The organism is Azoarcus sp. KH32C, assembly GCF_000349945.1.
In the GTDB taxonomy this organism is placed as follows: Bacteria; Pseudomonadota; Gammaproteobacteria; order Burkholderiales; family Rhodocyclaceae; genus Aromatoleum.
Map to the genome: position 1 here is coordinate 2401276 of NC_020516.1, position 230686 is coordinate 2631961.

196 protein-coding genes, 7 tRNA genes, 1 pseudogene and 1 riboswitch (2 of these 205 running past the window's edge) are annotated in these 230686 nt (G+C 64.6%); of the genes and pseudogenes, 136 read left to right on the forward strand and 68 right to left on the reverse strand.

The features are described from left to right. Both AZKH_RS26310 and AZKH_RS10465 read left to right on the forward strand, forming a co-directional pair. On the forward strand, window positions 1-1067 hold the 3' portion of the coding sequence (locus AZKH_RS26310) for a bifunctional diguanylate cyclase/phosphodiesterase (protein WP_015435740.1). 1039 nt of this gene lie to the left of the window's left edge; 1067 of the gene's 2106 nt are visible here — the last part of the coding sequence; the start codon falls outside the window, past its left edge; the stop codon is at window positions 1065-1067. Window positions 1068-1131: 64 nt separating this feature from the next. Beyond that, on the forward strand, window positions 1132-2289 hold the full coding sequence (locus AZKH_RS10465) for a PQQ-dependent sugar dehydrogenase (RefSeq protein ID WP_015435741.1): 1158 nt from the start codon (window positions 1132-1134) through the stop codon (window positions 2287-2289). Window positions 2290-2321: 32 nt separating this feature from the next. On the opposite strand, the gene AZKH_RS10470 is transcribed toward AZKH_RS10465, so the two are convergent. Beyond that, window positions 2322-2750, reverse strand: a complete 429-nt coding sequence (locus AZKH_RS10470; protein WP_015435742.1) for a thioesterase family protein — start codon at window positions 2748-2750, stop codon at window positions 2322-2324. A gap of 233 nt (window positions 2751-2983) precedes the next feature. On the opposite strand from AZKH_RS10470, the gene AZKH_RS10475 reads away from it, so the two are divergent. Then, entirely contained in the window at window positions 2984-5113 is a 2130-nt protein-coding gene (locus AZKH_RS10475) for a DUF1631 domain-containing protein (protein WP_015435743.1), read from the forward strand. A gap of 22 nt (window positions 5114-5135) precedes the next feature. After that, the gene (locus AZKH_RS10480) at window positions 5136-6071 is read left to right on the forward strand and encodes an HDOD domain-containing protein (RefSeq protein ID WP_015435744.1); all 936 of its coding nucleotides are present in this window, start codon (window positions 5136-5138) and stop codon (window positions 6069-6071) included. A gap of 20 nt (window positions 6072-6091) precedes the next feature. Here the strand turns inward: AZKH_RS10480 and AZKH_RS10485 are convergent, their stop codons facing one another. Continuing rightward, window positions 6092-6604, reverse strand: coding sequence for a hypothetical protein (locus tag AZKH_RS10485; RefSeq protein WP_015435745.1), 513 nt, complete (start codon window positions 6602-6604; stop codon window positions 6092-6094). A gap of 321 nt (window positions 6605-6925) precedes the next feature. Between AZKH_RS10485 and AZKH_RS26315 the strand changes: the two genes are divergently transcribed. Continuing rightward, window positions 6926-8221 (forward strand): GGDEF domain-containing protein, encoded by a 1296-nt coding sequence (locus AZKH_RS26315; protein ID WP_015435746.1) that lies wholly within the window; start codon window positions 6926-6928, stop codon window positions 8219-8221. A 16-nt stretch (window positions 8222-8237) separates the two neighbouring features. Here AZKH_RS26315 and AZKH_RS10495 read toward each other — a convergent pair whose 3' ends face one another. Beyond that, the gene (locus AZKH_RS10495; protein WP_015435747.1) at window positions 8238-8795 is read right to left on the reverse strand and encodes a putative metalloprotease CJM1_0395 family protein; all 558 of its coding nucleotides are present in this window, start codon (window positions 8793-8795) and stop codon (window positions 8238-8240) included. A gap of 199 nt (window positions 8796-8994) precedes the next feature. On the opposite strand from AZKH_RS10495, the gene AZKH_RS10500 reads away from it, so the two are divergent. The 3 genes from AZKH_RS10500 (at window position 8995) to gltX (ending at window position 10711) form a co-directional block, all read left to right on the forward strand. Next, a tRNA-Val gene (locus tag AZKH_RS10500) sits at window positions 8995-9069 on the forward strand. Window positions 9070-9096: 27 nt separating this feature from the next. Beyond that, window positions 9097-9171: transfer RNA gene (locus tag AZKH_RS10505), tRNA-Val, on the forward strand. A gap of 142 nt (window positions 9172-9313) precedes the next feature. Then, on the forward strand, window positions 9314-10711 hold the full coding sequence (gltX, locus tag AZKH_RS10510; protein WP_015435748.1) for a glutamate--tRNA ligase: 1398 nt from the start codon (window positions 9314-9316) through the stop codon (window positions 10709-10711). Window positions 10712-10719: 8 nt separating this feature from the next. Here the strand turns inward: gltX and AZKH_RS10515 are convergent, their stop codons facing one another. Next, window positions 10720-11229, reverse strand: coding sequence for a hypothetical protein (locus AZKH_RS10515; protein WP_015435749.1), 510 nt, complete (start codon window positions 11227-11229; stop codon window positions 10720-10722). A gap of 293 nt (window positions 11230-11522) precedes the next feature. Between AZKH_RS10515 and AZKH_RS26320 the strand changes: the two genes are divergently transcribed. Beyond that, a complete protein-coding gene (locus AZKH_RS26320) occupies window positions 11523-12641 on the forward strand; it encodes an ankyrin repeat domain-containing protein (RefSeq protein ID WP_015435750.1) in 1119 nt (372 codons plus the stop codon). A gap of 31 nt (window positions 12642-12672) precedes the next feature. Here AZKH_RS26320 and AZKH_RS10525 read toward each other — a convergent pair whose 3' ends face one another. Beyond that, window positions 12673-13134: a hypothetical protein gene (locus AZKH_RS10525; RefSeq protein ID WP_015435751.1), complete on the reverse strand. Its 462-nt coding sequence runs from the start codon at window positions 13132-13134 to the stop codon at window positions 12673-12675. A gap of 172 nt (window positions 13135-13306) precedes the next feature. On the opposite strand from AZKH_RS10525, the gene AZKH_RS10530 reads away from it, so the two are divergent. From AZKH_RS10530 to AZKH_RS10630, 20 genes are all read left to right on the forward strand, one after another. Then, on the forward strand, window positions 13307-14203 hold the full coding sequence (locus AZKH_RS10530; RefSeq protein WP_015435752.1) for a helix-turn-helix transcriptional regulator: 897 nt from the start codon (window positions 13307-13309) through the stop codon (window positions 14201-14203). 347 nt (window positions 14204-14550) lie between these two features. After that, window positions 14551-15690 carry a benzoyl-CoA reductase, bzd-type, subunit N gene (gene bzdN / locus AZKH_RS10535; RefSeq protein ID WP_015435753.1) on the forward strand — a complete coding sequence of 380 codons (1140 nt, stop codon included), beginning with the start codon at window positions 14551-14553 and terminating at the stop codon, window positions 15688-15690. Window positions 15691-15716: 26 nt separating this feature from the next. Then, window positions 15717-17021: a benzoyl-CoA reductase, bzd-type, subunit O gene (gene bzdO, locus AZKH_RS10540; RefSeq protein WP_015435754.1), complete on the forward strand. Its 1305-nt coding sequence runs from the start codon at window positions 15717-15719 to the stop codon at window positions 17019-17021. A gap of 18 nt (window positions 17022-17039) precedes the next feature. After that, entirely contained in the window at window positions 17040-17849 is an 810-nt protein-coding gene (locus tag AZKH_RS10545) for an acyl-CoA dehydratase activase (protein WP_015435755.1), read from the forward strand. A gap of 37 nt (window positions 17850-17886) precedes the next feature. Then, the gene (gene bzdQ, locus AZKH_RS10550; protein WP_015435756.1) at window positions 17887-18795 is read left to right on the forward strand and encodes a benzoyl-CoA reductase, bzd-type, subunit Q; all 909 of its coding nucleotides are present in this window, start codon (window positions 17887-17889) and stop codon (window positions 18793-18795) included. 72 nt (window positions 18796-18867) lie between these two features. Further along, entirely contained in the window at window positions 18868-19152 is a 285-nt protein-coding gene (locus AZKH_RS10555) for a ferredoxin protein (protein ID WP_015435757.1), read from the forward strand. 40 nt (window positions 19153-19192) lie between these two features. Next, window positions 19193-19492 (forward strand): hypothetical protein, encoded by a 300-nt coding sequence (locus tag AZKH_RS10560; RefSeq protein WP_231874511.1) that lies wholly within the window; start codon window positions 19193-19195, stop codon window positions 19490-19492. 67 nt (window positions 19493-19559) lie between these two features. After that, window positions 19560-20012 carry a GNAT family N-acetyltransferase gene (locus AZKH_RS10565; protein WP_015435759.1) on the forward strand — a complete coding sequence of 151 codons (453 nt, stop codon included), beginning with the start codon at window positions 19560-19562 and terminating at the stop codon, window positions 20010-20012. Window positions 20013-20037: 25 nt separating this feature from the next. Continuing rightward, window positions 20038-20679, forward strand: a complete 642-nt coding sequence (locus tag AZKH_RS10570) for a PHP domain-containing protein (RefSeq protein WP_015435760.1) — start codon at window positions 20038-20040, stop codon at window positions 20677-20679. A gap of 53 nt (window positions 20680-20732) precedes the next feature. Further along, complete coding sequence (locus tag AZKH_RS10575) at window positions 20733-23282, forward strand: FAD-dependent oxidoreductase (RefSeq protein WP_304412657.1); 2550 nt, start codon at window positions 20733-20735, stop codon at window positions 23280-23282. A gap of 221 nt (window positions 23283-23503) precedes the next feature. Then, window positions 23504-24283, forward strand: coding sequence for an enoyl-CoA hydratase/isomerase family protein (locus tag AZKH_RS10585; protein WP_015435763.1), 780 nt, complete (start codon window positions 23504-23506; stop codon window positions 24281-24283). Window positions 24284-24433: 150 nt separating this feature from the next. Beyond that, on the forward strand, window positions 24434-25501 hold the full coding sequence (gene had / locus AZKH_RS10590; RefSeq protein WP_015435764.1) for a 6-hydroxycyclohex-1-ene-1-carbonyl-CoA dehydrogenase: 1068 nt from the start codon (window positions 24434-24436) through the stop codon (window positions 25499-25501). Between the two features lie 37 nt (window positions 25502-25538). Next, a complete protein-coding gene (gene oah, locus AZKH_RS10595; protein WP_015435765.1) occupies window positions 25539-26669 on the forward strand; it encodes a 6-oxocyclohex-1-ene-1-carbonyl-CoA hydratase in 1131 nt (376 codons plus the stop codon). 155 nt (window positions 26670-26824) lie between these two features. Then, on the forward strand, window positions 26825-27571 hold the full coding sequence (locus AZKH_RS10600) for an SDR family NAD(P)-dependent oxidoreductase (protein WP_041657188.1): 747 nt from the start codon (window positions 26825-26827) through the stop codon (window positions 27569-27571). A gap of 50 nt (window positions 27572-27621) precedes the next feature. Beyond that, window positions 27622-29223: a benzoate-CoA ligase family protein gene (locus AZKH_RS10605; RefSeq protein WP_015435767.1), complete on the forward strand. Its 1602-nt coding sequence runs from the start codon at window positions 27622-27624 to the stop codon at window positions 29221-29223. Between the two features lie 61 nt (window positions 29224-29284). After that, complete coding sequence (locus tag AZKH_RS10610) at window positions 29285-30472, forward strand: ABC transporter substrate-binding protein (RefSeq protein ID WP_015435768.1); 1188 nt, start codon at window positions 29285-29287, stop codon at window positions 30470-30472. A gap of 175 nt (window positions 30473-30647) precedes the next feature. Beyond that, on the forward strand, window positions 30648-31508 hold the full coding sequence (locus AZKH_RS10615) for a branched-chain amino acid ABC transporter permease (protein WP_015435769.1): 861 nt from the start codon (window positions 30648-30650) through the stop codon (window positions 31506-31508). A gap of 2 nt (window positions 31509-31510) precedes the next feature. Beyond that, window positions 31511-32500: a branched-chain amino acid ABC transporter permease gene (locus AZKH_RS10620; protein WP_015435770.1), complete on the forward strand. Its 990-nt coding sequence runs from the start codon at window positions 31511-31513 to the stop codon at window positions 32498-32500. Further along, window positions 32493-33254 carry an ABC transporter ATP-binding protein gene (locus AZKH_RS10625; protein ID WP_015435771.1) on the forward strand — a complete coding sequence of 254 codons (762 nt, stop codon included), beginning with the start codon at window positions 32493-32495 and terminating at the stop codon, window positions 33252-33254. Before AZKH_RS10620 ends, AZKH_RS10625 begins: the two co-directional genes overlap by 8 nt. After that, window positions 33247-33963: an ABC transporter ATP-binding protein gene (locus AZKH_RS10630; protein ID WP_015435772.1), complete on the forward strand. Its 717-nt coding sequence runs from the start codon at window positions 33247-33249 to the stop codon at window positions 33961-33963. The genes AZKH_RS10625 and AZKH_RS10630 overlap by 8 nt, the downstream gene beginning before the upstream one ends. Window positions 33964-34055: 92 nt before the next feature. Here AZKH_RS10630 and AZKH_RS27265 read toward each other — a convergent pair whose 3' ends face one another. After that, the gene (locus tag AZKH_RS27265) at window positions 34056-42353 is read right to left on the reverse strand and encodes an Ig-like domain-containing protein (protein ID WP_015435773.1); all 8298 of its coding nucleotides are present in this window, start codon (window positions 42351-42353) and stop codon (window positions 34056-34058) included. Window positions 42354-42522: 169 nt separating this feature from the next. Further along, on the reverse strand, window positions 42523-42810 hold the full coding sequence (locus tag AZKH_RS26880) for a PilZ domain-containing protein (protein ID WP_015435774.1): 288 nt from the start codon (window positions 42808-42810) through the stop codon (window positions 42523-42525). 184 nt (window positions 42811-42994) lie between these two features. Here AZKH_RS26880 and AZKH_RS10645 point away from each other — a divergent pair, with 184 nt between their 5' ends. Beyond that, on the forward strand, window positions 42995-43639 hold the full coding sequence (locus AZKH_RS10645; RefSeq protein WP_369795114.1) for a LuxR C-terminal-related transcriptional regulator: 645 nt from the start codon (window positions 42995-42997) through the stop codon (window positions 43637-43639). A gap of 9 nt (window positions 43640-43648) precedes the next feature. On the opposite strand, the gene AZKH_RS10650 is transcribed toward AZKH_RS10645, so the two are convergent. Further along, a complete protein-coding gene (locus AZKH_RS10650; RefSeq protein ID WP_015435776.1) occupies window positions 43649-44590 on the reverse strand; it encodes a TetR family transcriptional regulator in 942 nt (313 codons plus the stop codon). A gap of 221 nt (window positions 44591-44811) precedes the next feature. Here AZKH_RS10650 and AZKH_RS10655 point away from each other — a divergent pair, with 221 nt between their 5' ends. Genes AZKH_RS10655 through AZKH_RS10680 form a run of 6 tightly spaced genes read left to right on the forward strand, consistent with a single transcriptional unit; the run spans window position 44812 to window position 52497 of the window. Beyond that, entirely contained in the window at window positions 44812-45954 is a 1143-nt protein-coding gene (locus tag AZKH_RS10655) for an ABC transporter substrate-binding protein (RefSeq protein ID WP_015435777.1), read from the forward strand. A 12-nt stretch (window positions 45955-45966) separates the two neighbouring features. Beyond that, on the forward strand, window positions 45967-47838 hold the full coding sequence (locus tag AZKH_RS10660) for a feruloyl-CoA synthase (protein WP_015435778.1): 1872 nt from the start codon (window positions 45967-45969) through the stop codon (window positions 47836-47838). A gap of 33 nt (window positions 47839-47871) precedes the next feature. After that, window positions 47872-48642 carry a crotonase/enoyl-CoA hydratase family protein gene (locus tag AZKH_RS10665; RefSeq protein ID WP_015435779.1) on the forward strand — a complete coding sequence of 257 codons (771 nt, stop codon included), beginning with the start codon at window positions 47872-47874 and terminating at the stop codon, window positions 48640-48642. After that, complete coding sequence (locus AZKH_RS10670; protein WP_015435780.1) at window positions 48639-49904, forward strand: thiolase family protein; 1266 nt, start codon at window positions 48639-48641, stop codon at window positions 49902-49904. The genes AZKH_RS10665 and AZKH_RS10670 overlap by 4 nt, the downstream gene beginning before the upstream one ends. A 10-nt stretch (window positions 49905-49914) precedes the next feature. Further along, a complete protein-coding gene (locus AZKH_RS10675) occupies window positions 49915-50682 on the forward strand; it encodes a 3-hydroxyacyl-CoA dehydrogenase (protein ID WP_015435781.1) in 768 nt (255 codons plus the stop codon). A 24-nt stretch (window positions 50683-50706) separates the two neighbouring features. After that, window positions 50707-52497 (forward strand): acyl-CoA dehydrogenase, encoded by a 1791-nt coding sequence (locus tag AZKH_RS10680; protein WP_015435782.1) that lies wholly within the window; start codon window positions 50707-50709, stop codon window positions 52495-52497. Window positions 52498-52505: 8 nt separating this feature from the next. Here the strand turns inward: AZKH_RS10680 and nudC are convergent, their stop codons facing one another. Next, window positions 52506-53330 (reverse strand): NAD(+) diphosphatase, encoded by an 825-nt coding sequence (nudC, locus tag AZKH_RS10685; RefSeq protein ID WP_015435783.1) that lies wholly within the window; start codon window positions 53328-53330, stop codon window positions 52506-52508. A gap of 242 nt (window positions 53331-53572) precedes the next feature. On the opposite strand from nudC, the gene AZKH_RS10690 reads away from it, so the two are divergent. Both AZKH_RS10690 and AZKH_RS10695 read left to right on the forward strand, forming a co-directional pair. Beyond that, the gene (locus tag AZKH_RS10690; protein WP_015435784.1) at window positions 53573-54349 is read left to right on the forward strand and encodes a hypothetical protein; all 777 of its coding nucleotides are present in this window, start codon (window positions 53573-53575) and stop codon (window positions 54347-54349) included. A gap of 215 nt (window positions 54350-54564) precedes the next feature. After that, window positions 54565-56241, forward strand: a complete 1677-nt coding sequence (locus AZKH_RS10695; RefSeq protein ID WP_015435785.1) for a sigma-54-dependent Fis family transcriptional regulator — start codon at window positions 54565-54567, stop codon at window positions 56239-56241. Window positions 56242-56262: 21 nt separating this feature from the next. On the opposite strand, the gene AZKH_RS10700 is transcribed toward AZKH_RS10695, so the two are convergent. Then, window positions 56263-56685, reverse strand: coding sequence for a DUF4399 domain-containing protein (locus AZKH_RS10700; protein ID WP_041656070.1), 423 nt, complete (start codon window positions 56683-56685; stop codon window positions 56263-56265). A gap of 29 nt (window positions 56686-56714) precedes the next feature. Next, window positions 56715-57140, reverse strand: a complete 426-nt coding sequence (locus AZKH_RS10705) for a DUF4399 domain-containing protein (RefSeq protein WP_015435787.1) — start codon at window positions 57138-57140, stop codon at window positions 56715-56717. 734 nt (window positions 57141-57874) lie between these two features. Here AZKH_RS10705 and AZKH_RS28005 point away from each other — a divergent pair. After that, window positions 57875-58555: a formylglycine-generating enzyme family protein gene (locus tag AZKH_RS28005; RefSeq protein ID WP_369795115.1), complete on the forward strand. Its 681-nt coding sequence runs from the start codon at window positions 57875-57877 to the stop codon at window positions 58553-58555. A 15-nt stretch (window positions 58556-58570) separates the two neighbouring features. Here AZKH_RS28005 and AZKH_RS10715 read toward each other — a convergent pair whose 3' ends face one another. Next, window positions 58571-60634: a serine/threonine protein kinase gene (locus tag AZKH_RS10715; protein ID WP_015435789.1), complete on the reverse strand. Its 2064-nt coding sequence runs from the start codon at window positions 60632-60634 to the stop codon at window positions 58571-58573. Between the two features lie 387 nt (window positions 60635-61021). Here AZKH_RS10715 and AZKH_RS10720 point away from each other — a divergent pair, with 387 nt between their 5' ends. The 10 genes from AZKH_RS10720 (at window position 61022) to AZKH_RS10765 (ending at window position 74595) form a co-directional block, all read left to right on the forward strand. Continuing rightward, window positions 61022-61312, forward strand: coding sequence for a hypothetical protein (locus AZKH_RS10720; RefSeq protein ID WP_015435790.1), 291 nt, complete (start codon window positions 61022-61024; stop codon window positions 61310-61312). Window positions 61313-61350: 38 nt separating this feature from the next. Next, window positions 61351-61647 (forward strand): hypothetical protein, encoded by a 297-nt coding sequence (locus AZKH_RS10725; protein ID WP_015435791.1) that lies wholly within the window; start codon window positions 61351-61353, stop codon window positions 61645-61647. A gap of 37 nt (window positions 61648-61684) precedes the next feature. After that, the gene (locus AZKH_RS10730) at window positions 61685-61984 is read left to right on the forward strand and encodes a hypothetical protein (protein WP_015435792.1); all 300 of its coding nucleotides are present in this window, start codon (window positions 61685-61687) and stop codon (window positions 61982-61984) included. A gap of 128 nt (window positions 61985-62112) precedes the next feature. Beyond that, window positions 62113-64038, forward strand: a complete 1926-nt coding sequence (locus tag AZKH_RS10735) for an HD domain-containing phosphohydrolase (RefSeq protein ID WP_015435793.1) — start codon at window positions 62113-62115, stop codon at window positions 64036-64038. A 27-nt stretch (window positions 64039-64065) separates the two neighbouring features. Then, on the forward strand, window positions 64066-65523 hold the full coding sequence (locus AZKH_RS10740) for an efflux transporter outer membrane subunit (RefSeq protein ID WP_015435794.1): 1458 nt from the start codon (window positions 64066-64068) through the stop codon (window positions 65521-65523). 76 nt (window positions 65524-65599) lie between these two features. Then, window positions 65600-68086, forward strand: a complete 2487-nt coding sequence (locus tag AZKH_RS10745) for an FHA domain-containing protein (protein ID WP_015435795.1) — start codon at window positions 65600-65602, stop codon at window positions 68084-68086. Then, entirely contained in the window at window positions 68064-69437 is a 1374-nt protein-coding gene (locus AZKH_RS10750; RefSeq protein WP_015435796.1) for an HlyD family efflux transporter periplasmic adaptor subunit, read from the forward strand. Before AZKH_RS10745 ends, AZKH_RS10750 begins: the two co-directional genes overlap by 23 nt. A 41-nt stretch (window positions 69438-69478) precedes the next feature. Then, a complete protein-coding gene (locus AZKH_RS10755) occupies window positions 69479-70231 on the forward strand; it encodes a peptidylprolyl isomerase (RefSeq protein ID WP_015435797.1) in 753 nt (250 codons plus the stop codon). An 18-nt stretch (window positions 70232-70249) separates the two neighbouring features. Next, window positions 70250-73309 carry a peptidase domain-containing ABC transporter gene (locus AZKH_RS10760; RefSeq protein ID WP_015435798.1) on the forward strand — a complete coding sequence of 1020 codons (3060 nt, stop codon included), beginning with the start codon at window positions 70250-70252 and terminating at the stop codon, window positions 73307-73309. Continuing rightward, complete coding sequence (locus AZKH_RS10765) at window positions 73306-74595, forward strand: sigma-54-dependent Fis family transcriptional regulator (protein ID WP_015435799.1); 1290 nt, start codon at window positions 73306-73308, stop codon at window positions 74593-74595. The genes AZKH_RS10760 and AZKH_RS10765 overlap by 4 nt, the downstream gene beginning before the upstream one ends. Window positions 74596-74599: 4 nt before the next feature. On the opposite strand, the gene AZKH_RS10770 is transcribed toward AZKH_RS10765, so the two are convergent. The 5 genes from AZKH_RS10770 to AZKH_RS10790 all read right to left on the reverse strand — a co-directional run bounded on the left by AZKH_RS10770 (window position 74600) and on the right by AZKH_RS10790 (window position 76719). Then, complete coding sequence (locus AZKH_RS10770) at window positions 74600-75367, reverse strand: PP2C family serine/threonine-protein phosphatase (RefSeq protein WP_015435800.1); 768 nt, start codon at window positions 75365-75367, stop codon at window positions 74600-74602. Between the two features lie 78 nt (window positions 75368-75445). After that, window positions 75446-75733, reverse strand: coding sequence for a hypothetical protein (locus tag AZKH_RS10775; protein WP_015435801.1), 288 nt, complete (start codon window positions 75731-75733; stop codon window positions 75446-75448). A 43-nt stretch (window positions 75734-75776) separates the two neighbouring features. After that, window positions 75777-75965, reverse strand: coding sequence for a hypothetical protein (locus tag AZKH_RS10780; RefSeq protein WP_015435802.1), 189 nt, complete (start codon window positions 75963-75965; stop codon window positions 75777-75779). Window positions 75966-76098: 133 nt separating this feature from the next. Next, window positions 76099-76365 carry a hypothetical protein gene (locus tag AZKH_RS10785; protein WP_015435803.1) on the reverse strand — a complete coding sequence of 89 codons (267 nt, stop codon included), beginning with the start codon at window positions 76363-76365 and terminating at the stop codon, window positions 76099-76101. Between the two features lie 66 nt (window positions 76366-76431). After that, entirely contained in the window at window positions 76432-76719 is a 288-nt protein-coding gene (locus AZKH_RS10790; protein ID WP_015435804.1) for a hypothetical protein, read from the reverse strand. Window positions 76720-77039: 320 nt separating this feature from the next. Between AZKH_RS10790 and AZKH_RS26325 the strand changes: the two genes are divergently transcribed. From AZKH_RS26325 to AZKH_RS10820, 6 genes are all read left to right on the forward strand, one after another. Continuing rightward, on the forward strand, window positions 77040-79220 hold the full coding sequence (locus tag AZKH_RS26325; RefSeq protein WP_015435805.1) for a toll/interleukin-1 receptor domain-containing protein: 2181 nt from the start codon (window positions 77040-77042) through the stop codon (window positions 79218-79220). Window position 79221: 1 nt separating this feature from the next. Beyond that, window positions 79222-80679, forward strand: a complete 1458-nt coding sequence (locus tag AZKH_RS10800) for a GNAT family N-acetyltransferase (RefSeq protein WP_015435806.1) — start codon at window positions 79222-79224, stop codon at window positions 80677-80679. A 162-nt stretch (window positions 80680-80841) separates the two neighbouring features. Beyond that, entirely contained in the window at window positions 80842-82686 is a 1845-nt protein-coding gene (locus tag AZKH_RS10805; RefSeq protein ID WP_015435807.1) for a PAS domain S-box protein, read from the forward strand. A 2-nt stretch (window positions 82687-82688) separates the two neighbouring features. After that, window positions 82689-83090 carry a response regulator gene (locus AZKH_RS10810; RefSeq protein WP_015435808.1) on the forward strand — a complete coding sequence of 134 codons (402 nt, stop codon included), beginning with the start codon at window positions 82689-82691 and terminating at the stop codon, window positions 83088-83090. 12 nt (window positions 83091-83102) lie between these two features. Continuing rightward, complete coding sequence (locus AZKH_RS10815) at window positions 83103-86393, forward strand: EAL domain-containing protein (protein ID WP_015435809.1); 3291 nt, start codon at window positions 83103-83105, stop codon at window positions 86391-86393. 59 nt (window positions 86394-86452) lie between these two features. Continuing rightward, window positions 86453-88357 carry a B12-binding domain-containing radical SAM protein gene (locus tag AZKH_RS10820; RefSeq protein WP_015435810.1) on the forward strand — a complete coding sequence of 635 codons (1905 nt, stop codon included), beginning with the start codon at window positions 86453-86455 and terminating at the stop codon, window positions 88355-88357. Between the two features lie 2 nt (window positions 88358-88359). Here the strand turns inward: AZKH_RS10820 and AZKH_RS27465 are convergent, their stop codons facing one another. After that, window positions 88360-88674 carry a hypothetical protein gene (locus AZKH_RS27465; protein WP_015435811.1) on the reverse strand — a complete coding sequence of 105 codons (315 nt, stop codon included), beginning with the start codon at window positions 88672-88674 and terminating at the stop codon, window positions 88360-88362. 204 nt (window positions 88675-88878) lie between these two features. On the opposite strand from AZKH_RS27465, the gene AZKH_RS10830 reads away from it, so the two are divergent. The 3 genes from AZKH_RS10830 to AZKH_RS10840 all read left to right on the forward strand — a co-directional run bounded on the left by AZKH_RS10830 (window position 88879) and on the right by AZKH_RS10840 (window position 93741). After that, a complete protein-coding gene (locus AZKH_RS10830) occupies window positions 88879-89394 on the forward strand; it encodes an O-acetyl-ADP-ribose deacetylase (RefSeq protein WP_015435812.1) in 516 nt (171 codons plus the stop codon). 129 nt (window positions 89395-89523) lie between these two features. After that, window positions 89524-91224, forward strand: a complete 1701-nt coding sequence (locus AZKH_RS26330; RefSeq protein WP_015435813.1) for a diguanylate cyclase — start codon at window positions 89524-89526, stop codon at window positions 91222-91224. Between the two features lie 207 nt (window positions 91225-91431). After that, window positions 91432-93741: a bifunctional diguanylate cyclase/phosphodiesterase gene (locus AZKH_RS10840; protein ID WP_015435814.1), complete on the forward strand. Its 2310-nt coding sequence runs from the start codon at window positions 91432-91434 to the stop codon at window positions 93739-93741. A 66-nt stretch (window positions 93742-93807) separates the two neighbouring features. Here AZKH_RS10840 and AZKH_RS10845 read toward each other — a convergent pair whose 3' ends face one another. From AZKH_RS10845 to AZKH_RS10855, 3 genes are all read right to left on the reverse strand, one after another. Continuing rightward, on the reverse strand, window positions 93808-94359 hold the full coding sequence (locus AZKH_RS10845; RefSeq protein ID WP_015435815.1) for a phasin family protein: 552 nt from the start codon (window positions 94357-94359) through the stop codon (window positions 93808-93810). A gap of 169 nt (window positions 94360-94528) precedes the next feature. After that, window positions 94529-95182 carry a response regulator transcription factor gene (locus AZKH_RS10850; RefSeq protein ID WP_015435816.1) on the reverse strand — a complete coding sequence of 218 codons (654 nt, stop codon included), beginning with the start codon at window positions 95180-95182 and terminating at the stop codon, window positions 94529-94531. Further along, window positions 95179-96744, reverse strand: coding sequence for a PAS domain S-box protein (locus AZKH_RS10855; protein ID WP_015435817.1), 1566 nt, complete (start codon window positions 96742-96744; stop codon window positions 95179-95181). The genes AZKH_RS10850 and AZKH_RS10855 overlap by 4 nt, the downstream gene beginning before the upstream one ends. A gap of 99 nt (window positions 96745-96843) precedes the next feature. Here AZKH_RS10855 and AZKH_RS27275 point away from each other — a divergent pair, with 99 nt between their 5' ends. Continuing rightward, on the forward strand, window positions 96844-97059 hold the full coding sequence (locus AZKH_RS27275; RefSeq protein WP_156822088.1) for a hypothetical protein: 216 nt from the start codon (window positions 96844-96846) through the stop codon (window positions 97057-97059). A gap of 32 nt (window positions 97060-97091) precedes the next feature. Here AZKH_RS27275 and mnmC read toward each other — a convergent pair whose 3' ends face one another. Beyond that, entirely contained in the window at window positions 97092-99005 is a 1914-nt protein-coding gene (gene mnmC, locus AZKH_RS10860) for a bifunctional tRNA (5-methylaminomethyl-2-thiouridine)(34)-methyltransferase MnmD/FAD-dependent 5-carboxymethylaminomethyl-2-thiouridine(34) oxidoreductase MnmC (RefSeq protein WP_015435818.1), read from the reverse strand. A 71-nt stretch (window positions 99006-99076) separates the two neighbouring features. Beyond that, entirely contained in the window at window positions 99077-100585 is a 1509-nt protein-coding gene (gene lysS, locus AZKH_RS10865; protein ID WP_015435819.1) for a lysine--tRNA ligase, read from the reverse strand. A gap of 171 nt (window positions 100586-100756) precedes the next feature. Between lysS and AZKH_RS10870 the strand changes: the two genes are divergently transcribed. Further along, window positions 100757-102565, forward strand: coding sequence for a methyl-accepting chemotaxis protein (locus tag AZKH_RS10870; RefSeq protein ID WP_041656075.1), 1809 nt, complete (start codon window positions 100757-100759; stop codon window positions 102563-102565). Between the two features lie 50 nt (window positions 102566-102615). Here the strand turns inward: AZKH_RS10870 and minE are convergent, their stop codons facing one another. The 8 genes from minE to AZKH_RS10910 form a co-directional block, all read right to left on the reverse strand. Further along, window positions 102616-102876, reverse strand: coding sequence for a cell division topological specificity factor MinE (minE, locus tag AZKH_RS10875; protein ID WP_015435821.1), 261 nt, complete (start codon window positions 102874-102876; stop codon window positions 102616-102618). A gap of 1 nt (window position 102877) precedes the next feature. Further along, complete coding sequence (minD, locus tag AZKH_RS10880) at window positions 102878-103693, reverse strand: septum site-determining protein MinD (protein ID WP_015435822.1); 816 nt, start codon at window positions 103691-103693, stop codon at window positions 102878-102880. Between the two features lie 29 nt (window positions 103694-103722). Further along, on the reverse strand, window positions 103723-104520 hold the full coding sequence (minC, locus tag AZKH_RS10885) for a septum site-determining protein MinC (RefSeq protein ID WP_015435823.1): 798 nt from the start codon (window positions 104518-104520) through the stop codon (window positions 103723-103725). Window positions 104521-104652: 132 nt separating this feature from the next. Continuing rightward, window positions 104653-105534, reverse strand: coding sequence for an Hsp33 family molecular chaperone HslO (locus AZKH_RS10890; RefSeq protein ID WP_015435824.1), 882 nt, complete (start codon window positions 105532-105534; stop codon window positions 104653-104655). Next, window positions 105531-105896, reverse strand: a complete 366-nt coding sequence (locus AZKH_RS10895; protein ID WP_041657197.1) for an ArsC family reductase — start codon at window positions 105894-105896, stop codon at window positions 105531-105533. Before AZKH_RS10895 ends, AZKH_RS10890 begins: the two co-directional genes overlap by 4 nt. Window positions 105897-105918: 22 nt before the next feature. Further along, window positions 105919-108249, reverse strand: a complete 2331-nt coding sequence (locus AZKH_RS10900; protein WP_015435826.1) for a Tex family protein — start codon at window positions 108247-108249, stop codon at window positions 105919-105921. A gap of 99 nt (window positions 108250-108348) precedes the next feature. Next, window positions 108349-109197 carry a D-hexose-6-phosphate mutarotase gene (locus AZKH_RS10905; protein ID WP_015435827.1) on the reverse strand — a complete coding sequence of 283 codons (849 nt, stop codon included), beginning with the start codon at window positions 109195-109197 and terminating at the stop codon, window positions 108349-108351. Window positions 109198-109204: 7 nt separating this feature from the next. Continuing rightward, window positions 109205-111892 (reverse strand): bifunctional acetate--CoA ligase family protein/GNAT family N-acetyltransferase, encoded by a 2688-nt coding sequence (locus AZKH_RS10910; protein WP_015435828.1) that lies wholly within the window; start codon window positions 111890-111892, stop codon window positions 109205-109207. 342 nt (window positions 111893-112234) lie between these two features. Here AZKH_RS10910 and AZKH_RS10915 point away from each other — a divergent pair, with 342 nt between their 5' ends. The 3 genes from AZKH_RS10915 (at window position 112235) to AZKH_RS10925 (ending at window position 115932) form a co-directional block, all read left to right on the forward strand. Continuing rightward, window positions 112235-112801, forward strand: coding sequence for a bifunctional 2-polyprenyl-6-hydroxyphenol methylase/3-demethylubiquinol 3-O-methyltransferase UbiG (locus AZKH_RS10915; RefSeq protein ID WP_015435829.1), 567 nt, complete (start codon window positions 112235-112237; stop codon window positions 112799-112801). Between the two features lie 204 nt (window positions 112802-113005). Then, window positions 113006-114505 (forward strand): sensor histidine kinase, encoded by a 1500-nt coding sequence (locus AZKH_RS10920; protein WP_231874512.1) that lies wholly within the window; start codon window positions 113006-113008, stop codon window positions 114503-114505. 14 nt (window positions 114506-114519) lie between these two features. Then, entirely contained in the window at window positions 114520-115932 is a 1413-nt protein-coding gene (locus AZKH_RS10925; RefSeq protein WP_015435831.1) for a sigma-54 dependent transcriptional regulator, read from the forward strand. Between the two features lies 1 nt (window position 115933). Here AZKH_RS10925 and mnmH read toward each other — a convergent pair whose 3' ends face one another. After that, entirely contained in the window at window positions 115934-116983 is a 1050-nt protein-coding gene (gene mnmH / locus AZKH_RS10930; RefSeq protein WP_015435832.1) for a tRNA 2-selenouridine(34) synthase MnmH, read from the reverse strand. Between the two features lie 55 nt (window positions 116984-117038). Here mnmH and selD point away from each other — a divergent pair, with 55 nt between their 5' ends. Then, complete coding sequence (gene selD / locus AZKH_RS10935) at window positions 117039-118079, forward strand: selenide, water dikinase SelD (RefSeq protein WP_015435833.1); 1041 nt, start codon at window positions 117039-117041, stop codon at window positions 118077-118079. Between the two features lie 10 nt (window positions 118080-118089). On the opposite strand, the gene AZKH_RS10940 is transcribed toward selD, so the two are convergent. Next, entirely contained in the window at window positions 118090-118701 is a 612-nt protein-coding gene (locus AZKH_RS10940) for an arylesterase (RefSeq protein WP_041657199.1), read from the reverse strand. Between AZKH_RS10940 and AZKH_RS10945 the strand changes: the two genes are divergently transcribed. Then, entirely contained in the window at window positions 118685-119398 is a 714-nt protein-coding gene (locus AZKH_RS10945) for an ABC transporter ATP-binding protein (protein WP_015435835.1), read from the forward strand. The two genes, AZKH_RS10940 and AZKH_RS10945, sit on opposite strands and share 17 nt — an antisense overlap. 6 nt (window positions 119399-119404) lie before the next feature. On the opposite strand, the gene hpnE is transcribed toward AZKH_RS10945, so the two are convergent. The 5 genes from hpnE to AZKH_RS10970 form a co-directional block, all read right to left on the reverse strand. Further along, window positions 119405-120715: a hydroxysqualene dehydroxylase HpnE gene (gene hpnE / locus AZKH_RS10950; protein ID WP_015435836.1), complete on the reverse strand. Its 1311-nt coding sequence runs from the start codon at window positions 120713-120715 to the stop codon at window positions 119405-119407. 26 nt (window positions 120716-120741) lie between these two features. Next, window positions 120742-121575 (reverse strand): presqualene diphosphate synthase HpnD, encoded by an 834-nt coding sequence (gene hpnD, locus AZKH_RS10955; RefSeq protein ID WP_015435837.1) that lies wholly within the window; start codon window positions 121573-121575, stop codon window positions 120742-120744. After that, window positions 121572-122405, reverse strand: coding sequence for a squalene synthase HpnC (gene hpnC / locus AZKH_RS10960; RefSeq protein ID WP_015435838.1), 834 nt, complete (start codon window positions 122403-122405; stop codon window positions 121572-121574). Before hpnC ends, hpnD begins: the two co-directional genes overlap by 4 nt. A gap of 65 nt (window positions 122406-122470) precedes the next feature. Then, window positions 122471-123835 carry a GGDEF domain-containing protein gene (locus tag AZKH_RS10965; RefSeq protein ID WP_015435839.1) on the reverse strand — a complete coding sequence of 455 codons (1365 nt, stop codon included), beginning with the start codon at window positions 123833-123835 and terminating at the stop codon, window positions 122471-122473. 2 nt (window positions 123836-123837) lie between these two features. Further along, window positions 123838-124758, reverse strand: a complete 921-nt coding sequence (locus AZKH_RS10970) for an ABC transporter substrate-binding protein (RefSeq protein WP_015435840.1) — start codon at window positions 124756-124758, stop codon at window positions 123838-123840. A 342-nt stretch (window positions 124759-125100) separates the two neighbouring features. On the opposite strand from AZKH_RS10970, the gene AZKH_RS10975 reads away from it, so the two are divergent. The 5 genes from AZKH_RS10975 (at window position 125101) to AZKH_RS10995 (ending at window position 130878) form a co-directional block, all read left to right on the forward strand. Then, window positions 125101-125790 (forward strand): ABC transporter ATP-binding protein, encoded by a 690-nt coding sequence (locus AZKH_RS10975; RefSeq protein ID WP_015435841.1) that lies wholly within the window; start codon window positions 125101-125103, stop codon window positions 125788-125790. After that, window positions 125787-128300, forward strand: a complete 2514-nt coding sequence (locus AZKH_RS10980) for an FtsX-like permease family protein (protein ID WP_015435842.1) — start codon at window positions 125787-125789, stop codon at window positions 128298-128300. Before AZKH_RS10975 ends, AZKH_RS10980 begins: the two co-directional genes overlap by 4 nt. Further along, complete coding sequence (locus tag AZKH_RS10985) at window positions 128297-129370, forward strand: lipocalin-like domain-containing protein (RefSeq protein WP_015435843.1); 1074 nt, start codon at window positions 128297-128299, stop codon at window positions 129368-129370. The genes AZKH_RS10980 and AZKH_RS10985 overlap by 4 nt, the downstream gene beginning before the upstream one ends. Window positions 129371-129431: 61 nt before the next feature. Further along, window positions 129432-129516, forward strand: a tRNA-Leu gene (locus AZKH_RS10990). Window positions 129517-129579: 63 nt separating this feature from the next. Further along, on the forward strand, window positions 129580-130878 hold the full coding sequence (locus AZKH_RS10995) for a sodium:proton antiporter (RefSeq protein ID WP_015435844.1): 1299 nt from the start codon (window positions 129580-129582) through the stop codon (window positions 130876-130878). A gap of 76 nt (window positions 130879-130954) precedes the next feature. On the opposite strand, the gene AZKH_RS11000 is transcribed toward AZKH_RS10995, so the two are convergent. The 6 genes from AZKH_RS11000 to AZKH_RS11025 form a co-directional block, all read right to left on the reverse strand. Next, a complete protein-coding gene (locus AZKH_RS11000; protein ID WP_015435845.1) occupies window positions 130955-131926 on the reverse strand; it encodes an MBL fold metallo-hydrolase in 972 nt (323 codons plus the stop codon). Between the two features lie 103 nt (window positions 131927-132029). Beyond that, on the reverse strand, window positions 132030-133694 hold the full coding sequence (ettA, locus tag AZKH_RS11005; protein ID WP_015435846.1) for an energy-dependent translational throttle protein EttA: 1665 nt from the start codon (window positions 133692-133694) through the stop codon (window positions 132030-132032). A gap of 76 nt (window positions 133695-133770) precedes the next feature. Continuing rightward, window positions 133771-134298 (reverse strand): glycine cleavage system protein R, encoded by a 528-nt coding sequence (locus tag AZKH_RS11010; RefSeq protein WP_015435847.1) that lies wholly within the window; start codon window positions 134296-134298, stop codon window positions 133771-133773. 63 nt (window positions 134299-134361) lie between these two features. Further along, window positions 134362-134547 carry a biotin/lipoyl-containing protein gene (locus tag AZKH_RS11015; RefSeq protein WP_231874513.1) on the reverse strand — a complete coding sequence of 62 codons (186 nt, stop codon included), beginning with the start codon at window positions 134545-134547 and terminating at the stop codon, window positions 134362-134364. A gap of 89 nt (window positions 134548-134636) precedes the next feature. Further along, a complete protein-coding gene (locus tag AZKH_RS26335; RefSeq protein WP_156822089.1) occupies window positions 134637-135041 on the reverse strand; it encodes a hypothetical protein in 405 nt (134 codons plus the stop codon). A 129-nt stretch (window positions 135042-135170) separates the two neighbouring features. Next, a complete protein-coding gene (locus AZKH_RS11025; RefSeq protein WP_015435850.1) occupies window positions 135171-137849 on the reverse strand; it encodes a glycosyltransferase in 2679 nt (892 codons plus the stop codon). Window positions 137850-138088: 239 nt separating this feature from the next. Here AZKH_RS11025 and AZKH_RS11030 point away from each other — a divergent pair, with 239 nt between their 5' ends. Beyond that, entirely contained in the window at window positions 138089-138469 is a 381-nt protein-coding gene (locus AZKH_RS11030) for a hypothetical protein (RefSeq protein ID WP_015435851.1), read from the forward strand. On the opposite strand, the gene AZKH_RS11035 is transcribed toward AZKH_RS11030, so the two are convergent. The 4 genes from AZKH_RS11035 to gcvT all read right to left on the reverse strand — a co-directional run bounded on the left by AZKH_RS11035 (window position 138400) and on the right by gcvT (window position 144605). Next, on the reverse strand, window positions 138400-140049 hold the full coding sequence (locus AZKH_RS11035; protein WP_015435852.1) for a putative beta (1-6) glucan synthase: 1650 nt from the start codon (window positions 140047-140049) through the stop codon (window positions 138400-138402). The two genes, AZKH_RS11030 and AZKH_RS11035, sit on opposite strands and share 70 nt — an antisense overlap. 76 nt (window positions 140050-140125) lie before the next feature. Continuing rightward, entirely contained in the window at window positions 140126-143035 is a 2910-nt protein-coding gene (gcvP, locus tag AZKH_RS11040) for an aminomethyl-transferring glycine dehydrogenase (protein WP_015435853.1), read from the reverse strand. Window positions 143036-143099: 64 nt separating this feature from the next. Then, the gene (gene gcvH / locus AZKH_RS11045) at window positions 143100-143486 is read right to left on the reverse strand and encodes a glycine cleavage system protein GcvH (RefSeq protein ID WP_015435854.1); all 387 of its coding nucleotides are present in this window, start codon (window positions 143484-143486) and stop codon (window positions 143100-143102) included. 87 nt (window positions 143487-143573) lie between these two features. Then, complete coding sequence (gene gcvT, locus AZKH_RS11050; protein WP_231874545.1) at window positions 143574-144605, reverse strand: glycine cleavage system aminomethyltransferase GcvT; 1032 nt, start codon at window positions 144603-144605, stop codon at window positions 143574-143576. Window positions 144606-144850: 245 nt separating this feature from the next. Continuing rightward, window positions 144851-144937: riboswitch (glycine riboswitch) on the reverse strand. A gap of 110 nt (window positions 144938-145047) precedes the next feature. On the opposite strand from gcvT, the gene AZKH_RS11055 reads away from it, so the two are divergent. The 14 genes from AZKH_RS11055 to pnp all read left to right on the forward strand — a co-directional run bounded on the left by AZKH_RS11055 (window position 145048) and on the right by pnp (window position 159904). Further along, complete coding sequence (locus tag AZKH_RS11055; RefSeq protein WP_015435856.1) at window positions 145048-145884, forward strand: 3',5'-nucleoside bisphosphate phosphatase; 837 nt, start codon at window positions 145048-145050, stop codon at window positions 145882-145884. A 47-nt stretch (window positions 145885-145931) separates the two neighbouring features. Further along, window positions 145932-146564: an L-threonylcarbamoyladenylate synthase gene (locus AZKH_RS11060; protein WP_015435858.1), complete on the forward strand. Its 633-nt coding sequence runs from the start codon at window positions 145932-145934 to the stop codon at window positions 146562-146564. Between the two features lie 95 nt (window positions 146565-146659). Then, complete coding sequence (locus AZKH_RS11065) at window positions 146660-147319, forward strand: site-2 protease family protein (RefSeq protein WP_015435859.1); 660 nt, start codon at window positions 146660-146662, stop codon at window positions 147317-147319. Window positions 147320-147325: 6 nt separating this feature from the next. Beyond that, entirely contained in the window at window positions 147326-148528 is a 1203-nt protein-coding gene (locus AZKH_RS11070; protein ID WP_015435860.1) for a tryptophan--tRNA ligase, read from the forward strand. A 63-nt stretch (window positions 148529-148591) separates the two neighbouring features. Then, on the forward strand, window positions 148592-149422 hold the full coding sequence (locus tag AZKH_RS11075) for a ScpA family protein (protein WP_015435861.1): 831 nt from the start codon (window positions 148592-148594) through the stop codon (window positions 149420-149422). After that, on the forward strand, window positions 149403-149996 hold the full coding sequence (gene scpB, locus AZKH_RS11080; RefSeq protein WP_015435862.1) for an SMC-Scp complex subunit ScpB: 594 nt from the start codon (window positions 149403-149405) through the stop codon (window positions 149994-149996). Before AZKH_RS11075 ends, scpB begins: the two co-directional genes overlap by 20 nt. Beyond that, window positions 149938-150945, forward strand: a complete 1008-nt coding sequence (gene rluB, locus AZKH_RS11085; protein WP_015435863.1) for a 23S rRNA pseudouridine(2605) synthase RluB — start codon at window positions 149938-149940, stop codon at window positions 150943-150945. The genes scpB and rluB overlap by 59 nt, the downstream gene beginning before the upstream one ends. Before the next feature lie 215 nt (window positions 150946-151160). Further along, the gene (rimP, locus tag AZKH_RS11090; RefSeq protein WP_015435864.1) at window positions 151161-151589 is read left to right on the forward strand and encodes a ribosome maturation factor RimP; all 429 of its coding nucleotides are present in this window, start codon (window positions 151161-151163) and stop codon (window positions 151587-151589) included. Between the two features lie 25 nt (window positions 151590-151614). After that, a complete protein-coding gene (nusA, locus tag AZKH_RS11095) occupies window positions 151615-153090 on the forward strand; it encodes a transcription termination factor NusA (RefSeq protein ID WP_015435865.1) in 1476 nt (491 codons plus the stop codon). Window positions 153091-153103: 13 nt separating this feature from the next. Next, entirely contained in the window at window positions 153104-155950 is a 2847-nt protein-coding gene (gene infB / locus AZKH_RS11100) for a translation initiation factor IF-2 (protein ID WP_015435866.1), read from the forward strand. Between the two features lie 2 nt (window positions 155951-155952). Further along, a complete protein-coding gene (rbfA, locus tag AZKH_RS11105) occupies window positions 155953-156336 on the forward strand; it encodes a 30S ribosome-binding factor RbfA (RefSeq protein ID WP_015435867.1) in 384 nt (127 codons plus the stop codon). 5 nt (window positions 156337-156341) lie between these two features. Then, window positions 156342-157277: a tRNA pseudouridine(55) synthase TruB gene (gene truB / locus AZKH_RS11110; RefSeq protein ID WP_041656084.1), complete on the forward strand. Its 936-nt coding sequence runs from the start codon at window positions 156342-156344 to the stop codon at window positions 157275-157277. Between the two features lie 78 nt (window positions 157278-157355). Continuing rightward, a complete protein-coding gene (gene rpsO, locus AZKH_RS11115; protein ID WP_015435869.1) occupies window positions 157356-157625 on the forward strand; it encodes a 30S ribosomal protein S15 in 270 nt (89 codons plus the stop codon). A gap of 170 nt (window positions 157626-157795) precedes the next feature. Continuing rightward, complete coding sequence (gene pnp, locus AZKH_RS11120; protein ID WP_369795116.1) at window positions 157796-159904, forward strand: polyribonucleotide nucleotidyltransferase; 2109 nt, start codon at window positions 157796-157798, stop codon at window positions 159902-159904. A 104-nt stretch (window positions 159905-160008) separates the two neighbouring features. Here the strand turns inward: pnp and dksA are convergent, their stop codons facing one another. Further along, a complete protein-coding gene (gene dksA / locus AZKH_RS11125; protein WP_015435871.1) occupies window positions 160009-160434 on the reverse strand; it encodes an RNA polymerase-binding protein DksA in 426 nt (141 codons plus the stop codon). 166 nt (window positions 160435-160600) lie between these two features. Between dksA and AZKH_RS11130 the strand changes: the two genes are divergently transcribed. The 4 genes from AZKH_RS11130 to AZKH_RS11145 all read left to right on the forward strand — a co-directional run bounded on the left by AZKH_RS11130 (window position 160601) and on the right by AZKH_RS11145 (window position 161077). Next, a tRNA-Pro gene (locus tag AZKH_RS11130) sits at window positions 160601-160677 on the forward strand. 27 nt (window positions 160678-160704) lie between these two features. Further along, window positions 160705-160781: transfer RNA gene (locus AZKH_RS11135), tRNA-Arg, on the forward strand. A 46-nt stretch (window positions 160782-160827) separates the two neighbouring features. Beyond that, a tRNA-His gene (locus AZKH_RS11140) sits at window positions 160828-160903 on the forward strand. 98 nt (window positions 160904-161001) lie between these two features. Next, window positions 161002-161077, forward strand: a tRNA-His gene (locus AZKH_RS11145). 324 nt (window positions 161078-161401) lie between these two features. Here AZKH_RS11145 and AZKH_RS26340 read toward each other — a convergent pair. From AZKH_RS26340 to AZKH_RS11175, 6 genes are all read right to left on the reverse strand, one after another. Beyond that, window positions 161402-162088, reverse strand: coding sequence for an SDR family NAD(P)-dependent oxidoreductase (locus AZKH_RS26340; RefSeq protein WP_015435872.1), 687 nt, complete (start codon window positions 162086-162088; stop codon window positions 161402-161404). A gap of 84 nt (window positions 162089-162172) precedes the next feature. Beyond that, window positions 162173-162568, reverse strand: a complete 396-nt coding sequence (locus AZKH_RS11155) for a nuclear transport factor 2 family protein (protein ID WP_015435873.1) — start codon at window positions 162566-162568, stop codon at window positions 162173-162175. A gap of 20 nt (window positions 162569-162588) precedes the next feature. Beyond that, window positions 162589-164229, reverse strand: coding sequence for an acyl-CoA synthetase (locus tag AZKH_RS11160; protein ID WP_015435874.1), 1641 nt, complete (start codon window positions 164227-164229; stop codon window positions 162589-162591). Window position 164230: 1 nt separating this feature from the next. Beyond that, window positions 164231-165904, reverse strand: a complete 1674-nt coding sequence (locus AZKH_RS11165) for a carotenoid oxygenase family protein (RefSeq protein WP_015435875.1) — start codon at window positions 165902-165904, stop codon at window positions 164231-164233. Between the two features lie 62 nt (window positions 165905-165966). Continuing rightward, a complete protein-coding gene (locus tag AZKH_RS11170; RefSeq protein ID WP_015435876.1) occupies window positions 165967-167187 on the reverse strand; it encodes an aromatic ring-hydroxylating dioxygenase subunit alpha in 1221 nt (406 codons plus the stop codon). Window positions 167188-167343: 156 nt separating this feature from the next. Next, window positions 167344-168120 (reverse strand): LuxR family transcriptional regulator, encoded by a 777-nt coding sequence (locus AZKH_RS11175; RefSeq protein ID WP_015435877.1) that lies wholly within the window; start codon window positions 168118-168120, stop codon window positions 167344-167346. Between the two features lie 187 nt (window positions 168121-168307). On the opposite strand from AZKH_RS11175, the gene AZKH_RS11180 reads away from it, so the two are divergent. From AZKH_RS11180 to AZKH_RS11265, 18 genes are all read left to right on the forward strand, one after another. Further along, window positions 168308-169309 (forward strand): NADP-dependent oxidoreductase, encoded by a 1002-nt coding sequence (locus AZKH_RS11180; RefSeq protein ID WP_015435878.1) that lies wholly within the window; start codon window positions 168308-168310, stop codon window positions 169307-169309. Window positions 169310-169428: 119 nt separating this feature from the next. Next, window positions 169429-170628, forward strand: coding sequence for an aromatic ring-hydroxylating dioxygenase subunit alpha (locus tag AZKH_RS11185; RefSeq protein ID WP_015435879.1), 1200 nt, complete (start codon window positions 169429-169431; stop codon window positions 170626-170628). A 228-nt stretch (window positions 170629-170856) separates the two neighbouring features. Beyond that, window positions 170857-171201, forward strand: a complete 345-nt coding sequence (locus AZKH_RS11190; RefSeq protein WP_015435880.1) for a hypothetical protein — start codon at window positions 170857-170859, stop codon at window positions 171199-171201. A 69-nt stretch (window positions 171202-171270) separates the two neighbouring features. Next, window positions 171271-172257: a thiamine pyrophosphate-dependent dehydrogenase E1 component subunit alpha gene (locus tag AZKH_RS11195; RefSeq protein ID WP_015435881.1), complete on the forward strand. Its 987-nt coding sequence runs from the start codon at window positions 171271-171273 to the stop codon at window positions 172255-172257. Further along, window positions 172254-173249: an alpha-ketoacid dehydrogenase subunit beta gene (locus tag AZKH_RS11200; RefSeq protein ID WP_015435882.1), complete on the forward strand. Its 996-nt coding sequence runs from the start codon at window positions 172254-172256 to the stop codon at window positions 173247-173249. Before AZKH_RS11195 ends, AZKH_RS11200 begins: the two co-directional genes overlap by 4 nt. 19 nt (window positions 173250-173268) lie before the next feature. Continuing rightward, on the forward strand, window positions 173269-173499 hold the full coding sequence (locus tag AZKH_RS11205; protein WP_015435883.1) for a biotin/lipoyl-containing protein: 231 nt from the start codon (window positions 173269-173271) through the stop codon (window positions 173497-173499). Continuing rightward, on the forward strand, window positions 173496-174263 hold the full coding sequence (locus AZKH_RS11210; protein ID WP_231874399.1) for a 2-oxo acid dehydrogenase subunit E2: 768 nt from the start codon (window positions 173496-173498) through the stop codon (window positions 174261-174263). Before AZKH_RS11205 ends, AZKH_RS11210 begins: the two co-directional genes overlap by 4 nt. Window positions 174264-174282: 19 nt before the next feature. After that, on the forward strand, window positions 174283-175077 hold the full coding sequence (locus AZKH_RS11215; RefSeq protein ID WP_041657207.1) for an SDR family NAD(P)-dependent oxidoreductase: 795 nt from the start codon (window positions 174283-174285) through the stop codon (window positions 175075-175077). Window positions 175078-175237: 160 nt separating this feature from the next. Further along, on the forward strand, window positions 175238-175963 hold the full coding sequence (locus AZKH_RS11220) for a TetR/AcrR family transcriptional regulator (protein WP_015435886.1): 726 nt from the start codon (window positions 175238-175240) through the stop codon (window positions 175961-175963). A 102-nt stretch (window positions 175964-176065) separates the two neighbouring features. Next, the gene (locus AZKH_RS11225) at window positions 176066-176512 is read left to right on the forward strand and encodes a Zn-ribbon domain-containing OB-fold protein (RefSeq protein ID WP_015435887.1); all 447 of its coding nucleotides are present in this window, start codon (window positions 176066-176068) and stop codon (window positions 176510-176512) included. Between the two features lie 24 nt (window positions 176513-176536). Further along, window positions 176537-177685 (forward strand): thiolase family protein, encoded by a 1149-nt coding sequence (locus tag AZKH_RS11230; RefSeq protein WP_015435888.1) that lies wholly within the window; start codon window positions 176537-176539, stop codon window positions 177683-177685. A gap of 50 nt (window positions 177686-177735) precedes the next feature. Next, on the forward strand, window positions 177736-179136 hold the full coding sequence (locus tag AZKH_RS11235) for an SRPBCC family protein (protein ID WP_015435889.1): 1401 nt from the start codon (window positions 177736-177738) through the stop codon (window positions 179134-179136). Further along, the gene (locus AZKH_RS11240; protein ID WP_015435890.1) at window positions 179133-180173 is read left to right on the forward strand and encodes an NADP-dependent oxidoreductase; all 1041 of its coding nucleotides are present in this window, start codon (window positions 179133-179135) and stop codon (window positions 180171-180173) included. Before AZKH_RS11235 ends, AZKH_RS11240 begins: the two co-directional genes overlap by 4 nt. Beyond that, window positions 180170-181375, forward strand: coding sequence for an acyl-CoA dehydrogenase family protein (locus AZKH_RS11245; protein ID WP_015435891.1), 1206 nt, complete (start codon window positions 180170-180172; stop codon window positions 181373-181375). Before AZKH_RS11240 ends, AZKH_RS11245 begins: the two co-directional genes overlap by 4 nt. Further along, window positions 181372-182496 (forward strand): acyl-CoA dehydrogenase family protein, encoded by a 1125-nt coding sequence (locus tag AZKH_RS11250; protein ID WP_015435892.1) that lies wholly within the window; start codon window positions 181372-181374, stop codon window positions 182494-182496. The genes AZKH_RS11245 and AZKH_RS11250 overlap by 4 nt, the downstream gene beginning before the upstream one ends. Next, a complete protein-coding gene (locus tag AZKH_RS11255) occupies window positions 182489-184126 on the forward strand; it encodes an AMP-binding protein (RefSeq protein WP_015435893.1) in 1638 nt (545 codons plus the stop codon). The genes AZKH_RS11250 and AZKH_RS11255 overlap by 8 nt, the downstream gene beginning before the upstream one ends. Window positions 184127-184137: 11 nt before the next feature. Next, entirely contained in the window at window positions 184138-185100 is a 963-nt protein-coding gene (locus AZKH_RS11260) for a PDR/VanB family oxidoreductase (protein WP_015435894.1), read from the forward strand. Between the two features lie 56 nt (window positions 185101-185156). After that, window positions 185157-186341, forward strand: coding sequence for an acetyl-CoA C-acyltransferase family protein (locus AZKH_RS11265; protein WP_015435895.1), 1185 nt, complete (start codon window positions 185157-185159; stop codon window positions 186339-186341). A gap of 213 nt (window positions 186342-186554) precedes the next feature. Here AZKH_RS11265 and AZKH_RS11270 read toward each other — a convergent pair whose 3' ends face one another. The 7 genes from AZKH_RS11270 to AZKH_RS11300 are packed head-to-tail and all read right to left on the reverse strand — an operon-like array spanning window position 186555 to window position 191906. Next, a complete protein-coding gene (locus AZKH_RS11270) occupies window positions 186555-187340 on the reverse strand; it encodes an enoyl-CoA hydratase/isomerase family protein (protein ID WP_015435896.1) in 786 nt (261 codons plus the stop codon). Beyond that, window positions 187337-188092, reverse strand: coding sequence for a histidine phosphatase family protein (locus AZKH_RS11275; protein WP_015435897.1), 756 nt, complete (start codon window positions 188090-188092; stop codon window positions 187337-187339). The genes AZKH_RS11270 and AZKH_RS11275 overlap by 4 nt, the downstream gene beginning before the upstream one ends. Next, on the reverse strand, window positions 188092-188487 hold the full coding sequence (locus AZKH_RS11280) for a DUF6285 domain-containing protein (RefSeq protein ID WP_015435898.1): 396 nt from the start codon (window positions 188485-188487) through the stop codon (window positions 188092-188094). The genes AZKH_RS11275 and AZKH_RS11280 overlap by 1 nt, the downstream gene beginning before the upstream one ends. A 1-nt stretch (window position 188488) precedes the next feature. Then, window positions 188489-189502 (reverse strand): phosphotransferase family protein, encoded by a 1014-nt coding sequence (locus AZKH_RS11285; protein WP_015435899.1) that lies wholly within the window; start codon window positions 189500-189502, stop codon window positions 188489-188491. 17 nt (window positions 189503-189519) lie between these two features. Further along, entirely contained in the window at window positions 189520-189855 is a 336-nt protein-coding gene (locus AZKH_RS11290) for an SDR family oxidoreductase (protein ID WP_015435900.1), read from the reverse strand. After that, window positions 189852-191033, reverse strand: a complete 1182-nt coding sequence (locus AZKH_RS11295; RefSeq protein WP_015435901.1) for an acyl-CoA dehydrogenase family protein — start codon at window positions 191031-191033, stop codon at window positions 189852-189854. Before AZKH_RS11295 ends, AZKH_RS11290 begins: the two co-directional genes overlap by 4 nt. A 21-nt stretch (window positions 191034-191054) precedes the next feature. After that, complete coding sequence (locus tag AZKH_RS11300; protein ID WP_015435902.1) at window positions 191055-191906, reverse strand: 3-hydroxybutyryl-CoA dehydrogenase; 852 nt, start codon at window positions 191904-191906, stop codon at window positions 191055-191057. Window positions 191907-192215: 309 nt separating this feature from the next. On the opposite strand from AZKH_RS11300, the gene AZKH_RS11305 reads away from it, so the two are divergent. From AZKH_RS11305 to AZKH_RS27675, 13 genes and pseudogenes are all read left to right on the forward strand, one after another. Further along, window positions 192216-193907 (forward strand): DUF1302 domain-containing protein, encoded by a 1692-nt coding sequence (locus AZKH_RS11305; protein ID WP_015435903.1) that lies wholly within the window; start codon window positions 192216-192218, stop codon window positions 193905-193907. Window positions 193908-193956: 49 nt separating this feature from the next. Beyond that, entirely contained in the window at window positions 193957-195336 is a 1380-nt protein-coding gene (locus AZKH_RS11310) for a DUF1329 domain-containing protein (RefSeq protein ID WP_015435904.1), read from the forward strand. Between the two features lie 119 nt (window positions 195337-195455). Next, window positions 195456-196541, forward strand: coding sequence for a YCF48-related protein (locus AZKH_RS11315; protein WP_197538720.1), 1086 nt, complete (start codon window positions 195456-195458; stop codon window positions 196539-196541). 56 nt (window positions 196542-196597) lie between these two features. Continuing rightward, window positions 196598-199138, forward strand: coding sequence for an RND family transporter (locus AZKH_RS11320; RefSeq protein ID WP_015435906.1), 2541 nt, complete (start codon window positions 196598-196600; stop codon window positions 199136-199138). 102 nt (window positions 199139-199240) lie between these two features. Then, window positions 199241-200041 (forward strand): SDR family oxidoreductase, encoded by an 801-nt coding sequence (locus AZKH_RS11325; protein ID WP_015435907.1) that lies wholly within the window; start codon window positions 199241-199243, stop codon window positions 200039-200041. Between the two features lie 19 nt (window positions 200042-200060). Next, complete coding sequence (locus AZKH_RS11330) at window positions 200061-200600, forward strand: VOC family protein (RefSeq protein ID WP_015435908.1); 540 nt, start codon at window positions 200061-200063, stop codon at window positions 200598-200600. 15 nt (window positions 200601-200615) lie between these two features. Then, window positions 200616-201419 (forward strand): ThuA domain-containing protein, encoded by an 804-nt coding sequence (locus AZKH_RS11335; protein ID WP_015435909.1) that lies wholly within the window; start codon window positions 200616-200618, stop codon window positions 201417-201419. A gap of 30 nt (window positions 201420-201449) precedes the next feature. After that, complete coding sequence (locus AZKH_RS11340) at window positions 201450-202208, forward strand: SDR family NAD(P)-dependent oxidoreductase (RefSeq protein ID WP_015435910.1); 759 nt, start codon at window positions 201450-201452, stop codon at window positions 202206-202208. A gap of 62 nt (window positions 202209-202270) precedes the next feature. After that, window positions 202271-202864: a carboxymuconolactone decarboxylase family protein gene (locus tag AZKH_RS11345; protein ID WP_015435911.1), complete on the forward strand. Its 594-nt coding sequence runs from the start codon at window positions 202271-202273 to the stop codon at window positions 202862-202864. A 114-nt stretch (window positions 202865-202978) separates the two neighbouring features. After that, a complete protein-coding gene (locus AZKH_RS11350) occupies window positions 202979-203599 on the forward strand; it encodes a glutathione S-transferase family protein (RefSeq protein WP_015435912.1) in 621 nt (206 codons plus the stop codon). Window positions 203600-203675: 76 nt separating this feature from the next. Further along, the gene (locus tag AZKH_RS11355; protein ID WP_015435913.1) at window positions 203676-203873 is read left to right on the forward strand and encodes a hypothetical protein; all 198 of its coding nucleotides are present in this window, start codon (window positions 203676-203678) and stop codon (window positions 203871-203873) included. Between the two features lie 94 nt (window positions 203874-203967). After that, window positions 203968-204747, forward strand: coding sequence for an SDR family NAD(P)-dependent oxidoreductase (locus AZKH_RS11360; RefSeq protein ID WP_015435914.1), 780 nt, complete (start codon window positions 203968-203970; stop codon window positions 204745-204747). Window positions 204748-204806: 59 nt separating this feature from the next. Continuing rightward, window positions 204807-205137: pseudogene (locus tag AZKH_RS27675) on the forward strand (IS110 family transposase); the annotation flags it as partial. A 234-nt stretch (window positions 205138-205371) separates the two neighbouring features. Here AZKH_RS27675 and AZKH_RS11370 read toward each other — a convergent pair. Beyond that, the gene (locus AZKH_RS11370; RefSeq protein WP_015435916.1) at window positions 205372-206091 is read right to left on the reverse strand and encodes a class I SAM-dependent methyltransferase; all 720 of its coding nucleotides are present in this window, start codon (window positions 206089-206091) and stop codon (window positions 205372-205374) included. A 12-nt stretch (window positions 206092-206103) separates the two neighbouring features. After that, the gene (locus tag AZKH_RS11375; RefSeq protein ID WP_015435917.1) at window positions 206104-207351 is read right to left on the reverse strand and encodes an acyl-CoA dehydrogenase family protein; all 1248 of its coding nucleotides are present in this window, start codon (window positions 207349-207351) and stop codon (window positions 206104-206106) included. Window positions 207352-207797: 446 nt separating this feature from the next. Between AZKH_RS11375 and AZKH_RS11380 the strand changes: the two genes are divergently transcribed. The 15 genes from AZKH_RS11380 (at window position 207798) to AZKH_RS11450 (ending at window position 226986) form a co-directional block, all read left to right on the forward strand. Next, a complete protein-coding gene (locus AZKH_RS11380) occupies window positions 207798-209057 on the forward strand; it encodes an acyl-CoA dehydrogenase family protein (protein ID WP_015435918.1) in 1260 nt (419 codons plus the stop codon). 78 nt (window positions 209058-209135) lie between these two features. Beyond that, on the forward strand, window positions 209136-210467 hold the full coding sequence (locus tag AZKH_RS11385; RefSeq protein ID WP_015435919.1) for an MFS transporter: 1332 nt from the start codon (window positions 209136-209138) through the stop codon (window positions 210465-210467). Between the two features lie 15 nt (window positions 210468-210482). Continuing rightward, the gene (locus AZKH_RS11390; RefSeq protein WP_015435920.1) at window positions 210483-211241 is read left to right on the forward strand and encodes an SDR family NAD(P)-dependent oxidoreductase; all 759 of its coding nucleotides are present in this window, start codon (window positions 210483-210485) and stop codon (window positions 211239-211241) included. Between the two features lie 42 nt (window positions 211242-211283). Continuing rightward, window positions 211284-213242 (forward strand): FAD-dependent oxidoreductase, encoded by a 1959-nt coding sequence (locus AZKH_RS11395; RefSeq protein ID WP_015435921.1) that lies wholly within the window; start codon window positions 211284-211286, stop codon window positions 213240-213242. 55 nt (window positions 213243-213297) lie between these two features. Continuing rightward, window positions 213298-214194, forward strand: a complete 897-nt coding sequence (locus AZKH_RS11400; RefSeq protein WP_015435922.1) for an SDR family NAD(P)-dependent oxidoreductase — start codon at window positions 213298-213300, stop codon at window positions 214192-214194. Further along, complete coding sequence (locus AZKH_RS11405) at window positions 214191-214949, forward strand: SDR family NAD(P)-dependent oxidoreductase (protein WP_015435923.1); 759 nt, start codon at window positions 214191-214193, stop codon at window positions 214947-214949. The genes AZKH_RS11400 and AZKH_RS11405 overlap by 4 nt, the downstream gene beginning before the upstream one ends. Window positions 214950-214973: 24 nt before the next feature. Further along, window positions 214974-215684 (forward strand): carboxymuconolactone decarboxylase family protein, encoded by a 711-nt coding sequence (locus AZKH_RS11410; protein ID WP_015435924.1) that lies wholly within the window; start codon window positions 214974-214976, stop codon window positions 215682-215684. Window positions 215685-216163: 479 nt separating this feature from the next. Then, window positions 216164-217855, forward strand: coding sequence for a DUF1302 domain-containing protein (locus tag AZKH_RS11415; protein ID WP_015435925.1), 1692 nt, complete (start codon window positions 216164-216166; stop codon window positions 217853-217855). Between the two features lie 20 nt (window positions 217856-217875). Continuing rightward, a complete protein-coding gene (locus AZKH_RS11420) occupies window positions 217876-219249 on the forward strand; it encodes a DUF1329 domain-containing protein (protein WP_015435926.1) in 1374 nt (457 codons plus the stop codon). Window positions 219250-219345: 96 nt separating this feature from the next. Then, the gene (locus tag AZKH_RS11425; protein WP_015435927.1) at window positions 219346-220416 is read left to right on the forward strand and encodes a YCF48-related protein; all 1071 of its coding nucleotides are present in this window, start codon (window positions 219346-219348) and stop codon (window positions 220414-220416) included. A 16-nt stretch (window positions 220417-220432) separates the two neighbouring features. Continuing rightward, window positions 220433-222937, forward strand: a complete 2505-nt coding sequence (locus AZKH_RS11430; protein WP_369795058.1) for an RND family transporter — start codon at window positions 220433-220435, stop codon at window positions 222935-222937. A gap of 80 nt (window positions 222938-223017) precedes the next feature. Next, window positions 223018-223461 carry a universal stress protein gene (locus tag AZKH_RS11435; RefSeq protein ID WP_015435929.1) on the forward strand — a complete coding sequence of 148 codons (444 nt, stop codon included), beginning with the start codon at window positions 223018-223020 and terminating at the stop codon, window positions 223459-223461. Window positions 223462-223470: 9 nt separating this feature from the next. Next, window positions 223471-224805: an FAD-dependent oxidoreductase gene (locus AZKH_RS11440; protein WP_015435930.1), complete on the forward strand. Its 1335-nt coding sequence runs from the start codon at window positions 223471-223473 to the stop codon at window positions 224803-224805. A 16-nt stretch (window positions 224806-224821) separates the two neighbouring features. After that, window positions 224822-226177 carry an MFS transporter gene (locus tag AZKH_RS11445; protein WP_015435931.1) on the forward strand — a complete coding sequence of 452 codons (1356 nt, stop codon included), beginning with the start codon at window positions 224822-224824 and terminating at the stop codon, window positions 226175-226177. A 368-nt stretch (window positions 226178-226545) separates the two neighbouring features. Continuing rightward, the gene (locus tag AZKH_RS11450) at window positions 226546-226986 is read left to right on the forward strand and encodes a hypothetical protein (protein ID WP_070099060.1); all 441 of its coding nucleotides are present in this window, start codon (window positions 226546-226548) and stop codon (window positions 226984-226986) included. 17 nt (window positions 226987-227003) lie between these two features. Here the strand turns inward: AZKH_RS11450 and AZKH_RS11455 are convergent, their stop codons facing one another. From AZKH_RS11455 to AZKH_RS11465, 3 genes are all read right to left on the reverse strand, one after another. Further along, window positions 227004-227246, reverse strand: a complete 243-nt coding sequence (locus AZKH_RS11455; protein WP_015435932.1) for a hypothetical protein — start codon at window positions 227244-227246, stop codon at window positions 227004-227006. A 327-nt stretch (window positions 227247-227573) separates the two neighbouring features. Continuing rightward, the gene (locus AZKH_RS11460) at window positions 227574-228245 is read right to left on the reverse strand and encodes a DUF4145 domain-containing protein (RefSeq protein ID WP_015435933.1); all 672 of its coding nucleotides are present in this window, start codon (window positions 228243-228245) and stop codon (window positions 227574-227576) included. A gap of 301 nt (window positions 228246-228546) precedes the next feature. Further along, on the reverse strand, window positions 228547-229182 hold the full coding sequence (locus AZKH_RS11465) for a hypothetical protein (RefSeq protein ID WP_231874400.1): 636 nt from the start codon (window positions 229180-229182) through the stop codon (window positions 228547-228549). 10 nt (window positions 229183-229192) lie between these two features. Between AZKH_RS11465 and AZKH_RS11470 the strand changes: the two genes are divergently transcribed. Continuing rightward, entirely contained in the window at window positions 229193-229807 is a 615-nt protein-coding gene (locus AZKH_RS11470; RefSeq protein ID WP_015435935.1) for a tyrosine-type recombinase/integrase, read from the forward strand. Window positions 229808-230054: 247 nt separating this feature from the next. Here AZKH_RS11470 and AZKH_RS26345 read toward each other — a convergent pair whose 3' ends face one another. Continuing rightward, window positions 230055-230686: the end of a calcium-binding protein gene (locus AZKH_RS26345; protein WP_015435936.1), read on the reverse strand. It continues 5344 nt past the right edge of the window; the window shows 632 of its 5976 coding nt (coding positions 5345-5976); its start codon lies off the right edge, out of view — the gene reads right to left on this strand; the stop codon is at window positions 230055-230057.

Sequence of the window (230686 nt, forward strand, 5' to 3'; positions counted from 1 at the left end):
CCAGCAAGCTGCTGCAAGCGGTGACCGAGCCGATGGCGGTCGGCGGACAGGACTTCTTCGTGACCTGTTCGATCGGCGTTGCGCTGGCCCCTGTGCATAGCGAGACGTTCGAAGCGTTGCTGCAGAAGGCCGACGCGGCGATGTATGCCGCGAAGAGTTCCGGCAAGAACGCAGTGCGCGTCTGGGAGCCTGCAATCTCCTATCAGACGACAAGCCGTTTCGCGCTGGAGAGCGATTTGCGGCAGGCTTTGGCGCGGGGGGAGATCGAGCTTCACTACCAACCTATCGTCGAGCTTGCGACGCAGCACGTCGCCGGTGTCGAAGCCCTGATGCGCTGGCGCCACCCGACGCGTGGCTTTGTCCCGCCCACCGAGTTCATTCCGATCGCCGAAGACTCGGGCCTGATCATGGAACTCGGCGAATGGGCGATGCGCACGGGCTTTTCCCAGGTCGCAGCGTGGAATCAGCGGTTCGGACCGCTATTCGTCGCCGTAAATGTGTCCGGTCGCCAATTCCGCGATCCGGCCTTCCCGCGCGTCGCGGAAAGGATCGCCCATGCCAGCGGCCTGGCGCGCGAAATGAGCGAACTGGAGGTCACCGAAAGCATCATCATGGAACACTCGAGCGAAGCGGTGGGGATGCTTGAAGACCTCTCCACGCGCGGGTTTTCGCTCGCGATCGATGATTTCGGCACTGGCTACTCGTCGCTGTCCTACCTGAAGCGTTTCCCGCTCGACAAGCTCAAGATCGACCGAAGCTTCGTGAAGGACCTGCCGGACGACCGTGAAGATGCGGCGATCGCCGAAGCCATCGTCGGATTGGCCCGTACGCTTTCGATGCGCGTGGTCGCGGAAGGAATCGAAACGGCTGAACAGGCGCGCATGCTGACCGAGCTCGGTTGCCAGTACGGCCAAGGGTATTACTTCAGCAAGCCGTTGCCGGTCGAGCAACTGGAGCTGTTGCTTTCGGAAAACCGTTGTTTGGCGCTCGCCGACACCTCGATCGGCGCAACGCCAGGCGAGCCGTATGGCATCCCGCCGACGGAGCAGATGCAGGCCGGGGGCTGATTCAGGCACATATCGGGCATGGGGTAGTCAAAGCGGTTCGGTTGTCACCTCCGGGAGACGGACAATGGATGCTCGCATCACGAACTTGGGACGTCGCGGAGTGCTTGCACGCGCGGTCGTGCTTTGCCTGTCGGGGACATGGAATGGCTGGGCGGCCGCTCAGGAGACGATCCGCACCGAACTGGCCAGCGTGCGCGTGACGCCGGTGGCATCCGGCCTCGATATCCCTTGGTCCCTTGCGTTCCTGCCCGATGGGCGGATGCTGGTCAGCGAGCGTCCCGGCAGGCTGCGGATCGTCGCAGCGGACGGCGCACTCTCCGCACCGCTGCGCGACGTACCGCCCATGCAAGCGGCGGGGCAGGGCGGGCTGCTGGATGTGGTCCTCAGCCCGACCTTCGCCTCCGACCGCCTGGTCTACTTTTCCTTCTCGCAGCCGACCAAACGCGGTGCCCGCACGGCGGTCGCCAGGGCGACGCTCGATCTCGACGGGCTCGCGCTACGCGACGTGCGCGTGATCTTCACCCAGAACGAGGATCCGCCCGGACAGCATCACTGGGGCTCACGCCTGGTCTTCGCGCGCGACGGAAACTTGTTCGTCACGCTGGGCGAGCGCTTCTTCCTGCGCGACCGTGCCCAGGACCTCGGCAGCCACCTCGGAAAGGTCGTCCGCATTCGGCCCGACGGCAGCGTTCCGACCGATAATCCCTTCGTCAAACGCTCCGGCGCTGCGCCTGAAGTCTGGTCCTACGGCCATCGCAACGTCCAGGGCGCGGCGCTGCATCCGCAGACTGGAGAGCTGTGGACCCACGAGCATGGGCCGCAAGGTGGGGACGAAGTGAATATCGACAAAGCCGGGCGCAACTACGGCTGGCCGGTCATCACCTACGGCCGCGAATACGTCACCGGTGCGCGCATCGGCGAAGGCACCGAGCGGGCCGACGTCGAGCCGCCCGTACACTACTGGGTGCCGTCGATCGCCCCGTCCGGCATGACCTTCTATACCGGGAATGCCTTCCCGAAATGGAAGGGGAACCTCTTCGTCGGAGCCCTGAAGGCGCAGACGCTCGTGCGCCTGGAACTGGAGGGCAACCGGGTCGTTCATGAAGAGCGCTTGCTGGGAGAGTTGAACAGCAGGATTCGCGACGTCAGACAGGGACCGGACGGGAAACTCTACTTGCTGGACGAGACCCATGGACGCATCCTGCGTCTCGATCCCGTCTGAGCGCCTGCAATAACAGGTTACGGAAAAGGACTTCAGCCTGCCGCCAGCTTACCGATAAACGCAGGTGGAGCGGCCGTGATCTTTCGCTGGCCGTAATCGAAAAACACGATGCCGAACTTGCCCCGTGCCACCTCACGTTCGCTCGATTTCTCGCGCACGCGGTAGACGAGGTCGCAGCCGTATTTGTTGAAGTCGGAAGCTGTCATGTCGAAGACCAGGATTTCGCCTTCGAAGGCTTCGGAGAGGTATTGGATCGCGGCGTCCGCCACGACCGTGCCAACGCCTTCGACATCGGTCTGAGTGTAACCGAGCGCCTTGAAGAAGCGCTGACGGGCTTCGGAGACGAGCGTCAGCATCTGGAGATTGTCGAGATGTCCGGCCTCGTTGATATGGCTCGAATGGATTGGCAACTCGGTGGAAGACAGAAAATGCTCAGGAAGATCGATGCGGATGCGGGCCATGGCGGAAGAACCGGTTCTCATAATGATCGTGGCTCGTACATCATAACGTCGTCGATCCGATCCATGACCTTTCGTGCCCGGCGGAATGCCGGTCGTCGGCTGGCCTTGACGGAATTTGACTGTGGCGACACCCGAAATGGTGCTTTGTGTCACACTGCATAGACGCAGGAATCGACGGGAATGCCGCTACGGGTAAAACTACGAAGCAGCTCGCAACCGATGCGGGGCACTACGTGACAATCGAACAGACATCGCGAAATCCGGACCCGTCCGAGCCGTTCCGCCCGCACAAGGGGGTGCTGCTCGAATGCCGCGATTTTGTCAGCCAGCGCGTACGCGAGGCCTTGGCGCGCGCGGTCGGTGAAGTTGATGCCGAACTGCAGGGACGACGTGGCGACGCCACCTCGGGCGACGAGTCGCAACGCCTGATCGAATTGCAGGTTCTCATCCGCCGCGTCGGAGCTGACCTCGATCGGGCCTTCAGTACCGGCTTCGACAAGCAATTCCAGGAGCGCGCCGGCGCAGCCAGTCCGGCGGGCGATTTCTATCAGAAAAACAACGGTTTTTTCCCCGAACTCAGCCTTGTCGAAGAATCGGTCATCGACGAATCGCTGATGGTCCGAAACCTCTCTGCGCGCCTGGAGCGCAATTGCGAGGCCGAAAGCCATGACCTGCAGACCCGCGTTGCATTCATGTTGGGCGAGAACGACATCGACAACACGAACAACCCGATCGGGCCCATGGCGATTTGTGAGACGCTCAAGAGCATCTGCTGGTCCCAGGACGCAGCAGGGGAACTGCGCGCCGCAGTGCTCGAAATGCTCGTCTCAAGGCTCACCAGCGACATATCTACCGTTTACCACGATGTCAATGCCCTGCTCGTTTCCCGTAAAGTGATGCCGAACGTACGTGCCCGCGCCAAGCGCGGAAAGGCTGTCCAGCGGATCGCCGCGCGCCGCAACGGCGCCCCCGGCCAGGAGGACGATGCCGCCGACATCGTCAAGCAGCTGTTTTCGGCCCGAGCGGCCGCCGAGTTGCCGGACTGGAAGCGCCGCACCGGAGCGGCCGACCTCATGCAATTGCTCAGCGGCCTGCAGCGAGGCCAGTCCGACGTCGGGCTGGGCGGACAGGAGTTCTCGATCGAACCCGAGGCCGCCGCGTCCGGCAATGTGATCACGCGCCTCGTCGAGGCGGGGCTCGGCAAACACGTCGGAACGCTCGACGGTATTATCATCGACGTCGTCGCGACGCTGTTCGACTACATCTTCGACGATTCGCGCATCCCCGACGCGATGAAGGGGCTGATCGGGCGGCTGCAGATCCCGGTGCTGAAGCTCGCGATGATGGATCATGGCTTCTTTGCCAACCGTGGCCATCCGGCGCGGCGCCTGATCAACGCGCTGGCACAGGCCGGGGTGACCTGGGATGGCCCCCTCGAAGCCGACAGTACGCTGTACCGCACCGCAGAAGCGATCGTGGTGCGCATCCAGAACGAGTTTTCCGAGGATGCCGAAGTCTTCGCGAGTTGCCTGCAGCAGTTCGAAACCTATCTCGTCGACCAGGAGCGCAATGCCGACGCGCGGGCCGCGACGCTGACCGACCGCCTCAAGGAGCGCGAACGTCAGGAACTCGCCCGGCAGGTTGCCCGTGACAGCGTTGCCGGATTGCTTGCGAACGAAGCGATTCCGCAGGTCGTTCGCAGCTTCATCGAAGGTACGTGGATTAAGGTACTTGCCGCGGCCTCGCTCGAAACCGCAGGAGGCAGCGAGCCCGCGAAGGAAGGCGAGCGTTGGCGCGAAGCGATGGCGACAGTCGACGAGCTCGTCTGGAGTGTCTTGCCGATGCAGGGCGCGGAGTCGCGTCAATTGCTGGTTAAGCGCCTGCCCGGCATTCTGCAGAACGTGAAGGCCGGCATGCGGCGCGTCTCGATGGACGAGGCCGCCCAAAAAGCCTTCTTTGCAGAGCTTGTGCAATGTCACGCCGCGGCGATGAAAGCTGCTCCGGCGGCGCCAGCGGCAACGACAGGCGCACCGGCGGCGGCGCCGAGGCCGGCCGGACGCGCGTCGACCTTCCGTCCGCCCGACGAGGAGCCGACGCCCGAGTTGCTCGAACTGGATCTTCTGAGCCGTGGCAGTTGGGTCGAGCTGAAGGACGAATCGGGCGACATCCGACGCATGCGCCTGACGTGGATCAGCCCGGCCCGAACGATGTACCTCTTCGCCAATCGCCAGGGCGTACGGGCGCTGGCATTGACGCGCGACGAACTGAAGCGGCGCTTCGCTAACGGCGAGGCGCGCACAGCCGATCAGGAACCGCTGCTGGACCGTGTCGTCGATGATGTGCTCGACGAGCTGCGGGGTTGAACCGGACTTCAAGGAACGAAGCATGAGCAACACTGCAAGCCCGCGCGATCGTGGGCAGGTCGTCGGCAACATCCGTGATTTCCTGCTGGCGGCGGACGAACTACCAAGTCCCCGGGGAGCCGCGCTGCAGCTCATCGAGCTGGCGCGCGACCCCAATGTCAGCATCGACGCGGTGGTGCGGGTTATTCGCTCCGACCCGGCGCTATCGGGCTTTGTCCTGCGTGCCGCGTCGGCGGCCCGGTTCGGACGAACCGAGCGTCCGCTCGATCTCCATCAGTCCGTGGTCCGGCTGGGCATGAATATCGTCCGCGCCCATGCCGTTGCGCTGTCGCTTGTGGCGAACCGGCCGAAAGTCGCTTCCGGGCGATTCAACTACAATGCGTTCTGGACTTCGTCGCTGCTCAACGCCTCTGTCATGGAGGCACTGGCGCGCCATCGAGGTGACCTCCCCGCATCGGAAGCGTTTACGCTCGGCCTGCTCAGTGATATCGGCATGCTGGCGTTCGCCACCGCGTCTCCCGCAAATTATGACTTGGCACTCGACCGTGCGGCGCAGTTCGACGGACCTGCGGAGGAGGTCGAGCAGCAGACTTTCGGCTTCGACCGGCACGAGCTTTCTGCCGTGCTGCTCGTGGACTGGGGTATCCCGACGGCCTTGGCCGACGTCGTCTATTGGCAGCGGGACCCGGAAGGAGGCGGCTTCGAGCCCGACTCGCGCTCCTACCGCCTTGCCTGCGCGCTGCAGCTTGCAAGCCGGTTGGCGGAGGTGTGCCTGAGCGGCAGTGCGGACGTCGAAAGCGTGGCGACGGTGTATCTGCGTGCGGCCATACTCGACCTTTCGCCGGAAGAGACGCGTTCACTCGCGAACGACGCGCTGGCGGAACTTCCGGTGTGGATCGGATTGGTCGGGCTTCCCAAGCCGCAGATTGCCGCCCTGCCTTCGGACTGGGTTGCCTGACGCGGCTTCGATCAGTCAGGTCACAGGACCTGGAGCAGGTCGTTCCTCAGTTCTTCGGCGCGCCGTCTTCCCGAGCGGCTGTCGACGATCATGCGGTACCAGCTTGGAAAATGGGCGCGCAGCTCTTCGTGGGTTGCCGCCGAATTGATCTGGCTCATCAGCGAGATGGGACCGTAAAGGCTGCAGAACGACTTCAGTGTATTGATCATGAAGTTGCGGGCCTTGTCCAGATCGCGCGGATCGGGAGTCTGCGGAAGTTCGCGGAATGCCGTGATGGACGGCATGGGGCCGTCGGGGACCGTCTGATCGGCGCCATTTTCGCGCCGGATCCCCTTCACCTCGATCAGCGCAAGTTCCTCGAGCGTGCCCAGCGTGTGGGTCAGGTCGTCGGCCGAGACGAGGTCGCGCAACTCGTCGACCGTGCGTCGGCCATCGATCAGGATCAGGACGCGCCGCATTCGCGGCGAGAGTTCCCCGCTGCGGTTTGTCATCTCCGCCAACCCCATCGGGGTCTTGGTGAAAACCACGCCCATCGAATGTCTCCTTTGTTATGACGCGACGTCCATCGAGGGACGTCGGCCGGCGATTCTTACACGTTTGTCGTGCGCCGTGGGAGAGGTGTTGCAGGCGGGGTATCGAACGCGAAGTTGAATTATGACTTTTAAATGTTCTGAGAAATGATAAACTGAAAAATTATTGGACCTTCCATATTCAACTTTCGACAAAATGTCGATGGATTAAAGGAGAGGGTTGGTGCGAATGGTCTTGCCTGTTCGATCGACTGCCTCTGCCGCGATTTCCTCGTCTTCGTTCGGAGGGACGCCGGTCCGTCCGGTCGGCGCGGAATTCGCGGGATGAGTCGTATCGAATATGTCGCTGCACGACTGCGTGCAGGCCTGGGGGGAGCCGGGCGCCGGGTTGCTGAGCTGCGCTCGGTGGTCGTTCTGGCCCTCGTGATCATCCTGACGCTCGGCGCACATTTCTACATCTACGCGTATCCGTCCCTGGTACGCATGCTCGTCGAGGAGTCCGAACTCGACGCGCTGCGAGCCGCCAAGGTGCTGCAGCATCTGGTGCTGGGCGAAGGTGCCCAGTGGGTGCCGCTGGACGAGCGACGCAGCAATTCAATCGAAAGGGTACGGCAGGCGCTCGGCGTGCTCACGTTCAAGATATTCGATCGCGACGGTGTGCTCGTGTACTCGAGCAACGGGCGAGGCTTGGGCACGAAGAACACGGGTGAGCACTTTCGGGAGGTCGTCGCCAAGGGCTCGACCTTTTCGCATATCGTCGATCACGAAGAGTTGACCGTGGACGGCGATCGCGAAGCGCGCGATGTCGTCGAAACCTACGTGCCGGTGATGGTGGGGGAACGCTTCACCGGTGCTTTCGAGGTCTATTACGACATCACCGAGCGGCGTGTCGAGTTCGACCGGCGTGTCGGGAAGATCAACTTCGGTGTTGCGTCGCTGCTGGTCGGACTCCTCTCTATCTTCTCAGTCACTGTCTTCCGCTCCTATCGTTCGGCGCTGGTCGCGGAGCGCGACCATACGCGTCGGCTTAGAGAGGAAATCGACCAGCGGCTACTCGTCGAGGAAGAACTGCGGGCCAGCCACGGTCACTACCGTTATCTGGCCCATCACGATACCCTCACCGGCATCGCGAACCGCACGCTGTTCCTCGACCGGTTCCAGCATGCGCTGGCAAACGCACGGCGGCACCGCACGCGGATTGCGCTACTCTTCATTGACCTAGACCGATTTAAAGTGGTCAACGATACCTACGGGCATGAGGCCGGGGACAGGATGCTCAAACGAATGGCCGACATCCTTCTGGAAACGGTTCGCGAGAGCGATACCGCCGCGCGCATCGCCGGCGATGAGTTTGCCGTGCTGGTCGAGCATGCCGATGAGCGGACGGTCGAGGCCTTGCTGCTTCGTCTGTCGGGAGAATTCAAGAAGGCGAGGGCGATGGGTGACCCGTCGTTACCCTTATCCGCGAGTATTGGCGTCAGCCTGTTCCCCGAGCATGGTGACGACATGGAGACCTTGCTGCACCGGGCCGATCTCGCGATGTACCGCGCGAAGTCCGAGTCCCGGGGCTCGTGGCGCTACTTCAGTCACGACCCGGATCCGCTGCCCGAACCGGCCTGAGGGCGGTTCTCGTCCGCTACGCGTACGTATCAATCAGTCCGCCGACCTGCTGCGGTTCGAGCGTTCGCTGCAGGCTGAGTTCGCGCCGGCCCGCCTGTGCCCCGGGCCCCGTGTCCGTCGATTCCGTGCTCTGTGCGGCCTCGATGCGTGCCTCGATTTCCATGTGGCTCGCCGCAGCCGCGACTTGCCGGTCCTGTGCGGAAGGGTCTGCGGGAGCGAGTGCCGCCGCCCGTACCTGCTGGGCACGCCGGATCGTCTCTTCCGGCGTGCGACCCGGGGAGGTGTCGATGGAGACCTCGCCGCCCACCGCATACAACTGTCCGTCTGGTCCACGCTGGTAGGTGTAGCTCGGACCGCCGCGGACGAGACCCGCTCCGGCTGCGAGGTGGCTCATCTCGTGGGCGCGAACCTCGCGGTCGGATTGCTGCAATTGCGCCAACACGCGCTGATCCTCGGCCCTCAGTTGGCTAGCGGAGGCGGGCGAGGCCGTCGCGGACGCACCCGTGCGTTGACTCCCGATTGAGGCCTGAGTCAAGGAGGGGGTTGCCGCCGATGTAATGGAGCCGATGTTCATGCGGGTCGCACGCTGCCCGGGATGGCGCCGGCAGCCCGGCGCGATGGCCTGGTCAAGACCTGATTCAAAGATTAGATCGTCGATTGGCGGTCGGAAAGGAACCTTCTGACGGATTGGATGGGCCGCGCATGTTATCGAGGCGGTCGGGACTTGACGATTGAATCGGCCTCCCTCTACAATCGCGCCTCTTCGCCAAACTGGGCGGTTAGCTCAGCGGTAGAGCACTGCCTTCACACGGCAGGGGTCACTGGTTCGATCCCAGTACCGCCCACCAGTCATCGGCGAAGACGCACGGAATTCCGGGCGGTTAGCTCAGCGGTAGAGCACTGCCTTCACACGGCAGGGGTCACTGGTTCGATCCCAGTACCGCCCACCAGAGTAAGAGCCCTGAAGCTTCGGTTTCAGGGCTTTTTGCTTTTCATCGCGGATCTGCCGATTGCCTCGCCTCACCGGTGGGGGCCATCGCTCCGATGGCGTAGAATCCGCGTCTTCGAAAACGCTTCTGAGTCGATATCTCGATGGCTTCCACTGTTCGTACCCGATTCGCACCGAGTCCCACCGGTTTCCTGCACATTGGCGGCGCGCGCACCGCCCTTTTCTCGTGGGCCTTTGCGCGGCGCCACGGCGGTACCTTCGTCCTGCGCATCGAGGATACCGATGTTGCGCGTTCGACGCCCGAGGCGGTGCAGGCGATCATCGACGGCATGAACTGGCTTGGGCTGGAAGCCGACGAAGGCCCGTTCTACCAGATGCGGCGGATGGAGCGGTACAAGGATGTCGTGCAGGAGATGCTGGCGGCAGGAACCGCCTATTACTGCTATACGTCGCCTGAGGAATTGGAGCAGCTCCGCGAGGAGCAGCGCGCGCGGGGCGAGAAGCCGCGCTATGACGGCCGTTGGCGCCCCGAGCCGGGCAAGACGCTTCCGACGCCTCCCGATGGCGTGAAGCCGGTGGTGCGTTTCCGTAATCTGCAGGACGGCGTCGTCGCATGGGACGACCTGGTGAAGGGGAGGGTGGAGTTCGCCAACAGTGAATTGGATGACTTGATCATCGCGCGCCCGGACGGCACGCCGACCTACAACTTCTGCGTCGTCGTCGACGACATGGACATGCGGATCACCCACGTGATCCGTGGCGACGACCATGTTAACAATACGCCGCGCCAGATCAATATCCTGAAGGCGCTCGGGGGCGAGGTGCCGGTGTATGCGCACCTGTCGATGATCCTGGGCGACGACGGCACCAAGCTGTCGAAGCGCCACGGCGCCGTGAGCGTGATGCAGTATGCCGACGACGGCTATCTGCCGGAGGCGGTGATCAACTACCTGGCTCGCCTCGGCTGGAGCCACGGGGACGACGAGATCTTCTCGCGCGAGCAATTCGTCGAGTGGTTCGACCTGGACCACATCACGCCGTCCGCAGCTCAATTCAATACCGAAAAGCTGAACTGGCTGAACTCCCACTACATCAAGCAGGCCGATAACGGCCGCCTGGCGGCCGACGTGGCGCACCGCCTCGCACTGCGCGGTGTCGATCCGGAGGCCGGTCCGGCGCTCGAAGCGGTTGTGGGTCTCTACAAGGAACGCGTGTCGAATCTGAACGAGTTGGCCGATGCGGCCGAACTCTTCTGCGTCGAGGTCCATCCTGCACCCGAACTGATTGCGCAGCACCTGACCGAAGGCGCACGCGCGGCGCTGGCGAGCCTCGAGACTCGCCTTGCTTCGGCCAATTGGGATAAGGCCTCGCTGAACCAGGCGATCAAGGACACGATGGCCGAGCATGCGCTCAAGATGCCCCAGGTGGCGATTCCGCTGCGGGTCGCGGTGCTCGGAGTCGCCCAGACCCCGGCCATCGACGCGGTGCTGGAAGTGATGGGCCGCGAGCGGGTGCTCCGGCGCGTCGGGCGGTATCTCTGAGCGGATCGTCAGCGGAGATCGGGGTCTCCGCGCGCGTCCTGGTACAGGACGGTCTCGGCCAGAGACCGGAGGAATCTGACTTGACAGTCCGGGCGAGCCGAACAGATGACCGAGGTCGCCAATTCCTCGGCAGCGAGTTGATTGCTGGGCTCGCCGAAAGCCGGGATCGAAATCTGATGCCCCGCAAGCTGCTCGGGATGATCTCGAAGCTGCTTCGCGATCCGAGGGAGTTGGTAACTTCGGACACGCCCGATGGCCTGGGCCGGAGGCTGCACGTCCGACGGCTCGTCGGCGGCAGCCGGGATGGAATCCGCCGCCGCCGCGGCGTCGAGTTCACACAGGATGCGGCTTTGGGCTGTCCAGCATGTCCAAGTCATTGTTCCCGGCAAGGATGCGCTATCTGCCGGACTCTCCCCGGCCGCATCCACGACTGGAACGGCGGGCGGGAGGTTCATCAGGAGCGATGCCAGGGCGAACTGGGCGATCAGAAAGGGATTCCGCATGACATCGGGCTCCATGTCCTTTTTTCGGGCGAGCAATGCTCCACATGCCCTCGGTGCGCCCGCTACGGCAGATCGAGCGGGCGTGTCGCTACAGGCGGCGATTGCGCTGCAGCTAGAATGCAATATAGATATTCAGGCTGTCGTTGCAAGGCAGGAGTTGAAATTTCCGCGTCATTTTTTACGGAAGCTGAAACACGAAGCCGTCGGGCGAGCCGGGGGGAAAAGTCCTGAGATCCTCCGTAGATCTCGGGATGCAATGGCGGTGGGGGAAGCTGATAAAATCCCCTCCTCACGTCATTGGTAACGAAATGCAAGCCTTTCTTTTCTCGCGGCGCGTCGGGACCCGCGCTGCCAGGGGGCTCGCCGGGCTGATCCTGGCGGGCGTGTGCGGTACGGCCTCGTCCGCCGTCGGTTTACCGGCCTTCGAGGAAAAGTATCAGCCGGATTTTCATCCGACTCCGCGGGTGACCTGCCCGCAGTCGACGGAGTTGCCCCGGTCCTTGATCGAAGCGGCGGCGTGCGGCGACGTGTTTCGCGTCCGTGCCCGTCTCGCCGAAGGCGCCGACGTATCGGCGACCGACTCCCGGCCGCTGTTCAAGGGGCGCACGGCCTTGCATCATGCGGCACAGCGGGGGAATGGCGAGATCGTTGGGCTCCTGCTGGCGGCCGGCGCACGCGCAGATGTTGTCGATTCGCAAGGCAATACGCCGCTGCACCTGCTGGGTACGCGGCCGCGGTCGGCGGACGAGAGCGCAATCGCGCGCATGCTGATAAACGTCGGCGTCGATGCGCGAGTGCGTAACGCAGCCGGGCGCACGCCACTGGCCGAACTTCTTCACTTTGCACGCCACGATATCGATCCCTTGCGGTTGAGCCGGATTCCGCTGGCAGTGCTGCTCGACGAGGCGGAGGCGACCGGTCCGATTCCTATTCGTGGGACTGTCCGTGGGACTGTCGCAGCGGCGGCGGTCGATCCCGTCCGCGTTGTCGTGGTGGAGGATAAGCCGGTGGTGGCCGTAGCCACCGGGGCGGCGCCGACGCTGCCGGCTCAGGGAGATCCGGGAGCGCCGACGCAGGGTGCTGCACCTAAGGAAGACGCGGTGCGCTCTGCGCTCGATTCGTGGTTGGCCGCCTGGTCGGCGCGTGACGCGGATGCGTATATCGGTCACTACGCGGCCGGCTTCCGTCCGGCCGACGGGTCGAGCCTGGATGCATGGCGGGGGCAGCGTCGTGCCCGGCTGGGAGCGGCACACTCGATCGAGGTTACGATCTCCGATCTGCAGGTGAAGTTCGACGGCGCACATGCGGTTGCTCAGTTCAAGCAGGATTACCGCAGCGACAGTTTCAAGTCGCTCGATCACAAGATCCTGGTGCTGGTTCCCGAGGGGAGCAACTGGCGTATCGCCGAGGAGAAGACCTCGCGCTAGTGTTCGGGCTGCGCGGAGGTCGCGCAGCCGATCACCGGTTTCCGAGGCACTCCGTGAAGTACTGGTCGCGGAGTTCCCTTGCCCGGACGTCCTTGACGCGTTTGCGTCGCGTCGCGCGGCGAAACGCGCCGCTTTCGTCTTCGAGCTTGTCGGCCTGGCGCACGTAGCGGCTGCAACGTGCCGCTTGGCGTTGCTCGGCAAGCGTGCGTTCGGCGCGCTCGCTTTCCGCCATCCGCGCCTGCCTATCGCGTTCTGCGTCGGTCTGCCGAACGAAGTCGCGTTCGCGTTGGCGCGTAAGGTCGGAGAGTTTGCGGTCAGTTTCCGCAGGCTCGGTCACCGGCAGTGCCAGTTTCCTGCCCGACTGTGGGCATTGGGTCGCCTGATATGTCGGAGCGGCCTCGCTTTCGCAGCGGTAGATATCGGCTGCTTGGACGGTGCCGAGGGCCAGCAGGGCGAACGTCAGCGTGACGGAGCGTTGGAACGAAGGTGACATGGAGCGCTGAAAAGCTCAGATTATGCCATGTGGCTATATCGGAGCGCGAAATTTCCGCCTGTGAGGGCGTGACAATGTTTCAGCAGTTGCGGAAGGGGCTAAAATCTTGCCTTCTACTCTAGGTTTGGCACTATAGTGCATCGAACAAGCGCCGTTGGGATGAGGGGGCGAGATGTCGCATGACGAGAATACTGCCCGGCTGAAACGGCCGGATCTGTCGCTCGAGGAAAACAATTACCTCTTGATGCTGGGCGAGCGGATCCGTGAACTGCGTGCGCGACGCGGGATGACGCGCAAGATGCTGGCGCAGCAATCGGGCGTGTCCGAGCGCTACCTGGCCCAACTCGAGACCGGGCACGGGAACATTTCCATCATCCTGCTGCGGCAGATCGCGGAGGGCCTCGGCTTCCCCTTGGTGGACATCGTTCGCGAAGAGCCGGAGCAGTCGCCGGAGCTGACGCTGCTCGTCCAATACTTGAGCCGTTTTCCCCCCAAGACACATGAATGGGCGCGGCGCGTTCTGCAGGGAGAACTCGAATCGTCCGCGCGCGATGCACGGCGGCAACGGGTGGCCTTCATCGGTTTGCGCGGAGCGGGCAAGACGACGCTCGGCACGATGCTCGCGGAGCAGCGGGGCGTGCCCTTTCTGGAACTCGCGAAGGTGATCGAGCAGGAGGCGGGGGCGGAGCTGTCGGAGATCTTTTCGCTGTACGGGCAGTCGGCGTATCGCCGATACGAGCGCCGGGCGCTGGAGGCGGTGGCCGAGCAGCATGAAGCCTTCGTGCTGGTGGCGGGCGGAAGCATCGTGTCCGAACCGGCGACCTTCGATCTGCTGTTGTCCTCGTGCTTTACGATCTGGCTGCGTGCGTCGCCCGAGGAGCACATGGCGCGGGTGATGGCGCAGGGCGACTACCGGCCGATGAAGGGCAATCAGGAGGCGATGGAGGATCTGAAGCGCATCCTCGCAGGCCGGTCGGCGATGTACAGCAAGGCCGACGCGATTGTCGATACGTCCGGCAAATCTCTCGACGAGAGCTTCGCCGAGGTGCTCGAAGCGGTCACGCGCTGATCGCCGAGCCGCTCGGCCGGATATTCCACACTTTACGGCGACTGCTCCGGCAGCGGTCGCTACCCCAGAACCCCGCTCCTGCGGGGTTTTCTTTTTCCCGTCCTGATGGAGCTTTTCATTGCGCAGTGCAACAAATTGCACTTGCGCGGTACTCGCTCGCCAAAAAACTAGCTCTCATCCTTTGAAAGTGCATCAAATTGCAGTTTGATATGCAGGATATTTGACATATATCAACATCGACTGCACTCCACTGCGTAGTATGCGAAATCATGCATTAACGGAAAAATAATGCAGTAAATCGCGGATGCAAGGATTGCTTCTGCCGATACATCAGAGGAGATAGTTCGATGAGCGATGGTTTGTTCGACCAGTTCAAGACCTGGTACGAGAAGCGCCACGATTATGCACGGGACTGGAAGGCGCGGACCGGTGGTCAGGTGGTGGCCACGATGTGTACCTACACGCCGGAGGAGCTGCTGATCGCTGCCGGCATGCTGCCTGTGCGGGTGCTGGGGGCGCATGAACCGCAAAACGTGACCGAGCCGCACATCTTCGGCATGTTCTGTCCGTTCTGCCGCGACTCTCTGGCGCAGGGCCTGCTGGGCCGCTTCGACTACGCCGACGGCGTGACGCTGACTCAGTCGTGCATCCAGTATCGGCAGACCTTCAACTCGTGGCGCATGCATGTGCCGACGGTGAAGTGGGACTACTACGTGCCGATGCCCAACGACGTGCAGTCGCCTCATGCACGCAAGGCTCACTACGAGGAAGTGCAGTCCTTCCGCGTGTTCTTGCAGACGCTGACGGGCCGCGAGCTGAGCGACGCACGGTTGCGCGAGGCGCTGGAGATCGTCGACGAAAACCGCCGCCTGCTGCGCGAGCTGTTCGATCTGCGCAAGCAGAGCAACCCGCAGGTTACCGGCGTCGAGGCGCTGTATGCGTCCATCACTGCCCAGTTCGTCGACAAGCGCGAGCACAACGAGCAGCTGAAGAAGGTGCTGGCAGCGGTCAAGACCCGCAACCTGAACCGCCCGGAAGGCATCCGCTTCATGACGATCGGTTCGGAGAACGATGACGTCGCATTCATGGCGATGGTCGAGTCGGTCGGCGCGACGATCGTGGTCGACGACCAGTGCTCCGGCACCCGCTACTTCTGGAACGCGTCGAAGCCCGAAGCCGACGTCATCAAGGCGATCGCCGAGCGTTACTGCGACCGTCCGGCCTGTCCGACCAAGGACTACCCGAACCATACCCGCTTCGACCACGTGCTCGGCCTGGCGAAGGACTACGGCGTCCAGGGCGCGATCTTCCTGCAGCAGAAATTCTGCGACCCGCACGAGGGCGATTATCCGGATCTCAAGCGTCATCTCGAAAGCAACGGGATTCCGACGCTGTTCCTGGAATTCGACATCACCAATCCGATCGGCCCCTTCCGGATCCGTATCGAGGCATTCCTCGAGACGCTGACCGAAGAAGAGCTGTTCTGAACTGACGGGAAAGAGGGATAAACGCCATGGCAAATCTGTATCCGACCGAGCAGCTCAAGCTCTGGAAGAAGGCGAAGGAGCTTCGCGAGCAGTACTACATGAACTACGCCCGTGCGAAGGAGAAGGGCGGCCTGCGCTGGTCCGGCTCGGCCTGGGCGCTCGACGCGCTGCCCGCCGGCCTGGGTGACGACGTGTATTCGCTGACCGGCGAGCCGTATGCCGCTGCTGTGTCGCATGACCGCAAGTTTGCGAAGGAATGCATGGACGCCGCCGAGGCCTACGGTTTCGCCCGTGACCTGTGCTCCTACATGCGCATCTACTGGGGCGGCATGCACCTGAACAAGTATCTGTTCGGCGGCGAGTTTCCGAAGCCCGACTTCATCTTCCAGACGCAGATCTGCTGCTCGCACTCGAAGTGGTACCAGCACGTCGCGAAGGAAGAGCAGGTGCCGCAGTTCTACCTCGACGTCGGCGTCGGTCCGTACAAGGACATGACCGATTCGCGCCTCGACTACGTGACGAACCAGCTTCACGATGGTGTCGAGTTCCTCGAGAAGAGCACCGGCCGTAAGTTCGACGACGAGCTCTTCATCAAGGCGGTGAAGAACGAGATGCGTTCGACCTCGCGCTGGGCGGACATCTGCGCGCTGAACAAGGCGAAGCCCGCGCCGCTCGACGAGAAGACGATGTACTCGCTGTACGTGCTCTGCACGCTGTCGAAGTCGTCGCAGTGGTGCGCGGACTTCATGGACGAGCTGTACGAGGAAGTGAAGGATCGCGTCGCACGTGGCATCGCGGCGGTGCCCAACGAGACGGTGCGCATGATGTCGGACACGCAGCCGCCCTGGTCCTTCCTGAAGATCTTCCGCTACCTCGAGACCTACGGTGCAGTGTCCATCGGTTCGCTCTACACCTTCGCGCTCGAAGGCATCTGGGAAGACAAGCCGGACGGTTCCTGGGGCGGGCGCACGCTGCCGTGGGAGAAGGGGATCGAGATCAACGACCGCGACACGGCGATGCGTCTCTATGCCGACTGGAACCTCTCGAAGCCGCAGTGGCAGCACTTCTACGACCCGCGTCTGAAGACCGAAATGATGCTGCGCATCATCAAGGAATGGGGTGTCGATGGCGTGATGCTGCACCTGAACCGCGGCTGCGAAGGGCTCTCGCTCGGCATCATGGAAAACCGGCTGGGCATCGCCAAGGCCGGCGTGCCGGTGATGACCTTCGAAGGAAACATGGGCGACGAGCGCGAGTTCGACGAGGTGCGTACGCAGGCACGGGTCGACGCGTTCATGGAGCAGTTGGGTCTGCGCCGCCAGGCAGCTTGATCAGGAGGAGACGAAAAAATGTTTACCGCTGGAATCGATATGGGCTCCCGCAGCGTGAAAGTGGTGCTGCTGGAAGAGGTGGCTGTGGAAGGCGTGCCGGGCAAGCAGTACTCGGTGAAGAAGGCGCATCTGATGATGCCGGGCGACCTGGACGCCGATCAGGCAGCAGACAAGGCCTTCAATGAGGCGCTGTCGGCAGCAGGCGTGACGCGCGATCAGGTCAAGGCCGTGTTCGCGACCGGCGCCGGACGCACGCAGGTTGGTTTCGCGACCGAAGGCGTGACCGAGATGACGGCCGGTGCGAAAGGCGCGGTGTTCATGTATCCGCAAGCCCGCACGGTGGTGGACGTCGGTGCCGAGGAAGGCCGAGGCATCAAGACCGACGCCGACGGCAAGGCAATCGACTTCGCCGGTAACGAGAAGTGCGCCGCGGGCGCGGGTTCCTTCGCCGAGGCGATGAGCCGTGCGCTCCAGCTCTCGCTAAAGGAGTTCGGCGAGGCGAGCCTGAAGTCGGACAAGAGCATCCCGATGAACGCGCAATGCACGGTGTTCGCGGAGTCCGAGGTGGTGTCGCTGATCCACTCCGCGACGCCGAAGGAAGACATCGCGAAGGCGGTGCTGGATGCGGTGGCGAGCCGGGTGTGCGCGATGGTGCGGCGCGTCGGCATCGAGGGCAACGTGGTGCTGATCGGTGGCATGGGCCACAACCCGGGGTTCGTCGCGTCGCTGAAGAACGCGATGGACGTCGATGAGGTGTTGTTGCCCGAACTGCCGGAATACGTCAGCGCCCTCGGATGCGCGCTGATTGCCGCCGAGCGTGTGCACTGAGCCGACAAGCGACCAATACGGATATAGGAGCAATCAAATGAATGCAGAAGTTGCTGCCGCCACCGCACCGGAGAAGAAGGAATTCTGGCGCTGGCAGGAAAATACCTGGTTCGACGAGAGCAAGAACTGGAAGGATGCCAAGATCATCACCTGCGGCATCGACGTGGGCTCGGTGTCCTCGCAGGCGGTGATCGTCTGTGACGGCGAACTCTACGGCTACAACAGCATGCGCACCGGCAACAACTCGCCGGACTCCGCCAAGAACGCGCTCGCCGGCATTATGGACAAGATCGGCATGAAGCTCGAGGACATCAATTATGTCGTCGGCACCGGCTACGGCCGGGTGAACGTGCCTTTCGCCCACAAGGCGATCACCGAGATCGCGTGCCACGCCCGCGGCGCGAACTACATGGGCGGCTCCAAGGTGCGCACCATCCTCGACATGGGCGGCCAGGACTGCAAGGCCATCCACTGCGACGAGAAGGGCAAGGTCACGAACTTCCTGATGAACGACAAGTGCGCGGCCGGTACCGGGCGTGGCATGGAAGTCATCTCCGACCTGATGCAGATCCCCATCGCCGAGCTGGGCCCGCGTTCCTTCGAGGTCGATGAGGAGCCGGAAGCCGTGTCGTCGATCTGCGTGGTGTTCGCGAAGTCCGAGGCGCTGGCGCTGCTGAAGGCGGGCTACACGAAGAACAAGGTGATCGCGGCGTATTGCCAGGCGATGGCCGAGCGTGTCGTGAGCCTGCTGGAGCGGATCGGTGTCGAGGAAGGCTTCTTCATCACCGGCGGCATCGCGAAGAACCCGGGCGTCGTGAAGCGAATCGAGAAGCTGCTCGGCATCAAGGCCGTCGATACGAAGATCGACAGCCAGATCGCCGGCGCGCTGGGCGCGGCACTGTTCGGCTACACGCTGATGCAAAAGCAGGGCGCGAAGGCGGCCTGATCCGGAGCCGGATGCCGGGAGTCGCGGCGCGAGCCGCCTCCCGGTCCCGGAGGCAAACCAAGGAGCACCGACATGATCGCGAACTACGGCTACAAGGACGGTTCCGGCGAGTACTACATCAGCATCGACACGGACAAGTGCATCGACTGTGCCGCCGAGCGGGCCTGTCTGACGGCGTGCCCGAAGAACATGTTCGAAATCATCACCGACGACTACGACGACGAAGTGGCGTGGGTGAAGAAGGAATGCACGCGCGCGCTGGCCTATGACTGCGCCGGATGCAAGCCGGCAGCCGGCTACACGAGCCTGCCCTGTGCCAGCGCTTGCACCCCCGGCGCGATCAAGCACTCCTGGTAAGGGGGCGGCCACCATGCGGGCAATGTTCGAGGGTTCGGCGATGAGCGCAAAGAAGACGATTCCGATCAAGCTCGCGGGGGCGACCTCGCGCGAAGAGGACGTCGAGGATCGGCTGCTTCGCGAGGGCTGGAAGCGCTTGACGACGATCGGTGAGCCGCGCCTGTCCGAAATCGCCGAGGCGTACCGCGGCATGGGCTTCGAGGTGCACGTCGAGAGCTACAAGACCGAAGGCGACGGTTGCACGAGCTGCCTCGATGCCGATCAGGAGATGGGGAAGGTGATCGGCACGGTCTATACGCGTCGCGCGGCAGTCGTGCAGAAGGACGACGAGTTGTTCTGAATCGAATGGCATCCGGTGCGCGCGTCGGGTGCGGCGCCGGACACAAGACATCACAGGAGAATGACAAATGGCGGATCAGAAGCGCGTAATGCGGGTGCTGAAAAAGGATGACCTGAATGCGATCGTCGAGATCGATGCCGCGGGTTCGAAGCAGAACCGTCGCGACTACTACGAGCGCAAGCTGGAACTGATCCTGAACCCGAAGCACAACATCAACTCGTCGCTGGTGTGCGAGATCGACGGCAAGGTCGCCGGTTTCGTGATGGGCGACGTGTATTTCGGCGAGTTCGGTATTCCCGAATCGACGGCCACGATCGACACGATCGGCGTCGATCCGCGCTTTCAGAACCGTGGCATCGCGAGCGAGCTGCTCGATCAGTTCATGATGAACATGAAGGCCGCGGGCGTGAAGAAGGTGTACACGCTGGTGAACTGGGACGACTTCGCGCTGGAGAAATTCTTCTCCCGCCAGCGCTTCTCGCCGTCCAAGCGCATCAACCTCGAATACACGGTTGCCTGACCGACCGGCGCGCGGAGTCCGTCCCATGTGGATCGATTGCCATTGCCATACCAAGCACTCCTACGACAACTGGCTGGAGCCGGTGGACCTCGTCCGCCGCGCCAAGGCGCTGGGGCTCGATGGGGTGTGCATCACCGAGCATTACTCGTATGAGGCCTCGTTCCCCGTGGAGCAGGTGGGGCGCGATGAGGGGCTGCTGGTGCTGCGCGGGGTGGAGATCGCGACCGACCGGGGACACATGCTGGCGTATGGCGTCGAAGACGACGGTTGGAACATCTGGGGGCGGGATAACTACCTCCCGATGAATGACGTCATCGAGCATATCAACCGCATCGGCGGAATCTGCGTGCCGGCCCATCCGTTCCGCGAGGTCGGCGTGGCCAGCCTGCTACATGGCCTGCTGGACCTCAGCGGGATCGCCGCCGTGGAAACACACAACGGCGGGAATCTGGACAGCGACAACGATCTCGCGATCTCTGCCGCGCAGCACATGCGCCTGCCCGCGCTGGGCGGCAGCGATTGCCACAAGACGGCTGCGGTCGGGCGGTGCGCGACCTGGTTTTCGCAGCCGGTAATGGACATCGCGAGCTTCATCGCCGCGGTGCGTGCCGGGGCCTGCCGGGGAAGCTATTACCCGGGCTACGGGCAACTTGCGCAGGCCGCTTAGGCCGCGCCCCCGTGGAAGTCGGGTTGAGAGCAGAAGAAAGGGACGAGAGAGACATGGAAGCCGCACAGACATCGGAAATCAGGTGGTGGAAGGCAGCAAAGCCGGCTGGAATGGCCGAGTTCGGGGCGCCGGTGAAGCTCACGATCGACGGCGTCGAGGTCGAAGCGCCCGAGGGGGCTTCGGTGCTCAATGCCGCGACGGCCGCGGGCCTCTATATTCCGGCGCTGTGCGCGCATCCCGACCTTCCTCCTGCCGGCCAGCGCGGTGCCGGTGACGGCGGCTGCAACCTGTGCATGGTCGAGATCGATGGCATCGACGGGGTCGTGAAAGCCTGTTCGACGACGGTCACGGCTGGCATGACGGTGACGACGAAGTCGCCCGCGATCCAGGAAGTTCGCCAGGCCAATCTCGCGAAGGTCCTCGGGCCGCATCCGCATGTCTGCCTGACCTGTCCGCAGCGCGACGGCTGTTCGCGCTCGCAGTGTTCCTACGGCAACCCCCAGGAAACGCGTTGCTGCACGATCTTCTCGTCCTGTGAGCTGCGCAAGATTTCCGACTACATCGGCATTCCGAACACGACGCCGCCGTACAAACCGGTTCAGCTGCCGATCATCAAGAACGAACCCTTCTTCGATCGCGACTACAACCTCTGTATCGACTGCCGTCGTTGCCTCGTTGCCTGTAACGACGTGCGCGGCGTGGGCTGTCTCGAGGTGAAGGAAGTCGAGACGGCTCAGGGCAAGCGAACTTACGTCGGCACGATCGCGCCGACGCTGATCGAATCGGGCTGTACTTTCTGTCAGGCCTGCGTGACCGTGTGTCCGACCGGCGCGCTGATGGACCGCACGCTCGACCCGGCCAAGCGCGAGGAGTCGATGGTGCCGTGCAGGAACGCCTGTCCGGCCGGGATTGACGTGCCGCGCTACGTGCAGCTTGCGGCCGAGGGGAAGTACGGCGAGGCGATTGCCGTGGTGCGTGAGAAGTTGCCGTTCCCCGGCATCCTTGGGCGTGCCTGCTTTGCAATGTGCGAGTCGGCCTGCCGCCGCAAGGATCTCGACGATCCGCTGTCGATCCGCAATCTGAAGCGCATCGCCGCGGACAACGACACCGGCCTGTGGCGCGAGCATGCGAAGATGCTGCCCGCGACGGGCAAGAAGGCGGCGGTGATCGGTGCGGGGCCGGCCGGGCTCACGGTGGCCTACTACCTGGCAAAGCAAGGCCATGCAGTGACGATCTTTGACGCTCAGCCGGCGGCGGGCGGCATGGCGCGCTACGGCATTCCGTCCTATCGCGTGCCGGCGGAAGTGATCGACAACGAGGTCGCGGAAGTGTCGGCGCTGGGTGTCGAGTTCCGCTTCGGCACGAAGGTCGAGAACGTCGATACGCTCTTCAGCGATGGCTACGGCGCAGTCTTTATCGGCATCGGCGCCCAAGGCGGCGACCGGCTCGGCATTCCGGGCGACGACCTGCCCGGCGTGACCGACAGCCCGACTTACCTGAAGGCCGTAACGATGGGCCTGGTAAATACGCCCGACGGCATCCAGACCGGCAAGAAGGTGGCAGTGATCGGCGGCGGTAACGTCGCGACCGACAACGCGCGCAGCTCGCGTCGTTTCGGAGCCGAGGTCGACATGGTGTATCGCCGCACTCGCGAGGAGATGCCGGCGCGCCTTGATGAGTTCGAGGGCTGCGTGGAGGAGGGCGTGAATATCCGCTACTTGCTCGCGCCGAAGAAGATCGAGGCGGGGAGCAACGGGAGCCGCTTGCAGATCACGTACGCGAAGATGGCGCTGGGCGAGGCAGATGCTTCGGGGCGGCGCCGTCCGGTCGAGACGGGCGAGGAGGTCGTCGAGAGCGTCGATCTCGTGATCGGGGCCATCGGCCAGTATCCGAAGCGTTTCGAGGGGTTCGGCGTCGAGACGGACCGCAAGGGGCGCATCACGGTGCGCGAGGATTCGATGCTGACGAGCCGGCCTGGCGTGTATGCCGGGGGCGACTGCGTGCTCGGGCCTTCGACGCTGATCGAGTCGGTCGCCCAGGGGCGCATTGCAGCCTCCGCGATGGACAAGGCGCTCGGCGGTGACGGCGACATCTCGGAAGTGCTGTTGCGCGACGGCTGGGAGACCAACCCGCGCATCGGTCGCAAGGACGGCTTCAATACGACGCGCAAGTTCCACCCGATCATGTTGGCGCCCGAGAAGCGCACCGGTTGGGACGAGGTCGAGCTGGGTTTCGACGACGCGACGGCACGGGCGGAGGCGGCGCGCTGCTTCAAGTGCAACCTCGCGCCGAAGATCGCCGACGCGATCCTGCCGCCGGAGAGTTCGCTGAAATTTGACGAGGCGACGATCGCTTCCGTGCCGACCGAGGCGGGGGTATTCCAGCTGCTCGACGGCGACAAGAACGTGCTGATGATCAAGGGCGTTGAGAACCTGCGCGAGGGGCTGATGGAGCAGCTCGAGCGTGGCGGAGAGGCGACGAACTTCGTGTTCGAGGAAGCGGCGATGTTCACGTCGCGGGAGAGCCAGATGATCCAGGCCTACCTGCAGCAGTACGGAAAGATGCCGGACGGCGGGTCGGACGAGCTGGACGATCTGTTCTGAGGAGCGCGCGATGGGACAGGTGATCGATTTCTGGACGGCGGAAGAGGTCCGCCCGGCCGTGAAGCCGGAAGCGAAATGCCGGTGCAGCAACTGCGGAGCGGACTTGTGGCACATCCGCTGCGATGGGGAAGTGTGTTGTGCGGACTGTGATGCGGTGTGTCCGTACCGGCTGCAGATGAAGAACGAAAGCTGAATCGAATAACAGGGACACGGGAGACACCATGAGTAATGCGCAATTCCAGTTCATCACCTACGGCGTGGCCGAAGGCCTCGCGACGCTGACGATCAACCGGCCGCCGTTCAACGTGCTCGACATCCCGACGATGGAGGAGATGAACGTCGCGCTGGACCAGTGTCTGGCGGACGCGAGCGTGAAGTTGCTGATGGTCACCGGGGCGGGCGAGAAGGCGTTCTCGGCGGGCGTGGAGGTCGCGGATCACACGCCGGACAAGGTCGATCGGATGATCGAAGTGTTCCATGGGCTTTTCCGCCGGATGCAGCAGTTGCCGATTCCGACGCTTGCGGCGGTGAATGGCGTGGCGCTCGGCGGCGGAATGGAGGTGGCGATTGCGTGCGACATGATCGTCGCGGCGGCGAACGCGAAGTTCGGTCAGCCGGAGATCAAGTTGGCGGTGTTTCCGCCGATCGCGGCGGTGTTGTTGCCGCGGCTGGTGCCGCCGGCTCGGGCGCTGGAACTGCTCCTCGGCGGCGAGAACATCGGGGCCGAGGAGGCGAAGGCGATCGGGTTGGTGAATCGGGTGTTTGCGAAGGAGACCTTTGCGGCGGATGTGCAGGGGTTTGTGGCGCCTTTCCTGGGGCTGAGTCGGGCGGCGTTGGCGAGTACGCGGAAGACGATTCGGGCGGTGGCGGATAAGCCGTTCGGGGCTGCGCTCGATACCGCCGAGAACATTTACCTGAATGAATTGATGGGGACTGCGGACGCGAAGGAGGGGCTGGCGGCCTTTCTGGAGAAGCGGAAGCCGGTTTGGCGGGATTGCTGATTGATGGTGATTCGCCCCCCGACGAGGCGTGTTCCGCGCCTCGTTGGCGCAAGCGGACGCCTCGGCACGAAACACGCCTCATCGGGGGGCTGCGCCGTGCCAGCCTGGATGAGTGCGGGAATTGATGACATTCGATAGGGGAGATGAAGCGTGATTCCGGAATATATCGATACCTGGCAGATGACCGAGCCGGGCAAGTTGCAGAAGACCCGCGTGCCGATGCCCGAGCTGGGGCCGGGCGACGTGGTGGTGAAGATCGCCGGCTGCGGTGTGTGCCATACCGACCTGTCGTATTTCTACATGGGCGTACCGACGGTGCAGAAGCCGCCGCTGTCGCTGGGGCATGAGATCTCGGGCGTGGTGATCGGCGGCGAGCCGTCGATGATCGGCAAGGAAGTGATCGTGCCGGCGGTGATTCCCTGTGGGGAATGCGAGCTGTGTCACACCGGACGCGGCAATCGCTGTCTGTCGCAAAAGATGCCGGGCAATTCGATGGGGATCTACGGCGGTTATTCGAGCCACATCGTCGCGCAGTCGAAGTATTTGTGCGTGGTCGAGAACCGCGGCAGCACGCCGCTCGAACATCTGGCGGTTGTGGCCGACGCGGTGACGACCCCGTATCAGGCCGCTGTGCGCGCCGACCTGAAGAAGGATGATCTCGTGATCGTCATCGGGGCCGCGGGCGGTGTCGGCAGCTTCATGGTGCAGACCGCGAAGGGCATGGGCGCTAAGGCCGTGATCGGTATCGACATCAACGAAGAGAAGTTGATGATGATGCAGGACTTCGGTGCCGATTTCGTCATCAACCCGAAGGACAAGAGCGCGAAGGACGTCAAGGAGCTTTTCAAGGGCTTCTGCAAGGAGCGCGGCCTGCCGTCGAACTACGGCTGGAAGATCTTCGAGGTCACGGGCAGCAAGCCGGGGCAGGAGCTCGCGCTGTCGCTGCTGTCCTTCACCGGCAAGCTGGTGATCGTCGGCTACGGCACGGCGGAGACGAGCTACATGCTCTCGAAGCTGATGGCTTTCGATGCCGAAATCATCGGCACCTGGGGCTGCCCGCCGGACCGCTACGCGGCCGTGCGCGACATGTGCCTCGACGGCCGCATCAAGCTCGGCCCCTTCGTCGAGACCCGTCCGATGAGCCAGATCGAGCAAGTGTTCGACGAGGCGCACCACGGAAAACTGAAGCGACGCGTCATCCTGACGCCCGATTTCTGATCACGCACCCATCCCATAAAGAAACAGGAGACATCTCATGGCACTCGACTGGCTGCGCCGCGACAACCACCTCAAGGATCACTCGCTGCTCGACGAAGGGCATTTCGGCACGGAAGCGCCGTCTGTAATCTTCGAGAAGCGCCCCGTGACGGATCCGCAGGGCAATCAGGTTCCCGGGCTGTACGCCGCGTGGATCATCCTGAATAACCCGACGCAGTACAACTCCTACACGACCGAGATGGTCAAGGCCGTAATCGCGGGCTTTCAGCGCGCCTCGTCGGACCGCGACGTGGTCGCGGCCGTGTTCACCGCGGTCGGCGACAAGGCCTTCTGCACCGGCGGCAACACCGCCGAATACGCCGCCTACTACTCCCGCCGCCCGAACGAGTACGGCGAGTATATGGACCTCTTCAATGCGATGGTCGACGGCATCCTGAACTGCAAGAAGCCGGTGATCTGCCGCGTCAATGGCATGCGCGTCGGCGGCGGTCAGGAGATCGGCATGGCGACCGACATCACGATCACGTCCGACATGGCGGTGTTCGGCCAGGCGGGCCCGAAGCATGGCAGCGCGCCGGACGGCGGCTCGACCGACTTCCTGCCGTGGATGTTGAACATGGAAGACGCGATGTACAACTGCATCTCGTGCGAGCCGTGGAGCGCGTACAAGATGAAGGCGAAGAACCTTGTCACCAAGGTCGTGCCGGTTCTGAAGAAGGACGGTCAGTGGGTGCGCAACCCGCTGGTGCGCACTGACGCCTACGTCGATGACGGTGAGCTGGTGTATGGCGAGTCCGTCTCCGCCGAGCAGGCGAAGGCTGCGAAGGATCTGATCGGGCAATGCACGACGGACTTCTCGAAGCTCGACGAAGCGGTCAATGCGTTGGTGTGGAAGTTCACCAACTTGTTCCCGCACTGCCTGATGAAGTCGATCGACGGCATCCGCGGCAAGAAGAAGTTCTTCTGGGACCAGTTCAAGCTCGCGAATCGTCACTGGCTGGCCGCCAACATGAACCACGAGGCGTGGCTCGGCTTCACCGCCTTCGACAGCAAGAAGCAGACGGGTAAGGACGTCATCGACTTCATCAAGTACCGCCAGCTGATCGCTGAAGGCGCAATGTTCGACGAGAACTTCGCCGAGCAGGTCCTTCCGAAGCCGAAGGCCTGACGCCGCGGTGCATTCAGTTTCATAAAGTCTCTCCCTTCCCGGGGTGGCGGACGCGGCATCGGCCGTTTTCCTCCCACCCCGGCCTTTTCTGAAGTGGGGGGGCATTGCAGTTCACTGGCGGCGCGATTGTCGCCATGCAGCAGAAGGGGACTGACATGCAGTTGAAGGACAGGGTTGCAGTCGTGACCGGTGCGGGGCAGGGCATCGGCGCAGCGGTCGCGAAGGCCTATGGGCGTGAGGGAGCGAAGGTTGCGGTAATCGATCTCGACCAGGCGACTGCGGACCGCGTGGCCGGGCAGATCGTCGAGGCCGGGGGGCAGGCGATCGGTGTAGCGTGCAACGTCGCGGATCGCGCTCAGGTCGACGCAATGGCCGCGAAGGTCAACGCCGAGTGGGGACGCATCGACATCCTCGTCAATAACGCCGGCATCACGCGTACGGCGATGCTCAACAAGATGACGCCCGACCAATGGCAACAGGTGCTCGGGGTGCATCTCACCGGCGCATTCAACTGCCTCCAGGCGGTGGTTGGCGGGATGATCGAGCGCCAGTACGGCCGGATCATCTACGTGACTTCTACCGCCGGGGTGCTGGGCACCATCGGGCAGATCAACTACAGCGCGGCCAAGGCCGGCATCCTGGGGATGACGAAGAGCACCGCCAAGGAGCTCGCGCGCTACAACATCACGGCGAACGCGATCGCGCCGGGGGCGGCGACGCCGATGACCGAGACGATCCGCACCGATGATCGCTTCAAGGAGAAATACCTCGACCGCATTCCGCTCGGACGCTGGGCGGAGCCCGAGGAAATCACGCCGGTGTTCGTGTTCTTCGCGTCGGACGCGTCGAGCTACGTCACCGGGCAGGTGCTGGCGGCGGACGGCGGGATGACGATCCACTAGAGATCACACCGCAGCGCAGGCCGGCTCGGAGAAACCAGGAGGAGGAGCAAATGGCGGAACTCAGCGTCGCGGATCACAGTGTCAGCCCACCGCGAATCACCATCCCGCGCGAATACAACGCGGCGCACGACCTAATCGAGCGCAACCTGCGCGCGGGGCGCGGCGACAAGACGGCGGTGATCGACCAGTCGGGCAGCTACACCTACGCGCAACTTGCCGAACGGGTCGATCGCTTCGCGCATGCACTGGGCGAACTCGGCATCCGAATGGAAGAGCGGGTGCTGTTGTGCCTGCTCGATACCATCGACTTTCCCACGGCCTTTCTCGGCTGTATCAAGGCAGGCGTGGTGCCGATTCCGGTCAACACGCTTCTGACCGCGTCGGACTACACCTACATGCTGCGCGACAGCCGTGCGCGCGCGCTGGTCGTGTCGTCGGTGCTGCTGCCGGCCTTTTCGACGGCGATCGAATCCAGCCCCTTCGTGAAGAACGTCGTCGTATCGGGCGGCGATGCGGGGACGCGCGGCGGGCATCTCGATTTCGCCGAACTCGTCGCGTCGCCGCGTCCGCCTTTCGAGCCCGCGCCGACCTGTGCGGACGACGCCTGTTTCTGGCTCTACTCGTCGGGCTCGACCGGCGCGCCGAAAGGCACGGTGCATCTGCATTCGAGCCTCATCAATACGGCGGAACTCTACGCACGGCCCGTCCTCGGCGTGCGTGAGGACGACGTGGTGTTCTCGGCGGCGAAGCTGTTCTTCGCCTACGGGCTGGGCAACGGCCTGACCTTTCCGTTCTCGGTCGGTGCGACGGCGGTGCTGATGGCCGAACGTCCGACGCCGGCGGCGGTGTTCCGCGTGCTGCGCGAACACCAGCCGACGATCTACTGCGGCGTGCCGACGCTCTATGCGTCGATGCTCGCGAGCCCCGAGCTGCCGGGGCGTGAGGAGCTGTCGATCCGCCGTTGCGCCTCTGCGGGCGAGGCCTTGCCCGCAGAGGTCGGCAAGCGCTGGACGGAGCATTTCGGCGTCGAGATCCTCGATGGGCTCGGGTCGACCGAGATGCTGCACATCTTCCTGTCGAACCGGGCCGGCGAGGTTCACTACGGCACGAGCGGCAGACCGGTGCCAGGTTACGAGCTGCGGTTGATCGGCGACGACGGGCACGAAGTCGGGCCGGGCGAGCCGGGCGAGTTGCAGGTGCGGGGTCCAACGAGTGCGGCCCTGTACTGGAACAACCGCACGAAGAGCCGCGAGACCTTCGTCGGCCAATGGACGCGCAGCGGCGACAAGTACACACAGGATGCGGACGGCAACTACGTGTATTCCGGCCGCAACGACGACATGCTCAAGGTCGGCGGCATCTACGTGTCGCCGATCGAGGTCGAGTCGGCGCTGATCACCCACAACGCCGTGCTTGAGGCCGCGGTGGTGGGGAAGGCCGACGAGGATGGGCTGATCAAGCCGCTCGCCTTCGTCGTGCTGAAGCCTGGGCAGGGGCCGTCGAAGTCGCTCGCGGATGAATTGAAGTTGCATGTGAAGTCGAAGCTCGCGCCGTACAAGTATCCGCGCTGGCTCGAGTTCGTCGACGAGTTGCCGAAGACCGCGACCGGAAAGATCCAGCGATTCAAGCTGCGGTCCTTGTCGACGGCGTAGAACCCCGCAGCACAACCAGAACCAGAGCCGCACAAGCGGCCATCCACTGGAGGAGTGTCAAATGAAGCAAGGTTTCAATCGCCGTGATTTCCTGCTGTCCAGCGCCGGCCTTGCCGGCGGTCTTGCCCTGCCTTCGGCGCCGCTTTTCGCTCAGTCCGCGAAGAAGATCCGCGTCGGGTTGATGTTGCCGTACACCGGTACCTATGCCTCGTTGGGTACCGCCATCACCAACGGCTTCAAGCTTGCCGTCGATCAGGGAGGCGGCAAGCTCGGGGGGCGGGAGATCGAGTATTTCACCGTGGACGACGAGTCCGATCCGGCCAAGGCGCCAGAGAACGCCAACAAGCTCGTCAAGCGCGACAATGTCGGCCTTCTGATCGGCACCGTCCATTCCGGTGTCGCGCTCGCAATGACGCGCGTCGCCCGTGAAAACAATACCTTGCTGATCGTCCCGAACGCCGGCGCGGACGAGATCACCGGGCCGCTCTGTGCGCCGAACATCTTTCGCACCTCCTTCTCCGCGTGGCAGCCGGCGTACGCGATGGGGCAGGTGATGGCGGATCGCAAGCACAAGAACGTCGTCACGCTGAGCTGGAAGTATGCCTTCGGCGAGCAGTCGGTCGCGGGCTTCAAGGAGGCCTTCGAGAAAGCGGGCGGTAAGGTCGTGAAGGAGATGTATCTGCCCTTCCCGAATGTCGAGTTCCAGCCCTATCTGACCGAGATCGCGGCGCTGAAGCCGGATGCGGTGTTTGTGTTCTTCGCCGGTGGCGGCGCGGTCAAGTTCGTGAAGGACTACGACGCGGCGGGATTGAAGAAGTCGATCCCGCTTTACGGTTCGGGCTTCCTCACTGACGGCACACTCGAGGCTCAGGGCGAATCCGCCGACGGAATCATGACGACGTTGCACTACGCGGACGGGCTGGATCTTGCGAAGGACAAGGCCTTCCGGACTGCCTATGCGATGACCTTCAAGAGCCAGCCGGACGTTTACGCCGTGCAGGGCTATGACGCGGCGCAACTGTTCGGCGCGGGGCTTGCGACCGTGGGCGGCGACGTGAGCAAGCGTGCGGAGCTCATCAAGGCGATGGAATCGGCGACGATCGACAGTCCGCGCGGACGCTTCACTCTGTCGAAGGCCCACAACCCGGTGCAGGACATCTACCTGAGAAAGGTGGAGGCGAAGCAGAACAAATTGGTGACTGTCGCCGCGAAGGCACTCGCGGATCCGGCGCGCGGCTGCCGGATGTAATCGGGTCTGGGAAACGGCGGGGCGCGTTCGCCGCGCCCATTACAGGGGGTGGGCGCGTTACCTGCGAGTCCGGCCCCGCCGTCACCCTACTCGACACGCTTGTGCGGTGCGTGCCTCGGTGCGCGCCGCGGTTGCACTCGCACCCCGGGCGCATCGCGCCTGCAAGGACATCGCCATGGAAACATTCCTGATCCAGCTGCTGAACGCGCTGCAGTACGGCTTGCTGCTCTTCCTGGTCGCAAGCGGACTGACGCTGATCTTCGGCATCATGGGTATCATCAACCTCGCGCACGGCAGCTTCTACATGATGGGCGCCTACATGGCGTTCTCGCTGACGGCGCTCACCGACAACCTCTTGATCGCGGTCGTGCTCGGCATCGCGCTCAGCGCGCTGATCGGTTTCCTCCTCGAATGGGGACTCTTCAGCAAGCTCTACAAACGCGACCACCTCGACCAGGTGCTGCTGACCTACGGCCTGATCCTGATGTTCGAGGAACTGCGCAGCATGATCGTCGGCGACGAGGTGCACGGCCTCGGCATCCCCGCGCTGTTGTCGGCCTCGATCCCGCTCAACGAGACCTTGAGCTATCCGGTATATCGGCTCTTCATCTCCGGCGTGTGCATTGCACTGGCATCGCTGATGTACTGGCTGATCCGCTACACGCGACTCGGCATGATGATCCGCGCGGGCAGCTCCAACCGGGAGATGGTGCAGGCGCTCGGCATCAACATCGACCTGATCTACCGCATCGTGTTCGGGCTCGGCGTGACGCTGGCGGCGCTGGCGGGGATGCTCGCGGCGCCCGTGTCGTCCGTGTATCCGGGCATGGGCAACCAGGTGTTGATCATCTGCTTCGTCGTCGTCGTGATCGGCGGGGTCGGCTCGGTGTGGGGGGCGTTCGTCGCGGCGGTGCTGATCGGCCTGGCCGATACTTTCGGCAAGGTTCTCGTGCCCGATTACGCCGGCCTTTCCGTCTATGTATTGATGGCTGCGGTGCTGCTGTGGCGGCCCGAAGGCATCTTCCGGAGGATCTGACGATGCCCCCCATTACACCTGCCGCCGCAAAGAAAGTGCGGAGCTACCTGCCGCTCGTGCTGCTTGTGCTGGCGCTGTTTCCGGTGTTCGGCTCGAGCTATTACAACGAGCTGGTCGCGAAGATCATGATCATGACGATCTTCGCGATGAGCCTGGACCTGCTGGTCGGCTTCACCGGCCTTGTGAGCTTCGGCCACGCCGCGTTCTTTGGCGTCGCCGCCTACAGCGTCGTGCTGCTGTCGCCGAAGTACGATCCGGGGAGCCTGTGGCTGGTGCTGCCTGCGGCGGTGCTCACCGGTGCGGCGGTCGCCTTCGTCGTGGGGCTCTTCGTGCTGCGGACGAAGGGCATCTACTTCATCATGGTGACGCTCGCGTTCGCGCAGATGATCTACTTCATCTTCCACGATTCGCCGTTGGGCGGCGGCTCCGACGGAGTGTTCCTCAACGTGAAGCCGGAGCTCAGGATCGGCGAGACGCTGCTCCTCGATCTCGGCTCGCCGATGCAGTTCTACTACGTCGTGCTCGCTGCGCTCGTCGTCTGCTATGTGTTCCTGCGCGTGCTGCTGCGCTCGCCGCTGGGGCATGCGCTGGCGGGCATCAAGAGCAACGAGCACCGCATGCTGTCGCTCGGCTTCCCGGTGTTCCTCTACAAGCTCGCGGGCTTTGTTACGGCGGGTGGCTTGGCGGGGCTCGCGGGCTTCTTGTCCGCCTGCCAGTTCGGCTTCGTGACGCCCGAGATCCTATCCTGGCACCACTCGGGCAACGTGCTGCTGATGGTGATCCTCGGCGGCCTCGGCACGCTCAACGGCGCGGCGATCGGCGCGTTTGCCTTCGTCGTGCTGCAGGAGGTGTTTTCGTCGGTGACCAAGCACTGGCAGTTCCTGATGGGCGCGGTGATCGTCACGGTCGTGATGGTGCTGCCGGGCGGGCTGTCAAGCCTGCCCCGTCGCCTGAAGGGCCTGCTGATCGGGGGAGGGAACCAGAATGGATGAACTCGTACTGGCTGCCCGCGGGCTGTCGCGCCGCTTCGGGGGCCTCTTCGCGAACAAGGACGTCTCGCTCGACCTGCATCGCGGCAAGCTGCACGCGGTGCTGGGACCGAACGGGGCGGGCAAGTCGACGTTGATCAACCTGCTGTCGGGCGACCTGCCGCCGTCGGAAGGGCAGATCCTGCTTCGCGACGAAGACATTTCCGGTTGGAGCCCCGACAAACGCTCGCGCGCCGGCATCGGCCGCAGCTACCAGCGCACCAACATCTTCCCGGGCTTTACGGTGTTCGAGAACTGCCGCCTCGCCGCGCAATCGCGTGTGCCTCGCGCCCTGCGGATCCTGTCGAAGGCCGTGTCCTATGCGGACCTGAATGAGACCGCGGACCGTGCGCTGGAGCAGGCGGGCCTAGCCGAACGGCGCGACGTCGTCGCCGGCACACTGAGTCACGGCGAGCAGCGCCAGCTCGAGATCGCGATGGTGCTCGCGACCTCGCCGTCCGTGCTGTTGCTCGACGAGCCGCTCGCGGGCATGGGGCCCGAGGAGTCGCAGGCGATGGTCGCGCTGCTGAAGAGGCTCGCGCCGGAGCACGCGATCCTGCTCGTCGAACACGATATGGACGCGGTGTTCGCTGTCGCCGATGTCATCACCGTGATGGTGACCGGGCAAGTCCTCGAAAGCGGACCGCCGGAGCAGATCCGCGAAAGCATCGCAGTGCAGGAAGCCTATCTGGGCGCGGGGGAGAACGACGATGAGTGAAGTACTTCTGGAAGCCGAAGGGCTGCATACCTTCTACGGTAGCAGCCACATCCTGCACGGCATCGACTTCTCCGTGCGCCGCGGCGAAACGCTCGGCCTGATGGGCCGCAACGGCATGGGCAAGACGACGCTGATCCGCAGCCTGCTCGGCCACGTCCGCCCGCGGCATGGGCGGGTCGTCGTGCGCGGCAAGACAATGACGGGCGCGGCACCCTACATGGTTGCGCGCAAGGGCATCGCGTATGTGCCCGAAGGGCGGGGCATCTTCCCGAACCTGTCGGTGCGCGAGAACCTGATCATGGCGGCGAAACCGGGCGTCGACGGGCGGCGCGACTGGACCTACCAGCGTGTGCTCGACACCTTCCCGCGGCTCGGCGAGCGGCTCACGAACGGCGGCGGGCAGCTCTCGGGCGGCGAGCAGCAGATGCTGACGATTGGCCGTGCGCTGATGACGAACCCGGATCTGCTGATCCTCGACGAGGCGACTGAGGGGCTCGCACCGCTGATTGCGAAGGAGATCTGGTACATCGTCCGCCAGATCCGCGCGACCGGCATTGCGACGATCGTCATCGACAAGAATCACGTGGCGGTGACGTCGATTTCGGATCGGAATGTGATTCTGGTGAAAGGGAAGGTTGCGCATGAGGCGACGAGCGAGGAACTTCGCGCCAATCCCGAACTGCTGCACAAACACCTGGGCGTGAGCTAACGTCCGAGTGGCATATTGCTTCGGTGCAAAAAAGCTCGGCCGCCGACGGCTCGCAAGGAGCACGTCGGCGGCCGGTTCTGCATCCCAGTTCGTCAGAGAACCCGGATGTCGTTGTTGTCGAAGGTGTCGGCCGCGTTGGTGAGGGTGATGGTCGCCACCAGCGTCCGGCCTGCCGCGCTGCCGCCATCGGCATCGTAGTAGAGGTTGCCGGTGGTGCTGTCGTAGATCACGTGGATGCCGCCTCCGACCGTATCGCCAGCACCTCCACCGTTACTCGTGGTGAATTCGGAGGCTGCGAGCGTTGAACCACTTGACGTGGAGAGCGCTCTAAAGGTGCCCAAGGACAGCTCGACGACGTCACCGGCGATGCCGGACGCGTTGAAGTCAGTGATCGTATCCACCGCGTTCGGTGCGGAGTTGAACACGAAGGTGTCACTGCCGCTACCGCCTGTGAGGATATCGGCTCCGTCTCCGCCGACGAGGCGATCATTGCCGCCGTCGCCGTTGATCGTGTCATTTCCACCGCCTCCGCGAAGCTCGTCTGCAGAAGTGGACCCGGTTATCGCATCGCCGAATGCCGTGCCGATCACGCCCTCGAAGTTCTTATAAGAATCGGTACCGAGCCCCGTCGCGCTGAAGCTTGTGGTCGAAGAGCTTTGGATCAGCGTGAAATTGATGAATCCGGTCGCGTCGGAGAAATCGAGCAGATCACTTCCTCCGGCGCCGTCGAGCGTGTCGTTGCCGCCACCACCGCGGATGATGTCGTTTGCGGAGCTGCCGGTGATCGTGTCCGAATTGTTGGTTCCAATGACCCCTTCAATGTTGCGGTAGGTGTCGGTTCCGAGGCCCGTCGAGGCCGGGGTATTGAAGTTTGTGTCGGTGCTGGATTGACTAAGTGTGAAGTTGAGGCCATTGGTGCCAGCAGTGTCCGAGAAATCTATCAGATCCTCCGATCCCGCTCCCCCATCAATATTGTCGTTGCCTGCCCCCCCGCGCAAGACATCATTGCCGGAGCCTCCGTTGAGCGCGTCATTATTGTTTCCGCCCACCAACAAATCGGATCCTGCATTTCCGTTCAGGGCGTCATTGCCGTCACCTCCGACTAGGACGGACTGAAATGGACCATCGGTCAGAGTGTCACCGCCGGATTTTCCGTCTAGATAGGATGCTTGGTAGGTGCCGGCCGATGTAAGGTCAACAGTGTCTGCAGTGTTGCCGTTGGAAACTGAGCGGATATCAATAGTGACCGTGGCGGTCGTGCTGCCACCAGCGCTGTCAGAAACCGTGTACTGGAAGCTGCCAGCTGTAGCGCCAGCGGTGCTTCCGGTCGTGAAGCTGATAGTGCCGTCAGCATTCAGGCTCAGGCCGGAAATGCCGCTGGCGCCGCTCACGTTTGTAATGGAGAGTGCCGCGCCGTCGATATCGGTGTCGTTGCCCAACAGCGCACTGGTGGAGATGGTCGCAGATGTGTTGGTTGTGACGATTAGCTTGTCAGCTACCGTGACGGGGGCATCGTTGACCGGTAACAGGTTGAACGACTCGGTGGCTGCGATGCTGCCGCCGTGGCCGTCGGTGACGTTGTAGCCCAGCGTCACGGCGCCGTTGTAATTCACGGCGGGCGTGATCGTGAAAGTGCCGTTGCCGTTGTCGACGACCGAGCCGTGGTTGGCGGTGAGGCCGGACACGGAGAGCGTGTCGCCATCGACGTCGGTGAAGCCGGCGAGCAGGTTGGCGGCAGTGACCGTGTAGGCGGTGTCTTCGGTGCCGCTCGCGAGGGTGGCCTGGGTGCCGGTGAGGGTTGGCGCGTCGTTGACCGCGGCGAGGTTGAATGACTCGGTGGCTGCGATGCTGCCGCCGTGGCCGTCGGTGACGTTGTAGGCCAGCGTCACGGCGCCGTTGTAATTCGCGGCGGGCGTGATCGTGAAGGTGCCGTTGCCGTTGTCGACGACCGAGCCGTGGTTGGCGGTGAGGCCGGACACGGAGAGCGTGTCGCCATCGACGTCGGTGAAGCCGGCGAGCAGGTTGGCGGCAGTGACCGTGTAGGCGGTGTCTTCGGTGCCGCCCGCGAGGGTGGCCTGGGTGCCGGTGAGGGTTGGCGCGTCGTTGACCGCGGCGAGGTTGAATGACTCGGTGGCTGCGATGCTGCCGCCGTGGCCGTCGGTGACGTTGTAGGCCAGCGTCACGGCGCCGTTGTAATTCGCGGCGGGCGTGATCGTGAAGGTGCCGTTGCCGTTGTCGACGACCGAGCCGTGGTTGGCGGTGAGGCCGGACACGGAGAGCGTGTCGCCATCGACGTCGGTGAAGCCGGCGAGCAGGTTGGCGGCAGTGACCGTGTAGGCGGTGTCTTCGGTGCCGCCCGCGAGGGTGGCCTGGGTGCCGGTGAGGGTTGGCGCATCGTTGGAGCCGGTGATGGTGACGGTGGCGGTCTTGGTCACGACGCCGCCGTGGCCGTCATCGACGGTGTAGGCGAAGCTGTCGGTGGCGGTCTCGCCCGCGGCCAGGTGCTCGAACTGGCCGTTCTGATCGTAGCTGAAGGTGCCGTCGCCGTTGTTGGTGACGGCGCCGACGGTGCCGGTGGTGTCGATCGAGAAGCTGTGGCCGTCGCTCGTGTCGGCGTCGGTGAAGCTCGCGGCGAGCGTCGCGGCCGGGCCGTTCTCGGCGGCGCCGGTGCTGATGTCGCTGACGACCGGCGCATCGTTGGAGCCGGTGATGGTGACGGTGGCGGTCTTGGTCACGACGCCGCCGTGGCCGTCATCGACGGTGTAGGCGAAGCTGTCGGTGGCGGTCTCGCCCGCGGCCAGGTGCTCGAACTGGCCGTTCGGATCGTAGCTGAAGGTGCCGTCGCCGTTGTTGGTGACGGCGCCGACGGTGCCGGTGGTGTCGATCGAGAAGCTGTGGCCGTCGCTCGTGTCGGCGTCGGTGAAGCTCGCGGCGAGCGTCGCGGCCGGGCCGTTCTCGGCGGCGCCGGTGCTGATGTCGCTGACGACCGGCGCATCGTTGGAGCCGGTGATGGTGACGGTGGCGGTCTTGGTCACGACGCCGCCGTGGCCGTCATCGACGGTGTAGGCGAAGCTGTCGGTGGCGGTCTCGCCCACGGCCAGGTGCTCGAACTGGCCGTTCGGATCGTAGCTGAAGGTGCCGTCGCCGTTGTTGGTGACGGCGCCGACGGTGCCGGTGGTGTCGATCGAGAAGCTGTGGCCGTCGCTCGTGTCGGCGTCGGTGAAGCTCGCGGCGAGCGTCGCGGCCGGGCCGTTCTCGGCGGCGCCGGTGCTGATGTCGCTGACGACCGGCGCATCGTTGGAGCCGGTGATGGTGACGGTGGCGGTCTTGGTCACGACGCCGCCGTGGCCGTCATCGACGGTATAGGCGAAGCTGTCGGTGGCGGTCTCGCCCGCGGCCAGGTGCTCGAACTGGCCGTTCTGATCGTAGCTGAAGGTGCCGTCGCCGTTGTTGGTGACGGCGCCGACGGTGCCGGTGGTGTCGATCGAGAAGCTGTGGCCGTCGCTCGTGTCGGCGTCGGTGAAGCTCGCGGCGAGCGTCGTGGCCGGGCCGTTCTCGGCGGCGCCGGTGCTGATGTCGCTGACGACCGGCGCATCGTTGGAGCCGGTGATGGTGACGGTGGCGGTCTTGGTCACGACGCCGCCGTGGCCGTCATCGACGGTATAGGCGAAGCTGTCGGTGGCGGTCTCGCCCGCGGCCAGGTGCTCGAACTGGCCGTTCGGATCGTAGCTGAAGGTGCCGTCGCCGTTGTTGGTGACGGCGCCGACGGTGCCGGTGGTGTCGATCGAGAAGCTGTGGCCGTCGCTCGTGTCGGCGTCGGTGAAGCTCGCGGCGAGCGTCGCGGCCGGGCCGTTCTCGGCGGCGCCGGTGCTGATGTCGCTGACGACCGGCGCATCGTTGGAGCCGGTGATGGTGACGGTGGCGGTCTTGGTCACGACGCCGCCGTGGCCGTCATCGACGGTGTAGGCGAAGCTGTCGGTGGCGGTCTCGCCCACGGCCAGGTGCTCGAACTGGCCGTTCGGATCGTAGCTGAAGGTGCCGTCGCCGTTGTTGGTGACGGCGCCGACGGTGCCGGTGGTGTCGATCGAGAAGCTGTGGCCGTCGCTCGTGTCGGCGTCGGTGAAGCTCGCGGCGAGCGTCGCGGCCGGGCCGTTCTCGGCGGCGCCGGTGCTGATGTCGCTGACGACCGGCGCATCGTTGGAGCCGGTGATGGTGACGGTGGCGGTCTTGGTCACGACGCCGCCGTGGCCGTCATCGACGGTGTAGGCGAAGCTGTCGGTGGCGGTCTCGCCCACGGCCAGGTGCTCGAACTGGCCGTTCGGATCGTAGCTGAAGGTGCCGTCGCCGTTGTTGGTGACGGCGCCGACGGTGCCGGTGGTGTCGATCGAGAAGCTGTGGCCGTCGCTCGTGTCGGCGTCGGTGAAGCTCGCGGCGAGCGTCGCGGCCGGGCCGTTCTCGGCGGCGCCGGTGCTGATGTCGCTGACGACCGGCGCATCGTTGGAGCCGGTGATGGTGACGGTGGCGGTCTTGGTCACGACGCCGCCGTGGCCGTCATCGACGGTGTAGGCGAAGCTGTCGGTGGCGGTCTCGCCCGCGGCCAGGTGCTCGAACTGGCCGTTCGGATCGTAGCTGAAGGTGCCGTCGCCGTTGTTGGTGACGGCGCCGACGGTGCCGGTGGTGTCGATCGAGAAGCTGTGGCCGTCGCTCGTGTCGGCGTCGGTGAAGCTCGCGGCGAGCGTCGCGGCCGGGCCGTTCTCGGCGGCGCCGGTGCTGATGTCGCTGACGACCGGCGCATCGTTGGAGCCGGTGATGGTGACGGTGGCGGTCTTGGTCACGACGCCGCCGTGGCCGTCATCGACGGTGTAGGCGAAGCTGTCGGTGGCGGTCTCGCCCACGGCCAGGTGCTCGAACTGGCCGTTCGGATCGTAGCTGAAGGTGCCGTCGCCGTTGTTGGTGACGGCGCCGACGGTGCCGGTGGTGTCGATCGAGAAGCTGTGGCCGTCGCTCGTGTCGGCGTCGGTGAAGCTCGCGGCGAGCGTCGCGGCCGGGCCGTTCTCGGCGGCGCCGGTGCTGATGTCGCTGACGACCGGCGCATCGTTGGAGCCGGTGATGGTGACGGTGGCGGTCTTGGTCACGACGCCGCCGTGGCCGTCATCGACGGTATAGGCGAAGCTGTCGGTGGCGGTCTCGCCCGCGGCCAGGTGCTCGAACTGGCCGTTCGGATCGTAGCTGAAGGTGCCGTCGCCGTTGTTGGTGACGGCGCCGACGGTGCCGGTGGTGTCGATCGAGAAGCTGTGGCCGTCGCTCGTGTCGGCGTCGGTGAAGCTCGCGGCGAGCGTCGCGGCCGGGCCGTTCTCGGCGGCGCCGGTGCTGATGTCGCTGACGACCGGCGCATCGTTGGAGCCGGTGATGGTGACGGTGGCGGTCTTGGTCACGACGCCGCCGTGGCCGTCATCGACGGTGTAGGCGAAGCTGTCGGTGGCGGTCTCGCCCGCGGCCAGGTGCTCGAACTGGCCGTTCGGATCGTAGCTGAAGGTGCCGTCGCCGTTGTTGGTGACGGCGCCGACGGTGCCGGTGGTGTCGATCGAGAAGCTGTGGCCGTCGCTCGTGTCGGCGTCGGTGAAGCTCGCGGCGAGCGTCGCGGCCGGGCCGTTCTCGGCGGCGCCGGTGCTGATGTCGCTGACGACCGGCGCATCGTTGGAGCCGGTGATGGTGACGGTGGCGGTCTTGGTCACGACGCCGCCGTGGCCGTCATCGACGGTGTAGGCGAAGCTGTCGGTGGCGGTCTCGCCCGCGGCCAGGTGCTCGAACTGGCCGTTCGGATCGTAGCTGAAGGTGCCGTCGCCGTTGTTGGTGACGGCGCCGACGGTGCCGGTGGTGTCGATCGAGAAGCTGTGGCCGTCGCTCGTGTCGGCGTCGGTGAAGCTCGCGGCGAGCGTCGCGGCCGGGCCGTTCTCGGCGGCGCCGGTGCTGATGTCGCTGACGACCGGCGCATCGTTGGAGCCGGTGATGGTGACGGTGGCGGTCTTGGTCACGACGCCGCCGTGGCCGTCATCGACGGTATAGGCGAAGCTGTCGGTGGCGGTCTCGCCCGCGGCCAGGTGCTCGAACTGGCCGTTCGGATCGTAGCTGAAGGTGCCGTCGCCGTTGTTGGTGACGGCGCCGACGGTGCCGGTGGTGTCGATCGAGAAGCTGTGGCCGTCGCTCGTGTCGGCGTCGGTGAAGCTCGCGGCGAGCGTCGCGGCCGGGCCGTTCTCGGCGGCGCCGGTGCTGATGTCGCTGACGACCGGCGCATCGTTGGAGCCGGTGATGGTGACGGTGGCGGTCTTGGTCACGACGCCGCCGTGGCCGTCATCGACGGTGTAGGCGAAGCTGTCGGTGGCGGTCTCGCCCACGGCCAGGTGCTCGAACTGGCCGTTCGGATCGTAGCTGAAGGTGCCGTCGCCGTTGTTGGTGACGGCGCCGACGGTGCCGGTGGTGTCGATCGAGAAGCTGTGGCCGTCGCTCGTGTCGGCGTCGGTGAAGCTCGCGGCGAGCGTCGCGGCCGGGCCGTTCTCGGCGGCGCCGGTGCTGATGTCGCTGACGACCGGCGCATCGTTGGTGCCCGTGACGGTGATGGTGAGGGTCTGGATGTTCGAGTCGGCGCTGCCGTCGTTGGCCTTGAAGCTGACGACGACGTCCAGGGTGGCGCCGGCGGCGAGGTGGTCGTAGGCGCCGACTGTCGGGTCGAAGCTGTAGTGGCCGTCGGCGCCGAAGCTGAGGCCGGCCGGAGCGGGACCGCTGGTGAGGCTGTAGCTGAGCACGGCGCCGTCGTCGGCGTCGGTGGCACCGACCGAGCCGTGGATCACGGCACCGCCCTCGGTGGCGGCACCGGTGGCGACGGCTGCGACCGGGGCATCGTTGGTGCCGGTAAGCGTCACCGTAACCGTCTGCACAACCGTCCCGCCCGCTCCGTCACTGACGGTGACGTCATACTTTTGCACGACCGTCTGGCCAGCGGCGAGGTGGTCGAGGGCTCCGTCCGGAACGGTGAAATTCCAGCCAACCGTGGTGTTCGTGTCGTCGACAGAGCCGAGTGAAAAGGTGCCAACGTAGCCGGTTCCGCCGCCCTGGGCTGCGAAACTGGCGTTATGGACGCTACCGAAGTCGGCATCAGTAAAGTCGATGACGCCTGACTTGATATGGGTCGCGGTGTTTTCACCTGCAGCGCCGTCGGCAATTTCAGTGATGCCGCCCGTCGCAGTGGTCGTGGCGGCTGCCATCGTCGGACCCGAGTTCTTGACGCCGAGGAAATCGTTGTTGGTCAGGTCGTGCAGGCCGTTGAGCTTGATTGCGAGTTCCGGAGTGGAGGGGTTGCCGTTGATATCGGCATAGACGTAGGTGGCATTGTTGGCGACGTCCTTGACGAACCAGACGCCGTTTGCGGTGGCGGTGGTCCCGCCCCAGTTCAGGTCCGTGGTACCCAGAAGTTGGGTCAGATCGATCTTGTCCTGTTCGGCGACGGCGGCAATGTCCTTGACGCCCTTGAAGTCGGTGATGGTGTCCGGCGAGCCGTTCGCGGAGTCGGACCAGGAATCCAGGTCATCGTGGTCGTAACCATGGTGACGGTGTTCGTCGTCATGTTCATCCCGATCCTGGGCTCGGAGGCCGGCACTGAATGCGAAGTTGTCGGAACCGGCGCCGCCGGTCAGGATGTCGGTGCCGGTGCCGCCGACGAGGAGGTCGTCGCCCGCGCCGCCGTCGAGGCGGTCATTGGCGCCTTCGCCGAAGAGGCGATCATTTCCGCCTTCGCCGTACACGAGATCGTTGCCGTTTCCTGCGTAAATGTCGTCGTTGCCGCCGACCGGTCCGTTCGTGCCGTTGTCACCCCAGATCGTATCGTTGCCGTTGCCGGAATAGATGCGGTCATTGCCCACGGGCGAGGTGACGGTGCCTGCGCTCGCGTACGCGGCGTAGGTGTTGTAGCCGTCGCCATAGATGGTGTCGCTGCCGTTTTCCGATGTCGATTGGAAGCGGGTGGATGCGGTGCCGATGGCGTCGTCGCCGGAGCCGCCGTAGATTCGGTCCGCGCCGTTGCCGCCCGACAGTAGATCGTTGCCGGCGCCGCCGAAGAGCAGATCCTGGCCGTTGCCCCCGTCGATCGTGTCGTCGCCGTCGCCGCCTTCGAGGATATCGTTCCCGTTTTCGCCGAACAGCGTATCGTTTCCGGTGTCGCCGCTTACGACGTCATCGCCATTGCCGGCATAGACCGTGTCGTTGCCAGAGCCAGCGCTTACGGTATCGTTCCCGTTTCCCGAATTGACGATGTCGTCGCCTGCGCCGGCAATGATGGTGTCGGCGCCATTAGTGCCGTTCAGGGTGTCATCACCCGTGGTGCCGTTGATGGCCATGATCCTTCCCCTTTATCCAAATTGACTTGACACCGCTGGGATAGAAACGCTTTCCCTAAACTGCGCTGATTGTGTTTTGTGGTTGGTTACCCAACCGTGAATTACGGGGCAAGCTGCCGGAAAACTAGCGTTCTGCGGGAATAGCTTTGATAGTCGTGTGAAATATTCGTCAGTTGTCGGCCGCGAGTCGGCAGGCCCGAATGCGTATCGCCATGCCGGTACGTCCAGCATGTTGTTCAATCCTTACGACCTTACCCTGGCAGTTCAGCGCGAACGCGCGGCCAGCGACAGTGAGTTCGACTGTGACATTCACCTCGTTGCCTATCGGCGCATCGCTGTTAAGTTCGAAGTAGAGGCCGGAGGCGCTGATGTCGCGCGTAGCGCCACCAACGCCGCCGTCACCGCTGAGCGGGAGTGCGATCTGTTCGCGAGGCTCTGATCGAAGTTCTTCTTTCATGCACCTAATCTATGCATTACACGAACGTATCGCACGAGCAAAAACGCCTTTTTAATTAGTTGTTTTCAACGCCCATTTCGGTCCAAAATTAGGAGAAAAGTCCTAAAATTGGGTGCCAACCAAAACAAAAAACCGAGGTTGATTTGTGATTTGCGGGGAGGAGGTCAAGCCCATTTGCGTTTTTGTGGTAAGCGAATTTCCCATTGTGGCGTGGGGCATCGAACAGCTTGTGGAGAGTCGAGCGCCAGGCATGAAGTTACTGGGGGTCGCCCATGAATTCGCGAATGGCGCAGTGAAGTTTGATGAGGCAGAGCCCGATGTGGTCGTGGTCGATATCGACGGAAGGGAAGGTGTCGGTGCGATCGAAGGACTTCAGGGGCAGAGCCGGGCGCGCATCCTTGCGCTGACAGCGTCGGACAGTTCCGAACTACTCGATGGCGCGGTATTGGCGGGGGCCAATGGTGTAGTCAGGAAGACCGAACCGATAGCGGTGTTGCTCAAGGCGATCGAGCGAGTCCATCTGGGAGAGATCTGGGTCGACCGGATGGCTGCTGGCCGAATTTTCCTGGAGCTGGCCCGAAAGAAGAAGACTGAGCGGCAAGCGGATCCGGAGGCAGCGAGGATCGGGCTGCTAACGCGCAAGGAGCGGCTTACGGTGGCGGAGGTTGCGCGCAATGCGTCCGCGTCTCCACGGCAGATCGCGGAGCGAATGCATATCAGCGAACACACCTTGCGCAATCATTTGACTTCGATTTATGCGAAGCTTGAGCTCAATAATCGTCTTGAATTGTATGCTTACGCGCAGCGCCACGGACTCGCTGCGAGCTGACTCCCGGCGCTAGAGATTATCGACTCCGTTTCGGATCATCTCCACCATCGCATCCGCAATTTCCCGCGGCGAATGCTTGCCTTCGCGGTACCACAGGTAGACCCAGTTCATCCCCCCGAGCAGGAAAAGCCGGAACAAGGAGCGATCGGTGCCTGGAGTGACCGGTAGCTCGGCGACGAGCCGGCGGAAGACCGCTTCGTAGGCGTCGCGGGCAGGGCGGATTTTCGATAACAGTTCATGGTTGCCCGTCAGGGCCAGGCTGTGGCCTGTCACGCGGTCCACCGACGAGCCGGCGACGATGCGTTCGACATGGACTTCGCACGCACGGCGAAGGCGCTCCCATGGATCGGTCGTCTCGCCGATGGCGGCGTCGACGGCTTCCATCACCCGGCGGAAGCCTTCGCGGTGAACGGCAAGATACAGCTCTTCCTTCGACGGGAAATGGTGGTACACCGAGCCGGGTAGCAAGCCGACGCGGCGCGCGATGTCTCTTATCGACGTGCGGTCGTAGCCCGCTTCGGAAAACAGCGCGGCGGCACCGTTCAGGATGACCTTGCGCCGGTCGAGCAGCTCGTCGCCGCCGGCTTCCCTCCCGCTCGTTGGAGTACGCGCCAGTTGGGCGGTGAGCGTCCCGCGTTCTAGGAGGGCACGTTGGCTGTCGGAGAGCGCTGCCAAGCCGTCGTTCGATTGGTCGACCAGGGCCTGCAGGCGCTTCACCGTGGTTTCCAGTCCGTGCTTCTGCCAGATATAGCGCACGCCCGAAGGCGAGATCGACACGCCGAATTCCCGCAGTCGTGCAGCCACGGCGACCTGTCCAAGCTCTGGATCCTCTCGTGCGAGGCGAAGAATCAGAACTTCAGCGTTTGGAGTGTCGTCGGGCGCCGAGGGCAGGGGCGAGTCAGGCTGCATGGGGGGCACAGTGTCGGTATTGGGCGCAATGATAGCGAGCAAACAGGGATTCCTCGGTGCACAAATTCTTCGGCCCGGATTCCACATGCCCACACGACGTTACATAAACCATTTGGTCAATCGTTTGACAGGGTAGTATAGCGGTGCTAACTTGACTCCATGCTCGAGCTTCTCATGAGCATGCGGGCGATACAGAGCGGCCAAAGCCGCCAGCCCCCGAGCCCCGACGCGTCGGGGCGTCCGAGACCAGAGGAGGAGTGACCATGCAGTTGAAGAAGCTTGCGGTGTTGTGCTCGATCGCGCTGTTGTCGTCCGCGGAGTCGGCCTTGGCGGACCTTACGATCGGGGTTTCGCTGTCGGCGACGGGGCCGGGGGCCTCGCTCGGCATTCCGGAGAAGAATGTCTTTGCGTTGTTGCCGACGCAGATCAGCGGCGAAAAGGTGAATTACGTCGTGCTCGACGACGCGACCGATCCATCCGTGGCCACCAAGAACGCCCGCAAGCTCGTCACCGAGGATAAGGTGGATGTGCTGATCGGCTCGTCGACGACACCGGCGACGGTGGCGATTGCCGAGGTGGCGAACGAGAGCGCAACGCCGCAGGTCACGATGAGCCCGGCAGCGCTCCCGGTCGAGCGCAACAAGTGGGTGTTCCGTTCGCCCCAGCAAAACAGTGTGATGGCGAACGCGGTCGTTCAGCACATGAAGGCGAACGGCGTGAAGACGCTGGGCTTCATCGGTTTCTCGGATGCCTATGGGGAGGACTGGCTGACGTCGGTCACGGCGAAGGCGGAAGCGGCCGGCATCAAGCTGGTCGCGACGGAACGATATGCGCGGGCCGACACTTCGGTGAGCGGGCAGGTGTTGAAGCTGGTGGCCGCACGGCCTGACGCGATCCTGATCGTCGGTTCGGGCAGCCCGGCGGCGCTGCCGCAGACGACGCTGATCGAGCGTGGCTACAAGGGCCAGATCTACCAGACGCATGCGGCCGCGAACCAGGCCTTCCTCAAAGTCGCCGGCAAGTCTGCCGAGGGTGTGATCATGCCGGTAGGGCCCGTGGTGGTGGTCGATCAGGTGCCGGATTCGCATCCGTCGAAGAAGGTCGGGCTGGACCTCGTGAAGAAGTACGAGGCGCAGAACGGAGCCGGGTCGTTCTCGTCCTTCGCGGGGCACGCATTCGATGCTTACCGCATCATCGAGCAGGCGGTGCCGGTTGCGCTCAAGACGGCTAAGCCCGGCACGCCCGAGTTCCGCGCGGCGCTGCGCGATGCGATCGAGTCGAACAAGGAGGTCGTCGCGAGTCACGGTGTGTTCAACATGACGGCTGCTGACCATTTCGGCCTCGACGAGCGCTCGCACGTGCTGGTGAAGATCGACAGCGGCGCCTACAGAGTCATCGGCAAGTGAGCGGGGATTCCGATGAATACCGTGAATCGTGACGCGGCGGCGCTGTTCGCGCCTGCCGCGGTCGAGATCGAACGCCGCGACGACGGCTCGAGCATCCTGCGCTGCGGGATTCCGCTGCCCGCAAATTACGCGCGCCGTGTCGGCGAGTGGCTGGAGCACTGGGCGCGGGAAGCGCCGGAGCGTCTCTTTCTCGCCGAGCGCAATGCGGCGGGTGAATGGGACAGGGTCACGTACGGTGAGGCGCGCCGGCGCGTAGTGGCGGTCGCGAGCTGGCTGCTGGAACAGAATCTCTCGGCCGACCGGCCGGTGGTGATTCTTTCGGACAACTCGATCGAGCATGCGCTGCTGATGCTCGCGGCGATGCACGTTGGCGTGCCGTCCTGCGCGATCTCGACCGGCAACTCGCTGATGTCGAAGGATTTCGCGAAGCTGAAGGCGAACATCGAGCTGTTGCAGCCGGGGGTGATCTACGCCGATCTGGTCGAGCGATTCCTGCCGGCGCTCCATGCGATCCGTCCCTTGCACGATGGCGTGGTCGTCGCCGGCGGCCGGAGTCAGCCGACGCCTGGGTGTATCGGGTTCGCGGAGATCGAGACCCGAAGCGACGAGGTCGCGGTGATGCGCGCCTTCGATCGCGTGGGGCCGGAGACGATCGCGAAGTTTCTGTTCACGTCGGGCTCGGTGGGGACGCCGAAGGCCGTGGTCAACACGCAGCGGATGCTGTGCGCCAACCAGCAGGCGAAGGAACTCGTCTGGCCTTTCCTGCGCGGGACGCCACCGGTGCTGATGGACTGGCTGCCTTGGAGCCATACCTTCGGCAGCAATCACAACTTCAACATGGTGATGCGCTGGGGCGGCAGTCTCTACATCGACGACGGCAAGCCGACGCCGGCGCTCCTCGAACGGACGCTGCGCAACCTCAAGGAGGTCTCGCCGACGATCTATTTCAGCGTCCCGCGCGCCTACGACATGCTGGTGCCGGCGTTGAGGCGCGACGCGGTGCTGCGCGAGAGCTTCTTCCGCTGGCTGCAGGTCATCTTCTATGCAGGGGCGGCGCTGCCACAGCACCGGTGGGCGGAGCTGGAGAGCCTGTCGCAGGAAGCGGTGGGTAAGCGTGTCGCGATGGTGTCGTCCTGGGGCTCGACCGAGACCGCACCGCTCGCGACCGACTGCCACTTCCAGGCCGTGCGCTCGGGGGTGATCGGCGTGCCGGTGCCGGGTACCGAGCTCAAGCTCGTGCCCTCGGCCGACAAGCTGGAGGTGCGCGTGAAGGGGCCCAATGTCTTTCCGGGCTACTGGAAGCAGCCGGACTTGACGGAGAAGTCCTTCGACGAGGAAGGCTTCTACCTGATCGGTGACGCAGTCGAGTTCGTCGATCCCGCGCGGCCTGAACTGGGGCTGCTGTTCGACGGCCGCGTCGGCGAGGACTTCAAGCTGCTGACCGGAACGTGGGTGCATGTCGGCTCGCTGCGCGTGAAGGCGATCGACGCGCTGAAGCCGGTCGCACAGGACATCGTCGTCACCGGTCACGACCGCGACGAGATCGGCCTGCTGGTCTTCCCGAACCTTGCCGAATGCCGCTCGCTATGCCCCGGTCTGCCGGCCGACACCCCGGCGGATCAGGTGCTGGCGAATCCCGCCGTGCGTGCGCGGGTTCGTCTTGGGCTCACTGTCTTGGCGCAGGAAGGAGGCGGCTCATCGACCGTCCCGTCGCGCGCGCTGCTGATGGCGGAGCCGCCTTCCGTCGAAGCGGGCGAGATCACCGACAAGGGTTACATCAACCAGCGCGCCGTGCTCGCGCGGCGCGCGGATCTAGTGCAGGCGCTGTATGCCGACATGCCGGACAAGGCGGTGATCGTTGCCGCGGCGGGCGTGAAGGCATGACGAGCCGGCGATAACCACAGAGAGAAATCCGCAATGAGCGAACAACTGGTCAAGACTTCGTTCGAGCACGGCATCTATACCGTGATGCTGGCGCGTCCCGAAAAACGCAACGCGGTGAGCGACCGTCTGCTGGCTGCCATCGACGCCGCCTTCGCGGCCGTGCCCGAGGGTACGCGCGTGATCGTGCTGGGCGGCGAGGGGGAGCATTTTTGTGCGGGGTTGGATCTCTCCGAGCACCAGCACCGCGATCCCTTCGGCGTGATGCAGCATTCCCGTGGCTGGCACCGGGTGTTCGACCGTATCCAGAACGGCGGAATTCCGGTCGTAGCGGCGCTGCATGGCGCGGTGATCGGCGGCGGGCTGGAACTTGCAACGGCGACGCACGTGCGGGTTGCGGAGCCGAACACGATCTACCAGATGCCTGAGGGTCGGCACGGCATCTTCGTCGGCGGCGGTGCGTCAGTGCGGGTCGCTCGCCTCATCGGCGCGGGGCGCATGTGCGAAATGATGCTGACGGGGCGGATCATGGAGGCCGACGAGGGCCAGCGACTGGGGCTGTCGCATTACCTCGTCGGGCCGGGCGAGGCGATGGCGAAGGCGCAGCAGCTCGCGCATCGCATTGCGGAGAACGCGCCGATGGCGAACTGGGCGATGGTGACGGCCGTCGCGCGCATCGAGAACCTGTCGAGTGACGACGGCTTCTTCGTCGAGTCGCTGACTGCTGCGCTGACGCAGACGAGCCCGGAGGTCGTGGAGCGCATCGGGCACTTCCTGCAACGCAAGGGACAGGGGCCGCAGCGATGAGTGCGATGAATCCCTACGCCGCTTCGGAGGCCGCCGCCCACGCGCGGACCTATGACGACATCTGGCTCGTCGCCGGGCAACGTACTCCCTTCGCGGACTATAACGGCCTGCTGCGCGACGTTTCGCCGACCGACCTCGGCATCTTTGCCGCCCGCGCGCTCTTCGAGAAGAGCGGCATCCCCGCGAGCGAAGTCGACGCGATCGTCGGCGGCAACATGGCGCAGGCGAGCTTCGACACTTACTACTTGCCGCGCCATATCGGGCTGTACTCGGAGGTGAATCCGAACGTGCCGGCGCTTCTGGTGCAGCGGCTCTGCGGCACGGGCTTCGAGACGATCCTTGCCGCGGCCGACCAGATCACGCTCGGCAAGGCGACCGTGGCGCTGTGCGTTGGCACTGAGTCGATGTCGCGCAATCCGATCGCGGCCTACACGCATCGTGCGGGATTCCGGATGGGGCAGGTCGATTTCCGCGACTTCCTGTGGGAGGCGACGAAGGACACCGCGCCGGGCGCCAGCATGGGCGACACGGCAGAGAACCTCGCGCGGCGCTACGGCATCTCGCGCGAGGAGGTCGACCGCTTCGCCGCGCAGAGTTTTGCGCGGGCGCTTGCGGGCTGGGAAACGGGCTGGTTCACGGGCGAAGTCGCTCCGGTCGTCAATGCCAAGTGGGAACTCGAAGGCTATCAAGCGCGCGCGCTGAAGCTCGCCGACCGCGCCGAAGTGTGCGAGCGCGATGGCCACGTGCGACCGACTCCCTTCGAGGCACTGCAGAAGTTGAAACCCGCCTTCGGCGGCGTGCAGACCGGCGGCAACAGCTCGGCGATCGTCGATGGCGCCGCGGCGGTGATCGTCGCGTCCGGCGACTGGGTGCGAGCGCACGGCGTGAAGCCCCTGGCACGCATCGTCGCCGGGGCGGCCGTCGCAGTGCCGCCCGAGATCATGGGCATCGGCCCGGCACCGGCGATCCGCGCCGCAGTGGCGAAGGCGGGACTCAGCGTGTCGGACCTCGGCCGCATCGAGATCAACGAAGCCTTCGGCGCGCAGTACCTCGCCTGCGAGCGCGAACTCGGCCTCGACCGCGAGCGCTGCAACGTGCATGGCGGCGCGATCGCGATCGGCCATCCGCTGGGGGCCTCGGGCGTGCGGCTCACGACCACCGTCGCGCGCGAGCTGCAGGAAGCGGGGTTGCAGTACGGCGTGTCCTCGGCCTGTGCCGGCGGTGGGCAGGGTGTGGCGATCATCGTCGAAAACGTGAAGTGAGGGGTCGGCCGTGCAACTCGAACAGCACACTTTCATCATCACCGGCGGCGCGTCCGGCCTCGGCGAAGCGACCGTACGAGCCTTCCATGCCGCTGGAGCGAACGTCGTCATTGCCGATCTCAACGCCGCCGCGGGCGAACACCTCGCCGACGAACTTGGTCGCCGCGCGGCCTTCCAGAGCACCGACGTCGCCTCGGAAGCAGACGCGCGCGGCTGCGTCGGGCTCGCACTCGAACGCTTCGGCGCGCTGCAAGGGCTCATTAACTGCGCCGGCATCGGCACTGCGGCGAAAGTCCTCGGCAAGGACGGCCCGCATCCGCTCGATGCCTTCAGCCGCATCGTCAATGTGAATCTCGTCGGCACCTTCAACATGATCCGCATTGCCTCCGACGCGATGGCGAAGGGCAAGCCGAACACCGGCGGCGAGCGCGGCGTGATCATCAACACCGCGTCGGTCGCCGCCTACGACGGCCAGATCGGGCAGGCCGGTTATGCCGCGTCGAAGGGCGGCATCGTGTCGATGACGCTGCCGATCGCGCGCGAGCTTGCCCGCTTCGGCATTCGTGTCGTGACGATCGCGCCGGGGCTGTTCCTGACGCCGATGATGCAGACGCTGCCGCCCGAGGTGCAGCGCTCGCTCGGCGAAGCGGTGCCCTTCCCGCCGCGGCTCGGCGAGCCTGCCGAATACGCGCAGCTCGCACGCGCGATCGTCGAGAACGCGATGCTCAACGGCGAGACGATCCGCCTCGACGGGGCGATCCGGCTCGCGCCGCGGTAGCGAATTCATTCGGGACTGACGACGATGATCGATTACGCCGCGCCGCTGCGCGACATGCAGTTCATCCTTGGCGAACTCGCGGGGCTCGACACGATCGCGGCGCTGCCGGGATTCGAGGACGCGAGCCCGGATGTGGTGGAGGCGATCCTCGCCGAGGCGGGCAAGTTTGCCGCTGGCGTGCTCGCACCGATCAACGTTGCGGGCGACCGCCAAGGCTGCCAGCTCGACGCCAAGGGACGCGTCACCTGCGCCGAAGGCTGGAAGGAAGCCTGGGACCGCTTCGTCGAGGCCGGCTGGGTCGGCCTCTCGGTCCCGACGGAGTTCGGCGGACAGGGCCTTCCGAAGCTCGTCTCGACGCCGGTGTGGGAGATGTGGTTTTCGACGAACATGGCCTTCGCGATGTTGCCTCAGCTCAACGTGAGTCAGGCCGAAGCGCTGCGGATCGCGGCGAGCGACGAGCTCAAGCGCACGTGGCTGCCCAAGATCGTCAGTGGCGAGTGGGGCAGCACGATGAACCTCACCGAGCCGCAGGCCGGGTCGGATCTCGCTGCGACGCGCACCCGCGCCGAGCCGACGCCTGACGGCACTTACTGCCTCTTCGGCCAGAAGATCTTCATCTCCTACGGGGAACACGAGTTGACGAGCAATATCGTCCATCTCGTCCTCGCACGCCTGCCCGATGCCCCGTCCGGCGTGAAGGGCCTGTCGCTGTTCCTTGTGCCGAAATACCTGCTCGATGCCGACGGCAATCCTGGCGCGTCCAACGATGTTCATTGCATCGCCATCGAGCACAAGCTCGGCATCCACGGCAGCCCGACCTGCACGATGAGCTACGGGGAAGTCGGCGGCGCCGTCGGCTACCTCGTCGGCGAAGCGAATCGCGGCCTGGAGACGATGTTCATCATGATGAACGAGGCCCGCTTCGGGGTCGGCGTGCAGGCGCCGGGGCTCGCCGAGCGGGCTTACCAGCTCGCGCTGGCGTATGCGCGCGAACGCGCGCAGGGCCGTGATGCGGTGACGGGCGAAGCCGGCAAGCCTATCCTCTGCCATCCGGACGTCAAGCGGATGCTGCTGTCGATGCGCGCGCGCGTGATGGCGATGCGCGCGTTGCTCTATACGGCGGCCGGCTGGTTCGACGTCGCGCATGCGAATCCGGACCGTACTGTCGCGGGCAAGTGCCGCCGCTACATCGACCTCCTGATGCCGGTCGCGAAGGGTTGGTGCACCGAAGTCGGCCAGCAGGTGTGCTGGGATGCGATCCAGGTCTTCGGCGGGATGGGTTTTGTGGAGGAAACGGGCATCGCGCAATTCGCGCGCGATTCGCGCATCACGACGATCTACGAGGGCACGACCGGCATCCAGGCCAACGACCTGGTCGGACGCAAGATCCTGCGCGAGGGCGGGGAGACGCTGTACGAACTCATCACCGAGCTGCGTGGAGTTGTGCTCGAACTGCGACTGGCCCGCGAACTGGGCGTGATCGCCGATGCCCTCGCGGCCAACGTCGCCACGCTCGAACGGACGGCGGACTGGGTGCTCGCCAGCGGAAAGGCGAACCTCGCCCAGGTGCTTGCCGGCGCCGTGCCTTTCCTGAAACTGTTCGGAACCGTTTGCGCGACCTGGCAGATGGCTCGCCTGGCGCTTGCCGCCCGACGCACACTCGCAGCCCGCGAGGGCGACACCGCCTATCTGGCGAGCCTGGTCGAGCTCGCGCGCTTCCATGCGCTGACGTTCGCCCCGGAAGCCGAGGCGCTGGGCGTTGCGGTGCGCGAGGCGGGGCAGAGCGTGGTGGCCTTCGACGACGCTCTACTGTAGAGCGACCGTCAGCCCGCGCCGGCGATCTCGCGAACCGTCGCGTCGATCAGCTTGCGTGCGATGCTGATGCGATGCGGCAGGCGGGGCAGGCGGTCGATCGGGAACCAGTCCACGGCCTCGATCTCGCCCGGCTGCGGAGTGAGCTCGCCGCCCGCGTAGTCGGCGGCAAAGGCGATCATCAGCGAATGCGGAAACGGCCAGGGCTGGCTACCGAAGTAGCGCAAGTTCGTCACCTCGACGCCGACCTCTTCGCGGGTTTCGCGTCGCACGGTCTCCTCGAGCGTTTCGCCCGGTTCGACGAAGCCGGCGAGCGCACTGAACATGTCCGGCGGAAACCGGGGCGAGCGTGCGAGCAGCAGCTCGTTGCCGCGGCGAATCAGCATCATCACGGCCGGGGACAGGCGCGGGTAGTGCGTCAGGCCGCAGCTGGGGCAGACCCGCGAACGCTCCGACGTGTGGAATTGCGTCGCGCTCCCGCAACGGCCGCAAAAACGGTGCGTGCCGTCCCATTCGAGGATCTGGGCCGCGCGGCCCGCGAGCGCGAAGTGCGTATCGTCGAGCTGCCCGAAGAGACTGCGCAGGTTCTGCCAGCGGCCTTGCGGAAGCTCCGCTTCGGCCGGCAACTCCGCGGCAAAGCAATGCTGTCCCTCCAAGTCCCCGAGGTAATGGGAGTTCTGCGGCGTGAGCGCCCAGCGCCCGAGATCGGCGCGCAGGGGCAGGCGCACGCCTTCGCCATCTTCGGCGACGAGCAGGACAGCGTCGTGAAAAAGAAACCAGAAATCATTGTCGTGGGCGCGATCGGGCGCGGTGAGGCCGGGCGAGAACGTCAGCATTGGCAGTCGTCGAAGTCCGTGAGGGCTACTGGTTTTTCATGATGGGGTTTGTAACGAGCTTTCGCAACACGCGGATGGAGACGGGTGGACCTACCGTTTGGCGCGTATGCGCTGCGGCGCAATGGGGCGGCCGGCGACCGTTACCTCGCGTAACGATAGCGCGTGTCTTTTTGGGCTGACAGAAGGTCAAATCTGCATGCCCGAATGCAGCCCCTGCGCATTCGGCTTTTTGGAGACACAGCATGAAGTATCGAATGAAGCGCCATCTTCTTTGCGCAGCGCTGATCGCCGCCCTCGGCGGCTCGGCCACGGTCGCAATGTCGCAAACCGCTTCCACCGATGTCGATCAGGCCGTAACGACGTTCGACCGTACCGCGAGTGCGTCCCCGACCCGTGCTGCAACCGATATGTCCAAGACCTTCTCGACCTTGACCGGGAGCGAAGCGAGCGCCCAGATCCTGATCGACGGCCTGCGGAGCGGCACGATCGTCACGCTCGATCCGGGCTCCGCGACGACGATTCCGGTGACGGTCACGCCGTCCGGCCCGATGGGCTACGGCAACGTATTCATCACGCTCGCACTGGCCCAGGCGACGCTCACCCAGGCCGGTCTCACCGCTCCGACCGCGGCTGAACTGGCAGTCGCACTCAATGGCGGTACCTTGCAGATCAACGGCCAGCCGACGACCTTCCGCGGCGTCCTCGCGATGCGCGCTTCGGGCATGGGCTGGGGCCAGATCGCGAAGGAGTCGGGCTTCAACCTCGGAAAGGTCGTCAGCGAACTGAAGTCCGGCAATGACCATCTCGCCAAATCGATCAAGGAGGGCAACGCCGGCAGCGAAAAATCGGCAGGCAAGTCGACGGACAAGGGCAACAACCGGCAGGCGGTCGACACGTCCGACCGCGGCGGGCGTGTGGAGCGCTCCGAACGACCCGACAAGCCGGAACGGGCGGACAAGGCTGAACGCCCGGAGCGCCCTGACCGGCCCGAAAAACCGGATCACCCCGGCAAGGGATAATCAAATTGAATGCGGTGCGCCGCAGTCCCGCGTCGTGCCGCTTTCCTTTTTGGGACCCAGTGTATGGGGCCTGTCGAGCGCGTCTCCGCCGTCCCGAATCCCGATTTTCAGGTATGGCACACGTCGACGGATATCTGTTTAAATCTTCTGATAATTATCAATACAGATAATCCGGGTGGCGCGTAGAACAACCGGTTCAGGAGGAGGGCCAGGCAATGACCAGGTTCCAGACAGCCACGCGCATCGAGGCGGAAGACCTCAGGGCACGTGTGAATTTTTGCGCCGATACCGGCGAAATATGGCTTCACGATCATCGTATGCTTCTGGTGCATGCCGAGACCCAGTCTTCGCTGCGCAAGGAGCTGATCGATACGCTCGGCATGAGCCGTGCGCGCGGGCTGTTGTTGCGCATGGGCTATGCATCCGGTGTGCGCGATGCCGAACTCGTGCGGGAGCAAATACCGCAGCTCGGCGAGGTGGAGGCCTTTCTGGCCGGTCCGCGTTTGCATTCTTTCGAGGGCATGGTCGGCGTGATCCCGATCCGTCTCGAGGTGGATCGCGACGCGGGGCACTTCTATGGCGAGTTCCGCTGGATCAATTCGTGGGAGTGCCAGTCGCACCGGCAGCACTTCGGCCCGCACTGCGGGGCGGTCTGCTGGACGCAGATCGGCTATGCCTGCGGGTATTCGTCGAGCTTCATGGGGCGCTCCATCCTCTTCAAGGAAGTCGAATGCGCCGGAGGCAATGGCGACAGTTGCCGGATCATCGGCCGACCCATCGAGGAATGGGATGATGCCGATGCACATATGCGCTACTTCGAACCGGATCCGATCACCGACCAGTTGATCGACCTCCAGACCCAGGTTCTGCAATTGCGTTCGACGATCTCCGAGCGCGAGAACCTGCCGACGGAGATGATGGGAAGTTCCCCGTCATTCCGTCACGCCCTCGATCAGCTGAAGCAGGCCGCGGATCGCCAGGAGCCGGTTCTGCTGACCGGTGAGACCGGGGCAGGAAAAGAGCTCTTCGCGCGCGCACTGCATGCGATGAGCAACCGGCGCGATCGTCCGCTCGATGTGATCAATTGCGCCGCGATCCCGTCCGATCTTGTCGAAACCGAACTGTTCGGCGTGGAAAAAGCGGCGCATACCGGTGTCTTCGTTTCGCACCCGGGACATCTCGAGCGCGCCGACGGCAGTACGATCTTCCTTGAGGAGATCGGCGACCTGCCGCTCGCGGCACAGGCCAAGCTGCTGCGTGTCCTGCAAAAGGGCGAACTCGTGCGCCTGGGCGACGACCGTATCCGCAAGATCAACGTTCGCGTCGTCGCCGCGACGACCGACGGACTCGCTCAGTTGGTGAAGGAAGGGCGCTTCCGGGCCGACCTGTACTTCCGCCTCAATGCTGGCCAGATCTACATCCCGCCGCTGCGCGAGCGCCGCGACGACATCCTGCCGCTGGCCCAGCGTTTCCTCGAGAAGTACGCCACGATCAAGGGCAAGAGGCTCCAGGGCTTCACCGACATGGCGAAGAAGGCGTTGGTCGCATACGGTTGGCCCGGCAACGTGCGCGAACTGCAGAACACCGTGGAGCGCGGTGTGATCCTTGCGCCGAACGGCGGACGTGTCGAGGTCGACAACCTGTTCCTGACTCATGCCGAATCCGGCGACCAATACGGACGCGGTGAGGACGGGGACATCGATTTCGTCGGGCCTTGTGCCGGGCGCGCGCTGTGCGAAGCGGTGTGCGACGGGGCGATGACGCTCGCCGAGGTCGAGAAGATGCTGGTCGAGGTGGCGATGGACAAGGCACACGGCAACCTCTCGTCGGCCGCCCGCATGCTCGGCCTGACGCCGCCGCAGCTCTCCGACCGGCTGAAGAAGCGGGCGTAGTCCCCCGGAGGAGGATCGCCGTCACTTCACGGTGATGGTGATCTTCCTCGACTTGACCGGCGGGTTGTGGGGGATGTGCTTGTCGTCGCCCATCAGAAGCTGCAGCGTGTGCTTGCCGGGCGGTAGATCGATCGTTGTTTCCGTTTCGCCTGCACCGAAGTGCAGGTGATTGCGATCGGACGGAATCTCGGCGTCCATCGACGGCAGCTCGGTATCGATCAGCAGGTGATGGTGGCCGGTGTTCGGAAATTCGACGCCTTTCGGCGCAACGCCCATATTGCGCAGGCCGAACCAGACCTTGAAGGGTTTGCCGGCGGGCATCGCCTGGCCGTCCACGGGCCAGCCGATATAGAGGTAGGCGTTTGCTGGGGCGGGGGTGCTGCCGGCATTGGCACAAGTGGCAAGCAGCAAAGCCGAGATGGCGACGGCGAGTGGCTTGAACATGATCTGCTCCCGGTGTCTTTCGGCGTGGGTCAACGCACGGTGATCGAAATCGGCTTCGAATACACGGGGGGATCGTGCGGGACGTGCTTATGGTCGCCCAGCAGCAGTTGCAGCGTGTGCTTGCCCGGCGGGAGTTCGATGCGGGCCTCGGTCTCGCCGGCACCGAAGTGCAGGTGGTTCCGGTCGGACGGAATATCGGCGTCCATCGGCGGCAAGCTGGTATCGATCAGCAGGTGATGATGGCCGACGTTGGGTTTTTCGACGCCTTTCGGGCAGATGCCCATATTGCGCAGCCCCATGCGGACCCAAAGCTTGCCGCCGGTGATGACGGCACCATCGGGCGGCCAGATGATGTAGGCCTCGGCATTGGCCGGTGATGGCGTGCCCGCGGCAAACGCGGGTGCGACGCTCAGGATCGCCGCAGTCAGCGCGGCAAGCTTGATTCCCCTCGTCATGTTGCCCCTCCTTCGCCAGAAACGTCTGACGTGGCCGCGCCCGGGCAAGAGCGGCATGCGATCCGCCGAGCCGGCTACGAATCCAGATTAGGACGGAACTTGCGGGAAAGATACATATAATGAACTCAGATATGGCGGACCCTTGACGTTCTGAGGTAAAACGAAGAACGATGCAGGTTCTGCCCGTGTCTTACTCCGCGCGGCTGCCCGTGGGAGGGCAGGGAGGACACCTGCGGCGCCGAAGATTTTCGTATTCGCGAGAGCCTGCTCAACTGCCAAGCAAAAGGGGGCCGAACGTGTGGCGAAAACTGCTCATCATCGGAGTGTTGGGAGCCTGTGCCGGTACCGTCGTCGAGGCGGGGATCCTGCCGAAGGACACGGCGGAGCAATACGAGCTCACGTTCTGGGAATCGGTCAAGGACAGCGAGCACGTCAGCGATTACGAAGCCTACCTGAAGGCCTACCCGAACGGCCGCTTTGCCGCGCTCGCGCGGGCACGCATCGAACGGCTGCGCGCGGCGTCGAAGCAGGGCGAGCCGGCGGCGCCGGCCGAGAAGCCCCGTCCTGCACCGGCCACTCCGCCGGCCGTTGAGAAACCGCGCCCCGCGCCCACCCCGCCGCCCGCGCCGGAGAAACCGCGTCCAGCATCTCCGGCACCGGCTGCTGCGGGCACCGGGGCGGCTGGCGCTGCGGCGGCGCTCGGCGAAAGCAAGGATTGCCCGACCTGTCCCGTCATGGTCTCGCTGCCCAAGGGCGAGTTCGTGATGGGGAGCAATACCGACGATCCGAGCGAGCGCCCCGCGCATCCAGTGGCGATCCCGCATCCGTTCGCGATCGGCAAGTTCGAGGTGACGAACGAGCAATGGGCTGCATGCGTCGAGGCCGGCGCTTGCCCGAAACTTGGCAGCGAGTCGAATGCCGTCAAGAACGGACCGGTGCGGGACGTGAGCTGGGACGATGCACAGCAGTACGTCAAATGGCTGAGCAAGACGAGCGGCAAGTCCTATCGGCTGCCGACCGAGGCGGAATGGGAGTTCGCGATCCGTGCTGGCACGGCGACGCGCTACTGGTGGGGCGGCCAGATGAAGACCGGCAATGCGAACTGCAAGGACTGCGGCGACCCCTCGCGTCCCGAGGGGCCCGCACCCGTCGGGTCCTTCGCCGCCAACCCCTATGGCCTGCATGACATGAACGGCAGCGTGTGGGAGTGGGTGAGCGACTGCTGGCACAACTCGTTCAAGGGGGCGCCCGCGGATGGCCGGTCATGGGACGAGAACGATTGCCGGGTGCGTGTGATCCGCGGCGGATCGTGGCGAGACGGTGCGGATTACATGACCTCGTCGACGCGCTTCAAGTACGACGCCAGCGTACGCCACTCGCAGAATGGCTTCCGGGTCGCGCGCGACGCGAAGTAGGGCTGCCTGCGTTGTTCAGCGCCCGCGCGGCTTCGTCGTGATCTGGACGAAATCGGCGGAGATGCGGTCCTGGCCGTACTTCGCTGCGATGTCCCGCAACCGCTGATCGACGGCGCGCAGGTAGTCCGGTCTGGATTCGGACGCCGGACGCAGCCCATCGAAAAGCGGTACGGGGGTAATCAGCAGGACGATCATCTCGGTGCCGAAGGGCTTGGAGATCGTCCATCCCGCCAGCGTGCCGATGGTGGCAGTGTAGTTCGGCGGCGCCTGATTGGCTTTCGATCGGCTGCTCGGGACAAGGTGGACGACGCTGCCGTCCAGTACCTGGTAATCCACGTAGACATAGGACTCGTAGCCGGGCGTCGTGATGTCGGCGACGAGCGAATCGCCCTCGGTCAGCACGCCGCCCGTGGCATGCATCCGGATCGAGGCCAGACGGCCGCTTTGCCGGTTGCGGACCCAGTAGGGCGCGAGCGCTTCGATGACGCCGCACTTGTCGTCGGAGACTTCCTGCAACTCGGCGTTCAGCGTCGTGACGCCCGGAATCGCGCTCAAATCCTTCTTCAGTCGCGCAGCGCCGACGCGTTCGGGAAGGAAGCCCTGGACCTGGAGCGTGTGTTCGCTGACCGATGCGGTCAGTGCCGAGCAGGGCACCTGTGCGAGCACCGGCGTCACCCCCGACAGCGAAAGCGTCGGGACCGGAGGGGGTGCCGCAGGGGCGGGCGCGGGTGCCGTGGCCGCCGGAGCGGGCCCTTCCTCCTTCGGTGTGCTCGCGGCTGGCGCTGTTGCCGGTTTCTCCGGTGTTGCCGGACTGACCGGGCTCTCCGGCGATTCCCGGAGGTAGGCGAACAGCGCCGCTGCGAGCGCGATCGTTATGAGGCTGGCCATACCCATTGCGACCGGCATTCCAACGCTGCGCTCGCCCCGCATGCCCCGGAGAAACTCCGTGACGGTAGGCGTGCGCGACTGGCGGTCGAATGACAAGCCGCTCCGCAAGGCCCGCCACTGCATCGAAGGCAGGTTTTTCGGGCGTTGCGGCTTCAGGCCGGCATCGCGTGCCTGGGTGGCCGGTACGCGCCCGAAGGGATGCGTGCCGGTCAACAGTTCGTAGGTGATGCAGGCCAGCGCGTAGATGTCGTCGCGCGGGTCCGGTTCGCGGTGCTCGAGGATCTCCGGGCTCGCGTAGGCGGGCGTCAGGCCGCCCAGACTGCCGGCATCGAAGACCGTGGCTTCGGTTTCTTCCTCGGACTTGCGGAAGACGCGTGCGATGCCGAAGTCGATGATCTTCACCTGACCGCTGTCCGTCAGGAAGACGTTTGCGGGCTTGAAGTCGCAGTGCACGAAGCCGCGCTCATGCGCGTAGGCGAGCGCATTGGCCATGCCGGTGATGATCTTCAACGCATCCGGGTAGCGCAAGCCCTTGAAATCCTGCGAGTGCAGCAGACGGCTCAAGGGCTTGCCGCAGAGGTATTCCATCGTCAGGAAGACCATCGGGCCGTCGCGGTCGAAGTCGTACACGGTGACGATGTTCGGGTGCGCCAGCGTCTGCGCCTTCTTCGCTTCGCGCTGCAGGGCGATCAGCGATTTCGGATGCCCACGGAACTGGACGTTCAGGATCTTGATGGCGATGTACGGGTTGCGGTCGGACGCTTCGAGCTTTCGCAGATCCAGTGCCTTGTACACCGTGCCCATGCCGCCGAAGCCGACGCATTCCTCGAGCCGGAAGCGGCCCTTGATCGTTTCGCCGACGCCTTTCAGCCGCTCGGGATCGGAATCCGGCAAGGTGTGGCCGGAATCGCTTTCGACCGCAAGATGGGGCTCGGGCGTGACGAGCATGCGCGTCTGGTCAAGCTTGGCCGGCCCCGGCTGCGGTTCAGCGAGGTTTTCGATGCGTCGATGCACCTCGGCATAGACGTCGGCCGGGAGCGGAAACTTGGTGTGTTCCTCGCTGAGCACTTCGAGAAGCTGCGTGTAGTCGGTCTTCTCGGAAGCCAACGCGCGGTCGACCTGCGCGAAGAACTCGTTGGGTGACAGTCCCCCGGCGTGAAAGGCGTGAATCGCGTGCGACAGACTTGCCATGCACTTCCCCTCGGTTGGGGCGGCATTGCCGCGCGGCAATGCCGAATCGGAGCTTCCAAGAAAAATATAGCCCATATCGATGGGCTTGGTACGGGCTGGCGTGTGCTAGAGCGATTGTCGGCGCGGCTGCGGGGCAGGGTGTTGCTGTCGGGCAGACAGCTTTTCGGAAATCTGTTGGGCGCCGCCCATCGGTTCCTCTCGCTGCCGGGCGAGCGCAATGGCCTGGAATCCGGCGTTAATTTATAAAACTCAGCGTTTTCAATATGTTGTGTATTTTTGGTGCGCCTTGATCAAAGGCTGGCACGGTCTCTGCGATAGGTGTCTCGAGCGCGGCGAAAGTGCTCGAAGCAAATCCCAAATCAGTGAATCACCCCAAGGAGAACTGCCATGGAAACCCTGAAGATCAATGACCTGCCGATGACCGAAGAACTGGACCGCAAGGCGATGGGCGATGTGCGCGGCGGAATGCTCGCCATCTACCCGCTGTACCCCTGGTACGGCTACGCCGACCTGTCCAGCAAGGACTCCTCGTTCAACGCCGCGCAACTGATCAACCAGGGCCAAAGCGTCACGACCAACGTCGGCAACAACGTCGCGGTGCTTGGCGGTTTCGCCTCCCCGTCGGTGCCGGTGACTGCGACGCAGAACGCCAGCATCAGCAACAACGTGAATTTCTGATCCATCGATTTCTGATCGACCCCAACCGGAGAACTGCCATGAGCACCCTGATGATCAACGACCTCCCGATGAGCGAAGAACTGAGCGCCAAGAGCATGGGCGCGGTACGCGGCGGGATGATTTACGGCATGCCCTTCGCCCCCTTCTATTGGGGCGGTTACACCGACGCCTCGGTGAAGAACGAGTCCTTCAACGCCCTGCAGCAGATCAACCAGGGGCAGAACGTCGCGACCAATGTCGGCAACAACGTCGCGGTGCTTGGCGGTTTCGCCTCCCCGTCGGTGCCGGTGACTGCGACGCAGAACGCCAGCATCAGCAACAACGTGAATTTCTGATCCACCGATTCCTGATCGACCCAACCGGAGAACTGCCATGACCACCACCCTGATGATCAACGACCTCCCGATGAGCGAAGAACTGAGCGCCAAGAGCATGAGCGCCGTGCGCGGCGGGATGACGCTCGACATGCCCTTCGTCCCCTTCTACTGGGGCGGCTACACCGACGCGTCCGTGAAGAACTCGTCTTTCAACGCCCTGCAACAGATCAACCAGGGGCAGACCGTCGGGACGAACGTCGGCAACAACGTCGCGGTGCTGGGCGGCTTCGCCAGCCCCTCGGTCCCGGTGACTGCGACGCAGAACGGCACGATCGCCAACGACGTGCACTTCTGATGACTCCCCGCCTGCGGCGGCGGCATGAGCCTCCGCTGCAGGCAGCGAACCGGAACCGGCCCCCTCGTCCAATGTCGAAGTTCAATGGAATTTTCTGTCCACGTCCGGCAAGCGCGGGGGGAGGGGGAATGCAAGACACAAGGATCGTTCCCGAGTCCGCGAATCCAGTGATGGCTTACCTGGAAGTGACCGACGCGGGCACCGTCTTCCCCCTTCAAGAAGAGGTGGTCATCGGCCGGGATCCGCAGGACTCGTTGGCCTCGGATCGTTTTCTCTGCATTCCCGAACACACGGTCAGCCGACGCCACGCCCGCATCCGCCTGCGCGGCGGTGCCTATTTCGTCGAGGACCTGCATTCGTTCAACGGCACCTTCGTGCTCGGCAAGCGTCTGCAGCCCGGGGCCTGGCATCCGCTGCATGACGGTGACGAACTGACGCTGTCCTCGGCGCACATCGTCTTCCACTCGCTGCTCGCGGCGCCTGCCGAAAGCCAGCCGAGCGTGATCCAGCACCGGATGGACGCGACGATGTATGCGCAGTCGCTGTGGACGCCGCCCGACGCGGCGCACGGGGATGCGGAGGCGACGATCCGCAAGCTCCACGCGATGGCGCAGGTCGGCATCGCGATTGGTGCGGTGAAGAATTCGGAGACGCTGACCGAGAAGATCATGAACCTGATCTTCGAGCTCTTTCCGCTCGCCGAGCGCGCCTTCATCCTCCTGCGCAAGGAGCGCGGCGAGGAGCCGGTCCAGGTTGCTGCACGGCGCCGCGACGGTCGGATCGAGAGCGGTGCGCGGCTGCGCATATCGCGCACGATCGTCAATGAGGTGATGGAGAAGAAGCAGTCGGTCCTGTCGGTGGATACGCTCGCCGACCGGCACTTCGGGTCGCAGGAGTCGATCGTCGACCAGGCGATCCGCAGCGTGATGTGCGTGCCCTTGCTGCTTGAAGGCGAAGTGCTGGGCCTGATCCAGGTTGATACCTCGTCCGACCCGTATGCGTTCAGGGGCGACGACCTCGAGATGCTGACCGGCGTTTGCGCCGAAGCAGCGGTGGCGCTGAAGAATTTCCAGTTGTATTCGGATATCGAACGTCTGCTGGAAGGCTTCGTCTGCGCCTCGGTGCAGGCAATCGAGGAGCGCGATCCGGTGACGGCAGGGCACTCCTTCCGCGTGGCGCATTACGCCGAGGCGTTCGCCCGAGCGGTGGATCGCGCCGATGGCCCGGAAGTGCGGCACATCGTGTTCACGAACGATCAGCTGCGCGAGATCCGTTACGCGGCGCTACTGCATGATTTCGGCAAGGTCGGCGTGCGCGAGCACGTGCTGCGCAAGGAGAAGAAGCTGCACCACGCCGACATGCGCCTGCTCGAGCAGCGCTTCAAGTATGCATGCTCCTGCCTGGAGCGGGAGGCCTATCGGCAGCTCGTCGAGCGGCAGTGCGAACAGGATCTGGGTACGGCGGCGTTTCGTGAGGAAAAGCAGCGCATCGAGGCGGCATTGCAGGCGGAATTCGCGCGCCTGGACGAATTCCTCGTCGCGATCCGGCACGCCAACGAGCCCGCAATTTCTTACACCGCGGCTTCCCGCGAGCTGGATGCGATTCTCGACTATACCTACAGGGACAGGAATGGCGCCGTCGCTCCCTTGCTGGAAGCGCACGAATATCTGGCGTTGGGCGTGTCGAAAGGCTGCCTGACCGCCGAGGAGCGGAAGCAGATCGAATCTCACGTCGCGGACACGTATTCCTTCCTCATCCTGATTCCGTGGACGCATGACCTCGCCGGCGTTCCGGCGATCGCGCACGGGCATCACGAGAAGCTGGACGGGTCGGGCTATCCGATGGGATTGACCGGCGCGCAGATCGGCATGCAGACGCGAATCCTGACGATCTGCGACATCTACGACGCGCTCACGGCGGGCGACCGTCCGTACAAGAAGGCGGTGCCGGTGGAACAGGCGCTGGAGTTGCTGGACGCGGAAAGCCGGGCGGGGCGGATCGATTCGCGGCTGTTCCGCGTGTTTGTCGAATCGAAGGTATGGACGGCGGCCTAGGCCGCGTGTCAGCAAAGAGAGGGTGTGATGAAACCGATCGAGCCGTGCGAATTGTTTGCGGAACGGTTTGCCGAACGCAAGCCGTCTTCCGCGTTCGCGCGAGCGTTCGCGGTCGGCATTGCGGCGTGGGGCCTGCTTCTCGGGGGCTGCGCCGATGTGCATCTAACGGAATACCAGCGGCCCGAGGCGCCGGCGAAGGCGACGTGGTCGAAACCGGCCGTGTCGGCCGCCGACACGATTGCGCCGGACTGGTGGCGGGCCTTCGGCGATCCCTACCTGGACCAACTCGTCGCGAAGGCGATCGCCGGCAACTTCGACGTCAAGGTGCTCGCCGCGCGCATCCAGGTCGCCAGTGCCCAGATCGGCGAAGCCCGTGCGGGGGCGCTGCCGACGGCGGATTTCGGCGCCGGGGCGAGCTTCGAGAAGAGCACCGGGCAGAAGCTGACGCGGCAGTACAACCTCGGGACTCAGGTGAACTGGGATATCGACATCTGGGGCAAGGTCGAGAAGGGCGTACAGGCGCAGACGGCCGAGTATCACGCCACCGAGGCCGACTGGCGGGCGGGCTACCTGAAGCTCGTGTCGGATGTGTCGACGACTTACTTCCAGATCCTGCAACTGGATGAGCAGATCGGGCAGCAGCAGCGTGCGTTGGCGAAGAACAAGGAAATCCTCGCGACTTACGAGGCGATGTTCAAGAACGGGCTGGTGCCCAACACGCAGGTGCTGCGCCAGCGTGCCGAGATCAACAAGCTGAATCACGACCTGATCGAGCAGCGCCGGTCGCGTGATCTGGCCGCCAACGCGCTCGCGACCCTGGTCGGCGTGGCGGCGGGCGACTTCAAGGTGCCGGTCGGCCGCTTGCAGGACAGGGTGCAATTGCCGCCGGTGCCGGCGGGATTGCCGTCAGCGCTGTTGGAGCGGCGCCCTGACATTGTCGCGGCCGAATTCCGCGTGCTCGAAGCCCACGACCTCGTCGGCCAGGCCAAGCTCGCGCAATTGCCGACGATCAGTCTCACGGGGCGCGGCGGCACATCGAGCTTTGCCCTTGGCGATCTGCTGAAGTCCTTTACGTTCGGATTCCTTCCGAGCATCAACATCCCGTTGCTGGACCCGAGCGTGAAGGCACGCGTGAAGACGAGCGAAGCGCAGATCAAGGTTGCGGAGCACGACTACCAGCGCGTCGTGATCGGCGCCTTCGAGGAGGTCGAGAACGCGCTCGTCAATCTGGATGCCCACAAGCAGCAGCGGACGGAATTGCAGCAGCAGATCGAGCAGCTGAAGATCGTGTCGGCGCAGACGCAGGCGCAACTGAAGGAAGGGGTGGTATCGCAGCTCGAAGTCTTCGAGACCGAGCGCACGCTTCTCGCGGCGCAGCTCGCGTTGCTCGCGAACCACCAGCAGATCCTGTCCGACACCGTGGTTCTCTACAAGGCGCTCGGCGGCGGCTGGCCGGTAGTGGACGTCGCCAATGCACGGAACTGAGGCACGCAACTGAGCACGCAACAGAGGCACGCAATTGCAACTAATCGAGGCGCAAGCATGACGATGGTGCCGGAAGATGTCCGCTGACGAAGCCTTTTCCGCCGAGATGCAGGCCGGGGCCGAGCAGGAGTTCAGTGTTCGGCTGAAGCCCAAGTCGCACCCGGAACTGGGCGAAATCCTCATCGAGGAGAACCTGTTCGCGATCGGGCGCAACGAACCGCCGTTCGCGACCTACGACCGCGAGCTCGTCGCGGAGCTGTCGCGTCGTCACGCGCGCATCTTTTGGGAAGGAGGTGCGCTGTATGTCGCCGACCTGGGCAGCAAGAACGGCACGAGCGTCAACGGCGTCGCCGTGCAGGACAAGCCTTGCCGGCTGTACGACCGCGACGAGCTCCGGCTGGGTGGCACGCTCGCATACAGCGTGCGCATCACCGCGCGCAAGGCGAAGCCGCGTCGCGGCGGAACGCTGCTGAGCCTGACGCTGACGCCGCAGCGGGACGATCTCGGGCTGCAGCCGATCGTCGTCGAGCGCTTCCCCTTCCTGATCAGCAAGGCCGACGAGCAGTTCGCGCGCTACAAGGAGGCGAGCCCGCACCAGGTGAACTACCTGTCGCGGCGGCACGCGCACCTCTTCTTGAAAGGCGGGGCGCCCTTCGTCGAGGATCTCGGCAGCACCAATGGCAGCTTCGTGAACGGCACGCGGCTCGACGAGCGCGCGGTCGAGCTGCACGAGGGCGACGTGCTCGGATTCGCCGGCAGCTTCTTCGTCTATACCGTCAGCCTGCAGCGCGAAGCCGAGGTCGAACCGACGCTCACCAAGTTCGTGCCGCCCCCGTCCGCGGACGCTGCCAATTCGGACCGGACGACCTTCGTCGCCGCGGCCGACTCCTTCCTCGACATCTTCTGCGCCGACCCCGCACCCGTGCAGGACGAGATCAACGACGAAGCGGTGCCGACCGGCGTGGAGATTCCCGATCCGGCAGCCGAGCGCAGGCGTGGCCGCGCAGCGCATCTCGCATATGAATTGCGCAAGGCGTTCGCAAGTGGCGAGGCCGGCGCAGGAAAGCGTGCGATGCGTTGGGGGCTGGGCGGCTTGGTGCTGCTGGTCGTGGCGGCGACTGCGCTCTACCAGGTCGGCTCCACGGAACGCGACATCAAGGATCTGATCGCCGAGGGCGAGCATGCGCAGGCGATGAAGCTTGCGGACGAGTATCTCGCGAGCCATCCGGACGATGCGGCGATGAAGACGCTCGGGACGGAAGCTCTGCTCAAGGCGAAGATGCCTGCATGGATTGAGGCCCTGAAAGCCGGCAACTTCGGCGCAGCGGGGGGCGTGCTGACCGATATGAAGACGCAGGCCGGTCACAACGCCGATGCGCTGGCGCTGCTCGGCGAGCTGGATTGGATCGCCGGGCTCGAGCAGTTCATCACAGCGCGGGGCGGATCCGAGGCACCGATCCGGATCTACGAGGACGAGGGCAAGATCAAGGCAGTGCTGCAGCGCTGGAACGACGACCCGAAGGCGCACCAGCGAGCGCTCGCGCTGATCGGGGCATACGTGCCGGCGTTCAAGGACGCGTATGCCGAGGCGCTGACGCACCTGCGCAAGCTGGAAAGCGACGAATCGGTCTATCTCGCCGCGATCGATCGGCTCAATGCCAGCATCGCGACCGAACTGGGGCAGGACAACCCGCAGGCGCTCGATGAAGTCCTGAACGACTATGGTGACAAATACCCGCGCTTGGCGGGACTCGATCGGCTGCGCGAGGACCTGCGTCAGTACGCCGCGCTCGACAGAGCCGTCCGGTCGCGCCGCCTGGGTCCGCTGGTCGCCTTGCTCGACAAGGTGAAGTTCTCGACGCCGCCATTCCAAGAGCAATTCGCAAAACTCGCGGCGACGCGCTTGCCGGCTACGGATGTCATCGCCGGCTACCGGAACGCCACCAAGGCGTGGCGAGACGGCAATGCGGAGCAGGCCTTCGCCGGCTTGCAGCAGATTTCGGGCGGGCCGTGGTCGGACTTGGTGGCGATGCAGCTCGAACACCGGAAAGCCGTGCAGCAGCAGTTCAAGGAATTGCAGGCGGCGCGGGGGGGCAAGGGGTACGAAGAGAAGCTCCTCGCCTTCTACGGCATGCTCGATGCCGACGAGGACGCCTGGTTTGTGCATGCGACGGAGGCGGATGTCCGCGCGTATCGCGACCGGGCGTTGGCGCGTGCGAATGAGCTCGGAAATCATGCGCTCACGCTTTGGCGTCAGTATCACGCGGCGGGAGCGATCGTCGGCGAGAACCGGCTCGAATCGGGCATTTCACCGAAGTTTCGCGCGCAGGCGCGGCTGCTTGCCGACGCGCGTGCCGACATGCAGCAGGCAGTGCGCATCTACAAGGTGCTCAACGCCGATGTCGCCGAGCAATGGACCAAGCTGGGGGACGAGCTCGATACCGAGACGGAGCTGCAGCGGCGTTCGCTGCAGGAGCTGCAGGCGGTGCTGGAGCCCGGCGTGCTCAAGGCCAAGCTGGCACTGATCGGAGGTCGGAGCGATGAAGAACGAAAGTCACCTTAAAGCTCTGACCGACCTCCTCGCCGACCATAGCGCGGAAGGCGTCGAGATCCTGACCGCGGAGCCTGGTCGTTTCGGGCTGTGGCTGATCGTCGTGATGCTCGGCATGGTGGTTGTCGGCCTGCTGTGGTCCTTCATCGGCCGCGCCGACGTGGTCGTGACCGCTGGCGGCGTGCTTGCGCCCGAGTCTGAGGTGCGGCGCGTCTATGCGCCGATCGACGGCGAACTGGCGAACATCTACATGGAACCGGGTCAGCCGGTGTCGAAAGGTGACGTCCTCGCCCGCCTTAATGCGCGCGGGGCGGTCGAGGCAGCGACCCACGCGCTCGAAGCGCAACTCAAGCTCGAAGACGCCGAACGGGAATGGAAGCAGTTTCCCGAACGCAAGGCGCTGCTCGAACGCAAGGCCGCCGCACTGAAGCAGCAGATCGAGGTCGCGCTGCATGTGCACGAGAAGCGCATCGCCGAAGGGACCAGCAAGGTTGCCGAAGGGCAGCGGGCGCAAGTCCAGCAGGTGCGCAGCGAACTTGACAGCGCCAAGCGGGCCCGCGATGCAGCGAAGCTCGAGTTGGACAAGTTCGAACGCCTTTTTGCGCTGCCCGGCGGGGGCGGCGTGTCGGAGCTGCAGGTCGAATCGAAGCGGACGGCCTATCTGACGGCCGAAAACAGTTTCCGCGCGGCGCAATCGAAGCTCGGCGAGCTGGACGTGCGGCTGAGCCAGGAAATGTCCAAGACGACCGCCGAACTCGAAGGCAGCGACCAGGAGCTGACCCGGCTGCGCCTGCAGTACGACGCGGCCTCGCGCGACGTCACGAACGAGGAGGACAAGGTGCGCCTGCAACTGCAGACCGCACGGCTGGCGGCCAATGCGGCCGAGCGGATCCGCTTCGAGAACATCGACAAGGACAACTTCCTGCTGATCCTCGCTCCCGTGTCGGGTGTCATCACGGACGTCAGCACGACTCAGCCCGGCGACAAGGTGCAGTCGAACGCGCCGCTCGGGGGCATTGCGCCGAAGGACGCGCGCGCCGTGCTCAAGATGGAAATCGCAGAGCGCGACCGCGCCTTCCTGCGCGAAGGTCTGCCGGTGAAGCTGAAGTTCAGCGCTTTTCCATACCAGCGCTATGGGTTGATCAATGGCACGCTCGAATACATCTCGCCCGCGACCTCACCATCGGGCAAGACGAAGGAGCCGGTCTACGAGGGTCACGTCACGCTCGAACGCGACCATTACCAGGTTGGGGACGCGCAGTACCCCGTGCGCTACGGGATGACGGCACTGGCCGAGATCGTCGTGCGCGAGCGCCGCGTGATCGACCTCGCGCTCGATCCGTTCCGGCAGATCGGCGGCTGATAGACGAGACTGAGCGACGGCAAACGACAAGGAGCACAGACATGACCGCGATCGTGCGAATCGACGATGAAAGCATCGGCACCGAGGAGTTCATCCGCATCCTGAAGCTCACGGGACGCTTCGAAGGTCTCGTCGACGAGATCGTCCGGGACAGGCTCGCCGTGCATGCCGCGAAGAAGCAGGGCGTCGAGCTCGCGGCCGAAGAGATCCAGGAGCGCGCCGACCAGTTCCGCCGCGTGCTGGGCCTGCACCGCGCGGCCGACATGAATCGCTATCTCGATGCGCTAGGGGTGACGCTCGACGAGTTCGAGACCTTCATCGTCGACGGGTTGTACCAGGAAAAGATGATGCAGCGCGTCTGCAGCGACCGCGCGGTGGAGGAGTACTTCCAGCTCAATTCGCCGCGATTCGACAGCATCGAGGTGAGCCATATCGTGCTCGAGAACGAGGGGCAGGCAAAGGAGATGATGTCGCTGCTGGAGGATGACCCCGACAGCTTCGGCGAGCTCGCGCGCGAGCACTCGATCGCGGATACGCGGGAGCAGGGCGGCTACATCGGCACGGTGCTGCGCGGCTCGCTCAAGACCGAGATCGAGGCCAAGGTCTTCAACGCCGCGACCGGCGACCTGCTCGGGCCTTTCGCGGCGCCGGACAAGTCCTTCTACGAGATCTTCCTCGTCAACGCAAAGAATCCCGCCCGGCTCGACGAGGACACTGCGGCCGAGATCCGGCGCCTGCTACGCGAGGCCTGGATTGCCGCGCGGGCGCAGGAACACATTGTCGAAGTGCGCTGAACGGGGACCTGAGCCGCCATGGACGCCGCGCAGAACCTGGAATCCCTTGCCGATTTCCTGTCTTCGGTCGAGCTGTTTGCGCCCTTCAAGCGTGAGGAGCTCGAAGAGCTCGCCGAGCACTGCGAATCGCGCTTCTTCGCGTTCGGCGAAACGGTATGCAAGGCGGGCGATCCGGCCGAGGGCGTGTTCGTGATCCGCTCCGGCTCGGTGCGTGTCTTCGCCGAGGAACACGGCAAGGAAACGAGTCTCGGTGTGCGCAAGGCAGGCGAAGTGGTCGCCGAGATGGCGATGCTGCGCGACTACCGCCACGAGTTTTCCGCACGCGCCTCGGGCAAGGTTGAGGTGCTGCTCGTGCCGCGCAAGGCGATCGAGCCGATCATCGCGCGCAACCAGGCTGCACAGTCTTTCGTGACGAGCTTCGTCGCGATCGGTGCGGCCGGCGGTGTCGTCGCGCGGCTCTTCGATCTGCGCGGCAAGGTCGACAAGGCGGAGCTGGAAGAGCTCGTGCGGAGCGTCGGCGTCAAGCGCATTGCGGCGGGACGCGAGATACTGAAACAGGACGGGCGCGAGGATCGGCGGCTCTATGTCGTGCGCCACGGCGAAGTGCGGCTCGTCCGCAACGAGCAGGGCAACGACTACACGCTCGCGACGCTGGGGCAGGGCGAGATCTTCGGCGAAAAGGCTTGCCTGATGCGGCAGGAACAGATGGCGTCCGCGATCGCGACGGTCGAGACCACGCTGCTGGTCGTCCCCGAGAAGTCGATCCAGCAGATCCTCGAACGCAATCCCAAGCTGCGCGAATTCTTCGAGGAGCGCATCCGCAATCTCGAACGCGAACTGGAGCGCCAGAAGAAGCTCGGCGAGCGTCGCAACCTGCGCGTGATGCTCGACCTGGAGTCCAAGCCGGAACTCGGCGAGCGCGTGATCAAGCGCTTCCCGCTTGTCGAGCAGGCCGAGGAGATGGACTGCGGCGCGGCCTGTCTGGCGATGATCTGCCGTCATTACGACATCCCGATGACGCTCGGCAAGCTGCGCGAGCTCGCCAACGTCACGACGCAGGGGGCGACGCTCGACAGTCTCGCGCGCGCCGGAGAATCGCTCGGTTTCACGACGCGCGGCGTGCAATGCACCTTCGACGCGCTGCTCGGCTTCGAGCTGCCCTTCATCGCGCACTGGGAGGGCTACCACTACATCGTCGTCTATGGCGTGTCGAAGAAGCAGGTGTGGGTCGCGGACCCGGCCCTGGGCTTCCGGCAGATCGCCGTCGAGGACTTCGAGCGCGGTTGGAGCGGCACCTGCCTCGTGTTCACGCCGAGCCAGAACCTCGCGCAGCTCGCCGCCTCGCGCTCGCCCTGGATCCGCTTCGTCGGCTACCTGCGCCCATACAAGAAGATCCTCGCCCACCTCGTGATGGCGACCTTCGTGATCCAGGTGCTCGGTATCGCGCCGCCGATGATCATCCAGAACATTCTCGACGGGGTGATCGTCCACGAGAACGTGAGCCTGCTGCACCTGCTGATCACCGGCTTGATCATCACCAACATCTCGACCCAGCTCGTGTCGACGATCCGCGCCTTCCTCGCGAACTTCATGGTCCGCAACATGGACTTCATGATGATGTCGCAGTTCTTCAAGCACACGCTGTCGCTGCCGTTCTCCTTTTTCGCCAAGCGCAAGACCGGCGACATCTTCGCGCGCTTCCAGGAAAACCAGACCATCCGCGCCTTCCTCACCGAGTCGACGGTGACGACGGTGCTGAACCTGATGATGGTCTTCATCTACTTCAGCATCCTCTTCCTCTACAACGTGAGGATGACGCTGCTGCTGATCGCCTTCGTCATCCCGATCATGGCGCTGACGGTCATCGTGACGCCGAAGATCAAGAACTACGCGCGCGAGGTGTTCAGCACCGCGACGGACGCGAAGTCCTTCCTGATGGAGGCGCTGGGCGGCGTCGAGACGATCAAGGGCATGGGCATCGAGCGGCCGGTGCGCCTGAAGTGGGAGAAGAAATACGTCAAGGCGCTGCAGGTGCAATACCGCGCGCAGATGTTCAACGTGCTGGTCGGCCTGATCAGCCAGTTGCTCAACGCGGCGACGACGATCGCGATCCTGTGGGTCGGGGCGAGCCAAGTGCTGGCACACGAACTGACGGTCGGCCAGCTGATGGCGTTCAACGCCCTGATGGGCAGCGTGCTCGCGCCGCTGATGGGGCTCGTCGCGTTGTGGGGCCAGGTCAATGACGCGGGCGTCGCGATGGAACGGCTCGGCGACGTGCTCGACATCGAACCCGAACAGCGCCCCGAGGACGTCGCCTCGCGTGTTGTGTTGCCGGAGCTGCAGGGCCGGATCAGCCTCGAAGGCGTCTATTTCCGCTACGAAGGGGGCGAGACGCCCTACGTGCTGGAGAACATCAGCTTCAGTATCGAGCCCGGCGAACTCGTCGCGATCGTCGGCCGCAGCGGCTCGGGAAAGACGACGCTCGCGAAGCTGCTCGTCGGCTTCTACCCGCCGAGCGAGGGCCGGCTCGTTGTCGATGGCTACGACATGAACGTGATCGACAAGGAGTATTACCGCGCCCAGGTCGGCTACGTGATGCAGAGCAACCTGCTGTTCTCGGGCACGATCGCCGAGAACATCGCGAGCGGCGACGAGGCGCCGAACCGCCGCCGGATCGAGGAAGTCGCCAAGATGGCCGACGCGCACGCCTTCATCCGCAAGCTGCCGCTGGGCTACGAGCAGATCGTCGGCGAGCGCGGCATGGGGCTGTCGGGCGGGCAGATCCAGCGCCTGTGCATCGCCCGCGCGCTGTACCACGACCCGCGGCTGCTCGTGTTCGACGAGGCCACCTCGGCGCTCGACACGCAGTCCGAGAGCAACATCATGGGGAACATGAGCGAGATCCTCAAAGGCCGCACGGCGGTCGTCATCGCCCACCGGCTGTCGACGATCATGCGGGCCGACAAGATCCTCGTGCTGTACGAAGGCGCGATCGTCGAACAGGGCAAGCACGACGAGCTCGTCGAGCGCCGCGGCATGTATTACCAACTGGTGCAGAAGCAGCTGGCGGCGGCATGAAGATCCTCCCCCCGAGCGCGCGCGGCAGTTCGGCGATCTCCTACGCGGGATTGCTCGAGAAGATCGAGATCCTGCGCTCGACGCTGCGCTGGGCGACCAACCTCGGACGCCCGGAGATCGAAAAGCTCCTGCGCCAGGCGAACGCGTTGCGCGACGAGGCGATGCAGCTCTCGCACAAGGAGCGCTTCGTGAAGGCGGCGGCTACGGAAGCCGCGCCCGTCGATCTGGCGCCGGGCGCACGGCGGCGTGCGCTGCTCGACCGCAGCTTCGTGTTCGAAGGCGCCTTCGGCGACAATCCGCAACTGCTCGAAGCGCTGGAGATCGCCGAAAAGGCCGCGCCGACCGACCTGCCGGTGCTGATCGACGGCGAAAGCGGCACCGGCAAGGAGCTGATGGCGAAGGTCATCCACGCCAACGGCTCCCGGCCCGACAAGCCCTACATCTCGGTCAACTGCGGCGCGATCCCCGACAACCTGCTCGAATCCGAACTCTTCGGCCATCGCAAGGGCGCGTTCACGGGGGCCGTCAGCGACCGCAAGGGCAAGTTCGAAAGCGCCCACACCGGCACGATCTTCCTCGACGAGATCGGCGAGCTGCCGCTGCCCGGCCAGGTGAAGCTGCTGCGCGTGCTCGAATCGCACGAGATCCAGCGTGTCGGCTCGGACCAGCCGATCGCCGTCGACACCCGCATCGTCGCCGCGACCAACCGCAACCTGCGCCGCCTGAGCGAGCAGGGCATTTTTCGCGAAGACCTGTTCTACCGCCTCAGCGTCATCCACCTGACGCTGCCACCCCTGCGCGAGCGTCGTGACGAGATCCCGCTGCTGTTCGCGTTCTTCGGCGACGAGGCGGCCGAGTCGCTCAAGCGCCGCCCGATCAAGATGGCGCCGCGTCTGCGCGACTTCCTGCTCCGCTATGCCTACCCCGGCAACATCCGCGAACTGCGCAACCTGATCTACCGGCTGTCCTGCCTCGCCGGCGAGACGGCCGACTTGGAGCATCTGCCGCCCGACATTCGCCCCGTGTCGGCGGCGCCGGCCCCGGTCAGCGAGCCGGGCATCGTCCCGATCGCGAGCTCGCTCAGTGACGCGAAGCGCGTCGCGAGCGACGAGGCCGAAAAGCAGTTCCTTGAGCGCGGCTTGCAGGAAGTGGGCGGAACTGTCGCGGAACTTGCCCGCCGCTGCGACATGAACCGCTCGCACCTGCAGACCCTGCTGAAGAAGCACGGCATCCGTTCCAAGGACTTCCGCAAGGGAAACGCATCGCCCGGCGACCCACAAGGCTGAGGAGTCACAGACCCGGATTCAAAACCGTCATGTCGGAGCAGTCGGGGTCTTCCGCGCGCACCACCACGGCTGTGATGTTGTCGCGTCCGCCGCTTTTCAGCGCGAGCTTGATCAGCATCTCCGCCGCCGTGCCGCAGTCGCTGCGCAGCAGCACGTTCGCAATGTCCTGCTCGCTCACCTGGTTGGTCAGCCCGTCGCTGCATAGCAGGAAAATGTCGCCGTCGCCGACCGTCACCGTCCCCTCGTCGAGCTCCAGCGTATCGAGTCCGCCCACCGCACGGGTGATCAGGTTGTGACCCGGCTGCGCCGCTTCCGCGTCCTGCGAATGATCGCGCCAGCGGAATTGCTCGGCCTGGCTGTGATCGTGCGTGAGCAGCGTGAGGCGGCCGTGGCGGAGGAGATAGAGGCGGCTGTCGCCGGCCCACAGGTAGCTGCAGGAACGCGCCCGGGCGGTGAGCACGACCACGGTGCTGCCGATGATATTGACGTCGCGCAACAGCGCTTCGCCGCGAAGCCGGCGATTGACGTCCTTCAGCTGGTCGCGCGCGGCGGTGACCAGCTCCGGAAGACCGGCCTGCGGATCGATGCTGTCGAGCGCCGACACCACCATCGCGCTCGCGAGATCGCCGGCCTCATGCCCGCCCATGCCGTCGGCGACCGCCCACAGCGCACGCTCGGGCCGGTCGAGAAAGGCGTCCTCGTTGATCTCGCGCACGAGTCCGACATGGCAACGTGCGGCCGAGGTCCAGCGAATCTGATTTGCACTGGTCACGGGGCTCCCTCCGAACGTGACCTGACGTTCCGCGGCGGGCCCGGCAGTGCCATGCCGCGCCCCGGAGCGCCGGCCGGACTACTGCTGCTTCAGCGCACCGCCGGTGGCATCGACGCCGACGCCGATCGTCGAGTTGGCGGCAGTGTTCGTAACGTCGATGACCTGGAACTGGTTGACCATCTGGTCGGCGAAGAAGTTGTTGTTGATCTGGTAGAAGTTGATCGACGGCCCGAAGCTCGGGCGTGCTTCGACGAACGGGCGGATCCAGCCGAACACCCACGGCGCGCCGCCGCCCTTGATGGCGGCCAAGGCCTTGCGGTCCAGTGCACTGTCCATAGGGAGGTCGTGGATGGCGATCGTGGGCATGATGGGTCTCCCGTGATTCTGTGGCGGAGGGATGCGCGAACGCTTATTTGAACAGCGTGCTCATCACCGGAGGGCGCTTTGCGGCCTGCGGCGCGATCCGCAAGTCGCGCGGCAAGGCGCGGACCGTGACACCAGGGCGCCCGCGCAGACGGGCGCCGCCCGTGATCGCCTGCATCGCCTGGCGGTCGAGATCCATGTTTTCGGGCAAATCCTTGATGACGATAGTGGCCATGGCGGGTTCCTGACGGGTTGTGGGGTTGGAGGGGAATCGTCGAACGATTCAGTATAGGTCACCGGCTCGGCACCCCCTGACGGCTCGGCGCGGTCTGCGTGAGCAGGGGAGGGAGGCCGCCGGCCTCCCTGTCCTACACCGTGATGCCCGCATTCACCGATTGCATCGGGTTCAGGCCCAGTTCGAGGCCGAAATCGGCTCCGATCACACCGATGTTGTTCAGTGCGTTGACCTGGATGCTCTGCAGTTGCGCGATCGTCTGGTTGATGCCGACATTGACCGACACGTTTGCGAAGGGAAGGGCAGCGACAGGGCCCAGCGCGCCTCCACGAACGGCAGCCATTGCGCCTTCGTCGAGTTCCTTTTCCAGGGCCAGATCGCTGATCATGATTGACGACATGGTATTGCTCCTCGGTTGGTGTTCAATGGGCGGAGGCCGCCTGGCCTCCACCCGATCCGGTCACGTTCAGAAATTGACGTGGTTCGAGATGTCGGCGTTCTGTGTCGCGGTCACCGGCACCGACGGCGAGGCGAAGCCGCCCAGCACTGCGACGTTGTTGCCGACGTTCGTCGCCACGCTCTGGCCCTGATTGATCTGCTGCAGGGCGTCGAAGGACGAGTTCTTCGTGGAGGCGTCGACATAGCCGCCCCAGTAGTAGGGGAAGCCGTACAGCATGCCGCCGCGCACTTCGGCCATCGCCTTGCGGCCCAGTTCTTCGGTCATCGGCAGGTCATTGATCATCAGGGTGTTCATGGTAGTTCTCCTTGGGTTCAACTCTGGTTGGGTGGTGTTGCTTCGAGCATTTTCGCTTGCTCGCTTCTCCTATCGCAGAGACCGTGCCAGGATTTCCGGTGCGCTCGCTAAAATTGATAAACTATTGAAAAATAAATAGAAAAACATTTTTAGATTCTCACCCAGCCTGATCGGCACCACTGACTGGGACGAAACGGGTGGGCGAGGGCAAACAGCTCGCGCAAGCGGTGTTGGGTCGGCCGCAACACCGCGCTCCCGGCAGTCCCCGCAATGTGGTCTATCGTGATCACATGGGCACGTGACCGTGCGGGGAGAAGCCGATGAGCCAAAGCACGCATGTCTTCATCAGCTACAGCCACGAGGACGAAGCCTGGTGCGAAGCCCTCGCCAAGCACCTGGGCAGCCTGCAGGACCCGTTCGGGGTCTCCGTCTGGGTCGATCGCCACCGGATTCGCGCAGGCAAGGCGTGGCTAAAGGAGATCGAAGACGCGCTCGCCGCGGCAGACCTCGCGATCCTGCTGATCAGCAAGGATTTCCTCGACTCCGACTTCATCCGCAATACCGAACTGCCGAAACTGCTCGCGCGGCGCCAGCACGGATTGCCCGTCATCCCCATTCTCGTCATGCCTTGCGGCTGGAAGACGATCGGCTGGCTGCAGTCACACGAGGTCCGGCCGCGTGGCGATCGCGCGCTGGCGGAATTCGGCGGAGTGAATTCGGTTGCGGTCAATCGACAGTTCGGCGACCTGATGGACGAGATCGCCGTCATCCTGAAGGAGGCTGCGAGCTCCGCGGCCGTCGTCGAGACGGTGACGGCGAACGGCGCCGCAAAGACCGCCTCGAAGGACCCGCACGTGGAGACCGCCGCGGCGCTCCTGTCCGACGTCCTGCTGCAGCAAGTGAGGGAGGGCGAGCGCGCGGCATTCGCTGCACAGATCGTCGAGCGGCTCGGGAGTTTTTGCGGGCTGTCGGGCGAGGCCCTGTTCAACGCCGTGTGCCTCTTCGTCGAGTACCAGCTCTTGCGCTCCGATGAGCCGACCTCGCCGCAAGCGCTGCAAGCGACGCTGGACGGCCTCGACGACAGCGAAACGGCCCGCCGGCTCGCCGCCGAGCTCAAGCGCGGCGCGAAGACCGGCGACTTCGCCTCTAGCCTCATCGACGTCAATTCCCTGTTCTTCATGCTCGCGCGCGAACGCGAGGCGCTGTGGGAGTGCTATTTCGGGAACCGCGAACGCCTTGGACACGAGCCGCTCGCGACGCTCGCCCGAATTCGTGTGAAGCTCGGCTTCGTCGCCCCGCAGTTCCTCGTCGCAGGGCTGCTGTCGCACTTCGACGACGACTGGCGGCCGGTGCTCAACGCCTACCAGCACTCGATCCCCAATCCGAAAATCCGCTCCGGCACCTTCGAAAGCCTGCAGGCCTCGCAATGGAACTGCTGGCTGGTCTGGGGCCCCAGCATCCCGATCTGCCGTTGCGCGCAGTGGGAAGGCAAGTTCGCCTACCAGTACGGCTACGGCGACGAGAACAACTCCCTGCCGCTCGTCGAACTCGAATCCGATACGGGCGGCTGCCCGCTAACCCTCGACCCCCTCGTCGCCGGGCTCGGCCTGCAGGGGCGCAGCGCCAAGCTCATGCAGATCACCGGGCGACTGCGCTGGGGCCCGCAATTCCTCGGCCAGGAGGGCGCCGACGACGACGGCGAAGTGCCGGACGAAAGCGGGGAGCTCGACATCGTCGAGGAACTCGACCGCGACGACGTCGAGGACGACCGGCAGTCGCGCAAGTATCCGATGGCCCCGGCGCAGGCGAGCCTGTGGTGCGGGGACGGCCCGGGGCACGCCCATCATTCCGACGGTCTCGTGTTGCAGCTCGAACAGGTCGACCGGGAGGTCGACGAGCCGCGCGTCTATTTTTCGGCCTACCTGTGGATGATGTTCCTCGTGACGGTGTCGATACCCGATCCCGCCGACCCCTCCGTCGGCCCGCAGCTGCTGCGCCACAAGCACTATCCGCCCTGGCCCGAAAAGCCCGCGCAACGCGTCCGCGTGCGCGATGCACGTCTGTGGGAAGAGCTGCTGCCGGTGTTCGTCCACGCCAATATCGCCGACCCTGCAGCGCTCCATTTCCAGCGTCGCACACTGGTCGAGAATGCTTTGCAGCTGCTGCGACAGCTCTGGGAACGACGCGACGAATGCTTCGACCCGGAGGACGTCGCAAAGGGCATCCGCTTCCATCTCGTCTGCAGCTCGGACTACTCGGGCTGCGACTGCGAAGTGCGCTACCCCTCGGGCGAACCGCTGCCCGGCCTGCTGAAGGCGCGTCTTGCGGCCGAGACGGACCGGGATTTTGCCGCAGCCATCGCCGTCCCGGACAAGGCAGAAAACCCCGCCAGCCGTCCCTGGGGCCTGGCCGGCTACTACTCGTCCTGCCATCTGCCCGAGCTGGTCGCCGACTATTTCAACTACATCGACGAAGTCCAGCAGCAGAAAACGAGGCGCTGACGTGGCGCGCCGTCCCGCCGGCCTGCGCTTTCGCGAAATCGACGCCTCGCGCGCCGGCCTTGCTGCACTCACGCGCTTCTACCGCGACAACTACGTGCGCGAATTCCCGGATCCCGACGAGCGCGAATCCCTCGCCAACATGCGCCGCTACCTGCGCCTGAAGGACGAGGGCTGGTACGGCCAGAACAACTATCACATCGTGATCGCCGAAGTGGAGGGAGCGGCGGTCGGCGGCATCGTTTTCGACTATCTCGCGGCCCCTAATGCCGGCGTCGTCGAATTCGTGTTCGTCGACGCTGCGCAGCGACGCGCCGGAATCGGCCGCGCGCTGCTCGACGAAGCGCTGCGGATATTGCGCACCGACGCCCGGGAGCGCTGCGGAAAGCGGCTCGCGGCGGTCGTTGCCGAAATGAACGATCCCTTCGTGCGCCCGCCGACGCCGGACAACCTCGATCCCTTTCGGCGTGCGGAGCTGTGGGGACGATGGGGCTTCGGCGTGCTCCGCTTCCCCTATGTCCAGCCCGCCCTGTCGGCCGGGCAGGCGCCGGTCGGCTGCCTGTTGCTGATCGCGCGCCTCTTTCGTCCCGTCCCGAAGACCGGCGTATCCGCCGCGTGGGTGGAGCTCGTCGTCGCCGAATACCTCCGCTGGGCCATGCGCATCGACCAACCGGAGCGGGACACAAGCTTTCGCGACATGGCCGCCTTTCTGACGCGGCAGCGTCGTATCGCCTGGCAGCCGTTGCAGCATTACGTCGGTCATGATGCCGTGCGCGATTTCGTCATCGAGGAGATCGGCGAGCGCGGCCAGGCATTCGACGAAGCCCTGGCATTGCTCCGCGACGTCTTCCCATTCCCCGAACGCATCGTGCCGCCTGAGCAATTCGAGCATGCCCTCGCCAATGCGCGAGCGGGCGGGCCGCGCTATCACTTGTGGGCCTTGCGTGCTGCGGACGGGGGCAAGATCGCGGGGATGGCGAGCTTCTTCACGCTGCCCTCTGCCGGCTTCGGTGGCTACATCGCACTCGGGGAGTCGATGCGAGGATGCGGCCTGCTTCACCTTGTCATGTCGCGCATCGAAAAACGGATGATGCGCGACGGGACGCGCGCCGAGGGATGGTTCATTGAATGTGGCGACGATTCGGCCCCGGTCTTCCTTCGAGCCGGCTTCAGGGAGGTACCCCTGAAATATCGCTCGCCGGTGTGTGGCGCTGGCCCCTCGCATCAGCCCGGCGAACGTCTTCATCTACTTTATAAGCGTTTTGGCATGACGACTGAGCGGGTGTGCATCACGAGACCTCAGCTGCTTGCGGCATTGTCCGAGATTCTGCGCGATGTCTACGGCATTCCCGAGCCGCACGTGCATCCTTGCTATCGGATCGCGGAGAAAAGCTTGCCGCGACGCTCATCTGCGGTGGTGTCATTGCGCGCTGCCTCGGATCTGGAACCGATTTCCAGCTGACCCGTCATTCAAATCCACACCCCAAGCAGGGGTAATACCTGACAAAAACACTTGGCTATTGCTTGCCGTTTTGCTATATAGACGTCATGAAGCTGCACACAAATTTCATCCCGTGAGGGGCGAGCGCGGGATTCGGCAGCAACGCATTCTTCCGGAGAGGGCATGACGATCGACGTTTGCAGGCTCTTTTTTGATGAATCTCCCGATGCACTCATGTTCGTCACGCCCGAAGGGGTCATCATTCACTGGAACAAGGGTGCCGAACGCATCTTCGGCTTCAAGGCCGACGAAGTTCGGAACCGTTCGCTGATCGATCTGCTCGTCCCTCCGGAACGCGTAAATGAAGAGCGGGCCTTGTTGCGCGAGGCGGCCGAGAAGGGATTTGCCACGGTCGAATCCCTGCGTCGGCGCAAGGACGGCTCGCTGGTGTACGTTTCGATCTCCGGGAAGATCGTGCGCGACGAGGGCACGGGAATCGACTGCATCCTGATGGTCAAGAAGGACGTCACGCAGTTGAAGGTGATGCGCGACGCAAAGCTCGTCGAAGCGCGCTACCGCGAGCTGCTCGAGTCGATGCCCGATGGCATCGTGATGGTCAACGCCGCCGGTCGCATCGTCTTCTCCAATAGCCAGGCCGAAACCATGTTCCGCTATCCGGAGGGCACGCTGAAAGGCAATGCGATCGAGACCCTGCTGCCGGAGCGCTTCCGTGGCGGCCACGTGGCGCATCGCTCGAACTATTTCAGCCAATTGCGCACGCGCACGATGGGCATGGGGCTCGAACTCTACGGACTGCGCCGGGACGGCACCGAATTTCCGGTCGAAATCAGCCTGAGTCCGCTGAACACGGAGGAGGGCACGCTCGTGATGAGCGCGATCCGCGACATCAGCGGGCGCAAGAAAGCCGAGGAAAAATTCCGCGGGCTGCTCGAATCCGCACCGGACGCGATCGTGATCGTCGGCCGGAACGGGCAGATCGTGCTGGTCAATTCGCAGGCCGAACGGCTGTTCGGGTACGCACGTGACGAAATGATCGGTAACCCGATCGAAATGCTTCTGCCGGAGCGCTACCGCTTCCAGCACCCCGGGCACCGGACTTCCTTCTTCAACGATCCGCGTGTGCGCCCGATGGGCGTCGGGCTCGAGCTCTACGGCCGCCGCAAGGGCGGAGACGAGTTTCCGGTCGAGATCAGCCTGAGTCCGCTCGAAATGGAGGAGGGGACCCTTGTATCGAGTGCGATCCGCGACATCACCGAACGCAAGCGTTTCGAGAAGGCGTTGCAGGAAAAGAACATGGAGCTCGCGAACGCCAATGCCGCAAAGGACCACTTCCTCGCCAACATGAGCCATGAATTGCGCACCCCGCTCAACGCGATCATCGGATTCACCGGCACCTTGCTGATGAAGCTGCCGGGCCCGCTCAACCCCGTGCAGGAAAAGCAGCTGCGTACCGTTCAGGGCAGCGGGCAGCACCTCCTGGCGTTGATCAACGACCTGCTCGATGTCGCAAAAATCGAGGCCGGCAAGATCGAATTGGTGCGCGAGCCAACGGACTGCAACGTAGTGATCGAACAGATCGCGGCCACGTTGCGGCCGCAGGCCGAGAACAAGGGGCTGCAATTCGTCGTCGACCTGCACCGCGGCCCCTGCCTGCTGCTCACGGACAAGCGCGCCCTGAGCCAGATCGTCATCAACCTCGTCCAGAATGCGATCAAGTTCACCGAGCAGGGCTACGTCCACGTCCGGGTTAGCCGGGTGAGCGACGGGGATCTGCCGGCAGTGGAAATCAGTGTCCAGGATAGTGGCGCCGGAATCAGCAAGGAGGACCAGGGCAGGCTCTTCGCCCCCTTCTCCCGCATCACGCAAAAGGGCGGAAAGATCGCCGAAGGCACCGGTCTGGGCCTTCATCTGAGCCAGAAGCTCGCGGAGAAACTGGGCGGACGGATCCTCGTCCGCAGTGCGGCCGGCGATGGCAGCACGTTTTCCCTGGTTCTGCCGGAGCAATGACCATGGGGGCTCGAATTCTCCTCATCGAAGACAATCCGGCCAATTTGGAGTTGGCGACCTACCTGCTGGAAACCGGCGGCTACGAGGTGATTGCCGCAGAGGACGGCGAGGAGGGGCTCGCGCTGCTCAAGCAGCAAAGACCGGACATCGTCGTCACGGACCTGCAGATGCCCGTCGTCGACGGCTACGAAGTGCTCAGGCGGCTTCGGCAAGATGCCTCCTTCGATGTGGTGCCGGTGATCGCGGTCACGGCATTTTCGATGTCCGGCGATCGCGTGAAGGTGCTGCGCGCAGGTTTCGACGGTTACCTTTCGAAGCCCATCGTGCCCGAGATCTTCGTCAGCCAGATCGACGCTTTCCTGAAGGCGGGCCGGCGCCTTGGCCCCTTGCCAGAAGACCAATGAGGGAGCGTACCCGTGGCCAAGGTACTCGTGGTCGACGACCACCCACTGAATCGCGAGCTGATCGTCACCCTGCTGGGGTACGACGGCCATGAAGCGATCGAGGCCGGCGATGGCGCGGAAGCCTTGTCGATTGCGAAGGCTCAGCATCCGGATCTGGTGATCTGCGACATCCTGATGCCGACGATGGACGGGTATGAATTCGTCCGGCGGCTGCGTGCGGACCCCTCGATTGCAGACACGGAGGTGATGTTCTACACGGCCAACTACCACGAGCGCGAGGCACAGAACCTGGCGAACATCCTCGGTGTGTCGCGCATCCTGGTCAAGCCATGCCCGGTCGAGGAGATTATGGGGGCCATTGACCAGGCTCTGACGGGCGGCCACAAGCCGGCTCCTCAACCGGCGAGCAGCGAATTCGACAATGAGCACCTACGGGTCCTGACCAACAAGCTGGCCGCCAAGGCCGAAGAGCTGGAACATGCCAACCAGCGTCTCGCCGCGCTGACCGAGCTCAATCTCCAGCTTTCCGCCGAGCGTGACTTGAGGGCGCTCCTGGACAAGGCCTGCCAGGGCGCCCGCGAGCTGACCGGCGCACGCTACGCGATACTCAGCATCGAGGGACGGAGCAATGGCCGAAGCCTCGTGTTTCTTGGTTACGGCCTTTCGCCCGAGGAAACGGACCGCCTTCACGAATGCGCATTCGATCATGGGGTGATCGGCCGCATGCTGCGCGAGCGCAGACCCGTCCGCTTCACGAACCCCGGCGGAAACCCGGCCGGCATCGGCCTGCCCGGCGACTTCCCGGCCGTGCATTGCGGCGTGGCCGCCCCGATCGCATCAGCGCTGTCGGTATTCGGCTGGGTGTGCCTGATCAACAAAGTGGGGGCGCCGGAATTCACCGAGCAGGACGAGTGGGTCTCGGGCGCACATGCCGCGCAGGCTGGCCGCATCTACGAGAACTGGCAGCTGTACGGCCAACTCGAGCGACGGGCCGACGACCTCGCCCGCGAGGTCGCGATGCGCCAGCGCACCGAGCAACAATTGCATCGCGTGCTGCGCGCGCGCAAGGTGCTGGCGGAATGCAACCGGTCGCTCGTTCGTGCGACCGACGAAAACCACTTGCTGGCGGAACTGTGCCGATTCCTGATCGAACTCGGCGGCTACGGCGCAGCCTGGGTCGGGCTGGCGCGCAAGGATGCGGCGAGGACGATCGAAACCGTCGCACATGCCGGCGACGACGCCAGCTTTCTCGATACCGTCCGCTTCTCCTGGGCTGACGACGACTTCGGGCAAGGTCCCGCGGGCGTGGCGGTACGCACGCGCATGCCGCAGATCGTCCACGACATCGCCACCGATCCTCGTCTTGTCCGCTGGCGTCAGGCGGCGCTGGAACGCGGCTTCAACGCGGCGGCAGCGCTGCCTCTCAAGTACGAGGCGAATACCTTCGGCGTGCTGTGTATCGTCGCGGCCGAGACCGATGCATTCGACGCCGACGAGGTCGAACTGCTCGTCGAGCTGACCGACGACGTGGCCTTCGGCATGCACGCACTGCGCGCGCGCGTCTTGCAGCAGCAGATGGAAGAGACGCTCAGGCTGCGAAACCGCGCAATCGACGAAAGCATCAACGCCATCGTCATCAGCGAGGCGAACCTCGACGCCGACAACCCCACCATCTACGTCAATCCCGCGTTCACGACGATGACGGGATACCGGGCCGACGAGGTACTCGGCCGCAATCCGCGCTTCCTGATGGGGGACGACTGGGATCAGCCGGATATTCAGCGGCTGCGGGACGCGGTTCGCGAGGGTGCGGATGCACGGGTCCTCCTGCGCAACTACCGCAAGGACGGCACGCTGTTCTGGAACGAGATCTCGCTCGCCTCGATGCATGACCCGTCCGGCAAGGTCTCGCACTTCATCGCGATCTTCAACGATCTCACTGACCGCCGGCGCTACGAGGCCGAACTCGAACTGCAGGCCAACCACGATGCGCTGACCGGGCTGGCGAACCGCAACCTGCTGAACGACCGGCTGCAGCAGACGATGATCCATGCCAAACGCAACGGCTCCTCGGTGGCCGTCATGCTGCTCGACCTTGACCGCTTCAAGGTGATCAACGACAGCCTCGGCCACGCCGCAGGCGATACCCTGCTCCAGGAGGTGGCCCGGCGCCTGATTTCAAGTGTCCGACAAGGCGATACCGTCGCACGGTTGGGCGGCGACGAGTTCATGATCGTGATGCCGGAGCTTGGCGCCGAGAGTGACGCCGTGATGCTTGCATCGAAGCTCCTCGAGACCATTTGCGCGCCGATGATGCTTGCCGGGCGCAGCATGGTCGTGACTTGCAGCCTGGGCGTCTCGCTGTACCCGCGAGATGGGCCGTGCGCCGCCAACCTCCTCAAGAATGCCGATGTGGCGATGTACCGGGCCAAGGAAATCGGGCGCAACCGCTTCCAGTTCTACGCGCCCGAGATGAACATGCGGACGCTCCAGCGGCTTGAGATCGAGAACGGACTGCGCCGCGCGCTCGAGCGCAAGGAACTGGAGCTGTACTTTCAGCCGAAGATCGAACTCGTCGGCGGATCGGTCGTGGGGGCCGAGGCCTTGATCCGCTGGCGTCATCCCGAACTCGGCATGGTGTCGCCGGGCGAATTCATTCCCGTTGCCGAGGAGACTGGACTGATCGTGCCGATCGGCGAATGGGTAATCGGCGCGGCCTGCGAGCAGCTCAAGGCCTGGCGCGAGGAGGGACTGGGCGACGTGAGCCTCGCCGTCAACGTTTCGGCGCGGCAGTTCCAGCAAGAAGAACTTCTCGCGGTGCTGGAAGATGCGCTGCGAGCCTCGGACATCCCCGCCCGGCAACTCCTGCTCGAAGTGACCGAGAGCGCCGTGATGGACAATCCGGAGAAGACCATCGTCACATTGGGTGAACTCAGAAAGCTCGGCGTGCGCACCTCGCTCGACGACTTCGGCACCGGCTACTCGAGCCTCAACTATCTCAAGCGCTTCCCGATCGACAGCCTGAAGATCGACCAGTCCTTCGTCGCGGACCTGACCACCTCGGCCGAGGACGCCGCCATCGCTCTGATGGTGATCTCGCTCGCCCACAGCCTGAAGCAGACGGTGATCGCCGAGGGCGTCGAGACCGAAGCCCAGCTCGAATTCCTGCGTCGGCACGGATGCGACGAAATGCAGGGCTACCTGTTCAGCCGACCGCTCCCGGCGGCGGCCTTCGCGCAACTGCTGCGGGACGGCACGGGCCTGTCGCTGGCCCCGTTGAAGGCGGACAGAACCTTCCACTGAAGGAGGCGGTCCGGTGAAGTATCCGGGCTAAAATAGAGCCCCGAGTGCAGTGCAGAACAATGTCCCAATCGTCCCCACGCGTCCTGTCGGTCATCCCGCCGATGACGCAACTCAACACGCCATACCCCTCGACCGCCTACCTGACGGGCTTTCTGCGCTCGCGCGGCATCGACGCCGTCCAGGAGGACCTCGCCCTCGCGCTCGTGCTCAAGCTCTTTTCCCGTGCTGGCCTGGACGTCATTCGCGCTCGTGCCGAAGTGTGTCCCGAGCGCAAGCGCAGTCCGCGCGTGAATGCCTTCCTCGCGAGCTTCGACCGCTATAGCGCCACGGTCGAACCGGTCGTCGCCTTCCTGCAAGGGCGCGATTCCACGCTCGCTCACCGCATCTGCGGCCGCAATTTCCTGCCCGAGGGTTCGCGTTTCGAATCGCTGGACGTGTACATCGATCCTGAAGGCGGCGATCCGCTCGCCTGGGCCTTCGGCATGCTCGGTCTCGAAGACCGCGCCCGGCACCTCGCGACGCTCTACCTCAACGACCTCGCCGACGTCGTCCGCGAAGCCATCGATCCGCGCTTCGAATTCGTCCGCTACGCGGAGTCGCTGGCGCAGAGCCAGGCGAGCTTCGATCCGCTCGCCACGGCACTTGCCGAGCCGCTCAACCTGATCGACGAAACGCTGCGCGACTTGACCCTGCAGACGATTGCCCGCCATGCGCCGCAACTCGTGCTCCTCTCCGTGCCTTTCCCCGGCGCCGTCTATGCGGCCTTCCGCATCGCCCAGGCCATCAAGGCCCACGATCCGGCGATCGTTACCGTGCTCGGGGGCGGCTTCGTCAACACCGAGTTGCGCGAACTCGCCGAACCGCGGGTCTTCGACCATTTCGACTACGTCACGCTCGACGACGGCGAACGCCCCCTGCTCGCACTGCTCGACCACCTGCGCGGCGGACGCTCCCGCTCGCGGCTCGTGCGCACCTTCTTCCGCGACGAACAGAGCGGGGCGGTTCGCTACGTGAACATCGGCGAGGCGGACGTCGCCTTCGCCGAGGTCGGCACCCCGACCTGGGACGGCCTGCCGCTCGACCGCTACCTGTCGGTGCTGGACATGCTCAATCCGATGCACCGCCTGTGGTCGGACGGGCGCTGGAACAAGCTGACCGTCGCGCATGGCTGCTACTGGAAGAAATGCAGTTTCTGCGATGTCAGTCTCGACTACATCTCGCGCTATGACGGCGCCAGCGCGGCAACCCTGGTAGACCGCATCGACGCGATCATCGAAGAGACCGGCCAGACGGGCTTCCACTTCGTCGACGAGGCCGCCCCCCCGAAGGCGCTGAAGGCGCTCGCGCAGGAACTGCTCGCCCGCAATCGCGCAATCTCGTGGTGGGGCAACATCCGCTTCGAGAAGTCCTTCACGCCCGAACTTTGCGAGTTGCTCGCGGATAGCGGTTGCATCGCCGTCTCAGGCGGCCTCGAAGTCGCCTCGGACCGGCTGCTGAAGTTGATGAAGAAGGGCGTGTCGGTCGACCAGGTCGCACGCGTCACCAGCGCCTTCACGAACGCCGGTATCCTGGTGCACGCCTACCTGATGTACGGTTTCCCGACGCAGACCGTGCAGGACACCGTCGATGCCCTCGAATACGTCCGCCAGCTCTTCGAAGCCGGCTGCATCCAGTCCGGCTTCTTCCACCGCTTCGCCTGTACCGTGCATTCGCCGGTGGGCATGAATCCGGAGGAATACGGCGTCTCGCTCGTGCCGCTGCCGCCAGGAAAATTCGCGCGCAACGACGTGAAGTTCATCGACCCCACCGGGGCCGATCACGACAGCCTTGGCATTGCGCTCAACAAGGCGCTATACAACTACATGCACGGTATCGGGCTGGAAGAGGACGTGCGCAGCTGGTTCGCCGGCCGCGTGCCCCGCACCCGCGTGGCGCGGCACTTCGTCGCCAGCGCGCTGGGCTGATATCAGGCGACGAACCACTTGTAGCTGTAATAGATTCCGATCCCGACCATCAGATAAACCATCAGCTGGGCGGGCCAGCCTCCCTTGCCGGGCACGAGGCCCCCGTTGAGGAAGGCACGGATCGCGAAGTAGCATCCGATCAGTGTCGGCACGATCAGTATCGGGTGCTGCGTCTGCGTATCCCAAACGCCGCCGAGGACGCGCGAAAGCAATCCGTCCGGCTCGAAGAAAGACCACGAAAGACCTGTTACGCCAATGACGATCAGCGCCAGAAAGACGGCACTCTCAAGCGTCTGCAAACCTTCCTTCAGTGTCATGTGACCCGGTCCCCGTATTCGGCTATGCAATTCCGTTCAGCCAGATGATAGCCGTGACGGCGCTTTCCGGCGAGTCGATGTGATGCCGGCGCATGACGTAGGGCTCGGCCTGAAAGCCTTGCTCCATGAGCGGCGGTCAAACGGAAGCCTGATAATGTCATAAGCGGGAGTGGATCTGCAGGAGCAATCGAAGGAGGAAAGGCAATGGACATCATCGTTGGGGATATCACGACGCTGAAGGTCGATGCGATCGTCAATGCGGCAAACGAGTCGCTTCTCGGCGGCGGGGGCGTCGACGGAGCAATCCACCGCGCGGCAGGCCCCGAGCTACTGGCCGAGTGTCGTACCCTGGACGGTTGCGCGACCGGCGACGCGAAGATCACCAAGGGCTACCGATTACCCGCGCGCCATGTCATCCACACCGTCGGACCCGTGTGGCACGGCGGCTCGCGGGGCGAGGAGGCGCTGCTCGCGCGCTGCTACATGCGCTGCCTCGAACTCGCCGACGCCCATGCCCTGCATTCGATCGCCTTTCCCGCGATCAGCACCGGCGTATACGGCTATCCGAAGGGCGCTGCCGCGGCCGTTGCGCTGCGAACCGTCGCCGAAACGCTGCCCAGATTGAAGACCCCGATCGAGGTGACTTTCTGCTGCTTTTCCGAGGCGGATCGGGACGTCTACAAGCAGGCTCTTGCCCGTTCGGCCCAGGGGATGGAGTAGACGCACATTGCAAATGCATGTGTCCACACTAGCCTTTGGTGGTAGATCAGTTATGCTTGGCGCCTTGCCGGTTCCTGTTACCAAAAGTTACTGTCCCACGGAGTGCCGGCCTCCCGGGCGGAGACGTCGATGCGTTCAGGCAAGCTCGCTTTCCCGCAGTTCTTCCATCTGCGGATTCGCCACAAGATCATTCTCGCGGTCAGCATCGCCATCTCCATCGCGATGCTCATTGCGGACGGATTGCACAGCTGGATGCAGGAACGTTCGGCCCTGTTGGAGCGGGAACATTCACTCACCGTCCTGACGAACAGCATTGCCGAAGGCATCGAAGCGATCATGATGACGGGCTCGACCGAGGCCGCCATTTCCTTCACCGGGCATTTCAAGAACATTCCGTACATCACGGATTTCAAGATCATCCGTTACGACGGGCACGAGGCCTTCACGGACAACAAGACCATCGAGCAGGTCAACATCACGCTCGAAAAGGAACGCTACGAGCGGCGCAGGGAGGAGCAGCACGCGCCGATCCTCCAGAGCAACGACGAAAGGCTGGTCCAGGCGCTCGACACGAACGAGATCGTCTCTTACTACCACGAGTCGGACGGGGGACAGCGCCTGCTGACCTTCCTGGCGCCGATCAAGACCTCCGCGGACTGCCGCGACTGCCACGCATCGAAGCGCACGCGTGGCGTCATCCAGCTCACGACCTCGCTGTCGGCAATCGACGACAGCCTCGTCGCCTCGCGCAAGCACTCCTTCCTTGCCTTGATCGCAACGCTCGCCGTCACGATCCTGATCGCCGGCAACCTGCTGCGGCGTTCGGTCACCGGACCGATCGAGCAGCTGATGAGCGGGATGCAGAAGATCTCCCAAGGCGATCTCGAGCAGACCGTGGAGATCCACCGCAACGACGAACTGGGGGAGATGGCACGGATCTTCAACGTCATGACCGCGGAGATCCGTCAGACCCAGGCAGGCCTGCGCCGCGAGCAGGACAAGCTGACGACCATCATCCACGGCGCCGATGAAGGGATCGTCGTGACGGACGGTATCGGCAACGTGGTGCTGGTCAACCCGGCCGCCGAAGGGCTGCTGAGCAAGACTGCCGCGGAAATCATCGCGAAGGGCTTCCTCGAACTCTTCGACAACCCCGAGGAAATGCAGAAGTGGCTCAAGCAGCGGACCTCGAACGAAAACATCATCAAGGTCTATAACAACCGCCTGTTCCAGGTATACGTGTCGATGATCCAGGACGCGCACGGCCTGGCGATCGGCTCGGCCGCGCTGATCCGTGACGTTACCGAGGAAAAGCGCCTCGAAGAGGAACTTCGCCGCCTGTCGACGACCGACGCGCTCACAGGCCTCTACAACCGCCGCCACATGGATTACGTGCTGACCACCGAGTTCAGTCGCGCGAGTCGGACGAACACGCCGTTCGCGGTGATGATGTTCGATATCGACCACTTCAAGAAATTCAACGACACCTACGGCCACGACCAGGGCGACCGGGTCCTGCAATGCGTCGCCAAAAGTTTCCACGACAGCCTGCGCAAGTACGACACCGCGTGCCGCTATGGCGGCGAAGAGTTCCTCGCCATCCTGCCGCACACCAACATGGACGGCGCGATCAGCGTGGCCGAGCGGGTCCGCACTGACGTCGAGAACATGGTGGTCGACGGCCTGAAGGTCACGATCAGTCTCGGCGTCGCCGCCTACCCGGAACTGGCGATCGAGACCACGGAACAACTCGTCGAGGCCGCTGACAAGGCGCTTTACTGCTCCAAGAATCGCGGACGCAATTGCGTCACCCGCGCCGAATACGCATAGCGCGAGAAAGGGACGGCGTCTTCAGCCTCCGGCCGCCCCGACGAAGCATAAATTGACAATTCGGGGCGCGACAATCGTAGGAATACGGACGACGCGGCCTGGGCAATCATGCTTGAATAGATGTATCAAATTATTCGAGGCAATGACGTCGAATCTGCCGCAAACGGGCTGTAGACCGTAACGACCCGAAGACCGAACAAGAGTCCCATGTCGCCGCAACCCTCAACCTCCGATGCGCAGAATGGTGTTTTCAGGATCGTCCTGACCTATTCGGCATTCGCTGCGCTCTGGATCCTGCTCTCGGACAAGATCCTGGGCCTGCTGTTCACCAACCCCGAGGTCATCGTCGTGGTCAGCGTAGCCAAGGGCTGGCTGTTCGTGGCGATTACCGCGTTGTTGCTCTTCGGCCTCCTCGGACGCCTTGTCGGCCAGATCCAGGACAGCCACCGGCGCCATATCGCCTCCGAAGTCGAAAAGCGCCGAGCCCTGCAATTGCTCGCTGCAATTTCCGACAGCTCGGCGGACGCGATCTTTGCGAAAGATACCCAAGGACGTTACCTCCTGTTCAACCGCGCTGCGAGCGAGTTCATCGGCAAGTCTTCCGCGGAAGTGCTGGGCAAGGACGATCGCGAGATCTTTCCGCCGGAGCAGGCTGAACGGTTGATGGCGTTCGACCGGCGGGTTCTCGCCGAGAATCGCGTGATCAGCCACGAAAGTACGCTTCAGACGGCCGATGGCAAACGTGTCTTCCTCGCCACCAAAGGCGTCCTGCGCGACGGCGATTCGGATGTGATCGGCGTCTTCGGCATTTCCCGCGATGTCACGGATTACAAGCAAGCCGAGGCGGAGCTTCGCATCGCTGCGACGGCCTTCGAGTCTCAGCAGGCAATGCTCATTACCGACCGCGACCACGCGATTCTCCGAGTGAATCAGGCCTTCACCGCGGTGACGGGTTACTGTGCCGACGAAGCGGTCGGAAAGAATACCGATATGCTCCAATCGGGCCGGCAGGATCCGATCCTGTGGAACGCCATTTGCAGCGATTTGAGCCGTAACCGCCTTTGGCAAGGCGAAATCCAGCTCTGCCGCAAGAACGGCGAAACCTTTCCCGCCTGGTTGAGCATTTCCGAAGTCGTCGACCGGGCCGGCACGGTCACCCATTACGTCGGATCCTTCATCGACATCTTGCAGCGCAAGCAGGCCGAAGAGCTGATCCACAACCTGTCCTTTTACGACGCCCTGACCGGATTCCCCAATCGACGCCTGCTCCTCGACCGTCTCAAGCAGACCGTCTTGTCCGGCAAGCGCAAGAGGCATCACGGCGCGATCCTCTTCATCGATCTCGACGACTTCCGGGCTCTCAACGATACGCGCGGCCACGAAGTCGGGGACGAACTGCTTGTCGGGGTTTCGCGCCGGATCAGGACCTGCGTGCATGGCGAAGACACGGTGGCGCGCCTGGGCGGCGACGAATTCGCGGTGGTGCTGGAGGGACTGAGCACCGAGCGGGATCCGGCTGCGATGCAGGCGAGGGAGGTCGCAAAGAGGATTCACGATGCGATCGGGCTGCCGATCGATCTGGCTGGCCAGGAATACGTCGGGACGTCCCGGATCGGCATCAGCCTGTTCAGCGCCGGCGAAACGAGCGTGGAAGAGTTGCTGAAGCTCGCTGACGCATCGATGTTCCAGGCCAAGCGCACTGGCCGCAACCAGATCCACTTCTTCGATGCCAGCATGCAGGCGGCGCTGGAAGAGCGCGTCCGAATGGAATCATGGTTGCGCAAGGCGCTGCCCGACCAACTCGAACTGCACTATCAGATGCAGGTGGACAGCGCTGGCCACGTCTTCGGTGCGGAAGCGCTGATCCGCTGGCGCCACCCGGAGAGGGGACTGATCTCGCCGGCGGCCTTCATTCCGTTGGCCGAAGAGACGGGCCTGATCCTGCCGATCGGCCGTTGGGTGCTGGAGACCGCCTGCCGACAGCTGAAAGCCTGGGAGACCGATCCTGCGACCCGCCACTTGCTGCTGGCGGTCAACGTCAGCGCGAGGCAGTTCCAGCAGCCCGATTTCGTCCAGGAAGTGCTTGAGGTGGTGGGTGCGACGGGGGCGGATCCGGCAAATCTCAAGCTCGAACTGACGGAAAGCACGCTGCTGGAAAATATCGACGTCGTCGTCGACAAGATGGTGGCGCTCAAAGCGCGGGGAATTCGTTTTTCGCTGGATGATTTTGGGACAGGATTTTCGTCCCTTTCATACCTGAAGCGTCTGCCGCTGGAGCAACTGAAGATCGACCAGTCCTTTGTGCGGGACGTGCTGGCCAACGCCAACGATGCCGCCATCGTGCGCACCATCATTGCGCTGGGACAGAGCCTGGGGCTGGACGTGATCGCGGAAGGCGTTGAAACGGACGCGCAGCGCAACTTCCTGGCTATCCACGGCTGCAACTACTACCAGGGCTATTTCTTCAGCAAGCCTCTCCCGCTTCCGGACTTCGAGAAGCGTCTGAGTTCGGGCTGAATACGGTTGCCCGGCGGGGCGGTGGGTCTGCTTTCTCCCGCCGGGGTGTAGGGCTCAAGCTGCCTGTCAGGCGGCCTTCTTGCTAGACTTGCCGGCCGTGGCGGCCAACACGGGCTGCAGCGCATTGGCTGCCGCAGCGAGGTTCGTTTCAGTGAGGCTGCGCGTTTTCTTGACGAAATTCTCGTACGTCGCGGTGGCATTGCTCACCGCCGACTTCACTGCGCTGATCACATCCGAAGTGCCCGCCGGTGCCGCTCCGGCGAACTGCTCCAGCGCATCGGCAACGTTCTGCGAGGCATCGTTGAGTTGACGCATCCCGAAATCCGCCAGTTCGCCCTGGGTGCGAACAAGCAGGCCGTTGATGTTGTTGAAGTACTCGACAGTCTGCTCGATCGACTTGGCCTGTACGCCCATGCCGGAGGCCAGTTGATCACGCAGTTCGCCTTCGATAACCGGCGTGACGGCTGACACATTGACGCACAGATTTCGGGCAGCGTCGAAGTTGAGCGCCATCAGCTGGCCGGAGGCATTCAGGAGGATGTCGGCGAGCGACTGGAAAGCGGAAATGTTACCGGTGGCTGCGTTGGCGATCTGCTGGGGTGACACGAGGGTGTTCATGCATTGGTCCTCTGACTGATGGATGTGGGAAACGCGGCGGCCGGACTGCGTCGCTCCGGGAATTGGAACTGCTATTCTGAAATGCTACGTTGATACGAGTCGCTCGCACATACACCGTTCAGCGTGTTTTGGCATACCGGCTATAGGGTATGCCGGCGCAGCCGAGTTGTCAGTCCGAAATCGACGTGATGCCATTGCGAATGGCATATTTCGTCAGCTCGGCGACGCTATGCACATCGAGTTTTCGCATGATGTTCCGGCGATGGACCTCCACCGTGGAGGCCGCCAGATGGAGCCGGTCCGCAATGCGGGCTGAGGTGTGGCCTTCGGCGATGAGTTGCAGCACTTGGCGTTCGCGCGCGGTGATGCGTGGCGTCGTGTTGTCCCCGGTTGCGTTGTAGAGAAGGGCATTTGTGACGGTCGCGGCAACGTCCGGGCACAGATAGGTCTTGCCCTGGCGTACTGTCTGGATCGCGCGCAGCAACTCCTCGCCGGCCTCGGCCTTGGTGACGTAGCCCCGGGCGCCCGCGTTGAGCAGGTCGAGCACGAACTGCCGGTCGGAAAATGCCGACAGGCCGATTACGCCGATTCCGGGTCGCAGCGCAAGCAGACGTCGCGTGGCTTCGATTCCGTTCATCAAGGGCATTGCAATGTCGATGCAGGCGATATCGACCGGATGATTGCGAGCAAGCGTCAACAGTTCGTCGCCGTTGCCGGCGACTCCGACGACCTCGATTTCCGGTTCACGGTCGAGCAAGGCGCGCAGAGCATGCAGGAACATGCGGTGATCGTCGGCAAGAATGACTCGGATAGGTGGGCTCATGGTTGTCTTCCTCCCGCCGAGAGCAAGTCGTCGGTCGGAGTAGCTGGGGAGTGGGTTGTTGGACGTTGGCGCACGGTACCGGAGTCGTGTTCGAAGACGACGGTGATTTCGGTGCCGGCGCCGGGGCGCGACATGATGGTAAAGCGTCCGCCGGCGAATTCGGCCCGCTCGCGCATCGTGATGAGGCCGATACCGTGGGTTGTGTCGCTGTCGGCAAGTTGTTTCGGATCGAAGCCGACCCCGTCGTCGGAAATCTGCGCCATGACCTGGCTTGTGCAATTCGCCAGGCGTACGCGCACGTAACGCGCCTTCGCATGCTTGGCGCAGTTCGTCAGGGCCTCCTGCACGATGCGGAACAGGAGCGACTGTATGTTAGGAGCGAGTTGCACATCGAAGCTCGCGGTATCGAGGCCAACACGGACGCCGGTTCTCTGGCTGAAGTGCTGGGTGTAGTCGTGCAGCGCGGGTACCAGTCCCGCGTAGTCTAGCGCCGCCGGACGCAGATTCGTGCAGATGTCGCGAATCCCGTTGGTGGTGTCGAGCAGCAGGCCGTTCGCGTCGTCGAGCAGGGGCTGCAGGTCTTCCCGCACTTCCGGTGGCAGCGCCTCCGCCAGGTTGTCCAGTGTGAGGCGCAGCGCGGCGAGGTTCGGGCTGGCGTGGTCATGAAGTTCCGATGCGAGCTTGCGCCGCTCGTGCTCCTGGACCTCGACCATGTGTCGTGAGAGTTCCGTGATGCGTGTTGCGTGTGCCGAACGCTCGAGTTCGAGCTGCTTGCGGTCGGAATTGTCGGAAACGACGGTACGGCTGGCTACGAAGCTGCCGTCGGCCTCGAAGATCGCGGTAGAGCTGAGCAGTACCGGTAGCACTGAGCCGTCCTTTCGCAGCAGGTCGAGCTCCATATTGCGGAGTACCCCGTTTCGCTTGAACACGCGGAAGACCTGCTCGAATAGTGCTCGGCTGGGGGCGCTGAAGAGATCCGCGGCCTTCATGCGGCCGATGACTTCCTTTCGCGTGAAGCCGAGCCAGCGCAGTTGCGTGTCATTGATGCGGATGATGGAGCCTTCGGCGTCGAGCGAGTAGTAGCCGCAGGGCGCATTTTCATAAAGATCGGCGATCTCTCGAGTCTGCCTGCGCAACTCTTGTTCTACCAACTTGCGCGCAGTCACATCCTGCGTCGTACCGTACAACTTGTACACACAACCGTCGGCGTCCTTGACCGGTACGATCGTCGTCGCATGGTAGCGTTCCGCACCCGAGGGCAGCCAAACCGTTTGCTCGAACTCTTCCCGCTCCCCGGAATCGATGACCCGCCAAAAGGTGTCGCGGGTCTGGTTGATCGATTCGGGGGAGTAATAGCCGAGGACTTCGTTGAGATCGGGAGTCCCGAGTTCGAGCGGACGTTCGAAGAGTTTGAACAACTCGGGTGACCAGTTCATTACACCGGTCTTGCGATCGAGCTCCCAGTCGCCCATGCGGACCACCGCCTGCGCTTCGCGCAAACGCGCCTCGCTTGCTCGCAATGCGGCTTCCACATCGTAATGGAGGCGTAAATCCTGGCTCATGGCAAACTCGCTGTCGTTGCGTCCTGAGGGTGCAACTCGGCCTCTTAGTCGCACGTGCCGCTTCCCCCACTACGGGGACGTGTTGGGGAGCCCGTACAAATGTGGCACCTGTCAGCGCGGATCAGCATTCCCGCTTTCATTTTAGTAGATTGGGCGGCGATACCGTTGTCTTTTTATCGCGAGTGGAAAAGTACTGTCATTTGTCATGAAATGACCAGCCATGAATTCGTCTCGGATTTTCCCGAAGCGCACGTCCCGCCTTGGATCGTGGCCGATCATACCGATCGCTGGGCAGCACAACTATACCCGGAATAGTGTATGCGGGCCGAGCGCTCGGCGCTTTGAGTCTATTCATCCATTATAGGATGTTTGATTGGACGCAGAAGAAAGCGAGCCGGATCCAGCGCGTCGACGAGGTCGCGTTCAAGGGGCAGGGGAGAGCCCGACAAGCTGCTCGCAAGCAGCTCTCCGGCAAGTGCCGCCCACACGAGGCCGCGGGCCCCGAAACCTTCGATGGTGTGCAAATCCGGGTGGCGCGGGATTGCCGTGAGAGCAGTGCCTCGCTCGATCGCGATCACGGACGGCAGGGCCCCGACCATAGGCAGCCGGTCCGGTGAGGCGGGGCGGAAGCCGACTCGGCCTGCCGGATCGGCGAGCTGTTGCAGCGACGCAAAACCGGGCAGGATGAAGTCCAGCTTTGCGAGGTTCTCCTTGTGGTCGGCGTCGCGCAGGGCGGCGGCGTCGTCGTTGACGGAGAATGTGGCGCCTGCGCAGCGGATACCGTCGATCGCCGGGCTGACGTAGCCGAGCCGGCAGACGACGACCTTGGGTGCGCTACCCGCACCTCCGGCGAGATGCGTCACCTGGCCACGCGCACTGCGCACCGGAAGTGCCGCAGCTTGTGCAATACCGCGCACCCCGACGCCATTCGCGAGGATTGCGACCGGCGCCGCGGCGACCGGTTTGCCCGAGGCGTCGTAGGCGACCCATTCGTCGCCGACCCGCTCGAGCCGCTCGACGCTGTGGCCGTAGTGGCAACGAATGCGGGACGGGCGGGAGGCCAGATTGGCAGCGCACAGGCTCGGCGGATTGACCCACGCGCCGCCGGGAAACCACCATCCACCCACGGGTAAGGGCCAGCCCGCGAGCCGGGACGCCTCGTCCGAATCGACGAAACGGAGGTAGTCGGAAGGAGGACTGTGTGCCTCGACCACCTTGCGTTGCTTGTTCTCGTGAACAGGGTCGCGCGCGAGGTGCAGCACGCCGCATGCATCCCAGCGGACGTCGAGGCCCTGGGCAGAGAGGCGGGCGAGGTGGCGGAGCCCATAGAGTGCGCCGGCGCGGGTGATGCGGGCGAGGCGATTGTCGTCGAGGCTCGGCAGCGGGCGGAGCACGCCAGCCAGGTTTCCCGATGCGCCGTGGCCCGGCCCGGGGGCACCGTCGACGACATCGACGAGCCATCCGTATTCGGCCAGGCGGGAGGCGATGCTGCTGCCCGCGAGGCCCGCACCGAGCACGAACGCGTGACGCCGAGCGCTTTCCACGGCGCGATCGGCACTCCCCGATTTGGGGAAACTCGCCCGCAGCATTTCACGTTTTCCCCGGAATCCCGGCGTCTTTTCGCATTCGAAGCCGGCCGCGGCGAGTGCCCGCCGGACTGGGCCGGATACGGACCAGGTCGCCAGCGTGGCGCCCGGGGCGGCCAGCTGCGGCAGGAGCTGCAGCAGATCTTCCGACCAAAGCTCGGGGTTCGCGGCCGGCGAAAAACCGTCGAGGTAGAAGGCGTTAGCCTGGCAGACGAGCTGCGGCAGCAGCGTGCGGGCGTCGCCGAAGAGGAGCGTCAGGACGACTCGTCCCTCGCCGAGATGGAGGCGGTGAAAGCCGGGCGTCAGCGCCGGCCACTGGGCCTGCAACTCTTCGGCAAGCGGGGCCAGTTCCGGCCACCGTGCATGGAGCGTCGCCAGGTCGGTGCGCGTGAAGGGGTGGAGTTCGGCCGAAACATAGTGCAAGCGTCCGCAACGTTGCTCGTCCTGTCGCCACGCGTTCCAGGTTGCAAGGAAGTTGAGGCCCAAGCCAAAACCGGTCTCGAGGACCGTGAACTGCTCGCGGCCCTGCCAGCGTTCGGGGAGACCGTTGCCGGTAAGGAACACGTGGTGCGATTGTTCCAGACCGCCATCGCGGGAATGGTAGATGTCACCGTACGCTTCGGATTGCGGCGTGCCGTCGTCGGTGAAGCTCAGCCGGGCGGGTTCGATCGGCATGGGCGGTCGATCCTGGTCCTGAAAAGAACCGGGCGCCTTGCGGCGCCCGGGTGTCCTGAAAACTGGACCGTTTATTCCATTCGCATCTGCGGGAACAGGATCACGTCGCGGATGCTCGGGCTGTCGGTGAGCAACATGACCAGGCGGTCAATGCCGATTCCGCAGCCGCCCGTCGGAGGCAGGCCGTATTCCAGAGCGCGGATGTAATCGGCGTCGAAATACATGGCTTCCTCGTCACCGGCTTCCTTGGCCTTGACCTGCTCGAGGAAGCGAGCGGCCTGGTCTTCCGGGTCGTTCAGCTCGGAGAAGCCGTTGGCGATCTCGCGCCCGACGATGAAGAGCTCAAAGCGCTCCGTGATCTCCGGGTTCTCATCGTTGCGGCGCGCAAGCGGAGAGACTTCAGCCGGATAGTCGATGATGAAGGTCGGCTCCCAGAGCTGCGCCTCGGTGGTCTCTTCGAACATCAGCAGTTGCAGCGAGCCCAGCCCGGCGCGCTCACGCGCTTCCGCACCGAGATCCTTGAGCTTCTTGCGCAGCCATTCGGCATCGTTTAGCTGTTCGACCGAGAAGCCCGGGTGGTACTTGCGGATGGCTTCGACGATGGTCAGGCGCGCGAAGGGCTTCGAAAGGTCGAGCTCACGCCCCTGATAGACGAAGACTTCGGTGCCGAGCGCTTCGCGCGCGGCCTGACGCAGTAGGCCCTCGGTGAAGTTCATCAGGCTGCGGTAGTCCGCGTAGGCCTCGTAGAACTCCATCATGGTGAATTCGGGGTTGTGGCGCGGGCTGAGACCTTCGTTACGGAAGTTCCGGTTGACCTCGAAGACCTTCTCGAAGCCGCCGACGACGAGCCGCTTGAGGTACAGCTCCGGCGCGATGCGCAGGAACAGTTCCATGTCCAGCGCGTTGTGGTGGGTCACGAAGGGCTTGGCCGATGCGCCGCCGGGGATCGGGTGCATCATCGGCGTCTCGACTTCGAGGAAGCCGTGGTTGACCATGTAGTTGCGAATCGACTGCACCATGCGGCTGCGCGCGACGAAGGTGAAGCGCGTCTGCTCGCTCATGATCAGGTCGACGTAGCGCTGCCGGTACTTCTGCTCGACGTCGGTCAGACCGTGGAACTTGTCCGGCAGAGGGCGCAGGCTCTTGGTCAGCAGGCGCAGTTCGGTGACCTTGACCGACAGTTCGCCGGTGCGGGTCTTGAACAGCGTGCCGGCGGCGCCGACGATGTCGCCGATGTCCCAGTGCTTGAATTCTGCGTAGACGTCCTCGCCCACCGCGTCGCGCGTGACGTAGAGCTGGATGCGGCCCGAGATGTCCTGGATCGTGATGAAGCTCGCCTTGCCCATCACGCGCTTGAGCATGATGCGGCCCGCCACGCGCACCTCGATCGGCGTCGCTTCAAGGGCCTCGGCTTCCTTGTCTCCGTACAGTTCATCGAGCTTGCCGGCAGTGTTCTCGCGGGAGAAGTCGTTCGGGTAGGCGCGACCGGAGGCGCGCCAGGCGGCCAGCTTCTCGCGGCGCTCGGCGATAATGTGGTTCTCGTCTTGAGGGACGAGGGCGCTATTGTTCTGATCGCTCATGAATCGTAGGGATACGGCAAAAAGATAATTGTGGCATGTCAAGGATGCTCGGGCAAATCCATCCTGAACTGACGGTCGGAAACTGAATAATCGAGAATCGGTTACGAGGCGCTCAAGTCTTCGGCTAGGATGCCCGATAAAGCACACAAATACCCCTACCCCGGAGAGACCATGGAGACCAATGTCGGACTGTACGAGTCGGTCGAAAAATTGTTCTGGAATTCGCTGACGAAGAAGCTTTCCAGTTTCCTGCTGCTGTTTTTCATCGACGTTGTATACGTTGGCATCTATATCGACCGGGAGCGCGACGTCCGCGAGCTGCTCGCGAAGGGCAAAGTAGCGCCGGAGCTCGTTCAGCAAGTGATCGGCGTCCTCGACGGCGGTGTCTATCTGCTGGCGGCGCTGACCATCATTGCCTTGTGTCTCAATGTCGGCCAGATACTGTTCATCCGGCACCTGATCGTTCGGCCGGTGCGCATCATCACTGGCGTCTTCAACGAAATCGCGCGCGGAGAGGGTGATTTCTCGCGCAATCTGCCGCTCGTGACGCATGACGAGCTGCGGGACTTGGCTAGAAGCTACAACCTTTTTGCCGAGAAGATGCGCCAAGTCATCAGCGATGTACGCACCGCAAGCGTCAATATTGCGCGCGATGCGGTGCTGGTCAAATCCCGTGTCGAGAGTTCCGCGGCCGACGCCCGTCAGCAGGGCCAAATGACGGAAGTGGTCTTCAGCGCGAGCGTGGAGTCCACCGCTGCAATCGAGAGTGTCTCGGCGAGCACGCAGCAGATTTCGTCGTCGACGACAAAGAACCTCGATATCGCCCGTGAGTCTCTCGACGAGATGCGCGACATCGCGGACAAGATCAATGCGGTGAGCGAAAAAGTCGTGCGCTTCAATTCGACGGTGGATGATCTTTCGAAGCGCTCGGTGAGCGTCAAGGAGATTGCGTCGTTGATCCGCGAGATTGCAGATCAGACGAACCTGCTGGCGCTGAATGCCGCAATCGAGGCGGCACGGGCGGGCGAGGCGGGACGCGGCTTCGCGGTGGTCGCCGACGAGGTGCGCAAGCTTGCGGAGCGCGTGAACACGGCTGCGGTCGAGATTACGGGCAACATCGACGGCATGATCACGCGGGTGATGAACACCCGCGCAGAAAACGAAGTGATCAACAGCGACATGCTGCAGGCGCGCGAAGTGGTCGGTCGCTCGGCGACGCAGTTCGAACACATGGTCGGGGAATTCGAGACTACCGGCGAGCAGTTGCTGCAGATCGCTGCGGCGATGGAGGAACTGTCCGCGACCAATGCCCAGGTCCATGACAACGTGAATGCGATTCACGATCTCTCGGGTATCGTCGCGCAGCACATGAGCGAGTCGGAGGAATCGTCGCTGAAGCTCGCACGCGCGACGGAATCGGTCCAGGAGTTGGTGTCGCGCTTCAAGATCGGCAAGGGTGCGTTCGACCGTGCAGTCGAACGCACCCGACTCTTCCGGGATGCAATCCAGACGCAACTGACAGAGATGCGCAACGCGAATGTGGACGTCTTCGACCGGCGTTACGAGCCGATCCCGAATACCGATCCGCAAAAATACCGCGTGTCTTGGGGTAACGAGTATGGCCGCCGCTGCCAGCAGATCATGGAGGATTGCGTCGGTTCGGTTCCGGGTGCCGCCTTTGCCGTGGCGGTGAATAACGACAGCTACTTGGCCGCGCACAACCTGAAGTTTTCGAAGCCGCTGACCGGCAATCGGGACGTCGATCTTGTCGGCAACCGGACCTGCCGCAAGTTCGAGACTCCCGCCGAGCTGCGCGCCGCGAAGAACCGCGAGCCGCTATTGCTGCAGACTTACCTGCGCGATACCGGCGAGATCCTGTGCGATATTGCGATGCCGATCATGATCGGCGAGCGCCAATGGGGCAACGTCCGTGTGGGCGTGCCGGCAGCGGCCTTGCTCGAGGCAAAATCGGAAGGGTAGAAGCGACGAAGGGCTCCCGGGATCGCTCCTGTGAGCCCTTACGCCTTTCGTCAGCGGCCCTGCTCGGGCAGGACGATATTGACTTCGAGGACTTCGTAGTTGTCCTGCTTGTCGAGCTGCACCTTGATGTCGTCCGGATTGACCGCGACGTACTTCGAGATGACCTCGATCAGCTCGCGCTGAAGGGCCGGGAGGAAGTCCGCCTTCGGTGCCCCGCCGCTGCGCTCATGGGCAATGAGCAAGGACAGGCGGTTCTTGGCGATCTCCGCGGTCTTTTTCTTCTCGCCGAAAAGGCGGGCCAGCAGCGACATGTCACTTGCCTCCAAAAAGGCGCTTGATGAGCCCCGGCTTTTCGTAATTGACGAAGCGCAGCTCGCGGGTTTCGCCGAGGAAACGCGCGACGACGTCGGTGTAGGCTTCGGAAACGTCCGTGCCCTTCAAGTGGATGGCCGGGGTGCCCTGGTTGGAGGCCTGCAGCACCGACTCCGATTCCGGAATCACGCCGATCAGCGGTACGCGCAGCAGCTCCTGCACGTCCTTGAAGGACAGCATTTCGCCTTCCTCGACCCGCTTGGGCGAGTAACGGGTGACCAGAAGGTGTTCCTTGACCGGCTCCTTGCCGTCGGCCGCGCGCCGCGACTTCGATTGCAGGATGCCGAGGATGCGGTCGGAGTCGCGCACGGAGGACACTTCGGGGTTGGTCGTGACGATCGCTTCGTCGGCGAAGGTCAGCGCGAGCACGGCGCCGCGCTCGATGCCGGCGGGCGAGTCGCAGACGATGTAGTCGAAGCCCATGTGCTCGAGTTCCTTGAGGACCTTCTCGACGCCTTCCTCGGTGAGCGCGTCCTTGTCGCGCGTCTGCGACGCGGGTAGCACGAACAGGTTGTCGCAGTGCTTGTCCTTGATGAGCGCTTGGGTCAGCTTGGCTTCGCCGTTGAGCACGTTGATGAGGTCGTACACCACGCGGCGCTCGCAGCCCATGATGAGGTCGAGGTTGCGCAGGCCGACGTCGAAGTCGATGACCGCGGTCTTGAAGCCGCGTAGCGCGAGTCCGGAGGAGAAGGCGGCGCTGGTGGTGGTCTTGCCGACACCACCCTTGCCAGAAGTTACGACGACGACACGGGTCACGGTTGATCCTTCCTGATGGTTGGGTGCATTCAGTCGAGCAGCAGATGTTCGATAGCCAGTTTTTGTTCATTCCCGCTGCCCGTCAGGCGCACGACGGCGGTGCGGCCGGCGACCGCTTCGGGAACGCCCTGTTCGAAAGTCCGGTAGATGCCGGCGATCGATACGAGCTCCGGGCCGAAGCTGGTGGTGACGATGCGGGCAGCGGTGTTGCCCTGCGCGCCCGCGAGGGCGCGACCGAGAAGCGGGCCGTAGCAGTGGATGCTGCCGTCGGCGATCACTTCGGCGCCGTTGCTCATGCCCGCGAGCAGCACGAGGTCCGCGCCGCGCGCGTAGACCTGTTGTCCGGAACGCAGGGGGCGTTCGACGAACACGGTGTTCGCGGCGGGGGCCGCGACGGGGGCTGGAGCTGCAGCGGGAGCTGGCGCTGGCGCAGGGGCCGGTTGCGGCGCGGGGGGCTGTTCGACGCGTTGTTGCGGGGCCGGCGCGCTCTTCCGGTCGCGCAGTTCGCTGGCGTCGAGGAGCGCCAGGCCGGCGATACGCGCGGCTTGGGCGAGGTCCGGCGGCAGGTTGCGGACGCCGATCGGTTGGAGCTGGTAACGGCGCATCAGGCTGGTGATGCCCGTCCAGTCGATCCGGTCCGGGAACTGCGCCACGGCGGCGAAGTCGAGTACGACTGGTTCGCCGCTGAAGAAGTCGGGCATGCCACCGAGCATGCGGTGCATCGCGTCCGCGAGGCGTGCCGGTTCGCTCTCTCTTAGCAGGGCGATGGTGGCGCCCAGCGAGGCGTTGCGGAACTCGATGGAACGGTCGGCGGGCAGTGCGGACATGGAATCGGAAAAGCCAAAAAAAGCAAAAGTTTACTGACCGTCATGGAATCGGGCAAGGCTGCCGCGATATTCCGTGCCGCCGGGAGGCTTTTCGTGTCCCCGCAGTCCCGCTGCGAGGGCACATCGAAGAGGTCAATGCAGCGTGGGTGGCGTGTCCGGGGCCGGCGGATTGCTGAACAAGTCGTCGATTTCCTCGGGCTCGAAGCGATATTCGTGATTCGAGAGGTCGTCACGGATCACGAGTTCGCCATGCTCTTCGAGAATGCTCCGAACCTCGTCTTCGCCGATCGAGCGCAGCATCGCGATGACCTTGTCGCGATCAGGCGGGAAGTGATGGATCACGGGCCGTGGATCGAAGAGGCGCACGTCCTCTTCGGCAAACAGGCGGAGCAGCAGTGTTTCCGGTTCGAGCTGCAGCAGCTCGTCGTCCTTGACGGTCTGGGCGAGTTGATGGATGCGCGACCAGCCGTCCGCGTCGCGTGCATCGGCACCGGGGAGCTTTTGCAGGAACAGGGCCGCGGCACGATCCCCGGTGCAGGCGAGCCAGAGACCGGCTGGCTGCTGCTCGGATTGCGCCAGGTAGTGCTCGAAGCTGGCGGCGATGCTGTCGCCTTCGAGAGGAACGATGCTCTGGTAAGGCTGGTCGAGACCCGCGATGTCGAGCGTGAGCTGAAGCATGCCGTCGCCGACGAGCGCGCGCAGGCCGGTGTCGGCCGGAACGATGCCTTCGTAGCCGGCAAAGGCGCGCAGGTTGAGCGATTCCGTGCAATCGACGACGAGCAGTCGAACGATGCCGTTGCCCTGGATCTGGAAGATCAGGCGACCCGCCTGCTTGAGGTTCGCGGTGATGAGGGCGGAGACGGCGCTCATCTGCCCCAGCAGCCGGCCCACGGGCGGCGGGTAGTTGCGGTTGTGCTGCAGTGCCGTCCAGACGTCGTCGAGCCGCACGACGGATCCACGGATGTCGAGGTTTTCGAGAAGGAAGCCTTGAACGTAGCTTTTCGGGGAGCTCATGCCTGTACTCCGGTGGCTCCGAATAGCAGTTCGAATCGGAGCGGGTCGAAGCCGGTGATGATCTCTCCGGATTCGGTTTCGATGATGGGGCGCCGGATGAGGCTGGTGTTGGCTGCCATGAGCGCGATCGCGTCCACTCGGCCGGAGATGGCCTGCTGTTCGGGGGAAAGCTTGCGCCAGGTGGTGCCGCGCGTATTGACGAGGGCTTCCCAGCCGAGCTTGTCGCACCAGCGTGCGAGCGTTTCTGTCGCAATGCCGGCCTTGCGGTAGTCGTGAAAGGTGTAGCTCACGCGGTGCTCGTCGAGCCACGTGAAGGTCTTCTTCATGGTGTCGCAGTTCTTGATGCCGTAGATGGTCGTCATGGCGTTGATGTCCTTCAGCGGATTACTTGCGCATCGCGCGTGCGAGCGCGGCGGCCATTGCGCCGTCGGCCGGCTCGCTGCGTGCGCCGCCGCGTTCGTCACGGCGCGGATTTCCGCCCGACGGGCGTCGGTCGCCGCGAGCGCCGTCGCGTTGCTGGGCCTGGGCCGGGCGAGCGCTTGCGGGTTCGTCGCCCATCCGCATCGTCAGGGCGATGCGCTGACGCGGGAGATCGACTTCGAGGACCTTGACCTTCACGACCTGGCCCGCCTTGACGACGCTGTGCGGGTCCTTGACGAAGCGGTCGGCGAGGGCGGAGATATGAACGAGGCCGTCCTGGTGCACGCCGATATCGACGAAGGCGCCGAAGTTCGTGACGTTGGTGACGACGCCTTCGAGGATCATGCCCGGAGCGAGATCCTTAAGCGTCTCGACGCCATCGCGGAAGGACGCGGTGCGGAACTCCGGGCGCGGATCGCGGCCGGGCTTTTCGAGCTCGGAGAGGATGTCCTGCACGGTCGGCAGGCCGAAGCGTTCGTCGGTGAATTCCGTGGGGCGCAGGGTCTTGAGGAAGGCAGCGTTGCCCATCAGCTCGCGGACGTTCTTGGCAACCTTCGCCAGGATGCGTTCGACGACCGGATAGGCTTCCGGGTGGACCGCCGATGCGTCGAGCGGATTGTCGCCCGCTGGAATGCGCAGGAAGCCCGCTGCCTGCTCGAAGGTCTTCGGCCCGAGGCGCGGGACTTTCTTCAGTGCGTCGCGGGTGGCGAACGGGCCGTTGGCATCGCGGTGGCTGACGATATTCGCGGCGAGCGTCGCATTCAGGCCGGAGATGCGCGACAGGAGCGCGACCGAGGCCGTGTTCACGTCGACGCCGACGGCGTTGACGCAGTCCTCGACGACCGCGTCAAGGCTCTTGGCGAGGCGCGACTGGTTGACGTCGTGCTGGTACTGGCCGACGCCGATCGACTTCGGGTCGATCTTGACGAGTTCGGCGAGCGGATCCTGCAGGCGGCGGGCGATCGACACCGCGCCGCGCAGCGACACGTCGAGGTCGGGGAACTCGCGCGCGGCGAGTTCGGACGCCGAATACACCGACGCGCCGGCTTCCGAGACGGTGATGCGGGTGAGGGCCAGTTGCGGCATCGCCTGCATCAGGTCGGCGACGAGCCGGTCGGTTTCGCGCGATGCCGTGCCGTTGCCGATCGCCACGAGTTCGACGTTGTGCTTCTTCGCGAGCATCGCGAGCGTCGCGAGCGAGCCTTGGACGTCGCGGCGCGGTTCGAAGGGGTAGACCGTCGCGGTATCGATAAGCTTGCCGGTCCGGTCGACGATGGCCACTTTGACGCCGGTGCGGATGCCGGGGTCGAGGCCCATCGTGCAGCGGGCGCCGGCGGGGGCGGCGAGGAGCAGGTCCTTCAGATTGCGCGCGAAAACACGGATCGCTTCCTCTTCGGCACGTTCGCGCAGCTCGTTCATCAGTTCGAGTTCGAGGTGGAGCGAGATCTTCACGTTCCAGGCCCAGCGCACGGTCTCGCGCAGCCAGCGGTCGGCCGGGCGGCCCTGGTCGCGGACGCCGCAGCGGGCGGCGATGCGGCTTTCGCAGGGATGCGGGGCGTCGGGATCGGGCTGATCGACGGTCAGTGCGAGACGCAGGACGCCTTCGTTGCGGCCGCGCAGCAGCGCGAGCGCGCGGTGCGAGGGGACGCTTGCGATCGGTTCGCGGAAATCGAACCAGTCGCGGAATTTCGCGCCTTCGTTCTCCTTGCCTTCGACGACCGTCGATGCGACGAGGCCCTCGTCCTGCAGCCAGGTGCGCAGCGCGCCGAGCAGTTCGGCGTCTTCCGCAAAGCGTTCGATCAGGATCTGGCGCGCGCCGTCGAGCACGCTTTTGACGTCCGGGAAGCCGGCGTCGGCATTCAGGTAGCGTTTGGCCTCGGTCTCGGGCGTCAGCTTCGGATCTTCGAGCAAGGCCAGCGCGAGCGGCTCGATGCCGGCTTCGCGAGCGATCTGCGCCTTGGTTCGGCGCTTCTGCTTGTAGGGCAGGTAGAGGTCTTCGAGACGCTGCTTGGTGTCGGCGGACAGGATCTCGCCGCGTAGCGCATCGGTCAGCTTGCCTTGCTCGGTGATGGAAGTGAGGATCGTCGCACGGCGGTCTTCGAGCTCACGCAGGTAGCCGAGGCGCTCTTCGAGCGTGCGCAATTGGGTGTCGTCGAGGCCGCCCGTGACTTCCTTTCGGTAACGGGCGATGAAGGGGACGGTCGCGCCTTCGTCGAGCAACTGGATGGCGGCGACGACTTGACGGGGTTGTGCGGCGAGCTCGCTGGCGATGCGGTGTTCGATCGGGGGCAACATGGGTGTCTGACGTGGCCGCCGGAGCGGCGGGTGAAAGCGAAGGGTGGGCGATGGTGCAACAGGCGGCGCTGCGAGGCAAGCGCCGCTGTTTCGCTTGGATCAAAGAGCGACGAGGGTCTGGCGGCCGAACCAGCTTTCGCCGGCGGCCAGTTCGATACGATGGTGTGCAGCGGCGGCTTCGACACACAGCATATGGCGGAATCCATTGGCCGGCATATCGGGCAGTTCGGCGCAACGCTCTTCCCACGGGTTCCAGACCACGGCGTCGGGGAAGCCTTCGGCCTGGATGCCGAGGTTGCGCGGGCCGTCGCGCAGCAGGAGCGGCCGCTTGACGTCGTGGTAGACGCGATCCGTCTCGCGGTCGATCGTCAGGACGTCGCCGGTTTCCTGCTTGACGTGATTCTTGTCCGTGGCGTCGCGATACTCGTGGCCGTGCAGGCCCTGCAGTTGTGCAGTCTCCACTTCGCGTACGCGCAGGTAGGTATGCAGCGCCGCCGTGAATGCGAAAGGCGAATAGCCGGTGTTCTCGACTTCGAGCTCGACGTCGAGACGCGTGCCGTCGATGGCGACCGTCAGTTCGGACCCGAAGGATTGCGGCCAGATCGAACGCGTCTCGTCATCATCGTTGAACTGGAGGATGACCATGGCGAAGTCGTCGCCGGCGCGTTCCTCGGCAACCGTCCAGTTGCGCGTTCGCACGAGGCCGTGCTTGGGCAGCGAGCCGAGTCCGGCAAACTGCGGGAAGCACACGGGGATGCCGCCGCGAATGGCTACGCTGCCATCGTAGACGGCATTCGGGCTCAGGTAGAGGCATTCGCGTCCGCCGGAAGGATTCCACGACAGCACCTGGGCGCCGAAGAGCGACACGACGGCGCTCGCTCCGGCAGGAGTGGTGAGGCGAAGGGCGGGAAGGCCGTGGAACTGCAGGCTCTCGATCGTTGCGGGCATGGGCCGGTCAGTCCTGAAGCGCGAGAACGCCGAGTTTGACAGTGTTGTCTTCGGGGTCGTTCGACAGCACGAATCCCAAACCCTGCACGAACTTGAGCATCCGTTCGTTGTTCGAGAGGAAGATGCCATTGATGTAGAGCAGCCCCTTGTTGCGGGCGGTCTCGATCAGGACGCCCATCAGCTTGCGCGCGAGGCCGCGGTGCTGCCAGTCGTCGGCGACGACGACCGCGAATTCGCAGGATTCGCCGTCCGGGTTCACGGCGTACCGGCAAACACCGACTTCGACTTCCTTGCCTTCCTGATCGATGGTCGCGACGAAGGCCATTTCGCGGTCGTAGTCGATCTGCGTCAGGCGTGCCACCATGGCCGGCGGAAGTTCGCGCATGGTGTTCATGAAGCGGTAGTACTTGGTCTCGGCCGATAGTTTGCGCACGAACTCGACTTCGAGTTCGGCGTCCTCGGGCTTGATCGGTCGAATCGTGACGGGGGTGCCGTCCGGTTGCGTCCAGACGCTGATGAGCTGCGACGGATAGGGGTGGATCGCCATGTGGGCATAGCGATCGACCGACGGCGAGACATTCTCGACGGTTACGCGGGCGTCGACGGCGACCGCGCCGTCCTCGTCCACAATCAATGGGTTGATCTCGAGCTCCGTGATCCACGGCAGTTCGCAGACCATTTCGGAGACGCGCAGGAGCACGAGTTCGAGCGACTCCATGTTCACCGGCGGCATGGTGCGGAACTCGCCGAGGAGGCTCGACACGCGCGACGAGCGGATCAGGTCACGGACAAGGAAGTTGTTCAGCGGCGGCAGGGCGACGGCGAGGTCCTTGTTCGCTTCGACGCGGTTTCCGCCCTCGCCGAAGGTGATGTACGGGCCGAAAACCGGGTCGCGCTTGACGCCGACAACCAGTTCGCGGCCATTGCGTTTGAGGATCATCGGCTCGATCGCGACGCCATTGATCGCGGCGTCAGGCTTGTTGCGGCGGACTTCCTCGAGGATCTCCTGATAGGCCGTGCGTACCGCGGCGAGGCTGGCGAGGTTGAGCCGCACGCCGCCGGAGTCCGCCTTGTGGATGATCGAGGGGGAATCGATCTTCATCACCACCGGGAGTCCGATTTCCTCCGCCAGCACCATCGCTTCAGTCGCGGAGCGGGCGATCACGGTCTGAGCGATCGGAATGCGGAAGGCCGCAAGCAGCGCCTTTGATTCCATTTCGTTGAGGACCTTGCGGCGCTCGGCAAGCGCCGTCTCGATCACCAGACGGGCGCTTTCGACGCTCGGCGGATTCAGATGCGACAGCGAGGCCGGCGTCTGCATCAGCAGCTTCTGATTGCGGTAATAGGCCGAGATGTGGCTGAACAGTTCGACCGCGGGTTCCGGTGTGCGGAAGGTGGGGATGCCCGCGGTTTGCAGGGCTTTCCGCCCGTCGCGCACGAGGTCTTCGCCCATCCAGCAGGTGACGACCGGCTTGTCGGCGTTCTTTTCCAGTTCGATGATCGATTGCGCGACCGAGGTCGGGTTGGTGACCGCCTGCGGCGTGAGCATGACGAGGACGCCATCGACATTGGTGTCTTCGAGTACCGCGTGAACGGTCTTCGTATAGGCCTCGACGTCGGCGTCGCCCAGGATGTCGATCGGGTTGCCGCGCGACCAGCCCGGGGGCAGGCTGGCGTTGAGCTTTTCCATCGTCCCGTCGGAGAAAGTGGTGAGCGGGATGTTCAGATCGGCTGCGCGGTCTGCGGCCATGACACCCGGCCCGCCGCCGTTGGTGACGATTGCCAGGCGGTTGCCGCGCGGGCGGAAGTGCGAGAACAGCGCGTTGGCGGCGGCAAAGAGCTGCCCCATGTTGTAGAGGCGGATGACGCCGGCGCGCCGCAGCGCCGCGTCGAACACGGCGTCGTCGCCGCTCATTGCCCCGGAATGCGAGCGGATGGCCTGGGCGGCCGCCGGATGTCGGCCGACCTTGATCAACAGCACCGGCTTCACGCGGGCGGCGCCGCGCAGGGCGCTCATGAAGCGGCGGGCATCGCGGATGCCCTCGACGTACATGATGATGCTCTCGGTGCGCGGGTCGGAGATCAGGTATTCGAGCACCTCGCCGAAGTCGATGTCGCTGGACGAGCCGAGCGAGACGACGGCGGAGAAGCCGATGTTGTTCGGCTTGGCCCAGTCGAGAATGGACGTGCACAGCGCGCCGGACTGGGAGATCAGGCCGATCGTGCCCTTCATCGCGCTGACGTGCGCGAAGGTGGCGTTCAGGCCGAGGTCCGGGCGCATGATGCCGAGGCAGTTCGGACCGAGCAGGCGGATACGGTGACGCCGCGCCGCTTCGACGACGTGGCGTTCGAGCGTGGCGCCGCGGGGCCCGGTTTCGGAGAACCCGGACGAGATGATGACGACCGCCTTCACCCCGGCGCGACCGCAGCTTTCGACGATCGACAGCACGCGGTCGGCCCGGACCGCGACCACGGCGAGGTCGAGGCGATGCGGGACGTCCTCGACCGATTTGTAACAGGGGACGCCGAGTACGGATTCGTGCTTGGGGTTGACCGCGAAAAGGCGACCACGGAAGCCCCCGTCGAGCATGTTGCGTACAAGCACGTGGCCAAGCGAGTTCTCGCGTTCGCTGGCCCCGATGATGCCGACGGATTTCGGCTCGATCAACGGGCTGAGGTAGTGCTTCTCTTTCATTGTTTTTTCGCCTGAATCCAGGTGGGCGCGCAGATATTCGTGGGTGTGCGACGTTTGCTGCAGTGTGGCTGAATCTTCGACAAACTCAAGCTTACTGCAGTGCACAAATCGAGATTGTGACATATGTTGGCGCAATCGCGGATTGGGGCAAACCAGAAAGATCGCCCTGGCCGCTTGCTCCCGTGCATCCAGTACAACACGCGGCTAGAATCGAAGGCCGTTTCCCTGATGTTCGGACGCCGTTTTCGGAGATGTCATGAAACAAGCGCATGAGTGGAACGTAAGGCGCGACATGTCGTGCAAGCTGTTGGCATTTTCTGCAAGCGACTTACGGGTGGAATCATGACCGAGCCGCATGCCAAGACGTTGGAGCCGTCTGCCTGGGTGCGGCGTTTTGCGGGAATGATCGCGCCCGCCGGCCATGTTCTCGACTACGCCTGCGGAACCGGGCGGCATGCACGCTGGCTGGCGAGGGTCGGATTCGATGTCGAGGCGGTGGATCGCGATCCGGAGGCCTTGGCCCGACTTGCCGGCGAGCCGCGTGTCAGCACTCGAGTCGCTGATCTCGAATACGGTCCGTGGCCATTCGCGGAGGCCCGATTCGACGCGATCGTCGTGACCAATTACCTCTTCCGGCCTCGATTAGACGCGATGCTCGCCTGCCTGCGACCGGGCGGCGTGCTGATCTACGAGACTTTCATGCTCGGTCACGAGCGTTACGGGCGTCCGTCGAATCCCGCTTTTCTCCTTCGGTCCGGCGAACTGCTGCAAAGGCTAGTCGCGGAGTTCACAATTATCGCCTTCGAGCAGGGTGTCGTGCACAGTCCGCGCGACGCAGTGATTCAGCGCGTTTGTGCCGTGAAGGCGAACGCGGCGGTGCTGGATTTGCCAGTGCTCGGTGCGGCCTGAGTCCAAGAGCCCCCGTTTCTTGGGTATTTGACCCAATCGCGGGGGATTTCCCGCACCCTGTCGCCTGCCTCGTTTCGCTTGCGCGCCCTTCGTCGTGGGAACGGCGCGCATCAGTCGTGTGGCACACGACGTGCATGGAGGTGTATCGGGAGAGCGAAGCGGATTTTCAGTATTGAAGGCTTTCCTGAACCAGGAATCAGGGACATGCGGCACGATGTCATACCGCCGCTGGCGGCCCGCCGAGTACGCTGGCGGCACTTCCTTGCAGGCGGGGTCGATATGTCGATCGATGAGGCGGCCAGCGGTGAACGGGTGCAATCGGCGATGCCGATCGCCTCCGATGCGCGCGAATCCCGGTCCGGGCCCCGCCCGTTGAACCTGAGCCGATGGTTCGCACTAGTGGGGCTGCTGTCGATCGCCGGGATTTCGGCCGTCGCGGGTTACCTGCTTTCCATTTTCGTCACCGACCGGATGGTCCGGCAGGAGGGCGAACTGACGATGGAAATGGTGCAGAACCTGGTGCTCGTCGAAAAGCCTTTCCTGAACATGTTTGCGGAAAGCGAGCCCGCGCGCCGGGAAGATGCGGCGGAGGCCATCGAGCATATCGCCAGCATTCCAGGAGTGCTGCGGGCGAACGTTTATGACCGCAGCCGGCGAATCTTGTGGTCCAGCGACCAGGAACTGATCGGGCAGCTGTTCGGCGTCAATGACGAGCTCGACGACGCGCTCCGCGGCGAGCTGGTCGCGCACGGTCAGCGTCACGACGGCGGTGCGCACGACAAGGCGGAGCACAGGGACCTCGCCCAGCCCGCGAACTTCTTTGTCGAGATCTATCTCCCGGTGCGGGACCGGCAGAGCGGGGCTGTTGTCGGTGCGATCGAGGTCTATAAGAACCCGGTGGCGCTCTTCAACGCGCTCCAGCACCTTTATCGCTACATTGCAGTCGGGGCGGCGCTTTCGGGCTTGTTCCTGTACGCCGCGCTGTTCTGGCTCGTCCGACGCGCGGACTTGCTGATCCGCGAACAACAGCGCCGCCTGCTGGACGCGGAGACGCTCGCGGTGATTGGCGAGATGAGCTCCGCGGTTGCGCACGGCATCCGCAATCCCTTGGCGTCGATCAGGAGTTCGGCCGAGCTGATGCTGCTCACCGAGGATAGTACGACGGCCGAAGCGGCGGCTGACATCGTCGCGGAATCGGACCGGCTGGAGGCGTGGGTGCGAGAACTCCTGTCCTATTCCCGTCCGCTCAATGAGAAGCTGACGGCGGTGGAGCTTGAGCCGTTGGTGCGGCGCTGTATCGACGAGTTTGCGCGCGAACTCCAGCGTCGCGATATCGATGTCGAATTGAGGCTGCCCGATGTGCTGCCGGCAGTGCGCGGCGACCCGCTCCTGCTCGGGCAGGTGATGCACAGCGTGGTCGCGAACGCGATCGAGGCGATCGGCAACGGCGGTCGGCTCGAGGTGGCCTGCGACGTGGAGCGCGGTGGTCGGCAAGTGCTACTCGTCGTGCGGGACAACGGGCCGGGGATGCCGCCCAATCTCTTGCAGCGCGCCGGTAAGCCGTTCTTCACCACCAAGCCGCGCGGACTCGGAGTGGGCCTTGCGCTCGCCCGGCGCATCGTCGAACGCTTCGGCGGCGCGCTCGCGATCGAGAGTTCGCCCGGCGACGGTACGACAGTGAAAGTGGTCATGGCGGCAGCCTGAGCGGGGAGGGGACGATGGGACGCGCGATTCTGGTCATCGAGGACGAGGCGGTCCTCGGCAAGAACATCCGGATTTATCTCGAGCGCAGTGCCTACGACGTGCGGGTCGCGGAGACGGCGGAGGAGGGGCTCGCGCTGCTCGACGTCTTCAAGCCCGACGCCGTCGTGCTCGATTTCAACCTGCCGGGCATCAACGGGCTCGATGCGCTAGCGCGCCTACGGGCTTTCGACCGTCATTTGCCGGTCATCATGATCACCGGGCACGGCAGCGTCGAATTGGCGGTCGAAGCGATGAAGGCCGGTGCGCGCGACTTCCTGACCAAGCCCGTCGCCCTCGCAAAACTCAAGTTGTTGATCGACAAGTCATTCAAGGAAACCCAGCGCGACAGTGCGCTCGATTACTACCAGCAGCGCGAGGCCGATGCGGCGGATCTCACGAGCCTGTTCGGCGAATCCCCGCCGATGCGCACGCTCAAGCAGACCTTGCGGCAATTGCTCGACGCGGAGTCGCAGTTGCAGGACGCGGATGCGCCGGCAGTGCTGGTGCTGGGCGAGACGGGCACGGGCAAAGAGCTCGTCGCGCGGGCGCTGCATTACAACGGTCCCCGCCGGGATCGGCCCTTCGTCGAGCTGAACTGCGCGTCGATTCCGGCGCAACTGCTCGAATCCGAACTCTTCGGCTACGAGCGGGGGGCCTTCACCGACGCCCGCGAACGCAAGCTGGGGCTCGTGGAAACTGCGGAGGGCGGAACGCTGTTTCTCGACGAGATCGGCGACATGGACCTGGGCCTGCAGGCGAAGCTCCTCAAGCTGCTGGAAGAAAAGACGGTGCGGCGCATCGGCAGCCTGCGCGATCAGCGAGTCAACGTCCGGATCGTTGCCGCGACGCATCGGCCGATCGATGCATTGGTCGGGGAGGGGCGTTTCCGTGCGGACCTCTATTTCCGCCTGTGCGTCTTCCAGATCATGCTCCCACCGCTGCGCGACCGGGGCGACGATGTGCTGTCGCTCGCGCGCCACTTCATCTCGATCCACGCTGCGAGATACGGCAAGCGCGCGCCTTCGCTATCCCCGGCGGCCGAAGCGCTGATGCTGCGCCACCGCTGGCCGGGCAATGTCCGCGAACTGCGCAACGTCCTCGAACAGGCGGTGCTGCTCAACACCGGGCCGGTCATCGAGGCGTCCCAGTTGTCGCTGACGACGACCGCGGTGCCGCCCTCCGCCGCGACGACGCCGGACGTCGCGCAGACGGCGCAGGGGCGTGCCGATGCACCCGCGCAAACACTCGAAGATATCGAACGCCATGCGCTGCTCGATGCCCTCAAGCAGACCGGCTGGAACGTCTCGCGTGCGGCGCGCCTCCTCGGCGTCAGCCGGGACACGCTGCGCTACCGGATCGAGAAATGGGGGCTTTCGATGGACGCTTGATTCACTGCTGTTCGCGGAGAATGCAGTCTGCAAGCTCCGCGATGCCCGCGTCGCTCAGGTTGCTGCTGGCGAATATCGGCGCTTGCGGAAAGCGGACGAAATTGCGGTTCTGCGAACGCTGGTAGAGCGGATCGTAGTGCTTGTCGATGAACTCGGCGAAGAGCGTGTAGAGCTCGTGCTGGGCGGCCAGCGCCTTCCAGTTGGCCAGCGTTTCGTTGCTCTGCAGGCCCTGCAGGTAGTCGATCTTGTTTTGCAGATCGCTTACATCATCGCCGAGGTAGGCATAGTCCCGCACGAGGAAGTCGAGTCGCGCTTCGCGCGTCGCTTCGATCGCGACGCAGTGGCTTTCGCGCATGCGGGCCATCAGGACTTCGGGAACCTGGATGCGTCCGATCTTGCGGCTCTCGGCCTCGACGTAGACGGGACGAGCCGGGTCGAAGGTCCGCAACACGCCGTAGAGGTCCGTTTCGAAGGACTTCTGCGTCGGCTGCGGCCGGTCGGGCAGCGCTCCGAGCACAGAGCCTTTGTGGGCGGCGAGCTGTTCCAGATCCAGCACTTGCGCGCCAAGCCTGCCGAGCGCTTCGAGCACGCGGGTCTTGCCGCTTCCCGTCGCGCCGCAGATCACGCGAAAGTCGAACCGGCCGGGCAGGACGGCGAGTTCGTCGACGACCAGGTGGCGCCAGCTCTTGTAGCCGCCTTCGAGCTGGCAGGCGTCCCACCCGATCAGGCGCAGCCACGTGACGAAGGAGCCGCTGCGCTGGCCGCCGCGCCAGCAATAGACGAGCGGACGCCAGTTCTTCGGCTTGTCCTGGAAGCGCTCGCGCAGATGGCGCGCGATGTTCTCGGCGACCATCGCGGCGCCGATGCGGCGGGCTTCGAAGGCGGATTGCTGCTTGTAGATCGTGCCGACGATCGCCCGCTGCTCGTTGTCAAGGACAGGGCAACTGACGGCGCCGGGGATGCGGTCTTCGGCGAATTCGGCCGGGCTGCGGGCGTCGATGAACTCGTCAAATTCGGAGAGCTGTGCTACGGTCGCGAGGCCTTTTTTCATGCGTTGTCGCGGCTTTCGGCGTGCGCCGGATGGCCGGTTATTCCTTCAGGATGTCATGGATCAGATCAGACTTACGCAATTCTCCCACGGCGGCGGATGTGGCTGCAAAATCGCGCCGTCGGTGCTCTCGAAACTGCTCGCGCACGCACCCGCCGGCATCGTTCCGCCGGAACTGCTGGTCGGCACCGAAACGGCCGACGATGCGGCGGTGTATCGCCTCAACGAGCATCAGGCGATCGTCGCGACAACCGACTTCTTCACGCCGATCGTCGACGACCCCTTCGATTTCGGCCGCATCGCGGCGACGAACGCGCTGTCGGACGTCTACGCGATGGGCGGGCGCCCGATCATGGCGCTGGCGCTGGTGGGCATGCCGATCGACAAGCTGCCGCCGGAAGTGATCGGACGCATCCTCGAAGGGGGCGCATCGGTCTGTCGGGATGCAGGGATCCCGATCGCCGGCGGCCACTCGATCGACGTGCTGGAGCCGATCTACGGACTCGTCGGGCTGGGCGTCGTCGATCCGGCGCAGGTGAAGACCAACGCCGGTGCGCAGGCGGGCGACGTGCTGATCCTGACCAAGCCGCTCGGCGTCGGCATCCTGTCGGCCGGGCTGAAGAAAGGTGTGCTCGCGCCGGAGGGCTACGCCGAGATGCTGCGCTGGACCACGCTGCTCAATCGCGTCGGTGCGAGCCTGGCGGGCATGAATGGCGTGCATGCGGTCACGGACGTCACCGGATTCGGCCTTGCCGGTCATTTGCTGGAGATCTGCCGCGGCTCGCGCCTCGGGGCGCAAGTGTCCTTCGATGCGCTGCCGAAGATCGACACGGCCGTCCAGCTCGTGCGAGATGGGATCGCGACCGGCGCTTCGACGCGCAACTGGGCAAGCTACGGCGGCGAGGTCCGGCTTGCGGCGGACACGCCGGAATGGCAGCGCAAGCTCATCACCGACCCTCAGACCAGCGGCGGGCTGTTGATCGCGTGTGCGGAGGATAGCGTCGAAGCCGTGCTGGCTGCGGTGCGCGAGGAACAGGGCAACGAAGCGGCGGTGATCGGTCGCATGGTCGCCGGGGAACCGATGCTGCAGGTCGCTTGATGTGTCCGAATCAGTGCCTGATCAGCAAGGCGAGCTGTTTCCAGACCGTCTCGACGATCAGGGGCTGGGCTTCCGCCGTCGGGTGAATCCCGTCGGACTGGAAGAGTTCTCGCCGATCGGCGAATCCGTCCAGCAGGAAGGGCACAAGCGGGATCTTGTACTGATCGGCGAGGTCCGCGTAGGCTTGCTGGAAGCGCCGCGTGTAGGCCGGTCCGTAGTTCGGCGGCAGCCGCATTCCGACCAGAAGTACGCGGGCGCCCTGGCGGCGGGCAAGCTCGATCATCGCGGCGAGGTTCTCCTCCATCAGGTCGGGCTTGAGACCCCGCAGGCCGTCGTTTGCGCCGAGTTCGAGGATCAGGTAGTCGGGCCTGTGGCGTTCGAGCGCAGCGGGCAGGCGTGAGCGTCCTCCGGCGGTGGTTTCGCCGCTCACGCTCGCATTGACGACGGAATGACGGAACCCTTCGCGCTCCAATCGCGTCTGCAACAAGGTGGGCCAGTCCTGCTTCGGTTGCAGGCCGTAGCCAGCCGACAGGCTGTCGCCCCATACCAGGATCGTCGCCGCATCGACGTGCGCGCATGTCACCAACGCAAAGAAGATGAATACGATGGATCGCAGCGGCATTGAATTCTCCATTCCGGTCATAGAGGTGGCGGGACTCGCGAAACGCGTGGACCTGGGCGCGGGGCAGGGAACGCTGGAGATTCTGAAGGATGTTTCGTTCGCCGTGGAGCGCGGCGCATCGGTCGCGATCGTCGGCGCGTCGGGTTCCGGGAAATCCACGCTGCTGGGATTGCTCGCCGGGCTGGATGTTCCAAGCGAAGGCAGCGTGCGCATACGTGGCACCGATATCTTTACGCTCGACGAAGACGCGCGGGCCGCCTTGCGCGGCGAGGCCGTCGGATTCGTCTTCCAGTCCTTCCAACTGCTGCCCGCGCTGACGGCGCTGGAGAATGTGATGCTGCCGCTGGAGCTCGCCGGAAATCGCAATGCCTTGGCGATCGCCCGCCAATGGCTGGAGCGCGTCGGCCTCGGGGAACGGCTGCGGCATTACCCGCGCCAATTGTCGGGCGGCGAGCAGCAGCGCGTGGCCCTCGCGCGGGCCTTTGCGCCGAATCCGCAGTTGTTGCTGGCCGACGAGCCGACCGGCAATCTGGATGCCGTGACGGGCGAGAGCGTCATCGAACTGATGTTCTCGCTGAATCGCGAAGCGGGCACGACGCTGATCCTCGTCACCCACGACGAGTCGCTCGCCGCGCGCTGCAGTCGGGTCCTGCACATGCATGCCGGACGGCTCAGCGGAGCGATCGAGCACGCCTGAAGCGCGTCAGGCGGCGCTGATGCGGATTGTGCGCAATACGCGGCTTGCCGTATCGACGCCTGAGCGAACGGCCGACTCCAGCGTCGCAGGATACTCCGATTCCAGGTAGTCGCCAGCGAGCCACAGGCCGGCCACGGGCGTTTGCGGGCCCGGGCGCATCAGTCCCGGACGGCAGGCGAAGGTCGCGCGTCTCTCGGTGATCACCTGCGACCACTCGGGGCTCGGCAGGCGCACGTCGAGTTCCTGCTCCAACTGGCGATGGACGGCGAGAAGGAGTTCGTCACGGCTCAATCCCTCGTGCGGGCCATGAGCGCTGATCACGCAGGCGACGAGCCCCGGTTGCCCCCCGAGTTGCCCGCGGTCGAAAGCCCACTGAGCCGGTCCGCGCGCGAGCCCGATCATCGGAAAGGGCAGGTGGCAAGTCGGACCCATTGCAAGATAGACGGTCGTGATCGGTTCGTTGGGCAGCCCCTCGATCATCGTTGCAAGCCGATCACAGTCGCCTACCGTGCGCAGGAGTCCTCCGGCGTGATGCGGCGCGGTCGCGAGGACCACTTGGTCGTAGACCTGGCGCGACGAGGGGTCGCCTTCGAGGCGGAAGCCTTCGTCGACGCGTTGGATCGCTTCTACCGGCGTTCCCGTGCGCAACTTGCCTCGCCGAACCGCGAGGTAGCGGGCCGCCGGGACAGGGAAGAGCTCCGAGAGGTCGACGCGGGGGATCAGCAGTTCGCTCGCCGCGGCGCCCGCGGCAAGGCTGTCACGCAGGACATTGGCGAAGATCTGTGCCGACGCCTCGCCGATCGGCGTGTTCAACGCCGCAACGCACAGCGGCTCCCAGACCAGCTTCACGAGATGCGTGGTCTGACGCGTCTCGCGCATCAGTCCCGCGACCGTCAGATCCGGCGCGACGCGAAAGGTGCGCTTCTTGAGCGCCCGCATTAGCCTGAGCATTGCGAGCCGGTCCGCCCACTGCAGCCCTTTTGCGGTGACTAGTCCGACCGCCAGATGCAGCGGGGCGGGCAGGCGGGCCGCCTGCAGATGGAGTGCCCCGGGCGTGTGCAGGGTCAGCGGCAGATGCGCGAGCTGTTTGGGAGAGCCTCCGGTCAGACGCAGCAGGCGCAGCAGCTCCGAATAGGCGCCGAGCAAGATGTGCTGGCCGTTGTCGACGCGCCAGCCGTCCTTGTTGACGACCCGCGCCCGCCCGCCGAGCGTGTGCGAGCGATCGAAGACCGTCACCTGCACGCGCCGTCGTGCGAGTTCCACCGCGCAGGCCAGTCCGGCATAGCCTGCGCCAATCACCGCAACGTGCTGACTCACGCGATTTCCCTCTGCGCTAGCGAGCCTTACGCCCGCAGCCAGGTTGATCCGGCAAGCCACAGCTTGCGGATCGGGGTCAGCGACGTGCGGCGATCGAGCACCAGGAAGCCGTCGCGTTCGATTTCGCGCAGCAGCGTGCGGTAGATCGCGGCCATCACGAGGCCCGGGCGCTGGCTCTTGCGGTCGCCGCGCGGCAGATGCGCGAAAGCCTGATCGTAATACTGTTCCGCACGTTGGGCCTGGAAGCGCATGAGTTCGACAAAGTTGTCGTCGTGGCGCGCGTCCATGATCTGCTTGGCCGGAACGTTGAAGCGTTGCAGATCCTCGATCGGCAGGTAGATGCGGCCGCGCCGCGCGTCCTCGCCGACGTCGCGGATGATGTTCGTGAGCTGGAAGGCCATCCCGAGATCGTGTGCGTACTTCAGCGTCTGCCGATCCTCGTAGCCGAAGATTTCCGCCGCGAGCAGTCCGACGACGCTCGCCACTCGATAACAATAGAGTTGCAGTCCCTTGAAGTCGAGGTAACGGGTCTGCGTGAGATCCATTTCCATGCCGTCGATGATTTCGAGCAGCTGCTCCTTCGGCAGGTTGAAACGTCCGATGACGTCCTTCAATGCCAAGCCGACCGGGTGCGTCGGCTGCCCACCGTAGGTGAGGGCGATCTCCTTGCGCCACCATTCGAGCTTCGTCTGCGCGACCTGCACGTCGTGGCATTCGTCGACGACATCGTCGACCTCGCGGCACAGGGCATAGAGCGCGACAATCGCCTGCCGCCGCTCGGGCGGAAGGAAGAGGAAGCTGTAATAGAAGCTCGAGCCGCTCTTGGCAGCCTTGTCCTGGCAGTAGTCGTGGGGATTCATCGGATACCTTTGTAATTCAGCGCGCGCCACACGAGTCGCGGCCAGTCGGATTTTGTCAGCGTCGGGCGCCGCCGGAAAACGTCGAAACGCACCGCCTCGATGCGTTCGAGGATGTGCAGGCCGCCGAGCACGACGAGGCGCAGCTCCCAGCCGATGCGGCCGGGTAGATCGCGGGCGAGAGGCGCGCCCTCGAGCATCATCGCGCGCGCCCGCTGGACCTGGAACGCCATCAGGGCCCGCCAGGCGTCGTCGCAGAGCGCCGCTTGGAGATACTCTTCGGTCACGCCGAACCGCTGCATGTCATCGAGCGGGACGTAGATGCGATGCTTTTGCCAGTCGACAGCGACGTCCTGCCAGAAGTTGATCAACTGCAGGCTCGTGCAGATCAGATCCGAACGCCGCAGGTTGTCAGGCGTGGCGGCCCGGTACAGGTGCAGCATCAGGCGGCCGACCGGGTCTGCCGAGCGGCGGCAGTAGTCGCGGAGTTCGTCGAAGTCCGCGTAACGGGTCTTCCCCACGTCCTGGCTGAAGGCGTCGAGCAGATCCCGGAAGCATTGCAGCGGGAGCGCGTGATCGCGGACCGCGACGCCCAGGCGCGCGAAGAGGCGGGCGAGCGAGGGATCGCGCGGCGCTTCGCCGCGGCCGAGCAGGTTGAGTTCGTTCCGGTAGTCGTTGAGACGCGCCAGTCGTGCGATCGGTGCTGCGTCACCTTCATCGGCCACGTCGTCGGCGCCGCGCGCGAAGGCGTAGATCGCCTCCACCGGCTCACGCAGGTGGGGTGGCAGCAACAGCGACGCGACAGGGAAGTTCTCGTAATGATCGACGGACATGGGCGCGGCGCAGTATACGCGATAGCACATTGCAAGCCGTCGTTACCGCGCAGTCAGGAGGCGATTCAGTCGTCCATGATCTCGTCGTCGGGGGCGAGGCCGCGATCGGAGCTGCGTCGACCCCTGGTCGGGACACCGGATTCGACGACACAATTGCGCCCCTCGCGCTTCGCCTGGTAGCAGGCGGTGTCGGCGGCGATCAGGATCTCGGCGGGATCGGACTGCCTGCCGTCGACGTAGGTGATGCCGATGCTGGCACCGATCGAGAAGACATTGCCGTGCCACTCGAATCGGTAATCCGCCACGCTTTCGCACAAGCCTTCGGCCAGCCGCAATGCATCTTCGCGTGAGCAATCATGCAGGATCAGCGCGAACTCGTCTCCGCCGACACGACATAGCGTGTCCTGTTCGCGGATGCGAGACTGGATCAGCTCCGCAATGCGCATCAGCAATTCGTCACCGGCCGCATGACCGCAGGTGTCGTTGACGATCTTGAAGCGGTCGAGGTCGATGAAGCACAGCGCCCCATGGTCACTCGCGCGGCGTCGCGATGCGGCGACGCACTCTTCGATCCGCTGTTCGAAGACGCGGCGGTTCGGCAGCCCGGTCAGCGGGTCGTGCGTCGCCTGGTAGGCAAGCTGGGCCGTCGCGTCGTCGATGCGCGACTGCATCGTACGGTGATTCTCGGAGATGGCCCGCGCCATCGCGTTGAAGCCTTTTTCCAGCGCAGCGAGCTCCGGGTTGTTGGCGCCTTCGGTAATTTCGACGTCGAGGTCGCCGGCCTTCATACGCTTGACGCCTTCCACCAAGGCCTTGACCGGCTTGGACACGGAACGCGCCAGACGCAGCGCCAGCAGTCCGGAAAGCGAAAGCCCAAAGCCGAGCATGGCAAGGGCAGCGCCGATGATCGTGTTCTTTTCGTGGGCGGACGGCCGCGCGTCGAGTTCGATGTGGACCCAACCGATCGGGTCCTGGGGCTGCTCTTTCACAGCGTCCGCGGAGACGTCGTCGATCGTCACGTTCACTGCCTGGATGGGCGCCACCATGACGACGAACTCAGGCGTTCCGCCCCGCACAATGCCGCGCCGCAGCGTGCGCAGTTCGGCGGGGGCGAGCACGCGGATCCGGCCCTTGCTGGCAAGTAGATTCCCGGCGTCATCGTACAGCGCGGCGGCGCTGACGTCGCGCTGCTCGGTGGCCGCCTGCAGCAGCGCATCGAGCGCTTCGCGATTGCCCGCAATGACCCCATATTCCGCGGCGGGCGCGAGAAAGCTGATGATCGCGTCGCCGTGAGTCTGCAGCGCCTCGTCGAGCATTCGGGTGCCGCGGTAGACGACGACCGTGGTCACGAGTGATGCGAGCACCGCCACCGGCAGCAAGGCGACCAGCAGAAGCCTGTCGTGCAGCGGAAGGTGGCTCAGTCTCTTCATGACTACTTCCGCCTTTCGATGCCGTCGGCGAGCGTCGTCTCGTCGCTGATCGTAATGCTCAGCGCCCGTGCAACGTGCCGATTGATGCCGACCGAGAAGTAGCGCGGCGCCTCCGCGGGCGGCAGGTCTATCCGTCCGCCCCCCTGTTGCGCGAGCCATTCCGCCGTCTGGCGTGCGACATCCTCGGGCGCGCTGAATACGCCCGCCAGCGCGCCCGCCGTGACGTAGGCCTGCGAATAGCCGAACACCGGTTTGCGGTAGCGATATGTTGTCAGCAGGATCGGTCGTGCGGTGTTGGGCGTATAGGCGAGGGAGTCGGGCACCGCCAGGATCAGGTCCGACGCCTCCAGCAGACGTTCGAGTGCCGGCAGGAGCGCATCGCCGTCGCCGATCTGTTCGAAATTGGGCTTGAAACCGGCGCGGACGGCTGCGTCCTGTAGCGCGGGGCGCAACGGGGCCGACTGCGGTCCGAGAAGGATGCCGACACGTTCCGCGGACGGCATCGCGTTACGGACGAGGCGGAAGTGGCGCAGCAGGGGTTGGTCGAGGACGATCCCGCCGATCCTCGCTCGCGGGTAGCGAATCTGCAGCGCGCGCAGGTTCTGGGTCGAAATGAGCACCGCCAGAATGGGCACTCCCGACCGCTCGGCCATCTGATTGACCGCTTCGGCACCTACGGCAACGATCACGTCGGCACGCGCCAGGACGGTCTCGTCATAGCTTTCCCCGACTGCCCCCGCCTCACGAACACGGATCGAGCCGGACTGAGGAAGGGCCGAACGCAGTGCCGCGACGAAGGCGGCCTGGACCTCATTGTGTTTCGACAGGACGATCGCTGCTTCCGTCGCCGACGCGCCGGCCGGCAGGCCACAGAGGGCCAGCCAGAACACGAGGGCGAAGAGGCAGGAAATCTTTTTCAACATATCCCGGTCGAAATACGGCCGACTCCGGCTGCATGCTTCAATCCAATTTGAAGGACTGGAAGCAGTGCCTGCGTCGGCGCTCCGGAGACGAAGCGATCAAGTGAAGATCGGTTGCCCCGGGGGGTGGATTATTCCCGAAAATGGATGTTTTTTCTCAATAACTGCAAAGATTTCATTCAGCGAGGATAGTCACGTTGCAAAATTGCCCGGCATAGTGGATCTCATCCCGAGAGCCGGGTTTCAATGCCAAGTGCAATGTCATACCGACGATGTGTTGTCGGCCGGGGCCGACTCCATCTGGAAGCGCTTTCGGCATATCTTGGTCCAATAACGGGAGACACAGTGCTGGAGATTAGCGCCGTAACGAAATGTCACGAGAAACCCGTATCCCACCCCTGGGCACGTCCCCTCTTCGCCGACGTCTCGCTTGAGCTGCACAAGGGCGAATGCGTCGCGATCATGGGCGAATCGGGGGTCGGAAAATCGACCTTGCTTAACTGCATCGCAGGGCTGGAACCGGTGGATGGCGGCGTGATCCGGCTCGATGACGTCGAACTGACAAAGCTCGACGAAGACGCTTTTGCACGATTGCGGAGGAAGTCTTTCGGCTTCGTGTTTCAGGCCTTTCACGTCCTGCCGCACCTGACCATCAGCCAAAACGTCGCATTGCCTCTGTGGCTGCTCGACACGGACGAGGCGGAGACTGCCCGGCGGGCAGGAGAGATGATCGAGCGAGTGGGGCTCGGCGGTCGTGGCGACGACTGGCCGCGCCACCTTTCGGGAGGCGAACTCCAGCGCGTGGCAATCGCGCGGGCGCTGGTGCATCGCCCGCTCCTCGTACTTGCAGACGAGCCGACCGGCAACCTCGACCCCGAGCGCGCCGCCGACATCCTCGATTTGCTCCTTGAACGCATTCGCACCGTCGAGGCGATGGGGGTCATCGTCACGCACTCGGCCGTTGCGGCAGGTCGGGCGGACCGCGTTCTGCGGCTGACGAGTGGCGGCCTCAAGGCGCAGCCGGTCGTAGCGTGACGCCCATTCTGCGCCATCTCTTTCTTGCGAGCTTGCGCCATAGCCGGTTTGCGACCGGGCTGTCGCTGCTCGCGATCGCGCTTGGCGTGGCGCTTGGACTGGCCGTACAGTTGATCCACGATGCCGCGCTCGACGAGTTCGGCCGCGGGCTGCGCAGCCTGGCCGGAGTCGCGGATCTGCAGCTAATCGGGGCCAAGACAGGATTCGACGACGCCGTTTATGTCGAAGTCGCCCGGCTGCCGCAGGTCGCCGACGTTGCGCCCATACTGGAGCTGGAAGTGCGCCTGCCGGGGCGTACGCAGACCTTGCGCGTGTTCGGCGTCGACGTGCTGCGCGCCTACCGACTGCATGCAGCGCTGCAGCCGAGGGCCGAAAGCTCGGACGGCGAGAGCAGCGAATTCGCCATGTTCGCGCCGGACGCGCTGTTTCTCACCACCGCGGCGCGTACCGCGTTGGGGCTGGAGACTGGAGCCACCTTGCGTGTCCAGTCGGGAACGGTCGAGCGCACGCTGCGGATCGCCGGCGGCGTGCCTGCCGCACCGGCCGGCCAGCTGTTCGGTGTGATGGACATCGCCGCGATGCAGCAGATCTTCGACCGCATCGGCAGGATCTCCCGCATCGATTTGCGGATGCGGCCCGGTACCGATCCCGAGGACATGCGGAAGGTGCTGAAGACGGTGCTGCCGCCCGGTGTCGAGATCCTGACGCCCGCACTCGTCGAGTCCCAGGCGGTTGCGCTTTCACGCGCCTACCGGGTCAATCTGACGATGCTCGCCGCCATCGCGCTCGTCACAGGCGCCTTCCTCGTCTTCTCGTCGCAGCGGCTGGCTGTTGCCCGCCGGGCGCAGGAGTTTGCGTTCCTGCGCGCGATGGGACTAACGAGACGGGAGCTCATGCTAGGGATCCTTGTTGAGGGCGCTGTGCTCGGACTTGGCGGGGGAGTCCTTGGAATTGCGCTCGGTCATGCCCTTGCGCGCCTTGCAATCGGGCTGTTCGGAGGTGACCTCGGCGCCGGCTACTTCGAGGGCCTTGCGCCCACACTGCGATTCGAGCCTTTGGGGGCAATCGCGTACCTGTCTGCGGGCGTGCTCGCGGGGCTTGCCGGAGCATGGGGGCCGGCTCGCGAAGCCGCAAGGCTGAATCCCGCGAGCGGACTGCGGGCCGGCGCCGATTCGGGAGTCTTCCATGTCAGGACGAGATCCTTCCCGGCGCTGATCCTCGCGGCTGTGGCCTTGGGACTGTGCGTGCTGCCGCCGGTGGGCGGTGTGCCGGTATTTGGCTATGGCGCCGTCGCTGCGATCCTTGCAGCGGCAATCCTGGTTCTTCCGGGTATCGCATCCTTGATTCAGTGGGCATGGCCGCCGGGGCAAGGTGTGACGGTGCGCCTGGCGCGGGCAAGACTCGCGGCGGCACCTGGCCAAGCGGTGGTCGCAGCCGCCGGTGTCGTTGCGAGCGTTGCACTTGCGGCGGCAATGGGCATCATGGTCACATCCTTTCGCCATTCGGTGGACGCATGGCTGGGCATCGTCTTGCCGGCCGATCTCTACGTCAGCGCCTCGCGGGGTGCAAACAGCGGTTACCTGGACGAGGCGCTGATTGCGAGGGTAGCGCAGCTCGATGGGGTCGAGGCGCTCCGGCCCGTGCGCTTCGACAGCATCCGCCTCGACGCCACCCATTACCCCGTCACGCTCATCGCCCGACCGGTCGATGGCGGGAAGATCTTGCCGCTGGTCAGCACTGAAGATCGCGAACGGAAGCGACCGGAAAAGGTGCCGATCTGGATTTCGGAGGCGATGGCAGCGATCTTTTCACTCGACGTCGGTGACGAACTGCTGATTCCCATCGCCGGCAAGCCTGTGCCGTGCCGTGTCGCCGGTATCTGGCGCGACTACGCACGCCAGTACGGCGCCTTCGTCATCGAACTCGACGACTACCGCCGCCTGACGTCGGACTTCTCCGCGAACGATCTGGGTATCTGGCTGCGGAGCGGCGCAGCGCCGGAGACGGTCGCTGCGGAGGTGCGTGGCGCGTCAGGTGATCGGGCCGTCGATATTGCCGTGCCGCGCGAGATCCGCGACCGAAGCCTCGCAATCTTCGACCGTACCTTTCTCGTCACCTATCTGATGGAAGCGGTCGCGGTCGTTATCGGCCTTTTCGGCGTCAGCGCGAGCTTCGCTGCGCTTGCGTCGGCCCGTCGCAGGGAATTCGGGATGCTGCGCCACCTGGGCTTGACGCGCCGCGATATCGGCCGGCTCCTCGCGATCGAGGGGGCAATGACCGCGGCAGTCGGCTCCCTTGTCGGATTCGTCGCCGGGGCCGCGGTGTCCATGGTGCTGATCGAAGTCGTCAACCGTCAGAGCTTTCATTGGAGCATGGACATTCGCATTCCCTTCGCCGGCCTGGCGACGTTTGCCGGCGTCCTGATCGCGCTCGCGGCACTCGCTGCGAGGCTGTCGGGACGGCAGGCAATGCATCAGTCCGCGGTTCTCGCGGTGCGGGAGGACTGGTGAGCACCGCGCGGGCATTGATCGCGGTCTGCGCGCTGGCAGTGGCTCAGTTCCTGGGCGCTGCTTCCGCGGAATACGCCGCCGTCCGTCCGGAGCGTCCATTGAAATTCCCCGGAGACTTCGGCGCGCATCCCGAGTACCGCACCGAATGGTGGTATGTGACAGGGTGGCTGCTCGACGAGCAGCGCAAGGAGCGGGGCTTCCAGCTCACGTTCTTTCGCGTGCGAACGCGAGCTGGCGAGGAGAACTCCTCGCGCTTTGCCCCCCGACAACTCGTCCTTGCTCACGCGGCCATTGCGGATCCGGCCGAGGGCCGCCTCCTGCACGACGAACGCAGCGAGCGGGCGATGGATCCGCTTGCCGGAACAGACGAGGGAAGAACGCATGCCTGGACCGGTTCGTGGGAGCTCGCGCAGGATGACGGGAACTACCGGGCTCGTGCCCAGACCGACTCCTTCGAGTTCGATCTGAAGCTCGTACCGTCGGGCGCGCCTGCCCCCAACGGCAAGAACGGATTCAGCCAGAAGGCCCCCGATCCGCGGAATGCCAGTCATTACTACAGCCGTCCGCAACTCGCCGTCTCCGGGACCTTGCGCCTGCGCGGCAAGCCCCACGAGGTCACCGGGCGTGCATGGCTGGACCACGAATGGTCCAGCGAATATCTGCCTGCTGATGCCAGCGGCTGGGACTGGATTGGCGTGAATCTGCACGACGGCGGCTCGCTGATGGCGTTCCGCATGCGCAGCAAGGACGGAGCGCCGATCTGGGCCGCCGCTACACTGGCGCCGCCAGGAGGTGTGCCGGCTTCGCTCGGGCCCGACAAGATCCGTTTCCTGCCCGTGCGCCGCTGGCGATCCGCCCGCACCGGCGCCGACTATCCGGTCGTGTGGAATATCGAGGTGGACGGCCGGATGTTCAGGATTGAGCCGCTGATGGACGACCAGGAACTCGACAGCCCCCGTTCGACCAGAACCGTCTATTGGGAAGGCGCCGTCCGCGTCTATGAGGGCGAGCGCGAAGTCGGATGGGGATATCTCGAAATGACCGGCTACGTCGGGCGACTACGGATGTAAGGGACGTGTATAATCCGCCCGCCGCCGCAACGGTGGTCCCCCGGCATCGGGGTGAAGCTGGGCCCAGGTGGCGAAATTGGCAGACGCACCAGATTTAGGTTCTGGCGCCGCGAGGCGTGGGGGTTCGAGTCCCTTCCTGGGCACCAAAAACAAGGCAGTTGCGGCGCGCGCAATGACCTTCTCTTGCCCCATCTCTCAATAAGAACGCGATGAGCAATGCGCAGTGGTTCCTGCTGCTGGGTGGTCTTTTCCTGGCAATGGGGCTGACCTGGTCTCCTCTCCGGCGATTGCCCGTCACCTCGGCGATCATCTATCTTGCCGTCGGACTGCTGGTCGGGCCAACCTTCCTGCACCTGTTTCATTTCAACCCGCTGAAAGAGTCGGCGCTGCTCGAGGTGCTCACCGAAGGCGCAGCCCTGATCTCGCTGTACGCAGCGGGAGTGAAAATGCCGGTTCCGGTGACCCTGGCGAGATGGCGTACTCCGATCCTGCTCGCCTTCGTTTCGATGTTCGTCACCGTGGGGCTCGTCGCGGCGTTCGCGGCGTTTGTGCTGGATCTGCCGCTCGGTGCCGCGATCCTGCTGGGCGCGATCGTCGCGCCGACCGATCCTGTGCTCGCGACGGACGTGCAAATACGCCACCCGGGAGAACGTGATCGGCTGCGCTTCACCCTGACCTGCGAAGCCGGCATGAACGACGGCAGCGCGTTTCCCTTCGTGATGCTCGGGCTTGGGCTCCTCGGGCTGCACGACATCGGTGAGGACTTCATCCGCTGGGCGCTGATTGACGTCCTCTGGGCAACAGCCGGCGGCATCGGCATCGGGGTTGCCGGCGGAGTCCTGCTCGCGCATGTCGCGCATCGGATCCGGAATCTCGGCACCCGGCACGAGTTGCTCGATGACTTCCTGGGGCTCGGGCTGATCGGGGTCGTCTACGGGGCAAGCGTCGCGCTCAACACCTGGGGATTTCTCGCGGTGTTCTTCGCGGCCGTGGCCTTGCGCCAGACCGAGCGCAAATTGTCGGGCGGGCAGGAAGACGTCCCCGACCGGCTGCGCTTCGATCGCGATGCTGAACCGGCCGAAGGTGAAAGCGGGGCGGCCATACAGGCGGTGAGCGAGGAATCACTGATCTTCAAGGAACACCTCGAGCGGCTGTCGGAACTCGTGCTCATTCTCTTGATCGGCGGGACCTTGTTCATCAACTCGTGGAGTTGGCGCGCCGTCGGTTTGTCGCTTTTCCTGTTCCTGATCGCCCGGCCGGTCAGCGTCATGGTCGGCTTGGCCGGAACCCGCACGCCCTGGAAGTTGCGGGGGCTGGTGGGATGGTTCGGCGTGCGAGGGATCGGCTCGCTCTACTACCTGATGTATTCGATCCAGCACGGTTTGCCGGAAAAGCTCGCGCTGGAACTGATTCACCTGACGCTGATCGTCGTCGCGCTGTCGATCGTATGCCACGGGATCAGCGTGAAACCCATGATGGAGAGATTTTGGAGCAATTCTTCGCGGTAGACGTGACTTGGGCGTGTCACGCATCCGCGACACGCCCAAGCATGGGAAATTGCGACGATTCGGCTGGGAACCGCGTTTACTTCGGCAACGGCGAATACTCGATGGGCACCCAGCTGTAGACGCCCTTGCCATCGGCGCGCACGTGGCCCAGGCCGGGGAAGGGGAGGTGCATCCCGGCGACCAATGTCTTGCCGGTCGCCATTGCATAAAGCAGGGAACGGCGAGTTGCGATGGCCTGATCCTGATCCACGTCGAACTCGATCGACACCTCCGGCTGGGAGAACTGGACCCCGTGCGCGTGGATGATGTCACCCCAGATCAGCAGCTTCTGGTCGCCTGATTCGACGGAAAATGCGGTGTGGCCGGGAGTATGACCGTTCGCCTTGACGGCGCGGATACCCGGCACCAGCTCGCTACCGTCGGAAAACGTCTTCCATTTCCCGCGCGACTGGTAGATGCCCGCGATGTCGCGTGCCATCTTGAAGAGGCCCTGCATGTCTGCCGGCGCGCCCGCGGCATTCTTTTCGGACAGCCAGTAGTCGTTGTCGGCTTGTGAAACATGGACGACCGCATTCGGGAACGCTGGCTGCGAGTTCGCGTCCGCCAGGCCTCCGATGTGATCGCCGTGCATGTGGGTGACGACGACGGCGTCGACCTGCGAGGGGTCATAACCCGACGCCTTCATGTTACTGATGACGTTCCCTAGTCCTGGGCCGAACAGGCCAGCGGCACCGGCGTCCACGAGAACCAGATTCTTCCCCGTATTGATGAGATAGGCATTGACGGCCGTCTGCATCTTCGGGTTGCCGACGAAGTGGCGGGCGAGGCGCCATTTCAGTTCATCGGGTTTGGTGTTGCGCAGCAGCTTGACGTCGAGTTCGATCGCTCCATCGAAGAGCGCCGTGACTTCGAACTGGCCGACCATCGTGCGGTAATAACCGGGCACCTGGGTCTTTACCATCGGCACTTCGGCGATTGCCGGTGCGACGGGCACAAGGGCCAACAGGGCTGCGCTCACGGCAATGATCGGCGTGAGTTTCTTGAACATTGGGAAATCTCCAGTCAGGGAAGCGAGCTAGCCGACAATGTTATTGATGTTCGCATAGGATTGCGCACCGCGCAAAATCGGCGGTGCGCAATGCAGCATGGGCTCAGCGGCTGATCGGCTTGTAGCGGATGCGTTTCGGCTTGGCGCCTTCCTCACCCAGTCGCTTGCGCTTGTCCTCTTCGTATTCCTGATAGTTGCCGGCGAAGAAGGTCCACTGCGACTCGCCTTCCGCCGCGAGGATGTGTGTGCAGATGCGGTCCAGGAACCAGCGGTCGTGGCTGATGATCAGCGCGCAACCGGCGAATTCAAGCAAGGCATCTTCGAGCGCACGCAGCGTTTCGACGTCGAGGTCGTTGGACGGTTCGTCGAGCAGCAGCACGTTGCCGCCGGAAATCAACGTCTTCGCCAGATGCAAGCGTCCGCGTTCGCCGCCGGAAAGGTTGCCGACGATCTTCTGCTGGTCGCCGCCCTTGAAGTTGAAGCGGCCGATATACGCGCGGCTCGGCATTTCGAAGCGGCCGACGGTCAGTACGTCCGCACCATCCGAAATCGCCTCGAAAACCGTCTTGTCGTTCGCGAGCCCTTCCCGCGACTGGTCGACGGCGGCGATCTTTACCGTCGAGCCGACCGTGATGTCGCCCGAATCCGGCTTGTCGCGGCCTTCGATCATCTTGAAGAGCGTCGACTTGCCCGCACCGTTGGGGCCGATCACCCCGACGATCGCACCGGGCGGGATGCTGAAACTCACGTTGTCCATCAGCAGCTTGTCGCCGAAGGCCTTGGAGACGCCGTTGAACTCGATGACCTTGTCGCCGAGACGTTCGCCCGGCGGAATGAAGATTTCCTGCGTTTCGTTACGCTTCTGGTACTCGACGGTGGTCATCTCCTCGTAGCGCGCAAGGCGGGCCTTCGACTTCGCCTGGCGTGCCTTCGGATTGGACCGCGCCCACTCCAGCTCGGTCTTCATCGCCTTCATGTGCGCGTCGATCTGCTTGGATTCGGTTTCCAGGCGGGCTTCCTTCTGCTCCAGCCAGGACGAATAGTTGCCCTTCCAGGGGATGCCATGGCCACGGTCGAGTTCGAGGATCCACTCGGCCGCGTTGTCCAGGAAGTAGCGGTCGTGGGTGACGGCGACGACGGTGCCGGGGAAGCGCGTCAGGAACTGCTCCAGCCACTCGACCGACTCCGCGTCGAGGTGGTTCGTCGGCTCGTCGAGGAGCAGCATGTCGGGCTTGGACAGCAACAGCTTGCATAGCGCCACGCGGCGCTTCTCGCCACCGGACAGATTACCGATCGCCGCGTCCCACGCGGGCAGCCGCAGCGCGTCGGCGGCGATTTCCATCTGGGTCTCGACGTCCGAACCGGCGGTCGCGAGGATGTTCTCGTACTTCGCCTGCTCTTCGGCGAGTTTGTCGAAGTCGGCATCCGGCTCGGCGTAGGCGGCGTAGATTTCCTCCAGCTTCGTGCGCGCCTCCATGACCTCGCCGAGGCCGGACTCCACCTCGTCCTTGACGGTCTTTGACGGGTCGAGCTGCGGTTCCTGCGGCAGGTAGCCGATGCGGATGCCGGCGAGGTGCTGGACTTCGCCGTCATACTCCTTGTCGGCGTTGGCCATGATGCGCAACACGGTCGATTTGCCGGAACCGTTCAGGCCCAGCAGGCCGATTTTCGCGCCGGGGAAGAACGAGAGCGAAATATCCTTGATGATCTGCCGCTTCGGCGGCACCGTCTTGCTCACGCGGAGCATCGACATTACGTATTGGGCCATTGAACTCTTGTCGGAAACGTCGTGAGGACGAGGGGTGCCAAGGATACCTCAAGCCTGTCCCGGACTGCTTTGCTAATCAGTCCGTCTTTTCGTCCAGATTGATGTCTGCGATCAGATCGTTCGACAGGCGCTCGAGATCGGCCTGTAAGGCCCGGGCGTCGAGGCTGTCATCGGCCTTGAGTTCCGCTTCGGCGCGGAACAGGGTTTCCGACGACATCGGCGCGCTGGTCGTGCTCGTTACCAGCTTCTCGACATTGACGCCGTAGCGTGCAAAGACCTGCGAGATTTCGCGGACGATGCCCAGGCGGTCGTGGCCGACCAGGCTGAAGGCGAGCCGTCGGGTGCGGGCCGGTATGCTGGCTGCGGGGCCGCCTGCCTGTTCCACGGTGATCGTAAGCCCGGGAAGGGCCTTCAATGCCGTTTGCAGCGCCTCGGTTCGCTCGGCGGCGACGGCCACCTTCAAGACGCCGGCGAATTTGCCCGCGAGTTGGGCCATCGAAGATTCCAGCCAGTTGGCTTCATGGCGCGTGATGACGGCGGATAGCTGTTCGACGAGTCCGGGACGGTCGTCTCCGATCAGGGTCAATACGAGAAAGCGAGTCATGGGTGACGCCTCCTACGGTATGTCGTCAAGGCCGGCAGGCCTCAGTGGGGCAGGGCGCGGCGCTCAGGCCACTTCCACGAGCGCTATCAGCTGCCCTTCATCGATCAGGTCGCCTTCCTCGACCTTGACCTCGACAATCGTACCCATCTGCGGGCTCGGGATGTCAAGGGCAACCTTTCCGGTTTCCAGCACGATCAGGGTTTCGTCGAACGAAATTCTTTCGCCTGCGCGCACGAGAACGCTTTGCACAAAGACGTCCTCCGTCCGGCAGTTTCCGCAAGTGTCCCAACATTCCGGGAACTTCGGCATCCGTACTTCGACCAGTCGACCCATGCCCGTCACTTGCCCGCAATGGAAGTGGACACGGCCCCGACGAACATGACCGACGAAAAAGTGCGTTTCAGCAGCTTGCTGTAGAAGTCCTGCATCGTCACGCCGTCGTCGAATTGGACGAGATCGCCGCGCGCGATCTTCATCTTGGTCGTTGCAATCCAGAAGCTCGTGCCGCCTTCATCGACCTCGATATACGTGAATTCGTTCGCGTCGATGGAGTCCAGCACGACGCCGTAGTGGCGGCGGGCCTGTGCCGGGTCGGTACCGGATCGCATGATCTGCAATGCAGCATCAGGCGTGGGATGCCCGGGCGGCGGCGCTGCGAGCGCATTCAGCGATGTGGACAGCAGGAGACCGATCGAAAAAACGCAGCGAATGCCGGCGACCCTTTTGAGGAACAGCTCCGGCATCTTGTAAAGCGGGGGCATGCGGGAATTCCGTTATACCGACTGTGGTAATTAGCTTACTCCGCTTGCCCATCTTTCGCACTCGGTCAATTCGAGTTCAAGCGAAATGAATGAACCTTCCGTCCTGGTTCCTCAGTGACCTTCTGCTTGAAGCTTCTTCGAGACTGCCGGTTCCCCTGCAACGGCTGGCGCAGGCGCCGGAGCCGTCCGCTCGGGCATGTAGGAAGCGGCCTGGCAGGCAATCGCAGCGAGATAGGGAATGCACTGGAGTGCGAGAATGCCGACCCACAGCTGAACCTCAATGTGGTCTTCGTAGCCGCGCAGATAGACCAATACCGACGCGCCGGCTATTAGCGCCACGAGCAGCCCGATCTCCTCGCGCAACGGGGCGAAGAAGGCAAACGCGCCTTTTTCCTTCCAGCCCTTCGGCGTACGAACGAATTCGCCGCGCCGCTTCACGATCCCGGCGAAAACGCCGCGTGCAATCGCATGCGCCAATCCGACCGACAGAATCGAGGCCCCGAGAATGTCCTTCCAGGGAGCATCCATCGTCCGACGATAGAGAATCGGTCCCAGCGCCGCTTTGAAGGCCATGAAGCCGAGGATTGGCATCGCAAGGGATGTCACCGGCAGACCGAAGGCTTTCGGGAAGGCGAGCATGCCGACCGTCCATGCGAGGCTGCCGAAGGCGAAGACGAGCTGCAATGCGTCGCCGAGCCAGGCAAACCAGCCGGTGAGGAAGTGGTAGCGCTGCGCAATGTCCAGCTTGCTCCGGCCCAGCATGGCCGGCAGATGGTGCTTGAGGATCTGCATCGCGCCGAAGGCCCAGCGGAAACGCTGGCTCTTGATCGCGGCAAAGTCCGACGGCGTCAAGCCGCGGCCGAGAATGTGATCCACATATCGGGTGTCGTAACCCTTCTCGATGAGGCGCAGGCCGAGTTCGGTGTCTTCGCAGATGCACCACTCGGACCAGCCCCCCACCTCTTCGAGGGCAGCACGCCGCACCAGTGTCATCGTGCCGTGCTGGATGAGGGCGTTACGCTCGTTGCGGTGGTGCATGCCGATGCGGAAAAAGCCGTCGAACTCCCAGTTGCACATGCGACGGAAGGGCTGCGTTTCCCAGTCGCGGTGCGCCTGAGGGGCCTGCACGACGGACACGTTCCGTTCGGCGAAATGCGGAATCAGGCAGGACAGCCAGTCCGGGGAGACGACGTAGTCGGCATCGACGACGCCGACCACTTCGGCTCGCGGGTCGGTCTGCCTGAGACCGAAGTTGAGCGCTCCGGCCTTGAAGCCCGGCCAGTTATCCAGATGGTAGAAGCGGAAGCGCGAACCGAGTTCCGCACAGCGCTTCTCGAGAGGCTTCCACAGCGCTTCGTCCTTGGTGTTGTTGTCCAGCACCAGGACTTCGAAATTCTGGTATTGCATCGCCGCCAGGCTGTCGATCGTCGCGATGACCATTTCGGGCGGTTCGTTGCAACAGGCGAGGTGGATCGAGACGAAGGGCTCCTTGTCCGGCGCGTGCGGCGGCAGCGGGACGAAGCGGCGTTTCCAGCGACGCTTGAACAGCACTTCGCCGAATTCGAAGCCGTGGGACAGGAGTACGGCGATTGTCAGGATGGTCGCGCCGATCAGGATGAAGAGTCCGACGAGATCCCGCTGAGTCAGGTAATAGTCGGCCGGGACATTCAGGCCGATGATCAGCGTCGTCGCACACGCTTGCACGAGGCTTGCAAGCCAGAGCCGTCCGAGCACGGTCCAGTCACGCAGCAGGAAGGCGATGAGGAACATCGGCAGGAAGGCGATCGCGCCGGCCGCGAATGCCTTTTCGTGCCAGCGGACGTCTTTGACGACCAGGCCGTCCAACGGGAACTTGGGTCCGCGCTCGGCGTTGAACATGCCCCAGTAGGCGCCCGCCCAGCCTTCGAGCTCGATCTTCCACGGCTGGTCGATCGCTTCCATGATGAAGTAGTCGAGCTTGGCCGTGCGCGGGTTGGCGAGGAACTCGCGGATGAACTTGGCCTGATTTTCATGTGACGCGACACCGCGGCTGTCGCTGCCGTAGAGGTTATCCATGACCGGGCCGCGGCTAGGCCAGCCGATTTCGCCGATCACGATCTTCTTGTTCGGGAAGGTCCTGGCCAACTCGTCGTAACGCATCATCGCGTACTCGACGGCTTTGTCGGCATCGATGCCCTCGTGGTAGGGCAGCAGGTGAACAGTGATGAAGTCGACGCTGTTGGCCAGTTCCGGATACTTGAGCCAGACGTGCCAGGGCTCCGCGGTCGAAACGGGCTTCTTGACCTTCTTCAGTGCCTTTCGGGTCTTGTCGAGATAGACAGCGAGTTCCTTGGGTGTGACGTCACCGCGCAGGATGGCCTCGTTGCCGACGATCACTCGTTCGACATGGGCGAACTTGCGGGCGCTGTCGATGACCGCCTCGATTTCCTTCTCGTTGGCTTCCGCATCGCGCGAGATCCATGCGCCTGCCGTCACGAGGAGCTTGCGCTCGGCCGCGAGCCGAACGATCGTCGGCGTTTCCAGGCTGCCGTAGGTCCGGATGCTGTCGGCGGTCTTGGCCAGAAGGTCAAGGTCGGCACCGATCTCCTGATCAGTGGGGTAGCTGTGTTCGAGCGGGCTTTGGTCGCGCTGGTAGGGACTGTAGGCGTAGCCGCGAATGCTGTTGGCCGCACCGACGAACTCGGTGCCCCGGTTCCATCTTTCCGCGAGGTAGTACTGGGCGCCGGCTACGACACCGGCCATAAGAAGCGCTGCGATTATTCGGTAAATCAGCGAAGCGACGTTTTTCATCAGGATCTTGGTCCCCTCGGGGAAGAAACTAGCGTTGCGCGTTGGCGCTTTGGATACGCCGTACGCAATAAATCACGTTCGGGCGGCAGTGTGACACAATTGTCGTCTTATGGCGCCGTTACTGACCGGCGCGGAGTTTATGCGGTTTTTCAGTTGCTTAGCAAAGAAAATATGGGTCAACCTGCAACACGCCGCAAGGCGGTTTGCGGGTGATTGATTTGTAAGGAAAAAACACCTCGATGCAAAAGGTCTTGCAAAAGCGGGAGAACCTCGCGCTTCCCGTCGTCGTCAGCGCCCTGGTCTTCGCAACTGCGCTCTGGCTCAGATACGGCCTGTTCGAAGCCGGCGTATTCCCGACTTCGTGCGGGATTGCCCTTGCGGACGGGCTGCACGGGCTGTGCTTGGCCAAGTGGGCATTGCTGCAGACCTTCGTCCAGGAGCGGCTCGGCTGGTTGAGCCTGCTCGCCGGGTTTGCCGCGTTCGCGTTGCGCGTCAAGCCCTTGGCATGGGCAGGCTGGTTTGCCGGGATCGCAGGACTCGTGCTTTACAGTTACAACTTCGCCGCCGTCGGGCTGCTGCTTTCGCTACTCGTGATCGTCCGTGCGTACGTGCGCAGGTAAGGCAGCGAGAACAGAAGGCCGGTGACCAGCCAGGCGATCGCCTGAGGATTCCCCGGTTCGGTGAGCCACCGCCCGACGACGGTCGTCGCAATGACGAGCGCGCATACCCTTTCCTCGATCGCGTCCGTAAGTTGTCCGCTGCAACCGAGCGCACCGAAAGTCAGCGCGGGGACGAGGTAGAGCAGCACCGGAAAGTCGCGATAACGCGGATCGGCAAAAAGCAGTAACGCGGCAACCGCGCACGCAAAGAGCAAGATTCCACGGAGGAGGCCGAGGAGTGTTGCGGTTTCGCAATATCGCGACGGTTGGGTACGGAGGGTTTGCCAAGCCGTTGCGACAGAGGGAAGCGGACGGCCCGCATCCCAGCGGGCGAGCAATAGGGGCAAGGCGCCGCCGATCGCGGCAATCGCGCCGAGGACGGTCCATTCGAGGACGTCCCGGTACGCGAACTGGGCATGTTCCCAATGCAGTACCGCGACGACGCCAGTGACAGCGCCGGTAACTGAGGCGACGAGCAGCCGTAGCAGGGATGCCCTTGCGCCCGCCGCCAGCAGGATACAAAGCACAGCGCCGACCCCGGCGGCGATCAGCGGAGCAGTCAGGCTCGATCTTTCGCTGACGGGACCGGCAAGCGGGAATTTGGCTTGGAGCTGAGTGTCGAGCATGCCCCAATAACCGCCGACGGTCCCTTCGAGCTTCCGTTTCCACGGTTGGTCGATGGCTTCGATGAGGTTGTATTCCCAACCGTTTGCGTGTGCCTGATGAACGAATTCGCGGATGAAGCGGGCCTGGTTCACGAGCGAGGGCAGCGATCCCTCGCGCTGGCGTCCCGCGCTGGGCCAGCCGGTCTCGCCGATCATCACCGGCTTGTCGAAGGTGTGCCTGATTTCGGCATAGACTTCGCCGACGTGCTTCAGCGCGCCCTCGATCGGCACCGGATTGTCTTCCCAGAACGGGAGGATGTGCACGGTGACGCGATCGACGGACGCGGCGAGGCTGCGATGCTTGAGCCAGAATTCCCAGACGTCGGCATAGGTGACGGGCACATGGACCCGCGCCTTGGCGTATTCGATCAACTCGCGCATCTCGTCTTCGCTGCGTTCGCGCCGCAACAGCACCTCGTTGCCGACGATCAGCACGCGAACCACGTCCGCGTAATCGTTGGCGAGAGCGATCGCGCGATCGAGCTGGATCATGTTCCGCTTCGGGTCGCCGCCGATCCATGCGCCCAGCAGGACCTTGAGGCCGGCTGCACGAGCCAGTTCGGGAACCTGCTCGAGCCCCTGGTCGACGGAATAGATCCGCACGCATTCGGTGATTTTCGCCAGCGCCGCCAGGTCGGCCGCGATCTGCTCCCGCGGGATGATCTGAGTGGGATCGAAAGGCGATTGGCCGGGTAGGTGGTAAGGGGCGTAGGAGACGCACTTCAGGCGCTCGCCTTCGGTCAGGTGCAGGTCGTACATGGGGACGGGCTGGATGTCCCGTATGAGAACGAAGCCGAGGGCAATCAGGGCAACCAGGTATGTGAAAAGCAAGGCTTTCCACGGGGTGGACCGGTTATCGGGAGGAGGCGTGGTCATCTGGCTGCGCTAGATCCGGTGGTCGAAAAAAAGCCACGCCCGGTCGGGCGTGGCTTCGATACGAAGCGGCGGCATTCTAGCCTGCGTAGTCGTCCATCGGAACGCAGGCGCAGAACAAGTTGCGATCGCCATACACGTCGTCGATGCGGTTGACGCTGGGCCAGAACTTGTTGGCTGCGACCCACGGCAGCGGGAAGGCAGCCTGTTCCTTCGAATAGGGGCGGACCCATTCGCCCTCGAAGAAGTCCGCTTGCGTGTGCGGCGCGTGCTTGAGCGGGTTGGAGTCCTGCGGCCAGCGGCCCGCTTCGATCTCGCGGATTTCGTTGCGGATCGCGATCATCGCTTCGATGAAGCGGTCGAGCTCGCCCAGGTCTTCCGATTCCGTCGGCTCGACCATGACCGTGCCCGCGACAGGGAAGGACATGGTCGGGGCGTGGAAGCCATAGTCCATCAGGCGTTTCGCGATGTCGACTTCCGAAATGCCTGTGGCGGCCTTGATCGGACGGATGTCGAGGATGCACTCGTGCGCGACGCGCCCCTGCGAACCGGTGTAGAGCACGGGATAGTGCTCGCCGAGGCGGGAGGCGACGTAGTTCGCGTTGAGGATGGCGACCTCGGTCGCACGCTTCAGGCCGGTGCCGCCCATCATGCGGATGTACATCCAGGAGATCGGCAGGATGCTCGCCGAGCCGAACGGCGCGGCACTGACTGCGCCCTGACCCTTGTTGGGCCGGCTGTCGTCACCGGTGCCCGCGACGGCGTGGTCGGCCATGAACGGAGCCAGATGCGCAGCCAGACCGATCGGGCCCATGCCGGGGCCGCCGCCGCCGTGGGGGATGCAGAAGGTCTTGTGCAGGTTCATGTGGCTGACGTCCGCGCCGATCGTGGCCGGCGAGGTGAGGCCGACCTGGGCGTTGAGGTTCGCGCCATCCATATAGACCTGGCCGCCGAACTGGTGGACGATTGCGCAGATTTCGCGGATCGACTCCTCGAACACGCCGTGCGTGGAGGGATAGGTGATCATCAATGCAGCCAAGCGTTGCGCATGCAGCTCGGCCTTCGCGCGCAAGTCCGCAACGTCGACGTTGCCGTTGTCGTCGCAGGCGACGACGACCACTTCCATGCCACACATCTGAGCGGTCGCGGGGTTCGTGCCGTGGGCCGATTTCGGGATCAGGCAGATGTCGCGATGCGCTTCGCCGCGGCTCGCGTGATAGCGGCGGATCGCGACGAGACCCGCGTATTCGCCCTGCGCGCCCGAGTTGGGCTGCATGCAGATCGCCGGGAAGCCGGTGGCGGCCTTGAGGTAGTCCGCCAACCCTTCGATCATTTCAATATAGCCGGCGGCCTGTTCGCGCGGCGCGAAAGGATGGAGGCCCGCGAATTCCGGCCAGGTCACCGGAATCATCTCGCTCGTCGCGTTGAGCTTCATCGTGCAGCTGCCAAGCGAGATCATCGAATGATCGAGCGCGAGGTCGCGGTTCTGGAGCTTCTTTAGGTAGCGCAGCATCTCGTGTTCGGTGTGGTGCGTGTTGAACACGGGATGGGAGAGGATCGCATCGCCACGCAGCAGCGCGGGCGGGATCGTGCCACCGGCCTTGCTGACGGCAGCGTCGAGCGCGTCGAGGTCGGCAGCGACGCCGAAAGCGGCGAGCAGGGCGCGGACATCGTCGGCCGTGGTGGTCTCGTCAAGGGATACGCCGATCGCGGCGTCGCTCGCACGGCGGACATTGAAGCCCGCACTTTCGCAAGCGGCGACGAGCGCGTCGGTGCGGCTTCCGGTCTGGACCTGGAAGGTGTCGAAGAAGGCAACAGCGGGGATCTCGAATCCGCCCTGGCGCAGGCCGGCGGCGAGGATCGCGGCGAGACGGTGGATCCGCGCGGCCATCGTGCGCAGGCCTTCGGGGCCGTGATAGACCGCGTAGAAACCGGACATGTTCGCGAGGAGAACCTGCGAGGTGCAGATGTTCGAATTCGCTTTCTCGCGGCGGATATGCTGTTCGCGGGTCTGCAGCGTCATGCGCAGTGCAGTCTTGCCGCGGGCGTCCTTCGAGACGCCGATGATGCGGCCGGGCATCGCGCGCACGTTCGCCTCACGGGTGGCGAAGAAGGCTGCATGCGGGCCGCCGAAGCCCATCGGCACGCCGAAGCGTTGAGCGGAACCGAGCACGATGTCCGCGCCCATTTGTGCGGGCGGCTTCAGCAGGACCAAGGCCATCAGGTCGGACGCGACGGCAGTGACGGCACCCTTGGCCTTCAGGGCGGCGATCACATCGGTGAGGTCGGCGATCTCTCCGCGTTCATTCGGATACTGCAGCAGTGCGCCAAAAACTTCATGCGTGCCGGCGTCGACGGCGGCACCGAAGACGAGTTCGAAGCCGAAGTACTGGGCGCGCGTCTTGACGACGTCGATGGTCTGCGGGAAGCAGGCCTCGTCGACGAAGAAGGCATTCGACTTCGACTTGCTCACGCGGCGCGCCATGGTCATCGCTTCGGCCGCAGCCGTCGCCTCGTCCAGCAGCGATGCGTTCGCGAGTTCCATCCCGGTCAGGTCGATGACCATCTGCTGGTAGTTCAGCAGCGCTTCGAGACGGCCTTGTGCGATTTCGGCCTGGTAAGGCGTGTATGCCGTGTACCAGCCGGGATTCTCCATCACGTTCCGCAAGACGACGGCGGGCGTGTGCGTGCCGTAGTACCCCATGCCGATTAGCGACTTGCGCAGCACGTTCTTGCTTGCGATCGCGCGCAGTCCGGCCAGTGCTTCATGCTCGGGCGTCGGTTCGGCAATCGGGAGCGGCGCGGCAAGACGGATCGCCGTCGGGACGGTCTGGTCGATCAGAGCGTCGAGACTGGATGCGCCGATGGCGGCAAGCATTTCGGCGATTTCGGCCGGATTCGGACCAATGTGGCGGCCAATGAAAGCGTCGCGCTGTTCGAGCTGCGCCAGCGGTGCCTTGAGAGCGGAGGAAAGATCGGTGTTCGACATGAGGGACTGCTCACAGGGGCCCGTTCCGGCGGATCGCCGGTCGGGCGCGTGGATCGTGTTTGGTTCAGGCGTTCGCGGTCGCGGCTTCGTACGCGGCGGCATCGAGCAGGCCGCCGACGTCGGCTGCGTTGTCCGGGCGGATCTTGAAGAGCCACGCGGCGTAGGCGTCCGTATTGACGGACTCGGGCGCATCGACGGCATCGCCGTTTGCCGCGATCACTTCGCCCGCGACCGGGGCGTAGATGTCGGAAGCCGCCTTGACCGATTCGATCACCGCGCAGGCTTCGCCGGCGCCCAGCTTGCGGCCGACTTCGGGCAGTTCGAGGAAGACGACGTCGCCGAGGGCTTCCTGGGCGTGGTCGGTGACGCCGATCGTCAGGGTGCCGTCGGCTTCGACGCGAATCCATTCATGCGACGCGGTGTACTTCAGATCGGCGGGAACTTGGCTCATGGTGTGCTCCAGAGGGTAAGGGTCGGTACCGGGCCGGCCAGGTACCGTTTTTCGGGTTGATTCGCGGAGTGGCGGCGCAGGTCCGGATCAGACCAGCGCCTTGCCGTTGCGGACGAAGGGCAGCTTGGCGGTCCGTGCCTTCAGGCGACGGCCGCGGATATCGACTTCGACGGATTCGCCGGCTTCGACGCCGAGCGGCAGGCGGGCAAAGGCGATGGACTTTTCGAGCGAAGGAGAGAAGGTGCCGCTCGTCGTCTCACCGTCGCCCTGGGAAGTGAATACGGTCATGTGCGAACGCAGGACGCCCTTGTCCTCGAGGATCAGGCCCAGCACGTTCCGGCTCGCCGGCTTGGCGAGCAGCGCAGCCTTGCCGACGAAATCGCGCGATTCGTCTTTCAGGTCCACCGTCCAGCTGAGGCCGGCGTCGAGTGGCGAAACGTCGTCGTCCATGTCCTGGCCGTAGAGGTTCATCCCGGCTTCCAGGCGCAGCGTGTCGCGCGCCCCCAGGCCGCACGGCTTTACGCCAGCCTGCACGAGGGCATTCCAGACTTCGGCAGCACGAGTCGCGGGCAGGGCAAGCTCGAAGCCGTCTTCGCCGGTGTAGCCGGTGCGCGCGACGAGGAATTCCCCGACTTGGGCGGCGCTGAATGGCTTCAGGCCTTCGCTGGCAGTGCGGGTTTCGGGCAGTGCGAGCCAGGTCTTTTCACGCGCGGCAGGGCCTTGCACGGCGATCATCGCGAGGTCGCGGCGGCTCGTCAGCGTCACGTTGGACGCGGTCGCGGCAATGCGTTCCCGCATCCATGCAACATCCTTGTCGGCGGTGCCGGCATTGACGACGATGCGGTAGGAAGTCGGGTTGAAGTAGTAGACGATCAGATCGTCGATGACGCCGCCTTGGGGGTTCAGCATGCAGCTATATAGTGCCTTGCCTGGTTCCTTCAGTTTGGCGACGTCGTTTGCCAGCAGCCCGCGCAGCCACGTCGTCGAGTCCGGGCCTTCGAGATCGAGCGCAAGCATGTGGGATACGTCGAACATGCCTGCATCGCGCCGTACGGCATGGTGCTCTTCGATCTGCGAGCCGTAGTTCACCGGCATGTCCCAGCCGGCGAAATCGACCATGCGTGCACCGGCTGCAACGTGGGTGGCATGAAGAGGGGTTTGTCTGGACACGGGGGGCTCCTGAGAATGCGCGGACGGAATCGGAATTTCGAGGTCTAAAAAACGAAACGGGGCGAGGCCCATTTCATTGAGCATCGCCCCATCTGTCCTTTGTACCTGAGAGATTCCGGCCGTGGCCGGGTGCCCCTTCGGTGGATGCGCCAGCCGGCACATTCGTGCGACCCGCATCGCTCTCCAGAATTGCGTTCTGTCGGCGGTCCTTTTGCCTGAGCGATTCCGGGGGGTTACGCCTTCGGCGACTCCGAGGGGGAGTTCTCTCCCGCACGACGGGCGGACGATACCACCGCGAAGACTTGCTGGCAACGGGCCGGAGAGGGTGTTTGTTATGATGGCGATTTCCAGGTGGAGCGATGGGTGATAACGCGTCACTCATATGACATAGATGCAGATCAATGCGGACCTCCATTGCCACTCGACCGTATCGGATGGTTGGCTGACGCCAACCGACGTCGTGCGGCGAGCCGCGGCCAATAGCGTGGCCCTGCTCGCGCTGACGGATCACGACGAGGTCGGCGGTATCGACGAGGCATGCGGCGAAGCGCTGCGGCTGGGTGTGCGCCTGCTGCCCGGCGTCGAAATTTCGGTGACCTTCCTCAAGGAGACCGTGCATGTTGTCGGGCTCGGGATCGACCATCGCGACCGGCAGCTGCTCGAGGGCCTGGAAAGCGTACGCAGCGGACGTGTGCAGCGCGCAAGGAAGATGAGTGCGGCGCTCGATGCCGCCGGGATTCACGGCACCTTCGAGGGCGCATCTCGCCTCGCCCGCAATCCGGCGATGGTGGGACGTGCCCATTTCGCCCGGTATATTGTGTCGACCGGTTTGATGCCGGATGTGAGTACCGTGTTCCAGTATTATCTGGCGCGGGGTAAGCCCGGGTACGTCGAGCACGAATGGGCGAGCCTCGACGATGCCGTTCGCTGGATTCGCGGCGCGGGAGGTGTGGCTGTATTGGCGCACCCGGCGCGCTATCGCTTGTCGACCGACGAGTTGCATCGACTGCTCGATCGCTTCGTCGCCTGTGGCGGGGAAGGGATCGAGGTGGTTGCGGGAGCGCACACCGAGGCCGAGACGGTCAAGTTTGCGGCAATTGCCCGCCGTTGGGGACTGCTGGCGTCGCGAGCTTCCGACTTCCATGGCGAAGGCGAGAGTTCCGTCGATCTGGGCCGCAGCAGCAATCTGCCGCCCGACCTGACTCCTGTCTGGACGCGATTCGTCTAGGTCTGCGAGTCGTACTATCAAAAAAAACAGAGAATCGGACACTTAGCATGGCGCAGTATTTTTCCTTGCACCCGGAGCACCCCCAGCCGCGCTTGATCCGCCAGGCCGCGGAGATCATGCGAGCGGGTGGGCTCGTCGCCTTTCCCACGGATTCGGCGTATGCCCTTGGGGGCATTACGGGCGATTCCGATCTGCTGCAGCGCATCCGCCGTATTCGCGGCGTCGATGAGCGGCACCATTTCACCCTCATGTGTCGCGACCTGTCCGAGATCGCGACGTACGCCCGCGTGGATAATTCCCAGTACCGCCTGCTGAAGGCGACGACGCCGGGGCCTTACACGTTCATTCTGGAGGGAACCCGGGAGTTGCCGCGTCGTCTGCTTCACCCGAAGCGCAAGACGATCGGACTGCGCGTGCCGGAACATCCGGTTGTCGCCGCGCTGCTCTCCGAGTTGAACGAGCCCATTCTGACCTCGACGCTCTTGTTGCCCGGCGAGGATTTGCCGCTGACCGATCCCGAGGAAATCCGGACGACGCTCGAAAAACAGGTGGATCTCGTCATCGAGGCCGGATTCTGCGGTCCCGAGGCAACGTCGGTGATCGATCTGACATCAGGTTCCCCGGTTCTGGTTCGGGCAGGGCGCGGTGATCTCGCGCCGTTCGGCCTCGAAGCAAACTAGTGTGCGACACGCCGATCCGAGCGGCGGAGGAACTGACCGTCGTGCGATGGCCATGGCGTCGTCTGCTAGAATCACTCGTTTAACGCCGTAAATCCATGGATTCGCTGATCACAACCCTCGCTATCTGGGCGCTGCCGGTATTGCTTGCCATTACGCTTCACGAGGCGGCGCATGGTTACGTGGCGAGGCATTTCGGCGATCCAACCGCAGACCGGGCGGGGCGCATAACGCTCAATCCCTTCAAGCACATCGATCCGATTGGTACGTTGCTGGTTCCGGGTCTGATTCTGGCGGTGAGTTCGTTGTTCGGCGGTGGCGGAATGCTTTTCGGCTGGGCCAAGCCGGTTCCGGTCGACTTCAGTCGCCTTCGGAAGCCGAAGGCGGACATGCTGTGGGTGGCTGCGGCCGGCCCATTCGTGAACTTCCTGATGGCGCTCGGTTGGGCGCTGCTGGTCAAGGCCGCGCTGCTCAATCCTACGAACGTCTATGCCGAACCCATGATCGAGATGGGCAAGGCAGGCATCCAGATCAATACGGTGCTGATGGTGCTCAATCTCTTGCCGATCCCTCCGCTCGACGGGGGACGGATCGCAGTGAGCCTGCTGCCGCACCGCCTTGCGTGGAAGTTTTCGCGACTCGAGCCGTACGGCTTCCCGCTTCTCCTTCTCTTGTTGTTCAGTGGCATCCTCGGACAGATTCTTTGGCCGCTGATTGCGCTTTTCCGTATCTTCCTCGCGACGCTTTTCGGATTCTAGAAAACCATGTACGCAGAACGCGTTCTTTCCGGCATGCGCCCGACCGGGCGCCTCCATCTCGGCCATTACCACGGCGTCCTCAAGAACTGGGTCCAGCTCCAGAATGATTATCCGTGTCTGTTCTTCGTTGCGGACTGGCATGCTCTGACGACGTCCTACGACAGCCCCGAGGTGATCGCCGACAGCGTGTGGGACATGCTCATCGACTGGTTGGCCGCCGGGGTCGATCCCGAGAAGGCGACGATCTTCATTCAGTCGAGAGTCCCCCAGCACGCCGAACTGCACCTGCTGCTGTCGATGATCTCGCCGGTCGGCTGGCTCGAGCGCGTTCCCACATACAAGGACCAGCAGGAAAAGCTCGCGCATAAGGACCTGTCGACCTACGGCTTCCTCGGCTATCCCTTGCTGATGTCTGCCGACATCCTGCTGTATCGAGCGGACAAGGTTCCGGTCGGGGAAGACCAACTGCCCCATGTCGAATTCACCCGCGAGATCGCCCGCCGCTTCAATCACATGTTCGGTCGCGAGCCGGGTTTCGAGGACAAGGCCAAGGAAGCGGTCAAGAAACTCGGCGGGAAGAAGGCCAAGCTGTTCGAAGAACTGCGCAAGCGCTTCCAGCAGGAAGGCGACGCCGCGGCGCTCGAGCAGGGCAGGGTGCTGCTCAAGGAGTCGGGCAGTGTCGGCCATGAGGATTTGGAGCGGCTGTATGGCTACCTCGAAGGCAGCGGCAAGACGATCCTCGTCGAGGCCGGCGCGCTGCTGACCGAGGCCGCTCGCATGCCTGGGCTGGATGGGCAGAAGATGTCCAAGAGTTACGGAAACACCATCTTCCTGCGGGAAGAGCCCGACGTCGTGTCGAAGAAGATCCGGACGATGCAGACCGATCCGGCTCGGGTGCGCCGCACCGACCCGGGTGACCCGGACAAGTGCCCAGTGTGGCAATTCCATCTCATCTATTCCGACGACGATACGCGCAAGTGGGTTCAGCAGGGCTGCCGCAGCGCGGGAATCGGTTGCATCGAGTGCAAGCAGCCTGTGATCGACGGTGTGCTCCGCGAGCAGGTCGCGATGCGCGAGCGCGCCCAGCCCTACATCGAGGATCCGTCGCTCGTGCGCCGCATCGTTGCGCAAGGGTGCGAGCGGGCCAGCGCATTGGCGGAAGAAACGATGCGCGATGTGCGTGAAGCGATGGGCTTGTCGTATCGCTGAGGCGACTTGTCGGGCACCGAGACTCCCCGGTCTGCCCGGCCCGCTCCTCGTGAATAGTGCAAGATGAACCTGCCTCTGGAACTCGCGCCGCTTGAAACGGCAGCGCAGCTCGACGCGGTGGCCCGCCTGTACGGCGAGCCGCTGCTCGAGTTGCCGAAGGATCTGTACATTCCCCCGGACGCCCTCGAAGTCTTTCTCGAGGCGTTCGAGGGGCCGCTCGACCTGCTGCTGTACTTGATCCGCAAGTCCAACCTCAACATCCTCGATATCCCGATGGCGCCGTTGACCTCGCAGTACCTGGTCTACGTCGAGGCAATGCGCCGACACAATCTCGAGCTCGCCGCCGATTACCTCCTCATGGCGGCGACGTTGCTGGAGATCAAGTCGCGTACGCTCTTGCCGCGTCCGCCTCGGGCCGACGAAGACGAGGCCGGGGACCCCCGGGCCGAACTCGTGCGGCGTCTGCTCGAATACGAGCAGATGAAGCAGGCCGGGGCGAGGCTGGATTCGATGCCGCGTGTCGAACGCGATCACGAGTGGGTGAGCATTTTCGTTGCGGAGAAGGTTGTCGAACGGTTGCCCGAAGTCAGCTTGCATGATCTGCAGCTCGCGTGGCTGAAGATCATGAAGAAGGCGCGCCTTAGCCAGCATCACCAGGTCAAGCGCGAAGAGCTGTCGGTGCGCGAGCACATGACGATGATCATGCGCAAGCTCTCGGACGGCGCCTTCGTCGTCTTCGACGCCCTGTTCGATGTGGAGTACGGAGCCGCGGGTCTCGTCGTCAGTTTCCTGGCCGTGCTCGAGCTGGTGAAGGAGAAGCTCGTTCACGTGTCGCAGAACGAGCCGTTTGCGCCGATCTATGTGAAACTCAGCGATGCAGCCACAGACGCCTGACGACTACAAGCGAGTGATCGAAACGGTGCTGCTCGCCGCCCCGTCGCCGCTTCCGGTTGCCGAGCTGCGCAGGCTCTTCGATCCGGATCCCGGCGCCGATCTGATTCGTCGGCTGCTCGACGAACTGCGCGCCGATTGGTCCGATCGCGGCGCGGAACTAATCCAGGTGGCGTCCGGCTGGCGATTCCAGACGCGCCCCGAGTATCAGGTCTTTCTCGATCGCCTCAAGGAGGAGAGGCCGCCGCGGTATTCGCGCGCCGTGCTGGAAACACTAGCGATCATCGCCTATCGTCAGCCGGTCACCCGCGGTGACATCGAGGATATTCGCGGCGTAGCGGTCTCGCCCAATGTATTGAAGACGCTGGAGTCACGAGGCTGGGTGGATATCGTGGGCCATCGCGACACGCCCGGCCGTCCAGCACTCTTTGCCACGACCCGGCGATTTCTCGACGAGCTCGGGCTCAGGAGCCTGACCGAGTTGCCGGCATTAACCGAAATAGAAAGGATCATGGATCTTGTCGACACCAAAGAGATCGAGGAGTCCCCTGCGGCCTCCCCAGAAGAAGAAAGTTGAGCCGGCAGTCGAGGCGAAGGGCGCCCGCCGTCCGCGAATTGACGATCCCGGTCGCGAAGCGCCGGCTACCGAGCGCCCGGCGCGGGGACAGCATGCCGGCCGCGCCGCCCGCGGGCCGGCTTCGTCGGATGTCGGCGCCGAGCCGGAACGACTGCAAAAGGTTCTCGCCCGACTCGGCATCGGCTCGCGTCGAGAGGTCGAGGAATGGATGTCGGCCGGCAAGATCACCGTGAACGACCAGCCCGTCGAGCTCGGTCAGAAAGTGGGGCCCGGTGATCGGGTGAAGCTCAACGGGAAGCTCGTCCCGCTGCGCTTCGGCACCCGCGCGCCGCGCGTCCTGATCTACCACAAGCCGGAAGGTGAAATCGTCTCGCGCGAGGATCCGGAAGGTCGTCCGACGGTGTTCGAACGCCTCCCTTTGCTGCGCAAGGGGCGTTGGATCGCCGTCGGGCGTCTCGATTTCAACACCTCCGGATTGCTGCTGTTCACCAACGACGGCACGCTCGCCAACCAGTTGATGCACCCTCGGTACGAGTTGGAGCGGGAGTATGCAGTTCGCCTGTTAGGCGAGCTCACTGACGAGCAGATCGAGTCGCTTACCAGCGGTATTCAGCTGGAAGACGGCCTGGCCCGCTTTACCAGCCTGTCCGACCAAGGCGGGGAAGGGGCGAATCACTGGTACAAGGTCACGCTCTCCGAGGGGCGCAACCGAGAGGTTCGGCGTATGTTTGAGGCGGTCGGTTTGACCGTGAGCCGTCTGATGCGCGTGCGCTATGGTCCGGTGAGCCTGTCGTCGCGCCTGAAGCGCGGCATGTGGATGGAAATGCCTGAGGAGGAGGTGTGCGCCCTCGCCGGCCTGCCTAAGCCGCTGGGCCAGCGCAGCGCCCGTGCGGGTGACAAGGATAAGCCGGTGAAAGTGCATCGTACGACGCCGCGCGATCGCGCCTGATTCGATCGTTGCGTTCGAGGTCACGGATTGCCGGTGCGCCGGCAGTCCGTGGCAGGGTATTCCCTTTGCGCAGGATGATTGCCTGTTTATGCGGGAGCCGCTATACTCTGTCGGCTAAGGCGAGTCCATAGGTAACTATTGGATGCCAGTAACTGGATTTGGATGTAATCATTGGGGATGGGCGTTATGCCCATTTTTTATTTGTGGGCGCGAAAATGGACGTCGAACGTCTTATTGAACAGGTCGTCACCGGGCTCGGCTTCGAGCTCGTTGATTTCGAGACTTCCCCGAAGGCCCGCTTGCTGCGAGTCTTCATCGATATCGAGCGCGGGGTCACCGTTGACGACTGCGCAACGGTGAGCAATCAGCTGACGCGGGTGTTCGAGGTCGAGAACGTCGACTACGACCGGCTGGAAGTCTCCTCGCCGGGCCTCGACCGTCCGCTCAAGAAGCCTGCCGATTTCGAGCGCTTCGTCGGCAGCGACGTCCAGGTGCGCCTGCGGATGCCGATCGGCAACCAAAGGAATTTTGCCGGGGTGCTGGAAGGCTTCGCCGACGGTGTGGTGCGGCTGAATACCGAGAAGGGCGAAGTCAGCTTCCCGTTCGACGAGGTCGAAAAGGCCCGCCTGGTACCGAGATTTTGAGATTCGTATGTGGAGGTCTTGATTAATGAGCCGCGAAATATTGCTGCTTGTCGATGCGCTGGCGCGCGAGAAGAACGTACCCAAGGACATCGTATTCGGTGCTCTTGAAACCGCGCTCGCCTCTGCGACGAAGAAACGCATCAACGATGATGCCGACGTGCGTGTGACGATCGATCGCGAAACCGGGGATTACGAGTCCGCGCGGCGTTGGCTCGTGATGCCCGACGAAGAGGTCGTCAATGACGAGGCCGAGATGGGCATCATCGATGCGCGCGACATCCAGCCCGGTATCCAGTTGGGGGATTACATCGAGGAGCCGCTGGAGCCGATCGATTTTGGCCGCATCGGCGCGCAGGCCGCCAAGCAGGTCATTCTTCAGCGCATCCGCGATGCCGAGCGCGAGCAGGTTCTGAACGACTTCCTCGATCGCAAGGAACATCTGGTTTCGGGGTCGATCAAGCGCATGGAGCGCGGCAACGCGATCATCGAAGTCGGTCGTCTCGAAGCGGTGATTCCGCGTGATCAGATGATCCCGCGCGAAAACCTTCGCGTCGGCGATCGCGTCAAGGCCTTCTTGCTTCGCATCGATCGTGGCGCCCGCGGCCCGCAACTGATCCTGTCGCGCACTTCGCCCGAATTCCTGTGCAAGCTCTTTGAACTGGAAGTCCCGGAAATCGAGGACGGCCTGCTCGAGATGAAGGCTTGCGCACGAGATCCCGGTCTGCGTGCAAAAGTCGCAGTCCAGTCCAACGATGCGCGGATCGATCCGATCGGCACCTGCGTCGGTTTGCGCGGTTCGCGCGTGACGGCGGTTCGCAATGAGATCGCAGGCGAACAGATCGACATCATCGTCTGGTCGCCGGATCCGGCCCAGTTCGTGATCTCTGCTCTGCAACCGGCCGAAGTCGTGTCGATCGTGGTGGACGAAGAGAGCCATAGCATGGATGTGGTTGTTGACGACAACAACCTCGCGATTGCGATCGGTCGTAACGGCCAGAACGTGAAGCTAGCAACCGAGTTGACCGGCTGGACCATCAACCTCATGAGCGAGGAAGAGTCAGCGCGGAAGTCGGGGCAGGAACGTCAGGGCCTGCGGCAGCTGTTCATGGAAAAGCTGGATGTCGATGAGGAACTCGCGGACATTCTGATCGACGAAGGTTTTTCGTCGCTCGAAGAGGTCGCGTACGTCCCGCTCGCGGAAATGCTCGACATCGACGCGTTTGACGAAGAGACCGTCAACGAACTGCGTAATCGTGCGCGCAATGTGCTGCTCACCGAAGCGATTGTCACGGAAGAGCAGTTGGAAAATGTTTCCGACGACCTGATCCATCTCGAAGGTATGGACAAGCCGCTGGCAGCCAAGCTGGCGGAGCATGGGGTGCGTACTCGTGACGATCTCGCCGACCTGGCGGTTGACGAACTGGTCGAGATCGCCGGAATCGAACAGGAACGTGCCAGCGCGCTGATCTCGGTCGCGCGTGCGCACTGGTTCGAAGAATGAGGGGAAGGCACTGATGGAACAAATGAGCGTAAACCAGTTTGCCGGCGAACTGCGCATGCCGGCTGCGGTCCTGCTCGAGCAACTGCAGAAAGCCGGTGTGCACAAGACCAGCCCGAGCGAGTTGCTGACCGAACATGACAAGGCCAGGCTTTTGGAATATCTGCGTCGTTCGCACGGTGAAAGCCAGCCGAAGGGCAAGATCACGCTGACGCGTAAGCAAACCTCCGAGATCCGGGCGACTGATTCGTCCGGACGTGCACGCACGGTGCAGGTGGAAGTTCGCAAGAAGCGCGTCTTCGTCAAGCGGGACGAGCTGGGCGTCGAGTCCGCGGTGCAGGAAGCGCTGACGGCGGAGGAGTCTGCTGACGCATTGTCCGAAGTCGCCGATTTCGAGGTCGAACAGGCTGTAGCTCCCGAGCTTGAGCCGGTGCTTCAGGAGGCCGCTCCCGTGGTCGAGCCGGAGTCGGTCGAAGAGCCGGCACCGGAGCCCGAACCCGTGCCTGAGTCCGAACCTGAACCTGAGCCCGAGCCTGAGGCGGTTCCGGAGCCCGAGCCCGTCGAAACGGAAGTCGTTGCAGAGAATCCGTCCGACGAGCCCGTGACCGTGCGCGAAGCCGCCGCCGTCCAGCGCAAGCCTTTGAGCGTCTCGATCTTGAGCGATGAGGAACGCGCGGCGCGAGAGCGTGAGGCTCGTCGTCACGAAGAGCTGCGTGCCCGTCAACTTGCCGATCTGAAGGCGAAGCAGGAGCGCGAAGCGTCTGCCCGCGCTGCCGCTGAGGCACGTCGTGCCGAAGAAGAGGCCCGTGTCCGCGCCGACGCCGAGAAGCGTGCTGAGGCTGCAAAGGCGCCGGCGAAGGAAGCCAAGGGACCGAGCGGGACCCTGCACCGTCCCGCCAAGGCCGACGATCGGGCGGCCGGCAAGGACGCGAAGCGTGGTCCCCGTAGCGGCGAGGCCGCAGGCGAAGGCGAAAAGCGACGCGGCTTGAAGACCCGAGGCGAAGTTGGCGCGACCACCGGCTCCTGGCGCGGTGCCCGGGGCGGCGGCCGTCATGGTCGTGGCCAGGCCGATGAGCAAAAGGGTTTCCAGGCGCCGGTGGAGCCGGTCGTTCGGGAGATCCATGTCCCCGAAACCATCTCCGTTGCGGATCTTGCGCACAAGATGGCCGTCAAGGCGACCGAGGTGATCAAGGCCCTGATGAAGATGGGTTCGATGGTTACCATCAACCAGGTTCTCGACCAGGAAACAGCGATGATCCTGGTGGAGGAACTCGGGCACAAGGCTGTGGCCGCGAAGCTGGACGATCCGGATGCCTTCCTGGCTGATGCGGATAGCATGCACGACGCCACGGAAGAACCGAGGGCGCCGGTCGTGACGGTGATGGGTCACGTCGACCACGGCAAGACCTCGCTGCTCGACTACATCCGCCGGGCGAAAGTCGCGTCCGGCGAGGCGGGCGGCATTACGCAGCACATCGGCGCGTATCACGTCGAAACCGATCGCGGCATGCTCACCTTCCTCGATACCCCGGGTCACGAGGCATTTACGGCGATGCGCGCACGCGGTGCCAAGGCGACCGACATCGTCATTCTGGTGGTTGCGGCCGACGACGGTGTGATGCCGCAGACGCGCGAGGCGATCCACCACGCGCAGGCTGCGGGCGTGCCGCTGGTGGTGGCGGTCAACAAGATCGACAAGCACGATGCGAACCCGGAGCGCGTCAAGCAGGAACTGATCGCCGAAGGCGTGGTTCCTGAGGAATTCGGTGGCGAAGTCATGTTCATCAACGTCTCGGCCAAGACCGGTCAGGGCATCGACGAACTGCTGGAAGGCGTTCTGCTACAGGCCGAAGTGCTGGAGCTGAAAGCGCCGGCTGACAGCCCGGCGAAGGGCCTGATCATCGAAGCTCGGCTCGACAAGGGGCGTGGTCCCGTCGCGACGATGCTGGTCCAGTCGGGTACGCTGCGCAAGGGCGACATTATGCTGGTCGGCGCCACCTTCGGCCGCATCCGCGCGATGCTGGACGAAAACGGCAAAGCCATCGATGAAGCCGGTCCGTCGATTCCGGTCGAAGTGCTCGGTCTGGCGGACGTTCCCGCGGCCGGTGACGAAGCGATCGTGTTGGCCGACGAAAAGAAGGCACGCGAAATCGCGCTCTTCCGGCAAGGCAAGTTCCGCGAAGTCAAGCTCGCGAAGCAGCAGGCCGCGAAGCTCGAAAGCATGTTCGAGCAAATGTCGGAAGGCGAGGTCAAGACGCTTCCGCTCATCGTCAAGGCCGACGTGCAAGGTTCGCAGGAAGCGCTGGTCCAGGCGCTCAACAAGCTCTCGACGGACGAAGTTCGCGTCAATGCGATCCACGCCGGCGTCGGCGGGATCACCGAATCGGACGTCAACCTTGCCCAGGCTTCGGGCGCTGTCATCATCGGCTTCAATACGCGGGCCGATGCCGGTGCCAGAAAGCTTGCGGAAAACTTCGGCGTGGATATCCGCTACTACAACATCATCTACGACGCTGTGGATGAAGTGAAAGCAGCGCTATCCGGCCTGCTCGCGCCCGAAAGACGGGAGAACGCGCTGGGTCTGGTCGAAGTTCGCCAGGTCTTCCGTGTTCCGAAGGTCGGGGCCGTGGCGGGTTGCTACGTGCTCGAAGGTCTCGTCAAGCGCGGCTCCCAGATCCGTGTCCTTCGCGACAACGTGGTCATCCACACCGGGGAACTCGAGTCGCTCAAGCGCTTCAAGGACGACGTCAAGGAAGTCAAGTTCGGATTCGAATGCGGCCTGTCGATCAAGAACTTCAACGACGTCCAGGAGGGCGACCAGCTTGAAGTGTTCGAGATCCAGGAAATCGCCCGGACGCTGTAATCATGCCGAAGGAGTTTTCCCGTAGTCAGCGCGTGAAGGAGCAAATCCGCCGCGAACTGGCGGAGTTGATCCGGCTCGAGGTGAAGGATCCCCGCGTGGGATTCATCACCTTGACCGACGTCGAAATCACGCCGGATTACGCGCACGCGAAGGTGTTCTTTACGTCGATGAAGGGTGAGGAAGGCTTGTCCGAGATCCTCACCGGTCTTCGCCGGGCGAGCGGCTTTCTGCGCCGCGAACTCGGACGACGTATCCGCATCCATACCATTCCCGAACTCCATTTCCATTACGATGCGTCGGTGGAACGTGGAAGTCGGCTATCACGTCTCATCGACGAAGTTGTCCGCGACGACAACGCCCGTCATACCGACGATCCGGAAGACTGAATCAGTTGAGGGTCCAGAAACAAACTCGATCGCCGCGTCGGCAGGTCGACGGCGTGCTGTTGCTCGACAAGCACGCCGGACTGACCTCGAACGCTGCCCTCCAGACTGCCCGGCGACTGCTCAATGCCGCCAAGGCCGGACATACGGGCACGCTCGATCCCATGGCGACCGGCTTGTTGCCGCTGACCTTTGGCGAGGCGACGAAGTTTTCGCAGATGCTGCTCGACGCGGACAAGGAATACGAAGCGACCGTGCAACTCGGCGTCGAGACCGATACGGGCGATGCGGAAGGGTCGGTTGTCGCAACAACAGAGTTGCCTGCAGGGATTTCCGGTGACGCGATTCTTTCCGTGTTGCCAAGCTTCATGGGGGAAATCGAGCAGATTCCGCCCATCTACTCGGCGCTCAAGCGCGCCGGCAAACCCCTTTACGAGTATGCGCGGGCGGGCATTGAAGTCGAGATCGAGCCGCGTCGCATCACCATTCATGCCCTCGAGCTGCTGGACTGGAACGGCTCTGCGTTCCGAATTCGCGTCGCTTGCTCGAAGGGAACGTACATTCGAACACTCGGCATGGATCTCGGCCGGGCGCTCGGTTGTAGTGCTCATTTGTCCGCCCTCAGGCGCACCCGCATCGGCCAGTTCAATGTTGCGGATGCAGTTTCGATCGGCACGCTGGAAACGGTCGAGCCGGGCGGGCGGGACGGATATCTCGCGTCAGTCGACGCCTTGGTGCGACATCTGGATGAGGTCGAACTGGGTGAAGGCGATGCCGGGGCATTGATGCAGGGACGCGTGATTCGCGTGGATCCGAAGGTATGCGGACTTGTTCGGGTCTACGATGCTGCGACGAGGCGGTTTCTCGGACTTGCAGAGTGCATGGATGGGCGTTTGGCCGCAAAACGCCTCATTGCGACACCCGGTTCCGTTCAGGCGGAATGATAAACATTGAGTTTTATTTGGCGCGTTGGGTATAATCCCACGCTTCTGATTGGCAGAAAGAAAAGAGTAAACACGCACATGGCTCTCGATACCGCAACCAAGTCGCAGGTCGTCACCGACTTCCAGCGCGCGCAAGGCGACACCGGCTCCCCTGAAGTCCAGGTCGCTCTGCTGACCGCTCGCATCAATGGCCTGACCGGCCACTTCAAGGCAAACGCCAAGGACCATCACTCCCGTCGCGGGCTGTTGAAGATGGTCAGCCAGCGCCGCAAGCTGCTTGACTACCTGAAGCGCAACAACGTCGACGCTTATCGTAACCTGATCGAGCGTCTGGGTCTGCGCAAGTAATTTGCCGGCCGTGTCGAGTCTGACAGCGTCGAATAAGGCAGATTAAGCCAGCAAGCCGGTGCAGATCCAGATGGGTCTGCACCGGCTTTGTTTTTGATTGGCCGTCACGGCGCCCAGAACGATCGAACAGCGCAGTTGTGGTTCGCTGCACAAACTTATCGAAAAGGAAAATCAACTTGCCTACCGCAATCAAAAAGACCTTCGCTTACGGGGCGCACACCGTTACCCTTGAGACCGGCGAAATTGCCCGTCAGGCAGGTGGTGCGGTTATCGTCAACATGGACGATACCGTCGTGCTGGCGACCGTGGTCGCCGCCAAGGAAGCCAAAGCGGGTCAGGACTTCTTTCCGCTGACCGTCGATTACGTCGAGAAATTCTACGCAGCCGGCCGCATTCCCGGCGGTTTCTTCAAGCGTGAAGGCCGTCCGACGGAAAAGGAAACGCTGACCAGCCGCCTCATCGACCGCCCGATTCGTCCGCTCTTCCCGGATGGCTTCTACAACGAAGTTCAAATCATCGTCACGGTTCTCTCGCTGAATCCCGAGATCGATCCGGATATGCCGGCGATGATCGCAGCATCGGCTGCATTGGCAATTTCCGGCGTTCCTTTCATGGGTCCGATCGGCGCCTGCCGCGTCGGTTACGTGAATGGCGAATACGTCCTCAACCCGACCGTCGAGCAGCTCAAGAGCAGCCAGCTCAACCTCGTCGTGGCCGGTACCGAAGTTGCAGTCCTGATGGTCGAATCGGAAGCGAACGAGCTGTCGGAAGAGGTCATGCTCGGCTCGGTCGTCTTCGGCCATCAGCAGATGCAGGCCGCGATTCGTGCAATTAACGAGCTGGTCGAAGTCGCCGGCAAGCCCGAATGGAACTGGCAGCCGCCTGCCAAGAACGAGCCGCTGATTGCCCGCATCAAGGAACTGGCGGGCGCTCAGGTGGAGGAGGCTTTCCGCATCACCAGCAAGCAAGCGCGGACCGAGCGTCTCAACGAAATCCGCAAGCAGGCCATCGCTGCCATCTCGGAAGGTGTCGAAGACGTCCCGTCGGCGAACGAGCTGAAGGATATCTTCCACGAACTCGAAGCCGGTGTGGTTCGCAGCCGCATTCTGGCCGGCGAGCCGCGGATCGACGGTCGCGATACGCGCACCGTGCGTCCCATCGACATCCGTGTTGGCGTCCTGCCGCGCACTCACGGATCCGCGCTGTTTACCCGCGGTGAAACGCAGGCTCTCGTTATCGCGACCCTGGGTACCGGCCGCGACGAGCAGATCATCGACGCGATCGCCGGCGAGTACCGCGAGAACTTCCTGCTTCACTACAACTTCCCTCCGTTCTCGACGGGTGAAACGGGGCGTATGGGCGTGACGAAGCGGCGCGAGGTCGGTCATGGCCGCCTCGCCAAGCGCGCGCTCGTGGCTGCTTTGCCGGCACCGGAAGAGTTCAGCTATACCATCCGCGTCGTGTCGGAGATCACCGAGTCCAACGGCTCGAGCTCGATGGCATCGGTGTGCGGCGGTTCGCTGGCCATGATGGATGCGGGCGTGCCGATGAGGGCCCATGTGGCGGGCATCGCGATGGGCCTGATCAAGGAAGGCAATCGCTTCGCCGTGCTGACCGACATTCTCGGCGACGAAGATCATCTGGGTGACATGGACTTCAAGGTGGCTGGTACCGAGAACGGTGTCACGGCCCTGCAGATGGACATCAAGATCCAGGGCATCACGAAGGAAATCATGCAGGTCGCGCTTGGCCAGGCGCGCGAAGGTCGCATGCACATCCTCGGCATCATGAAGCAATCGCTGGCGTCGCATCGTGGCGAAGTGTCCGAGTTCGCGCCGCGCATGCTGACCATGAAGATCAATCCGGAGAAGATCCGTGACGTGATCGGCAAGGGCGGGGCGGTAATCCGTGCGCTGCAGGAAGAAACCGGCACGATCATCGAGCTCGAGGATGACGGCAGCGTGACGATCTCGTCGGTCAGCGCCGAGGGCGCGGAAGCGGCGAAGAAGCGTATCGAAGCCATTACTGCAGAAGTCGAGGTCGGCAAGGTCTACGAAGGCACTGTCATGCGCCTACTGGACTTTGGCGCGATCGTGAACATCCTGCCGGGCCGCGACGGCCTGCTGCATGTTTCGCAGATTGCGAACGAACGCGTTAACAACGTGGCCGATTACGTCAAGGAAGGCCAGGTCGTCCGCGTGAAGGTTCTCGAGACCGACGAGCGCGGCAAGATCCGCCTGAGCATGAAAGCGCTGCTGGAGAAGCCGGCAGCCGAGTAAGCTGTGCATGTGCGGCGAAAGCCGCAATGCAAAAAGGGGACGCCGCGGCGTCCCCTTTTTGTTGCCTCGGAGCTTGATCGTCCGGGGCTGGCCCTTGATAGGGCTTACTTTGCGACTTGGCGCTCGCGCATTTCCTCAAGCGTCTTGCAGTCGATGCAGAGCGTCGCAGTCGGACGGGCTTCGAGGCGTTTGAGGCCGATCTCGACGCCGCAGCTGTCGCAATATCCGTATTCCCCGGCCGTGATTCTGGCGATTGCCTCGTCGATCTTCTTGATCAGCTTCCGTTCACGGTCGCGGTTGCGCAGTTCGAGTGCAATGTCGGACTCCTGGCTTGCGCGGTCATTGGGATCTGCAAAAACCGTCGCCTCGTCCTGCATCGTATGAACGGTGCGTTCGATATCGCCCGCAAGTTCCTGCTTCACCGACTCGAGCATCTCGCGGAAGTGCGCCAGTTGCTTCTCGCTCATGTAATCCTCGCCCTTGGCGGGGATGTACGGCGGAAACTGTTTGTGGAGTGTATCGTCTGGCATGACTTCGACTTCCGGTTGGTTATAGAAAGAAGCGAACTAATATCAGAATCCGCCGTCGCGGGCAAGCAACAAGCGTAGCGCGCCGCGTTTTTGGTTTTTTCGTTAAATGTGGTTTTCTAATTGGTGTTTGACGCGTGCCTAAGGTGTGTGTATTATTCGCGGCTCTCGGGGTGTAGCGCAGTCCGGTAGCGCGCTTGCTTTGGGAGCAAGATGTCGGGGGTTCGAATCCCTCCACCCCGACCAGCTATCCCCCGAATAGCCCAACGGGATCTGCCCGTAGCTCAATTGGATAGAGCACCGGCCTTCTAAGCCGGGGGTTACAGGTTCGATCCCTGTCGGGCAGGCCAAACAGGTTTTCGAATGCAGGCGTTTCAAGCATTCACGAGGTAAGTGGCGGCATTAGCTCAGTTGGTAGAGCACTGGATTGTGGCTCCAGTTGTCACCGGTTCGATCCCGGTATGTCGCCCCAGCGTCAAGAGACAGGCGCCTTCTGGTGCCTGTCTTACTTTTTAGGCCTCGAAAATTTTCGAGGTTAAACGGGTGCAGGTTTCCTGCGTTCGTGTAGTGGCGGCATTAGCTCAGTTGGTAGAGCACTGGATTGTGGCTCCAGTTGTCACCGGTTCGATCCCGGTATGTCGCCCCAAGTAATCAAGGACTTAGCCAATTCAGGCTATCCAAAGCGATTGTAGATCGTTCTACAAAAACGGCCCGCCAGTGAGCGGGCCGTTTCTTTTGCTGAGGTGATCACTTGGTTAGCGACGGTGCGCCCGCACCTCGGCTGCGCGCTGCTGGTAGTCCTGATACGCGGGGAGTGCGATAGCGGCGAGAATCCCGATAAGGGGGGCCGAATATCACCGTGACCGCCACCCAAACGACCATCTTTTTTTCACCGCGTTGAAGTGCTCGACGCCATCCCTGCGCCGGTTACTGCACGCCCACTCCCTCCCCTTGAACCCAAGCACGACGGTCATGATGAAATCGACATAAGGAACGGATGCCAGGGGAGCAATGGCGGATCGGCGAGGACATTAAGACGGTGCAATTTGGCAGGCCTCTCGGTATGCGACTGGTCGATCACCTTGACGGCGACATCTGGGAGCTGCGGTCGAGGCTGATACAAGAATTGCGAGAACGCTGTTCGCGACCGAAGGCGGCTCCATGATTCTGTTGCATGCCTTCTGCCATCGCCGTAAAGGGCGTCATTGCCTGGCATATCGAGCAGGAGATGGGTATGCAGAAACTTACGAAGACAACTATGACCAAGAGGATGGCGGCCTTGGTCGCGGCATAGTTCGTTTGGCCGAAGTTGCCATAGCACGCCCGCGATGCTCGATGTGCTGAGGATTGCGCCGGAGCCCTGCGCGAGCATGGTTTCGACGACCGCCTGGGTGCAGTTGAATATGCCCTTCAGATTGACGTCGATGACGGCGTCGAATTGTGCTTCGGTCATTCTCACCAGCCGCGCGTCCCTGGTGATGCCGGCGTTGTTTACCAGTACATCGATGCGACCGTGGCGGGCTTTCACGTCGGCCACCATTGCATCGATGCTGCCACGGTCGGTGACATTCATTACATAGCCATGGGCGCTGTCGCCAGCGGCGCGGATTTTTTCCACGGCGTTGTCGATCGCGTCGCGGTGCAGGTCGCACACCATACGTGTGCGCCTTCGGCGGCGAACTGTGCGCGGCGGCGAGACCGATGCCGCTCGCCACATCGGCGAGCACTCGGCGGCCAGGCCTCAGGCGACCAGAGCGGCCACGGCTTTCGTGTCCCAGTAGAAGGGCTGCACTTCCTTGATCTTGCCGGCGTCGACCGTCCACAGCTCGAAAACGGATGTCTCGAGCGTGCGCCCGGTGGACTTCGAGGTCAGCGCCAGATCCATCATCACGGCGAAATGGCCGTCATCGCCGATGAAGTGGCGGATCGTCGGCGTGATGCCGGTCCAGGTCGCCGCGATTCTGCCGAGCAACTCCATCCAACCGGCGAAGCCCTTGTAGACGCCGGCATAGGGCAGGCCCGCGGATTCTCGGATCACGAAGTCCGATGCCAGCAGAGCTTCCATCGTCGCCGTGTCCTGGGCCTTGAAGGCCGCGAAGAAGGCTTCGAGGGTTTCGCGGTCAGTCCGTTTCGTCATATCCGTTCTCCATTTGGAATCTACGCCTGCAGGGTGCGTGCCCGCTCGCGCAACTGGAATTTCTGGATCTTGCCGGTCGCGGTCTTGGGCAAGTCCGCGAACACCACGGTCCGCGGGCACTTGAAGTGTGCGAGGTGCTCACGGCACCAGGCGATCAGATCGGCTTCGCTGATCGGGGCCGTGCCGGGCTTGAGGGTGACGAAGGCGCAGGGGGTCTCGCCCCATTTTTCGTCCGGCCTGGCGACCACGGCCGCCTCCAGTACCAGGGGGTGGCGATAGAGCGCTTCCTCCACTTCGAGGGTCGAGATGTTCTCGCCTCCGGAAATGATGACGTCCTTGGCCCGGTCCTTGATCTCGATGTAGCCGTCGGCATGGACGACGGCGAGGTCGCCGGTGTGGAACCAGCCGCCGGCGAAGGCGTCCTCAGTCGCCGTGGCGTTGTCCAGGTAGCCTTTCATCACCGTGTTGCCGCGGATGCAGATCTCGCCGATGCTGTTGCCATCGCACGGAATCGGCTCGCCGCTGTTGCGATCGAGGACGACCACGTCCTCCTGGGTGTGGATGGGCACGCCCTGACGGGCGAGCCTGGCCGTGCGAGATTGCAGATCCAGCGCCGCCCATTGCGGCTGCCAGGCGCACAGCGCCGCGGGACCGTAGGTTTCTGTCAGGCCGTACAGATGGGTGACGCGAAACCCCATCGCCTCCATACGCTCGATGACCGCCCCCGGCGGTGCCGCGCCGCCGGTGGCGATCGCGACCGGCGGCCGGAACGGCTGCGCCGGCCGCTCGGGCGCATGGCTCAGCATGTTGAGCACCACCGGCGCGCCGCACAGGTGGGTCACCCGGTGGCGCGCGATGAGGTCGAAGACGGCGGCCGCTTCGACCCGCCGCAGGCAGACGTGCGTCCCGCCGGCCAAGGTCACCGCCCAGGTGTGGCTCCAGCCGTTGCAATGGAACATGGGCAGCGTCCACAGGTAGACGCTGTCGGGCGACAGTTGGAATGCGAGCGCGTTGCCCATGGCGTTGAGATAGGCGCCGCGATGGTGATAGACGACGCCCTTGGGGGCGCCGGTGGTGCCCGAGGTGTAGTTGAGGGCGATGGTCGCCCATTCGTCGGCGGGCAGGGTCCAGGCGAAACCGGGGTCGCCGCCGGCGAGGAAGTCTTCGTACTCGTAGTCCCCCAGGGGCGGCCGGGCGCAGGCGGGGGATTGCCCGACGTCGGCGATGCCGATCACCGTTGGACGCGCTTCCAGGCCGGCAAGGGCCTGCTCGACGAGCGCCGCGTACTCGGCGTCGGCGATCAGAATCCGGCTTCGGGCATGGCCCAGGATGAAGCCGACCGAGGCCGCGTCGAGGCGGGTGTTGATGGTGTTGAGCACGGCGCCCGCCATGGGCACGCCGTAATGGGCCTCGAGCATCGCCGGAACGTTGGGCGCCAGCACCGACACCGTGTCGCCGTCGGCCACGCCCGCCGCGCGCAGCGCCGAGGCCAGGCGCACGCAGCGCTCGAGGAGCTCGCGGTAGCTGTAGCGCCGCGCGCCATGGATCACGGCGGTCTTGTGCGGATAGACCGCCGCGGTGCGCTTGAGGAAGCTCAGCGGCGAGAGCGGGACGCAGTTCGCGGCCCGCCGTTCCAGGCCGGGCTCGGCGGACGTGGACATGTCAGGCGAACTCGGCCAGCACGGACTCGATCACCCCGTGCGCGGCTTCCGGCAGACTGCGCCAGCCGTCGCCGATGTCCGCCGCGAGCGGACGGCGGTAGCCGGTGTCCTGGGAGCGGATGGCGGGCATGAAGCCCGAGTGGACCTGGAACGACTGTTTCAGGTCCGGCGCGCTGGCCACCGCCACCGGCCCGCGGCCGAGCGCCAGCGCATCGAAGACCTGCACCTCGGTCCGGTCGGGAAACTGCACGAACATCACGACCCAGCCGTCACCGCCCTTGGGGTCGGGCACGAACACCGGCGACTGGCCGTAGCTGCCCGCAGGGAAGGTCCACGACGATTGCTCGCTCATGCTCTTGAGGTCGATGCACACCAGGGTGGACGGGATGTCCTCGCGTGGCAGCTCGTCGACCGGCACGATGCGGTAGGGATGGTCGCGATACATCTCGACCACCCCGGTGATCAGCATCTCGGGGTCGCAGCCGAAGTAGGCCTGCCACAGGTACTTGCCGCGCTCGAGCGCCGGGCGGCGCATGTCGCGGCTGTAGAGGATCGTCGCCCAGTGCCGCGCCGGGTCGAGGAAGAGTTTGGAATCCTTCAGCTCGCCGGTGCGGCCGTCGATCACGTAGCGCCCGACCGGCGCAGCGTCGGTGGCGGTCGGCGTCATGCCATGGAGGCCCGCGACCGGCGCGCGGTCGCTGCCCCACACGGTGTCGGTCTCGTTGATCGCCCAGTTGATGTCCCAGCTGTTGGAGTGGGCGATGTAGAGGGTGATGTCGTCGCCGTCCTGGGCGTAGTCGGCGAACTGATGGAAGGACTCGCAGGGCACGCGCGCATGGGTGCACGGCACGGCGCGGCCACGGTTCTCGGCGGTCAGGTCGCGCTTGGCGATGATGTGGATGTCGGTGTATGGCGGATGCGGCTTGGTCCGTCCGCGTCCGCCCATCGCGCCCGGTTCCTTCTGGAAGCCGACCTCGCAGTAGATGACGTAGTCGCGCGTGACGGTGACCTCATGCACGCCGGTGGCGACGCGCGCGCCAGGCACGGCCCAGGTCTCCACGTCGCCTGCGCCGTCCCAGCGCACCACGTGCAGGATCGACTCGGCGTCGGTGCGGGACTTGCCGACCGGACGCATCGCCACGTTGCACCACCACATGCAGTCGTCGTCGAGGTCTTCGACCGGATGGCCGGTGGTGCACACCTCGGGGAACAGCGGGTGGGGCCGGGTGGCGGGGTATTCGCCGACCCCGCCGCAGTAGCTCTTGAAGTCGAGCGTGACGGGATCGAATTCGGCCGGGCGCTGTTCGTCGAAAGTGAGCAGCAGCCGATCGCGGAAAAAGTGCGGCGAGGTGTTGGTCATCGCGAAGCCGCCGCCGGCCAGGATGGCGCCGAAGGTTGCCGGATCGAGGCTGCGGGCGAGGCGGTGGATGAGTTCGGTATCGGGCGTCGACACGAACTTCGAGCGCCAGTGGGGGCGGCCGTCGGCGTCGGGGGCGAGATCCACCCGCGTGATGATGCCGGTGCCGGTGAACACCCAGCCGGCCAGGGCGGGCTGCGCCGGACCGATGATGAAGGCGTGGCCATGGAGGTCTTCGGGCCAGCGGCCGGCGGTGACGGTCAGGTCGAGGTCGTACTCGCGGCTCGCTTCCATTGCATGGTGAAACGCGTGATCCATGGACATCCTCTCTTAGGGTGGGGGTGGGGGTGGGGGTGGGGGTGGGAGGGAGGCGTCGCCGCTCACGCGAGCGGCATGTCGATCGCTTGAGCGATGCTTTGTTGTACGCCGTGCAGCGCGATCTCGTTGCGCCCGAAGACCACGCGCGCGCCGGGCGAACGCGACAGCGCGTCCCACGCTTCGGCGGCGACGCGATAGTCCTCGGTCATCACCACGTGGGCGGTCGCGTCGTAGGCCTGCGCCACCTCGGCCCGGTACGCGTCGTCCGCGCCGTCGCGCGGGGCGTACACGGCGAAGTGGGTGCGCGTGGTGCCGACCGAGTCTCCGGGAAAGAGGCGGAAGACCTGGATGTACCACTTGCCGGGCACCACCGACCCGATGAAGAGGATGGTGTTGGGAAACAGGAAATGGACCGCGGCGAACTCGGTCGGCGGCCATTCGGCCTCGGGTTTGCCGACGAGGGCGCGGAGGCCGACGTCCGGGAAGGCGACCCGGTAACCGCGGTCGAAGCGGTCGAAGGCGGCGACGTTGGAGATGAAGTAGGGGGCCAGTGTCTGGTTGTGCAGGCGCGCGAAGTGATAGCTCTCGCCAAAGGTGTCGAGCACGTATTTCCAGTTGGCGCGCGCCTCAAGCACGCCCGACTTGACCGGCTGGCCGGCGCCCAGTTCGAGCTGCGCCAGCTCGGGGGCGAAGTTGCCGAGGAAGCCCTCGACGTCGATGCTCGCCTCGCCCGGCGTGGCCTGCACGAAAACGAGGCCATTCCATTCCGCCACCGGCACGCGCGTCAGCCCGCGGGTCGCCGGATCGAGCCCTTCGAAGCCCTCGCGGCCGGGGATCGCCATCAGCGCGCCGTCGAGGTCGAAGGTCCACGCGTGAAAAGGGCACACGAGGCGCCGCTGCGCCGTGCATTCGGTGACCAGCCGGGCGCCGCGATGGGGGCAGACGTTGAGAAAGGCGTGCAGTTGCCGGTCCTTGTCGCGGGTGATCAGGATGGGCGGGCCGGCCAGGTCGAACAGGATCACGTCGCCGGGGTTGGGGATGTCGCCGCTCAGGCCCGCCACCAGCGGCGTGTTGCCGAAGAGTTCGCGTTTCTCGGCGGCGAAGCGGGCGGGGTCGGTGTAGACCGAGCCGCCGAACTGCAGCGTCGAGGCCGCCATGTCGGTGGTGCCGCCGGCCGCGAGGTGCGCCACCAGTCGGCGGCGGATCTCGGCGCCGATGCGCGTGCGCCGTGCCAGCGCGCTTGGGGATGCCGGCTCGGCGTGCTTTTCGATCACTGCGTCCACGTGTCGTCCTCCGTAGGGTCGGCCGCGTCATGCGACTCTGCGGATCAGTATGGTCGGGCTATGAAAAAACAGCAAGATTGTTTTTAATGTGGCCAGGACTGCCCAGGGGACGACGTGCTGCAGGCACGCCCGGCCGACGATGGCGGCCGGAGCGCGCTACAGCACCGTGATCAGCCCATGCGAGCAGGCGATCGCCACCGCGTGGGTGCGATTGCTGGCGGCCAGCTTGTGCATGGCGTTCTGCAGGTGGAAATGCACGGTCTCGCGCGAGCGACCGAGGATGAGGCCGATGTCTTCCTCGGTCTTGCCGCGCGCGGCCCAACCGAGGCATTCGAGTTCGCGCGCGGTCAGCACCCCGGCTCCCTTGTCCGCCAGTCGGCCCCGACTGTCCTCAAGGAGGAGGCGATCGAGGTGACGGATGAAGGCGTGGGAAATGACGAAGGTGGCGCGGTAGGTCTGCCGGAAGCGCTCCGCCAGCGCGCGCCCGTCGCGCAGGAACCAGGAGACGTAGCCGGTGCGCCCGTCCGGGCGATGCACCGGCACGGTCACCGCGCCGTCGGCGCAATCGCGGTAGAAATCCAGCACGCGGCACTGCTCGGGCAGTAGCGCGCGCCCGCGCCAGGTGGCGCCGGCGGGGTCGCTCTCCCACACGAAGGCATCACAGATGCGGCCGCACTGCTGGATGACCGGGCATCGACGGCCCAGGTCGAGCTTGAGCCATTCGCTGACATAGTCTGCGGACCAGCCCATGGCCTCGGCGACGAACTGGCCGTCGTCGGCGCGGGGCAGGCGAGTCGCTTCGCGGTCGGGTTGGAAGGCGGCGCGGTCCCAGCCCATCGCCGTCGCGGTCTCAGCCAGCAGGCGGGCTGCGTCGGTCAGACTGGCCTGAGCGGTCAGCCGTTCACGGAACTGCTCATCCCACACCACTGCCATTGCTGCCTCCTTGCTTGCCGCGCGAAGCGATCCCGACGCGGCGTGGCTTTACCTTACGCCGCACATCGAAAAAAGCAACAAGGCTTGGCCGGGTTCAAGCGGCGCGTCTAGGCAAATGGCGGATCTGGCGCTATTCTACACAAACAAACCGTTCTGTTCGTAATGCTTCACTTGGTGGGCTTCATTCATGACCGAACTCAATCGCCAGATCACGTTGCTAAGCCGCCCCGCGGGCAGGCCCTGCGAGGCCAACTTCCGTCTGGTGGAGAGCCCGCTGCCGACGCCCGGGCAGGGGCAGGTACTGGTGCGCAATCACTGGCTCTCGCTCGACCCCTACATGCGCGGCCGCATGATGGATGTGCGCAATTACGCGCCGCCGGTGGGGATCGGGGAGGTAATGGTGGGCGATACCGCAGGCGAGGTGATCCTGTCGCACCACCCGGACTTTCGCCCGGGCGATCGGGTGGTCGGGGCGCTCGGCTGGCAGCGCTACGGGGTCGCCGAGGGTGAGGCGCTGCGCAAGGTCGATGCCGAGCGAATCCCGCTGTCGGTCCATCTGGGCGCCGCCGGGATGCCGGGTGTTACCGCCTACGTCGGTCTGACCGACCTGTGCGCGGCGAAGGCCGGCGAGACCGTCGTGGTGACCGCAGCGGCCGGTGCCGTGGGCAGCGTTGCCGGGCAGCTCGCGCGCTTGCGGGGCTGTACCGTGGTCGGCGTCGCCGGCGGCGCGGCGAAATGCCGGCACGTGGTCGAGGCGCTCGGCTTTCATGACTGCGTCGACTACAAGGCGCCCGAACTGCGCCGCCGCCTCAAGGCCGCGTTGCCGAATGGCGTCGACTGCCTCTTCGACAACGTTGGCGGGGAGGTGCTGGATGCGCTGCTGGGGCGCCTCAATCCCTTTTCGCGCGTGACCCTTTGCGGCGCGATTTCGGAGGTGGACAACCCGAGTCCGCATGGCGTGCGACGACTGCTGCCCTTGATCGTCAACCGGGTGCGGGTGCAGGGCTTCATCGTCGGCGACCATCGTGCGCGCTGGGCGGCGGCGATCGACGAACTGAGCGGACACGTCGCGAGCGGGCGGATCCGCTGCCACGAGACGGTGGCCGAGGGCTTGGCAGCCGCGCCGGCGGCGTTTCTCGACCTGCTTGCCGGCCGCAGCCTTGGCAAGCAACTGGTTCGCCTCGAATGAGGCGCACCCACTGGAGCGCGACGCCCTCCCAGAAGCGGTAGTTGCGAGGGAGCGGGCGGCATCGAATACTTTGACGGTCCAGATAACAACACTACATGACAACCCCACAGGAGCGAGACATGGACGAGAGACAAGCGTATATCGAGATTACCCGGCGGCTGCTGGCGCACGTCGCGGCCGGCACCACCGACAGCGCCGCCGAGGTGTATCGCCTGCCGACCACGGTCTACACCGACCCGGTGCTGTTCGAGCGCGAGAAGCAAACGATCTTCAAGGACAACCCGCAACTGGTGTGCTTCAGCGCCGACCTGCCGGGCCCCGGCACCTACTACACTTTCGACGACCTCAAGCTGCCGGTGCTGCTCACGCGCGACAACGACGGCGAGATCCATGCGTTCCTCAACGCGTGCACCCACCGCTCGGCGCGCCTCAAGGACGGCTGCGGCAAGGCCGCCTCGCTGAGCTGTCCCTACCACGCCTGGGGCTTCGACCTGAAAGGCAACCTGCGCACCATCTATCAGGAGAAGACGTTCGGCGAGATCGACAAGTCCTGCTACAACCTGGTCAAGCTGCCCGTCGAGGAGAAATACGGGCTCGTCTACGTGGGGCTCGATCCCGACATCCGCTTCACGATCGACGAGATCCTCGGCGACGCGGCGCCGCTCTTTTCCGCCTGGGGGATCGACAAGGCGCGCCTGGTCAACACCCACGAGTGGCAGCTCAAGACCAACTGGAAACTCGCGCTGGACACCTTCTGCGAGGGCTACCACTTCAGCATCCTGCACAAGAAGAGCCTGGGCGACGTGTCGCTCGGCAACGTCGCCGCCTTCGACCGCTTCGGCCCGGACCTGCGCAGCCACCGCCTGGCCTTTCCGAATACGACCATCAGCCGGCTCCAGGACATCCCCGAGGCGCAATGGACGCTGGACATCTTCAACGAATTCCAGCTGGTCCATTTCATCTACCCGAACATCTCGCTGCTGGTGTCGCCCGCCGCGGTGGAGCTCTTCCAGCTCTATCCCGGCGACACGGTGGGCGAGCATCTGACCCGCTATCGCTGCTACTGGCGCGAGGATCGTGGCCAGGGCGGGTGGGGGGTGAGCGACCCCCAGGCGCACTTCGAATTCGTGCGCGACATCGTCACCGACGAGGACTATTGGGTCAGCGCCAACGTGATGAAGAGCCTGCACGGCAACCTGCGGCCGTTCAATACCTTCGGCCGCAACGAACCGGCGTTGCACAACATGCACCAGGCCTTCCTGCGAGGGGCGGGCTGCACGCCGCAGGAAGCGCCGCTGGTGAAGGCCGGGGCGCTCTGAGCGGGCGCGGCGAGTCGGGGGCTGCCCCGGCTCGTCGTGGCCGCGCACCGTGTCCCCACGCGCAAGGGCCGCCATTCCCGTAGATCCCACCCCCGCAAGCCCCGATTCAATCCCGAAAATTTAATTGCGCAAAGGTCCTTGCAAACGCCAACCCGCCTCGATATACTGAAAAAAACAAACAAGTTTGTTGTTAACATGAGCGGGGCGGCGCGGAGGAGGAGTGAAACCATGCATCGACCGGTGACAGATGAAGTGCTCGCGGACGAGAACCTGAGCTTCCGCGGCAGCGGCGGGACCAGCACGGAGAACCGCAACCTGGGTTTTCGGCCGGCTTTCCGCGACACCCAGACCGACATCGTCTATCCGTCCCGCTATGCGGACGGACGGCCCGCCCCGTGTCATCTGCTGGACGGTCTGCCCGGCGAAGTGGTCGTGGCACGTCACCCCGGCGGTCGGGTGGCGGCGGTCAAGGCGTCGGTGATCGCGGGGTTCGTCCGCATGGGGTTTTTCTATACGCGGGAACAGGCGGCAAGCCTCGCGACGGCCGAATCCGCGTGCGCACCGGCCGCCTGATCCGGACGGCCGTGCGGCGGGCCTTCGACAAGACCATTCACGCAATCGGACAGGAGTGTGAGGTGAGACATGAGTGAGCTGGAAAACCCCGGCAGGCCGGCCCTGTTGGAGATGTACCGCATCGCGACCCTGATCAAGCAGGCGGACGATCGCTTCATCGCCCTGATCAAGGCCGGGCTGATCGCCTCGCCTTACTACTCGCCGCGCGGGCAGGAGCTGATCCCGGCGGCGGTGTCGGTCAATCTGCGCGCGAGCGACTACGTGGTCACCATGTACCGCGGCATCCACGACCAGATCGGCAAGGGCATCCCGCTAAGACCCTTCGTGGCCGAGTTCATGGGGCGCGCCACCGGCACCTGCAAGGGCAAGGGCGGGCCGATGCACATCACCCACGTCGCCTCCGGGCTGCCCGTGACCACCGGCATCGTCGGCGCCGGGCTGCCGATCGCCAATGGGCTCGCATGGGCGGCGCAGCTCAAGAAGACGGGCCAGGTCACGGTATGCAACTTCGGCGACGGCGCGACCAACATCGGCGCCTTCCACGAGGCGCTCAACCTCGCCTCGCTGTGGAAACTGCCGGTGGTATTCGTGTGCCAGAACAACGGCTATGCCGAGCACACCCGCTACGACCTCGGTACCTCGTCGGCGACCATCGCCGACCGCGCCGTGGCCTACGGCATGACCGGGGTGACGGTGGACGGCAACGACGCCATCGAGTTGTGGCGCGCCGCGCGCGACGCCGTTGGGCGCGCCCGCGCGGGCGAGGGGCCGACCCTGCTGGAGGCGAAGACCTTCCGTTTCCGCGGGCACCTGCTGGGCGACGACAGCCACTACATCCCCAAGGCGGAGATGGCCGCGGCGATGGCCGAGGACCCGCTGCCGCGCTACCGCGCCTGGCTGGTAGTGCAGGGCCACGCGAGCGAGGCGGCTCTCGACGACATCGAGGCGACCAACGCGGCGGCCATCGAGGATGCGGTCGAGTTCGCGCTGGCGAGCCCGTTCCCCGACGAGTCCGAACTCACCACCGACGTCTACGCCATGGAGGCGAGGGCATGAGCACGAGCGCGCAGAAGAAGATGAACATGGTGCAGGCGATCGCGATGGCGCTGGACGAGGCGATGGCGCTCGATCCGACCGTGCTCGCGCTGGGCGAGGACATCGCCGACGCGCAGGGCGGCGGGGTGTTCAAGTGCACCGCCGGACTGTCGACCAAGTACGGCACCGAGCGCGTGCGCTCCACGCCGATCGCCGAGCAGGCGATTGTCGGCGCGGCGGTGGGCGCCGCGCTGGCGGGCATGAGGCCGGTCGCCGAGATCATGCTGATGAACTTCATGACGGTAGCGATGGACCAGGTGGTGAACCACGCCGCCAAGCTGCGCTACATGACCGGCGGCCAGACCCACGTGCCGCTCACCATTCGCACCACCACCGGGGCGGGTTTCGGCACCGGCGGGCAGCACGCCGATTACCTGGAGGCATGGTTCGCTCACACCGCCGGGATCAAGGTGGTCGCACCGTCCACGCCGGCCGACGCCTACGGGCTGCTGCTGTCGTGCATCTTCGACGACGACCCGTGCATCTTCATCGAGAACCTGCCGCTCTACTTCGTGCCGGGCGTGGCCCCGCTGGCGGGCGAGCGGGTACCGCTGGGCAAGGCCAGGGTCGTGTGCGAAGGCGCCGACGTGACCGTGGTGAGCTACAGCCGCACCCTGCACGACGTGCTGGAAGTGGCGCGCGAGCTCGAGGCGCAGAACGTGTCGGTCGAGGTGATCGACCTGCGCACCATCGCGCCGCTCGACATGGACACCATCAGCGCCTCGGTCGCGCGCACCGGCCGCGCCGTCGTCGCGCATGAGGCGCAGGTCGACTTCGGCGTCGGCGCCGAGATCGTGGCGCGGCTCCATCGCGAACACTTCGGGCGGCTCAAGGCGCCGGTCGGGCGCGTCGGCGCGGCGCGCTCGCCGGTGCCCTATTCGAAACCCCTGGAAGCGGCCTTCGTGCCTACCCGGGCGCGCATCGCCGCCGCCATTCTCGACACCCTCAACTAGCGACTCGCGGACGACCACCATGACGACACAGGTTCTACTGCCCAAGCTCGGCTTCTCCGTCAATGAAGCGGCGCTCATCGAATGGCTCGTCCCTGACGGGGGCGAGGTTGCCAAGGGACAGCTGCTGTATACGCTTGAGAGCGAGAAATCCATTCAGGAAGTCGAGGCGCCGGTCGACGGCCGCCTGAAAATCTTCAAGCAAGCGGGCGAGACCTACGAGGTCGGCACCGTGATCGGCGAGATCGCATGATGGCCGAGGGTCCCGACGCCATGCCGCCGCCCTGGCCGGCCAGCCTGCCGCCGATGCCGGTGGTGGACTTCTCCGGCTTTGGCGAGGTGGAGACGGTGGCACTGTCGCGCCATCAGAAGCTCGTCGGCGGCTTCCTCGCGCGTAACTGGGCGCAGGTGCCGCACGTCACCCACCACGACGAGGCCGACATCGACCGGCTCGAGGCAGCGCGCAAGGAACTGGGAAGTCGCCTGGGGCTGAAGCTCACCCCGATTCCCTTCCTCATCAAGGCGGTGGTCGCCGCGCTGCGCGCCTTCCCGACATTCAACGCCTCGCTCGCCCCCGGCGGCGAGAAACTGGTGCTCAAGCGCTACTTCCATATCGGCGTGGCGGTCGATACGCCGAATGGGCTGGTGGTGCCGGTCATCCGCGATTGCGATCGCAAGTCGCTCGGCGAGCTCGCCGCGGAACTGGCGGACAAGGCCGAACGGGCGCGCGGAAGAGGCCTGCCGATGACGGAGATGTCGGGCGGCTGCTTTTCCATCAGTTCGCTGGGGGCGATCGGCGGCACCGCCTTCACGCCCATCATCAACGCGCCCGAGGTGGCCATCCTGGGCGTGACGCGCGCCGCGCAGAAACTGCGGCTGGTCGACGGCGAAGTGGTCGCCGCGACGGTCCTGCCGCTGTCGCTCAGCTACGACCATCGCGTCATCAATGGCGCGGACGCGGCGCGATTCACGCGCTTCGTCGCCGAGGCGCTGGCCGATCCGGCTGCGCTCGCCTGAATCAATGGAGAAGAACGACATGGAGAATTCAAACAAGCTCGGGGAGGTCGGCGAACGCTTCTCGCTCGCCGGACGGGTCGCGCTGGTGACGGGCGCGAGTTCGGGCTTCGGCGCTCATTTCGCCCGCGTCCTCGCCGGCGCCGGGGCACGGGTCGGGTGCGTGGCACGGCGCAGCGAACGGGTGGACGCGCTGGCGGCGTCGATCCGCGAAGCGGGCGGGGAGGCGTTCGCCTGCGTCATGGACGTATCCGACCTGGGCTCGATCCGCGACGCCTTCGGTGCCGTCGAGTTGGCCCTGGGCACCGTCGACATCCTGGTGAACAACGCCGGCGCGACCTCTGCCGCACCCTTCGCCGAGATGACGGAGGAGCAGTGGAGCTCGGTGATGGAGGTGAACCTGTCCGGGCCCTACCACGTGTCGCAGGAAATGGCGCGCCGGCTCATCGCCGCGCGCAAGCCGGGGACGGTGGTCAATATCGCGTCGATCCTGGGCCACCTTGCCTATCCCAACTTCACCAGCTACGGCACCACCAAGGGCGCGCTGATGCACCTCACGCGCTACATGGCGCTCGATCTGCTGCCGCATTCGATCCGCGTCAACGCAATCGCGCCGGGCTACTTCCCGACCGAGATGACCAACCCCTTCTTCGCCACCGAGGCGGGCAAAAAGGAGGTCGCGGCACTGCCCCCGGCGCGCCTGGGCCGGCTGGAGGAGCTCGACGGACCGCTGCTGCTGCTGGCGAGCGAGGCCTCGTCGTACATGAACGGTGCCGTCGTAACGGTGGACTATGGCCATTCGATTCGCCTCTCGTAAGCGGCCGGCGCCGCAAGCCGCACGCGGCGGAAATGCCCGCGGCAGCCGTCGCGACGTTCTGTGTGGCATATATTACGCAGACGTGTCTGTTTTTAATCTTGACTGTTGCCAGGCGGTGGGCGACACTCGATGCACATCCATTGACATGAAGCATCGAGAAATGACCACGCAACAAAGACCCCGCAAGGTCGTGCGCCGACCGCGGACCAGCACCGGCACCTGGCAAGCCGAGAAGAGCCACCTGACGCGGATGCAGATCCTCGAGGCGACCATGCAGTGCCTGGTCGACCTCGGCTACGCACAGACCACCACCGAGAAGATCGCCCTGCAGGCCGGGGTGTCGCGCGGCGCGATGACCCACCATTTCAAGTCGCGCGCCGAGGTGCTGGCCGCGGCTGCGGCGTACATCACCGAGCGGCGTGCCGTCGAGTACGACGCGGCGATCAAGGGCATCAGCCTGCCGGTCGAGGCGCTGCCCACGCTCGAGAGCATGCGCGAAACCATGGTGGTGCTGCAGAAGTACTACGCCAGCCCGTCGTTCATCGCGCTGCACGAACTGCTGCGCGGGGCGCGCACCGACAAGGAGCTGATGCAGATCATGGCCCCGCTGGAGGAACGGCTGGACCAGAGCATCTCGGAGAGCATCGCCAAGCGGTTCCCGGTGTGGACGGAATTTCCCGAGACCAGCGAGCTGCTGCGCGATCTGATCCTGTCGTCGATGCAGGGCATCGCCATCGATCCGGTGCACTTTCTGGAAGGCGAGCGCCTGCAGCGCTTCCTGGATCTGCTCGCGTCGGTGGCGATGAACGAGTTCGAAAAGGCCTATGAACGCGCCCATGGTGCAAAGTCCTTGGAGAAAACCCGGCTGGTCCGGGGCGCTGCCTGAAGTCGGGGCAGGGGCCTGGCGGCGGCCGGGCTCCTCGCGCGAATATTTTTTTCAGTACACGACAAACAGGCTAGAATGTTTTTAAAGTGGAGAAAGGAAGCGATGCATTCCCTGGAACACCCAAAACTTGCCTGTGGCCATCTGGTGCAGTTCCGCAGCGACGGTCCCAGCCTGCTGGGCAGCCGCTGCCGTCGCTGCGATGAACTCTACTTCCCGGCCGCCCGGAGCTGCACGCGCTGCAGCGGCAACGATCTCGAAGCCTGGCCGTTGGGCAGCGAAGGGCTGCTGTGGTCGTGGACCATCCAGGGCTACCTGCCCAAGGCGCCCTACGACAGCGGCGAGACCGACGCGGATTTCACGCCCTACGGCGTGGGCTACGTCGAGATGCCCTCGGGCATCAAGGTCGAGAGCCGCCTCACCGTCGCCGACCCCGCGGCGCTGCGCATCGGCATGCGCATGGCGCTCACCCTGGAGCCCTACCGCGTTGCGCCGGACGGCGAGCCGATATTCACCTACGCCTTTGCCCCGGCACTGCCGGCGGCGGCCTAGCGCGCCGCGCGGGAGAAGAGAGACATGGACGACGTCGCCATCATCGGCATTGGCTTGCATCCGTTCGGGCGCACCGACGGTCTTTCCGGCCAGGCGCAGGGCGCCTACGCCGTGCGCGAGGCGCTTGCGGACGCCGGGGTGCCGTGGGAGGCGGTCGGCGTCGCCTATGGCGGCAGCCAGGACGCGGGCAATGCCGATGCGCTCGCCAACCTGCTGGGGCTCACCGGAATTCCCTTCGTGAACGTAGCCAACGGCTGCGCCACCGGTGGCAGCGCCCTGGCGAGCGTGATCGCGGCGATCCGCTCCGGCATGGCCGAGATCGGGGTCGCGGTGGGCTTCGACAAGCATCCGCGCGGCGCCTTCAACCCGCGACCGGCCGACTGGGGCCTGGAAGACTGGTACGGACAGACCGGCCTGATGCTCACCACCCAGTTCTTCGCCCTCAAGACGCGCCGATACCTGCACGAGCATGGCATCTCCGAGGACGCGCTGGTGCGCGTGGCGCAGCGCGCCTACCGCAACGGCGCGCGCAACCCGCAGGCCTGGCGGCGGCGCGAGCTGAGTTTCGACGAGATCGCGCAGTCGATGCCGGTCAACCTGCCGCTGCGCAAGTACATGTTCTGCAACCCGGCCGAAGGCGGTGCGGCGCTGGTGCTGTGCAGCGCGCGCGCGGCGCGGCGCTATGCCGGCAAGGCCGTGCTGGTGAAGGCAGCGGTGGTGCGAACCCGCCATCACGGCTCGTTCGAGGTCTTCAGCCCTAGCCTCGCCGCGCACCAGGCGCCGGCGCCGACGGTGACCGCCTCCCACGCCGCCTTCGAGCAGGCCGGCGTGGGGCCGGGCGACATCGACGTCATCCAGCTGCAGGACACCGACAGCGGCTCGGAACTCATCCACATGGCCGAGAACGGCTTCTGTGCGCACGGCGAGCAGGAACGGCTGCTGCGCGAGGGCGCGACCGAGATCGGCGGACGGCTGCCGATCAACACCGACGGCGGCTGCCTCGCCAACGGCGAGCCGGTCGGCGCCTCGGGCTTGCGCCAGGTGGTCGAGATCTGCCGCCAGCTGCGCCAGGAGGCCGGCGCGCGCCAGGTGCCGGGGCGCCCGCGCCTCGGCTACACCCACGTCTACGGCGCACCGGGCGTGAGCGCGGTGACCATCCTGCAGGCCGGCTAGACCCGCACAACAAGGGCGCCCCTCGGGGCGCCCCACAGAGGAGACGAAACATGAACAAGCGCCACGAAAGCGAGTTTGTCCTGAAGCCGCAGGACGAGGCCGGCGACCCGACGCTGTTCCAGCGCCTGCTGAAGCAGGAGAAAGTGCCGGTGCCGGACTTCCTCAAGCCCAACAACCCCGGCTTCGGCAACGAGGATCTGCCCGTCACGCGCTACACCTCGCGCGACTTCCATCGCCTGGAGGCCGAGCGGATGTGGCCCCGCACGTGGCAGTTCGTGGGGCGCGCGGAGCAGATCCCGAACGCGGGCGACCACCTCGTGTACGACATCATCGACCGCTCCGTCATTGTCATGCGCGGCGACGACGGCGTGATCCGCGGCTTCCACAACTCGTGCCTGCATCGCGGGCGGGCGCTGCGCACCGGCGACGGCTGCGTCGGCAAGCTGAAATGCCCCTACCACGGCTTCACCTGGAACCTGCGCGGCGGCTTCGAGAGCATGCCCTGCGCCTGGGACTTCAAGCACCTCGAACGCGAGTCGCTTGAGCTGCCGCAGGTGCGCGTCGAGAGCTGGGCCGGCTTCGTGTTCGTCAATTTCGACGCCGACGCGCCGTCGATCATCGAATACCTCGACGTGCTGCCCGAGCATTTCAAGGACTACCTGTTCGAGCGCGCGGTGGTCCTCGCCCACGTGCGCCGGCGCATCCCGTGCAACTGGAAGGTGGCGCAGGAGGCGTTCATGGAGTCCATGCACACCCGCGCCACCCACCCGCAGATCATGACCTTCACCGGCTGCGCCGACAGCCAGTACGACATGTACGGCGACCACCTGAGCCGCAGCGTCACGCCGATGGGGGTGGTCGGCCCCCATCTGGACGGGGTGAGCGAGGCGCGCGTGCTGCGTGACATCCTGGAGGAATCGGGGCGCATGGCCGACAGCGATGGTGACGCGCACACGCTGCCCGAGGGGATGAGCGCGCGCGAGTACATCGGCGAGCTCAACCGCAAGCTGTTCGGTGCCGCCGCCGGCGCCGACCTGTCACAGGCCACCCTGGCCGAACTGGAGGACGCGATCCTCTATTCGATCTTCCCCAACACGCAGATCTGGGCCGGCTTCGGCGGCAACATCGTGTATCGCGTCATCCCCGACGGCGATGCGCACGAGAGCTGCATCTTCGACGTCATGATCCTGGGCCGCTACCCGTCGGACAGCCCATGTCCGCCGGCCGCGCGGCTGAAGGTGGTGAGTGACGACGAGCCGTTCTCGAGCGCGCCCGAGCTCGGCGCGCTGGGCCCCGTGTTCGACCAGGACATGCGGAATCTCCCCTACATGCAGAAGGGCATGAAGGCCTCCGCCAAGGGCGCGGTGAGTCTCGCCAACTACCAGGAGAGCCGCATTCGGCACCACCACCTGACGCTCGACAAGTACCTCGGGCTGGGAGATGGGAAATGAGCGACGCCGTGATCGCCGAGGTGGACTGCAACGTCCAGTGGTGTCTCGCCGCGCGTCCCGACGGCGAAGTCGCCCGGGAGCATTTCCAGGTCCGCGCTGCGCCGCGGCCCGAGCCCGGGCCCGGCGAGGTGCTGGTGCGCAACCTCTACCTGCTGGTGCCGCCGGCGATGCGCCTGTGGATGAACGCGCGCGACAGCTACGTGCCGGCCCAGCCCCTCGGCGAAGTCATGATGGGCATCACGCTGGGGGTGGTCGCCGCCTCGTGTGATCCGGCGCTGCCAATCGGCAGCTACGTGAACGGGATGGGCGGCTGCCAGCAGTGGTTCGTCGCGCCCGCCGCCCAGCTCATGCGTGTCACGCCCCGGCCGGGCATACCGCTCACGGCCTATCGCAGCGTGCTCGACGTGCAGGGGCTCACCGCCTGGTGCGGCCTCACCGAGATCTGCCGGCCGCAGGCGGGCGAGACGCTGGTGGTGACCGCGGCCGCCGGCAGCGTCGGCTCGCTGGTGTGCCAGTTCGGCAAGAAGCTCGGGCTCAAGGTGGTCGGCATCGCCGGCGGTCCGGAAAAGTGCGACTGGCTCACGCGCGAATGCGGCATCGACGCGGCCATCGACTACCGGGCCGAAGACGTCGGCGCGCGCCTCGACGCGCTGTGCCCGGAAGGCATCGACACGGTGTTCGAGAACGTCGGCGGATCGGTCATGGACGCGGTGCTCGAACGCATCAACGACCGCGCGCGCATCGCGCTGTGCGGCATGGTCTCCAGCTACAACGGCGCGGGCACGCAGCGCGCCGAGGCGCTCATGCAGCTGGTGGTGAAGGCGGCGCGCATGGAAGGCTTTCTGGTCCGGGATTATTTCCATCGCCATGCGGAGGTGGTCGCGCGGCTCGAGCCCTGGGTCGCCGACGGCAGCCTCAAGTACCGCATCGAGGTGCTCGACGGCATGGACAAGCTCGTCGAAGCGATGCGCCGCGTGTTCCACGGCCGCAATCTCGGCATCCAGCTGCTCAAACTGTCGGAGGAGGCACCGGCATGAACGCCGCGGTTCACGAGCGCGCCCGCCGCCTGCGCGAGGACATTCGCCACTTCTGCCGTCACGTCATGCCGGCCGATCTCCTCGCCAGGTCGCGCCGCCACCAGGTGCTGGACAAGGATGACTACGTGCGCTGGATGCGGCTCCTCGACGACCAGGGCTGGGCGGTGGCGCACTGGCCGCAGGAGCATGGGGGCCACGGGTGGTCGCCGCTCGAGCGTTTCGCCTTCGAGGACGAGCTCGCCCGCCAGGGCTGCCCGTGGGTGATCCCGTTCGGCGTGAAGTACGTCGGGCCGGTGATCTACACCTACGGCTCCGCCGCGCAGAAGGCGCGCTTCCTGCCCGCAATCCGCAGCACCGCCGAGTTCTGGGCGCAGGGCTACTCCGAGCCGGGAGCGGGTTCCGACCTCGCAGCACTGCGCACGCGCGCCGAGCGAATCACCTTAAGCGAGGGCGACCACTACCTGGTGAACGGCCAGAAGGTGTGGACCACCTACGCGCAGTGGGCCGACTGGCTGTTCTGCCTGGTGCGCACCAGTCGCGAGGCGCAGCCGCAGCAGGGCATCTCCTTCCTGCTCATTGACATGAGGAGCCCCGGCGTGACGGTGAAGCCCATCCGCACCATGGACGGCTACCACCATGTGAACGAGGTGTGGCTGGAGGACGTGCGCGTCCCGGTGGACAACCTCGTCGGCGAGGAGGGCGCGGGCTGGACCTACGCCAAGTTCCTGCTCAAGAACGAGCGCACCGCCGGCGCCATCCTCGGCATGGCCTGGCATGCGCTGCACCGGTTGCAGCGGCTGGCCGAGGAGACGGTGACGGCATCGGGCCGCCTCATCGAGCAGCCCCTGGTGCGTCACCGCGTCGGCGACTTCGCGCTGCGCTTCCTGGCGCTGGAGGAGGCCGCCTACCAGGCAGTCGAGGCCATGACGGACGGCACCGAGCGCGGCGGCGAGGCGTCGCTGATCAAGATCCGCGGCACCGAGCTGTACCAGGAGTTGGCCGAGGCGACGGTGGAAGCGCTCGGGCCGGCCGGCATCGCCTGGGACGCGGACGCCCTGCGCCGCGCCGGCTTGCCGCCGCTGGGTCCGGACGACGCCGGCGGCATCCTCAAGGACCATTTCTACAACCGCGCGGCGACGATCTTCGGCGGCTCGTCGGAGATCCAGCGCAACATCATCGCCAAGGCGGTGCTCGGACTATGACCATCGATCCAGACACAATCGCCATGTTGCGCGACAGCGCCGAGCGCTACGCGGCGGACCATTACGGCTTCCTGCAGCGCCAGGCGGTGCTCGACGGGGAAGGCGGCTACAGCGTCCGAGCCTGGCAGGATTACGCCGAGCTTGGCTGGCTCGCGCTGCGCCTGCCGGAAGCGGCGGGCGGGCTCGACGCCGACGCGGCGGCCATCGGCGCGGTCATGGAGGTGGTGGGCGCGCGCCTGCTGATGGAACCCCTTCTCGCCAGCGCCGTGGTGGCGACCGGGCTGGTGGTGAAGCAGGCGAGCGCCGCCCAGCAGGCGCTGCTGCTGCCCGCATTGGCCGACGGCTCGCTCAAGCTCGCCTTCGCCGACGACGAGGATCCGGGCGCCGGGGACGGCTGCCGGTTCCAGGGCGGAAAGCTCACCGGCGCGAAGATCGGCGTGCTCCACGGCGACCTCGCCGACAAGCTGATCGTATCGGCCCGTACGCAGGCCGATGAGGCGGTGCTGTGCCTGGTAGACGCCGCCGCGCCCGGCGTGCAGCGGCGCAGCTACAAGCTCGTCGATGGCCGCGGGGCGACCGCCGTGCGCTTCGCGGACGCCGCGGCCGAGCGCCTCGGGCCCGCCGATACGGATCTGTCGGCCGCCGCTGCGATCGCCGACAGCCGCGACGAGGCCGCGGTCGCCGCCTGCGCCGAGGCCCTCGGGGCGATGCGCTGCCTGGTCGCGGCCACCTGCGACTACCTCAAGGTGCGGCGCCAGTTCGGCAAGCCCATCGGCCGGAATCAGGCCCTGCAGCACCGCATGGTGGATCTGTACCTGCTGCAGGAGGAGGCGCGCGCCCTGACCCGCGCGGCGCAGGCGGCGATGAGCCTGCCGGCGCGCGAGCGGGCGCGCACGGTGAGCGGCGCCCGGGCCTACATCGGGCGGGCCGCCCGCCGCGTGGCCAACGAGGCGGTGCAGATGCACGGCGGCCTGGGCGTGACCGAGGAGCTCGACGTGAGCCATTACTTTCGCCGCCTGATGGTGATCGGCGCGCTGGCGGGCGGGCACGACGCGCATTTCGCGCGCTTCGTCGACGCCACGCTGGCACGCCGCGACGGGGAGGACGATTCCCATGCGTGAAGACGTGAGCGGGTGGCAGGTGCGTGTCGACGACGCGACGATGGCGCGCTACGCCGCCAGCGGCGACTGGCTCGGCAAGACCGTGGCGGAATTCGCCCGCGAACTCGCCGAGCGCGACCCGGGGCGCGTGACCCACGTGTTCGACGGCGAGGCCTGCCGGGTCGCGGAGCTGCTGGCCGACGCCGAAGCGTTGGCGGCGGCGCTTCAGGCGCGCGGCTTCGTCGCCGGCGACGTGGTGAGCTTCCAGCTGCCCAACTGGCGCGAAGCGGTAGTGATCGACCTCGCCGCGGCCATGCTGGGGCTGGTGGTCGCGCCGATCGTGCCGATCTACCGCGACGCCGAGGTCGCCTACATGCTGGCCGATGCGGGCGCGCGTGCCGCCTTCTTCGCGCCCGCGTGGCGCGGCTTCGACTACGCCGCGATGATGGCGCGCCTCGCACCCTCGCTGCCCGAGCTGCGCCTGCTCTCCGCGGTGCGCGGCGACGCGCCGCATGCGGACAGTTTCGAGGCGCTGGTGGGGGAGCGGCGGACACTGCGCCAGCGCCCGCGCATCGATGCCAACGCGGTAAAACTGCTGCTGTACACCTCCGGCACCACCGGGCGGCCGAAGGGCGTGCTGCATACCCACAACACCGGCCCGGCAACGCTGCGGCGCGCCTTCCGGCACTGGTCGCAGCACGAAGGCGACGCGGTGCTGATGGCTTCGCCCGTGACCCACATTACCGGTTTTTCCTACGGCATGGAGTTGCCGCTGTGCTTCGGCACCCGCACCGTGTTCATGGAGCGCTGGAACGCGGCCGAGGCCGTCGAGCTCATCGAGCGCGAGCAGGTCACCGCCAGCATGGGCGCCACGCCTTTCCTGCACGAGCTGCTCGCGGCGGCCGAGGCGGGCGGGCACCGCCTGCCGTCGCTGCGCATCTTCGCCTGCGGCGGCGCCGAAGTGCCGCCGGCGTTGATCCGCAGGGTGCGTGAGGTGCTGGCCAACTGCCGCGCCTTCCGCGTGTATGGGTCGAGCGAGGCGCCGCTCGTCACGCTCGGTTTCGTCGGCGAGGGGCAACTCGACGCGGCGGCCGAGACCGACGGCGAGATCGTGCATTACGAGGTGCGCGTCGTCGACGACGAAGGCGGAATCGTCGCGCCCGGCGGGGAAGGCGAAATCTGCGTGCGCGGCCCGGCGCGCTGCGTCGGCTACGCCGATCCGCAGCAGAGCGCGGAGAGCTTCGACGCGGACAATTTCTTCGCCACCGGCGACCTGGGCCGCATCACCCCGGACAACGCCATCGTGATCACCGGGCGCAAGAAGGATCTCATCAACCGCGGCGGCGAGAAGGTGAGTGCCAAGGAGGTCGAGGACATCCTGCACCGCCTGCCGGGCGTGGAGGAGGCCGCCGTCGTCGCCATGCCCCATCCGCGCCTGGGCGAGACGGTGTGCGCCTACGTGATTCCCCGGCCCGGCGCGAGCCTGACGCTCGAAGACGTGCTGGAAGGCGTGGCGGCGGCCGGCATCGCGCGCCAGAAATACCCCGAACACCTGGTGGTGGTCGATGGCTTTCCGCGTACCGCGTCCGGCAAGATCCGCAAGGACCGGTTGCGCGCGGACATCCGCGAACGTCTCCAGGCCGCCTCATGAGGAACCGAGCAATGGACGCAGCATTCCTGCAGGCGCGTATCGCGCGCAAGACCGTCGAAGCCACCGACATCGTCGGCCTGGAGCTGGCGCCGCTGGAGGGCACGAGCTTCCCGGCCTTCAGTGCCGGCTCGCACATCGACGTCGAGATCCGGCCCGGACTGATCCGGCAGTACTCGCTGTGCAACGACCCGACCGAACGGCACCGCTACCAGATCGGCGTGCTGCGCGATCCGGCCTCGCGCGGCGGCTCGGTGGCGGTGCACGACGAGCTCGCCGAGGGCCAGGTGATCCGCATCGGCGCGCCGCGCAACCACTTCGCGCTGGTGCCGGCGCGGCGCTCGCTGCTCTTCGCCGGCGGCATCGGCGTGACGCCGATCCTGTGCATGGCCGAGCGCCTGGCGCAGACCGGGGCCGCCTTCGAACTGCATTACTGCAGCCGCTCGCCGGACCGCACCGCGTACCGGCGGCGCATCGCGCAGTCGTCCTTCGCCGAACGCGTGCACTTCCATTTCGACGACGGCGACGCGGCGCAGCGGCTCGACCTGCCGGCCGTGCTGGAGCCGTTCGACGCCGATACCCACCTCTACGTCTGCGGCCCGGGCGGCTTCATCGAATACGTGACGGGTTGCGCCAGGACACGCGGATGGCCCGCGGCGCAGATCCATTTCGAGTACTTCGCGGGCCAGGCCGTCGACACCGCCGGCGACGGCAGCTTCGAGGTGATGCTTGCCAGCAGCGGCAGGGTACTGACCATTCCCGGCGGCCGGACGGTGGTCGCGGTCCTCGCCGAGAACGGCGTCGAGGTGCCGGTCTCGTGCGAGCAGGGCGTGTGCGGGACCTGCCTGACGCGCGTGCTCGAAGGTGAGGTCGACCATCGCGACAACTTCCTGCTCGATCACGAACGCGCCGCGAACAATCAGTTCACACCGTGCTGCTCGCGTGCCCGGAGCAAGCGGCTGGTGCTCGATCTTTAGAAGGCGGCCGGCCATGTGTCGCGCGGCGCCCCCCAACCCCACAGCGAGAATCGTCAATGACACAGCGTGAGATCTACTTCGTCGGTGCCGCGCGCACCGCCATCGGCACCTTCGGCGGCACGCTCAAGGACGTGCCCCTGAGCGTGCTCGCCACCACGGCAGTGCGCGCGGCACTCGAGCGCAGCGGCGTCGCCCCGGACAGGGTGGGCCACGTGGTGATGGGCAACGTCGTCCCCACCGAACCGCGCGACGCCTACCTTTCCCGCGTGGCGGCGATGGACGCCGGCATCCCGCAGGAAGTGCCGGCCTTCAACGTCAATCGGCTGTGCGGTTCGGGGCTGCAGGCGATCGTGTCGGCGGCACAGACCATCAGTCTCGGTGACGCCGACGTCGCGGTCGCCGGCGGTGCGGAGGCGATGAGCCGCGGTCCCTACCTCCTGCCGGCGGCGCGCTGGGGCGCGCGCATGGGCGACGCGCAGATGGTCGATTACATGGTCGGCATCCTCCACGACCCGTGGGAGGGGTTCCACATGGGCATCACCGCCGAGAACGTCGCGGCGCGCTACGGCATTTCGCGCGCGATGCAGGACGAACTCGCGCTTGAGAGCCAGCGCCGCGCCGCGCACGCCATCGCCGAGGGGCGCTTCGCGGCGCAGATCGTGCCGGTCGAGGTGCCGTCGAGGAAGGGGCCGATCGCCTTCGATACCGACGAGCACGTGCGCGCCGAGGTGAGCATCGAGCAGCTGGCGAAGATGAAGCCGGTGTTCAAGCGCGACGGCTCGGTCACCCCCGGCAACGCCTCGGGCATCAACGACGGCGCGGCCGCCGTGGTGCTGGCCGCAGCGGGCGCCGTCCAGGCGATGAATCTCAAGCCGCTGGCCCGCCTGGTGGCGTACGCCCATGCCGGGGTCGAGCCCGCCTACATGGGGATCGGACCGGTGCCGGCGACACGCCTGGTGCTCGAACGCGCCGGCCTGCGCGCCGCGGATCTGGACGTCATCGAGTCGAATGAGGCCTTCGCGGCCCAGGCCTGCGCCGTGATGCGCGAACTCGACCTGGATCCCGCCAGGGTCAATCCCAACGGTTCCGGAATTTCGCTGGGTCATCCCGTCGGCGCCACCGGCGCGATCCTCGCCACCAAGGCCATCTACGAACTGCACCGCACGGGCGGGCGCTATGCGCTGGTGACCCTGTGCATCGGCGGCGGGCAGGGCATCGCCGCGATCATCGAGCGCGCCTGAGCGCTTGCGCGGGACGAAACAGAATGGATCCCTTTGCGGGGGGCGTCGCATCTTAGCCGAAAGGAAAATCTTTCCTCTCCCCGTCCTCCAGGCTACGCGTCGCTTCCCTTTTTATGTCCGCCCCCTTGCCGTACCTGCCGGCAGGGGGGGGGCGCTACGCGTCTTCGACGTATGCCTTGGCGCCGCGGCCCGCGGCGGTCCCATTGCTGCACCCTACGAGCCGAGATAATTCGCGGGGCGCTTTTCAAGAAACGCGGCGACGGCTTCCCCGAAGTCGCGGGTGGCGGCGCAGGCGGCGAAGCCGTGGCGTTCCGCATCCAATTGCGCGCCCAAGTCACGCGACAGCGATTCGCGCATCAGGCGCTTGAGCCATCCGTTGGCGACCGGTGGTCCCGAGACGAGTCTGGCCGCAAGCCGTTCGGTTTCCTCGGCCAGGGCGGCGGGCGGGACCACTCGGTTGACCACGCCAAGCCGGTGGGCGTCGGCCGTATCGAGCGTGTCGCACAGGAGGGCGATCTCCAGCGCACGGCGCAGACCGATCAGGCGCGGCAGGCTCCACGATGCGCCGAGATCGCAGCTGGCTCCGAGCTTGGTGTAGGCGAAGTTGAAGCGCGTGCCTTCGGCGGCTATGGCCAGGTCGCAGGCCAGCGCGAGACTCAAGCCGGCTCCGGCCACCGCGCCGTGCAGGCTCGCGATGACCGGGACACGAAGCTCGGTCAGGAGCCGCAGGCCTTCGTGCATCGGATCGATGAGGCTCGGCGCGATGGACGCAGGATCATCGCGGAACTGCGCGACGTCACCGCCCGCCATGAAGGCCCGGCCTTCGCCGCTGAGGACGACGACGCGCACTTCAGGGTCGTTGGCAATGGCCCGGCACGCATCGCGGAAGGCGCAGGCCATGGCGGCGTCGATCGCGTTGAGTACCTGCGGCCGGTTGAAACGGATGCGGGCGATGGCGCCGTCGCGTTCGTGGAGCAGGGGGAGGGTGGGTTCGCTCATGGGTGTCTCGCTGTGGGCAATCGAAGTGAGGCGGGGCCACGGCGATCCGGATCGGGTACGAAGGCGCGAAAGATCCGCTCCATGACGGTGCGGCGATTTCCGATGCGGGCCGGGTCGTAGGGCGCGTGATTGACCGCGCGCAGGAAGGCGCGCCGCACTCGGCCGGCGTCGACATCGAGCTCGATCATGTTGATGCAGGCCGGATCCTGCTCGAAAGCCTTCAGCCCCGCCAACCCGGCCCCGGCGACGTGGGAGAGCAGCATGCGATTGACCGCGTCGTGGGCGACGACGAGCGCGTCTTGCCACCCGTCACGGGCGACGAGCGCGGCCCACGCGGCCAGCACGCGCTGCTGGAAATCGATCCAGCGCTCGCCGCCGATGAAGGCCGCGTCCATCGCCTCGGCGCCATCGTAAGCGTAGGCGATGACGCGTTCGCGTTCGTCGGCGGGGACGGCGTCGAGGCGCCCGGCCTTCACCTCTTTCAGGCGTGCGTCTTCGCGCAAGGGAAGGTCACGCTCGCCGAGGACGAGGCGGGCGGTCTCGGCGGTGCGCGGCAGGCCGGAACAGACGGCGAGGTCGAACACGACCTCGGCCAGCGCCGCCGCCGCCGCGCGCGCCTGGCGGCGCCCGACGTCGGTGAGCGGTACGTGGCGCGGGTCGAGCGGCCTGCCGTCGGCGTCGAAGTAGGAGACCTCGGCGTGGCGCATCAGGTAGATGCGGCGCCGCAAGGCGGTGCGGGGCGAGGCCGTCATCAGGCGGCGCCCCCGAGCGCCTTGGGATTGCTCTCCTCCACCTTGCGCCGCGTGGTGTCCAGCAGATGCTTGCGCACCGCGTGGCGCAGGCTCCCCGCATCCGTCCGCCCGCCGCGGATCCACCGGCACAACTCACGGTTGCGTTCTAGCAGCATCTCGCGCAGGGCGCCGGTTGCCGTGTCCGCTGCGGGCAGGGACAGGATGCGCGCCAGGTTGGCAAGCTCGTCGCGTTCCGGGTCGTCGCCATTGCGGAGCTGGCGCGCTGCGATCGCCATCGCATTGGCGATCATCAGCGCCGCGTGGCGTTTGTCCGCGGGCAGGGCGGGGATCAGTTCTTCGCGCAGGATGGCGCGGGCGGTGTCGAGCAACTGGTCGCCGGTGGGTTGGTCGCGCATGTCAGGCTGCCTCCGTCAGGGTCAGGATCTCGTATTCGAGTTCCGGCACGATGTGGCCGGTGAGCGCCAGCAACAGCGAATTCTCGTCGCCGGAGACGTGGCGCTCGGCCTGCTGCACGGCGATGACCGCCCAGTTCATGTGGGCCATCAGCTCCCAGTAGGGCACCTGGGCGCGGTCGATCGGGCGGCCGGCGACGGTCTCGTAGCCGCGGTAGAAATCCTCCCGCTCGCCGATGCCGCCGGCTTCGCGCTCGTGCGCGCCGAAGCGCCAGCATTTGGCGCAGAACCAGCCGATGTCCTCGAGCGGATCGCCCCAGCCGGCGAATTCCCAGTCGAGGATGCCGGTGAGGCCCTGTTCGTCCACCATGTAGTTGCCGGTGCGGAAGTCGCGGTGGCACAGCACCATTTCGCCGCGCGGCGGCGCGTAGCGCGCGAGCCATTGCAGGCCCCATTCGAGGGCCGGGTGCGGGGTGTGGTGGCGGTCGAGATAGGCGCGAAAGCGCGCGACCGAATGCAGCGCCGGGGCGTCCTCGTGCCAAGGCAGGAAGTCCAGATCGGCGCGCGGCGGGCGGATGGCGTGGATGCGCGCGAGCTCGGCCCCGAGGCGCTCGGCCAGGCGCACGCGGTCGCCGCCGAAGCGCCCGTCCTTCACCAACAGATAACCGGCCGCGGTCCCGCCGACGTGGCGCATGATGAAAAAGGGGCGTCCGATGATGTCGCGGTCCGCGCACAGCCACAGCGGTTCCGGCACGGTGACGCCGGCGGCGAAGGCGGCACGCAGCAGGGCGTATTCCTGCACCCGGCTGTGGCTCACCGACACACCGGATAGCGAGTCGGTGCGCATGACGGCGTCGAGGGCGCCGGCGTGGGGGCCGCCGGCGAGCTCTGCGCGGATCCGCCAGTTTTCCTGGATGGCGCCTCCGGAGAGCAGCTTCGCCTCACAAATCGTTACCCGCGTGGCGCCGGCGGCCCGTGCGATGAAGTCCTCCACCGCGTCTTTCGTCTTTTCGTCCATGTTGTGTCCCCGTTCGATCAGATGAACTTCAGCAGATGGCCGCCGTCGACGGCCAGCGCGGCACCCGTGATGTGCGCGCCGGCCGCGGAAGCAAGCAGCAGCAAGGCGCCATCGAGGTCTTCCGGCTTGCCGAAACGGCGGCTCGGGATGCGCGTCCTGACGCGCTCGCTGGCCTCGCTCGCGATCCATTCGCGGTTGAAGTCGGTCGCGATGTAGCCGGGCAGCATCGCATTGACGCGGATGTCGTGGCGCGCCAGCGTCAGCGCGAAGTGACGCCCGAGCCCGCTGGAAGCGCCGGTGACCAGCGCCGTGCGGCCGTGCAGGCGGAACATGTCGGTGATGTCGGCGCTCATGCTTCGGCTCCCCCGCGCGCGACGCCCTTGAGGATGCGTTTGGCGATGCTCCAGCGATGCACCTCGGAGGGGCCGTCGTAGATGCGGAAAGCGCGCACGTCGGCGAAAATGCGTGCCACTTCGGTCTCGCCGGTCACGCCCTGGCCGCCGAGGATCTGCACGCTGCGATCGACGATGCGCCAGATCGCTTCCGAGGCGATCACCTTGGTCATGCTCGAGTCGTGCAGGCCGAGGCCGCCCTGGTCGAGCACCCACGCGGTGTGCCAGATCGCCAGGCGCGCGGTGTGCAGGTCCATCTCGTTGTCGGCGAGCATGAAGCCCACCCCCTCGTGACTCCCGAGCGGCTTGCCGAAGGCGTGGCGCCGGCGCGCGTAGGCGGTGGCCACGTCATGCGCGCGGCGCGCCGCCCCCAGCCAGCGCATGCAGTGGGTGAGGCGCGCCGGCGACAGGCGCACCTGGGCGTACTTGAAACCCTCGCCGGGCGCACCGAGGATGTCGGCCGCGGGCACGCGCAGGCCGTCGAAGCGCACCACGCCGTGGCCGCCCGGGAAGCACGAATCGAGCGAGTCCATCGAACGCTCGACGGTGATGCCGGGGCGATCCATGTCGGCGAGGAACATGGTGGCGCGCCCGTCTTCGAGCTTGGCCATAATGATCGCGAAGGCCGCGCCCTCGGCACCGGTGATGAACCATTTCCGGCCGTTGATGAGATAGTCGTCGCCGTCGCGGGTCGCGGCGGTCTGCAACATCGACGGGTCGGAGCCGGCGCCCGGGTCCGGTTCGGTCATGCAGAAGCAGGAGCGGATCTCGCCCGAGGCCAAAGGGCGCAGCCAGCGCTCCTTCTGTTCTGCGCTCGCTACCGCTTCGAGCAAGTGCATGTTGCCTTCGTCGGGGGCGAAGATGTTGAGCGCCACCGGCCCCAGCAGCGAGTAGCCGGCCTCTTCGAAGAACACCGCCTTGGCGCGGTGGTCGAGGCCGAGCCCGCCGAACTCGGGCGACACGTGGGCCGACAGCAGGCCCGCGGCGCGCCCGCGCGCGAGCAGCGTGCGGCGCAGCCCTTCGGTGGGGCCGTGCTGCGTGCGGCCCGGGCCGTTCTCCAGGGGAACGATCTCATCGGCGATGAAACGGCGCACGCGATCCTGCAGTGCGGCGAGTTCGGCGGGTAGCGCGAAATCCATGATGTCTGCTCCGCGTCGCCGTCAGCCGTATTGATAGAAGCCGCGGCCGCTCTTGCGGCCCAGCCAGCCCGCATCGACCATCTCGGCGAGCAGCGGAGCGGGGCGGTACTTGGAATCCTTGAAGCCCTGGTAGAACACTTCCATCACCGAGAGCAGGGTGTCGAGGCCAATCAGGTCGGCGAGCGCCAGCGGACCGATGGGATGGCTGCAGCCGAGCATCATGCCGCGGTCGATTTCCTCCGCACTCGCCAGGCCTTCCTGCAAGGCGAAGACGGCCTCGTTGATCATCGGGCAGAGGATGCGGTTGACGGCGAAGCCGGGGCTGTTCCTGGCGACGATCGCGGTCTTGCCGATGCGCGTGGCGAAGGCCTCGATCGTCGTCCGGGTGTCATCCGAGGTCTGCAGGCCGGGGATCAGCTCCACCAGGGTCATCAGCGGCACGGGGTTGAAGAAGTGCATGCCGATGAAGCGGTCGGGCCGGCCCGTCGCCGCGGCGAGCCGGGTGATCGAGATCGACGAGGTATTGGTGGCGATGATTGCAGCGGGGGCGAGGAGGCCGTCGACCTCGCCGAGGATGCGCAGCTTGATGGCTTCCTTCTCGGTCGCCGCCTCGATCACCAGGTCGGCGCCGGCGAGGTCGGAGTACCGCGTCGTCCCCTTGATGTGGGCGAGGGTCGCTTCCTTGTCCGCGGTGCCGAGCTTCTCCTTCTTCACCAAGCGCTCGAGGCTGCCCGCCACCGCGGACAGGCCACGTTCGATCGCCTCGGTGGAAACGTCCACCAGGGTCACTTGAAAGCCGGCAGCCGCGCACACCTGGGCGATACCGTTGCCCATCGTGCCGGCACCGACAACGCCTACCTTGCTGATAGTCATGCTGTACTCCTTGGGGTGAGAGGGACGGTGTGATCCCGTCTTTTCGATGAGGTGAAAGAATTTCTTGCATCCCTGGCGGAGAAGGTTATCATAACAAAAACAAAACGGTTGGTTTTTCACGAGTCAACCGTGGAGATGGCGATGCGGCGCATCGCGTGTGCGAAAGTGCTTGGCAAAGCGTCGGTTCAGGTGCAATCTAATAGAAAACGGACTGTCCGGTTTTTTATAAAAAGTCCGTCGGAACAGCGATTCCGGTAAAGCGGGGGCCGCAATGGCCTCCGCCCCCACAACAAGGAGGCAGTGAGAAACATGAGCGCTATTCGGTTGGTCCGTCCGCCGTCCAATGCCGTCGTCGGTGCTGCCGTTGCGGCATCCTTGAGCGGTTCCGCGATGGCTTTTCAGCTCGACCTCGACAACCCCGATCTGCAGGTCCGCTGGGACAACACGGTCCGCTACAACGTGGGTTGGCGAATGGAGGATCGCGACAGGACGCTGGGCGACACGTGGGCACTGCAAGCCGGCGAATATCGCTTCGACAAGGGCAAGGTCATCACCAACCGGGTCGATCTGCTGACCGAACTCGACGCCGTCTACAAGATGTACAACGGCTTCCGGGTGTCGGGCGCGGCCTGGTACGACGCCGCCTACGACGAGGACGTGCGGGGGAACCCCGCCTACCAGGCCGCCGGGTTGGGCACGGCCTACCCGGGCAACAAGTACACCAGCCCGGTGAAGCGCTACTACACGCAGTCGGGCGAGCTGCTCGACGCCTTCGCGTTTGGCCGCATCAATCTCGGCACGGTGCCGCTCGACGTGAAGTTCGGTCGCCACAACATCTATTGGGGCGAATCGCTGTTCTCCCCCATTCACGGCGTGTCCTATTCGCAGGGGCCGGTGGATTTCCGCAAGGCGGTGGCAACGCCGGGGTCCGAAGCGAAGGAGTTGTTCCTGCCGCTCAATCAGCTGTCCGCGCACGCGCAGCTCACCGACACGGTGTCGGTGGCAGCCCAGTATTACCTGCAGTGGGAGCCCTACCGCATCTATGAGGGAGGCACCTATTTCACCTTTGCCGACCCGGTGTTCCAGCGTGGGACCTTCTTTTTCCCCGGCAACGTGCTGCCGTATAAGGGCGATGTGAGTTCCGGGCCTCACGCGAAGCCCGACGACAAGGGCAGCTGGGGGGTCAATCTCAAGGCATCTCCCGAGTTCGGTACGGTCGGCCTCTACTACCGCCGGTTCGACGACAAGGTCCCCGCGGTGCTCGGCACCTACAACGGGAGCAACCTCGTCGAGCTGCACAATGCCTACGCCGAGGACGTCAAACTGTGGGGCCTCAGCCTGTCGAAACAGATCGGCGGGGTGGCCGTGGGATCGGAGCTGGTGCATCGCAGCAACACGGCGCTGACCACCGTATTCGGCGCACCGGGCCTTGCGCGCGGCGATACCTGGCATGCGCTGGTGAACGCCATCGCCTACATGGGCAAGACGCCCTTGTTCGAATCGGCGACGCTGCTGGCCGAGCTCACTTACAGCCGGCTCGACAAGGTCTACCGCAGCACGCAGGGCAACTTCAACCACGTCGACCACGTGTGTTCGCGCGACCCGTTCGGCACCCCCGGCGGCGGCAAGTCGGACGGCTGCGCCACCGACGACGCCTGGGGGATCTCGATGACGTTCACGCCACTCTGGTACCAGGTTGTTCCCGGCGTCGATCTCACCATGCCCATCCACTACGATCGGGGCCTGAAGGGCAACTCACCGGTGCCCTTCGGCGGCAACGAGGGCAGCGGAACGTGGAGTATCGGGTTCGGCGCCGATTACCTGGGCAAGTACAAGTTCAATATCGCCTACACGGACTATTTCGGCGACTACAAGAAGGGCGCCAACCTCTTTGGCGGCGTACCGGGCATCGGAGCGACGCAGATGTATACGTCGAACGGCGGCAACGCGCTCATTCACGATCGCGGCTGGCTGTCCTTCACGTTCAAGACCACATTCTAAGAAGAAGCCGGGAAGCAAATATTCCCAGCCCCCAACAGGAGACATCAAGATGAATCGCCGCATTCAACCCCTCGCCACGGCCATCGCGATAGCCTGCGCCGGTTCGGCCTTTGCCGCCGCCACGCCGGAAGAGCTTTCCCAGCTCGGCACCACGTTGACCCCCTGGGGCGCGACGAAGGCCGGCAACAAGGACGGGACGATCCCGGAATACACGCCTGGCGGGATCAAGCCGCCCGCCAGCTACGACCCGAAAAAGCCCCACGTCAGGCCCGACCCGTTTGCCAACGAAAAGCCCTTGTTCTCGATCACCGCGGCGAACGTGGCGCAATACGCCGACAAGCTGTCCGCCGGCGTCCAGACGATGTTCAAGAAGTATCCGGGCTACCGCATGGACGTGTATCCCACGCACCGCACGGCAAACTATCCCCAGTACATCCTCGACAACGCGAAGAAGAATGCGGCCGGAGAATGCAAGACGACCGACGACGGCCTCCGCCTGCAAGGCTGCTACGCGGGCTGGCCCTTCCCCTTCCCCAAGACTGGTGCCGAGGTGATGTGGAATCGCCTGCTCAAGTTCGACGGGCACGCGATGATGACCAACGGCATGACCGGCACCCTGGTCGACACGGCGGGCAATCGCACGGTCACCGGCGTCGGCACGATGTGGATCCTGTATCCCATCATGGATCCGGCCAGGACCACCCCCATCGAGAGCAAGGAACTGTTCGAGACGCTGCGCATCGACTACAGCGACCCGGCGCGCAAGGCGGGCGAAAAACTGATCGTGCGCGACTCCATCGACCTGATCGACCCGGGTCGCCGCGCGTGGTCCTACCTGCCGGGGCAGCGGCGCGTCAAGCTCGCGCCCGACATCGCCTTCGACACCCCCAGTCCGACCGGCGGCGGGGCCAGCGTCGTCGATGAATCGGCGGTGTTCTACGGCTCCCTCGAGCGCTACGACTTCAAACTGGTCGGCAAGAAAGAGACATACATCCCCTACAACGCCTTCAAGATCAACGACCCCGGCGTGTGTCCCAGCGAGGTCGCGATGAAAACCAAGAACTTCATCAATCCGGACTGCGTGCGCTGGGAACTGCACCGCACCTGGGTCGTCGAGGCCACGCTCAAGCCGGGCATGCGCCATGTCTACCCCAAGCGCACGATCTACTGGGATGAGGACCTCCCGGGGGTCGGCATCTCGGACAACTACGACTCCAGCGGCGCGATCTACCGCGTCAGCCACTCGCTGCCGATCGTGATGTACGAGACGCAAGGGCACCAGACCGACCAGTGGGTGACCTACGACCTGCAAACCGGGAACTACACGCGGCAGGAGGACACCACCGACAGCGGCGGCTGGGTGATGACGTCGCCCAAGCCCTTGTCCTTCTACAGCTCCGAGGCGCTCGCAGGGTCGGGCGTTCGCTAAAGCGGCCGTGCCCCCTCGGGGGGCGGCCACGCAGCGACCGGAGCCCATACAAGGTGTTCCGGTGGTCGGTATTCGCGATGGGCCGCAGGGTGGCCGTCGCTGATGGAGGTCTGGGCAACATGATCCAGGAAACGAGGTTCTCGCAGCGCCGACCCCGGTCGGGGCTGCGCATGCTGGTGACAGGGCTGGCGCTCGCGATTTCCGTGGCAGCCCACGGGTTTGAGAATCCGCAGGACGTGACGGCCGTGCAGAGCGCACAGGTGGCGCGCAGTCCGCTGATCGCGGTGACCACGGCAGGGCAGCGGCTCGTCGCGGTAGGGCTGCGCGGCATGATCGTGACGTCCGACGATGGCGGCGCGACGTGGACGCAGGCCGCGGTACCGGTCGGCAGCGATCTGGTCGGCGTCTCCTTCCCCACGCCCAACCAAGGCTGGGCGGTCGGCCACGGCGGGGTCGTGCTGCATAGCGAGGACGGGGGCCTGCACTGGACCCGACAACTCGAGGGAAGGCAGGCGGCCGATCTCGCGGTGAAATATTTCAAGGCACAGCGCGCCGCGAATCCCGAAGCCGACGGACTCCTCGGTCGCGAACAAAGCCTGATCGATGCCGGCGGCACCCAGCCTTTTCTCGATGTGCTCTTCGACAGCGAGACGAGCGGCTTCGTGGTCGGTGCCTTCAACCGGATCTACCGTACCGGCGACGGGGGCAAGACCTGGGTGCCCTGGATGGATCGGGTCGACAATCCGCGGGAATTCCATCTCTATTCGATCACCAATGTCGCGGGACAGCTCTACCTGACCGGCGAGCAGGGCATGGTGTGGAAGCTCGACCGCGCCCGCGAGCGCTTCGTCGGCATCCAGACGCCTTACAACGGCACCCTGTTCGGCATGGTGGGTGCCGGCGCGGACGATCTCCTGGTATTCGGCATGCGAGGCAGCCTGTTCCGCGGTTCGGCCGGCGGCACGCGCTGGGAACGGATCGACACCGGCAGCCCCGCGAGCATCGTCGGCGGAGCACTGTTGCCGGGCGGCCGGATCGTGCTCGCGAACCAGGCCGGCGGGGTCAGCGTTTCGGGCGATCGGGGCAAGGTCTTTTCCCCCGTCAAGGCGTCGGTCCCGATGCCGTACTTCGGCATCACGGCACTCGGCGGCGACCGCGTCGGTCTGGTGGGCAGCGAAGGCGTGCGGGTCGAGTCCATACGCTGAGTCGCGCCCACGCATCGGCTCGGAAAATTACGTCAATCCCTGAGCGGACCAAAATAATGGAAATCGGCAAGCAACAAATCATGGCGGTGATCGCCGACCCGAAGGATTTCGACAACCGGTCGGGAACCCTCCTCGAGCGACTGATCTTCAACCACCGCCTGCTTCTGGTCGCGTGCTGCGCGCTGCTGACGGCGTTCTTCGCGTTCCAGCTGAAGGACCTGGCAGTGGGCGCGAGCTTCGACAAGATGCTCCCGCACGGTCACCCCTACATCCAGAACTACCTCGACAACCGCAGCCAGCTGCGCGGCCTGGGCGATTCGGTGCGGGTCGCGGTGGAGAACACGAAGGGCGACATCTTCGACGCGGACTACCTCGCCACCCTGGCCCGGATCAACGACGAAATCTTCCTCTTGCCGGGCGTCGATCGGGCCTGGATGAAATCCTTGTTCACGCCCGTGGTGCGCTGGACCGAGGTCACCGAGGAGGGGTTCTCCGGCGGTCCGGTGATGCCCAACAACTACAATGGGAGCGCCAAGTCGATCGAGGACCTGCGCGTCAATATCGGCCGTGCGGGCGTGGTCGGCAGCCTGGTGTCCAACGACTACCGCTCGAGCATGATCGTCATCCCGCTGCTGGCGAAAGACGCCGAGGGGCGGCCGATCGACTATCGCGCCTTCTCCGAGGGGCTGGAGCAGATCCGCGCCAAGTACGCCGGTCCCGACGGCACGGTGAGGATGTACGCGATCGGCTTCGCCAAGCTGATCGGCGACCTGATCGACGGGCTCGACCTGGTGATGGGCTTCTTCGTCGTCGCCGCGGTGGTGGCGACCCTCATCATCTTCCTGTTCACCCGCTGCGTGCGCAGCACTGGGCTGGTGCTCGCCTGCTCGCTGGTGGCGGTGGTGTGGCAGCTGGGCACGGTCGTCACGCTGGGTCACGGCCTCGACCCGTTCTCGATCCTGGTGCCCTTCCTGGTGTTCGCCATTGGCGTCTCGCATGGCGCGCAGAAGATGAACGGCATCATGCAGGACGTGGGCCGCGGCACGCACAAGTCGGTGGCGGCGCGTTACACCTTCCGCCGTCTCTTCCTCGCCGGGCTGACCGCGCTGCTCGCCGACGTGGTCGGCTTCGCGGTGCTGATGGTGATCGACATCCCGGTGATCCGCGAGCTGGCGCTGACCGCCAGCCTCGGGGTGGCGGTGCTGATCTTTACCAACCTTATCCTGCTGCCGGTGCTGTTGTCCTACGTGGGCGTCAGCGCCACGGCGGCCCGACGCAGCCTGAACGAGGAGAACGAGGAATCCGGTGGCCGTGGGCTGGGCGCGCTGTGGGCGATGCTCGACCGCTTCACCGAACGCGGCTGGGCAGCCGGCGCCGTGGTGGTCGCGGTGGCGCTCGCCATCGTCGGCTACGGCTACAGCCTGAAGCTGCAGGTGGGCGACCTCGACGCCGGCGCGCCGGAACTGCGCGCCGACTCGCGCTACAACCGGGACAACGCGTTCATCACTACCAACTTCGGCATCTCCAGCGACGTCTTCGCAGTGATGGTGAAGACGCCGCCGGACCGGTGTCGCTCCTTCGAGACGCTCACCGAAACCGACCGACTGAGCTGGACGCTGGCCCAGCAGCCGGGCGTGCAGCGCACGGTCTCGCTCGCCGACACGGTGCGCACTTACACCGCCGGCGGTTTCGAGGGCAATCCGAAATGGCTCACGATCAGCGACAACCAGAGTCTCATCGATGCCCAGATCAACAACGCCTTGAGCTGGAACTCGGAGTTCCTCGACGCGCCTTGCTCCCTGATCCCGGTGCTGGCCTACCTGTCCGACCACAAGGCCGCGACGCTGGAGGGCGTGGTACGGGCGGCGAGCCGCTTCGCCGCCGAGCACGACACGGACGATCGCAAGTTCCTGCTCGCGGCCGGTAACGCCGGGGTGGACGCGGCGACCAACATCGTCGTGCGCGAGGCCAACCGCAACATGCTGTTGTACGTGTATGGCGCGGTGATCCTGCTGTGTGCGATCGCCTTCCGCTCGTGGCGGGCGGTGGTGGTCGCAGTATTGCCGCTCGTGCTCACCTCGATCCTCGCCGAGGCGCTGATGGTGTGGCTGGGCATCGGCGTCAAAGTGGCCACCCTGCCGGTGGTGGCGCTGGGCGTCGGCATCGGCGTGGATTACGCGCTCTACCTGTTGAGCGTGCAGCTTGCCCATCAGCGCCAGGGCATGAGCCTGGCCCAGTCCTACCGGCGCGCAGTGGCCTTCACCGGCAAGGTGGTCGGCCTCATCGGCGTGACGCTCGCCGCCGGCGTGGTGACCTGGGCTTGGTCGCCGATCAAGTTCCAGGCCGACATGGGGATCCTGCTCACCTTCATGTTCCTGTGGAACATGCTCGGCGCGCTGATCCTGATCCCGGCTCTGTCGCATTTCCTGCTGCGCGGCGAGACCCGGCCGGAGGTGGCGCCGATGGCCGGCAACGTGCCGCAGCAGGCCCCGCAGGCGGAGGCCGCCCTCGCAGCGCCGCTCGCGGACGAAGCCGTTGCCCGGCAAGAGGCGCGCCCGGAGCAGGGCGGCGGGCGGCTGGCCGAAGGATACCCGTGATCGATCGGATTCCGGATGAATCCCGCCCCATGAACGGTGCGGAGATCGTATTGGACAACGGCGCGTCGCTATTCGCGGCCGCCGGCTGAAGAGGAGACAGGCATGGGCAGACTGGAAGGCAAGGTGGCCGTCGTGATCGGCGCCGCCGGCCGCGACAACATGGGCCAGGCGATCGCGCGGCGCTTCGCCGCGGAAGGGGCGCGGGTCGTGGTCGCCGGGCGGCACGAGGCGGAGCTGGATCGCTTCGCCGCCAGCATTGGCGGCGCGGCCAGATGCTGCGACATCACCCGCAAGGACGAGCTCACGGCGCTCGCGTCCTTCGCCCGCGATTGGGGCGGCCGCGTCGACATCTGCCTCAACGCCACCGGCTGGGGCCTTCTGAAGCCCTTCCTGGACACGACCGAGGAGGAGCTCGAGCGCATCTGCGCGCTGCAGTTCAAGGGCCCCTTCATGTTCTTCCAGGCCATGATCGAGGTCATGGGGCAGGGCGGCTCGCTGATCCAGATCAGCTCGGCCACCGCCACCATCATGCTCAACGACCATGCCGCGTACATGGGCACCAAGGCCGGCACCGACCACGTCATCCGCTGCGTCGCCAACGACTTCGGCGAACGCGGCATCCGCGCCAACTCGATCTCGCCGGGCCTCACCGACACGCCGATGACGGCCGGCGCCAAGGCCACCCCCGGTGTCTTCGAGAGCTTCCTGCCGTGCTACCCGCTGGGCCGCATCGGCACCCCGGACGACATCGCCGCCGCCGCCGTGTGGCTCGCCAGCGACGAGTGCTTCATGAGCGGGCAGAACCTGCAGGTGAACGGCGGCCTGACCCTGCGCCGTAATCCCTGGAACCACGAGATCGCCGCCGCCATCACCGCCGCGACCGCGCAGACCGCCGGCGCATGAGCCGCAACAGGAGACAGACATGACCGACAAGGCGCTCATCGCCCGCCTGGGCCCCGTGATGCAGATGGCCTACGTGCCGCCGAACCTCGACGCCGCGCTGCGCTACTGGACCGACACCATGGGGGTCGGCCCCTTCTACCGCCTGGAGCACATCGCGCTGGACAAGGCGAAGTACCGTGGCGAAGAAGTGCAGGTGGATTTCTCCGTGTGCATCGCCTACTGGGGCGACATCCAGATCGAGCTCATCGAGCAGCACGACGACGCGCCCTCCATCTACAAGCGCTGGCGCGACGAGGGCCGCGAAGGGCTGCACCACGTCTGCATCGTCGTCGACGACATCGCCCGCGCGCGCGAGGTGTGCCGCCAGGCTGGCGCCTCGGTGGAGCAGGAAGTCTGGGTCGCCGGCGGCGGGGAGGCGATCTACGTGGATGCCGGCGGCGGACCGGGGAGCCTGATCGAGATCATCCAGTTGCCGCAAGCCTCGCTCGACTTCTTCGCCTTCATGCGCGAGGAGGCGAAGCACTGGGACGGGCGCGATCCGGTCCGTAAGCTCGGCTGAGGCGGGAAGCATTTCATGACCGACCTCTCCCAGACCGCCGCCGTGCCGCGCGGCCGCATCGATTGCGTGCTGGTCGCCTCCGGCAAGTACCACGACATCGACTTCGCGCGGCTGGAGCTGCTGAAGCTCCTCGGCGAGGACGAGCGCGTGCGGGTGCGCGTGTTCGAGGACTACGCCAACCTCGACGCGATCCGCAATGCCGACTTCCTCGTCACCTACACCTGCGACGTCATGCCCAGCCTCGAGCAGCAGGAGGCTCTGCGCGCGTGGGTGGCGGCCGGCGGGCGCTGGTACGCCCTGCACGGCACCAACTCGATCCTGCGTTTCCTCGACAACGGGCTGGTCGATTCGCCCGCTTGGGCACCGCATTGGATGGAAACGCTGGGCTCGCAGTTCATCGCCCACCCGCCGATCGCGCCCTACCGTGTCGACGTCGCCGACCCCGACCACGAGCTCACGCGCGGCATCGCGCCCTTCGAGACCAGCGACGAGCTCTATCTGTCGGACGTTCATGCCGATCTGCACGTGCTGCTCGACACCGAGTTCGAGGGCGAGGCCAGCGGCTTCGTGCGCGCCAAATGGCGCCGCGCGCGCCACCCGGTGATGTACCTGCGGCCGCTGGGGCAGGGCGCGGTGCTCTACCTCACGCTGGGCCATTGCCGCGGCCACTACGACCTGCAGCCCCTGATGGAGTACTGGCCCAGCGTGGAGCGCTGCGCCTGGGACCTGCCGGTGTTCTACGACTTGCTGCGGCGCGGACTCGCCTGGGCCAAGGCGTCCGCCGTCGAAACCACCACCCAAACCATTAAAGCGCCCTGAGGCGCTGCGACCCCCAACAGGAGAAAGACCATGGATCTCGGACTCAAAGGCAAGAAAGTCATCATCAACGGCGGCAGCCGCGGGCTGGGCCTTGCCGCGCTGGAAATCTTCGCCGCGGAGGGCTGCGACATCGCCTTCTTCTCGCGCGACGCGAAGCGCGTCGATGCAACCATCAACAAGCTCAAGGCCGGCGGCGGCCAGGTCGTCGGCGACGCCTTCGACATGAACGACCTCGACGCCTACCAGGCGTGGCTGAAGGGCGCGGCCGAGAAACTGGGCGGCTGCGACATCTTCATCCACAACGCCAGCTCGTCGGGCGCCCAGGGCACCATGGACTGGGAGCTCACCTTCCGCCTCGACATGATGGGGGCGGTAAAGGGGTGCGAGACGCTGGAGCCGGCGCTTGAAGCCGCCGGCGGCGGATCGGTGATCCTGATGTCGAGCACCGCTGCGGTGGAAACCTTCATCTACCCGCAGGCTTTCAACGCCATCAAGGCGGCGATCCTCACCTACGGCAAGCAGCTCTCGCAGCTGTGGGCGCCGAAGAACATCCGCGTGAACATGGTCTCGCCGGGCCCCATCTCCTATCCCGGCGGCAACTGGGAAACGATCAAGGGCGCGATGCCCGAGCTCTACGAGAAGACCCTCTCGGAGATGCCCCTGGGCCGCTTCGGCGCGCCGGAGGATGTGGCCCGCGCGGTCGTCTTCCTCTCCAGCCCGGCCGCCTCCTACATCACCGGGACCAACGTGGTCATCGACGGCGGCTACACCAAGCGCGTGCAGTTCTAGACGCCGGTCCGGCGGACGACCACCCCGGCCTCGCGCCGGAATCACCAACGAAGGAAATGGATATGACAAGACTGTCGAAATTGCCCGCGGAACAATGGGATGCCGATCTGCGGGACTTGACCCGAGCGGAGGAGGCGACGCCCCTCGAGCAGGGGCTCCTTCGCATCATGGCTCACGCGCCGGAATTGGCGAAGGCGCTGGTCGCCTTCGGCGGCACGCTGTGGCGCAGCCACACCTTGCCGCGCCGCTTGCTGGAACTGGTTCGACTGCGCATCGCCTTTCATAACCAGTGCCGCAGTTGCATGGCCATTCGCTACCAGTCGGCGGTCGACGATGGCCTGACGGAAGGCATGGTCTGTTCGCTCGAGAAGCCCCACGAGGCGCCCGATCTCAGCGCCGCCGAAAAGGTGGCGATCGCTTATGCCGACCTGTCCGCGAACGATCATTTCTCCATCGGCGACGAGACGTTTGCGGAGCTTCGCCAGCACTACACGGAAGCCGAAATCGTCGAGCTGGGCATGTTCATCGCGTATTTCATCGGCTACGGCCGCCTCGGCGCAGCATGGGACATGACCGAGGAATTGCCCCAAGGCTTCCAGGACAAGTCGGCGAACGCCGCACCCTGGGGGCAAGAGTCGGTACGGGTTCGCGGCTGAGGCGCGTCCGTCGGGCGCGGCCGGATAAGCCGAAGGGGATATCCGCGATCAGGCCGCGGACGCGCGATCCTCGGAGCCTCATACAACCCATACGCCATGCATTGGAGAAGCTGCGTGAAGCTCTATAGTTCGATCGGTCCCAATCCCCGGATGGTCCGGATGTTCATCGCCGAAAAGGGCCTTGACCTGCCGATGACCCGGGTGGACATCATCGCCGGTGAAAACCGGCGCGAACCCTTCCTCTCGATCAACCCGGCCGGCGAGATCCCGGTGCTGGAGTTCGACGACGGCACGGCGCTCGCCGAGACCACGGCCATCTGCGAGTACCTCGAAGAACGCCACCCCGAGCCGCCCCTGATCGGCGCTACACCGGAAGCCCGGGCGCGCACGCGCATGTGGTGGCGCCGGGTGGATCTCAAGGTGGTGCAGCCGATGACGCAGGGCTTTCGGGGCGCCGAAGGCCTGCAGTTGTTCGAGAGCCGGACCCATTGCCTGCCGGTGGCGGCCGACGATCTCAAGGCCACCGCCCGCGAGGGCCTCTCGTGGCTCGAAGGGCAACTGGGCGAGCGGCCCTTCATCGCCGGCGAGACCCTGAGCGTGGCCGACATCCTGCTGTTCAGCTTCATCGAGTTTGGCGCGTTGGTGGGGCAGGGGCTAGCGCCCGGCCATCAACGTTTGGCCCGCTGGCACGACCGTATGGCCTCGCGCCCCAGCGCCGCGATCACCGCGTTCTAGCAAGCCGGGCACCCTGAAATGAAGCGGCTTGCCGCAATGAGCCGTACGGCCTTGCTTCTGGCATCGATGGCGCTCTATGGACCGGCCTTCGCGGGAAGCCTTCCTCGCCGTCGTGCGCGACGGCCGCCTCGTAGCGCGCGGCATGCCGAGCTTCGAGGAACTCGGGGAAAGCGAGCTCGCCGACATCCGCCAGTACCTCCGCAGCGAGGCGCGGAAGCTGCGCGCGGCGCAGGCCGGGGCAGGCGAAGTTCGGCGCGCGTCGGCGCCTCCCTGAACCGGTAGCCGAGCCGCACCCGCGGAGACTGACAACGGCCCGCCGCCGTCGTGGCGGAGGGCGGCATGTGCGAAAAGAGACGGAGGTGAGGGACATGGGACAACTGCAGGGCAAGGTCTGCATCGTGACCGGGGCGGCACGGGGAATCGGCGCGGCGGTCGCCGAGTCGTTTCTCCGCGAAGGCGGTCGGGTGTTGATGACCGACATCGATACTGCGGCACTCGACGCGGCCGCGACGCGGATCAGGAGTCAGCCCGGGAGCGGCGGGGCACTCGTCACCGCGGTCCAGGACGTGGCCGACGAGGCGTGCTGGCAGGACATCGTGAGCCAAGCCGTGCGCGAATGGGGCCGAGTGGACGTGCTGGTGAATAACGCCGGCTACGGCATGCTGAAGCCGGTGACCGAGATCACCCTCGACGAGTGGCGACGCATGATGGCGGTCAATTGCGAATCGGTCTTTCTCGGCATCAAGCACGCGGCGGCGGCGATGAAGGCAGCGGGCGGCGGGTCGATCATCAACGTCTCGTCCATCCTCGGCATCGCCGGCATGGCCGGCACCACCGCCTACTCGGCCACCAAGGGCGCGGTGCGCCTGCTGAGCAAGGCCGCCGCGGTGGAATTCGGCGAATCGGCAAGCGGGATCCGGGTGAATTCCATCCATCCGGGCTTCACCGATACGCCCGCCATCGACAACAGCCTGCGCGCGCGCGAGGACGGGGAGGCCATGGTCGAGGCGGTGGCCAGGCTCCATCCCATCGGTCGCCTGGCCCGCGCCGAGGAGATCGCCGCCGCGGTGCTGTTCCTCGCCTCCAACGCATCGAGCTTCATGACCGGGGCGGAACTAGTCGTCGATGGCGGGTATACCGCACGTTGAGAGGATCGGGCGCAGCCGAGTGCGGCGACGCGACGCCGTGTCGCGCTGGCGGCCAGTGCGAGCAGCAAGCAGTACTGGCGCTGCATCGGGCCCGGCAAGGGTTTCGTCAAGGCGCGCACGGCCCAAGCCAATCAAATCCGCGGGCTCCTGTTCGAATACGGCATCGTCATTGCGCAGGGGGTCAAGCAAATTCCCAAGCGTCTGCCGGAGATACTGGAGAACATGGAGGGCGATCTGCCAAGAGTGTTCTGTCAGCTGCTCGCGCGCCTTGGCGACCACTTGAAGGAACTCGACCGCCAAGTCTGCGAGCTGGAAGGCCAAATCCAATGTTGGCATCGTGTGAATGCTGCCAGCCGGCAACGGGCCCAGACTCCAGGCATCGGACCGTTGCCCAGCAGGTCCGACGCGGGCGGTAGATCCAGACCGCTCTTTTTCATGGCTTCAGTGGCGACGGGCGATGATAGAAAAGCCAGGAAGCTCTTCGCAGCTTCCATATGGGCCCGGGAGCGTGGCACTGGCCGCCGACGGGGAGGTGTCGATCAGCAATTGCGCGAGTGCGGGAACACTGGCTGAAGTCGTGTTGAGGCGCCCCGACGCGCGTCGACGAGATGGGGCGACATACGGCTAACCGTTAGCGATATCGCATTCCGGTCTCCTGAGGACGTAGAAGACATAGCCGTAGTTGTCCTCGGCAGAATCGAATATCCGGATTCCCTCCAGCGTCTGTGCGGCGAATGCCCGCACCGCCTTGTCCGGATGCTGCAGCAGGGATTGCGCGAGCGGCTCGAGCTTGTCGTAGTAGCCGTCGACCCAGGCCGCCGTCGATAGCACGTGCGTCGCGATCACGTCGTAGCCGGTGTTGCACGCGATCGAAAGGTTCTCGTCCACGGTGCGCATGTCGGGATAGCCGCTCCGGAAGTAGGCGCGCACGTGGTCGGGCACCTCGTCGCGCAGCCATGAGAGCTCGCTGACGACCGCATATCCGCCGGGACGGATCGCGCGGAGCCAGGTGGCCAGCGCATTGGGGAAGCCGATGTGATAGGCGGCGCACTCGGACCACAACAGATCGACTGCGGGAAAGATGGCCGGGATGTCGGCCATGTCCATGCAATGCGTCTGCACCAGATGCTCGATGCCGAGTTGTGCCGAATAGCGGCTCAGGCTGTCGAGGTGCTTTGCGGCGGTGTCGATGGCGTGCACCTTCGTCTGCAGACGGCCGGCGAGCGCGAGCGTCTGGCGGCCGATGCCGCTGCCGGCATCGACGATGACGGGAAAGTTGTCGCGCGGGATCATTGCCAGCACTTGCAGCGTGTCGACGTTGCTTCCAGGACCAAGTTTTTCCATTTTGGGATCGCCTTATTCGAGCAGATAGTAGGCAGCCGTTCCGCCACGGTTCGCCTTCGCCTTGTCCAACTCGCTGCGGGCCAGCACGCGTAGATGGACTTCGTCCGGACCATCGAAGAAGCGCATCGCACGGCCCCAGGTCCAGAGGAGCGACAGGGGCGTGTCCGGGGTCAGCCCCATCGCCCCGAAGACCTGTATCGCGCGGTCGAGAATGCGCGTCTGCAATTGGGCGGCGACGAGCTTGATCGCGGAAACGTCCACGCGCGCGGCCTGGTTGCCGCGCTGGTCCATCAGCCACGCGGCACGCAGCACGAGTAACCGCGCCTGGTCGATCTCGACGCGGGAGTGGGCGATCCAGTCCTGGATGTTGGTGAAGTCGCTCAGATACTTGCCGAAGGTGCGCCGTTCGAGTGCGCGTTCGCACATCATTTCGAGCGCGAGCTCGCACTGACCGATGGTGCGCATGCAGTGGTGGACGCGGCCCGGCCCCAGTCGGGCCTGGGCGAGCGCGAAGCCGTTGCCTTCTTCGCCCAGCAGGTTTTCCGCCGGGACTCGGACGTCGCGGAACACGATTTCACAGTGTCCTTCGGGTGCCAGATGGTGCATCACGGGGATGTTGCGCACGATTGTCACGCCGGGGGTATCCATCGGGACGATGATCATCGAGTGGCGTCCATGCGCCTCTCCGTCCGCGCCGTCCCCGACCTGGCCCATCACGATCGCGAAGGCGCAGCGCGGGTGCGCTGCGCCGGTGACGAACCACTTGCGGCCGTTGACGACGTAGTCCTCGCCGTCACGCCGGATGGTCGTGCGGATGTTGGTGGCGTCCGAGGAGGCAACGTCCGGCTCCGTCATCGCGAAGCAGGAGCGGATGCGGCCTTCGAGCAGGGGGCGCAGCCAGCGCTCGTACTGGAGGCCGGTGGCGTGCAGGTGCAGCAGCTCCATGTTGCCCGTGTCGGGCGCGCTGCAGTTGAAGGCCTCGGCGGACCACGGCACCCGGCCCATGGCTTCGGCCAGGGGGGCGTATTCGGCATTGCTCAGTCGCGTGCCGGGCTCGCCGTCGCGCAGGCCGGGAAGGAACAGGTTCCAGAGGCCCTCTTCGCGAGCGATGGCCTTGAGCGGGTCGATCACCTCCAGCGGGTATTCGCCGCGGGTCGCGCACTGGTGCCATTTCAGATTCACCGGCAGGACGCGTCGCTTCATGAAGTGACGCAGTACGCCCAGGACGGTTTCTGCTTTCTCGGAATAGTCGAAGTCCATCGGGTGCCGTTCCTCGTGTGGATGGGGCCTCACCGATTATAGACGACCGACTGGACGGTCGTGTATTGTGATTGCGCGATAAATCGGGTGGAGGGGCATGGTGCGATCGAAATTGCGAGCCGACGCAGGTGGCTGGCGTGTGGCCTCAGGTGACGACCCGACGTCGTTGGTCTGCCCGCTGATTCCGAGCCGGATGAAGTACACCTGCTCGGGCCGCTGCCGTGGGTGCAATCCGCGTGTCGCCGGGGGGGACACCGGTGCGACGGGCGGGACCGGCACGAAAAAAGGCGGCGATGACGCAAGCGACCGGTCTTGTGCCGACAGCTTGACACCCGACCGGTCGGTCGAGTAGTCTGGGCTCATGTCGGGACACGCGTATTTGCAGGGCTGCTCCGCCGCACATCTCGGGTCCGGGTTGCATCGTCAATTCACAGAGGTCGCCAGAAATGCATTTTGAGCAATCGAAGAAATCACTTGAGTGGATGGAGCGGGTGCGGGCCTTCATGGACGAGCACATTTATCCCGCGATTCCGGACTATCACCAGCAAGCCGCGACGATTGACCGCTGGAAGGAAACCCCGCCGGTCTTCGAGGAACTCAAGGCGAAGGCGCGCGCTGCCGGACTGTGGAACATCTTCATGCCGCCGTCGGACCACGACGACGAGTTCTTCACGAGCATCGGCCTGACCAACGTCGAGTACGCACCGATCGCGGAACTGATGGGGCGCGTGTCCTTTGCTTCCGAAGTGTTCAACTGCATGGCGCCGGACACTGGCAACTTCGAGGTGCTGCATCGCTACGGCACGGCCGACCAGAAGCGCCGCTTCATGCTTCCGCTCGCGAACGGCGAGACACGCTCCGCCTTCCTGATGACGGAGCCGAAGGTGGCGTCGTCCGATGCGCGCAACATCCGCACCGAGATCCGCCGCGAGGGTGACGAGTACGTGATCAACGGCCACAAGTGGTGGTCGTCGGGCGCCGGCCATCCCCACTGCGCGTTCTTCATCGTGATGGGTAAGACCGATCCGGATGCGGAGACCTATCGCCAGCAGTCGATGATCCTGGTTCCGCGCCATACGCCCGGGGTCACCGTCGTTCGCCATCTCAACGTGTTCGGTTTCGACCACGCGCCGCACGGACACTTCGAGGTGATCCTCGACAATGTCCGCGTACCGGCGGAAAACCTGATCCTCGGCGAGGGGCGCGGCTTCGAGATCGCCCAGGGCCGCCTCGGACCGGGGCGGATCCATCACTGCATGCGCAACATCGCCTCGGCGGAAGTGGCGCTGGAGCGGATGTGCATCCGCCTGATGTCGCGCGAGGCCTTCGGCAAGCGGATCCATGAGCATTCGGTGTGGGAGGAGCGCATCGCCCATGCGCGCATCGACATCGAGATGGTGCGGTTGCTGTGCCTCAAGGCCGCGCACATGATGGATACGGTCGGCAACAAGGCCGCGCGCGGCGAAATCGCCATGATCAAGGTCGTCGCACCGCAGGTCGCGCAGCGCATCATCGACATGGCGATCCAGGCCCACGGCGGTGGCGGCGTGTCGCAGGACTTCGGTCTGGCGGAGATGTACGCCAACACGCGTATCGTCCGTCTCACCGACGGCCCCGACGAGGTCCATTGCCGCACGGTCGCGCGGCTCGAGTGCCGGAAATACGAAGGGCGTGAATATTCGAGCATCAAGGCGTACTCAAAGTAAGGGCAGGGGGCCAGGAACTGTTCCCAACGCAGTCCTGGCCGGACAACCCAAGAACGAATTTCTGGCTGGAGCAGGCTGATGATCAGTGCCGGGCAGCGTCGCTACGTTCTCTTTCTTCTGTTCATGGTGTCGGTGTTCAACTACATCGACCGGACGATCCTTTCGATCCTGCAGGTGCCGATCAAGGCGGACCTGGGGCTGTCCGATTCACAACTCGGGGCGCTGACGGGACTCTCGTTCGCCCTGTTCTATTCGACGCTGTCGCTGCCGATTGCGCGTCTGGCTGATCGCTGGACGCGCAAGTACCTGATCGCCGGGTCGCTGGCGATCTGGAGCGGCATGACCTCGCTGACCGGTTTGGCGACAAGTTTCACGAGCCTATTGTTCTACCGCGTCGGCGTCGCCGCGGGCGAAGCCGGCAGCATCCCGGCGACGCATTCGATGATTGCCGATCTCTATCCGGCCAAGGAGCGGGCGACGGCCCTGTCGGTCTGGGGCTTGTCGCTGCCAGTGGGGATGATGTTCGGATTCTCGGTTGCCGGCGCCCTCGCGGATGCCGTTGGATGGCGCATGGCGTTTGCGGTCGTCGGTCTAGTGGGCTTGGTCCTCGTGCCGATCCTCACATTCACGATGCGTGAACCGCTGCGCGGGCAATTCGATTTCGTCCCGGCAACGGCATCGCCGGCTCCGAGCGCCAGGCAGGCATTGAGCAGACTTTGGGGCTTGAAGACCTACCGCTATCTGGTCGTCGCCGGCGCGTTCCATGCGTTCGCGTGGTATTCGGTCAACAGCTGGAGCGCACCGTTCTATGTGCGCGTTCACGAAATGTCCCTGGCGCAGACCTCGCTCTACCTGGCGCTCGTGAACGGCTTCGGCAGTGCTGCGGGCATGTATCTCGGCGGGCGCCTCTCGGACCACTTCGGGCAGAGTGATCCGCGAGCGCGGGCCCGCGTCGTCGCCATCGCCTTGTTCGTCATGGTCCCGTTCGCGCTGTGCCAATACTTCGTCGCTTCTGCCGAACTGTCGATGGCATTGGGCGCCGTATCGCAGACCCTCATGCTCGTCTATTACGGACCGATCATCGCCATCGCCCACCTGCTCGTGCCCGCCAACATGCGCGCCTTCACGTCTGCCGTATTGATGCTGGTGCTCAATCTGTTCGGCCTGGGGCTGGGGCCCTTCGTGACGGGCCTGCTCAGCGACGCGCTGGTCGCGCACATGGGGATGGCCGAGCATTCCCTGCGCTACGCGATCAGTTTCTCCGTCCTCTTTTCGCTGATGGGCGGCTGGATGTTCTGGCGTGCGTCGAATTCATTGCCGCACGAAATGCTGCACAAGTCGGAAGCGAACTCCGCAGAACCGGTGGTGCCGTCGGGCCTGCGTGAAGTTCGCGAAGCCCGTGTCGGGTAAATCGAGGAGATGAGGATGGGGAAGCTGGAAGGCAAGGTTGCGCTCATTACCGGCGCCGCCCGCGGATTTGGCGCCGAAGCGGCGCGCGTATTTGCGAAGGAAGGCGCCGCCGTGGTCCTCGGCGACATCATCGACGAAGCCGGGGCGGCCGTCGTGCAGGAGATCCAGGCCGCGGGCGAAAGGGCGCGATATTTTCATCTGGACGTCTCGCAGGAAGACGACTGGCGCCGGGTCGTCGATGAAAGCGTCAAGGTCTTCGGCAAGCTCGACATCCTTGTCAATAACGCCGGCATCGTTCCGAGCATTAGCTCCATCGAGGAACGCACCGTCGAAGAGTGGGACCGGGTGATGGCGATCAACGCAAGAAGCGTCTTCCTGGGGACGAAGCACGTGATTCCGCAGATGCGCCGTGTCGGCGGCGGCTCGATCGTCAATATTTCGTCGCTCGCGGCGCTCGGGCAATCGCAGATCATGGAAGCGGCCTACGCTGCCAGCAAGGCAGCCGTCCGGACCTTCACCAAGGTCACCGCAGGACAGCATGCGAAGGACGGCATCCGTTGCAACTCGATTCATCCGGGTCCGATCGACACCGATATGTTGCGGGCAGCCTGCGCCGACCCCGAAGCCGTGGCCCGGCGGCTCTCGCGCATTCCGCTCGGGCGCCTGGGACAGATCCGCGAGATCGTCGCCGGCGTGCTCTACCTGGCGTCCGACGACGCGTCCTACACGACGGGCGCCGAACTGGTGATCGACGGCGGCGCGCTGGTGCAGTGAGGTCGCGAGCGGCTTCAACGATACGAACCACGAGGAGGAACGATGGAAGCAAAGCCTGTGTCTCGTGACTTTCCGAGACTCTTCGAGCCGCTGAAGCTCGGACGAATCACCCTGCCCAATCGACTCGTGATGCTTCCGCACGGGACGAGCATGGTGCGGGACGGTGGCATCACCGATGAAGACATTGCGTACTACGAAGCCCGTGCGAGGTCAGGGCCGGCGATGATGATCACGGGGGCGGCGATCGTTCACCCGACCTCGGCCATCCGCTCGCGCAAATTGGTGGAGCCGTATAACGAGGCCGTCCTCGAGGGCCTGAAGCGGCGCGTGGACGTGATCCACTCGCATGGCGTGAAAGTGGTCGGGCAGATCGTGCACCTCGGGCGCGAGATGATCGGCGGCGAGTTCGACAACGCGCCGGTGGCGCCCTCCGCCATCCGCTCGCCCCGCGATCCGTTTCCGCCGCACGTGCTCGAAGAAGACGAGATTGCCGCCATCGTCGAAGCCTTCGGCGTCTCGGCCGGCAACCTCAAGCGTACCGGCCACGATGGCGTCGAGATTCACGGTGCGCACGGCTATCTCGTCGGGCAATTCCTGTCTCCGGCGACCAATCACCGTGACGATCGCTACGGCGGCACGCCAGAGAAGCGCCTGCGCTTCCTGCGCGAAGTCATCGAGTCGATTCGCAAGCATTGCGGCGAGGATTTTCTGCTGGGATTGCGCCTGAGCGCCGACGAAGAAATCGCCGACGGTATGGAAATCCCAGATACCGTCCAGATCAGCAAGGCCATCGCGCAAGATGGCCTCACCGATTACTTGAGCATCACCCTCGGCACCCGCGGGCTGTACGTGAAGGACGTGACCGCGCCCGAGGCGACCGCGGCGCGGGCCGCCGGAATCATCCGTAAGGCGTCCGAGTTGCCCGTCATTGTCGGGCAGCGGATCACCACGCCCGAAGTCGCGGAGCGGGTCCTTGCCGAAGGGCAGGCCGACCTCATCGGCATGGCGAGGGCCTTCATCGCCGACCCCGACTGGCTGACCAAGGTCGCGAATGGCCAGGTCGACCGCATCCGGCAATGTATTGGCCTGAATCAGGAATGCCGGTCTTTCTCCCCGCATCTGCATTGCGCGGTGAACCCCATGGCCGGACGCGAAATGGTGCCCGAGTTCATGGATCGTGGCCCCGCGCCGGAGCCGCGCCGCGTCGCGGTGATCGGCGGCGGCCCGGCCGGTCTCGAAACGGCGCGCATCGCCGCGCAACGCGGGCATTCGGTCACGGTCTTCGAAGCCACGGACGGCCTCGGCGGGCAGTTTCTCTACGCGGCGTCCCTTCCGCACCGAAGCGACCTGCGCCGCCTGATCGACTACCTGCAGAGCGAATTGCGGCGGATGGCGGTGAAGGTCGAGCTCAACACGCGCATCGACAGCGCAGATGACCTCGGCGGGGCATTCGACGTCGCGGTGGTCGCGATCGGTGCCGCGCCCAACCCCCTCGGCGAAGAGCTGGTCGGCGACCACGTGAAGACTTGGTTCGAGATCCTCGAGAACGGCGCGCCGGCGCCCAGCGGGAGCGGCCGCGCCGTCATGGTCGACGACGGGAGTGCCTTCTGGTGGACCTACGGCGTCGCCGAATCCCTGATGGACGCCGGCTGGCAAGTGACGATTGCGACGCCGTCTGCGACCGTCGCAGGCGCAATCCCGACCGAGAGCGTGGGACCGCTGCTGGCGCGTCTGGGCGGGGGCGGCACCGAGTTCCGCGTGCTGACCGTACTCGAGAGCGTCAATGCCGAAAGCGCGTCGTTGATGAACGTCACGAGCGGCCATGTCGATGCCGTGCCTTGCGATCTCGTCGTCGTCCAGACGGGACGCTCATCGCGATCGGGCTTGGCTGCGGAGTTGCGGAAGTCCGGGCTAGAGACGCATGCCATCGGCGACTGCGTGGCGCCGCGCCGGATGTCCCAGGCGCTGTTCGAAGGCCAGCGCCTCGCCCGTCAGCTCTAACCCAAATCAAAACCAGCGGCGGCCACAGGTCGCGGCAAAACCTCAGGAGGAAGACATGATCAATTTCGAAGGTAAAACCGCGGTAATAACGGGTGGCGGGAGTGGTATCGGTGAGGCGCTGGCATGGCGCTTTGCGCGCGAGGGCATGAAGATCGTCGTCGCCGACGTCGATTTGAGCGCCGCGAAACGGGTCTGCGACGCGCTCGAAGCCGCCGGCCATCGTGCGCTGGCGGTGCGCACCGACGTTTCCCGGCCGGAAGAAGTCGAGGCGCTTGCAGCCACGTCCTTCGAAACGTTCGGCAGCGTCGACTTGCTCTGCAATAACGCCGGAGTCGTCCCGTCGGGCCGCTTTCGACCGGTCTGGGAGTATCCGCTCGAGGATTGGAAGTGGTCGTTCGACGTCAATCTCATGGGCGTCGCGCACGGCTTCCGCAGCTTCGTGCCGCGAATGCTGGCGCAGGGCACCGAAGGTCATATCGTCACCACCGCCTCGGTCGCCGGGCTGATCAGCGGATCGGGTGCCACCGTATACAGTGCGGCCAAACATGCGGCCGTGCGCATCACGGAGGGGCTCTATGCCTCGCTTCGGGAAATCGGCGCCCCCATCGGCGTGACGGTGTTGTGTCCGGGCCTCGTGAATACGAAGATCTATCAGTCGGAGCGCAATCGCCCGCAAGACTTGCAGCCGGAAGGCGGGGCGGCCGAGGAAACCGAAGAGCTGAAGGCGGTTGCGGCCAGCCTCTATGCTGGGGCGATCTCGCCGGAAGACGTCGCAGAGCAGCTCATCGGCGCCGTTCGCGCCAACCAGCTCTACCTGCTGACGACGGACAAGTTCGACGATGCCGTCGAGACGCGGATGCGTGCCATCCTCGACCGGACCAATCCGACCTTTGCTGGCTTGCTGGATCTCACCAAGCGCGACTTGCGGAGCGAAGAAGAGAAAGCGCTATGAATCGCCTGCTGCACAAGATCGCCCTCGTCACCGGCGCGGCGTCCGGAATCGGCTTGGCCACGGCACGGCGTTTTGCCGAGGAAGGCGCCACCGTGATCCTTGCCGACCGCAACGGGGCGCTACTCGACAAGGCCCTGGCCGGGATCCTTGAGATCAGTGCAGGCCATCGCGCGGTTCATTTTGACGTCACGCAGGAAGAGGGCTGGAGAGCCGCGGTGCGGGAGGCCGAATCCGCGTTCGGGCGACTCGACATCCTCGTCAATAACGCCGGCTTCGGCCGCTTTCGCTCGATCGAGGAAACCTCGCTGGAAGAGTGGCGCTCGACCTTGGCGGTCAATCTCGACAGCGTCTTCCTCGGCACCAAGTACGCGCTGCCTCTGCTAGCCAAGGGTGGGCGCGGCTCGATCGTGAACATGTCGTCAATTCGCGGCTTGGTGGCCGGACCGAACGCATCGGCTTATTGCGCAGCCAAGGCCGGGGTTCGCCTATTCACGAAAGTCACCGCCCTCGAATGCGCGGAGGCACGCAATGGCGTGCGCGCCAACTCGGTTCACCCCGGGCACGTGGAAACGCCCCTGACGGCGCCGGCGTATGCGAATCCCGAGATTGCCGAAGAGTTTCTCCGGCACACGCCCCTCGGGCGTTTCGCCCAGCCGGCGGAGGTCGCCGACGCCATCGTATTTCTCGCCAGCGACGAAGCCAGCTATATCACCGGATCGGAAATCACGATCGACGGTGGTATTACTGCGCAATAGAAAATATACGGACAGGAGGCTGTTTTGGAGCAACCAACGATGAATACCTCGAGCTTGTTGTTGCAATCCAAGCTTTTGAGAAAAATTGCACCTTATACCTTGGCCGGATATTCCCGGTTTCGCCAAGTGGTCGATACCGACGGGGCGATCCCGGCCAGGATCAAGGCGCTTTATGTCGCGGTGGCCGCCACGACCAAGGGATACAGGGAAATGGCGCAGCGCGAACTCAAGCGCGCCCGTCAATTGGGGCTGACGTTCGACGAGGCTTCGGCGGCGGCGGTCGTGCTGAGCAGCGTGCGGGGCGAGGGGGCGGCGCTTTCGTTCATCTCGACCCTCGATTCGGAATATCCGTCCCAAGCGGAAGGCGAAATTCCGATGCCGCAAATGGAAGTCGGCCCGCATGAGGCGGAGCAGAATTTCCTGCGCTATTTCGGCTCGATGCCTCCGTCGCTCGGCAAGTTGATCGAGTTGCTGCCCGTCGGGGGCGACGCGTATTACCTGATGCGGGAGGGGACCATCAACGGCACGGCGTTGGGCCCGAAGTATTCGGAATTGATGCTCGTCGCCGTATTGGCGGCCGACTACAGCCCCCTTGCGTCGGTGCACATCAACGGCGCTCGCACCGCGGGCGCCACGGAAACCGAAATTGCCGAAACCATCGTATGCGCCGTGCTGACCAGCGGCCTGTCGGCATGGGTGAGTGGGGCCAACGCGATGGACGTCCGCCCCAGCTGATGGTCCCCTTGTAACACCCTCCGGGACGCCGGTCGTGGCTGTGCCACACCGGCGCTCCCGCGCGTCGTCGGCGCTCCCATCCGTACCTCCCTGCATGCTCGTCGGCGTCGGCTCGACGAGGGTAAGCCTTTGCTGCCCAACGCCAGTGCGGACGGGCGTTTCCGGGCGTTGACGACCGTTCTGGCGGCGCCGCTCGATCGTCCGCACGCGCCCCCTCGAATCCCAGCGACGCCCCTCATTTTTCCGCGAAAAAATATTGACAACCGACCGGGCGGTCGATAGCCTTAACACTACACGCAGGACGTGAGATCAAAGGAGACAAATCCATGTTCTTGCTCCCGATGTCCGGGTATTTCACTGCAGCACCTAACCAATGAACCGGCGCGGAGAAATCTGAGGAGCGAAACAGACCAGGCAGGTTTTTCCGTACAAATCCATTAGAACCGGCTTCGAAAGACGTACAAATAAGGAGGAAGGAGATGAAGGAAGCTCAGTTTGAGGCGCGCTTGCATTGCTTGCGGCCGATGGTCGTCGGGTTGGCGGTGGCAGGTTTGTGGAGTGGTGGTGCGGCTGCCTTTCAGTTCGAAACCAATAATCCAGACCTCGAAGTCCGTTGGGACAATCAGGTTCGCTACAACATCGGCTGGCGCATGAACGAGCGCGACAACACCGTGGGCGATACCTGGACGGCGCAAGCGGGGGAATACAAGTTCGACAAGGGCGATATCGTCACCAATCGCATCGACCTGCTTTCCGAATTCGATTTCGTCTTCAAGAAGAATTACGGCTTCCGGGTTTCCGGCAGCGCCTGGTATGACGACGCGTACGATAGCCATGTGGAAGGTAACCCGGCGTATCAGTCGGCGGGTCTCGGAACCGCATATCCGAATAATCGATTTACGAACGACGTCAAGCGCTACTACACGCATTCCGGCGAATTGCTCGATGCGTTCGTCTTCGGCCGGATCGACCTCGGAGAATCACCGCTGGATGTGCGCTTGGGCCGCCACAATATCTACTGGGGTGAGTCGCTCTTTACGCCGATCCACGGCGTCTCGTACTCGCAGGGCGCGGTGAACTTCAGCAAGTCGCTGGCCACGCCGGGCTCCGAAGCGAAAGAACTGTTCCTGCCGCGAAACCAGCTGTCGGCACTCTTCCGCCTCAACGAAACCTTCTCCTTTGCCGGGCAATACGCGTTCGAATGGAAGCCGTTCCGCCTTCCCGAAGGCGGAACCTATCTCGGCAGCACCGACTTCCTGTTCTCGGGCGGAACCCGGATCAGCCCGTTTTCAACCGCGCGCTTTGTCGGCGACATCGACTCGGGTCCCAACGCCAAACCCAAAGACGCTGGCGACTGGGGCCTGAATGCGAAGGCAAACACCGACTTCGGAACCTTCGGCGTCTACTATCGCGAATTCGACGACAAGGTTCCCCAGTTCCTTCGCACCACCAGTGGGCCGACCCGGTTCTATAGTGCCTACGCCAAGGACGTGAAGCTGTGGGGTGTGAGCCTTTCCAAGGAGATCGCGGGCGGCATCGCGATCGGCTCCGAGATCGTCCACCGCGAGAACTCCGTCCTGAACACCGTATTCGGTGCGACGGACCTCGCACGGGGCGATACCTGGCATGCACTGGTCAATGCGATTGCGATCATCAACAAGACCCCTTTGTTCGACATGGCGAGCGTCTCGGGCGAACTGACGTACAGCAAGGTCGACAAGATCAGGGGCAATCCGGCGAACTTCAAGAGCGTCGATCACACGTGTACGAACAGGGTCGGTGCGGCGGGCGGCACGTGGCGCGATGGCTGTTCGACGGACGATGCGTGGGGTCTGCAGCTCTCGTTTTCGCCGACCTGGTTCCAGGTGCTTCCGGGGGTCGATCTGTCAATGCCGATGTCGTACAGCCGGGGCCTGAAGGGTAATTCGCCGGTCCCGTTCGGCGGCAACGAGGACACCGGCAGCTGGAGCCTCGGACTGAGTGCCGACTACAAGGCTAAGTACAAGTTCGATATCAGCTACATCGACTACTACGGCCTCGTCAACCCGAGGGCCACGCCCGCAGCCTTCGCCGTGCCGGGTATCGGGCCGACGGTACAGGGATCGTCCAACGGAAACGGGCCGATTCGCGATCGCGGCTGGCTTTCCGTTACGTTCAAGACCACATTCTAAGAGCACCTGAGGAGACAACGATGGCACAAGGAATCAAGACGCTCGCCGCCTTGCTGGCGGCAGGTATCGCCGGCACTGCACTGGCGGCCGCCACCCCGGAGGAGATCAAGTCGCTGGGTAGCACGCGCACCCCGTGGGGCGCCGAAATCGCGGGTAACAAGGACGGCTCGATCCCCGCGTGGACCGGCGCGGTCACTCCGCCGGCGAATTTCGATCCGCAAAAGCCGACGCATCGTCCCGATCCGTTCGCGAGCGAAAAACCGCTGTTTTCGATCGACGCCAAGAACATGGACAAGTACGCGGACAAGTTGTCCGAGGGCACCAAGGCCATGTTGAAGAAATACCCGACCTACCGTCTCGATATCTATCCGGGCCACCGGACGGCGAATTATCCGAAATACTATGTGGACAACACGCTGAAGAACGCGTCGGAGTGCAAGACCGGCAGCGACGGCCTGAAACTCGAAGGCTGCTGGCCCGGCTTGCCCTTCCCGTTCCCGAAGACGGGCAACGAAGTGGTCTGGAATCGGCTGCTCAAGTTCGACGCACCGGCGATGACGACGACGGGGATGTCCTCGCGGGTCGTGGATACGCAGGGGAACATCACGCTGACGGGCGCTTCGACCGCGTATATCCAGTATCCGATCTTCGATCCGAAGCGCACGACGCCGATCTCGGGCAACGAGATCTATGAGGCGCTGCGGCTGGATTACTCCGCACCGAACCGCAAGGCCGGCGAGAAGGTGCTGGTGCGCGATTCGGTCGATATGCTGGATACCGGACGCCGCGCCTGGTCTTATCTGCCGGGGCAGAGGCGGGTCAAGCTGTCGCCCGATCTTTCCTACGACACGCCGAGCCCAACCGGCGGCGGTACGGGGGTCCTGGACGACACGGCCGTGTTCTTCGGCGCAATGGACCGGTACGACTTCAAGCTGGTGGGCAAGAAGGAGATGTACATCCCTTACAACGCCTACAAGATCCGCGATCCGCAGGTCTGTCCGGAGAATGTCCGGCACATGAAGAACCACCTCAATCCCGACTGCATGCGTTGGGAGCTGCATCGCGTGTGGGTGGTCGAGGCGACGCTCAAGCCCGGCAAGCGCCACGTCTATCCGAAGCGGGTGTTCCATTTCGACGAGGATTTCTCGGGTGTCGGTATCGCCGACAACTACGATTCGACGGGCCAGATCTACCGTGTCGTGCTGAACCTGCCGATCTCGCTGTATGAGACCCCGGGACACCATGCGACCGACGAGTACGTGACCCACGACCTCGCGACCGGCATGTACGCACATCAGACCGACCCGACCGACGGCGGCGGCTGGGTGGTGACGCCGCTGAAGCCGAACTCGTTCTTCATGCCTGAGGCCCTGGCGGCCGAGGGCGTTCGCTAAGGTCCCCGGCGGCCCAGACCGGTCTGCGCCGCCATCGCGCGGGCGGCCCGGTCCGGCTGGCCGCATCATGCACCCTTGGTAGAGGAGGGGACCGTCTTGCGTCACCTTAAATTAATTACAGCGCTGGCCATCGGATCCGCGCTTGCGGCATCGCAACCGGCGGCCGCATGGACCTTCGTGGGGCCGCTCGACCGGCCGGCGGTAGCCAGCAGCCTCGCGCCCCAAAGCCCGATGCTGGCGGTCGCGACTGCCGGCAACCGGCTCGTCGCAGTCGGTCAGCGCGGACACATCCTGTTCTCCGACGATCGCGGGAGTACCTGGACGCAGGCGCAAGTGCCCGTCAGCACCGATCTCGTCGCCGTCACGTTTCCGACCGAGAAACTCGGCTGGGCGGTCGGCCACGGCGGCGTCGTGCTGCATTCGAGCGACGCGGGCGCGACCTGGGTCAAGCAGCTCGACGGAAAACAGGCTGCGGAGATCGCGGTCCACTATCTCGAAGCCCAGGCCGCGACCAATCCCGAGACCGCCGCCTTCGTCGCGCGCGAGAAGCGCCTTCAGCTAGATGGCGGGACGCAGCCGCTGATGGCGGTGTTCTTCGAGAACGAGACCGACGGATACGTCGTCGGGACCTTCAATCGCATCTTCCAGACCCGCGACGGTGGGAAGACGTGGATGCCCTTGATGGACCGTACGGACAATCCGGACGAGTTTCATTACTACACCGTCGTCGGCGACGGCCAAGCGGTGTATGTGGCCGGCGAGGGCGGCATGGTCTGGCGCTTCGATGCCGAGAAGAAGCGCTTCGTCGCGCGCCCGCTGCCATACCAGGGCAGCGTATTCGGCCTCCTCAACCTCGAACCGGGCACGCTGCTGGCGTTCGGCCTGCGGGGCAGCCTCTTCCGCACGGCGAACGGCGGCGCATCGTGGGAGAAGATTGCGCTCGGCACTTCGGCGGGCATCACCAGCGGCGTCGTGCTGCCCGGCGGCGAGGTCCTTCTCGCGACCCAGGGCGGCGAAGTGCTGCGCAGTGTCGATCACGGCAAGACGTTCGCAGCGGTCAAGCCGGCGCATCCGATGGCCTACTACGGAATCGTCGGTTCGCCGCAGGGCGGCATCGTGCTGGCGGGTTCGGAAGGCGTGCGGGCAGATCCCCACTTGGAGCAGTAGTGGCATGAGCACATCAATGAATCGCCAATCCATGAAAGTCGTTTCCGACCCGCGGGACTTCGACGACGCATCGGGCAATCTTCTCGAACGGCTGATCTTCAACAACCGGCCGATCCTGATCCTGGCCTGTGCGCTGCTCACCGCGTTCTTTGCGTTCCAGTTGCGTGACCTCCACGTCAATGCCAGCTTCGACAAGATGCTGCCGCAGGGCCACCCCTACATCCAGAACTACATCGAAAACCGTCCCGACCTGCGCGGCATGGGCGATTCGGTTCGCGTCGTCGTCGAGAACCCCAACGGCGACATCTTCGATCCGCAATACCTGGCCACGCTGGCGAAGATCAATGACGAGATCTTCACGCTGCCGGGCCTCGACCGCGCCTGGATGAAGTCGCTGTTCGCGCCGGTCGTACGCTGGGTCGAAGTCACCGAGGAAGGGTTCCGGGGGGGGCCGGTGTTGCCCAACGACTACGACGGTAGTGCGAAGTCGATCGAAGACCTGAAAATCAATATCGCCCGCGCGAAGCTCGTCGGCAGTCTGGTTGCCAACGACTACCACTCCAGCATGATCGTGATGCCCTTGCTGGCGAAGGACGGCAACGGCAGTTCGCTCGACTATCACCAGCTGTCGAACTCGCTCGAAGACATCCGTCAGCGCTACGCGACGGGCGACGCTGCGAACCCGCCGAAAGTCCGGATGTACATCATCGGTTTTGCGAAGCTGGCGGGGGACCTGATCGGCGGCCTCGAGAAGGTCATGACCTTCTTCCTGGTCGCGGCCGGGATCGCCGCGCTGATCATCTTCCTCTACACGCGCTGCATACGCAGCACGGCGATGGTGCTCGCGTGCTCGCTGATCGCGGTGATCTGGCAACTCGGGATCGTCGTCACGCTCGGTCACGGCCTCGACCCGTTCTCGATCCTCGTGCCCTTCCTCGTCTTTGCGATCGGCGTGTCCCACGGCGCGCAAAAGATGAACGGCATCATGCAGGACGTCGGCCGCGGCGCGCACAAGTGGGTGGCCGCGCGCTACACCTTCCGCCGGCTGTTCCTCGCCGGTCTGACGGCACTGCTGGCCGACGCGGTCGGCTTCGCGGTGTTGATGGTCATCGACATTCCGGTCATCCGCGAACTGGCACTCACGGCGAGCCTCGGCGTGGCCGTGCTGATCATGACGAACCTGATCCTGCTGCCGATCTTCCTGTCCTATGTCGGCGTCAGTCCCGCTGCGGCCAAACGCAGTCTGGCGGAAGAGCGCGAGGAGAGCGGTGGCCGCGGCTTCGGCAAGGTCTGGAGCTTCCTCGACCGTTTCACCGAGCGAAAGTGGGCGACCGGTGCGATCGCCGTCGCAACCGTGCTCGGCGTGGTGGGTTTTCTCGGCGCCCAGAACCTGAAAATCGGCGACCTGGATGCCGGGGCGCCGGAGCTTCGGCCGGACTCGCGCTACAACCGAGACAACGCCTTCGTTACGTCGAACTACGGGATCTCGAGCGACGTCTTCGCCGTGATGGTCAAGACGCCGGACGATGGATGCCGGTCGTACGAGACCCTGACCGAGATCGATCAGCTCGCGTGGACCCTGCGCCAGCAGCCCGGCGTGCAGCGAACGGCCTCGCTCGCCGACACCGTTCGCTCCTACACCTCGGGCGCATTCGAGGGCAATCCGAAGTGGCTGACGGTGCCCGATGCCCAATCGGTGATCGACGCGCAGATCAACAACGCGATCGCGTGGAACGCCGACATGCTCAATTCGCGCTGCTCGATGACGCCGCTGCTGGCCTTCCTGTCCGATCACAAGGCCGAAACGCTGAACCGCGTGGTCAAGGCCGCCGAGGAATTCGCGGCCGAGCACAACACGCCGCAACGGCAATTCCTGCTCGCGGCCGGCAGTGCCGGCATCGACGCCTCGACCAATATCGTCGTCCGCGACGCGAACCGGACCATGCTGCTCTATGTGTATGCGTCGGTGATCCTACTGTGCGCCATCACTTTCCGCAGCTGGCGCGCCGTCGTCGTCGCGGTGTTGCCACTGGTGCTGACATCGGTCCTCGCCGAGGCGCTGATGGTGTGGCTCGGCATCGGCGTCAAGGTCGCGACGCTGCCGGTGATTGCGCTGGGGGTGGGCATCGGTGTCGACTACGCCCTCTACCTCCTGTCAGTGCAACTCACGCAGCAGCGCCTCGGCTTCACCCTGGCCCAGTCGTACCAGCGGGCAGTCGCCTTCACCGGCAAGGTCGTGGCGCTGGTGGGCGTCACGCTTGCAGCCGGCGTCATCACCTGGGCCTGGTCGCCGATCAAGTTCCAGGCCGACATGGGAATTCTCCTCACCTTCATGTTCGTCTGGAACATGCTCGGCGCGCTGATCCTGATTCCCGCCCTGTCGCACTTCCTGCTGCAAGGCGAATCGCGTCCAGCCAAGGTCTCGTCCGAAGCGCCGGGCGACGCCCCGACAGAGGCTGTCGAAGCCGGCGAGGAGTCCGCCGCTGCGGGCAACCGCAAGGTACTGCAGACGGCGACCTAGCGACGCTGTGCAAGAGACGTTGCGGGGGCGTGCCGCCAGCGCCCCCTCTTTTTTCTGATGTCCCCATTAGAGGTTCCATCGTGTTTCGTCATTTGCTTGTTCCGACCGACGGCTCCGAACTGTCCGCCCAGGCTGTAAGCAAGGCCGTGGCTTTCGCGTCCGAGACGAAGGCTCGGCTCACGTTCTTCTTTGCGGTGCCTGACATGGAGTCATCGCTCTACGGCGAGGCATCGCTGATGCGTGCGCTCGACCCCGAATTGTTGGATCAGCGGGTCAATGAGCAGGCACGGAACGTCCTCGAGGGCGCCGAAATCCTCGCCAAGGATGCCGGCGTACCGAGCGCATCCGCATGTGCCGTCGCCGACGAACCCTATGAGGGGATTCTTGCCGCCGCCATACAGCACGGCTGCGACATGATCCTGATGGCTTCACATGGTCGCAAAGGGGTGAAGGGACTGCTGCTCGGATCCCAGACGCAGAAGGTGCTGACGCACTCGAAGATCCCGGTCCTGGTTTATAGATAGGAGCAATCGGTGAGCTACGAAGTCCTCGAGTGTGACTTGCTGGTCGTCGGCGCCGGGATGGCGGGACTGTCGGCGGCAGGCTGGGCCGCCGAGCGCGGCGCCCGGGTCATTGTCGTCGAGAAGGCGCCGCAGATCGGCGGCTCCGCCTTCCTGTCAGGCGGCGTGCTGTGGACCGCTGCGTCGCCCAAGAAGATGGAACTCTACGGTGCCGGCGAGCCGGCGCTGGGTGAGGTAATTTGTGAGCGCTATCCGGAGGCCATCGCGTGGCTGCGCCGGCGCGGGGTCGACGTCTCCAAAACCATGAAAGTGCTGCATGGCTACGGCTACCAGATCGATATCGTCGAGCACCTGAAGGGCTGCGTCGACCTGGTCGAGAAGGCGGGCGGACACGTCGTCTTCGAAACGACGGTCTCGACGCTGCTGCAGGACAAGGAAGGGCGCGTCACCGGGGCGAGAACGGTCCATCAGGACGGCGAGATCGACGTCCATGCGAAATGGACCCTGCTCGCAACCGGAGGCTTCCAGGGGAATCCCGAGCTGCGTTCGCAGTACATCCACGAGAACGCCCGCGACATGCTCTTGCGCTCGAACGTTTACAGCGACGGCGCGGGGCTGCGCCTGGGGCGGGAGGCCGGCGGCGAAGTGCGCGGGACCAACCGCGGGTTCTACGGGCACCTGGTCAGCAAGCCGAACGCGTGGGGGGAGGAGCGCTATTTCACGATGCTCTCCCAGTATCACAGCGACCACGCCCTGCTGTTCAACGAACAGGGCAAACGCTTCTGCGACGAATCCGTCGGCGACCACACCAACACCTACCACACCGTCCAGCAGCCGCACGCGCGCGCCATCTGCCTGTGGGACGCTCGGGTGCATGCCGAGCACGCGACCAAGCCGATCGTCGCCACAGCGCCTCCGATGGACAAGTTCGCCGTCGCGATGGAAAACGGCGGCGAGGGGATCATCGCGCAGAACTATGCCGAACTCGGCAATTTCGCCACCGCCCACGGCTTCGACGGCGAGGCAATGCTGCGCGAGCTGTCCTATTACAACGATCAGGCGAACAACGGCTGGGAGGTCATGACTCCGCCGCGCACCGAGTCGTGCTTGCCGATGGACCGGGCTCCGTACTACGCCTTGATCGTCTATCCCGCCATCACCTTCACCTTCGGCGGCCTGACGATCGACACCGGCGCGCAGGTTCTCGACAACAAGGGCAGGGCCGTTCCGGGACTGCTGGCGGCGGGCAGCGATGCCGGGGGCGCGTATGGGGTCGGCTACGCCGGGGGTTTGGCGATGGCAATGACCTTCGGCATCACCGCGGCCAGGACGGCCGGCTGGCAATGAAGAAGGGAAAAGCGCGATGAATGAACTTGCAGGACGCTGGTTCGTCTTGGGCCTGTTGTTCGCGGTGTCGACCTTCAATTACATCGACCGGACAATCATTTCGATTCTGCAGGTCCCGATCAAGCGCGACCTCGGCTTGTCCGACACCGAGCTCGGACTGCTCACCGGCCTGTCGTTCGCGCTTTTCTATACGACACTGTCCCTGCCGATCGCGCGCCTCGCGGACCGTACGGTTCGCAAGCGCCTGGTCGCAGCGGCGCTCGCGGTCTGGAGCGGAATGACGGCCCTGACCGGGGTCGCGGCGAATTTCACGCACCTCGTGATCCTGCGAGTCGGCGTCGCCGCCGGCGAGGCCGGTAGCATCCCCGCGTCGCATTCCATGATCGCGGACCTCTTTCCGCCACGCTCTCGCGCCACCGCCATGGCAATCCTGGGGCTGTCGCTGCCTGTCGGGATGATGTTCGGCTTCCTGTCGGCGGGGATACTTGCCGAGACGCTCGGCTGGCGCAAGAGCTTCGGCGTGATCGGCGTCGTGGGGCTTCTCCTCGTGCCGATCGTCCTGCTTGCGATCCGCGAGCCGGTCCGCGGCCGCTTTGATCGTTCGGCCGACGTCGCGGATTCGCAGCCCGGCTTTGTCGACGCATTGCGGACACTGTGGCACCTGCGCAGCTACCGGTTTCTCATCGCCGGTGCGGCGCTGCACGCCTATGTCTCTTATTCGGTGATGAACTGGAGCGCCCCGTTCTATACGCGGGTGCACGAAATGTCGATCGGCGAGGTCTCGGTCTATCTCGCCCTGGTCAATGGCATCGGCGGCGGCATCGGGATGTACCTCGGCGGCTGGCTGTCCGACCGCCTCGGGCAGCGGGACGCCCGCCTGCGCCTGCGGGTGCTCACCTTCGGCGGCCTGATCTTCGTGCCGATGGCGCTCGCGCAGTACCTGGTCGAATCGACAACGCTCTCACTGGCTTTCGGCGCAGTGGCTTTCACCTTGCTGCCGTTTTACTACGGCCCGGTGGTGGCGGTGCCGCAACTGCTCGTCGCGCCGAACATGCGCGCCTTGACCTCGGCAGTGACGCTGCTCGTAACCAACCTCGTCGGGCTCGGCCTCGGGCCGACCGTGACCGGCTTCATCAGCGAGACCCTGATCGTCCGCTTCGGCATGGGCCAGCATTCGCTGCGCTACGCCATCAGCGCGGCGATCCTGTTCTCGCTCGTCGCGGCCTTCTTGTATTGGCGGGCATCGGGTTCCTTGATCGCTGAAATGCGATACGCCGAAGAGGAGAAGGTGCGTGACCGTGCGTCCTCGTCCGGTATAAGCCTGTCCGATCCGGGTTCTCCGGCCACGCTGGCCCTGGCGAACAAGCGATGAAGGCGGCCCCAGAAGGCTGCGGCGGCGCAGGCCGGGATTACCGCGACAGCAGCTCGATATACGGCTGGTAGCTGTAACTGCGATTCTTCTTCTGCCCCGTCATTTCAGTCACGATGCCCAGATCCGCCAGCACCTTCACGGCGGCGCTGGCCGTCGGGAAACTCGTGTTCAGCTTCTGCCGTACCCGTCGTTCGCTTCATGTTAAAGGATTCTTGAATTAACGGTTGTCGTATTAAAGCATGCCTTAATAGGTAAGGCCGTTATTCAAGAACATCTTTGATTACTGATTGTTTGTCAGTAGACATCTAATCTTAGGTTGGTAGTCGGATGACCCAATCCGCTGCCCTCGCCAGCTCGGGAGAACGCAAATGCACAAGAAAATCATCGTTGCATCGCTCGCTGCGCTCCTGCTCAATGCATGCGTCGTGGCGCCTGCGGGGCGTGGCCCCGCCGTGGTCGTGGCTCCACCACTGCCGACGATCGTGGAACTGGATGTCGAGCCGTATTACTACTACGGCGGCTTCTTCTATTACTACGACAACTCCCGCTGGCGCTACGCGAATTCGCGGTCGGGGCCGTGGGTGGACCTTCCCAGGAGCCATTACCCGAGGGAGACCCGGTTCAAGGGCCGCGGCGAAGGATGGCGCGGCGACGACAATCGTGACCGCCGTTACGACCGCGACGACGACCGCCGCTGGGATCGTGACCGGGACCACGATCGCGACAAAGACCGCGAACGCGACCGCCGCCGCAAACGGGACGACGATGACGACCGTCGCCAGGATCGGAACGACGATCGCGGCGGTTGAGGGGGTGACGCTGGTGACTAGATCCGCGAGTCCTTGTCAGCCCGCGGATTGAGCACGAAGGCGTTCTCCGCAGTCTCGTGATACGTCGTCCCGAAACCGGCAAGGATCTCCTTCGAGCGCCCGTTCGGGTTTCCCCAGCACTGGCAGGTGATCTTGTCGCACGCTTCGATCACCTTCGCCAGCGGCCCCTTGCCCTTCTCGTTGGCAAGGTGCGCCTCGAACGCCTCGTCGGTCGCGTAGATCTCCGTCCATTGGCTCACCCGGGGCCTCCTGTCCGGCCTTGATGTCCCACTGAATCTTGAGCATGAACGGCATGGACTCCTCCTTGGCAGTAGCCGGGGGCACGGCGCGTTCGCGCCGAGAGCGTGATTCGTCGAATGCATGCAATCGGAAATCGGGATTCCGCAGTGCATGGTAGGCGATGATTGTGGGGTGCGAAACGGGTAGCTGGAGGGGAGGGGGGCGCCAGTCAGGCAGGAGATCGGCCTGACCTGCCGGTGACCGGGTGGTCGGTATCGGGCGGCAATGCGCCAGATACCCGTCGCTCAACCCCCGGCCATGGTCAATGACCGCTTACCCGGTAGCCTTCACTTGAAGGTCTTCTTCGCATGCTCTGGCAGGATGTATACGCCGAGAAGCAGATGATCGACTACATCGAAGGCGAGGCCGAGCTCTTTCAGGGAGTGTGGTTTAACCTCGTGTGCCGCATCATTGCCCATAGTACGGAGTTTGTGAAGGATGTTGGCGCCATCCTGCGTCAAAACACCGAGCCCAACGAGCGAATTGATTTTGTTGAAGAGATCCCCTCCGGTAGCGCTCTTATCCTTGCAGACCGTCTCAATAATGGCGCGTATGCCAATTCCGCAAAGAACGGGCTGCGTGTCATTAATGGCTTGCAGAGATTCCTCGTAGATGCGTTGGATCTTGTCTGGCAAGAGCGAGGCGTCTGTCAGGGCCTGCCGCCCCTCGCGAGGGTTCGGGTAGACCTCGATAAGGGGCTGGTACTCCCATTCGTCCTCGCCGACCTGCACATAGTCTTGGTCGGAGCCCGTCGTTTTGCGAAAGGAAATCGTTTCACAGCCAAGACATCTGATGACCTGGTGTTCAATTGACCATTCAATGGGGTACTCCGCCGGACCGTGAGATCCACTCAGTGTCGCCTCGGTGATGACCTCGTGCTTGGTTTCGCGGTGGCATTCTCGGCAAAGGGAGGTGATTTTTTGCCCTTGTTGCCTGTTGATTGTGAATTCGTTCGTCATAATGGCTAGCTTTGTTCTAGGGCGCCTGGACCGCTGCGTAACATCCGCTATAGTCCGTTTCATCAGGCATCACGTGCCTGCAGAGTTCATTATCGGTGAGGCTTATCGTGTCATGGCACTTTTACCGCCCTCAATAACAGAGCGGCAAATCCAGCAACCAATGGACGCGATCAGCATACTACATGCAGATGGCGGATGTCCGCTTGGAGGCGCGAGCTCTCACTGACCGCTTCTGGCCGGGACGACTCTATCGGCATGGTGCCCGGACGTTTGATCGCTGCCGCCCGTGCTGGAGGGACCGTCAGCGATTTCCGGAACCCGCCCGCCCAACCGCCGGGCCAAGGATCTCCACGCCATCGACGACGTTCGCGTCCGAATCGACCACCCTATGCAAGAGGCCGTATGAAACTCGCCATTGCTGGCGCTCGCATTCGAGGGTCACCGTCATATCGTTGAGCCGAATGATGCGACCGCTGCGCTCTTTGTGATCGCGGCCGACAAAGCCCACACGATCACCGATGGCCACTTCGTTGCGACCGAGTCCTTGCCGCGGCTTTTCGCGGATCTCGACGTCGGCACCATCAAGATTGATCGCGGCATAGGAAATCAGCCAGCGCTGCCCCGTCGTCTTGTCGAGCACGACCGCTTGCTTGCGCCGTAGCTCGAGAACTTGACCGGCATGCGAAGCGTTGGCCTGCGGGTCAAAGTACTCGACGGTTTGCCCGGCACGGAGCCGCGCCTGGACCGCGACCATCCAGGCCGGCTCGTCGAGCGCACGATCGATCGCTGCGCGAAGCCGGAAAAGATCGAAGGCGGAGGCCCCCTTCAGCTGCGCCAGTATCTCGGAGTAGTTCATCTGCCGGAGGTCGTTGTTGGAATCACTCGGATCGCTTGGCGCGGACGGCCCGGTAACAATCGGGTTCCGATCAACAGCCATGGAGTCTGAAATGGAATCCTACGAGCATCGGGAACCCTGGAACAAGGGAAAGCTGGTGGGCCAGAAGGCACCGCTCAAACCCAGGGACATCTGGGCGATCCGTATTCACCTTCAGAACGCCCACCATGTTCGCGATCTTGCGATGTTCAATCTGGCCATCGATAGCAAGCTTCGCGGATGCGACCTCGTCGCCCTGCGGGTTCGTGACGTCACGCACGGCAACCAAGTGCTGTCCCGTACGGCGGTCGTTCAGAAAAAGACCCAGCGGCCGGTCCAGTTCGAGCTGACGGAGCCGACGCGAACGACGGTGGCGATTTGGATCGAGACGGCGAAGCTGAAACCGGAGGACTTCCTGTTCCCAAGCCGACTGCACGACTCGCCGCATGTGTCCACCCGGCAGTACGCAAGGATCGTCGAACAATGGGTGACGGCGGCCGGTCTGGATCCTGCGGCCTACGGCACGCATTCGATGCGCCGGACGAAGGCGACGCTCATCTACAAGCGGACGAAGAACGTGCGGGCCGTCCAACTCCTGCTGGGCCATTCCAAGCTCGAGTCTACGGTTCGCTACCTTGGCATCGAGGTCGATGATGCCTTGGAGATCTCTGAGCAGATCGAGATTTGACGGTAGCACGGCCGCTCTCCGAGAGCATTTCGCGGCGAGCGGCCGCTTACTGACGAGCAGCCGGAAGGGTTGGATCGGCCACAAGCCGCCATCCCGGTTATCGACTCCAAAGCAGCCATTCATACCGCCGCGTTTCTTAATAACAGACATTCGTCACTGCTGATCAATCATGGCATCTGGTCGGCCAGCTGGAGCAGACATGGGAATGTACTCCCCGCAAATAGCGGGGAGTTAGACGCAATGGGAATTACTGCCAGTTGGCTGCGATTATGGGGGAGAGGGCCGTCTGATAAGTGGGCGGCAGGCTCGTTTCGCCCGCTTGTGGCGGTGAGAAGGATGCCATGGCCTGGACCAGATTCTCGACCTTGGTATCGAGCAGCAGTTTGTCGTCGGCAGTCTTGAACTGCTCGACGTGATAGGCCGATCCGACGTACCAGTTCTGGACAACCAGCTTGTCACTGGTTCCGATGATGCTCACTTCCAGATCGTTGCCGACATGCCGGAACCAGAGTTGGTCGGTAGTGACGCCCGCCGCAAATTGAGCCAGGTCGGTATTCGCCGCCGTTGTGTCGTTTTCGCTGACGGTGTCAGTCCCGCTACCTCGCCCCAAGAGATAGGTATCGTTGCCGAGACCACCTACCAGGTTGTCATTGCCCCCGCGGCCATCAAGTTTGTCGTCCCCGCCCATGCCGGACAGCACATTGACGGCATCGTTGCCGATCAAGAAATTGGATAGGTCGGACCCGGTCGCACTGATTGCAGCACTTCCGGTCAGAGTCAGTTCCTCGATCGAATTGTAGGATTGCATCACATACGATACCGAAGCATAGGCGCGGTCATACGAGTCCGCAGGAAGCCCTGTCCACGTGATCCACGCGC

What these genes read in the sequence shown, in the direction of transcription:
- AZKH_RS10465 (WP_015435741.1), top strand. Translation starts at nt 1,132, where the DNA reads ATGGATGCTCGCATCACGAACTTGGGACGTCGCGGAGTGCTTGCACGC.
- AZKH_RS10470 (WP_015435742.1), bottom strand. Translation starts at nt 2,750, where the DNA reads ATGGCCCGCATCCGCATCGATCTTCCTGAGCATTTTCTGTCTTCCACC.
- AZKH_RS10480 (WP_015435744.1), top strand. Translation starts at nt 5,136, where the DNA reads ATGAGCAACACTGCAAGCCCGCGCGATCGTGGGCAGGTCGTCGGCAAC.
- AZKH_RS10485 (WP_015435745.1), bottom strand. Translation starts at nt 6,604, where the DNA reads ATGGGCGTGGTTTTCACCAAGACCCCGATGGGGTTGGCGGAGATGACA.
- AZKH_RS26315 (WP_015435746.1), top strand. Translation starts at nt 6,926, where the DNA reads ATGAGTCGTATCGAATATGTCGCTGCACGACTGCGTGCAGGCCTGGGG.
- AZKH_RS10495 (WP_015435747.1), bottom strand. Translation starts at nt 8,795, where the DNA reads ATGAACATCGGCTCCATTACATCGGCGGCAACCCCCTCCTTGACTCAG.
- gltX (WP_015435748.1), top strand. Translation starts at nt 9,314, where the DNA reads ATGGCTTCCACTGTTCGTACCCGATTCGCACCGAGTCCCACCGGTTTC.
- AZKH_RS10515 (WP_015435749.1), bottom strand. Translation starts at nt 11,229, where the DNA reads ATGGAGCCCGATGTCATGCGGAATCCCTTTCTGATCGCCCAGTTCGCC.
- AZKH_RS26320 (WP_015435750.1), top strand. Translation starts at nt 11,523, where the DNA reads ATGCAAGCCTTTCTTTTCTCGCGGCGCGTCGGGACCCGCGCTGCCAGG.
- AZKH_RS10525 (WP_015435751.1), bottom strand. Translation starts at nt 13,134, where the DNA reads ATGTCACCTTCGTTCCAACGCTCCGTCACGCTGACGTTCGCCCTGCTG.
- AZKH_RS10530 (WP_015435752.1), top strand. Translation starts at nt 13,307, where the DNA reads ATGTCGCATGACGAGAATACTGCCCGGCTGAAACGGCCGGATCTGTCG.
- bzdN (WP_015435753.1), top strand. Translation starts at nt 14,551, where the DNA reads ATGAGCGATGGTTTGTTCGACCAGTTCAAGACCTGGTACGAGAAGCGC.
- bzdO (WP_015435754.1), top strand. Translation starts at nt 15,717, where the DNA reads ATGGCAAATCTGTATCCGACCGAGCAGCTCAAGCTCTGGAAGAAGGCG.
- AZKH_RS10545 (WP_015435755.1), top strand. Translation starts at nt 17,040, where the DNA reads ATGTTTACCGCTGGAATCGATATGGGCTCCCGCAGCGTGAAAGTGGTG.
- bzdQ (WP_015435756.1), top strand. Translation starts at nt 17,887, where the DNA reads ATGAATGCAGAAGTTGCTGCCGCCACCGCACCGGAGAAGAAGGAATTC.
- AZKH_RS10555 (WP_015435757.1), top strand. Translation starts at nt 18,868, where the DNA reads ATGATCGCGAACTACGGCTACAAGGACGGTTCCGGCGAGTACTACATC.
- AZKH_RS10560 (WP_231874511.1), top strand. Translation starts at nt 19,193, where the DNA reads ATGAGCGCAAAGAAGACGATTCCGATCAAGCTCGCGGGGGCGACCTCG.
- AZKH_RS10565 (WP_015435759.1), top strand. Translation starts at nt 19,560, where the DNA reads ATGGCGGATCAGAAGCGCGTAATGCGGGTGCTGAAAAAGGATGACCTG.
- AZKH_RS10570 (WP_015435760.1), top strand. Translation starts at nt 20,038, where the DNA reads ATGTGGATCGATTGCCATTGCCATACCAAGCACTCCTACGACAACTGG.
- AZKH_RS10575 (WP_304412657.1), top strand. Translation starts at nt 20,733, where the DNA reads ATGGAAGCCGCACAGACATCGGAAATCAGGTGGTGGAAGGCAGCAAAG.
- AZKH_RS10585 (WP_015435763.1), top strand. Translation starts at nt 23,504, where the DNA reads ATGAGTAATGCGCAATTCCAGTTCATCACCTACGGCGTGGCCGAAGGC.
- oah (WP_015435765.1), top strand. Translation starts at nt 25,539, where the DNA reads ATGGCACTCGACTGGCTGCGCCGCGACAACCACCTCAAGGATCACTCG.
- AZKH_RS10600 (WP_041657188.1), top strand. Translation starts at nt 26,825, where the DNA reads ATGCAGTTGAAGGACAGGGTTGCAGTCGTGACCGGTGCGGGGCAGGGC.
- AZKH_RS10605 (WP_015435767.1), top strand. Translation starts at nt 27,622, where the DNA reads ATGGCGGAACTCAGCGTCGCGGATCACAGTGTCAGCCCACCGCGAATC.
- AZKH_RS10610 (WP_015435768.1), top strand. Translation starts at nt 29,285, where the DNA reads ATGAAGCAAGGTTTCAATCGCCGTGATTTCCTGCTGTCCAGCGCCGGC.
- AZKH_RS10615 (WP_015435769.1), top strand. Translation starts at nt 30,648, where the DNA reads ATGGAAACATTCCTGATCCAGCTGCTGAACGCGCTGCAGTACGGCTTG.
- AZKH_RS10620 (WP_015435770.1), top strand. Translation starts at nt 31,511, where the DNA reads ATGCCCCCCATTACACCTGCCGCCGCAAAGAAAGTGCGGAGCTACCTG.
- AZKH_RS10625 (WP_015435771.1), top strand. Translation starts at nt 32,493, where the DNA reads ATGGATGAACTCGTACTGGCTGCCCGCGGGCTGTCGCGCCGCTTCGGG.
- AZKH_RS10630 (WP_015435772.1), top strand. Translation starts at nt 33,247, where the DNA reads ATGAGTGAAGTACTTCTGGAAGCCGAAGGGCTGCATACCTTCTACGGT.
- AZKH_RS27265 (WP_015435773.1), bottom strand. Translation starts at nt 42,353, where the DNA reads ATGGCCATCAACGGCACCACGGGTGATGACACCCTGAACGGCACTAAT.
- AZKH_RS26880 (WP_015435774.1), bottom strand. Translation starts at nt 42,810, where the DNA reads ATGAAAGAAGAACTTCGATCAGAGCCTCGCGAACAGATCGCACTCCCG.
- AZKH_RS10655 (WP_015435777.1), top strand. Translation starts at nt 44,812, where the DNA reads ATGCAGTTGAAGAAGCTTGCGGTGTTGTGCTCGATCGCGCTGTTGTCG.
- AZKH_RS10660 (WP_015435778.1), top strand. Translation starts at nt 45,967, where the DNA reads ATGAATACCGTGAATCGTGACGCGGCGGCGCTGTTCGCGCCTGCCGCG.
- AZKH_RS10665 (WP_015435779.1), top strand. Translation starts at nt 47,872, where the DNA reads ATGAGCGAACAACTGGTCAAGACTTCGTTCGAGCACGGCATCTATACC.
- AZKH_RS10670 (WP_015435780.1), top strand. Translation starts at nt 48,639, where the DNA reads ATGAGTGCGATGAATCCCTACGCCGCTTCGGAGGCCGCCGCCCACGCG.
- AZKH_RS10680 (WP_015435782.1), top strand. Translation starts at nt 50,707, where the DNA reads ATGATCGATTACGCCGCGCCGCTGCGCGACATGCAGTTCATCCTTGGC.
- nudC (WP_015435783.1), bottom strand. Translation starts at nt 53,330, where the DNA reads ATGCTGACGTTCTCGCCCGGCCTCACCGCGCCCGATCGCGCCCACGAC.
- AZKH_RS10690 (WP_015435784.1), top strand. Translation starts at nt 53,573, where the DNA reads ATGAAGTATCGAATGAAGCGCCATCTTCTTTGCGCAGCGCTGATCGCC.
- AZKH_RS10695 (WP_015435785.1), top strand. Translation starts at nt 54,565, where the DNA reads ATGACCAGGTTCCAGACAGCCACGCGCATCGAGGCGGAAGACCTCAGG.
- AZKH_RS10700 (WP_041656070.1), bottom strand. Translation starts at nt 56,685, where the DNA reads ATGTTCAAGCCACTCGCCGTCGCCATCTCGGCTTTGCTGCTTGCCACT.
- AZKH_RS10705 (WP_015435787.1), bottom strand. Translation starts at nt 57,140, where the DNA reads ATGACGAGGGGAATCAAGCTTGCCGCGCTGACTGCGGCGATCCTGAGC.
- AZKH_RS28005 (WP_369795115.1), top strand. Translation starts at nt 57,875, where the DNA reads ATGGTCTCGCTGCCCAAGGGCGAGTTCGTGATGGGGAGCAATACCGAC.
- AZKH_RS10715 (WP_015435789.1), bottom strand. Translation starts at nt 60,634, where the DNA reads ATGGCAAGTCTGTCGCACGCGATTCACGCCTTTCACGCCGGGGGACTG.
- AZKH_RS10720 (WP_015435790.1), top strand. Translation starts at nt 61,022, where the DNA reads ATGGAAACCCTGAAGATCAATGACCTGCCGATGACCGAAGAACTGGAC.
- AZKH_RS10725 (WP_015435791.1), top strand. Translation starts at nt 61,351, where the DNA reads ATGAGCACCCTGATGATCAACGACCTCCCGATGAGCGAAGAACTGAGC.
- AZKH_RS10730 (WP_015435792.1), top strand. Translation starts at nt 61,685, where the DNA reads ATGACCACCACCCTGATGATCAACGACCTCCCGATGAGCGAAGAACTG.
- AZKH_RS10735 (WP_015435793.1), top strand. Translation starts at nt 62,113, where the DNA reads ATGCAAGACACAAGGATCGTTCCCGAGTCCGCGAATCCAGTGATGGCT.
- AZKH_RS10740 (WP_015435794.1), top strand. Translation starts at nt 64,066, where the DNA reads ATGAAACCGATCGAGCCGTGCGAATTGTTTGCGGAACGGTTTGCCGAA.
- AZKH_RS10745 (WP_015435795.1), top strand. Translation starts at nt 65,600, where the DNA reads ATGTCCGCTGACGAAGCCTTTTCCGCCGAGATGCAGGCCGGGGCCGAG.
- AZKH_RS10750 (WP_015435796.1), top strand. Translation starts at nt 68,064, where the DNA reads ATGAAGAACGAAAGTCACCTTAAAGCTCTGACCGACCTCCTCGCCGAC.
- AZKH_RS10755 (WP_015435797.1), top strand. Translation starts at nt 69,479, where the DNA reads ATGACCGCGATCGTGCGAATCGACGATGAAAGCATCGGCACCGAGGAG.
- AZKH_RS10760 (WP_015435798.1), top strand. Translation starts at nt 70,250, where the DNA reads ATGGACGCCGCGCAGAACCTGGAATCCCTTGCCGATTTCCTGTCTTCG.
- AZKH_RS10765 (WP_015435799.1), top strand. Translation starts at nt 73,306, where the DNA reads ATGAAGATCCTCCCCCCGAGCGCGCGCGGCAGTTCGGCGATCTCCTAC.
- AZKH_RS10775 (WP_015435801.1), bottom strand. Translation starts at nt 75,733, where the DNA reads ATGCCCACGATCGCCATCCACGACCTCCCTATGGACAGTGCACTGGAC.
- AZKH_RS10780 (WP_015435802.1), bottom strand. Translation starts at nt 75,965, where the DNA reads ATGGCCACTATCGTCATCAAGGATTTGCCCGAAAACATGGATCTCGAC.
- AZKH_RS10785 (WP_015435803.1), bottom strand. Translation starts at nt 76,365, where the DNA reads ATGTCGTCAATCATGATCAGCGATCTGGCCCTGGAAAAGGAACTCGAC.
- AZKH_RS10790 (WP_015435804.1), bottom strand. Translation starts at nt 76,719, where the DNA reads ATGAACACCCTGATGATCAATGACCTGCCGATGACCGAAGAACTGGGC.
- AZKH_RS26325 (WP_015435805.1), top strand. Translation starts at nt 77,040, where the DNA reads ATGAGCCAAAGCACGCATGTCTTCATCAGCTACAGCCACGAGGACGAA.
- AZKH_RS10805 (WP_015435807.1), top strand. Translation starts at nt 80,842, where the DNA reads ATGACGATCGACGTTTGCAGGCTCTTTTTTGATGAATCTCCCGATGCA.
- AZKH_RS10810 (WP_015435808.1), top strand. Translation starts at nt 82,689, where the DNA reads ATGGGGGCTCGAATTCTCCTCATCGAAGACAATCCGGCCAATTTGGAG.
- AZKH_RS10820 (WP_015435810.1), top strand. Translation starts at nt 86,453, where the DNA reads ATGTCCCAATCGTCCCCACGCGTCCTGTCGGTCATCCCGCCGATGACG.
- AZKH_RS27465 (WP_015435811.1), bottom strand. Translation starts at nt 88,674, where the DNA reads ATGACACTGAAGGAAGGTTTGCAGACGCTTGAGAGTGCCGTCTTTCTG.
- AZKH_RS10830 (WP_015435812.1), top strand. Translation starts at nt 88,879, where the DNA reads ATGGACATCATCGTTGGGGATATCACGACGCTGAAGGTCGATGCGATC.
- AZKH_RS26330 (WP_015435813.1), top strand. Translation starts at nt 89,524, where the DNA reads ATGCGTTCAGGCAAGCTCGCTTTCCCGCAGTTCTTCCATCTGCGGATT.
- AZKH_RS10840 (WP_015435814.1), top strand. Translation starts at nt 91,432, where the DNA reads ATGTCGCCGCAACCCTCAACCTCCGATGCGCAGAATGGTGTTTTCAGG.
- AZKH_RS10845 (WP_015435815.1), bottom strand. Translation starts at nt 94,359, where the DNA reads ATGAACACCCTCGTGTCACCCCAGCAGATCGCCAACGCAGCCACCGGT.
- AZKH_RS10850 (WP_015435816.1), bottom strand. Translation starts at nt 95,182, where the DNA reads ATGAGCCCACCTATCCGAGTCATTCTTGCCGACGATCACCGCATGTTC.
- AZKH_RS10855 (WP_015435817.1), bottom strand. Translation starts at nt 96,744, where the DNA reads ATGAGCCAGGATTTACGCCTCCATTACGATGTGGAAGCCGCATTGCGA.
- AZKH_RS27275 (WP_156822088.1), top strand. Translation starts at nt 96,844, where the DNA reads ATGTGGCACCTGTCAGCGCGGATCAGCATTCCCGCTTTCATTTTAGTA.
- mnmC (WP_015435818.1), bottom strand. Translation starts at nt 99,005, where the DNA reads ATGCCGATCGAACCCGCCCGGCTGAGCTTCACCGACGACGGCACGCCG.
- lysS (WP_015435819.1), bottom strand. Translation starts at nt 100,585, where the DNA reads ATGAGCGATCAGAACAATAGCGCCCTCGTCCCTCAAGACGAGAACCAC.
- AZKH_RS10870 (WP_041656075.1), top strand. Translation starts at nt 100,757, where the DNA reads ATGGAGACCAATGTCGGACTGTACGAGTCGGTCGAAAAATTGTTCTGG.
- minE (WP_015435821.1), bottom strand. Translation starts at nt 102,876, where the DNA reads ATGTCGCTGCTGGCCCGCCTTTTCGGCGAGAAGAAAAAGACCGCGGAG.
- minC (WP_015435823.1), bottom strand. Translation starts at nt 104,520, where the DNA reads ATGTCCGCACTGCCCGCCGACCGTTCCATCGAGTTCCGCAACGCCTCG.
- AZKH_RS10890 (WP_015435824.1), bottom strand. Translation starts at nt 105,534, where the DNA reads ATGAGCTCCCCGAAAAGCTACGTTCAAGGCTTCCTTCTCGAAAACCTC.
- AZKH_RS10895 (WP_041657197.1), bottom strand. Translation starts at nt 105,896, where the DNA reads ATGACGACCATCTACGGCATCAAGAACTGCGACACCATGAAGAAGACC.
- AZKH_RS10900 (WP_015435826.1), bottom strand. Translation starts at nt 108,249, where the DNA reads ATGTTGCCCCCGATCGAACACCGCATCGCCAGCGAGCTCGCCGCACAA.
- AZKH_RS10905 (WP_015435827.1), bottom strand. Translation starts at nt 109,197, where the DNA reads ATGCCCGCAACGATCGAGAGCCTGCAGTTCCACGGCCTTCCCGCCCTT.
- AZKH_RS10910 (WP_015435828.1), bottom strand. Translation starts at nt 111,892, where the DNA reads ATGAAAGAGAAGCACTACCTCAGCCCGTTGATCGAGCCGAAATCCGTC.
- AZKH_RS10915 (WP_015435829.1), top strand. Translation starts at nt 112,235, where the DNA reads ATGACCGAGCCGCATGCCAAGACGTTGGAGCCGTCTGCCTGGGTGCGG.
- AZKH_RS10920 (WP_231874512.1), top strand. Translation starts at nt 113,006, where the DNA reads ATGCGGCACGATGTCATACCGCCGCTGGCGGCCCGCCGAGTACGCTGG.
- AZKH_RS10925 (WP_015435831.1), top strand. Translation starts at nt 114,520, where the DNA reads ATGGGACGCGCGATTCTGGTCATCGAGGACGAGGCGGTCCTCGGCAAG.
- mnmH (WP_015435832.1), bottom strand. Translation starts at nt 116,983, where the DNA reads ATGAAAAAAGGCCTCGCGACCGTAGCACAGCTCTCCGAATTTGACGAG.
- selD (WP_015435833.1), top strand. Translation starts at nt 117,039, where the DNA reads ATGGATCAGATCAGACTTACGCAATTCTCCCACGGCGGCGGATGTGGC.
- AZKH_RS10945 (WP_015435835.1), top strand. Translation starts at nt 118,685, where the DNA reads ATGGATCGCAGCGGCATTGAATTCTCCATTCCGGTCATAGAGGTGGCG.
- AZKH_RS10940 (WP_041657199.1), bottom strand. Translation starts at nt 118,701, where the DNA reads ATGCCGCTGCGATCCATCGTATTCATCTTCTTTGCGTTGGTGACATGC.
- hpnD (WP_015435837.1), bottom strand. Translation starts at nt 121,575, where the DNA reads ATGAATCCCCACGACTACTGCCAGGACAAGGCTGCCAAGAGCGGCTCG.
- hpnC (WP_015435838.1), bottom strand. Translation starts at nt 122,405, where the DNA reads ATGTCCGTCGATCATTACGAGAACTTCCCTGTCGCGTCGCTGTTGCTG.
- AZKH_RS10965 (WP_015435839.1), bottom strand. Translation starts at nt 123,835, where the DNA reads ATGAAGAGACTGAGCCACCTTCCGCTGCACGACAGGCTTCTGCTGGTC.
- AZKH_RS10970 (WP_015435840.1), bottom strand. Translation starts at nt 124,758, where the DNA reads ATGTTGAAAAAGATTTCCTGCCTCTTCGCCCTCGTGTTCTGGCTGGCC.
- AZKH_RS10995 (WP_015435844.1), top strand. Translation starts at nt 129,580, where the DNA reads ATGAGCAATGCGCAGTGGTTCCTGCTGCTGGGTGGTCTTTTCCTGGCA.
- AZKH_RS11000 (WP_015435845.1), bottom strand. Translation starts at nt 131,926, where the DNA reads ATGTTCAAGAAACTCACGCCGATCATTGCCGTGAGCGCAGCCCTGTTG.
- ettA (WP_015435846.1), bottom strand. Translation starts at nt 133,694, where the DNA reads ATGGCCCAATACGTAATGTCGATGCTCCGCGTGAGCAAGACGGTGCCG.
- AZKH_RS11010 (WP_015435847.1), bottom strand. Translation starts at nt 134,298, where the DNA reads ATGACTCGCTTTCTCGTATTGACCCTGATCGGAGACGACCGTCCCGGA.
- AZKH_RS26335 (WP_156822089.1), bottom strand. Translation starts at nt 135,041, where the DNA reads ATGCCGGAGCTGTTCCTCAAAAGGGTCGCCGGCATTCGCTGCGTTTTT.
- AZKH_RS11025 (WP_015435850.1), bottom strand. Translation starts at nt 137,849, where the DNA reads ATGAAAAACGTCGCTTCGCTGATTTACCGAATAATCGCAGCGCTTCTT.
- AZKH_RS11030 (WP_015435851.1), top strand. Translation starts at nt 138,089, where the DNA reads ATGCAAAAGGTCTTGCAAAAGCGGGAGAACCTCGCGCTTCCCGTCGTC.
- AZKH_RS11035 (WP_015435852.1), bottom strand. Translation starts at nt 140,049, where the DNA reads ATGACCACGCCTCCTCCCGATAACCGGTCCACCCCGTGGAAAGCCTTG.
- gcvP (WP_015435853.1), bottom strand. Translation starts at nt 143,035, where the DNA reads ATGTCGAACACCGATCTTTCCTCCGCTCTCAAGGCACCGCTGGCGCAG.
- gcvH (WP_015435854.1), bottom strand. Translation starts at nt 143,486, where the DNA reads ATGAGCCAAGTTCCCGCCGATCTGAAGTACACCGCGTCGCATGAATGG.
- gcvT (WP_231874545.1), bottom strand. Translation starts at nt 144,605, where the DNA reads ATGGTCGATTTCGCCGGCTGGGACATGCCGGTGAACTACGGCTCGCAG.
- AZKH_RS11055 (WP_015435856.1), top strand. Translation starts at nt 145,048, where the DNA reads ATGCAGATCAATGCGGACCTCCATTGCCACTCGACCGTATCGGATGGT.
- AZKH_RS11060 (WP_015435858.1), top strand. Translation starts at nt 145,932, where the DNA reads ATGGCGCAGTATTTTTCCTTGCACCCGGAGCACCCCCAGCCGCGCTTG.
- AZKH_RS11065 (WP_015435859.1), top strand. Translation starts at nt 146,660, where the DNA reads ATGGATTCGCTGATCACAACCCTCGCTATCTGGGCGCTGCCGGTATTG.
- AZKH_RS11070 (WP_015435860.1), top strand. Translation starts at nt 147,326, where the DNA reads ATGTACGCAGAACGCGTTCTTTCCGGCATGCGCCCGACCGGGCGCCTC.
- AZKH_RS11075 (WP_015435861.1), top strand. Translation starts at nt 148,592, where the DNA reads ATGAACCTGCCTCTGGAACTCGCGCCGCTTGAAACGGCAGCGCAGCTC.
- scpB (WP_015435862.1), top strand. Translation starts at nt 149,403, where the DNA reads ATGCAGCCACAGACGCCTGACGACTACAAGCGAGTGATCGAAACGGTG.
- rimP (WP_015435864.1), top strand. Translation starts at nt 151,161, where the DNA reads ATGGACGTCGAACGTCTTATTGAACAGGTCGTCACCGGGCTCGGCTTC.
- nusA (WP_015435865.1), top strand. Translation starts at nt 151,615, where the DNA reads ATGAGCCGCGAAATATTGCTGCTTGTCGATGCGCTGGCGCGCGAGAAG.
- infB (WP_015435866.1), top strand. Translation starts at nt 153,104, where the DNA reads ATGGAACAAATGAGCGTAAACCAGTTTGCCGGCGAACTGCGCATGCCG.
- rbfA (WP_015435867.1), top strand. Translation starts at nt 155,953, where the DNA reads ATGCCGAAGGAGTTTTCCCGTAGTCAGCGCGTGAAGGAGCAAATCCGC.
- rpsO (WP_015435869.1), top strand. Translation starts at nt 157,356, where the DNA reads ATGGCTCTCGATACCGCAACCAAGTCGCAGGTCGTCACCGACTTCCAG.
- dksA (WP_015435871.1), bottom strand. Translation starts at nt 160,434, where the DNA reads ATGCCAGACGATACACTCCACAAACAGTTTCCGCCGTACATCCCCGCC.
- AZKH_RS26340 (WP_015435872.1), bottom strand. Translation starts at nt 162,088, where the DNA reads ATGGTGTGCGACCTGCACCGCGACGCGATCGACAACGCCGTGGAAAAA.
- AZKH_RS11155 (WP_015435873.1), bottom strand. Translation starts at nt 162,568, where the DNA reads ATGACGAAACGGACTGACCGCGAAACCCTCGAAGCCTTCTTCGCGGCC.
- AZKH_RS11160 (WP_015435874.1), bottom strand. Translation starts at nt 164,229, where the DNA reads ATGTCCACGTCCGCCGAGCCCGGCCTGGAACGGCGGGCCGCGAACTGC.
- AZKH_RS11165 (WP_015435875.1), bottom strand. Translation starts at nt 165,904, where the DNA reads ATGGATCACGCGTTTCACCATGCAATGGAAGCGAGCCGCGAGTACGAC.
- AZKH_RS11175 (WP_015435877.1), bottom strand. Translation starts at nt 168,120, where the DNA reads ATGGCAGTGGTGTGGGATGAGCAGTTCCGTGAACGGCTGACCGCTCAG.
- AZKH_RS11180 (WP_015435878.1), top strand. Translation starts at nt 168,308, where the DNA reads ATGACCGAACTCAATCGCCAGATCACGTTGCTAAGCCGCCCCGCGGGC.
- AZKH_RS11185 (WP_015435879.1), top strand. Translation starts at nt 169,429, where the DNA reads ATGGACGAGAGACAAGCGTATATCGAGATTACCCGGCGGCTGCTGGCG.
- AZKH_RS11190 (WP_015435880.1), top strand. Translation starts at nt 170,857, where the DNA reads ATGCATCGACCGGTGACAGATGAAGTGCTCGCGGACGAGAACCTGAGC.
- AZKH_RS11195 (WP_015435881.1), top strand. Translation starts at nt 171,271, where the DNA reads ATGAGTGAGCTGGAAAACCCCGGCAGGCCGGCCCTGTTGGAGATGTAC.
- AZKH_RS11200 (WP_015435882.1), top strand. Translation starts at nt 172,254, where the DNA reads ATGAGCACGAGCGCGCAGAAGAAGATGAACATGGTGCAGGCGATCGCG.
- AZKH_RS11205 (WP_015435883.1), top strand. Translation starts at nt 173,269, where the DNA reads ATGACGACACAGGTTCTACTGCCCAAGCTCGGCTTCTCCGTCAATGAA.
- AZKH_RS11210 (WP_231874399.1), top strand. Translation starts at nt 173,496, where the DNA reads ATGATGGCCGAGGGTCCCGACGCCATGCCGCCGCCCTGGCCGGCCAGC.
- AZKH_RS11215 (WP_041657207.1), top strand. Translation starts at nt 174,283, where the DNA reads ATGGAGAATTCAAACAAGCTCGGGGAGGTCGGCGAACGCTTCTCGCTC.
- AZKH_RS11220 (WP_015435886.1), top strand. Translation starts at nt 175,238, where the DNA reads ATGACCACGCAACAAAGACCCCGCAAGGTCGTGCGCCGACCGCGGACC.
- AZKH_RS11225 (WP_015435887.1), top strand. Translation starts at nt 176,066, where the DNA reads ATGCATTCCCTGGAACACCCAAAACTTGCCTGTGGCCATCTGGTGCAG.
- AZKH_RS11230 (WP_015435888.1), top strand. Translation starts at nt 176,537, where the DNA reads ATGGACGACGTCGCCATCATCGGCATTGGCTTGCATCCGTTCGGGCGC.
- AZKH_RS11235 (WP_015435889.1), top strand. Translation starts at nt 177,736, where the DNA reads ATGAACAAGCGCCACGAAAGCGAGTTTGTCCTGAAGCCGCAGGACGAG.
- AZKH_RS11240 (WP_015435890.1), top strand. Translation starts at nt 179,133, where the DNA reads ATGAGCGACGCCGTGATCGCCGAGGTGGACTGCAACGTCCAGTGGTGT.
- AZKH_RS11245 (WP_015435891.1), top strand. Translation starts at nt 180,170, where the DNA reads ATGAACGCCGCGGTTCACGAGCGCGCCCGCCGCCTGCGCGAGGACATT.
- AZKH_RS11250 (WP_015435892.1), top strand. Translation starts at nt 181,372, where the DNA reads ATGACCATCGATCCAGACACAATCGCCATGTTGCGCGACAGCGCCGAG.
- AZKH_RS11255 (WP_015435893.1), top strand. Translation starts at nt 182,489, where the DNA reads ATGCGTGAAGACGTGAGCGGGTGGCAGGTGCGTGTCGACGACGCGACG.
- AZKH_RS11260 (WP_015435894.1), top strand. Translation starts at nt 184,138, where the DNA reads ATGGACGCAGCATTCCTGCAGGCGCGTATCGCGCGCAAGACCGTCGAA.
- AZKH_RS11265 (WP_015435895.1), top strand. Translation starts at nt 185,157, where the DNA reads ATGACACAGCGTGAGATCTACTTCGTCGGTGCCGCGCGCACCGCCATC.
- AZKH_RS11270 (WP_015435896.1), bottom strand. Translation starts at nt 187,340, where the DNA reads ATGAGCGAACCCACCCTCCCCCTGCTCCACGAACGCGACGGCGCCATC.
- AZKH_RS11275 (WP_015435897.1), bottom strand. Translation starts at nt 188,092, where the DNA reads ATGACGGCCTCGCCCCGCACCGCCTTGCGGCGCCGCATCTACCTGATG.
- AZKH_RS11280 (WP_015435898.1), bottom strand. Translation starts at nt 188,487, where the DNA reads ATGCGCGACCAACCCACCGGCGACCAGTTGCTCGACACCGCCCGCGCC.
- AZKH_RS11285 (WP_015435899.1), bottom strand. Translation starts at nt 189,502, where the DNA reads ATGGACGAAAAGACGAAAGACGCGGTGGAGGACTTCATCGCACGGGCC.
- AZKH_RS11290 (WP_015435900.1), bottom strand. Translation starts at nt 189,855, where the DNA reads ATGAGCGCCGACATCACCGACATGTTCCGCCTGCACGGCCGCACGGCG.
- AZKH_RS11295 (WP_015435901.1), bottom strand. Translation starts at nt 191,033, where the DNA reads ATGGATTTCGCGCTACCCGCCGAACTCGCCGCACTGCAGGATCGCGTG.
- AZKH_RS11300 (WP_015435902.1), bottom strand. Translation starts at nt 191,906, where the DNA reads ATGACTATCAGCAAGGTAGGCGTTGTCGGTGCCGGCACGATGGGCAAC.
- AZKH_RS11305 (WP_015435903.1), top strand. Translation starts at nt 192,216, where the DNA reads ATGAGCGCTATTCGGTTGGTCCGTCCGCCGTCCAATGCCGTCGTCGGT.
- AZKH_RS11310 (WP_015435904.1), top strand. Translation starts at nt 193,957, where the DNA reads ATGAATCGCCGCATTCAACCCCTCGCCACGGCCATCGCGATAGCCTGC.
- AZKH_RS11315 (WP_197538720.1), top strand. Translation starts at nt 195,456, where the DNA reads ATGATCCAGGAAACGAGGTTCTCGCAGCGCCGACCCCGGTCGGGGCTG.
- AZKH_RS11320 (WP_015435906.1), top strand. Translation starts at nt 196,598, where the DNA reads ATGGAAATCGGCAAGCAACAAATCATGGCGGTGATCGCCGACCCGAAG.
- AZKH_RS11325 (WP_015435907.1), top strand. Translation starts at nt 199,241, where the DNA reads ATGGGCAGACTGGAAGGCAAGGTGGCCGTCGTGATCGGCGCCGCCGGC.
- AZKH_RS11330 (WP_015435908.1), top strand. Translation starts at nt 200,061, where the DNA reads ATGACCGACAAGGCGCTCATCGCCCGCCTGGGCCCCGTGATGCAGATG.
- AZKH_RS11335 (WP_015435909.1), top strand. Translation starts at nt 200,616, where the DNA reads ATGACCGACCTCTCCCAGACCGCCGCCGTGCCGCGCGGCCGCATCGAT.
- AZKH_RS11340 (WP_015435910.1), top strand. Translation starts at nt 201,450, where the DNA reads ATGGATCTCGGACTCAAAGGCAAGAAAGTCATCATCAACGGCGGCAGC.
- AZKH_RS11345 (WP_015435911.1), top strand. Translation starts at nt 202,271, where the DNA reads ATGACAAGACTGTCGAAATTGCCCGCGGAACAATGGGATGCCGATCTG.
- AZKH_RS11355 (WP_015435913.1), top strand. Translation starts at nt 203,676, where the DNA reads ATGGACCGGCCTTCGCGGGAAGCCTTCCTCGCCGTCGTGCGCGACGGC.
- AZKH_RS11360 (WP_015435914.1), top strand. Translation starts at nt 203,968, where the DNA reads ATGGGACAACTGCAGGGCAAGGTCTGCATCGTGACCGGGGCGGCACGG.
- AZKH_RS11370 (WP_015435916.1), bottom strand. Translation starts at nt 206,091, where the DNA reads ATGGAAAAACTTGGTCCTGGAAGCAACGTCGACACGCTGCAAGTGCTG.
- AZKH_RS11375 (WP_015435917.1), bottom strand. Translation starts at nt 207,351, where the DNA reads ATGGACTTCGACTATTCCGAGAAAGCAGAAACCGTCCTGGGCGTACTG.
- AZKH_RS11380 (WP_015435918.1), top strand. Translation starts at nt 207,798, where the DNA reads ATGCATTTTGAGCAATCGAAGAAATCACTTGAGTGGATGGAGCGGGTG.
- AZKH_RS11385 (WP_015435919.1), top strand. Translation starts at nt 209,136, where the DNA reads ATGATCAGTGCCGGGCAGCGTCGCTACGTTCTCTTTCTTCTGTTCATG.
- AZKH_RS11390 (WP_015435920.1), top strand. Translation starts at nt 210,483, where the DNA reads ATGGGGAAGCTGGAAGGCAAGGTTGCGCTCATTACCGGCGCCGCCCGC.
- AZKH_RS11395 (WP_015435921.1), top strand. Translation starts at nt 211,284, where the DNA reads ATGGAAGCAAAGCCTGTGTCTCGTGACTTTCCGAGACTCTTCGAGCCG.
- AZKH_RS11400 (WP_015435922.1), top strand. Translation starts at nt 213,298, where the DNA reads ATGATCAATTTCGAAGGTAAAACCGCGGTAATAACGGGTGGCGGGAGT.
- AZKH_RS11405 (WP_015435923.1), top strand. Translation starts at nt 214,191, where the DNA reads ATGAATCGCCTGCTGCACAAGATCGCCCTCGTCACCGGCGCGGCGTCC.
- AZKH_RS11415 (WP_015435925.1), top strand. Translation starts at nt 216,164, where the DNA reads ATGAAGGAAGCTCAGTTTGAGGCGCGCTTGCATTGCTTGCGGCCGATG.
- AZKH_RS11420 (WP_015435926.1), top strand. Translation starts at nt 217,876, where the DNA reads ATGGCACAAGGAATCAAGACGCTCGCCGCCTTGCTGGCGGCAGGTATC.
- AZKH_RS11430 (WP_369795058.1), top strand. Translation starts at nt 220,433, where the DNA reads ATGAATCGCCAATCCATGAAAGTCGTTTCCGACCCGCGGGACTTCGAC.
- AZKH_RS11445 (WP_015435931.1), top strand. Translation starts at nt 224,822, where the DNA reads ATGAATGAACTTGCAGGACGCTGGTTCGTCTTGGGCCTGTTGTTCGCG.
- AZKH_RS11450 (WP_070099060.1), top strand. Translation starts at nt 226,546, where the DNA reads ATGCACAAGAAAATCATCGTTGCATCGCTCGCTGCGCTCCTGCTCAAT.
- AZKH_RS11460 (WP_015435933.1), bottom strand. Translation starts at nt 228,245, where the DNA reads ATGACGAACGAATTCACAATCAACAGGCAACAAGGGCAAAAAATCACC.
- AZKH_RS11465 (WP_231874400.1), bottom strand. Translation starts at nt 229,182, where the DNA reads ATGGCTGTTGATCGGAACCCGATTGTTACCGGGCCGTCCGCGCCAAGC.
- AZKH_RS11470 (WP_015435935.1), top strand. Translation starts at nt 229,193, where the DNA reads ATGGAATCCTACGAGCATCGGGAACCCTGGAACAAGGGAAAGCTGGTG.